Below are 227,339 nucleotides of genomic sequence, written 5' to 3' on the forward strand. Positions count from 1 at the left end.
TTGTGGGGCGACTCCAGGATGTCGAGCAGGATCATCCGCTCGCGCTGGACGTTCGAGATGGTCGGTTCCGTCTTGGGAGCGCGCACCGCAGACAGCCGTTGCATTTGGATGGCTCCCTGCGGCGGCGCGTCGTGCGGCTTGGACAGCACCAAGGTCTGCACCGTTGTGCTCGCAGGCGATCCTTGCGTGTTCGATCCGTCACCAGCCATCGGCAGTCCTTCCAAGTGGAGGGCCAGAGGATTGCTGGCCGCTTCCAACTGGCCCTGCTCCAACAGGTCCAGCCGATCGGCCCAGTCCTGCATCATGCACCGACGCTGCTCGACGTACTCGGCATGGTTGTAGGTGCGGCGGACCGGGTTCGGGTCGACGTGCGAGAGCTGCGCGTCGATCCACTTGTCGGGATAGCCCAACTCGTTGAGCGTGGTCGAAAGGGTGGCGCGGATACCGTGGCCCGTCAGCCGGCCGTCGTAACCCAGCCGCTTCACTGCCGTATTGAGCGTGTTTTCGCTGATGCGCTGCTTCAGGCTCTTGGCCCCCGGGAACACGTGCTTCTGTCCCTGCTTGAACCGCTCCAGCATGTGCCGGACGATTTCAACCGCCTGCAGGGACAGCGGCACGATGTACGGCGGGATGTCCTCCGTCCGCAGGTTTTCCTTCTGCATCTTCAGTTCGAGCTGCTTCACCACATCTGGCGGAATGATCCACAGGCCGTCATCGAGGTGGAACTGATCCGGCGTCGCAAGCCGCAGCTCGCCCGTGCGCACGCCCGTCAGAAACAACATGCGGACGCCGAGCTGGGTCTGCAGCCGGCCGGGGTACTTGCGCAGCAGTTGCAGGAACTCGGGTAGCTCCGACATGCGCAGGAACGGGTTGTGGCGCACGGGCGGCTGCGGCATGGCGACCACATCCAGGTCGGAAGCCGGGTTGCGTTCCAGGCCGGGCACGACCACCAGCGCGTAGCGGAATAGCTGGTTGAGCCAGGTACGCACCTTCTCGGCCACCGAGGGCGCACCGCGTTTCTCGATCCGACCGACGATTTCCAGCAGGTCGGCGCGAGTGATGACGTGGATCGAGCGCTTGCCCAGCGTGGGGAGCACGTCGTTGCCGAAGATGCGCGGAAGCGTGGCGAGCGTGGTTTGCCGTCCCCTCTTGAGGCGACCCTGTTCCCGGAACTTCAGCCACTTTTCGTAGACCGCCTGGAAGGTGTTCTGCTCGGCCTGGGTCGCCAGTTGTCGGTCCCTCGTCCGCTGGCGCTGCGGGTTGATGTCCTTGGCGACGAGCGCCCGCGCCTCGTCGCGGCGGGTGCGTGCCTCGCGCAGGCTGATCTCGGGATACACCCCCAAGGACATCCGCTTCTGCCGGCCGAGCCAGGTATAGCGGAAGTGCCAGGTCTTCGTGCCCGCGGCCGAGACGGCCAGCGACAGGCCGTCGAAGTCGGGGAGGGTGTAGTCCGTCCCGGTGGCCTTGGCCTGCCGAACGGCGACATCAGAAAGTGCCATGTCTGCTCCTGAACTGAGTCAGGAGTCAGATCGTCATCCCATGGCCCGCTCGTCCCTACCAACAATCCGGACTCGAACCCAACCGCCTTGATGGACTACTGGATGGACTAAATCAGTCCATCTGTCGGTGGATTCCGGTGGCCTTCACTGGACGCTCATCCGGCGAAAAAGCCTTTGCTGATAGTGGTTTATGGAACTCCTTGGAACTCCATGGAACCTGAACTGGAGCGGGTGACGGGAATCGAACCCGCGTCAGTAGCTTGGGAAGCTACAGCTCTACCATTGAGCTACACCCGCAATGCGCCATTTGAAGAATGGATTGCGGTCCGCAGTTTACCGCGTTGCCGGCATTCGATGAGACGCCCAGAACGAAAAAGCCCGCCGCGAACGGGTCGCGGCGGGCTTCATTCCAGCGTCGATGCCTAGAGGTTTTCGCTCAGGCGGCGCGGGCCGAGGCGGCGTTCGATGCCGTTCGGGCCGCCGACGTTGACGCGGCGGCGGTCACGGCCTTCGGCGGCGCGGCGATCGAGGCGGGCATATTTCTGCCGGCCCTGATCAGGTTGCTTGTAGGTCAGCAGGCCGTAACAGAACACCAGCGCGCAGATCGACCCGATCGTCCAAGTCGCCACATCGAAGAGCCAGCTGACCATCCCAACCTCCAAGCCCGCCGTCTCTGACGGCACCTCGACGGCGCTTATCTCAGTTGGAGATTGTTGCCGTCCACCCGAACGGGAGTGCCGACGGCGAGTCCGGCGGCGCTATCGACCTTGACGGTCTGATAGCCGCCATTGTCCATGCGCACGCCCACTTCATAGTAAGTCGTGGCACGAGCGGAGCGTTCGATCTGATGACCGGCAACGCCGCCGCCGATCGCACCCGCGGCGGTCGCGAGATCCTTGCCGCGGCCGCCCCCGAACTGGTGGCCGATCACGCCGCCCGCCACCGCGCCGGCGATCGCGCCGAGTCCCGAACCCTGGCCCTTGGCGCGCACTTCGTTGATCGACGCGACGGTGCCGCAATCCTGGCAGACCGGTGCGGGCGCCGGGGCCGAGTAGGAAGGCTGCGATTGCGAGCGCGAAGCGCTCGCGGCGCGCTCGGCCTCACGCTGGCGACGGGCGGCGGCCGCGGCGCGTTCTTCCTTGGCCCGAGCTTCGGCGGCGGCTTCTTCCTGCTTGGCCTTGGCCTCGTCGAGTTCCGCCTGCTTGGCGGCCGCGTCGGCCTGGGCCTTGGCGAGCTCTTCCTGGGCCTTCTGCAGTTCGAGCGCTTGCTGTTCGGCTGCGGCGGCCGCGTCCTCGGCCTCCTTGTCCGCCGGCGGAGCGCAAGCCGAAATCGTCAAGGTGAGCGCCGCGATGGCGGCGTAAGCGGTGCGGAATTTCATGGAAGGCCTCAGATGACTTGGCATGAGCCGGAGCTGGCTCGCGGTGCCATCTTTGCGACGAAAGCTGAACGAAAACTGAGTTTCCAGTCAGCATCCACGAGTTCTCCACAATCGGCCATGACACCCGCAAGCGCGGTCAATTCGCCGGGAAAAAGTCGAGCGGCTTGGTGATGGTGGTCGCCGCCGTGTCCTTGGCCTCGAAGCGGAACAGCTTCACGCGGCCGACCAGTTTGGCTTCCAGATCAGGGTCTTTGAGCTCGCTCGACACCACTTCGCAGCTCGACACGCTGCCATCAGGCTCGATCGTGAGCTTGAGCACGAGCTTGCCCTGCAGGGCCGGATTGTCACGCAGCGCGCGGTTGTAGAGCGCGTAGATGGCGCCCTTGTTCTGGTCGAAAACCTCCTCGACTTCTTCACGATCGCGGCCGCCGCTGCGCTTGCCTTCGGCCTTGGCCGCGGCGGTGTTGGCGGCTGCCTTGACCTTCTCGGTGCTGCGCTCGGAAAGGCCGGTGGCGCCAGTGCTCTTGCCGAGCGAGGCGGTGTCGACGCCGCCGCTGGACCTGGCGTCGCCGCCGAGGCTGCTCGAGGCGGCCTGCTTGGGCGGCGCGCCGGTGCCGCTGATCACGGCCGCGCCGCTGGCGACGCGCTCGGCGGCCGAGGAATCGCGCATCGCCGCAAGGTCTTCGCTCATCGAGGCCAAGCCGGCTTTGGCGGCGCGCTGGCGGGCGGCTTCGGCGCGCTGCTCGGGCGTCGGTTCGGGCGGAGGCTCTTCGATCTTCGGCTTGGGTTCCGGCTTGGGCTCTTCGACCTTGGGCTTGGGCTCCGGAACCGGTCCGGGCTTGGGCGCTTCGACGACCGGCTCGGGCTCGGCGACGGCCTCCACGGGGGGCGGCGGTGCCGGCGGAGGCGGCAGCAGCTGGGCGTACTGGCGTACCGGCGGCGGGGCCGGTGCCGCGGTCTTGCGCTCGAAATGCAACACCGACATGGCGATGCCGAAGATCAGCGCCGGAATGCCGACTTCGATGCAGATGAGCCGGAAGCGGCGGTCGGCGGCGTCGTTGAGCTCCCAGCTTTCCCAGCGGATCGGCGGGCGGGCGTTGAGCGTGCTCATGAGGCCTTGCCCGAGCTGCGATTGACCGCGAGCGAGATGCGCGCGAAGCCGGTATCGCCGCCGCAGGTCGCCATGACCTTGTTGAGCAGGGCGAACGGCAGGTCCTTGTCGGCCATGATGTTGACCTCGCCGCGCGTAGGCTTGGCGGCCGGATCGTTCGGATCGCCCTGCAGCGGCACCTGCAGCAGGCGCTCCTTGAGCCGGGCGAGCACGGCGTTGGGGTCGGCCTCGGCCTCGGCGATCGTCATGACCGGCTCGCCCTGGAACAGGATGCTCTCCTGCGTGACCATGACCACGGCCATGTCCTCGGGCTGTTGCTGCGAGACCGACGGTGGCAAGGTCAGCGAGCGCGGCGTGCGCAGGGTCTGCACACTCGTCGATGTCAGCATCAAAAAGAACACCAGCGTGGTGAACACGTCGATCATCGAGACGAGGTTCAGCGGCACGGCATCCGGGCGCTCGGCCTTGCGCAGCATGCGGCGCCGGCGCGTGGCGTTTCCGAGCAGGCTCATGGGGCGGGCTCCGTGGCGGGCGCGGATGCGGCATCCGCTGCCGGCGCGGCGGCGGCCTCGGCCGCCGGGGCGACGCCGACCGAGACTTCGGGGAACAGCTCGTAGGCCGCGGTCGGATCGGTGCGCACGGCGTCCATCAGCGCGACCAGGGTTTCATACGAGACGGTCGGTTCGAGCAGCAGCGAAATGCGCTTGTCGTCGGGCGTCGCCGACTTGAGCTCGGTGAGCTTGGCGACCAGCCCGGCGTAGTCATAGGCGCTGCCCTGCTTGGCCCAGGTCTGCAGTGGCTTGCCGTTGTCGGCTAGCGTGAGTCCGTCGGCGCGCACGACCACGCTCAAGTCCTGCTGCGCGGGCGGCGGCTCGGCGCTCGCCACCGGCGGGCCCGGCAGCTCGATGCCGAGCACCGAGACGCCGATCTGGTTCACGAGCAGGAAGAACACCAGCACCGTGAGCACGTCGATCATCGACACCAGGTTGAGCTCGCCGCCGCGCCGTCTCTTGGCACGGCGCATCGCGCGTCGGGTGTTCTTGGCCAGTCCTTGCATCATCGCGGCGCGTCCTGGCGGTTGATCAGTCTTCGAGCCCGAGGCTGTTGAGGAACTTCACCGCGGCCATTTCGATCTGGTCGACCAGCGAGTCGGTGACCGACTGCAGCCAGGAATGGATCAGCAAAAACGGAATCGCCACCATCAGGCCGAAGGCCGTGCAGTTCATCGCCTCGGAGACGGCGCCCGAGAGCAGGTCCTGCTTCTGCGCCGGGTTGACGTCGGCCAGCGCGCCGAAGCCGTGGATCAGGCCGATGATGGTGCCGAGCAGGCCCAGCAGCGTGGCGACGTTGGCGAAGGTGGCGAGGTAGTGCGTGCGGCGTTCGAGCTGCGGCGTCACCTCCATGAGGCTTTCCTCCATCGCACGCTCGACCGGGCCGCGCTTGGTCGCGCCCTTGGAGCGAGCCAGGCCGTAGCCGAGCACGCGGCCGATCGCGGTGGTGGAGTTGGAGGCCACTTTCTCGGCTTCGGCGTAATTGCCGGCGTTGATCAGCGGCAGCAGGCGGCTCCAGAGCGTACGGCTCTCGTTGTGCGCCTTCTTCAGATAGATCATGCGTTCGATCGTGATCGCGAGCCCCAGTGCGAGCAGCGCCAGGATCGGATACATGAACAATCCGCCCGCCTGGAAGAAACCGGGGATATTGCTGAGGCTCATGAGGCTAGTCCTTGCTCTGGGTGTTTCGGTTCGGGTGTGGGGGCAGCTGCGGAGACGGTCACGGCGTCCACGCGGGATTCGCATAGCGCAGCTCGCGGCGGTATTCGACGCGGTTGATCGGCTCGAGCACCTGGTTCAGCAGGGTGTCGTCGGGCGCGCCGCGCAGCTCGGCCGCCGAGGCGCGCTTCCACGGCAGGATGTTCATGACCGTCGGCAGCTCGCGGCTGCCGGTGATCGAGGTGGAATCGAGTTCGAGCACGGAGTTCGACTGGACACTCGGTTGCGGATCGTCGGCCGCGGGCTTTCGGGCCTGCGGTTCCTGCGCCATCGCGGTGGCTGCCAAGCTGCAGCAAACGGCAAGCCATGAGCTGCCCAGGATGCAGTGCAAACGCGTCATGGCGTGTTCTCCTTGGCGGCGGCCGGCGCGCCGGTGCGGCGCTTGAGATCGGCGATCCAGCGGCCCACCTGCGCGTCGGGTTGCGGCAGCAGCGCCTGGTAGCGCTCGTATTCCTCGAGCGCGACCTGCGGCTTCTGCAGGAACAGGTCGTTGACGACCCCGCGGTTGTGGTGGGCCGCAGCGTAGTTCGGATCGAGCGCGATCGCCTTCACGTAGGCCTCGTCGGCCGCCGCGAACTGCGCGTGGCGGCGCAGCCAGATGCCGAGCTGGTGCTGCGCCGGCGCGAACTTCGGGAAATCCTTCGCCGCCTGCTTGAGCACGCGCTCCTCGTCGGCGTTGCGGTTCATCTGGCGATAGACCAGGCCGAGCATGACCGCCGGGCCCGGCAGGTTCTTGTAGTCGGCGGCGAGCGTCCTGAACGCAGCTTCGGCCGCGACCGTGTTGCCGGATTCGAGCGTGGCGACGGCCGCGTTGAATTCGGTGCTCGCGCGTGCCGACATCGCGGTGCCGGCCGGGGCGATCGGCACCGTGACCTCGGGCTGCTCGCCCTTGGCGTAGCGGCCCGGCGACAGCACCGCGAGCTCGATGAAGCTCTTCTGCACCCAGAGGTCGTAGATCCCGTCCTTGGCGCGCCGGGCGTTGGCCTCGTGGATCGCGATCGCCTTGTCCTCGAACGGAAAGATCTGCTCGTCGAGCAGCAGGTCGTACTGTTCGAGCGCTTCGGCGTCGAGGTCCTTGGGCCGCTCGGAGGTCTTCAGCGACTTGGCGAGGTCGTGATAGAGCTCGGCGGTCTCGTAGGTGGCCTCGGTCGCCACTTCGGCGACGCCATAGTCGGCCGCGCGCGCATAGGCGTTGAGCGCGTTGTCGAGGCGCTGGCGCTTGGTCGCGAGGCTGGCCTTGAGCGGCAGCGTCAACGCCACCTGGCGATAGGCGTCGCGCGCGATCTGCGCGGGCAGCAGCGAGGCGCGGGCGGCGAGCGCGCGCGAGCGTTCGGTGCGCTGATCGCCGCCGGCGGCTTCGAAGTCGACGAGTCGGCGGCCCCAGTCGGCGCGCACGTCCTCGTGGCCGCTCTTGGCCGCGAGGTCGATGAGCTTCTGGTAGCCCTCGATCGCGACATCGAAGGGTTGTGGATAGCGCTCGACGTACTGGCGCAGCGCGCGCTCGGCGGCGGCCGGGTCGGTCGGCTGCAGCAGCTCGGCCGAATGCCAGAGCGCCTCGCGCTGCAGGGTCGGGTCGACGCCCGGGGTTTCGGCGATGCGCTGCAGTTCGCCGGCCGCCGCAGCCGGGTTGCCGGTCTTCTCGTAGGTGGCGGCGAGCGTGCGCGTCACTTCGGGCACCAGCGGATCGCCGGCGTGCTGATCGCGGAAGGCCAGCAGCATCGGAATCGCCTGCGCGGGCTTGCCGGCCTTGAGCGTGGCCATCGCCGCGTCGTAGTCGGCGGTTACGCGGATCTTGGTTTCGGGCGCCTCTTCGGCGACGCGCGAGAAGTGCTCGGCGGCCTGCAGCGCCTGGCCCGAGGCCTGCGCCTGCTCACCCTGGCGATAGATCGCGGCGGCGAGCCGTTCGGCGGTTTCCTGGTCGGGCGGCGAGCCGGCCGGCGCGAGTCTCTGCACCTGGATGTAGGCCGCTTCGGCGCGCGCGTAGTCGGCCTTGTCGAAGCTCGCGTGACCGATCACGCGCCAGGCGACGCGCTTGGAGGCGTCGTCCGCGTCGGCGTTCCGGGTGACGGCCTCGGCGGCTGCGAGCGCGGGCGCGAGATCGCCGGCCTCGAACAAGCCGGCGGCGGCGTTGGACTGGATCTCCGCCGCTTCCTTGCGCTGCGGGAAGCTGGTCGCGAAGCGCAGGTCGGCATTGAGCCGCTGGCGCTTCCAGGCGCTCTGCTCGGCGCCGGACAGCGCGGCTTCGCGCTTCTGATACGCCTGCAGCGCCGCAAAGCCCGCGTCGGAGCGGCGCCCGAAATCCGGATAGTCGTAGGCCGCTGCTTCGTAGGCCTTGATCGCGCTGGGCAGGTCGCCGCGCTCGTAGAGCAGGTCGCCGAGCAGGAACTGCGCCTCGGGCGCCTTGGCGTCCTGCGGGAAATAGCTCGCGTAGCGGCGGTACTGATCGGCGGCCTCGAGGCCGTCGGCGCTGCGTTCTTCGGGCTTGCGCTGGGCGTTCTGCGACAGCGCGTGATGCTGCTGGGCGAGCATCCAGACGGTGTCGCGCAGGTAGTCCACGGCCTCGGGCTGCGAGCCGCTCTGGCGGCCGGACCAGTACGGCTGGTCGAGCCCGAAGCGCTTGACGTAGTCCTCGCGCAGGGCCAGCGCCTGGCTCGAGAAACCGCCGGCCTCGAAGGCCTTGATCGCCTGGATCTGGAAGGACGGTGCCTGCGGATGCCGCGGATGCGCCTCGACGAAACCGGTCAGCGTGGCGGCGACGTCGGTGTAGCGCTCCTGCTTCAGATAGATGCCGGCGAGGCTCTCGTAGAGCAGGTAGCCGTAGGCCGGATCGCCGTGGGCGGCGAGCTTTTCGCCGACTGTCTTCGGCGAGCCGATGTTCAGGCAGGCCAGCGCCATCGCGCGCAGGCTGTCGTCGATGAGTTCGCGCTCGGGACGCGACATCGCTTTCAGGTGCGCATCGAGCCGGGCCTCCGGCACCGAGCCGAGCCGGCGGTCGAGCAGCGCGAAGAAGGACTTCAGGCTGGCGTCGTAATCGTCCTGCTTGAAGCGCGCCCAGCCCTGCTTGTAGATGGAGGGCTCGTAATACTGGTTCGCGCCCTGCGGGCCGCGCTCGGCGATCGCCGTAAAGGCCGTTTCGGCCTCGCGGTACTGGCGCTGCGCGAACAGGATTTCGCCGCGGCGGAATTGCGATTCGACGATCACCGACGACTGCGGAAAGCGCTGGGCCAGTTGGTCGAGCGAGGCCAGCGCGGCCTTGGTATCGCCGGCGCCTTCCTCGGCGCGCGCGAGCTGGTAGAGCACTTCGTCGTTGCGCGCGTCGTCGGGGTAGCGGCGCAGCAGGTCGCGATAGCGCTCGGCCGCCTTGCGGTACGCGTCCTTGCGCGCCTCCGGATTGCCTTCGGCGCTGTCGGCGGCTTCGAGTTCGAGGTCGGCGATGCGGCGCAGGGCCTCGGCGGCGAGCTTGGGGTCGGCCTGCGGCTGCTGCAGATATTGCTGATAGCCCTCGCGCGCGCGCTGGTTGGCGTCGCCGACCGGCGGCTCGGGCGGCAGTTCGGGACGCCGATCCTGCAGGCTGCCGAGCGTGCCCTGGCGCGGCGGCGGGTCTTTCTTCTTGTCGTCGTTGCCGAACCACATCATCGACGTGGCCAGCAGGGCGGCGGCTGCGGCGCTCATTTCGGGGCCTTCGGCGGCGCGATGGCCGAGCGGTCGAGCAGCTTGGCCTGGGCGAAACGCGCTTCGGCCTGGTAGGCGCGCAGGCGCTGCTGGCGCTGTTCGAGCTCGCGCAGCAGGACGTTCTGCAAGGCCTGGCGCTGGCGATCGAGCAGGCGTTCGCCGGTCTCGCTCAGGTGGCTCACGCGCGCCGAGGCGCCGGCCCAGTCCGGCGACGGCGCCTGCGCCGACAGTTCGCGCAGGCGGCTCGTCCAGTCGGCGAGCCGGGTGTTGACGAACCGGAGCTGGCGCGCGTTGCGCAGCCCGGCCTGGAAGCCATCGCTGGCGATCAGCTCGGAAAAACTGCGGTACTCGGGCGCATCCGGAATCTGCTGCAGCGGCGCGATCGGGCGGCCGTCGTCGCGCTTCGGGGTGCCTTCTTCGGAGGCCAGCTGCGCGACGAGCCCGTCGACCAGGCGATCGATGTAAGCCGGCTGGCGGATCGCGCCGGCGAGGCTGCCCAGGCGCTGCGATTCCTGCTCGTAGCGATCGACCGCCTTCTGGTACTCGACCGCCGCGGCGCTCGGAGAGCCGGCGCGGGCCATCGCATACGGCACCGCGAGCAGCGATTCCTGCACGGCGACGTCGCCGCTGTCGCGGCTCGCGAGTTCCATCCACGGAACCAGCGCCTCGCGGTCCTGCCCGAGCCCCGATTCGGCCCAGCCCAGGCCCAGCAAGGCCTTGTTGGTGCTCGTGCCCTGCAGGCGCACGCGCCGCAGGGCCTCGCGGGCGTCTTCCCATTTCTGCGCCTGCAGCCAGGTGTAGCCGAGCGCGGTGTTGGCGCGGTCGCGCAGGTCGAGCTGCTCGTCGGCGCGCAGGCCGGAGCGGTCGATCCGCTCGAGCTGTTCGGCGCCCTCGTCGATGCGGTTCGCGCGGATCAGTGCGACGCCGAGGTTGTAGCGCGCGTAGCTCATCCAGTCGCGGCTGCCGTTCCAGTCCTGCAGCAGCTTGGCGGCCTCGTCGAAGCGGCCGGCGTCGATGAGCATCTCGGCCTTGAGCATCTGCCGGTCGGCTTCGAGATCGCCGCGCAGCGGGGCGTCGATGCGCCCGAGCGCGGCGAGCGCTTCGGCATCGGCTCCGCGCTGGTGCAGCGTGCGTGCGAGCGTGAGCCAGATCGAGTTGCGCACATCCGGTCGCGTCTCGGTCTGCAGCACGCGTTCGAAGCTCGCGAGCGCATCGCGGGCCTGATCGAACGACAGCAGCAGCCCGGCCATCAGCAGCTCGCCTTCGGCGTCGCTGGCCTGCGGACGTCCTTCGGCGCGCGCGACGAGCAGGCGGGCGAGGGCATCGAACTCGTCGCCCTGGAAATAGTGGAACAGCACGTCGCCGTAATAGAGGTCCTGCAGCGGATGCGTGTCCGGCGGCGGCTTGGCCGCGGCACCCGCGGCGATCGCGAGCGAGGCGAAGGTGCCGGCCAGCAGGCGCCTCAAGGCAGCACCTTGGCGCTGAACGCCGGTTGCTGCGGACCTTCGCCGTCGATCACGCGCAGGTCGATCCGGCTCGGCTGGCCGGCATGGGTGAAATCGACGCTGGCTCCGCGGCGGTATCGGCGGCCTTCGGGCCCGCGGCCCGTGAACACCGCGAGCAGCTGATGCGCGCCGGGCGAGGTGTTGCCGACATGCAGCTGTTGCGCGGCCCCGCGCGTGAGCGCGGCGCTTTCGGCATCGGAATAGCGATGCTCGGCGATGGTCTTGCCGTCGAGTTCGACGCGCAGCGTCTCGAGCTTGAAGAACGCGCCGATGTCGGTGGCGACGAAGACTTCGAGCCGGCTCGCGGCCGGATACAGACGGCTGGTTTCGAGCTGGCGCAGCTCGCGTTCGAGATCGAGCGCCTCGCGTTTGAACGCCTGCGAGTCGGCGTCGAGAGTCGCGTCGGCGTTCGCCGCTACCTGCGCCGATGCGGACGCGACGACGCCGCTCGCGAGCAGCCCGACGGCCGCCGCGACGCTACGCCAGGCTGCGCGGCTGGCGGCGATCAAAACAGGGCCGCCAGTCCGAAGGTGAACTGGGCGTTGTGGTACAGGTGCTTGTCCGACCACATCTGATCCTTGAGTTCCAGCCGCACCGACAGCCAGTCGCGCGGCATAAACTTGAGGCCGCCGCCGAGGTGATAGGTACCGAAGTTGTCGCCCTCGTAGCTCGCATAGCCGCCGCCCGCGATCGCGTAGATCTGGAACGGCAGCGTGTAGTTGCGGCTCAGATAGATGTCGCCCGGCGCGAGCTTGTAGCCGAGGCTCAGGCCGAAGTTGTCGTAGTCGTACTTCTTCGCTTCGTTGAGCCCGACCAGATCGCGCAGTTCGTCGTAGCCGACGGTCGACGAGAATTCGTAGTGAGCCTCGACGAAGAAGTTCTCGGTCTTCTGGTAGGCCGCGCGCGCGCCATAGACGGCGAAGCCGTCCTCGCGATCCACGGCGACCAGCCCGACGTAGCCGCCGACCTCGTAGTCCTGCGCCTGGACCTTGCGCACTTCGGGCTCGGGCCGCGCCAGGTTCGGGTCGACCACCTGCGAGGACGCCTGCTCGCCGGGCAGCGGACGGGTGCTGGGCTGGCTGCGCTCGGGGCGATCGCCGAACAGGCTGCAGCCGCTGAGCAGCAGGGCCGCGGCGATGAGAGCGGGAAACTGACGTGCATATCGGTGCGAGGCCACGGAGAACACGCTCATTCGGCTTTCTGGTCCTTGTTCCGGGCGGCAGCCCGGCGCTTCTTTTCGAGGGCGAACCGGGTGGGCCCGATGCCGGCCGATCTGAGCGAATCGCCCATCTGCTCCTCGGCCACCCAGCCCTGCTGGCCTTGCCCCGTGCGCAGCAGATACCAGTCGGTGCGGCGCTTGATCAGCTGCACCTGTTCGCCGCGCTCGGCGATATCGGCGACCGGATAGCGGAGATCGGGAAACGCGCGCAGATCGAGGAAGGCCTCCCGAACCTCGATCGCGACAGGGCGCGCCTCGTCGGCCAGCGCCGAGGGCGGCAGCATCGCAGCGGCGAGCCAGATTCCGTAACGCCAGCTTCTCATCGACTTCCTGGTGTCCGAGCGTGGCGCCAGAACAAAGCCGTGGCGCGCTTCGCTCAAGGCTCTCGGAGCCCGGGCGGGTAAGGTCTATTTCTACAAAAATTCTACAGACTCCGGACTCGCATGCAGGCTTCGTTCCGGGGGCGTGCGTTCACTGCGCGAACGAGCCCGTTAATCTGCCAGACGAGTGTGAATCGTCTATTTCGAACTTGAACGCTGCATGAAGACGGCGATGGCGGCGAGCGCGGCGTCGGCCTCGGGCAGCAGTTTCGGCAAGGCCTGCCAGACGTGCCAGACCCCGTCCCAGACCTGCAATTCCACCGCTACGCCGGCGCCCTGGGCCGCCGCGGCGAGCCGCGTGGAATCGTCGAGCAGGATTTCGTGGCCGGAGACCTGGATCAGCATCGGCGCCAGGCCGCGTAGATCGGCGAACAGCGGCGAGGCGAGCGGGTTGCGGGCATCGCGCTGGCCCAGGTAGGCGCTGACGAAGCGCCCGGTGCTGGCCGGGGCGAGCACCAATTCGGTGCCCTGGTTGGTGCGTATGCTGCCGCCGCTGATGGTCAGGTCGGTCCAGGGCGACAGGCAGACCAGCCCGGCCGGTTGTGGCAGGCCGGCCTCGCGGGCCGCGAGCGCGCAGGCCAGGCTCAGCCCGCCGCCGGCCGAATCACCGCCGATGAAGATCCGGCCGGCGTCGATGCCCGAATCGAGCAGCGCGCGATACGCGGCGAGCGCATCGTCGAGTCCGGCCGGAAACGGATGCTCGGGCGCCAGACGGTAGTCCGGCATCGTCACCGTGGCGCCGGTCAGCTGCGCGATCCAGCTCGCCATCGAGCGGTACAGCGACGCCGCGCCGACCGCGTAGCCGCCGCCGTGCAGGTAGAGCAGATGCAGGCCGCTGGGCTGCGGCGGCGTGACCGTGAGCGTCGGCAGTCCGGCGAAGGCGAGGGCCTCGATGCGCGTGCCGCGCACGTCGAACAGCCTGGCCGGGCCGCCGGCGCGCAGCAGCTGGCGGCGCTGGTCTTCGAAGCGGCCGGTGCTGCGCATCGCGCGGCCGATGCTCAGGCGGATCAGCGGGCGCAGCAGGCGGGCCCGGATCGAGACGGGGCGCGGGTTGGCGTAGCGAGGCGGAGTCATGGGAAGTCGAATTGGACGCAGATGCGCGAACTTCGCGTGTCGCGACCGGCTCGACCATGGTCGAGCGGCCCGGCCACCGCGGCCGGCCAGCGAGTCCGCGCACATCAGGGCGGCGCGTGACCGATCGGTCTACAATAAGAACTGTTCTCATTCCACCCAGGCCTTCCCAGATGCGGCTGTCCGAGCTGTCGCGTGGCGTCGCCGCCACCATCCGATCCGTCGACGATGCGACGCAGCCCGATCCGATCGCCGGACGCCTGCGCGAGCTTGGGTTCGTCGCCGGCGAGGCGGTGCGCATCGTCGCGCGTGGGCCTTTCGGTGGCGATCCGCTGCTCGTGCAGATCGGCTTCACGCAGTTCGCGCTGCGCCGCGTCGAAGCCGCCCGCGTGAACATCGAACCGCAGGCGGTGGCCGCATGAGCGCCTCGCTGCGCATCGCCCTGGTCGGCAATCCCAACTGCGGCAAGACCGCGCTGTTCAATGCCCTGACCGGCAGCCGCCAGAAGGTCGCGAACTACGCGGGCGTGACGGTCGAGCGCAAGGAAGGCCGCTTCAGCACCGCCTCCGGACGCAACGTGCAGGTGCTCGACCTGCCGGGCGCCTACAGTCTCGCCGCGACGAGCCCCGACGAGGCGGTTACGCGCGACGTCTGCATGGGCCGTTTCGAAGGCGAAGCGCGGCCCGACCTGATCGTCGCGGTCGCCGATGCGACCAACCTGCGCCTGCACCTGCGCTTCATGCTCGAACTCAAGCGCCTCGGCCTGCCGATGGTGCTCACGCTCAACATGATGGATGCGGCCAAGCGTCGCGGCATCGTCATCGACAAGGCCAGGCTCGAACAGCGGCTCGGCGTTCCGGTGGTCGAGACCATCGCGGTCAGGCGCGGCGGCGCGCAGGCGCTGCTCGCGACGCTCGATGGCGCGCTGCCGCCGGTTCCGCAGCCGCTGCCCGACTCGACCGACGTGCATGCCGAAGTGGTGCGCCTGCTCGCCGAGTGCGTGTCCATGCCCAAGCGCAGTCCGGGGCTCGACGAGGCGCTCGATCGCGTCCTGCTGCATCCGCTGCTCGGCCTGGCCTGCCTGGCGGTGCTGATGTTCTTCATGTTCCAGGCCGTGTTCTCGTGGGCCGGGCCGCTCATGGACGGCATCAGCTGGGCCTTCGACACGCTCGGCGGGCTGATCGGCGAAGCACTGCCGGAGGGCCCGCTCAACAGTCTGCTCGTCGACGGCATCATCGCCGGGGTCGGCGGCGTGCTGGTGTTTTTGCCACAGATCCTGATCCTGTTCTTCTTCATCCTCGTGCTCGAGGAATCGGGCTACCTGCCGCGCGCGGCCTTTCTGCTCGACCGCCTCATGCTCGGCGCGGGCCTGTCGGGACGTTCGTTCATTCCGCTGCTGTCGAGCTTCGCCTGTGCGGTGCCCGGCATCATGGCCACGCGCAGCATCCAGGACCCGCGCGATCGCCTGGCCACCATCCTCGTCGCGCCGCTGATGACCTGCTCGGCGCGCCTGCCCGTCTATGCGCTGCTGATCGGTGCCTTCATTCCCGATCGCGCCGTGGGCTGGTTCAACCTGCAGGGGCTGGTGATGTTCGCGCTGTACTTCGCGGGCATCTTCTCGGCGCTGATCGTGTCGTTCGCGATGAAACTGTTCGGCCGCAAGGTCAACGAGCAGAACGCGCTGCTGCTGGAGCTGCCGTCGTATCGCCTGCCGCATGCGCGCGACCTCATGCTGGGCCTGTGGGAGCGCACGCAGATCTTCGTCAAGCGCGTCGGCACCATCATTCTCGCGCTGACCGTGCTGCTGTGGTTTCTGTCGAGTTATCCGGCGCCGCCCGAAGGCGCGACCGGCGATCCCATCGACTACAGCTTCGCCGGCATCATCGGCAGCTGGATGCAGGTGATCTTCGCGCCGGTGGGCTTCAACTGGCAGATCTGCGTCGCGCTGATTCCGGGTATGGCCGCACGCGAAGTGGCGGTCAGCGCGCTGGCGACGGTGTACTCGCTGTCGGGCACCGACGAAGAAGCGGCCACGCAGCTGGTGCCGCTGATCACCGCGCAGTGGTCGCTGGCTACCGCGCTGTCGCTGCTGGCCTGGTTCATCTACGCGCCGCAGTGCATCTCCACGCTCGCGGTGATCCGTCGCGAAACCAATTCGTGGAAGATGCTGGGCGTGTCGGCGGGTTATCTGTTCCTGCTCGCCTACGGCGCTGCGTTTGCCACCTACCAGATCGCGCGTATGCTGGGGGCATGAGCACTGCCGTGAACACCGTTTCGTGAACACCGTTCTGGTCCAGACCGTGATCGTCGGCGCCTGCGTGGCGAGCGCCGTGGTCTACGTGCTGGCGCGGTATCTGCCGCGCCGGCAGATCGCGAACTGGCTGGACATGCGCGGTCACGTACAGATCGCGGCGCTGCTGCGTCCGGCCAAGGGCGGCGGCGGATGTCACAGCGGTGGTGACGACGGCGCCTGCGGCAGTTGCGGAAGCTGTGGCACGTCCAGGGCCGATGCGCCGCAGACGTCGATGGAACAGCCGGTGCGCTTTTATCCGGCCAAGCGCTGAGCGATGGCCCGGCCGCCCGGTGGCGGATTCCGGACGCTGTCGCCGCAACGAAAAAGCCCCGCGATGCGGGGCTTTTTCGTTGCGGCGGCTCGCGGCCTCAGTCGAGCAGGTCGGAGTAGTCGCGCTGCGCGTAGCCCGCCACGAGCGTCCACGGCAGTCGGGCCGGCGTTCTCAGCACCGAGGCACGGATGGTGCGGCCCGACAGGCCGCGGGAATCTTCGGACGTGATCTCGCGCGCGTAATGCCCCGCGATGTCCCAGCTCACGCGGATCGTGGTCGTGCCGCGCTGGATCTCGTAGCGCTGCACGCCGTCGCGGGCATCGCCGATGGGCGTCAGCTTGCCGAGGTCGGCCGGATTGAGCAGGTGGTAGCTTTCGTCCCAGCGCCCGACGAAGCCGACGTTGCCGTAGTTGGGTTCTTCGGTACGGATCAGGCGCTGTTCCTCGCGATCGACCAGTTCGACATTGAGCACGCCCTGGGCATCGCGGCGCACCCACAGCGGCGCGCCGACGACGTCGTCGTGCTTGTGGCCGAGGCCGCCGTGCGCGTGGCCGTCGTGGTGCACGCGCGCGGCTTCGGGAATCTCGCGCTCGATCCACAGCTGGTCGCGATCGCGGATCAGGTGTTCGGTATAGGTCAGCTCCTGTCGTGCACCGTCGGCGCCGATGCTCCAGCGACGATATTCCACGCGCAGGTCGGGCAGGTCGCCGCTCTGTGCGGCCAGCGGCAGTGCGGAGTTCGAGGCCTCGCCGCGATTCACCGTGGCATAGGCGATGGCGCTCAGCGAGGCGAGCGCGATGGTGGTGACGAGCAGGGGCTTGATGAAATGCATGGGGAATCCTGGAATCGAATGCGGGCCGGATACCGTCTCCGGCATCCGGCCCGCGTGACGGCTTGAAGGCGAGGCTTACAGACCCAGCGCGGCCTTGAGCTTGGCGAACACGTCGATGTTGTTGAGCGTGCCCTTGATGCGCGAGCTGCCGGCGCCGCCCGCGAACATCATCACGTCGCCGCTGCCGTGCGTTTCCGAACCCGGGCTGCCCAGTTTCACGCCGACTTCCTGCAGATAGTCGTCGGCGGTGGTGTCGACCGTGCTGAGGTCGGCGCGCACGGCGTCGCGCGGACCGCCGCCGTTGCCGAACACCAGCGTGGTGAACGGCTTGCTGTCGGCGTCGAGCGCCGGCGTGTCGCCGCCCTGGTAGCTGTGCAGCAGGCCCAGCATCGGATTGCCGATCTTCGAGTAGCCGTTGAAGGCCATGACGTGATCGTGGTCGGCGGTGACGACGATCAGCGTGTCGTCGAGGTCGACCATCTCGGTCGCCTTTTTGATCGCGGCGTCGAAGGCCAGCGTGTCCTCGAGCGCGCGCTTGGCGTTGGTGCCGTGCAGCGCGTGGTCGATACGGCCGCCTTCCACCAGCAGGAAGTAGCCGGTCTCGTTGCGCGACAGCACTTCGATGGCCTTCTGCGTCATGTCGGCGAGGCTGGGCTCGTTGGCCGAGTTCTTCACGCGATCGAGCTCGTAGCTCATGTCGCTGCTCGTGAACAGGCCCAGCAGCTTGTCGGTGCTGGCGGTGTTCACCGCGGCGAGTTCGGTGCCGCTGCTCACGTACTGATAGCCTGCGGTCTGCATCTCGGTGACCAGGTTGCGCGCGTCGTTGCGGTTGCCGCCCGAGGTGTTCGGCAGGAAGTGGCGACGGCCACCGCCGAGCACCACGTCGAGGCCGTCGGCGCCGAGCTTGGCGTTGTAGCCGATGCCGCCGGGCACCATCTGCGCGGCGATGGTGTTCTCGGCGTTGCGGTTGCAGACGTGCGAGTAGGTCGTCGCCGGCGTGGCGTGGGTGATGCGCGTGGTGCTGACCACGCCGGTGCCGTAGCCGCGCGCCTTCATGATCTCGAGCAGCGTGTCGACCGGCGCGCCATTGTTGGTCGGGCAGGTGCTGTTGCCACCGGTCTGGTAGGCCGTGCCATCGGGCGCGTTGGGGTTGGTCTCCGGCGTCATCGAGATGACTTCGTTCTTCGACTTCGATCCGGTGATGTAGCCCGCCATGCCCGGCGCGCTGTCGGTGGTCATCGCGTCTTCGGAATAGGTGCGGATGCGCGCCGACCGGCCCAGCTGTTCCATGGCCAGCTTGTTGGTTTCGGGAATCGTCAGGCCGGCCTTTTCGCCGCCGTAGATGCGGGCGGAAGTGACCGTGACCGGACCCATGCCGTCGCCGAGGAAGAAGATGACGTTCTTGGCGTCGGCCGCGAGGGCCTGTCCGCCGCACAGCGAGGCGGTGGTGGCGAGCGCGCAGGCGATGAGAGTGCGTTTCATGTGATTAGTCCTTCGTTGCGTCGCGCTTAGAGGCCCAGGGCCGTCTTGATCTGGCCGAACACTTCGGTGTTGTCCATCACGCCATGGAAATTCTCGGCGCCCAGGCCCTTGGCACCGAGGAAAACGTCGGCGCCGCCATGGGTTTCGGAGGACAGGCGGATGGTCGATTCCTGCAGGTACTCGTCGGCGGTGGTGATGCTTTCGTCGAGCGTGATGCGCGTGGCATCGCGATGCGGGCCGTTGCCGAAGCCGATGATGCTGTAGGGATTGCCGTCGACGTCGGTCACCGGCTGGCCCTGCGAAGGACCATTGGCGTACTGCTTGACCAGGCCCAGCACGCCGGCCTGTTCGGCCGTGGTGGCACCCGTGCGCATGGCGTAGCCGTTGAGCACCATGGTGTGATCGTGGTCGGCGGTGACGACGACCAGCGTGTTGGACAGGCCCGGATCGATCACTTCCATCTTCGCCAGCGCGGTGGCGATGGCGTCGTCGAAGGCGATGCCGTCGGTCAGCGCGCGCTTGCCGTTGGAGGCGTGCAGGGCGTGGTCGATGCGACCGCCTTCCACCATCAGGAAGAAGCCCTTGTCCTTGGCGGCGAGCAGATCGATGGCCTTGGCGGTCATCTCCGACAGGCTCGGCTGCGCGGCCGGATCGCGATCGAGCTCGTAGCTCATGTCGCTGCTCGAGAACAGGCCCAGCACCTTGGCGGTGCTGTTCGGCAGCGCGGTCAGTTCGGCCGTGTTGGCGGCGTAGCTATAGCCGGCCGTCTGCATCTCGGTGATCAGATTGCGCGTGTCGCTGCGCGAGCTGCCGTCGCCCTGCGGCAGGAAGTGACGGCGACCGCCGCCGAGCACCACGTCGATGCCGACGTCGTCGCCGAGCGTGAGCGCGCTGTTGTAGTCGCTGGCGCTGGGCACCATCTGCGAGGCGATGGTGTTTTCGCCGTTGCGGTTGCAGATGTGCGAGTAGGTGGTGGCGGGCGTGGCATGGGTGATGCGCGTGGTGCTGACCACGCCGGTGCCGTAGCCCTGCGACTTCATGAGTTCGAGCAGCGTCTGCACGGGCGTGCCGTTGCCGGCTTCGCAGGTGGAGTCGGCGCCGTTGATGTACTGCGTGCCATCCGGACGATAGGCGTTGGTGCCCGTGCTCATCGAGATGACTTCGTTCTTCATCTTGACGCCGGTCATGTAGGCGGCCATCGACGGCGCGCTGTCGGTGACCTGCGCGTCTTCCGAATACGTGCGGATGAACGCGCTCTCGGGCAGCGTATCCATGGTGATCTGGCCTTCTTCACCGACCTTGTAGATGCGCATGGCGGTCATCGTGGTGATGCCCATGCCGTCGCCCAGGAAGAACAGCACGTTCTTCTGCGGTGCGGGTTCGACCGGATCGGTCGGGGTCGGCGTCGTCGGCTCTTCCGGCGTCGTCGGTTCGTTGTCGTTATCGTCGTTGCCGCAGGCAACGAGACTGCAGGCAGCGAGTGCGATCGCCGCCAGACGAAGGTGCTTCATGTTCTGACTCCCATTTGCGAGTCAGCGATTGTACATTTGGCAGATGACGGCAAGGCGACAGTTCGGTTGCAGTTGTATGCGTCGGCCGGGATCGAACGCGCAAAAAAGAACGCCCCGCAGGGCGGGGCGTTCTTCACTGCGACAGCGCAGGCCGATCAGGTACCGACCTTGCCGCCGTCTTCCTTCCAGACCACCACGGTCGCCGGACGCGGACGGCCGCCGGTGGCTTCGGGCCACTGCGAGAACGCCAGCGGATCGACGGTCGGATCGGCGACACCCGCCGAACGCGGATGGCTGCCGTATTCGCCCGGGTGCTGCACGTTGACGAACACGTACTTCTGGTCCGGCGTGAAGGTGATGCCGGTGATTTCGCAGCCCGAAGGCCCGACCAGGAAGCGGCGGATCTCTTTGGTGACCGGATCGGCGACGAGCATCTGGTTGTTGCCCATGCCGGCGTAGTTGCCGGTGTTGGAGAAGTTGCCGTCGGTCTGGATCCACAGGCGGCCGTCGGCGTCGAAATCGAGGCCGTCGGGGCTGTTGAACAGGTTGTTGGCGTTGATGTTGCTGCTGCCGGCCTGCAGCGGCTGTTCGGCGACGCCCGAGTGCGCGGGGTTGCCGGCCAGCACGAACAGATCCCATTCGAAGGCCAGCGCGGCGGCGTCACCGCCGGTTTCGCGCCAGCGCACGATCTGGCCGTAGATGTTCTGCGTGCGCGGGTTGGCTTCGTCGGTGCTGCTGCGGCCGCTGTTGTTGGTCAGCGTCAGGTAGACCTCGCCGGTGCCCGGGTGCACGTTGACCCATTCCGGACGATCCATCTTGGTGGCGCCCACGGCATCGCCGGCCAGGCGCGTCTGCACGAGGATGCCGGCCAGGCTGCCGAACTTCGCGCGCAGCGTGCTGCCGTCGGTGGTGACGGTGTCGGGAACCAGCGGAATCCACACACCCGTGCCCATCATGTCGCCCGCGGTGGCGCCGGCTTCGAACTTGGCCACGTACAGCGTGCCGGACTCGAGCAGGTTGCGGTTGGTGTCGGGCGTGGTGGTGCTGTAGACGCCGTTGGAAACGAACTTGTAGACGTAGTCGTTGGCCTGATCGTCGCCCATGTAGACGACGACGCGGTTGTCGAGCGCCAGCGTCTGCGCGGCGTTCTCGTGCTTGATGCGGCCCAGCGCGGTGCGCTTCTTGGGCGTGGAGCTCGGATCGAAGGGATCGATCTCGACGATCCAGCCCATGCGGTTGGATTCGTTGGGCTCCTTCACGTAGTCGAAGCGGTCGTCGTGCTCTTCCCAGCGATTGCCCGAGACGCCGCCGGCCAGGCCGTAGCGGCGCATGCTGGTGCTGCGCGTGTCGCTGCCGCTGGTGGTGCCGAAGTAGCTGTTGAAGTTTTCTTCGCAGGTCAGGTACGTGCCCCACAGCGTGTAGCCGTTGCCGCAGTTGTTGACCGTGCCCAGCGAGATGGTGCCGGTGGGATCGGCGCTGGTCTGCAGCAGCGCGTGGCCGGCGGCCGGACCCGTCAGCAGCATCGGCGTGTTGACGTGGATGCGGCGGTTGTACGGCGAGTCGAGCACCACCTGCCAGCTGCCCGAGACGAGGCGCACGTGCGCCACCGAAACACCGTGCGCGTGCTGCGACTTGCGCACCTGCTCGAGCGACCACGGCGTGGCGCCCGACTGCACGTCGGCGGTGTAGAAGAATTCGGGGTTGATGTACTCGTGGTTCATCACGAGCAGGCCTTCGGTGCTGTTCTGGCTGTCGCCCAGCGGGAAGAAGTGCATGCCGTCGTGGTTGTCGCCGAACTGGCGAGCCTGCGCCTCGGCGGTGTCGGTGGCGTCGCCGCGCCAGGCCGGCGAATCGGCGAACAGCGGATCGCCCCAGCGACAGAACACCGCGGACTTGTAGCCGGCCGGCACCGTGACGGTGTCGAGCGTGTTGGCCGCCACCGCCGCGAAGCCGAGCAGCGGCGCGTCGTCGCCTTCGTCACCGTCGTTGTCGCTGCAGGCCACCAGGGCCGGGCTCAGGAAACCCACGGCGCCGAGCGCCAGACCGGCTTTCAAGATGTCGCGGCGCGAACGCACGGCCTTGACGATGTCGTTGAAGTGCAGATTGGGGGAGAGATTGGTCGGGACGTCTTCTTGATCGATGGCGCTCACGGCGGTCTGGCTGTGAGGAGGGAGGCGCTTACGGTCGACCCGTAAGAAGGTCGCGATGATGTGCAGCCTGAATGACGGCGGTATGACGAAACGGTGTCGAAACGCCGCATCCATCTTTCGATGGGTGCCGAAGCGCCGACGCCGGGTGGCTCCGTCGATGGCGACGGGGGGAGCGCAGGGGTAGAATCGCCCGCTTTCGAGCTTCCCGGTCCCGGACTGCAACGCGCATTGAACGCTCTCGCTGAAACCCCGCCCCCGGTCGTTCGCTACCGCGTGCGAGCCTCCGATCCGGCCAGCCATCGGTTCGACGTCCGCTGCGAAGTCACTGCCGCCGGTGTCTGCGAATTCCGCCTGCCGGGCTGGATTCGCGGCAGTTATCTGGTGCGCGATTTCTCCAAGCACGTGATCGGCCTGCGTGCCTGGCGCGAGGGTCGCGAGCAGGCCATCGAGCGGCTCGACAAGCGCAGCTTTCGTGTCGCAGGCAGCGGCGACCTCGTGCTCGAATACCAGGTCAACGCCTTCGACGAATCGGTGCGCAAGGCGTTTCTCGATACGCGTCGCGGCTTCTTCAACGGCAGCTCGCTGTTCTACTGCCCGCGCGGGCACGAGCAGTCGCGCTTCGAAATCCGCATCGACAAACCCGGCGACGCGCGCTGCGCGAACTGGAAGCTCGCGACGACCTTGATCGCGGTCGATGTCGACGCCGACGGCTTTGGTGTCTATGCGGCCGACGACTACGAGGCGCTGATCGATCATCCGGTCGAAATGGCCGCGTTTCAGCGCCACGACTTCGACGTCGACGGCATTCCGCACGCGCTGATCCTGTCGGGCCGCGTCGAGCTCGATGCGCCGCGCGTGACGGCCGATCTGGCCCGCATCTGCCACGTCGAGCGCGAGCTGTTCGGGCAAGAGCCCAAGCTCGATCAGTTCCTGTTCCTGACCAACGTCGTCGGCGCCGGCTACGGCGGGCTCGAGCATCGCAGCTCGACGGCGCTGATCTGCTCGCGCGGCGATTTTCCGCGCGTTGGCAAAAGCGAGCTGAGCCGCGAATACCGCACGTTCCTGGGCCTGTGTTCGCACGAGTATTTCCACTTGTGGAACGTCAAGCGCATCACCGCGCAGGCCTTCCTCGAAAGCGATCTCGGCCGCGAGGCCTACACGCGCGATCTGTGGCACTACGAAGGCGTCACGAGCTACTACGACGATCTGTTCCTGCTGCGCGCGGCGATCATCGAGCCCGCGCTGTATCTCGACCTGCTCGCCGAGGGCGCCACGCGCCTGCAGCGCGCACCCGCGCGGCTCGTGCAGACGCTCGAAGACGCGAGCTTCGAAACCTGGATCAAGTACTACCAGCCCGACGAAAACTCGGTCAATGCGAGCACCAACTACTACGTGAAGGGCGCGCTCGTCGCGCTCTGCCTCGATCTGCTGCTGCGCCTGCGATCGACCATCACGCTCGACGATGTCATGCGCACGCTGTGGACGCGTTACGGCGCGCCCGGCATCGGCGTTCCCGAAGGCGGGCTCGCGGCGATCGCGCAGGAATTGTCGGGCCTCGACCTCGGCGGCTTCTTCGATCGCGCGCTGCGTTCGACCGACGAGCTGCCGCTGGCCGAATTGCTGCAGGAATTCGGCGTCACCGCCACGCTGCGCGCGAGCACCTCGGCGCTCGACGAGGGCGGACGCACGCAGTCGAAGGCGCAGGTGCGCTGGGTCGGCCTGCGCCTGCGCCCCGGCGAAACCAGCATCGCGCACGTGATCGCCGCCAGCCCGGCCCAGCGCGCGGGCCTTTCGGCCGGAGACCAGCTCGTCGCGCTCGATGGCCTGCGCATCACCGCGCAGAACTGGACGCGCAGGCTCGATGCCTACGAAGCCGGTACGTGCCTCGAACTCGCCTACTTCCGCGGCGAAGAGCTGCTGACGACGCAGATCGAAATCTCCGAAGCGCCGCTCGACACCTGGACGTTCACGCTCGCCGAAGCCGATGCCGACCGTCTGGCCCGCCGCCAGGCCTGGCTCGGCGCCTGAGTCGCCCCTAGCTTTTCACCGGTCGATCGATATGTCTCTCGCACAGCTTTCACTGATCGACCGCTCGTCCGCCGGACTCGGCGACGCCGGGCTGCTGAGCGAAAGCGAAATCCGCACGCTGGCCGATCTTTACGCCGCGCGCGCGCGCCGCACGCCCGATGCGATCGCCTGTCGCTACCACGATGCGTCCAGCGATAGCTGGAAGGATTTCAGCTGGCGCGATCTGCGACTTCTGGCGCTGCGCTACGTCGCCGGATTCCGTGCCGCAGGACTGGTAGCCGGCGAGCGCGTCGCCGTGCAGTCGCAGAACGGCCCGCGCTGGCTCGCGATCGACTGGGCCGCGCAGACCTTGGGCCTCGTGCTCGTCGGCCTATACAACGAGGACACGCCGGGCAACACCGCGCACCTGCTCGACAACAGCGGTGCCGCTCTGGCTTTGCTGCGCGATGCCGACGGCTGGCGCGAAACCAGCGCGCTGCGTGCGTTTCCGCTGTTGCGCCAGGTGGTGCTGCAGCAAGGCGGCGCGGATGGTCTGGGCGACCGCTTCACGGCCGTTTCGACGATCGACGAGTGGCTGCCGCAGCCGGCCGAAGACACGGGCGAGGCGCCCGCGATCGATCCCGAATCGCTCGCCACCATCGTCTACACCTCGGGCTCGACCGGGCCGAGCCGCGGCGTGATGCTGTCGCATCGCGCCTTGCTCGCCAACGTGTTCGCCTGCACGCGCGCGCTGACGATTTCGGCCGATGATCGCTACTTCTCGGTGCTGCCGATGGCGACGCTGTTCGAGCGCGTCGCCGGCGCCTACGGAGCGGTCGTCGCCGGTGCGACCACGGTCTACGCGCGCAGCGCCGCGCAGCTCGGCGAAGACCTGTTCGCAGGCCAGCCGACCTTGCTGATCGCGGTGCCGCGCGTCTACGAGCGCCTGCACGCCGCGGTGATGGCGAGCCTCGAACAGGCGCCTGCGCACAAGCGCGCGCTGTTCAATCTGGCGATCGAAGCGGGCTGGGCCGCGCATCAGCGGCAGGGCCGTCGCCGTCTTTCGCTGAGCAGCGCGATCGCGCGACGCGCACGCGAGCAGTTCGTCGCACGGCTCGGCGGCCGGCTACGCCTGGCCGTATCGGGCGGTGCGCCGCTGGCGCCCGAGATCGCGCGGCTGTTCATCGGCCTCGGCGTGCCGCTGCTGCAGGGCTACGGGCTCACCGAGGCCGGGCCCGTGGTCAGCGTCAACCGGCTCGACGACAACGATCCCTGCAGTGCCGGCCTGCCGCTCGACAACGTCGAAACCCGGCTCTCGCCCGACAACGAGCTGCTCGTGCGCTCGCCGTCGCTGATGCTCGGCTACTGGCAGGATGCGCAGGCGACCGCCGATGCGCTCGACGACGCCGGCTGGCTGCACACCGGCGACAAGGTCAGCCGTCTCGATACGCACCGCATCTACCTGATCGGCCGGCTCAAGGAAGTCATCGTCACCTCGACCGGACGCAAGGTGTCGCCGAGCGAAATCGAGCAGCGGCTGCTCGTCGAGACGATCGTCGAGCAGGTGATGGTCGTCGGCGAGGCCCGGCCGTTTTTGACCGCGCTGATCGTGCCGAACGCCGACGCGCTCGCCGCGCTGCGGGCGCGTCTGGGCCTGGCGCCCGGCGACGATTCGCCGATCGCTCGCGCCCGCCTCGAAGCCGAATTGCTGCAGCGCTGCCTGCAGCGTCTCGCGAGCGGAGACGGCAACAGCCTGTTGCGCGCGGTCGCGCTCGTCGAGGGACCGTGGAGCGTCGCCAACGGCCTGCAGACGCCGACGCTCAAGCTCAAGCGCAGCTGCATCGCGCGCCAATACGAACGCGACATCGAGCGCCTGTACGCGGGCCATTTCCTGCCCGCCAAAACGGACTGCTCCTGCAACGCGGGCGTTTGAGCGCTTCGCCGCAATCGCGCCGCAGGCTTGCGCTCTTGAACCCGCGCCGCGGCGCTACACTGCGCCGCACTCCATTCCCGTCCTCGCAGGCCGTGCTCCAGCGGACATGATCGAAGACCTCGCCAAGACCTTGCTGGCCTATCTGATCGGCAACCTCATGGGCGGCCAGATCGTCGGCCGGCTGCGCGGCGGCGTCGATCTGCGCCAGTTCGGCAGTGGCAACGTCGGCGCGACCAATGCGCTGCGCACGCAGGGCAAGGGCTTCGCGGTCGCGGTGCTGCTGATCGACGTGCTCAAGGGCGTCATCGCGGCGCTGCTGGTTCCGGCGCTGCCGTGGCCCGCCGCGCTCGGTGGCGGCGATGCGCTGCCGCGCGAAACGCTCGGCTATCTGTGCGGTGTCGGCGTCGCGCTCGGCCATTGCTATCCGGTCACGCTCGGCCTGCGCGGCGGCAAGGGCGTGGCGACGCTGGCCGGCGTGTTCGGGGCGCTGATGCCGCTCGCGCTGCCGGGCATGCTGCTGGTGTTCGTGCTCGTGATCCTGTTCAGCGGCTACGTCAGCGCGGCCACGCTCGGCGCCTCGGTGTTCGCGCTGCTGTGGGCGCTCGTCATCGACCGTCACGGCCCGCTGTCGGCGCCCGCGCTGTTCACGGTGGCGATGGCCGCGCTCGTCACTTTCAAGCATCGCGAGAACATTCGCCGGCTGCTGCGCGGTGACGAACATCGCTTCGAGAAGGCTCGCCTGATCGGCCGCTGGCTCGACAGCAGAAAACAGCAGGCATGAACGATCTGATCGATACGCTCGCCGACGGCGCCTGGCATTCGGGCGAAGACCTCGCGAACGCCGAAGGCGTGACGCGCGCGGCGGTGGCCAAGCGCATCGAAAAACTGCGCGATCTCGGGCTCGACGTCGAGGCGCGCCAGGGGCTCGGCTATCGGCTCGCGCAGCCGCTCGAACGCCTGCGCGAAGCCGAGCTCGCGGCCGCAGCGCCGTCGGCCCGCGTGCGCGTGGTCGGCAGCACCGATTCGACCAACCAGCAGCTGCTCGTCGCCGACGCGGCCGACGATCCGCAGTTGCTGTTCGCCGAATTCCAGACCGCCGGCCGGGGCCGGCGTGGGCGGGCCTGGCGCTCGCCGTTCGGAGCCAATCTGTACCTGTCGCTGGCCTGGTCGTTTTCGAGCTGGCCGCCGCAGCTCACCGCGCTGCCGCTCGCGGTCGGCGTCGCCTGCGCGCGCGCGGTGCAGGCGCAGGGCCTGCGCGAGGTGCAGCTCAAGTGGCCGAACGATCTGTACGCCGCCGGCCGCAAGCTCGGCGGCATCCTGATCGAGCATCGCGGCGAAGCCGGCGGAGCCTGTCGCGTGGTCATCGGCATCGGCCTCAACGTGGCGATGTCGGGCGCGCAGGCCGAAGGCATCGACCAGCCCTGGATCAGCCTCAACGAAGCGCTCGCCACGGCGCAGCGCCCGCCGGCCTCGCGCAACGCGCTCGCGGCCAGCTTGATCCGCGAGTTGCTCGCGATGTTGCAGCCGTTCGAGACGCAGGGCTTCGGTGCCGACCGCGCCGTCTGGTCCGAACTCGATCTGACGCGCGATCGCGCGGTCACGCTGAGTGGCGAGCCGCCGGTTTTCGGCATCGCGCGCGGCGTCGACGAAAGCGGCGCGCTGATCGTCGAAGTCGACGGCCTGCGCCGGCTCGTGCATTCGGGCGACGTGAGCCTGAGGCTGGCCTGATGCTGCTGCTCGATATCGGCAACAGCCGCATCAAGGCGGCGATCGCGCGCGGCGATGCGCTGGAGCCGATCGCCACCGTGAGCCATGCGGGCGACGCCGTCGCGGCCATCGCCATGCTGCCCGATCTCGATGCGGGCGCGTCGGTGTGGATCTCGCAGGTGCTCGGCCCGGCCGCCGAAGCGCGCCTGACCGAGGCCGTGCAGGCGCGATGGGCGCGTGCGCCGCGCTACGCGCGCTCGGTGGCCGAACTCGGTGGCCTGCGCAACGCCTATCGCGAGCCCGAACGGCTCGGCGTCGATCGCTGGCTTGTCATGCTCGCGGCCTGGTCCGAAGCGCCGAACCGCGCCGCCGTGATCGTCGATGCCGGAACCGCGCTGACCGCCGATGTGCTCGATGCAAGCGGCCGTCATCAAGGCGGCTTCATCGCCGCCGGCCTGCTGACCTCGCAGCGCGCCGTGCTCGGCGCCACGCGCTTTGCCACGCGGGACGAGCACGCGCGCTACGACACCGGCCTGGGGCTCGACACCGAGGCCTGCGTGCGCCAGGGCGCGATGCTCGGCTGCCTCGGCGCGGTCGATCGCGCCGCCACCATCGCCGGGGCCGAGGCGAAACGCTGGATCACCGGCGGCGATGCGCCGGCCTTGCTGGCGGGCCTCGACGCGGGATGGCGCCATCGTCCGCTGCTCGTGCTCGAAGGCCTGCGCGCGCTGGCCCGCATCAGCGGCTGATCGGGCGCGGGCGCTTGCGGATCGCAGACGACGCGGCCCAGCGTCTCGGTTAATATCCGCCCCCGACGCACGCCGGCATAGCTCAGTTGGTAGAGCTGCGCATTTGTAATGCGAAGGTCGCGGGTTCGATTCCTGCTGCCGGCACCAATAGATATGAGATGAAGCGGTAAGAGGGAGTAAGTTGCGCAAAAATCCTACTGGATACCGGCGTTTGGTCGGGTAATTCGGAGTAAGGGCGCGCAATGACAGCCTCCATCTTGAGTGAGTAACATCGGGAGTAACGGCCGCTGAGCGGCTACTCCCATGAGAAGTTACTCACCATGCCGCTTACTCACACGAAGCTGCAAAGCCTGAAACCGAAGGCCGCGATTTATCGCGTGGCCGATTCCGCCGGCCTGTGCATTGAGGTTGCGCCCACTGGTTCAAGGTACTGGCGGTTCCGCTACCGCTTCGCCGGCAAGGCCAAGATGATCTCCCTAGGCGTCTACCCGGAGCAGAGCTTGGCCGACGCCAGGAAAGCGCGCGACGAGGCCCGGGCGATGCTGCGAAAGGGTGTCGATCCGAGCAGCCACCGGAAGCAAGCGCGCCTGGCGCTCAGTACCGCAGCCGAGAACACTTTCGAGGTGGTTGCTCGCGAGTACCTGGGAAAGCTGGCGTTGAAGCTGGAGACGACCACTCTCGACAAGGCGAAGGCTCAACTAGAGTCGCATGTCTTCCCGTGGCTCGGCGCCAGAGCCGTGAGCAGCATCACGCCGCCGGAACTTCTCGCGGTGCTGCGGCGAGTGGAGGAGCGGGGCAAGCTCGAGACGGCTCATCGGGTACTGCAACGCTGCAGCCAGGTCTTCCGGTACGCGATCGCCACCGGCCGGGCTGAGCGAGATCCCGCCGCAGACCTCCGCGGCGCGCTCGCCACGGCGCCGGCGAAGCATCATGCCGCCATCACCGAGCCGAAGGCCTTGGGCGAGTTGCTGCGCGTCATCCGCGGCTACCAGGGGCAGTTCGTCACCGCCTGTGCGTTAAAGCTCGCTCCGCTCGTCTTCGTGCGCCCTGGCGAGCTGCGACACGCCGAATGGGCGGAAATCGATCTCGACGCGGCTGAATGGCGCATCCCTGCCGAGAAGATGAAGATGCGCGCCCCGCATATAGTTCCGCTGTCCGAGCAAGCCGTGACTCTGCTGCGCGATCTCCAAGAGGTCACTGGGACAGGCCGCTACCTATTCCCGTCCGTTCGGAGCAACAAGCGGCCGATGAGCGAGAACACCGTGCTCGCCGCCCTGCGCCGCCTGGGATATGCCAGCGACCAGATGACCGGCCACGGCTTCAGATCGACGGCGTCGACGCGCTTGCACGAAATGGGCTGGGCCAGCCACCTGGTCGAGTTGCAACTCGCGCATGTTGAGCGGAATCAGGTCAAGGCCGCCTATAACCACGCTCTCTATCTCGACGAGCGCCGGAAGATGATGCAGGCCTGGGCAGACTACCTTGATAGGCTCGCGGATGGTGGCAATGTTGTTGCTGCGAGCTTCGGCAAAGCGGCGGCTTGATCGCGGCTGCGTACGCGTCAGGCGCCTTGAAAGTGGCGGAAGGGCGGGCGGTAAATTACGCTCGCGGTGGAAACGGTGAATGCAGTCATGACGGACTACGAGTTCAAGATCGGAGCTTATTCTCCGAAAACTATTCCGCTGGCTCGCCTGGCGGAGTACATGGTGCTGCTCGCTGAACTGCTAGGTGAAAAGGATCGCGTTCATTTTGCTGGGTTAGGAAAGGGCAGCTGCATCCTGAAAGTAGCAGTGCAATCCGAAGCTCGAATCAGGGCGCGTCGGAGAGTGAATGCTGCCCGGTCGGCCGAGCCTGACAGCCCGCTCCGCAAGACCGTCGCCAAGTTGAACGGCATGCTGCGCGAGGACAACGCAGAGGGGTCACTGAAGGCCGGCGACACGAAGGTGCTCGAGTTTCCGGGTGTGCGCGAACACACGCCTCAGCAGATTGGCCCCTTCAACAAGGCAACTGAAATTGAAGGCGTTCTGCTACGCGTCGGCGGGCAAGACGCATCGGCGCATGCGCTCGTCCAAGATGGTGAGGGCAAGGTTTGGTCGTGTGAGGTTGATCGCGGGATGGCGCGGCAGCTCGCGCCCCATATTTATGGGAATCCACTCCGCTTGCGTGGCGAGGGTCGATGGACTCGTACGATTGAGGGCCGCTGGGAGCTTGTTCGCTTCCGTGCCGCCGAATTCAAGGTGCTTGACGACGTGCCGCTTCAAGACGCGGTGAAGAATATCCGGAAGGCTCGTTGATATGGTGATCTTCGACGCGACTTTTGCCTTGTTGCTTGTCGATGAAAATGCAGACGCTCCGTCCGATCCGGAAACTCAACAACCGATCGAGCGGGCCAGAGACCGTATCGAGCATCTTATTGCTGAGCTGGCCTCTGCCAATGTCCGCATTGGAATCCCGACTCCGGCTCTGGCCGAAGTACTCGTGACGCAGTCCAGTCGGGCGGCTGAGTTGATGGCGGCTCTAACCAGCACATACCGCATTCGGACTCTGCCTTTTGATGAGCTAGCTGCCGTCGAGGTGGCGATGATCACGGCCGGAGAGCGAGTGACGCGCACGCTCGGTGATGCCACAAAGGCTAAGGTTAAGTACGACAGGCAAATACTCGGTACAGCACTTTCTATCGGCGCGACAGCGCTTTATACCGACGACAACGGATTGGCACGTAAGGCTCGTCAAGCAGGTATGGAGGTGAGAGGAATAAAAGACCTGCCATTACCCCCCGTCGATAGCCAGATCGCGCTCGACTTGCCAGAACCTGAGCCCGAGTAATAGCCGAGGTTTTTCTTTGGGAAGTAGTCAGATAAGTTACGAGTCCTGATCAAGCTCTTCATCGAGAATGGTCGTGGCTCCTGTTCGTCCGGTTAAAGACTTAAGCCTTCCGTCCATTTTAAGCATCCACGTGGTCCTCTTTTTGAAGCCAGTTCCGTCGCGGTACTCGACTGCAACTGCGCCAATTTTAGGGTTCTGAATGTCATCAACTAGCGCGATACTCGCATGTAGTCCTGACCGAACTGCGTCGATTGCTTTAGTTTCGTTCCATGCTGCCAAGTTAGAATCGGCGTAGCGAACGCGCAGTTCAAGGGCGTCGTATCCGACGTTTCTCAGCCGCCATTGGGATTTGATGCGGCCAGGTGACTCAGTTGCATAACCATATTCGATCAGCCGGAAAGTTGCGCTTTTAGAAATCTCGTCCTGCTTTCTGGCGAGGCGATAGGCCTCTTGTGCATGTTCCAATTGGTCGCGAGATATCTCGACCAGGGCTTTTTGCTCGTCAACGGAGGCTTTCAACTCGGCTGCTTGAAGCTCTAATGCAGCGGTGTTTTGCCGAAGCTCCTCACCCTGCTGCAGATAGCCAACAACAAGCCAAAGAAATGCGAGCGGGCTGAACGCTCCTGCGGTGAAGTCCCCCAGTTCGTTGAGGGTGAGTGCGGGCAACGTGTCCCGCTTCCCCCAGACGACCGCTGTAATTCCGATCAGATAGATCACAGTCGCGATCATGCCTGCGATCGTGTGCCAACACCGTGGCTTCGGCAAAGAAACGGTTTCGCTCATCGTGCTCCCCAAGCACATCCCCGCTTCAAGAGTACATCGGGCATGCCTGGATGCGGTGCTCAGACCGTGGAAGATGCCGCCGCACCCACGGAACCGCGCATGCAACGGGCACCCCTACCTTGCCAAAACTTACCCATCGACTCGGATTTCAAATCCGAGTGGCCTTGGCTCGCCAGAAGATTCCCGAGCAATCCTATGGTGGGGCAGCCGAGTTTTGCTGGCGGCATCAAATCTCGGCAGGCCGCCAGATCTGCATTTGAAAACAAGTGGATGGCTACGGCTTTCGCGAGCTTCCAGGCCACGGTTTCAATGCCGCTACCTTGACATTACTTGTCATGACTTACGGTTCATCGGTGCGGGTTGGTGGACCAAGCTAATTCACCATTCGAAATGGCAAATGGTTGATTTCATAGCTAAACGCAAAATTGCGCTGTGCGAAATCAGGACTGCATTCCAGTCTGGAGATTGCTCGGAGAACATCTCCATGCCTCTTCCCGAAGTGCATGGCAACCATTCGCGAGTCAGTCACTATCTGATTATCGACTACCAAAACGAAGTCAGTACGACTTGCCTCCCTGCTGGACTGCTTTGATCTTCTTTGATTGTTTCTTCAAAGAATCAGACATAGCCGACCCAACCGCAATCGGATGCCGGCTTTTGTGGAGATCTCGTAGGCGGGCGTTCACCGCCTCCATTTTCGTAATTCCAGGGGCTACCCGGGACTTCTCCAGTTGGGCCAAGGAACAGATCGGGGCGCCCGGCTTGTGGAGGGGCGCGATTACCTGCTCACCGAAAAGGGGAGCGACCTCCGAGCGCACGAAATACCTTAAGGACTACCACCTCACCATCGACGCGGCTATATGAAGCTCACGAAAGCTAGGGAGTGGTAAATGCTGGTTCTTTCTGATGAAGAACTGCGCGATCTCACGCGCAAGGTCCGTGCGGATGGTCAGGCACGGGTGCTAAAAGCACTAGGGTTGACCTACGGCATACGGCCGGATGGGTCGCTAGTGGTGCTTCGTGTGCACCTTGAAGAAAAGCTCAATCCGAGCTCACAGCCGCGGAAACATCTTAAAGTTGAGCCGAATTGGGGCGCGGTGAAATAAAGTTGAAATCCAATTAGCTAGAACCCGCCGAGGCCGCGGTGTATCAGTTTCATCGCGGCCCAGGCCGCTCCTCGTAAAGTGAGTCGTGGTAGACCCAATTGGCGTAGATCGCAAGATTTTCGAAGTGGGCAGCAGATTTGAGAATGTTCTCTATGTGGATCGGCCCCTCTCGCCCTTGCAGCAGCTGCTTGCCGTCAGGCGACGTATGCGGACGCGCATGTACAAGCTCGTTTCGAAAATCAATCAGATCATCAAATTTCTCCTGTATTTCCTCTAGGCAGGCGCGCATGCCGTCAGTCAGCGCAGGAGTAGCCTTCTTGATCGCTCTTCGGAAAGCCATCGCAATGCCGTCTGCAGTGGGATTTCTAGGAATGGCGGCATGCCCTGCCGGTGAGATGCGAGCCACAATGTCACAGATGCAGCCCTCCAAATATCCGAAGTTGTAAACAGCCCGGCCGATAGCCGAGAGGTATTCCGGGTCTGCCGGCGTCCTAAATGAGCGCATGTCGATTCTCAGCGTATGAAGGGTCGCCATCCTATTGGCGTGTTGGTTTAGCTTCGTACTACTTCCTCATCGGAGACGTGCCTCTGTCACTCCGACAGACCATCGGAGTTCGATGATCACTTTGCACAAATCGCTTCGTTTAAGGGTAGCGTGGAATCTCCACCAAAAAACGGAGGCTTCCGTGAGTGACAAGGTGATGTGGTTTCTGCAAAAGGTTGGGACGCGCTATCGCTGTGTGAGACAAGAGGGCACAAGTATCATATGTACTCCTCTGTTCGACACCGAAGAAGAAGCGCTTGGCTTTGTTCGCGGCGAGCGGATTGAAGGCGTCGGAGAGGCTTGTCCAATTTGATCTGCTTCCGGGTCGGGCTATTGCGCCTGCCGGCATCCTCCACGATGCTCAGCGCTTTCGAACGCTTGGGGGCGTGATGGAAAGAGCTGAGGCTACGAAGTGGGAGATGCGTGCTGCAGCTGCTTGGGGGGCGGTCACCATCGCATTGCTGGTTGCGCTGCTCATCCCTGCTATTCCAGATGATTTATGGACCACGTACATCTGGTCCGCAGAAGCGGCAGGCTGGACGCAAGCGATTGGCGCGATTGTGGCGATCCTCGTTGCGATCGTGGTGCCCGTTCGACATGCGAAAAGTGCGCACCGTGAGCTTGACCGCAGGCGCCTTAATAACCTCGCGGTGTTGAGTGACCATGCATTGACCGCTGCAAATGACTTCCTTTCCGCCATGGAAACTGAAGGCAACAGATTTGCATACGGACTGCACTATGCACCGGTTGACTGGGAAGGCGTAATTGCTGCCTTCGATACTGTCGCTGTCAACGAGCTTCAGACCTACGAGATTATTGAGGCTGTTTTGGAAATCCGAGAGAAGCTTCGCCGTTTGAGGTACTTTGACGAGCATCAACCTGCGTCTGGAGACAACGAACACAACTGGGAGGAAACGCTCGAAGAGCTTCACGACTTGCGACGAAAAGTTGGGGACTCCGTTCAAACCATTCGCGACGCTAGGCTTGCTCTCGGATAGGCCTACGAAAGGCGTTCGACGCCTACATGGGGCATTGCATCGGGAGGCAAGGGTCAGCTTTGAAAGCCAACCCTACTCACGTAGTTACTCGCCGTCCTTGTGCAGATTGTTGGTCATCTCAGTCCAGTCGCTTTCATAGTCGTCGAACCGATGGAGTGGCCAGCAGTTGAATCCGCTGGCCGTCAGGTGGATGACGTGGATTTCGCCACCGATGTGAATTCTTTTGTCCACTGGCTCCAAGGCCTGCAAAGCCCGCTGCTCGTGCATCAACTTTACGAAGTCTGCAGGTAGAGAAATCGGCTGGTTGAGGTTGCAGTCGGGCTTAGCGCCGATGCCGCCGACGGGCTGACTCTCTGACTCGAAATCTTTCGTTGACCGGTAGACATAAACCCGCATCTCGCCGGCCTCTGAGAAGCCGAAGTGATAGACCGTCGTGGTGAGCGTTTCCCTGGGCTGAAATTTCTCCAGATACGCCTTCCAGCGCGATCTCAATGCTTCAGGCGTATGCGCATCGAGATTATCGATGCTTCGGGTAACCATCCAGTCGTTTACCTCGCGAGCCCAATCTCCCGCGAAACCACCAACTCCAGTTCCGGCAATGATCATTCGTAGATGGGGCACCATGAAGGCCTTACTGACGAATGCGTGCCTGGCTCCGCCATGTACGGCCGCCAGTGTGTCGGTCGCCACCATAACTTGAGTGGTGTCGGTGCAGTAGATCAAGGAGGACATTGGAGGGTTCTCGTAGCGGCCTGATTGCTGTAAACGGGGATGGCCTACCAAGATTGTAGTTTCGTGCCGTAGAAATTGAAGGTGGGCTGATCACGGCAGCCGTGCCCATTACTAGCCTCTCGGCGCCGGCTTCGTTGATGCGCCACAGCTTGCCGGGTCTGACATCGCCGCCGTACTGGCGACCGCTGCCGTACTGCACCGCCGAGATGTTGCTCACCAAGCCAGCGGTAGCAGCTGCGACGGTACCCATAGCGGCAAGATTCGCGGGGAAAGGGAGCGCGGCGGCCTGCGCAATTCCCTGTTGAATGCTGATGATCGATTGCGCAATGGCGAACGCTTTCGAAGCCATGAACATGGCCTTGTAGATGCTGGACTGTTCACCTTTTGCCGTTCGCATGATATCGGCCAACGCACTGAACCCCTGTTCGCCGGAAGAGAGGATCGTCTGCATCTTCGCCTGCTCAATCTGAGCCATGCGATCGGCATGCTGCTGGCCCATCTGCTCTTCGATCGCATCGTAGCTACTGGTGGTTTCAATCTGCAGCTTTCTCGCATCCTCCAGGCGCTTTAGTTGATTCGCGTACCGAACATTCTCTGCTTCGGCTTCCGCTTGATACCGCGCCAGCTGATTGTCGAAGGCGCCTCCGGACAAAGGATCGACGTCGCCAAGGATGTATTTGTCCGGATCGTCTCCGAACTTCTGGCGTCCCTTTTCGATCTGGTCGGCTTGATACAGAGCGCGTGCATAGGCCTTAACATTGGCCACGTCTCCCGGCTTCGCGAACGAATTGAGTCTCGCCATTGCCTGCGCAACCGCCAAGTCCTCCCCGGACAGGGCCGCGAAAGAGAGGGCTTGTGCGAGATCATTCACGACTTTCGCATTCGCTTCAGTCGCTTGGGTCAACTCATCCTCTGCCTTCTTCGCATCTTGAGCGGCTTTCGCGCGTTGCTCTTGGGCTTCCTGAACTCGAAATATCTGGACGGCAACTGCGGCGGCTTCGGCTTTCTGTTCTGGCGAGGCTTGAGGCCCCAAGGCTTGAATGGCTTGCAGCTTCGCTCGCTCGACGCCCAAGAGCTTCGTGAGGGCGAGTTCATCACGCATCGCTTGGAGGCGTTTTTCTGCGTCCTGATCGCGCGCGCCAGACTGTGAGAGCGGCGCGGTGCTGAGTTGAGCGATGCGGTCTTCGGCGAGCTTGATGAGGGCATTGAGCCTGTCGATGTCGCCATTGATGCGATCAGCTCCTTCGCGATCTCCACCTGCAAACAGCATCGCGCGAGATTTAACCAGCTCCTCGATCGCGGATTTATACCGCTTCACATCCTCGGTCGCAGCCTTGATCGTCTCGGTCTCTTCAGAAGAAAGCATCGGCTTTCCGGCGGCCAACTCATTCCGCTTGTCGATCAATTCCTGCAGTCGATCGGAAGCAGGCTTTGCCGCATTGGCAAACTTCTGCGCCGCTTGCTCTCCTGCGCTTGCTCCATCGCGGAACAAATAGAGCGCGGCGCCGGCGGTGATGGCCAGAGATGCAAGACCGAGCGGGCCACCCAAAAGGCTGAGAAGTGTGCCCCCAGTAGCTGCCAGGGCGGTCTGCGCTGCAGCCACATTCGCCACCGCGGTTCGATAAACGACAGCAGCACGTGTCGCGTGGGCATAACTGCCACTTGCGCGTGCCATCGAGGCAGCGGCGGCCAGTCCAGCTTTCGCCGCCTCAAGGTCGGCTTGAGCTGCAGCTAGCGTGGCCGAGGCTTTCCCGCGTGCAGCAAGCGTTGCCCTGGTACTCGCAATTGCAGCTGCGCCAGTTTGCACGACGTATTTGGCGAGAGCCCCGGCGCCGATCGATAACAGCGCCGATGCCAACGAATCGATATTGTCTGCAATCTCGCCGATGACCAACGCCAGCGTTTCAGATGCGCCGGTTGATGCTGAGGCCTCGCCAGCAAACCGCTTCATCGCATTCTGCAAATTGACAAGCGACTGGCTCACGGTCTGCACGCGCGTGGAGAACTTCTCATCCACGCTACCCGCAGCGTTCCGCATGGCGCGAATAATCTCAGCCGACGTGATCTTTCCTTCCTGCGAGAGTGCGCGGAGCTGGCCGAGCGGAACACCGAGTCCATCTGCCAGCGCCTGCGCGAGGCCGGGCGTCTGCTCCATGATCGCGTTGAACTCTTCGCCGCGAAGCGTGCCGGATGCGAGGGCTTGGCCAAGCTGGGTCAAAGCAGCATCAGCGCCCTGCGCGCTGGCGCCAGAAATCGCGACCGCTTTCGCGACGGTACCGGAGATGGATGCCACGTCATCGAGGCTGAGCCCCAGCGAGTCGGCGTTCTGGGCAAAGCGCTGATACACCGTGCCGACCGACTCGATGCTTTGGCTCGTCTCCTGTGCGATCGCGAACAAGGCGTTCGTGGAATTGTTCAGTTCGTCCTGTCCGTTGGTCACGAGCCGCAAGCGATTCTGCAGCTCGGTCCAGGCATCAGCCATGCCGGAGACGGCTTTTGCACCCTGCAGCGTCAAGAAACCAGCAATCACACGCGTGAATCCGTCGAGCGACGAAGACGCAGCGGTGGTTTCCTTTCCGAAATTCTTGGCAGCGGCCGCCACGCTGTCCATTTTGAATTGCAGCTTGCCCGCAGATGCGTCGGTCTTCCCCATAGCCTGCTGCAAGTGGTCGAGGCTATCGTCGACCTTGCTCGTGCTGTTCACGAGTTTCGACGTGTCGGAATCTACCTCGTAATAGATGGAGCCGACGTTCATTCCGTCACTCATCACAACCTCCAAATTTGCGGGCGCTGATGGCGCCTTCGCATTTTGTGCTCTGAAAAAACAGGGGCCGTCGGGCAGATGACCCCTGGCTGGCTCACGCCGTCTTCTACTCGGCGGGCAGATTGGAGAGGTCGGCCGTCAGCGGGCCGCACCGCCTATGCATTTCGCTCAAGGCTTCACCTGACAAAGCGTTGGCGATCACCTCGCCGTAACGAGCGGCCACGGCTTTCCGCTTTTCGGCGAGAGCAACGCGCTCTTCCAGCGGAAGGAGCGCCTCTGCGACGGACTTGGCGACTACTTTGCCAATCTCGTTCCCGAACTCCTGTATTTCGGGGTTGGGCTGTGTGGGGGAACCGCTGCCTTGTGCCGTAGCAAGCTGGCCGCTGGGCTTGTAGTGCGGGTTGAAAGGGGAGTTCATTACGCAGCCTCCTTTGAATCGATATTGACTGAGAACCTCTGATACTCAGAGCCTGTGATGTACTTCATCAAAGCCATCGGAGCGTCGATTTGCAGGTGGGGATGAAACGCTTTTTCAAGCTCGCCCCGCAGGGTGTTGAGACGTGCGCTTCGCATCTGACCGAAACCCTTCAGTGCGCTCTCTGATAGACCGCGCGAGCTTTTGATCGAACAGACTTCCTTGTGCAGCGAGATTCGTTCAACGTCCAGCTCATTGGCTCGAGCTAGAAGTGGTGCCAGTCTCTTCACCAGCGGCTCCATTTCATCGATCAAAGACCTCAGTTCGGATTCCTGAGCGTCCGCCCGCGGTGTCAGCGCGGCGATAGCAGTTTCGGCTTCGCGACGTTCAGCATCCGGGAGCGACGCTTTCAGCGCTTGAGCCTCAACGCGCAGGCGGCGCGTAATGCGTTCGGCTTGCACTTGCTGCTCCTCAAGTGCGTCGACGTCGCCGCCATTAGTGAGTACTTCGCGCAACTCGGCGTCGAGGTCGCGACTGCCGTGCTCCTCCTCGGCTTGCTTGATCTCCGCGAGCCGCGCGCGGATTTGTGCTGGGGTCATCTGTTTCATTTCATTCCTATGGAGTGTTGTGCGGATGGGATTGATGGCAGCTATCCGCGTGGCTGCTGTTGAGGGTGTCACTGAAGGCGGCCGCGCATGCGCGCTAGCCATGCCTCGGCGAGGTCGACGTGGATCTGCCTGGGCAGCTGATGTGCGGTTGTTCCGATCAGCAGAGCAGAGGCGGAAGCGGCATCGCCGCGGCGCACCGAACATTCGCTCAGCGGCGCGGAAGCCATGCTCAGGATGCGGCGCTTCTCTTCGGCCGGACTGAGCGGCACGTAGGGCCACGGGTGCAGCTTCAGCGACACCGTGGCTTGGCCGTCGTCACTGTCCACGAAGGCAATGAGCGCAATCGTCCCGTGAAGAAAGAGTTCCAGCCTTCCATCGGCGGTGATGGAAGATTGAACAGCTCCTTCCAGCAGTTCGTTCAATGCAGACAGGTCGATGGGTTTGTTCACGAATATTTTTCCGGTTGTGAGTCTGAAGGCCCCAGGCGAGGGGAATTCGAGATCGAGTGCAGGCATCGCAGGCGTAAGACATCTATTTGATTTCTTGAGCGTCGATTGAGTGGCGCTCCTAGGTGTACTCACTTGGTTACTCATCTTTCGTTCTCGCTAACCTTTTGCTGAAGTCGGACGAGAGTGCGTTCTAGCTCGAGTTCGAATGCCTTTACTGCTTCGTTCACCTCCGCCATGAGCTGTGCTCGAGCATTGATCGAGCTTTTGGTGAAGAGCCCGTGCTTTAGGGCGTTCTGAGCTGACGCCGACCTTCCGGCCGCGGTGCGCGGACCCGTCGACTTCTCCCAGGGCTTCCATCGCCTGATGGCTTCGCTTTGCCGCTGACGTTGTTCCGGAGTGCGGGGTTTCATGAGTCACCGCCAATAGTTCGTTTTTCGTGCCGAAAGCCCTGTTTTTCGTTGCGCGAGAGCGAGGGCCGGATGAGCTGTTGTTGACTTGCTGAGGGCCGTTGGCGTTGTTCTGCTGCCGAATGAAGGCCACCGAACGCGGCGCCTTGATCTCAGAAAGAGCCTCGATGTTCAGTCGGGCTTGGCCTTGCGCCTTGAGCGCCATGCGCAGATAGGTTTCGGCGACGGCTTGGCTACGCTCGATGTTGACGAGAGCGTGGCGGGAAAACGTGTGAAACAGGCTGTCGAGTACCTGTGCTTGCGAAACCAGCATCGACTCGAGGCCTGCGATGCTGCCGGCTGTGACCGATCCGATCTGGCGGCATAGCACGGCATGAAGTTCACTCGGATCTATCTGGTTATTTCCGAGCGTGCTCATGTGAAGCAGCGTGCCAACTGCCTGGATACTCGGAGATATCGCACCTTGTGCTTTCAGCTGGGCAGCGGCTTTTTCCTTGCTCATTCGAATTGGCAGCTGCCCGGCTTCCCCGGGGCCGGCGACGACTCGCAGCTTCCTCGGGCCGTCGGTCATTGGTGCGCTCTACCGATATAACCGCGAGCCGGGCGCACGCCGGAATCGACAGCTTCCGAATTCGTGGGCTGCCAGCCATGCGCAAGGTTGGAGAAGCGAAGGAGCTCGCCACGAAAATGAGCGCGGACCATTCCGAGCGCGCCATTGCGCTGCTTCTCGATCAGGATCTCGGCAGTGCCCTTGTCCGGCGAGCGCTCGTGGTAGACCTCGTCCCGGTAGACCATCATGACCATGTCAGCGTCCTGCTCGATTCCGCCGGACTCGCGCAGGTCAGCCATTCGCGGCCGCTTGTTGTCGCGCAGCTCGACGCCGCGGTTGAGCTGTGAGAGCGCGACCACCGGGATGCGCAGCTCTTTCGCCATCGCCTTGAGGCTCCGGCTGATCTCGGACATGACGTTGGTGCGATTCTCTTTGCTGCCGGGGATGTGCATCAGCTGGATGTAGTCGACGACGATCAAGCCGAGATTGGCCTGCTGCGAGTACTTGCGAGCTTTGCCGCGCAACTCCATTGGAGACAGAGACTCGGACTCGTCGATGATCATCGGCGCGCGCCGGAGGCGCTTCTCCGCCTCGGTGACGGCGTCCCACTGTTCGCCGTTGAGGGCGCCGGAGCGAAGGATGTTCATCGGAATGCCGGTCTGATTCGCCAGTGCGCGAAAGCCGATCTGTTCGCCAGACATCTCCATCGAGAAATAGGCGGTGCGCTTGCCGATTTCGATCGCGACGTGATCGGCGATGTTCTGCGCCAGCGTCGACTTGCCCATGCTGGGGCGGCCCGCAACGATGACCAGATCGGTGTCCTGCAGGCCGCCGGTCTTGCTGTCGAGATCGACCAGGCCAGTGCTCAGCCCGATGACGCCGCCTTTCGCTTGGCTGTTACGCTCCATCTGCGCTTTCACGCGGTCCATCACCGCGCTGTACGACGAACCATCAGATTTGGACTTGATCGATGCACGCAGCGAGAAAATCCGCTGCTCGGCGAGTTCGACGCATTCGCCCGATGCCATGCCGTCGGGGCGGAAGCCGATGCTGGCAATGTCTTGGCCGGCGGCGATGAGGCGCCTGAGCACGGCGCGGTCGCGCACGACGTCTGCGTAGGCCGTGGTATTGGCGGCGCTCGGGCAATCTGCGGTGATGGTGCCGAGGTATGCCAGGCCGCCGACCTCGTCCAGGTTCCCGTGCTCTCGCATGCGGGTAGCCAACGTGACGAAATCGATCGGGATGCGATCGGCGTGCATGCCGAGGATCGCCGCCCAGATCAGCTGGTGATCGACGCGGTAGAAGTCATCCGGTAGAAGCGAAATCTCGTCGAGAGCAGCGTTTCGGATGCACACGCCGCCGATGACGGATTGCTCCGATTCCAGATCGTAAGGAGGTTGCTTCGGGTCAGGCATTGGCGACTCGTTCCTCGTACTTGCCTTCGATGATCTTCAGGAAGTTGCTGGGCCGAACGATCCATTCGAGGTCCGCTTGCCAGCCCTGGTGCGCTCCCTTGGTTTCAACTGCGCCCACCAGCACGGGGCACTTCCGGATGTAGGTGAAGAAGCCTTTCCACCAAGCGACGTCCTGGCGCTCCGGGTCTTCGCGCCATCGACTGCGGAGGTATTTCTGGCGCTGCTCGTTCCACACCGCGACACGGCGCAGCATCGGAAGCTCGGCGTGGTAGGCCGCGATGATCTCGCTGTGCGGACAGTCCGGTGCTTCGCCTTCGGGCTCGCTGTTCTGCTCGTCGTCGTCATGCGACGCGTCGTCGCCGGCGGTGCCGGAGACAGAAACCGCGACAGCGGTTTCCAAGCTGTTAAGAGACGGAGACGGAGACGGAGACGGAGACGGAGACGGAGCATTGCTACGATTCAGTCCCAGCATGCTGCTGCCTTGCTGAGTGTCTGCTGCTTTCTTGCTACTAGCATTGCTGGCAGCATTCCTAGTGGCAGCGTACTCGGGCACCAGGCGATCGGCTTCGGACTCACCATGGTGGCGCTTTGCAGCGTTCCAGCGGGCCTTTGCGGAGCGTTGCTCAGCACCAGCAGCCCAAGGGTTGTGCTCAGCCCAATCGTGAATCTGGTAGCCGTCGCCTCGCGTGTCGAGGAACCCGACTGAGACCAGCGTGCTGACGAATACGCCATCGGCGCCATCCCAGTCGACGGCGAGCTCGATGTCCTCTTCGGTCATGCCGGTGAGATTGCCGTCGCTGCGATTGGCGGCGGCCCAGAGGAAAAGGCGAACCAGATTCCAGCCGGCGACCGGGCCGAGCTTCTTGATGAGCTTTTTGGTTTTCGGGTGCGATGGGAGTTCGCAGCTGATCCTGGCGTCCATCAGGTACTCCCGGACGGCTTGGCCCTTCCCGAATCCGTGCGGCTGGTCTCCGCGACAGCGCGAGCCTTCGCGACGGCCTCAGCGGCGGCGATCAGGCCAAGGTGACAGTCGGGATGGACTTCAGCGGCTTGCAGAGCGTCGCGGAAGCGCTCGCGAGCGGCTTGCAGCGCCTCGTCGGGCGTCTGCGGCAGTTTCACCGGAGACTCCTCGCACACAGATAGCGGGCGCCGCGGGTGCCGAGCGCTTCGAGGAGGCTTGCTCGAACCCCTTCGCGAACCAAGTCATGCGCAGCATGTGCGATACGTTCGCGCTGCCAGCGATTCAGGCCGGTGTTCTTGAGCGTGCAGTAGAGGCGCTTGCGCGCCAGCTGCAGCCGCGTCATGGCGGCGCTCACGCGGCGGCCCTGCGGGTCTTGGCGGCCTGACGTTCAAGCCAGACATCGACCTCGTGCTCGAAGAAGCCAGAGGTGCGGCCGAGCTTCACCTTGGTGGGGAAGTCGGGCTTGTAGATGGGACTCTTAGGGTACGTCCACTTCTGAAGCGTCGATTCGCAGACGCCAAGTTTTGCAGCGCACGCTCTCCGACGGATGATCCGCTTGTGCGGAGTTGCAGCGATATTCATTGCCTATCCCTCGTTTTACTGGGTCAGGCATGAATTCTGTGCTCACAATTTCCAGAAAACATCAACAGCGTGCGGGCAGGATGGGAACCCTGCCGGCACAATGGTCAGTCTGCCGGCAGACTACCTATTTCATCGTTTGCTGCCTGTCGCCTCCACCCGCGCACCCATTCTTCAATCACACGCTGGCTTTCCAGGTGCTCGAGCTTGTCCAGCATGTCCTGCGCGAACTTCGCAATCGACTTGTACCGCTTCGGGTCTGCTTCCCACTCGAGAAATCTCTCACGAACGAATTGCTTCTCTCGTTGTTTGGGATCGTTTGCGTGGCGCTTTTTAGCGCCTTCGAGTGCAAGTTTTGCGAAGAGTTTATGTGCCGACTCGCCGCCACTTTCCCCGGCTAGACCACGTTTCAAGCATTCGGCAGCGCGAAGTGCCGCGACGATGACACCGCTTTCCATCGTGGACCGGAGGGTGAAAGCTTCCGCAAGCTCCACGAGGCTGCAGTGAAGGTAGAGATCGCGGAAAAAATCGTCAGTGTACGAACCGAGTTCTGCTTTTATGCTTTGGGAGGAAAGCGAATGTTCCATAATCGTGACGACGGCTAGTTCGCTGGTCGTCAAAAGAAAATCAGCCGGTTGCGCCTTCCCATCGGGTGAAATCAGGCTGAAGAAATGTTGGTTCTGCAGCTTATGTAGCTGCTTTCGAAATGACGATATCCAATCGTGGAAGGACTGATCCAAACTTTCAAACTGCTCAAGTGAGTCGACGTCCATCTCGTCAAACGCTCTTTTCCCGATGTTCCACATCGCTTCAGCGTCGGCATCCATCAGTTCGTCAGAGTAAGCGCTGTAATGAACAGCCTTGCCGTCCGACCCCCGGACAGCTTTTTCATTATTCGAGTATGTCCACCATGGGTGGAAGAAGCGCCAAGTCAGCGCCGAAACTGAACTCATCGCGCACCTCTGCGCCCCTCCGAAATAGGCGCTGCACCAGGCCGGGAAGGTATGCCGGCTCTTCGCCCCGTCGGGCTAGGTGCAGCTTGCGAGCAGTGTACTAACGAACGTTGCCGATGCGGCCTTCCCGGCCTTGCCAGCGATGAAGCAGGCCTGCTCCGCTCGTGAGCCCTTTAAGTACAGCAGTCAGCTCTTCGGTCGGGGCCGCGCTGGCGTGCCGCCGCAAACGGTCGATAGCCATCGTCGTTGAGAACAGCGACTCGTCGACTTCTGTCCAGCCCGTGATCAGCGTCTTGCGCAGAAGCTCCAGCCGCATCTGAAGTCTCTCCTTTACGGCGCCTTGCACGTCGGCATCGACGAGGCGTTCCAACTCGCGCACGAGTCGCTTGGCATCCTCAATAGTGGAGCAGCGATCGTCATCGTCGGACACCGGCGAAACTTGCTTGATGGTGTATGCGTAGCCACCCATTCGTTCGCACATGGCAGCGGCGGCTAGCCACGCTTGTTCGGACTCGGTGAACAGGCCAACTGAATGCTGGCGAGCGCAGACAATTCCCGACGCCTCATCGATGCCTTCGTGAACGGTGACGATTGCTCGCCACTGCATCACATCGACTCGGTCCTTGGTGTGGTCGGGGAGGTTGATTTTCTCTGCGATGCCCATGTTGATCTCCGTATCAGTGGTTGAGGTCGGGCGCGATGCGCCGCCGCCATTAGACAATTCGGAGTTCGCGCTCATGCTGCGCCCCTTGCGGCAGCACGCTCCGCTTCGTAGTCGAGAGCTTCGCGCACCATCATCACGACCCAGCGGAATCCGTCCGATGTCTGGGACTGGCGCTGAAGATCGACTTCGGTGGCTGCGTCTTCGATGAAGAACAGGACGTTTCGACATGCGGTGAGCGTGTCTGAGGGGCTGCTGGCGATGAGGATGTTGGTGGGGACTTTGGCGCTCATGCTTCCACCTCCGTTGCAAATAGATTTGAATTCCAGAGGGCGGTTGCAAGCCCATCCACCATTTCTGCGAGATAGAGCGTGGCGAACGCGATGCCTTCGTTTTTCCGATCGGTTGCTGCAGCCTCGGCAGTGTGTTGCAACGCGCATGTCAGGCCATTGAGAGTGTCGATCACTTTCTCGACGGGGACGCCGCCACGTACGGCGAAAACCTGCGTGCCGCTGCCGAAAGGCGTCAGGTTGGTAACGCGATCGGTTTTGGACTTAGTTGCCATTGCGCACCTCCGCGGCCAAGCGCTCGAACTCATCGGCCTCGTTCGCGGCCATCTGAAGGTACGCCGCGAGCTGCCTGGCCTGGTTGGGGGTGAGGTTCGGAACGCGGAAGCTCAGGCCGAAGCCTGGAACTGCGGCGTCGAGTGCGACGAAGGCGTGCGGCTTCGCGTTGTGGACTGAGCCCTGGTCTGTCCAGTAGGCGCGCGTGTCGATCTGGCAGGACTTATCCTCGAGGCGCAGATCCAGGCTGAAGGTCGCGCCGCTAGCCCATTTGGTGGGCTGAAAGTTGGTGAAGTAGCTGGGCGCAGAAAGATACAACCTGGGCTCGCGGTAGGCGGAGAGTGGTTGACGGGCGCGGTTTTGTGCTGGTTGATGCTGGGTGACGGATGCAGACATGGTGATGCCTCCTTTGCGTTGAGGTATCCACCACCGCGACGCCAATCGAGGTGGAGGACGGCGCAGGATTGGCGTACCGGGCAAAGGACCGGTGAGTCTTTCGACTCTCCTGCGCCGCCCCCCGTAGAACTGGAGGCACGCGACCATATCGAGCAGGCATGAAAAAAGCGCCTACATCGTTGATGGGCGCTTGGAGCGCCTTTGCTGACCGGGACGCCAATCCCGACTGCTGTTTTTTGCAGCAGCGAGTTGATCGTCTACCGGTCGCGAGCCAACGTCAAGAGGGTTTGTGAGTAGAAATGTGCGTAACGATTGGAAGGATGTGCATTTCAGCGTTTCAGAATCAATACGTTAGATAACGTATGCGGAGCCTGCTGCCGGCACCACTTCCCGCTGCGTCCTCCCGCCATCCCCGTTCAGCCGCATGACACCCGGCGCGACGCAGACTTTTGCGACCGCGTCTTGCGGGCTTTTTCATCAGCCTTTCTACAACGGGAACTCGGAATGGAAGCCAAGTCGATCGTTGATTCGGTCAACCAGAATGTGTCGAACGCCAAGCTGCAGGCGCAGCGCATCATCAGCCACGGCGAAGGCGTGCTGAACGCCGGCACGCAATCGCTGCAGTCGGCCAAGTCGGTCGTCGTCAAGGGCGGCAGGGACGTGGTCCAGGTCGTCAAGGACACGGCCGAGGAACTCAAGCGCACCTTGAGAGAAGGCGTCAACGACGTCGGCGAAAAGCTCTCGCGCATCGCGACGCCCACGCACAAGGAGCAGTGGATCGATCGCAAGAACGCGGTCAAGGCCAAGAAGCGCCGCAAACGCGAAGAGGCCCAGGCCCAGGTTTCGGTCGCGCAGTAACCCACGCAGCAGGTGGCCGGTCGCCTTACCTCGCGGGCAGGGCTCGCGAACCCCTCGAGCGGATGAGGCCGTAGCCGCGCCCAGCGGCTACGGTGCTTCCGATGCCAGTCGATTCGGCGAGGAGGCGGCCCGTGCAGTCCAAGATCTATCCCGACGCAGCGAGCGCGCTCGACGGCGTCGTCGGCAACGGCATGACGATCATGTCGGGGGGCTTCGGCCTCTGCGGCATTCCCGAGAACCTGATCCTCGCGCTCAAGCAGACCGGGGTTAAGAATCTGACGGTCATCGGCAACAACGTCGGTTGCGACGGCCACGGCATGTGGCATGTGCTCGCCAACGATCAGATCAGGAAGGTGCTCGCGAGCTATGTCGGCGAGAACAAGATTCTCGAACAGCGCTACATGAGCGGCGAAGTGGAGATCGAGTTCAACCCGCAGGGCACGCTGGCCGAACGCATTCGCGCCGGCGGTGCTGGAATCCCCGCGTTCTACACGCGCACGGGTTATGGCACCAAGGTCGCCGAAGGCAAGGAAACGCGGCAGTTCGATGGCGAGTGGTACGTGATGGAAACCGGGCTCACGGCCGATGTTTCGCTCGTCAAGGCCTGGAAGGCTGACACCGAAGGTAACCTCGTCTATCGCAAGACCGCGCGCAACTTCAATCCGATGATCGCCACCGCCGGCAAGCTCACGATCGCCGAGGTCGAAGTGCTCGTCGAGCCCGGCGAACTCGATCCCGATCAGATTCACACACCCGGAATATTCGTCGACCGCATCGTCGTCGGCGCGCACTATGACAAGCACATCGAGCGTCTGACCACGCGCAAGCGCAGCACCGGCGCCGCCGCCGGCTCCGAGGTTTGAGCATGGCCTGGACCCGCGAACAAATGGCCGAGCGCGCCGCCAGGGAGCTGCGCGATGGTTACTACGTCAATCTCGGCATCGGCATTCCGACGCTCGTCGCCAACCTGATTCCGGCCGGCATGAAAGTCACGCTGCAAAGCGAGAACGGCATGCTCGGCATGGGCCCGTTTCCATACGAGGACGAAGTCGATCCCGACCTTATCAACGCGGGCAAGCAGACGATTACGGAGCTGCCGCAGACGAGTTATTTCTCGAGCGCGGACAGCTTCGGCATGATCCGCGGCGGGCACATCAACCTGTCGATCCTCGGCGCGATGCAGGTCGCGCAGAACGGTGATCTCGCCAACTGGATGGTGCCCGGCAAGATGATCAAGGGCATGGGCGGGGCGATGGACCTTGTCGCCGGCGTCAAGCGCGTGGTCGTGGTGATGGAGCACAACGAGAAATCCGGCGCGCCCAAGCTCAAGCGCGAATGCTCGCTGCCATTGACCGGCAAGGGCGTGGTCGATCTCGTGATCACCGAACTCGGCGTGTTCGAGGTCGACCGCAAGGGGCGGCAACTGCCGCGCCTGATCGAACTCGCCGACGGCGTCGAACTCGCCGAAGTGCGGAGCAGGACCGAAGCCGCTTTCGACGTCGCCTTGCGCTGAGCCCTTACGCCGAGTTCTCGCGCTCGGCTCAGTCGACCGGCGGCGTGAGCTCGAGCGCGTCGGCCGAGAGCGGCCGTGTCGCGAGGACATCGGCATAGGCGCGCAGCGATTCGGGCCGATATGCCGGGTCGGCCTGCCACTTGCGCCAGACCGAAGGATCGAGCGTCTCGTTGATCGAGCCGCCGATCTTGCGGTGATGGCGCTTGCCGCCCTTGATGAGCTTGTAGAGGCCGAAGGCGAACTCCGAGTACGAATCGTGCGGCGGGGCCATGACGTCGGAATCCTGCACCGGCACGGGCGAGGCGAACTCGAGCCCCGCCGCGCTGGCCTTGTCCTGTATCCAGCGCAGCGGAAGGTTCTGCAGGCGGCCGCCCGGATAGCCGCCGCCGACGTCCGCATGCGCGCCGACGAACCAGCGCTGCTCCACCTCCTTGTTCGACGGCTTGATCTGCGTCCACAGCGTCGGCGCGAAATCCTTGCGGTGTTCATCGATCGCCAGGGCCTGATAGGCGTGGTTCACGATCTTGCTGAGCGCGGTGTCGTGGAACTTGTATTCGTCGCGGGCGAAAGGCACGCCCGACAGCGGAATGCCGAGTTCGCCGACGGTATCCCAGACGCCGATGAAATGAACGCGCACCTCGTGCGAATACTCGCGCCTGAAGCGTGCCGCCACCGCGCTGTCCGGGTCGCTGTTGCGATCGCGGTAGAGCGTGTAGGCGGTGCGGACGGTGGCCTCGTCGGCCCGCCTGAGCACGCCGCATTTGCGCACGAGCCCGGCCAGGCTGCGCGCCGTGTAGGCCCCGCGGCTGAAGCCGAAGATGTAGATGCGATCGCCCGCGGTCGGGTCGGAATCCCGCAGCGAGCGCGACAGCCAGCGGTAGCCGTCGCAGATGTTCTGCGAGAGCCCGGCCCCGAACGCCCCGCCGAGCAGGCGGTTGTGCCATTCGGTTCCGACGCCCCGGTCGTAGTAATGCTGCTGCGGCTGGCCGTCGGCGGTGGTGTCGAGCACCAGCCGGGACAGCCGCGACACGTTGGTGCGGTCCTTCCGCGTGTTCCAGGTGCCATCGAAGAAAAGCGCCAGACGCTGAGGCATGCCGATCTCCCTTCGTTTGACCGCGCAGTCCGCATGGTAGCCGGTGGCCGCCGCGGGCTCTGTCAGCCGAAGTCGCCAGACGCATGCGATCGAGACATCCGCAGTTTTGTTTACGACCGGCCGTCGGTACTCCAATTGACTTGCCCAGGGGGCAACCCTAGCCTTTGCGCGACCACGGGTCACTGCCGATGCAGCGCTCGCTGGCAGTAGCCGAACGGCGAATTTCCCTCGTGCGATCGGTCCTCAACGCAGTCGGCTTGCGATGACCTTCGCAGGGAGCGGTAGCGGTGAATTCGCTGGTGATATTCGCAGTCTTGTCGACGGCCCTGCTCGCGGCCGCGGTGTTCCGTCGCTACGTCCACGTGCCTTCGCTGCCGGCCAGCGGGCGCTACACGCTGCTCATCGACAAGCTCGTCCAGTATCAGCTGCCGCTCACGGTGATGGCGCGCGGGCGCCGCTATGCCGATCGCGGTCTCGTCAAGACCGCCCGTCTGATTCCCGAAGGCGAACCAAACGCCGCGCCGGTGCGCGTCGAGATCGAAGGCCATGTCGTGGGCTATCTGCACACGGCCGACGCGCAGCGCTACCGCGAATCGCTCGCGGCATCCCGGCGCGCCCTGCGCGTGTACAAGTGCCGTTCGGAAATTCGTGGCGGCGAAAGCGAGAATTACAGCGTGTGGCTGGATTTACCGCAGCCGATGACGGTCTGAGTTGCGCTGGTCCGCCGCGATCGCCGATCGCAGCTCCTCACTGACGTCGATGCAGGCCTCGCCGAGCGGCCGCGCCCAGGCGATGCGACCGTCCAGCCACTGGTAGACGAGCAGACGCCCCTGCCATTCGATCACGCCGAGGCCGGGTGGCATGCGGTAATCGGTGGGGTCGTGGAGTTCGCTCATGGCGGGATCGAGACCGGTGGAACGGCTGGACCAGATTATCCAAGCACCCTCATGAACGCTAAGCTGCCCGAATGACTTCGTTGAAAACGCAAATTTCCAGCCCCGAGCACGATCGCGACTCCCTGCGCGACCTGCCACCCGAGGCGCGCATGCGCGCCATGCACAAGAAGCTGCCGCGCAGCTGGCGCGGCCCGCTGATCGGCGTGGGCATCACCATCGCCGTGCACCTGGTCATCGTCGGCGTGGTCTGGATGCGCAGCAGCGAGATCCAGGCGCCCGTCAACGTGTTCTTTCCGCTGATGTTCCCGCTGCCCGAGCAGAAGCCCGCGGAAACCGGCCCGGTGCCTGATGCGGCGCCCCGGCCCGAATCGATCGCGCCGATCGCACCGGCCGAACCCGCGACCGACGCAGTGCAGTAAGCGCCGGCTGTGGCCGCCGGCTAGCGGCTGTCCTTGTCGAACATCTTGCCGACGGCGGCCAGGAAGCTGGAGCCCAGGAACACCACGCCACAGGTAGCCAGGCTCTTCCACATGAATTCGCTGCTGTGGCTCATCCAGATCATCGACAGCGCCAGGCCGATGGCCACGACGATCGAGACCAGGCAGATGGAAAAGCAGATTTTGCTGACGACGCTCATGGACGCGGCCGGTCGGGATCAGTGGCCAGTGTAAGTCAGCCGCCCGGCCCCATGCCGTAGACTGCCGGCCCCTTCGGATCGTTGCCGGTCCGAAGCCTCGCCGATTTTTCCCACCGATCCTGCGTTCGACCATGCTGCTCACGCTCCGCGACGTCTCGCTCAACCTTGGCAGCACCGTGCTGCTCGACAAGGCCTCCTTCACGCTCGAAAGGGGCGAACGCGTGGCGATCCTCGGCCGCAACGGGGCGGGCAAGTCGACGCTGCTCAAGGTCATCGCGGGCGAGGTCGCGGCCGACGGCGGCGAGATTCTGCGCGCGCAGAGCCTGCGCATCGCCCGCCTCGTGCAGGACGTGCCGACGAGCGCGCGCGGCCGCGTCGCCGACGTCGTCGCCCAGGGGCTCGGCGCGGCCGGCGAGCTGCTCGCGCGCTACCACGAACTCGTCGCGGCCGAGCGCTACGACGATCTCGGCAAGGTGCAGGCGCAGATCGAGGCGATCGACGGCTGGTCGCTCGACCAGCGCGTCTCCGAAACCATTTCGCGGCTCGACCTGCCGGCCGACGCCGCCTTCGAAAGCCTGTCGGGCGGACTCAAGCGCCGCGTGCTGCTCGGGCAGGCGCTCGTGCAGCAGCCCGACCTGCTGTTGCTCGACGAGCCGACCAACCATCTCGACGTCGAATCGATCAGCTGGCTCGAGGAGTTCCTCAAGAGTTTTTCGGGCGCGATCCTGTTCGTGACCCACGATCGCGCGTTCCTGCGCAATCTGGCGACGCGCATTCTCGAGCTCGATCGCGGCTGGCTCACGAGCTGGCCGGGCGACTACGAAAACTACCTGCGCCGCAAGGAAGAACGCGCGCATGCCGAAGCGCAGGAGCGCGCCCTGTTCGACAAGCGGCTCGCGCAGGAAGAAGCCTGGATACGCCGTGGCATCGAAGCGCGCCGCACGCGCAACATGGGCCGCGTCGAGCGCCTGATGCAGATGCGCCAGCAGTTCGCCGTGCGGCGCAACCAGCAGGGCAGTGCGCGCATGCTGATCCAGGAGGCCGATCGCAGCGGCAAGCTCGTCGCCGAAGCCGACAACGTCGCCTATTCGTATGCCGACAAGCCGATCGTGCGCGGGCTGTCGACGACGGTGCTGCGCGGCGACAAGCTCGGCATCATCGGCCCGAATGGCGCCGGCAAGACCACGCTGATCAATCTGCTGCTCGGTCGCCTGCAGCCTACTGGTGGCACGCTCAAGCTCGGCTCGAACCTGCAGATCGCCTACTTCGACCAGCTGCGCGGTGGGCTCGACGAGAACGCTTCGGTGGTCGACAACCTCGGCGACGGCAAGGATTTCGTCGAGGTCGGTGGCGCCCGCAAGCACGTCATGGGCTATTTGCAGGACTTCCTGTTTACGCCCGATCGCGCGCGTTCGCCGGTGCGCGCGCTGTCGGGCGGTGAGCGCAATCGCCTGCTGCTCGCCAAGTTGTTCGCGCGGCCGAGCAACCTGCTCGTGCTCGACGAGCCGACCAACGATCTCGATCTCGAAACCCTCGAGCTGCTCGAAGAACTGCTGCTCGACTACGAAGGCAGCGTGCTGCTGGTCAGCCACGATCGCGCCTTCGTCGACAACGTGGTCACGCGCTGCCTGGTGTTCGAGGGCGAAGGCCGCATCAACGAATACGTCGGCGGCTACAGCGACTGGCTGCGCCAGCGTCCGGCCCCGACGATCAAGCCCACGGCGAACAAACCCGCGGCGGTCGCGGCGCCGCCGATCGTCAAGCAGACTGCCGCCGCGCCCAGGCTCACGTCGAAGGAGAAGCGCGAGCTCGACGAGCTGCCCGCCAAGATCGAGCGCTGGGAAGCCGAGCAGAGCAAGCTCGCCGACCAGCTGTCGGCCGACGGTTTCTACGACGGTCCGAAGGAGCAGGTGCTCAAGCTGCAGCAGCAGCTCGACGCGCTCGCGCAGAATCTGGCGACGGCGTATGCGCGCTGGGAGCAGCTCGAAGCGCTGCGCTGAAGGCGCTCAGCCTTCACACCCTTCACCGGGCGTGCGCAATGTCGGCAGCGAGCGCGACCTGCTTCTGCGCTTCGAGTGCTTCCAGCCGATTGCGCAGGGCCAAGCTGATCGACTCGTAGGCTGAGCTGCCGAGCGCGAGGCGCAGCGGCGGATTCGTCGCTTCCGCCGCTGCGATCATGGCATCGACGGTTTTTGCCGCATCGCCCTTGAGCGGAAAACTTCCCGAGTTCACTGCGCGCCGTACATCAGCGGCCGGCGTGTTTTCATAGCTCGGCAAAGGCCGTGCATGATCGAGACCTTCAGCGAACCGGGTCCCGGTCGGCCCCGGTTCGACGATCACGAAGTCGATGCCGAACGGTGCGACTTCTTGCGCGACGGCTTCGACGAAGCCCTCGATGCCCCATTTGGTCGCGTGGTAGAGGCTGAAGTTCGGATACGCGATCTGCCCGCCTTCGGATGACACTTGAACGATGCGCCCGCCACCTTGTTTGCGCAGATGAGGCAGCACGGCGCGAATCAGCTGGATCGAGCCCACCAGGTTCGTCGCGATCTGTCGCTCGATCTGAGCATCGCCGACTTCCTCGGCAGCACCGAACAAACCATAGCCCGCGTTGCTGACCACCACGTCGATGGGGCCGAAGCGGGTGAACGCTGCGTCCACCGCGTTTCTCAGCGCCAGGGTGTCGGTGACATCCAGCGCGAGTACCTGTAGGCGATCGCCGTATTGAGCACGCAGCGCGTCGAGCACGACCGGGCGGCGAAGCGTTGCGACGACCTGATCGCCGCGCGAGAGCAAGCGTTCGGTGAGGATGCGGCCGAGGCCGCTCGATGTTCCGGTGATGAACCAGGTTTTCGCCATGGCGTGATCTCCTTGCTGGATGGTGGATTCAACGATGAGAACCATGGTATGGGTCGATCTGAATCTGATAATGGTCAACAAATGGGATGTATCGGTGAAATGAAGCCACCAATCAGCACCCCGACGCTTGCCGACCTTCGAGCGTTCATGGCCGTAGCCGAGCACCGCAGTTTTCGGCGGGCCGCCGAATTGCTGGGGCTGACACGATCCTCGCTGAGCCATGTCATGCGAGGGCTCGAAGAAAAAATGGGTGTGCGGCTGCTGCACCGGACCACCCGCAGCGTGTCGTTGACCGATGCCGGGGAGCGGTTGATAAGGCGCCTCGACACGGTACTGAGCGACCTCGATCACTTGCTCGACGAGGTATCGGGCGAGCAGGGCCGGCCGATGGGCAAGCTCCGAATCAACGGCAGCGAAGGCGCCATTCGCCAGCTACTGCAGACGGTGGTGCCCGAGTTCTTGCGACGGTATCCAGGCGTCGAACTCGACCTGGTTTCCGATGGGCGCCTGGTCGATATCGTCGAACAGGCCTGCGACGCCGGTGTCAGGCTCAGCGAAGCGGTGCCCAAGGACATGGTCGCCGTGCCGTTGACTCCCGAGCTGAGATTCCTGACCGTCGCGGCGCCGAGCTACCTCGCCGCACATCCAGCGCCGAAGGTGCCCGATGCGCTCGCTCGGCATCAATGCATCCGCCAGCGCCTGCCCAGCGGCAAGCGCTATCGCTGGGAGTTCAGCAAGCGACGGCAAGAGCTGGCGATCGACGTGCCTGGCGCACTGACACTCGACAACAACCAGCTCATGGTGGAAGCGGCCATCGCCGGCCTCGGCATCGCCTATGTTCCCGAGCCCTACGTGCGCGCTGCTCTGGCTGACGGCCGCTTGATGGCCGTGCTGGCGGACTGGTGTCCGCCGATTCCGGGGCTATGCCTGTATTTCCCGAACAATCGCCGGGTTCCGACGAGCTTGCGGCTTTTCATCGACCTGATCCGGGAGCGGTCGGCCCCAGGCCCGGTGGCGTGATTCGATCGAGCCGATCGCTGCTCAGCCCTCCACGCAACACCGGTTCCGCCCATTGCGCTTGGCTTCGTACAACGCCTGGTCGGCGCGCTCGAACAGCGTCTGCGGCGTGTCGTCGGCGCGAAAGCCCGTGAGGCCGCAGGACACCGTGATCGCAACGGGTTGCTGGCGAAAGTGGAAGCCGAGTTTTTCCACGCTCTGTCGCAGCTTGTTGGTGATCAGCAGCGCCTGCTGTTCGTTGCTGTTGTCGAGCAGCATGACGAACTCCTCGCCGCCGTAGCGACCGAAGAAATCGGTTTCGCGCAGATAGCGCGACCAGTGCTGCGCGAGCACTTGCAGCACCTTGTCACCGGCCTGGTGACCGTACTGGTCGTTGATGCGCTTGAAGTGATCGATGTCGATCGCGACGAGGCTGCGCGGCTTGCCGTCGCGCTTGTGCTGGGCGAGTTCGGCGGCGATGCGCTTGTCGTAGGCGGCGCGGTTGGCGACGCGCGTGAGCGTGTCGGTGCCGACCTGCCGTTCGAGCTTGCTGACCGAGCGCGTCAGCGCGCGCGTCTGGTTTTCGAGCGATTCGATGCGCTCGTACAGCGCCTCGGTGCGTTCCTTGTACGCGAGCGCGCGGGTTTCTTCGCGGCTGCGGTGATCGCGCACGCGCTGGTCGATCGTGGTGAGCCGGCGATAGACCTGGTCCTGCAGGCTCGTCAGATCGGTGGCCTCGCGCGTCTGGCTGATCAGCGCCTGGGTTTCGTCGAGCAGCTGCTGGCCGAAGGCGCGCTGTTCGTTCTGCGCGCCGCGCTGCTCCTCGCTTTCGCACTTGAGCTGGTGCGCGATCTCTTCGAGCCGCTCGCTGAACTGCATCAGCAGGCGCTCGGATTCGAGCTTGGCGCGCTGCAGGGCGCTGGCCTGGGCCTGCGACAGGTCGGCGATGCCGACGGCCACTTCGGCGAGCGCCTCGTCGCGCTCGGCGGTTTCGAGCTGGGCCCGCAGCGCTTCGGCACGCGGCAGCGCGGAGAGCTGGTCGAGCAACCGGTGCAGCGTCTTGCGCAGGCGGTCGCCGTCGATGACTTTGGCCACCGCCGCCGTCGACGCGCGGTCGAGCGCGGCGACCGAGCGCGTCAGCGCGTCGAGCAGGCTTTCGAGCGGCGCGGGTTCGGCCGGCTTGCGCAGCGTGGAAATGACGGCGTTGAGCGAATCGTCGAGCGCGGCGTCGAGCCCGCGCGCGGCGATGCAGAGCCGGCCGGCGATGCGGCGCAGCAACTCGTCGGTCTGCCGCCACTCGCGCTCGCGGCGGTCGAGCTCCTCCACAGCCTCACGATAAGGCTGCTGCCAGCGATCCGGCGGCTCGATGAGCTGACCCATGCGGCGATTCGAAGGACTCGGACGGTAGAGCCCGGCTATCGGCCGCAGGCGGCGAAACTGTAGGGCTTCAGAGGTCCGAGGCTTGAATCCAGAGCGCGGCGAGCGCTTCGAGCCCGGCTTGATCCTCGGTGTCGAAGCGGCCGATCTTCGGGCTGTCGAGGTCGAGCACGCCGATCAGCCGCTCGCCCGCGAGCAGTGGCACCACGATCTCGCTGTTGGAGGCGGCGTCGCAGGCGATGTGTCCCTCAAACGCGTGCACGTCGTCGACGAGCTGGGTGACGCGCCGGCTCGCGGCCGCGCCGCAGACGCCGCGAGCGAGCGCGATGCGCACGCAGGCCGGCTTGCCCTGGAACGGGCCGAGCACGAGCTCGACGCCGTCGAACAGGTAGAAACCGGCCCAGTTGAGGTCGGGCAGGGCGTGATAGATCAGTGCGGACAGGTTTGCCGCGTTGGCGATGCGATCGCGCTCGCCGGCGAACAGGCCGCTCGCCTGGGCGGCGAGTTCGGCGTAGAGCGCGGGCTTGTCGAGCGCGGACAGCGAAGGCATTTCGAACATGCGGGAAGCTTGAACCGAGGCGCGCGAGCCGGCAACCGCGTCAGGCTCCGATTCCGGATGGCGGTCGTGCCAACGATCAGCGCGAGAACGCGATGCCGAGGCCGATGCGGGTGACCGAGTCGTTGTAGTCGAGCAGGCTTTCGCCGTAGCCCTGCCAGACGTAGAGCTGGTAGAAGATCGAGCCGTCCTTGGACGGGATCGTGTAGTTCAGGTTGAACGCGCCGTGGCCGGTCTCGGGGTTCATGCGGATCATCGTGTGGATCACCTGGCCCTTGCCGATCTGGCGCTGGAGGTGCAGCTCGCCGTAGCCGTAGTGATCGATCAGGTCCGGGTTGTCGTCGCCCTTCGGATCATCGGGCGTCTTCTTGTCGTCTTCGGGAATGCGGTACCAGGCCTTCACGTAGATCAGCGACTTGCCCTTGGCGCGGAACGGAGCGAAGTAGACGCGGTTCCACGAGCGCGACAGCGGCACGTCCTGGCCGTTGGATTCGTGCTCGATGCCGATGTCCGCGCCCCAGTAGTTCCATTGTTTCGGATCGGGCGTGAAGCGGTAGAACAGCTCGGGGTTGTAGTCGGTCTCGCGGAACGGCCGCGAGCGATCGGCGTCGTAGACCTGCCAGAACGATTTCTGGCTGTAGCCGAAGTAGACCGGGACGCCGAACAGCCGCGCCTTGGCGCTGATCGCGAACAGCACCTCGGTTTCCTTGCCGTCGTAGTCGCCACTCCAGGTCGCCGGCAGAAAGTACATCGGCTTGTGCGTCGACAGGCCCTTGCCGACCGAGACGATCGAATAGCCATCGCCGTCGTCCCCGCGCAGCCGCGAGAAGAAATCGCGCTTGGCGAGCGCCTGCGCCTGCTTCTGTTCCGCGGCCGGACGGCTTTGGTCCTGCGCGCAGCCCGCGCAGTCGCCGCCGAGGATCGGGCTGATGGCCTGCGGCCTGACTTCGGCCGCCGGCGGATCGGCGGTGATGATCGGATCGACAGCGGCGGGATGTTCGGTCAGCGGCGGCGTCGGAGCGCCCTGGGCGAAAACGAATGCGGGAGACAGGCCGAGTGCGGCGATCGAAAGAGCGTGGCGGAATTCAGGAGGCCAAGGCATCGACATACGGCTTCATCACCCTTTCAACACGGCAGAGCTTGGCGAAGTACCAGAGCTTGTCCTTCTGCACCTTGTGCGCGAGGAAAGCCGCGCGCAGCGCGTCGACCGCAATGTGCGGGCCGATCTTATTGCGGAACTTGAACAGATCGGCCAGCGTTTTTTCCAGGCTGTAGATGTTCACCTCGACGCCTTCGATCAGATGCGTCTCGACGCCTTCGGTGAACGCCGGGCCGCCGAGGCGCGCGACCTTGACCTCGGGATAATCGAGCCGTGGCCGTGCGGCGCGGCGCTCGATGGCGATGTAGACCTCGTCGGTGAGCTGCTCGGCCAGGCCGTGAAACGCGAGCGCTGAGCGCAGGCAGATGACGCCGTTGGGAACCGCGCGGCCGGCGACCGCGAGCGTCAGATGCGGCGTCACGACCTTGTCGGCGAGCACGTAGCTGCCGCGTCCCACCTTCTTGATTAATCCCTTGTCGCACACACGTCGCAGGTACTCGGCCTGGATGCCTTCCGCAGCAAGATCCTTCGGCCGCAGTACGCCGAGCTTGCCCGCAAGCTCGACGATGCGATCGGATTTACTGGGTTCATCCATTGAGAACGCTAGGCGAGTGTGTGCAAGCGTAAAATTGTTTTAGAAACTGTTTATATTTGATAACAAGTTCAAAAGTATTGCAAGAGATCGCGGTAACCCATTAATCGTAAAAAGCTTTGTGCCTCGCCCGGGCTGAATGGGCGGGGCTTTCCGGGGAAGTCTGGATGCTGGTGAACGTGGCGCTTTTCCTGACGGCAGCGGTGCTGTTCGTCCCATTTTTCAAGCGCTTGGGTCTCGGCGCGGTGCTCGGCTATCTGTGCGCGGGCGTCGTCATCGGGCCTTGGGGGCTGGGCCTCATCGCCGACGTCGAATCGATTCTTCATTTCGCAGAGTTCGGTGTCGTGCTACTGCTGTTCGTGATCGGTCTGGAGCTGCAGCCTTCGCGACTGTGGCGTTTGCGATCGACCGTGTTCGGCACCGGCGGATTGCAGGTGCTGCTCAGCACGCTCGCGCTGTTCGTGATCGGCTGGGCCTGGGGCATCGCGCCGGTGACGGCGCTGATCGCCGCGTTCGGTCTGGCGATGTCGTCGACCGCCTTCGTGCTGCAGATGCTCGCCGAGCGCGGCGAACTCACCACGCGGCACGGACGCTCGGCCTTCTCGATCCTGCTGTTCCAGGATCTATCGGTGATTCCGTTTCTGGCGCTCGTGCCGATGCTGGCGATGGGCAGCAAACCCAACGTGCATTCGCCGGAACTCTGGATCGGCGCCGCCAGGGCGGTCGGCGCGATCGCCGTCACCGTGATCGGCGGTCGCTATCTGTTGCGTCCGGTGCTGCGCTGGTTCGCCAAGACCGGCGTCACCGAGGTGTTCACGGCGGCCGCGCTGCTGGTCGTCATCGGCACCGCGCTGGCGATGGAGTTCGTCGGCCTGTCGATGTCGCTCGGGGCCTTCCTGGCCGGCGTGCTGCTCGCCGATTCCGAATATCGCCATGAACTGCAGGCCGACATCGAGCCGTTCAAGGGCCTGTTGCTGGGCTTGTTCTTCATCGCCGTCGGCATGTCGGCGAACGTCGGGCTCGTCATCGAAAAGCCGCTCGACGTGCTCGGCGTGGTAGTGGTGCTGATCGCGGTCAAGGCCGCGGTGCTCTATCTCGTCGGCCGGCTGTCCGGGCTCGAGGCGAATGCTTCGCGATCACTGGCGCTGGCCCTGTCGCAGGGCGGTGAGTTCGCCTTCGTGCTGTTCGGCGTCGCGGCGAGCTCGGGCGTGCTCGACACGCCGCTGAGCGAGCTGCTGATCGTCTCGGTGACCCTGTCGATGATCGTCTCGCCGCTGCTGTATTCGTTGCACGCGCGCATCCAGCCCGCGGCGGAGTCGGCGCCCTACGACGTCATCGACGTCGCCCCCACGCAGGTCGTGATCGCGGGCTTCGGTCCGTTCGGCCAGATCATCGGCCGTATCCTGCGTGTGAAGCGCATCAGCTACACGATTCTCGACAAGAGCGCGGACAACGTCGCGTTCCTGCGCCAGCTCGACATTCCGGTGTTCTACAGCGACGCCTCGCGCGCCGAGGTGCTGCGCGCCGCGCATGCCGGGCAGGCCAGGCTGTTCGTCGTCGCGATCGCCGACCGCGACGAATCGCTGCGCGTGGTCGAGGCGGTGAAGAAGCTCTACCCGAGCCTGCCGATCATCGCCTGCGCGCGCACGCGCCAGCACGCGCTCGAGCTGCTCGATCGTGGGGTGCAGCAGGTGATCCGGCGCAGCTATCTGTCGTCCCTCGAAGCCACGCGCCAGGTGCTCATGATGCTCGGCGAAAGCGAGAGCCAGGCGCAGCGCTACATCGATGCCTTCCGCCAGCACGACAGCAAGGTGCTGCTGCGGCAGATGGCCGAGCCGCGCGACGAACTCAACGTGCTCAAGAAGGCGCGCGAGGGCGCTCGCGAGCTGCAGGAGCTGTTCGACGCGGACGCCGGACAGAAGTAGTTGGCTGTGCGGCGCTGTCCGCGCCTCGGGCGCAATCGCATAATGCGGCGAACCGAGCCTGGGCCGAGGAGCCGCGGGACGTCATGGACTATCTGATTCCGTCGCTGCTCGTTTCGATCGTCGCCGTCGGCATGGCGCTCGCGTTTCTGTCGGCCGACCGCAAGTCGGGCACGTCGCGCGCGCTCGCGCTGGCGCTCGCCGCGACCGGCCTGTCGATCTTCCTGAACGGCTACCTGGTGCCGCGGGCACACGAAAACCCGACCTGGTCCGGCTGGCTGGCCCTGCCCGAGACCATCGCCCTGATCGCGATGCTCGAATGGCTGTTGCGCGTGCGCCGCACGATGCCGGTTCCCGAAGGCTTCGATACGCGTGTCGGCGACCGGCTGCAGCGGCTCGGCCAGCTCAGCGCGGTCGTCTACCAGCTGTTCGCCCTGATCTGGCCCGAGATTCGGGCGCATCAGTTCCTGCATCTGCAGAGCTTCGACACGGTGTCGCAAGGCGGCTTCTGGCTGTTCGCGACGCCGGTGCTGACGACCGTGCTGTGCGGGCTCGGTTCGCTGTTGCTGCTGCTCAATCGCCGGCCCGAACTCGCCGAGCGCATTCGCCTGCTCGCGTTCTCCGGCGCGGTGCCGTTCTGCGTCGCCGGCCTGGTGCTGCCGACGTCCTGGGGGCCGATCTCGATCGTCGTCGGCGAGATGATCCTGCTCGTCGGGGCCGTGCATTACCACGTGCTGCAGGGCCAGCGCGGCCTGTTCATGTCGCGCTTCTTGTCGCCTGAGGTGGCGCGGCTGGTGTCGCACGCGGGACTGCAGGCCGCGATGCAGGAGCGCCAGCTCACGCTGACCGTGGTCGCCTGCGACCTGCGCGGCTTCTCGCGCTTCGCGAGCGAGGTGCCGTCGGGCCGCGTGATCCAGGTGCTGCGCGAGTACTACGACGCGGTCGGCCAGGTGGTCGCCCAGTACGGCGGCACCATCAAGGACTACGCGGGCGACGGCGTGCTGGTGCTGGTCGGCGCGCCGATCGCGCTGCCCGACCACGCCGCGCGCGCGGTGGCGTTGTCGCATCAGCTGCGTTCCGCCTGCGAGGCCCTGGTTCCACGCTGGGCCGCGCTCGGCCCGCGGCTCGGCATCGGCGTCGGCGTGGCCACCGGCAGCGTCACCGTCGGCGTGATCGGCGGTAGCGCGCGGCTCGAATACACCGCGGTCGGCGCGGCCGTGAACCTCGCGAGCCGGCTCTGCGAACTCGCAGGCGACGGTGAAATCCTGGTCGACCGGCAGACCGTGCAGCTCGCCGGAGCCGAGGCGCAGGAGCGCGCGCCGATCAGCTTCAAGGGCTTCGACGAGCCGGTCGCGCACTTCGGCGTCTGAGGCCGGATCGACGATTGTTGCGAAGCGGTCGTGACGGCGGCTTGCGCTGCTAGACTCCAAGCATGGAACTGCCCGTTATCCATCGTCTGACCACCGCGCTGCACAAGCGCCAGGTGGCGCGCGAGTTCGGTATCGATTCGCTGGTCAAGGTGCTCGAGGACTACATGCCCGAGGACCAGATCGCCGACGTGCGCCGCGCCTACGAATTCGGCGCCAAGCACCACGCCGGCCAGAGCCGCAAATCCGGCGAGGACTACATCTTCCACCCGCTCGCGGTCGCCCGCATTCTGGCCGACCTGCGCATGGACGCGACCACGCTGATCGGCGCGATCCTGCACGACGTCATCGAGGACACCGAGGTTTCCAAGGAGCGCGTCGCCACCGTATTCGGCCAGGACGTGGCCGATCTCGTCGAGGGCGTGACCAAGATCGGCAAGGTCGAGGGGTTGTCGCGCGCCGAGCTGCAGGCCGAGAGCTTCCGCAAGCTGCTGCTGGCGATGACGCAGGACTTGCGCGTGATCCTCGTCAAGCTCGCCGACCGCCTGCACAACATGCGCACGCTCGAGGCCAAGGAGCCCGCCAAGCGCCGCCGCATCGCCGAGGAGACGCTGTCGATCTACGCGCCGATCGCGCAGCGCCTGGGCATCCATACGATCCGCACCGAACTCGAGGACCTGTCGTTCGCCAACATGCATCCCGAGCGTGCGCGCGTGCTCGAAAAGGCGATCGACGAGCAGATCGGCGATTCGAAGAACCTGATCCGCGACGTCGAGAGCAAGATCGCCAAGGCGTTGCGCGAGGAAGGCATCGGCGCGACCGTGGTCGGTCGCGAGAAGAACGTCTACAGCATCTACCAGAAGATGCGGCGCAAGAAGATGCGCCTGCTGCAGGTCATGGACCTGCTTGGCTTTCGCGTGATCGTCGCCAAGCTCGACGACTGCTACCGCGCGCTCGGTGTCGTGCATCACGTCTACCGGCCGGTGCCGGGCGGCTTCGACGACTACATCGCCAATTCCAAGTCCAACGGCTACCAGAGCCTGCACACGACCTGCATCGGCCCGGGCGGACACAAGATCGAGGTGCAGATCCGCACGCGCGAGATGCACCACATCGCCGAGAGCGGCATCGCCGCGCACTGGCAGTACAAGCTCGGCGGCAAGGACGGCGGCTCGGCGCCGCAGGCGCGCGCCACCGAATGGCTGCGCAGCCTGTTCGACACCGTCGGCACCGCCGGCTCGCTCGATTTCATCGAAGGCGTGAAGGTGGACCTGTTCCCGGACGAGGTCTACGTGTTCACGCCCAAGGGCCTGATCCGCCGGCTGCCCAAGGGCGCCACTTCGGTCGATTTCGCGTACTCGGTGCATTCCGAGCTCGGCGATCGCTGCGTCGCCGCGCGCATCGACGGCAGCCTCGAGCCGCTGAACACCCCACTGCGCAGCGGCCAGACCGTCGAGATCATCACCGCGCGGCATGCGCGGCCCAACGCGGCCTGGCTCAACTTCGTCAAGACCGCCAAGGCGCGCAGCCACATCCGCAACTTCCTGCGCAACCAGCGCGAGGACGAGGCCGTGCGTCTCGGCCGGCGGCTGCTCGAAATCGCCATGCGCGATCTCGGCGTGCCGCTCGCCAAGCTGCGCGAGGAGGCCGCCGAGCCGGTGCTCAAGGCCTACAACCTCAAGGACATGGAAGAGCTCTACGCCACCATCGGCACCGGCGAGCGGCTGGCCCCGCTGGTGGCGCGGCACTTCCTGCCCGAGCACAAGGGCGGCGTGGTGACGGGCGACGGCGAGGCTTCGAGCGCCGCGCCGCTCGCGATCGAAGGCACCGAAGGCCTGGTCATCGACTACGCGCGTTGCTGCCGGCCGATTCCGGGCGACGACATCCGCGGCAACGTCTCGGTGGGCCGCGGCATCGTGATCCATCGCATCGACTGCAAGCACGCCAAGGCGCGTCCGCAGGACTGGGTGCCGCTGATCTGGTCCGAGAAGGTGCAGGGCGATTTCCTCTCCGAAGTGCACCTGTTCGCGCAGAACCAGCGCGGCCTGCTCGCCAAGGTCACCGCCGAGATCACGCGCGCCGAGGCGAGCATCGAGAACGTGCAGATGCCCGATCGTGCCGGTAGCGACACCATCGAGATGCGCTTCATCATCGCGGTGAAGTCGCGCGTGCATCTGGCCCAGGTCGTGCGCCGCCTGCACCGGCTCAACGGCGTGACCAAGGTGGCGCGCGCCTGATCGGTGCTTCTTGAAGCGGGCACCGGCAGCCGTACAGCGCGCGCTGTCACAATGTCCGGATGCCACGACCGAACCGATTGCCCGAATCGCCCGCCGGCGACGACCCCCATGCCGACTGGCGGCTGATCTACCAGCTGCTGCCGCATCTGAAGGATTTTCCGGGGCGCATCCTGCTCGCGCTCGGCTGCCTGATCGTCGCCAAGCTGTCGGGCGTGGCCCTGCCGATGCTGCTCAAGCACATCGTCGACGGGCTCGATTCGAGCAAGCAGGCGATCGTCGTCGTGCCGTTGTCGCTGCTGCTCGCGTATGGCTTCGCGCGCTTCGTCAACGTGCTCATGAGCGAGCTGCGCGACGTGGTGTTCGGCCGCGTCGCCGAGCGCGCGATGCGCCGCGGCGCCCTGCAGGTGTTCCGTCACCTGCATGCGCTCGACCTCGACTTCCACCTGTCGCGGCGCACCGGCGGGCTGTCGCGCGACATCGAGCGCGGCGTCGCCGGCATCAGCTTCCTGCTGCGGTTTTCGCTATTCAACATCATTCCGACCGTGCTCGAACTCGCGCTCGTGGCCGCGATCCTGCTCGTCGAATACGGCTGGGTGTTCGCCGTCATCACCGCGGTGGCGGTGCTGCTTTACGTGGCGTTCTCGATCACCGTGACCGAGTGGCGCACGCAGTTCGTGCGCAAGGCCAACCAGCTCGATTCCAAGGCCAATACGCGCGCGATCGATTCGCTGCTGAACTACGAGACCGTGAAGTATTTCGGCAACGAGGCGCACGAGGCGGCCGAGTACGATCGCTTCATGGCCGATTGGGAGCGCGCCCAGCAGCAGAACCGCATGTCGCTCGGGGCGCTCAACGTCGGCCAGTCGCTGATCGTCGCGGGCAGCCTGACCGCGATGATGGTGATCGCGGCGCAGGGCGTGGCGCGCGGCGGCATGACGCTCGGCGATTTCGTCGCGATCAACGCCTATGTCGTGCAGCTGTTCATTCCGTTGAATTTCCTCGGCTTCGTCTATCGCGAGATTCGTCGTGCGCTGACCGACATGGGGCGCATGTTCGGCCTGCTCGAGGTGCAGCCGAAGGTGCGCGACGCCGCGCAGGCGAAAACCTTGCGCCCGGGTTCCGCGCACGTGCGCTTCGAGCACGTGGGCTTCGGCTATTCGCCGCAGCGGCCGATCCTGAAGGACGTCAGCTTCGAGATTCCGGCCGGCCAGACCGTGGCCGTGGTCGGAGCCAGCGGAGCCGGCAAGAGCACGCTCGCCCGATTGCTGTTCCGTTTCTACGATCCCAGCCAGGGCCGCGTGACGATCGACGGCCAGGACTTGCGCGAGGTCACGCAGCAGAGCCTGCGCTCGGCGATCGCGGTGGTGCCGCAGGACACCGTGCTGTTCAACGACACGCTGCTCTACAACCTGCAATACGGCCGGCCCGAGGCCACGCGTGAAGAGGTGGAGCAGGCGGTGCGGCTCGCGCATCTCGACGGCTTCATTGGCCAGCTGCCCGACGGCTACGCGACGCTGGTCGGCGAGCGCGGACTCAAGCTCTCGGGCGGCGAGAAACAGCGCGTCGCCATCGCGCGCGCCCTGCTCAAGAACCCGGCGATCCTGATCTTCGACGAGGCCACGTCATCGCTCGATTCGGCGTCGGAGCGCGCGATTCTCGCGGCGATCGAAGAGGTGGCTGCCCAGCGCACCACGCTGGTGATCGCGCACCGGCTGTCGACCATCGTGCACGCCGACCAGATCGTCGTGCTCGAGCAGGGCCGCGTGATCGAGCGTGGCCGGCACGCCGACCTGCTCGCCGCCAACGGCGCTTACGCGGCGCTCTGGCGTTTGCAGCAGCGCCAGCAGGCCTCGTAGGCGCGGCCTTCACGCGAACCTTCTTTTGGCATAACGTCGGCCCGAAGCGTCTGGGGAGACGCGCACCAACAGCTCATGAACCTGCTCGACTCGATCAAGAATCTCGCTGCAGAAGGCCCCAAGTCCGCGCTGCTCAGCGCGCTCGTGACGCCCGAAATCGAACACTGGATGGAACGCATGCCCAAGCCGGTCGGCAGCTTCGGCTACGACCCCTGGGGCTATCACGAGAACCAGGCCAAGGTCGGTCTGGCGATCGCCAAGCTGCTCTACGACCACTATTTCCGCGTCACCGCGACGGGGCTCGAGAACGTGCCGGCGCGCGGCCGCGCGCTGCTGATCGCCAACCATTCGGGCCAGCTGCCGATGGACGGCATGATGATCTCGGTGGCGGTGGCGACCAATCCGCACGGGCCGCGCGCGCCGCGCTCGATGATCGAGCGCTTCTTCCCGACCGTTCCGTTCATCGGCAATACGCTGCAGGCCTGGGGCTCGGTGATCGGCGATCCGGTCAACGCGGCCAAGATGCTCGAATCCGACGAGCTGCTGATCGTGTTTCCCGAGGGCGTGCGCGGCTCGGGCAAGCCGTATTCGAAGCGCTACCAGCTGCAGCGCTTCGGCAACGGCTTCCTGCACCTGGCGATCGCGCACAAGGTGCCGATCATTCCGGTCGGCGTGGTCGGCTGCGAAGAGACCATGCCGTCGCTGTTCAACCTGTCGCCGGTCGCGAAGATGCTCGGCATTCCGTACTTCCCGGTGGGCCCGCTGATGCCGCTGCCGGCGCGCGTCTACCTGAATTTCGGCGAACCGCTGCGCTTCAGCGGCCTGGTCACGCGCGAGGACGAGGTGCAGGCCAAGGTCGATCAGGTGAAGGATGCGATCCGCGCGCTGATCGACAAGGGGCTGAAACAACGCCAGAGCGTGTTCTGATCATGGCCACCAAGACCAAAACCACCCGCAGCGCCGCTTCCGCCGATGGCAAGCAGACCGAAGCCGTGAAGCCCGCACGCAAGAAGCCGCAGGCGCGCAAGACCGTGCTGGTGACCGGCACGGCCGGCTCGCTCGCCAAGCGCGTCATTCATCGGCTCAGTTCGAGCTGCAAGGTCATCGCGGTGGATTTCCGCCACAAGGTCGAGGTCGACGCCGGCGTGCGTTCGTACAAGGTGGCGATCCACAAGCGCGACTTCGAGGACGTGTTCCGCCAGCACAAGATCGACGCGATCATCCACATCGGCCGCATCTTTCCGCACGAATCCGACCGCCACCGGCGCTACAACGCCAACGTGCTCGGCATGAAGAAGCTGCTCGAGCTCGCCAAGCGCTACGGCGTGAGCCAGGTGATCGTGCACTCGACGTATTTCGTCTACGGCGCCTCGGCCTACAACCCGGCGTTGCTCGACGAGGATCATCCGCTCAAGGCCGCCGAAGTCACGCAGGAGCTGGTCGATTCGGTGGAGCTCGAATCGCTCGCCCACATCTACCTGTGGAAGCACCCGGAGCTCAACATCACGATCCTGCGGCCCTGCAACGTGCTCGGCCCGGGCGTGCGCAACACCATGAGCCTGCTGTTCTCGCGCAAGATCGTGCCGGTGCTCGTGGGTTTTTCGCCGCTCATGCAGTTTCTGCACGTTGACGACATGGCCGAGGCCATCGTGCTCGCGTTCCAGAAGAACAAGCCGGGCATCTACAACGTGGCCCCGGACGACTGGGTGGCGTACCAGGAGGCGGCCGAGCAATGCGGCTGCCAGCGCCTGCCGCTGCCGTCGGTTCCGCCCGCGGTGCCGAAGCTGCTGAGTAACCTGCTCAACTGGAACGCGTTCTTCCCGGCCTACCTGATCAACTACTTCAAGTATCCGGTGGTGCTCGACGGCCGCCTGTTCCGCGAGACCTTCGGCTGGAAGCCCAAGCGCACGCCGAACGACATCTTCAGCTACTACCGCAAGCAGAAGGCGATCCTGTCGCTTTGACGCCGGTCAAAGTTTCTTCAGCGTCTACCCGATAGGGTGATGCAATCGAGAGGTCAAGCAAGTTCAATTTCATTCATCAAGCCCAGCGGCGTAAGCTGGACCGACTTCAAGACAAGGAGATGTGAGATGAGCAAGAAGGGCAAGGTGGCCAAGGCGGAATTGAAGATTGATACCAAGGCCCCGAAGATCGAGATCGGCATCAGCAAGGATCATCGCGCCGAGATCGCCGCCGGCCTGTCGCGCCTGCTCGCCGACGAGTACACGCTGTACCTGAAGACCCACAACTTCCACTGGAACGTCACGGGCCCGATGTTCAACACGCTGCACCTGATGTTCGAAACCCATTACACCGAGGCCGCGCTGGCCGTCGACCTCGTCGCCGAGCGCATCCGCGCGCTGGGCTTCCACGCGCCGGGTTCGTACAGCCAGTACGCAGCGCTCGCCTCGGTCAAGGAAGCGACCGAGGTTCCGGAGGCGATGGAGATGGTGCGCCAGCTCGTCGCCGATCACGAGACGGTTTCGCGCACCGCGCGCAGCCTGTTCCCGGCCGCGGACGAGGCGCACGACGAGCCGACCGCCGACCTGCTGACCCAGCGCATGCAGCTGCACGAAAAGACCGCGTGGATGCTGCGCAGCCTGCTCGAGTGATCGATTGCGGTAGCCGAGTGGAATCGACTTCGGCCGGCGATCGCCGGCCGAAGCGTTTTGGCAGGCGCAGTGTCTTCGACGGCGACGCAATAAATCTTCTGCGATGTATTGACGACCGCGAGAGCGGCTCCGCTCGACGCTAAAATACGCGCCGAATGAACGCTCCCGCTCCGCTGCTGGCCATCCGCCGCCTCAAGGTCCATTACCCGTTGCGGAGCTGGATTCCCTGGCGCAGCGCGGGCGCGGTCCGCGCGGTCGACGGGGTCGATCTGAACCTCTATCCGGGCGAGACGCTGGCCATCGTCGGCGAATCGGGCAGCGGCAAGTCGAGCCTCGCCAAGGTGCTCGCGGGCTTGCAGCCGGTCACCTCGGGCGCGATCGAATACCGCAGCGCCGACGGCAGGCTGCACGACCTCGCCAAGCTCGACAAGAAGGCCTGGCGCCCGCATCGGCGCGAGATCCAGCTGATCTTCCAGGACCCGCAGGCCAGCCTGAATCCGCGCATGAAGGTCGGCAAGGCGGTGGCCGAGCCGCTCAAGGCGCTTCATCCGGAGCTGTCGAAGGCCGAGCGTGAAAGCCGCGCGCTGGCGATGCTCGAGCGCGTCGGCATTTCGGCCGACCTCGCCCAGCGCCTGCCGCATGAGCTGTCGGGCGGGCAATGCCAGCGCGTCGGCATCGCGCGGGCGCTCGTGGTTCAGCCGCGCGTGCTGATCTGCGACGAGCCGGTGTCGGCGCTCGACGTGTCGGTGCAGGCGCAGATCATCAACCTGCTCATGGAGCTGCAGGCCGAATACGGCTTGGCGATGATCTTCATCGCCCACGATCTGGCGGTCGTCCGCCACTTGTCGCAGCGTCTGCTCGTGATGTACCTCGGCCGCATCATGGAGCAGGCCGAGACGCCGATGCTGTTCCGCCACGCCGTGCATCCGTACACGCGCGCCCTGCTCGCGGCGATGCCGGCCGACGATCTGACGCAGGAGATCGATCGCAGCGCCACGCTGCTCGATGGCGAGGTGCCGAGTCCGCAAAGCCCGCCGCCGGGCTGCGTGTTCGTGACGCGCTGTCCGATGGCCGACCAAGCCTGCAACCGCTCGGTGCCGACCCTGCGCCGGGTCTCGCACGGCGGCCACGCGGCCTGCCACTTCGTCGGGCTCGCGACTCCGGCCTGAGGGCGGTTCCGACCAGGCCGTCTACATGCAGTTCGGGCGCAGGCCGGAGGCGCGCGCCTGCTGGTACAGCGGCTCATCCTGCGGCAGTCGCTTGCTGAGATCGTGGATGCGGGTTTCGTTCGACGGGTGGGTCGACATGATCTGCGGCGGCTTCTGCCCGCCGAGCTTGGACATGTTCTGCCAGAGCGCGATCGAGGCGGCCGGATCGAAGCCGGCCTTGGCCATCAGGTCCATGCCGAGCAGGTCAGCCTCGGATTCGTGCGAGCGCGAGTAGGGCAGCAGGAACAAGGTCTGGGTGACGCCGCTGAGCGTCTTGGCGTCGATGCCCGAATAGGCCGAGGCCACCGCGGTGCCGAGCGAGCCGACCGCATTCGACGACACGCGCTCGGCCGAATGGCCGGCGAGCACGTGGCTGACTTCGTGGCCGATGACCGCAGCGAGCTGATCCTGCGTCGTCGCCACCTTGAGCAGGCCGGTGTAGACGCCGATCTTGCCGCCCGGCAGCGCGAAGGCGTTGACGTCGTCGCTCTGGAAGGTCACCACTTCCCAGCTCGCCGGCACCGGCACGTGCCAGTTCATCGACGGAATCACGCGCGTGATCGCGTTCGAAACGCACTGCACATAGGCGGCCTGCGTGGTGTTCTTGGTCGCCGGCGTCTTCTGCTTGAGCTCGGCGAACGACTGGATGCCCATCTGCGAGACCTCGGAATCGGACACCAGCTTGAGCTGGCGCCGGCCGAGCGGCGAGGTCGCGCAGGCGACGAGGGAGGCGGCGACGGCGAGCGAGATGGCGAGTTGGGTTCGGGTCATGGGCGCTTTTGCTTGCGTGCAGCGTGGACGGGTTTGAGTGTGACAGCGGCCCGGGTCAGGGTTCCAGTCGTTCGATCTTCCAGCGGTCGACGGCGCCATCGAGCGCGACATAGCGCAGGCGATCGTGCAGGCGGCCGCCGCGGCCTTGCCAGAATTCGACCGATTCGGGCTGCAGCCGGTAGCCGCCCCAGAAATCGGGCATCGGCACGTCCTTGCCTTCGAGCGCCTGTGCGTTGGCTTCGAAGCGGGCGTCGAGCTCGGCGCGCGAGGCCACCACCGCGGACTGGCGCGAGGTGACGGCCCCGATCTGCGAATCGCGGAAGCGGCTGTGGAAGTAGCGCTGCGCGTCCTCGCGCGGCAGCTTTTCGACGCGGCCTTCGATGCGCACCTGGCGTTCGAGCTTGTCCCACCAGAACACCAGCGCGGCCTGCGGATTAGCGGCCAGATCGCGGCCCTTGTGACTTTCGTAGTTGGTGTAGAAGCAGACGCCACCGTCCTTGTAGCCCTTGAACAGCACGATGCGCGCCGACGGCCGGCCCTGCGCATCGGCGGTCGCCAGCGTCATCGCGCCGGGTTCGATCATGCCGACGGCGCGCGCGGCCTCGATCCAGGCCTCGAGCTGGGCGAGCGGATCGGACAGCAAGTCGGCCTCGTGGAGTGGCGGATTGCGCGTGTACTGCGGGGCGGGAGTCGAAGGCTGGGACATGAGTCGGAACGACCGGAAGGCGAGCTCGGGGCGCCAAGCCTAGCGAAAAACCTCGGCGAGCAAGATGAATGTGCACGGGCGACGGTGATCGAACGGCCTCGTCTCCCGATCGGCACGTTCGCCGCCGCGCTGGGCGCTTTTCTCTAGCCCCCGGGGCCGGCCGGAGACCGACATCGGCTTGCCCGACGGCGCCGAATGATTTGATAATCATTATCAACAAGGCGACGGGCATGACCCGACCCAGTCGATCGCCACTCCTTCCCACCCTAGAGACTCTCGTCCATGCGCAAGACCTTACTGGCCGCCGCGGCCGCCCGCGTCGGTTTCCCGCTGCTGCTGAGCACCCTGGCGAGCACGACGGTTTCGGCTCAGGAAGCGGCGCAAAAAGCAGCCGAGCCGACCGCATCGGCGACCGAGGCCGCGGCGGCTCCTGCGGCCGCAGCCGCGGAACCGGCCGAAGTCCTCGTCATCGCGAGCGGCTCGCAGGTCGACCTGAGCAGGCCGTATGCGGGCGGTCAGGTCGCGCAGGGCGGCCGCGTCGGGCTGTTTGGCAATCTCGATGTCATGGACACGCCGTTCAACAGCACCAATTACACGGCCGATCTGATCCGCAACCAGCAGTCGCGCAGCGTCGCCGACGTGGTGCAGAACGATCCGGCGGTGCGCGTGGCGCGTGGTTTCGGCAACTTCCAGGAACTGTACGTCATCCGCGGGTTCCCGATGTACTCGGACGACTTGTCGTTCAACGGTCTTTACGGCCTGCTGCCGCGCCAGTACGTCGCGGCCGAACTGATGGAACGCATCGAAGTGCTGCGTGGCGCCAACTCATTCCTCAACGGTGCGGCGCCGGGCGGCAGCAGCGTCGGCGGCACCATCAACCTGGTGCCCAAGCGTGCGCCGGACGAAGACCTCAACCGCATCACCGTCGGCTACGAGAGCGATGCGCAGGCTTATGCGACGGCCGACGTCGCGCGCCGTTTCGGCGACAACAATGAATGGGGCATGCGCGCCAACGGCATCTTCCGTGACGGCGAGACGGCCGTCGATGACGAAGAGCGTCGCCTGGGCGTCGGCTCGCTAGGCCTCGATTACCGTGGTGATCGCTTTCGCTTGTCGGCCGACGCCGGTTACCAGGATCAGCGCGCCGATTCGCCGCGCCCGAGCCTGACGCCGATCGGCACCAGCGTTCCCGATGCGCCAGACGCCAAGAACAACTTCGCGCAGGACTGGACCTACGCCGAGGAAAAAGACCTGTTCGGCGTGGCGCGTGGTGAATACGACATCACCAGGAACACTGTGGTCTGGGGTGCGTTCGGTATGCGCGACACCGAGGAGCACAACCTGCTTGCCAATCCCAACGTCGATGCGGACGGCAAGCTGACGGCGTACGCCTTCGAGAACTATCGCGAAGACCTCGTCACCACCGGCGAAATCGGCTTGCGTACCGAGTTCAAGACCGGCTCGATCGGCCATCGCCTGAGCCTGTCGGCCAACGCATACCGGCTCGACCTCAAAAACGCCTACGCTTTCGGCAACTTCAGCGGCTACGACGCCGGCACGATGGACAATCCGCAGGCGATCACGAGCGACCGCAGCTTCTTTACCGGCGGCGTGATGGACGATCCGCTCACCACCGAGAAGACCGAGACGTCCAGCGTCGCCGTAGCCGACCTGCTCGCGTTCTTCGACAAGCGCCTGCTGGCGCTCGTCGGTGCGCGCTATCAGGCCATCGACCAGAAGCTCTACAACATAGACTCGGGCGACCAGACCGAGCGTTACGACGAAAGCACGGTGACGCCGGTGTTCGCGCTGGTGGTCAAGCCGAGCAGCAAGGTTTCGCTCTATGCCAACTACGCACAGGCGCTGCAGCGCGGTCAGGCTGCGCCGAGCACGGCTGACAACTTCGGCGATGTGCTCAAGCCGTTCAAGTCCGAGCAGTACGAAGTCGGCAGCAAGTACGATGGCGGCAATCTCGGTGCGACGGTCGCACTGTTCCGCATCGACCAGCAGAGCGGCATCGTCGACAGCAGCAACGTTTTCGGTGCCAACGGCATACAGCGTCACCAGGGCGTCGAACTGAGCTGGTTCGGTCAGCCGTTGGACGGCTACCGCGTGCTCGGCGGCTTCACCTACATCGATGCCGAGATGCGCAAGACGACCGGCGGTCTCAACGAGGGCGAGCGTCCGACCGGCGTGCCGAAGACCCAGGCCAACCTCGGCGTCGAATACGACCTGCGGTCGCTCGCTGGCCTGACGCTCGACGCGCGCGTGGTCTATACCGGCTCGCAGACCGCTTCGGCCGATGGCTCGCTCGACATTCCGTCGTGGACGCGCTTCGACCTCGGTTCCCGCTACGCTTTCAACGTCGGCGAGCGCAACGTGAGCTTGCGTGCTCGCATCGACAACGTCGCTGGACGCGACTACTGGGCTTCGGCCGGTGGTTTCCCGGGCAGCAACTATCTGGTGCTGGCCGCTCCGCGCACCGTCACGCTGTCGGCCTCGGTGGACTTCTGAAGCCTCACGGCATCTTCAAGCGATAGCCCACACCGGGCTCGGTGACGACGTAGCGCGGAGCCGCTGCGTCGTCACCGAGTTTTTGTCTCAACTGGCCGATGTAGACGCGCAGGTATTGCGTGTCGTCCTCGTGCACCTTGCCCCAGACTTCGCGCAGCAGCTGCGGCTGCGTGATCACGCGGCCCGCGTGCCTGGCGAGCACGGCGAGGATCGCGTACTCCTTGCGTGACAGGCGCAGCTCGATGCCATCGAGCGTGACGCGTCGCAGCGTCAGGTCGATGCGCAGCGCGCCGGTTTCGATCACCGGTTGCGATCCGCTCGCCTGCAGGCGATGGCGCAGCGCCGCGCGGATGCGCGCGAGCAGTTCGGCGATGCCGAAGGGCTTGGTCAGGTAGTCGTCCGCACCGGCGTCGAGCGCGCGCACCTTGCCGCCTTCGTCGTCGCGCACCGACAGTACGATGATCGGCACGCTCGATCTTTCGCGAATGCGTGGAATCAGATCGAGCCCGTCGGCGTCGGGCAAGCCCAGATCGAGAATCATCACGTCGGGCCTGTCGTGTGCGAGCGCGGCGAGACCGGCTTCTGCATTCGCGGCTTCGATCACCTGCAGCGATTCGGCGCCGAGGCTCACGCGCAGCAGCTTGCGAATCTGTGGTTCGTCGTCGACGACCAGGACGCGGATCGCTTCAGTCATCGCGCACCTCGGGCGGCGTCTTGCGCGGCAGGCGCATCTCGATCAGCGCGCCGTTGCCGTCGGGCGGCGCGAGCGCGCGCACCTGTCCGTCCTGCGCTGCGAGCAGGCCACGGCAGATCGCCAGCCCGAGGCCGGTGCCGGGCGCGGTGTGATCCTGCGATTGCACGCGATGGAACATGTCGAAGATCTTCTCGCGATCGGCCGCCGGCACGCCAGGGCCGTGATCGCGCACGCGCAATAGCAACCACTGCGACTGCGTGCTCAGCGCGATCTCGATCGGCGAGCCGGCCGGCGAATACTTGGCCGCGTTGTCGATCACGTTGACGAGCGCCTGCTCGAGCAGCAGCGGGTCGCACCAGGCCAGCGGCAGATCGCCGCTGCTCTCGATTGGCACCTCGCGCCCGGCGAGTTCACGGCGCAGGCGATTGCGCGCGCGTCCCGCGATCTCGCGCAGATCGCACCATTCGCAGCGCGCTTCGATGCGTCCGTAGCCGAGCCTGGTCATGTCGAGCAGGTTCTGCACGAAGCGATTGAGACGCTCGGATTCCTCGACGACGGTATCGAGCAGGGCCGCGCGATCGTCGTTCGTGAGGCGCTCGTTCTGCGTCTGCAGGCTCGTCGCGGCGCCAAGGATCGAGGCGAGCGGCGTGCGCAGATCGTGCGACACCGAAGACAGCAAGGCGGCGCGCAGCTCCTCGCCCTGGCTGCTGACGCGCTGGTCCTCGATCTCGGCGGACAGCATCACGCGCTCGAGCGCGACCGCGGCCTGGTCGGCGAGCGCATCGAGCAGTCGGCGCTGCCCGGCCGAAGGCGGACGCCTGCGCTCGTGCAGATGCAGGCCGAGCAAGCCGACCACGCGCTGCGCGGTCGCCATCGGCACGAACAGCCATTGCGAAGTCGGCAAGGTCTGCGTCGAGTAGCCGGCCGGCTGCCGATGATCCCAGCACCAGTGCGCGGCCGCGCGATCGGTTTCGCGAAACTGGTAATCGGGGCCGATGCCGCGCCGCGCCGCCGGCCGCAGCGCTTCGGCGGGACGCTCGATGATCGCGACGCAAGGCAGGTCGAGTGTCGCCTGCACGTGCTCGGCGATGATGCGCGCGACTTCGTCGCGACCGAGCGCACCGGCGACGCGGCGTGCGAAATCGCTCAGGTTGGCATTGCGTCGCGCGGTCTTGCGCAGGGCCTGCATCTGGCTGCGCAACTGCCCGCCGAGCCGGCCCATCAGCACGGCGACGAGCAGGAACACCGCGAGCGTGATCACGTCTTCGTGGCGTTGCAGATTGAGCGTATAGCGCGGTTCGGTGAAGAAGAAATCGAGGCTGCAGGCCGCGACGATGCTCGTGACGATGGCCGGCAGCGGGCCGGCGCGAACCGCGCTCACGAGCACCGCGACGAGATAGAGCAGGGCCAGATTCTCGAGCCCGATCCAGCGGTCGACGAACAGACCGACGACGGTCGACGCGGCGACGAGCGTCAGGCCGATCAGATGATCCTGCCAGCGCCAGCGCTCGGCCGCGATCGGATCGCGCGCCGTCGACGTATCGCGCGCTTCGGTCTGCGTCGGTACCACAGTGATGTCGAACGGCGCGCCCGAACGCAGCAGCGCATGCGCGAGCGAGCGTCGCCGGCGCCAGCTGGCGCGCATCGGCTTCGATTGCCCGACCACGATCTGGGTGACGTTGCGCGAGCGCGCATAGCCGAGCACTTCGGCGGCCACGTTCTCGCCCGGAATCGTCACCGCTTCACCGCCGAGCGCCTCGGCCAGGCGCAGGGTTTCGGCGACGCGGTCCTTGGCCTCGTTCGGCAGGCGATGGGCGCGCGAGTCGATCACGTGCACCGCGATCCAGGCGATGCCGCGCGTGTCCGCGAGCCGCGCCGCATTGCGGATCAGGCTGCGATCGATCGCCTTGCCGCCGACGCAGACGAGCAGGCGCGCGCGCGCGGGCCAGGGCTCGCTGACCGCATGGCGTTGCCGATACGCGAGCATCTGCTGATCGATGCGCTCGGCCGCCGCGCGCATCGCGAGTTCGCGCAGCGCAGTGAGGTTGCCGCGCGAGAAGAAACCTTCGCGCGCGCGCTGCGCCTGTTCGCCGAGATAAACCTTGCCTTCGTCGAGCCGGCGCAGCAGTTCCTCGGGCGGCAGGTCGATCAGCTCGATCTCGTCGGCGCGTTCGAGCACGGTGTCGGGCAGCGTCTCGCGCACGCGCACGCCGGTGATGCGCAGCACCACGTCGTTGAGGCTTTCGAGATGCTGCACGTTGAGCGTGGCGAGCACGTCGATGCCGGCCGCGAGCACGTCCTCGACGTCCTGCCAGCGTTTCACGTGCCGGCTGCCTGGCACGTTGGAATGCGCGAGCTCGTCGATCAGCGCGAGCTGCGGTTTGCGTGCGATCAGCGCATCGGTATCGAGCTCGCCGAGCGTGCGCCCGCGATAGTCGAGCGTGCGCCGCGGCAGCACTTCGAGCCCTTCGAGCAGGGCTTCGGTTTCGCGCCGCCCATGCGTCTCGACGATGCCGACGACGACGTCGACGCCCTTGGCCTTCGCCGCCTGCGCGGCCCGCAGCATGTCGTAGGTCTTGCCGACGCCCGGCGAGGCGCCCAGAAAAACCTTGAGCCGGCCGCGGCCTTCGCGCTGCGCTTCGAGCAGCAGCGTGTCGGGCGAGGGGCGGGCGGGGTCGGTCATGCGCGGATTCTAGGCGCCGGTTGCTGTCATGAGACGAGCTTGTCCCCTCTCCCACTCGTGGGAGAGGGTGGTCCGAAGGACCGGGAGAGGGCCAGCTTGGAAAGTGGGCGCACTTTTCGGGCGCACCCTCTCTCCCCTGCTGCGCAGGGACTCTCTCCCGCAAGCGGGAGAGAGGACAGCATCGTTCAGCGACGCGTGGGCTGCGCCTGCACACAGTTCAGTCACTGAGTTTGTCGACAATGTGGCTGGGGGAATGCGGTGAGTCAGATCAACGGCGTGATGATGCAGTACTTCCACTGGTATCTCGACGCCACGGACGAGCTCTGGCAGCGCGCCGCGGCCGATGCGCCCAAGCTCAAGGAGCTCGGCGTGACTTCGGTCTGGCTGCCGCCGGCCTACAAGGCCACGCGTGGTGCCGAGGATGTCGGCTACGGCGTTTACGACCTGTTCGACCTCGGCGAATTCGATCAGAAGGGCAGCGTGCGCACCAAGTACGGCACGCGCGACGAGTATCAGAAAGCCATTGGGGCGCTCAAGGAAAACGGCATCCGCGTCTACGCCGACGTGGTGTTCAACCATCGCATGGGCGCCGACGAAACCGAAACCGTGCGCGCGCACCGGGTCGACATGAGTGATCGCACGCGGGTTTCGCCCGAGGCCGAGGAAGTCGAAGCCTGGACGCGCTTCACGTTCCCGGGACGCGGCGGCCTGCATTCGGACATGCGCTGGTCGGCCGAACACTTCACCGCCTTCGATCTGAACACCGGCCAGGGCCCGGCGATCTTCCTTGTCGAAAACAAATCGTTCTCGCAAGACGTCGACCAGGAGAACGGCAACTACGATTTTCTGATGGGCGCCGACGTCGACACCGACCATCCGCAGGTGCGCGAGGAGCTCAAGCGCTGGGGCCTGTGGTATCTCGACGCTACGGGTGTCGACGGCTTTCGCTTCGATGCGGTCAAGCATGTCGATGCCGAATTCTTTCTCTCCTGGCTGCACGAGCTGCGCGTGGAGACTTCGCGCGATCTGTTCGCGGTTGGTGAATACTGGTCCTACGACGTCGAGGCCCTGCATCACTTCATCGAACGCACCTACGGCCAGATTTCGCTGTTCGATGCGCCGCTGCACAACAACTTCCACGTCGCTTCCAAGGCCGGCCAGGATTACGACCTGCGCACGATCTTCGACAACTCGCTCGTGGCCCAGCAGCCCGCGCTCGCGGTGACGCTCGTCGACAACCATGATTCGCAGCCGCTGCAGTCGCTCGAATCGGTCGTCGAGCCCTGGTTCAAGCCGCTCGCCTACGCGCTGATCCTGCTGCGCCGCGATGGCTATCCCTGCCTGTTCTTTCCGGATTACTACGGTGCGCACTACAAGGACAGCGGTCCCGACGGCAACGAGCACGAAGTCTGGATGGACAGCCACCAGTTCCTGATCGATCGCTATCTCCAGGCGCGTCATGCCCATGCCTATGGCGATCAGTTCGACTACTTCGAAGACGCACACTGCATCGGCTGGACGCGCCTCGGCGACGCCGAGCATCCGGGCGGCATGGCCGTGGTGCTCAGCAATGGCGAAGGCGGCGTGCGGCGCATGGAGATCGGCCAGCCCAAGCGCCGCTACGTCGACATCACCGGGCACATCGACACGCCCGTCGAAACCGGCGAGGACGGCTGGGGCGAGTTTGCGTGCCCGCCGGGTTCGGTGTCGGTCTGGGTGCCTGCGGAACAATAGCGGCTCATCGCGGCAGCGCGTCGAGCGCGAGATTCAAGCCGAGCACGTTGACGCGCGGCTCGCCGAGGAAGCCGAACTGACGGCCTTCGGTGTACTGCGTGACGAGCGCTTCGACGCGCTCGCGCGGCAGCTTGCGTGCTGCGGCGACGCGATCGACCTGATACGCCGCCGCAGCCGGTGACAAGTGCGGATCGAGACCGCTTGCCGAGGCCATCGCGAGATCGGCCGGTACGGCTTGATCGTCATGGCGTAGCGCCTCGACGCGCTGCGCGATCGTCTCATTGAGCGCTTTCGTCGACACGCCGAGATTCGAGCCGCTCGACGCCGCGGCGTCGTAGCCGTCCTTGCCGGCCGACGACGGACGCGGATGGAAATAGCCTTCGCCGCTGAAGTTCTGGCCGATCAGTGCGGAGCCGACGAGCTTGCCGTCGCGTTCGATCAGGCTGCCGTTGGCCGTATCGCGAAACAGTAACTGCGCGGCGCCGGTGACGATCGCGGGATACAGCACGCCGGTGACGAGCGTCATGAGCAGAAGAAAACCGCCGACTTGGCGTAAGGAATTAAGCATGGGATGAGTCTCCAGGTGCAAAGCTTCAAACCAAACCGAGCGCATTGATCGCCAGGTCCACGAGCTTGATGCCGATGAACGGCGCGACGAGGCCGCCGAGGCCGTAGAGGCCGAGGTTGCGTGCGAGCAACTGCGAGGCGCTCGCGGGCTTGTACGGCGTGCCGCGCAGCGCGAGCGGAATCAGCGCGACGATGATCAGCGCGTTGAAGATCACCGCCGACAGCACCGCGCTCGCGGGCGATTGCAGCTGCATCACGTTGAGCGCCTGCAGAGCCGGATAAACGCCCGTGAACAGCGCCGGCACGATGGCGAAATACTTGGCGACGTCGTTTGCGATCGAGAACGTGGTCAGCGAGCCGCGCGAAATGAGCATCTGCTTGCCGACGAGCACGACGTCGAGGAGCTTGGTCGGATCGCTGTCGAGATCGATCAGGTTCGCGGCTTCACGCGCGGCCGGCGTGCCGCTGTTCATCGCCACGCCGACGTCGGCCTGCGCAAGCGCGGGCGCGTCGTTGCTGCCGTCGCCGCACATCGCCACGAGCCGGCCTTCGGCCTGCGCCTTGCGGATCAGCTCGAGTTTCTTCTCGGGCGTGGCTTCGGCGAGGTAATCGTCGACGCCGGCCTCGGCCGCGATCGCGGCGGCGGTCAGCGGATTGTCGCCCGTGATCATCACCGTGCGGATGCCCATGCGGCGCAGCTCGTCGAAGCGCGCCTTGATGCCGGGCTTGACGACGTCGCTCAGCGCGATGATGCCGAGCAGCCTGCCGTTGCGCGACACCGCGAGCGGCGTGCCGCCACTGCGCGCGATCTTCTCGACGATCTTCGTCGTCTGCGCATCGGCGCTGACATTGGACTGCTTGAGCACGGCCTGCACCGCGCCCTTGCGCAGCTGCGTGCCATCGCGCAGATCGGCGCCGGACAGGCGGGTCGAGGCCGAGAACTCGATGCTGTTCGCGATGGCACTCGCATCGGCGTCGGCGAGCTGCTGTTCGCGAATCAGTTCGACGATGGACTTGCCTTCGGGCGTGGCGTCGGCGAGCGAGGCGTAAAGCGCCGCGGTGGCGAGCTGCTCGCGCGAAGCATCGCCGACCGGAACCAGATGCGTCGCTCGCCGATTGCCGAAGGTGATCGTGCCGGTCTTGTCGATCAGCAGCGTGTCGACGTCGCCGGCCGCTTCGACCGCGCGGCCCGACTTGGCGACAAGGTTGCGCGCCGACAGGCGATCCATGCCGGCGATGCCGATGGCCGATAGCAGGCCGCCGATGGTGGTCGGAATCAGCGTGACGAGCAGCGCCGCGAGCAGTGGCACCGATAGCGAGATGCCCGCGTACGAGGCCCAGGCCGGCAGCGTCATGACCACGAGCAAAAAGATCAGCGACAGCCCGATCAGCAGCACGGTCAGCGCGATCTCGTTTGGCGTCTTCTGCCGCGAAGCGCCTTCGACGAGCGCGATCATGCGATCGAGAAAGCTCTCGCCCGGATCGGCACCGATGCGCACGACGATCGCATCCGACACCACGCGCGTTCCGCCGGTGACCGCGCAGCGGTCCGAGCCCGATTCGCGAATCACCGGCGCCGATTCGCCCGTGATCGCCGATTCGTCGACCGAGGCGATGCCGTCGATCACTTCGCCGTCGCCCGGTATCAGCTCGCCGGCTTCGACGAGCACCAGATCGTTGCGGCGCAGCGAGCGATTGCTGACGAGTTCGATGCGCCGGTCGTCGAGCCCAGTGAGCTTCTTGGCTTGCGTTTCGGTCTGCGCGGAGCGCAGCGCATCGGCGCGCGCCTTGCCGCGGCCTTCGGCGAGCGCTTCGGCGAAGTTCGCGAAGATCACCGTGAACCAGAGCCACAGCGCGATCTGCAGATCGAGGCCCAGCGACTGGCCGCCGCCCGTGAAGCTCGCGAGCGTCGACACTGCGGCGACGACCGCGGTCATGAACATGACCGGATTGCGGAACAGCCTGCGCGGATCGAGCTTGATGAGCGATTCGATCAGTGCGGGTTTCAACAAGGAAGGCGACAGCAGGGAGGCGGAGGTTTCCATGATGAGAAGTCCTTAGAACTGCTGGTCGGCCAGCGTTGAGAAATGTTCGGCGACCGGCCCGAGCGCGAGCGTCGGGAAGTAGGTCAGCGCGCCGACGATCACGATCACGCCGATCAGCAGCGCGACGAAGATCGCGCCATGCGTCGGGAAGGTGCCGGCCGAAGGCGGAATGCGCTTCTTGGCCGCGAGCGAGCCGGCGATCGCGAGAATCGGCACGATCGGCCCGAAGCGGCCGATCAGCATCGCGATGCCGAGCAGGGTGTTGTGGAAGGCGGTGTTCGCGGTGAGTCCCGCGAACGCCGAGCCGTTGTTGCCGGTCGCCGAGGTATACGCGTAAAGCATTTCGGACAGGCCGTGCGGGCCTGGATTGGCGAGACCGGCGACGCCGACCGGCAGCGCGATCGCGAAGGCGCCGAGCACGAGGATGCCGAGCGGCATCGGCGTGAGCGCTGCGAACACGGCGAGCTTCATCTCGCGCGCCTCGATCTTCTTGCCGAGATATTCGGGCGTGCGCCCGACCATGAGCCCGGCGATGAACACCGTCAGCAGTGCGAACACGAGCATGCCGTAGAGGCCCGAGCCGACGCCGCCGAAGATCACTTCGCCGAGCTGGATCATGACCATCGGCACGAGGCCGCCGAGCGCCGTGAAGCTGTCGTGCATCGCGTTGACCGCGCCACACGAGGCGGCCGTGGTCACCACCGCGTAGATCACCGACGACAGCGTGCCGAAGCGCACTTCCTTGCCTTCCATGTTCGCGAGCGCCGGATCGACGCCGGCCGCGGTCGCGAACGGATTGCCCTGGCTTTCGGCCCACCAGCAGGCGCCGACCGCGAGCATCAGCGGGATCAGCATCGCCGCGAACAAGGCCCAGGCCTGGCGCCTGTCGCCGACCATGCGGCCGAACAGGAACACGAGGCCGCCCGCGAGCACCAGAATGCCGAGGATCTGCAGCGCATTGCTGAGCGGCGTCGGGTTCTCGTACGGGTGCGCCGAGTTGACGTTGTAGTAGCCGCCGCCGTTGGTGCCGAGGATCTTGATCGCCTCCTGCGAAGCGACTGGACCTTGCACGAGCGTCTGCTGCGCGCCTTCGAGCGTGCTCGCCGAGACGCTGGCCTCGAGGTTCTGCGGCACGCCCTGCCAGACCAGCAGCAGCGCGAAGACGATCGCCAGCGGCAGCAGCACGTAGAGCACGCTGCGCGTCATGTCGACGTAGAAATTGCCGACGCTCGAAGTCTCGCGGCGCACGAGGCCACGCACGAGCGCGAGCACGACGGCGATGCCGGTCGCGGGCGACAAGAAGTTCTGCACCGTGAGCCCGAAGGCCTGCGAGAACATCGACATCGTCGATTCGCCGCCGTAGGACTGCCAGTTGGTGTTGGTGACGAAGCTGATCGCGGTGTTGAGCGCGAGATGCCAGGACAGCCCCGGCAGGCCGGTCGGGTTGAGCGGTAGCCGGTGCTGGAACGTCAGGATCGCGAACAGCAGCGCGATGCCCGCGCCGTTGACCAGCAGCAGGGCGCGTGCGTATTCGGCCCAGTTCTGCTCGCGGTTCGCATCGACGCCGCAGGCGCCGTAGACGAAGCGCTCGGGCAAGGCCAGCGCGCCGCCGCGCTCGGGCGCGAGCATGGCCTGCAGGTAGCGGCCCGCGAGCGGACACAGCGCGAGCAGCGCGGCGGTGTAGAACAGCAGTTGCAGCAGATCGGGCGCGTTCATTTCTAGAACCGCTCCGCATGCAGCAGCGCGTAGAGCAGATAGGCCAGCAGGCCGACCGCGATCGTGCCGCCCCACCAGAATGCCAATGTCATGTGCCGTCCCTTTTCGTCGAGGCGAGTGAGGGCGGCAGTATCGAAACGAGCGGCGCTAAGCCTCCATTCCGATCGGCTTCGCGGAATGTAAAGAATGCATAAAGACGCGAGGCGGGCGAGGGCACCGAAATGCGGACGCAGGGTCTTACACTGCGCACCCGACCCGGATGCGATTTTCCGAATTCACCGAATGCCCAGACCCCTGTTTTCTTCCGCCCGACCGCTGGCCGCGCTCGGCGGTGCCTGCCTGCTGCTGGCCGCCTGCGGCGGCCCTGCCGTTCGCGACGAAGGGCCGATCACGTTCCAGCAGTTCGAGGCGGCCGACCTCGATCACGATGGCAAGCTCAGCAAGAGCGAGCTCGAGGCCATTCCGGAGCTCGCACCCTACTTCGATAGGATGGACACCGATCACAGCGGCTTCCTGTCCTGGACCGAAGTCAGGGCGGGGCGCTTCCCGGTTTTCCGCATGCCTCGCCCGGGCCAGAGCTCCGGATATCGATGAATTGCCAGCCTGCCGACGGGTGTGCTGTTTGCGTTGCAAGGAAAACTATTTTAAATAAATGAAAACAGCCTAAGCCGGGACACGAATGAAATCGCTGGTGCTGATCCTCTGTGTGCTGATCGCGGTGACGCTGCTGGCCGTGGGCCTGGCCGGCAAGCGGCCGCGTCCTTCCGACGGCAGCTGGGTGCCGTTGAATGCCTCGGGTCGCGCCGGGCTCATCGTGCTCGCGATGACCGTCGCACTGGCCGCGATCGCCTACCAGGCCGGCTGGATCTTCCCCCCGCGCGGTGCGACCAAGGTGTGGACCTCGGACGCCGCCCCGCCGATCGGCGGCGGCAACGCTGCGCCGACGGTTCCGAAATCGCTCTGGAACGAAGCCGCCGTCGCCCAGCAGGCCGCCGACGCGCGCCGCGCCGCCGGCATCGTCGACGAGCCGGCGCCGGTTTCCACGACGAAGCCCGCGGCTCCCGAGCCGGGCTCGCTCACGCAGGCCGCCGTCGGTGAGGAAGGCGCTCAGCCGGTCACTGCGGGCTCGGTGGACTCGAACCGGAGCCTCGCGCAGGTCAAGGCCCAACTGCAGGCCCAGGTGCAGCCTTCGAGTGCGCCCCTGCCCGCCACCTCGGCCGCCGAAGCCGGGCCGCCGCCCTGCGATTGCGCGAACCCGCCCGCAAAACCCGCCGTCGCCGCGAAGGCCGCACCGGCCACGAGCAGCGCCCCGCCCAGGCGCTCGACGCGATCGACGAGCAGCCGTTCGGTCGCCAGCTCGCGCGACGGGCGCGTCAACGTCTGCGAGGTGCAGCGCCGCTACGGCACCGACAGGCTGTCGTACTACGGGCTCACGGAAGCCGAGCTGCGCGCGGCGGATGCCTATGCGGCTGCGGGATCGGCATCGGCGTCGCGCTCGTATGGAGCGTCGAGCGCCGGCTCGGTGCTCGTGCGCAACCGGCTCGGTCCCGGGCAGCGCGCCGAGCTCGTGCGCATCAGCATCGACGGCGGCGCTTCGAGCGAACTGCGGCTCGGCCCCGGCAAGGCCTCCGGCTCGGTGCGCCTGCGCCTTCCGGCCGGCAGCGCGCGCTATCGGCTGAGCGGCTACACCGAATTCGCCGATGGCCGCCGCGTCCCGGTCGACGGCGAAGGCTGGATCGACGAGGGCGACGGCTCGCTGCAGGTCCGCACGGCCGATGCGGGCGACGGCGGCTCGCTGTATCTCGAACCGGGCTGAGAAACTCTGCCAGAGCGAAGTTTCCCAGTGAACTTTTATCCGAACGGAGTTCCCATGTCCGACCTGCTCAAGCTCGCGCTCGCCGCGGTCATCGCGTTCTCGATCGCGGGCTGCTCCCACAAGAAAACGCAGGTGGCCGCCTCGCCCGAGGTGGTCATCAAGGCCGTCGATGTCGGCGACGACGTTTCGATCACGAGCAAGAATGGCAAGCTGCATCGCTTCGTCGTCACGCGCATGACCAACAAGGCGCTCTATGGCGACGGCTACAAGGTCACCTACGGCGAGATGAGCAGCTTCGAGATCAAGAAGAAGGCCAAGAAGAAAAAGGACGGGCCCGAGCCCGCCGATCTCGACGCGGAGCCCGAGACGGCTCCGTAAGCGGCTGAAGCGCCGGGCGCTCGCTCAGCCGACGCTCGCGAGCGGCCGGGTCTGCTCGCGCAGCGAGCGCTGCAGCACCGCCGACAGCGCGGCCACGTGGCGGCGCAGCTCGGGCACCGCGGTCGCCTCCCAATGCTGGGCGCGCAGGAACGGGCCGACGTAGTGCAGCACCGGCGACGAGCGCCCGTCGCGGTCGACGAGCCGGTAGTCGCCGTCGACGATCAGGCCGAGCCCGAGTTCGTCGGGCGTCAGCAGGCCCTCGTCGCGCAGCTGGGCGATCAGCGCTTCGCTGGTCGTGCGCGTATCGCTTTCCGGGCCTGTGCAGTTGATCACGCAGCCGACGCCGAGGCGCTCGATACGTTCGCTGCCGCGCGGTTTCCAGAGCACGTCGACGCCATCGGCATGGTCCTCATAGCCGATCACGCGGCCGGCGAACACCTGCAGGTTGCCGTCGGCGCGTTCCGCGTCGAGCAGCCGGCCGAGCGCCGGGGCGCAGCGATGGCGATGCGTGTCCCAGAAGGTGCGCAGGTGGCGGATGAATCGGCGGCGTTCCTTGAGCGACAGCGCCTGCCAGAGCGTCGGCGTCGCCGCACGCAGGCTGCCGATGATGTCGCGCCAGTCGACGTCGGTTCCCTGCGCGAGTTCGAGCTCCTGGCGCAGGGCGCGCAGGTAGTCGGCCGCATTCGGCGTGTTCGGCAGGCGCCTGGGCAGTCCGCTCGTGTAGAGCGGGTGGATTTCGAGTTCGCGATGCGGCTGCGGCAGCAGGCCGCGGCGCGACAACGCGTAAACGGGCGCGTGGTGGCCGCGCGCACGCAGGCTCAGCAGGGTGTCGAGCATGGTCAGGCCGGTGCCGATCAGGAACACCGGCTCGTCGGGCTTGACCACGTAGAGCGCATCGGCGCGCCAGGGGTCGCGCACGTAGCGCGGGTGGCTGTAGAAGCCTTCGTACTCGGGCGCCACGCGCGGATCGGCCGGGGCGAAGTTGCCGAGGGCGAGCACCACGCGGTCGGCCTCGATCACCCGGCGAGTCCTGAGGTGCACGCGGGCGCCGTCGCCGACCACTTCGATGCGTTCCACATCGCCGACCATCGGCTTGTACTCGCTGCCCGCGGGCGCCGAGCGGGCGGCTTCGCGCGTGATCCACTCGAGGTAATCGCCGAACAGCCGGCGCGAGACGAAGCTGTTGGCCGACAGCTCAGGGTCCTCGCGTCGCGCGTAGCGCAGGAAGCTGTCGTCGTCGTCCGGGAACGCGCTCATGCGTCCGGCCGGCACGTTGAGCACGTGCTCGTCGGTGCGCGTGCCGTAGGCCAGGCCGCGCGCCATCAGGCCCGAGCGGTTGATCAGCACCACGCGCAGGGGCTCGCTGGCCTGGCGCAGCAATTGGGCGGAGGCGGTCGCGCCGCAAAAGCCGGCTCCGATGATGACGACGGTCTTCATGTGGTTTCCATTTGCGATCGCTTCGATGCTGTGGGCAACGAGGCCGGCCAGACCAGGCACGGACCCTTGCAGCCTATCGGCCGCAAGGATCGGTCCACCAATATCGAAACCGTCTAAAAATCCGCTTTACGCGAGTTCTCGCGGTGTTTCCGGCATAAGGCTCAGAGCGAGGCGAAGCGCTCGGTCGCTGCGACGAGCCTCGACAGCACGCCCGGTTCGCTCGCCGCGTGGCCGGCGTCGCCGACGATCTGCAGGTCGGCCTCGGGCCAGGCGCGGTGCAGGTCCCAGGCCGACTTGATCGGGCAGACCACGTCGTAACGCCCCTGCACGATCACGCCCGGAATGTGGCGGATGCGGTAGGCGTCCTCGAGCAGCTGGTTCGGCGCGCGGAAGAAGCCGTTGTTGACGAAGTAATGGCACTCGATGCGCGCGAAGGCCTCGGCGAAGTGGTCCTCGCCGAAGCGGGCGACCATGTCGCGGCTCGGCAGCAGCTTGCTCGTCGCGCCCTCCCAGATGCTCCAGGCGCGCGCGGCCTCGCGACGCACCTGGACGTCGTCGCTGGTCAGCCGACGGTGATAGGCATGCAGCAGGTCGTCGCGCTCCTCGCGCGGAATCGGCTTGAGGTAGTGCTCCCAGGCATCCGGAAACAGCCAGTTCGCGCCTTCCTGGTAGAACCAGCGGATCTCCTCGGGGCGCAGCAGGAAGATGCCGCGCAGCACCAGTGCGCGCACCACGTCCGGATGCGTCTGCGCGTAGGCCAGCGCGAGCGTCGAGCCCCAGGATCCGCCGAACACCACCCAGCGCTCGATGCCGAGCAGCTCGCGGATGCGCTCGATGTCGGCGACGAGGTCCCAAGTGGTGTTCTCGCGCAGTTCCGCGTGCGGCTTCGAGCGGCCGCAGCCGCGCTGGTCGAACAGCACGATGCGGTAGAGCTGCGGGTTGAAGAACTGCCGGTGCCAGGGCTCGGTGCCGCCGCCCGGGCCGCCGTGGACGAACACCACCGGCTTGCCGCGCGGGTTGCCGCATTCCTCGATGTAGAGCTCGTGCAGGTCGGAGACCTTGAGACGGTGAGTGCGGTACGGCTCGACGGCAGGATAAGGCTGGCCCATGGCAGGTCTTTGGAGGCTTGCGGAGGTTCTGGTGGCCGGCCCGGGTTTGGTGACGGGCCCATGCGGATTTTCGACATCGATATCGGGCTAGCTTACCGCAGCCGCTGCTCGTTCCGGTCGCGAAACGCGCCCGGGTTTCGGTAACGGCTTGTAGGCTTGTGGCGCATGCACGTGCTTGTTGCGGAACAGCATTTGTTCATCGGATAGGCCTGGGCTAGCATCGTTCGGTGAGCTTCTCGCCGGCCTTCGGTCGGCCTCGCACCCGGGGTTTTCAGTGCACAGGATTCATTGGTTTTCCACGCTGCTGCTGGGTTTCGCGGCAGCATCGAGCGCCCAGCAGGCGGCGCAACCAGCACCGGCCGAAGCCGCGCAACTGAGCGCGCCGGTTGGCTCCGATCCGGTCGTGACGCAGCCTGCGGCTGCTGTCGAAGCCGTGACGAACGTCGTCGACCAGGCCGCCGACGCGGCCGGGCCCGCGGTGCCTGCCGAAGCGGTCGAAGCGCCCGGCCAGGCGCCCGTGCAGGCCGTGGTTCCGAACACGCCGGCCGCCGCCAGTCCGGCCGTCGCCGGCAGCGCCGCACCGCGCGAAGGCAGCAGGACGCCGGCGCTCGATGCCAGGCAGTTTCCGCGCTACGACTCGCTCAAGCCCAAGGTCGCGTTCTGGACCAAGGTGTTCGGCCAGTATTCGGAGCACCAGAGCGCCATCCATTCGAGCACCTACCCGAACAAGGTGTTCGAGGTGCTCGATTTCCGCGCCGAGGCGCTGCGCCTCGACAAGTTCGCGCTCGCCAAGCTCAAGAACGACGAGGAGACCCGCGCCAAGGCGCGCTACAACCGCCTGCTCGAAGAAGTCGACAAGCTCCGCGACAGCCCGCAACAGCTCAACGAAGAACAGCGCCGCGTCTGGCAGCTCTATGCCGACGTCTCGGGCGAGCGCCGTTTTCGCGATGCGGTCGGCACCTTGCGCGCCCAGCGCGGGCTCAAGGAGCGCACCGCGCTCGCGCTCGAAACCTCGGGCAAGTACCTGCCCGAGATGGAGAGCATCTTCCGCAGCTACGGCCTGCCGGTGCAGCTCACGCGGCTGCCGCTGGTCGAGTCGAGCTTCAACGTCGAGGCCTATTCCAAGGTCGGCGCGGCCGGCCTGTGGCAGTTCATGCCCTCGTCCGCGAAGATCTACATGCGCCTCAACGAAGTCGTCGACGATAGACGCGATCCGTGGACGAGCACCGACGCCGCGGCGCGCCACCTGCGCGACGACTACAACGCGCTCGGCGCCTGGCCGCTCGCGCTGACCGCGTACAACCACGGCCGCGGCGGCATCGCGCGCGGGCTGCAGAAGGTCAACGGCAGCACGCTGCCCGACCTGATCGCACGCTACGACGCCAAGAGCTTCGGCTTCGCCTCGCAGAACTTCTATGCGGAATTCCTCGCCGCCTCCGACGTCGAGCGCGAATGGAAGACGCATTTCGGCGAGCAGCTGCAGCGCAATGCGCCGCTGCGCTACGACACCGTCGAGACCAAGCACTACGTGCCGTACGAAACCCTGCGCCGGCTCTGCGACGCCGACGACGAGGTGTTCCGCAAGCTCAATCCGGCGTACCGGCCCGAGGTCATCGAGGGCAAGCTCTACGTGCCGCCGGGGCACGTGATCCGCATTCCGGCCGGCCGCGCGAGCGCGTTCAACGTCGGCTACGCCAAGCTCGGCAGCAGCGAGCGCTTCGACAGTCAGCGCACGTTCTATCTGCTGCACAAGGTCGCCAAGGGCGAATCGCTCGGAAAGATCGCAAAGCAGTACGGTGTCTCGGTGGCGGCGATCAAGAGCGCCAGCGAACTCAAGAGCGACCGGATCCGCCTCGGCCAGCTGCTCAAGGTTCCGCCGCGCGAGGAACGTCGCCCGGGCCCGGTGATCGTGGCGGTCGGCGAATCCAAGCCGAGCCTCACGCGGGCCGAAACCGCAGTCGTCGAGGCCGAGCGTCGCGAGCAGGCCAAGCCGGCCGCCAGGAGCAAGGCCAAGGCCGCGCGCACGCACAAGGTGCGTTCGGGCCAGACGCTCAGCAGCATCGCCAAGCAGTACAAGGTCAGCGTGAGTTCGCTGCGCGATGCCAACGGCATCGACGGCAGCCATCTGCGCGTGGGGCAGAAGCTGCGGATTCCGTCGAGCTGAGGGATCGCCGGAGCACCGCGCGATCGCGCAGTGGTGCAACGCCAGGCGTTTTATTTCGCCCAAGAAATGAATTAGGAAGTTTTTAGGATTCGCTGACGAAACATTTAGGAATGCGGCCGAGGCCACGTTCCTAGACTGCGCTCCTCGAATTTTTCCTCCAGGAGCTTCCGATGAACCACCCGACCGCGCCGCGCTACGACCTCTACGCCGGCATCCACAAAGCCCTGCGCGCCTTCATGGCCGACACGCTCGTCGCCATCGGCCGCATGGATGCGGGCGATGCCGCCGACACCGGGCCCGCGCTGGCCCAGCTGCGCGCCCTGCTCGGCTGCATGAGGGCGCATCTGGGCCACGAGAACGACTTCATCCATCCGGTGCTCGAAAGCACCTCGATCGGCGCGGCGGCGCGCATTTCGGTCGAACACGTCGAGCACGAGCGCGAGATCGCCACGCTCGAAGCACAGGTCGACGCCTTCGAAGCGGCCGACGCCTCGGCGCGCCCGGCGCTCGCGCTGAAGCTGTATCGCGAGCTCGCGCTGTTCGTGAGCGAGAACTTCGCGCACATGCAGTACGAGGAAGTGGTGCATGGTGCGCAGCTGTGGGCGCATTGCAGCGACGCGCAGCTGCTCGATCTCGAACATCGCATCGTCGCCTCGCAGACGCCCGGGGAAGCCATGCTCGTGCTGCGCTGGATGCTGCCGTACATGGCCCACGCCGAACGCTGCGCCTTGCTGTTCGGCATGCGCGCGATGGCACCGGCGCCGGTGTTCGCGGCGGTGCTCGACCTCGCGCGTGCGCATCTGCGCGAAGGCGACTGGATCAAGCTCGATGCGGCGCTGTCGGCGCCGAGCCTGCGCGCGGCCTGAGGCTGTTCAAGCCGGAACGGGAACGTCGATGAGCTGCAGCGGCCGCTGTACGCAGAGCCGAAAGCGCCCGCGACCGGTTTTCTCGATGCGCACGCTGGCGTCGTGCTCGACGAGCCGGCGCTGCAGCAGGATCAGCCGCGCTTCGAGGTTGTCGGACAGATCGGGCAGGCCGATGCGCGGGTCGACGCGCAGCTCGCGGTTCGAGAACACCGTGCGCCCGCTGTGCGCGTGATCGCGCATCAGCGTCCAGAAGATCGAGCCGGCGACACCCTTGATCAGATAGCTGTCGCCGAGAAACACGCTGTGGTTCTCGGCGTAATGGCGCACGACCAGCGGCGGGGCATCGTTCGCGAGCGGAGCCGGACGATCGTCGGGCTCGTCGTCGATCGGCACCGGCTCGGCGGCCTGCAGCAGGCGCATCGAGAGCGCGAGCTGGGCGGCGAGGCTGACGAGCGCGTCTTCGTCGTCGTACGAGAAGCGCATCATGCTCGTGCTTTCGACGTAGAGCACGCCGAGCAGCGCAGGCGCCGCGCCGGTCGACAGGATCGGCACCGCGAGCTGGCTGTTCGGTTCGGCCAGGCCCGGAAACGGAATCCGCGTTTCGAGCCGGTCGCCGAGGCCGCCCTGCAGCGCGGCCTCGCGAATCGCGCGGCCGTAGGAATATTCCAGCGCGCGGAAGCTGATGCGGATCGGTGTGCGGCTCGCGGCCGCGATGCCGATCACGCCCGCTCCGAGCGGAATTTCGGCGCCGATGCCGGAATCGTCGTAGCCGCGCGAGCCGACCGCGTAGAGCCGCGTGCCGCTGCCGTCGGGCATCAGCAGCAGCGCCTGTTCGATGCCGAAGTCGAACACCAGGCCGTCGAGCACGGCGTCGAAGGCAGCGGCCAGATCGGTCGCCGCATTGAGCCTCGCGCTGCTGCGGCGCAAGGCCGCGAGCCGGCTCGCGGGCCGCGGCGGCGCGGGCATCGGCCGGCCCGCAACGGCCTCGATGTCGGTGATGCGGTAGACATCGGAGCCGCGCAGCCGGAACACGCCGCTCATGCCCTCGTGCGAGGCGATGCCGGCGAGCTTGGCGCGCATGCGTTCGAACAGCGGCCCGCTGGTTTCGGTGCGCTCGTAGCGCAGGCCGACGCGGAACATCGCGCCCGTGAGCGGATGGATCAGCAGCAGCCGCGCGACCGGGTTCGCGAGGATGTTGCGCCGCGTGGTGTTGAAGAACTGGAACGACAGCGCGAGATGCCCGGCGTCGAGGTATTCGATCTGCGACAGATAGCTCACGTTGGGCGTGCCATCCGGCGCGCAGGTGGCGAGCACGCCGGGGATCGCGCCTTCGCAGCAGTCGCGGATGTCGTCCGCTGCCGGTGGCGCGGGCGCGGTCGTCACGCGCCGGCCTTGAGCGGCTGCCCGGCGTTCGGCCCGGGCGTCTGCAGGAACGCCTCGGCGACGCGGAAGTCCAGCGCGACGATCGGCGCCTCGCCGGGCCACAGCAGCGTTTCGGCGAGCGCCGCCGGCAGACCGATGCTTTGCAGCTCGGCGACGAAGCCTTGCCGGTAGGCCTCGATGATCGCCTCGTCGCCGGCTTGCAGGCGTCCGAGCCGCAGATCGCGGCTCTTGAGCTGCACGGTGCGATGCGTGCTCGGCTGCGAGAACACCACCGCGACCGAGCTGCCCGAGCGCAGGTCGTCGAGCAGGCGGGCCGATTGCTCGGCCGCCAGGAACACGCGGACGTCGTCCTGCTCGACGCGGCAACCGAGCGCGCGCACGAGGCTGCTGTTGAGCCGCGCATCGGCGGCCGAGACGATCACCGACACCTGGCCGCGCATGAAGCGGCGCGTGTCCTCGTCGAGGATCACGATGGCCTGCCGCGGCTCGGGATCAGATCGGTCCGCCCGGAATCAGGCCGAGCACTCCAACCGCGATCAGATAGATCGCCACCACGTAGTTGAGCAGCTTGGGCTGCACGAGGATCAGGATGCCCGCGATCAGCGAAATCACCGGTACGGCGTGGATGTGCAAGGTCATGGCCTTCCTCCTTGAATGAGGCTCGAGTGTCTCAGAGTTTGGTTCAGACGAACCAGGCGAACGCGAAGGTGCCGACCATCGCCAGGCCCAGCGCGAGCTTGGCGATGGTACCGAGCAGCAGTCCGACCCAGGTCGCGAAGCCCGAAGCCGCCGCCTGTTCCATGCCGCGGCGCGCGCCGATCTCGCCGATCACCGCGCCGATGAAGGGCCCGAGGATCAGCCCCGGCAAGCCGAAGAAGATGCCGACGACGCTGCCGATGGTCGCGCCGAGCACGGCCTTGGGGCTCGCGCCGACGCGCTTGGCGCCGAGGCTGCCGGCGACGAAATCGAGCGCCAGCCCGATCACGAGCATCACCGCGAGCACACCGATCGTGAGGCCCGAGACGCGCTGGAACTGATCGCCCCAGGCTGCCAGCAGCAGCCCGCCGAAAACCATCGGCAGACCGGGCAGGATCGGCAGCACCGAACCGGCGAGGCCGCCGATCACGAGCAAGGTCGCGAACAGGCCGATCAGCAGTTCCATCAGTGTTTGACCCCGCTGTTTCTATCGGCTGCCGCCGCCGGCGGGCTCAGGCCATCGATCAGCGTCTTGGCGAGCTTCTCGTAGTCGCCGTCGAAGTGATGGCTGCCCGGCAGCACCTCGATGCGATAGTGCCTGGCGTCGAGCTTGGGGCAGATGGCGGCCTCGTCGTCGGCTCCGCAGACGACCATGAAACGGTCCTGCCGGTTAGCGAGCTTCTGTACCTCGGGCCAGGTGGAATCGTCGCCGGTCGCGCCGGCCCAGGCGCCGACGTGGAATTCGAAGGCCGCGTGCTCGGACAGCGCCACCGCGCTCGACAGCGCGATGCGCTCGCGCGTCGCGGGCGGCAGCCGGTTCAGCGCGAACGGCAGCACGTCGGCGCCCTGCGAGTAACCCAGCAGCATCACGCGTGGGCGGTTCCATTGATCGGCGTAATGGGTGATCACACGGTTGATGTCGGTGGCGACGTCCTCGGGTTTGCGCGCGGTCCAGAAGTAGCGCAGCGAATCGAGCCCGACCACCGGAATGCCGTGCGCCGCGAGCGTGTCGGCGAGCTCTTCATCGAGCCCGGCCCAGCCGCCGTCGCCCGACATCAGGATCGCGAACAGATCGCGATGTTCGGCTCGGTGGGCGGTCGGCTCGATCTCGACGAGCGGCAGGTCGGGCAGCGCCTCGGAGCGCCGGTGCGGCGGCGCCACGCTGGCCGCGAGCTTGCCGTAGGCGACGATCGCGGCGGCCGAGGTGCTCGGCGCTCCGGACTGGCGGCGCACCGGATACTGCAGCTCGGTCATCGGCACGCGCGACAGGAAATCGCGCGCGTTGCAGGCGCCGCTCTCGGGCGTGATGACGGCCGTGAACGGGGCCCGCAGGCGCGAGCTGCTCAGGAACTGCGAACCCTTCGCCGATCCCGCCGCGAGCGGCTTCTGCTGCAGCGAAGTGCCCTTGCAGAGCGGCGGATGCAGCGCGCTGCGCGGGCAGAAGCTCACGCCGACGCCGCCACCGAACTGCTTCGCCGGCGCCTGCGCAAGCACGCCGAAGACCAGCGCCGCGCCTTCTTCGCTGCCGAACAGCAGCGGCGGGCGATAGTCGTCCTGGTGCGTGTAGGCCTGGACGAAGCGGCCGAGGTTGTCGAGATCGCCGTCGAGGAATTCGCAGTCGTCGCCGTCCTCGGCGAGCTTCTTGAGCAAGGCGGGCGTGTCGATGCCGGCGACCAGCGTCTGGCGCTGGCGCAGGGTTTCGGCGTAGATCGCGTTCTCCTTGTCCCAGCCGTCTCGGCCCGAGAACAGCAGCACGGTGCTGCGCGCCGCTCCATTCGGGCGCAGCAGGCGCAGGTGCTCGAAACGGCCATGGTCGAGGATCTCGACCTTCGGCGGTTCGTGATGTTCCTGGGCTCGTGCGAACAGAGAAAAGGACAGCGCCAGCGCTGCGGCGACACGGACGCCCGACTTCATTTCCAGACCATTTCCTTGACCCCACCGGCGATCAGCGCGCCGGTGTCGAGCATGATGCGCGGCAGCGCCAGCCCGCCCGGCGATGCGAGGTAACGCGGACGCCAGACCGGCAGATATTTTTCCTTGTACCGGCGCAGCCCCTCGAAGTTGTAGAACGATTCGCCGTAGCGATGCACGAGCAGGCCCATGCGATGCCATAGCGGGGCGAGCGGGTGGTGGTCGAGCCCGGACAGCGGGGCCATGCCGAGGTTGAACCACGAATAGCCCTTCTGCTGGCCCCAGAGCAGCAGCTCGACGAACAGATAATCCATCACGCCTTTCGGCGCCTCGGCTCCATAGCGCATGAGGTCCACCGACAGCTCGCTGCCGTCGCCGGATTCCCACAGGTTCGCGAATGCCACGATGTGGCCTTCGCGCTGCGCGACCGCGCACGGAAAGTTCGCGAGATAGCGGCGATCGAAGCGTCCGACCGAGAAGCTCTTTTCGGCGGTCGACTTGTGGCTGAGCCAGGCGCTCGAGATCGCTTCGAGCTCATCGAAGCGGGCGGCCACCTCGTCGGCGCCGATGACCGAGAACGTCAGGCCCTCGCGCTGGCCCTTGCGCTGCGCGGTGCGCAGTTCGGCGCGCGGCTTGCCTTCGAGCGAGAAGGTCTTCAGTGGAACCCGCGCCTCCTCGCCGAGCTTGGACAGCGACAGGCCGAGGTCGAGATACAGCGGCAGCTTTTCGGCCGTGGCCTGGTAGAACACGCACCAGCCGCCGTGCTCGTCGCAGAGTTCGCGGAAGCGCCAGGCGAGTTCGGCATGCCGGGCCGGATTGCCGACCGGATCGCCGAGCGCGATCCACGAGCGGCCCGAGCGCTGGTACATGATGAAAGCGTCGCGCTGCTCCGAGAACAGGATCTGCTTGTCGCCGAGCAGCACGAGGTTCGGCAGCGAATCGCTGGTCGAGCCCAGGCAGGCGCGTGCGGCCTTCAGTTCATCATCGCCGGGCGGTTCGGGCTCCGGGTGGGCGCTGCCGAGCAGCGACCACAGGCCGTAGGCCGAGGCGATGACCACCGCAACGAGGCTCGCGCGCAGCATGCGCGGGGCGTTCGCATCGAACGCGAACTGCCACCAGAGCTGATGCGCGTACTCGACCTTGCGAAACGCGACGAAGCCGAGCCAGATCGCGGCTGCGAGCACGAGCGCGACGTTGAGCAGCCATAGCGGCGACAGCTTGGCCTCGGTCAGCGGGGCCTTGCGGTAGAAGCGCTCGTGCGAGAGCGCGAGCACCGCCATGATGATCGCGAGCAGGATCGCTTCCTCGAAATCCACGCCCTTGAGCAGCGAGGCCGCGATGCCGGCGCCGAGCAGCAGCAGCGTGAGATACCAGGCCGCCTCGAGGCGCCGGTAGAGCCCGCGTGCGAGGATCAGCAGGCCCACGCCGAGCGCGCTGCCGGCCAGGTGCGAGGCCTCGATGACACCGAGCGGCAGCGCTTCGGCGAGCCAGTCGATGCGCGTTCCGATCGCCGGCAGCGAACCCGAGAACAGCAGCACCGCGCCGGCCGCGAACACCGCGATCGCCAGAGCCTGCGGGACCACCGATTCGACCGAGCGGCGCAGCATCGAGGTCGCGCGCATGAGCGGCTCGCGCACCGCGTGCATCTCGCGCCAGCCGAGCAGCAGCAGGGCGATGATGAACGGGCCGATGTAGTAGACGAGCCGGAACAGCAGGATAGCGCCGAGCATCGGTGCCGGACTCGCGGTCGGCAGCAACAGCATCAGCGTCGATTCGAACACCCCGAGGCCGCCTGGCACGTTGCTGACCGCACCGAGCGTGATCGCGATGACGTAGATGCCCAGAAAAGCCGGATAGCCGATCTCGACGCTGGACGGCAGCAACACGTAGAGCGCCGCGGCCGAACAGGCGATGTCGACCGTGCTGACCGCGAACTGGGCGAGCACCTGGGTCGGCCGGGGCGTCTGAATCTGCCAGTTGCGCAGGCGCAGCGGCTGATCGCGCAGGCTCGCGGCGAGCGCGTAGCCGAGCAGCGTGAGTGCGAGCAGCGCGCCGAGTCCCTGGGCCAGCGCGGCCGGAATGTGCAGCAGGCGCGCGGCGTCGTCGGGTTCGATCAGCAGCGAGCCGGCCAGCAGGCTGCCGGCGCCGATCAGGAAGGTCAGCGAGAACAGGCCCTGGACGACCGCGATGTCGGCGGCCGACAGGCCTTCGGCGCTGTAGGCGCGCAGCCGCACCGAGCCGCCCGAGACCGACGACAGTCCGAGCGAATGCGCGAGCGCGCAGGCGATGAACGAGATCGTCGCCACGCGCGGGTAGGGCAGCGGCTTGCCGGCGATCTCCAGCGACAGCCGGTCGTAGAGCGTCAGCGCGAAGTAGCTCGCCGCGGTCCAGCCGATCGCGGCGGCGATCTCGGCCGCCGTCAGCGTGCGCAGCGGCGTCCAGATGTCGCGCAGATGCAGGTGCCGCAGGCTGTCATCGAGCACCCACAGTGCCGCGACGAAAATGCAGAGCGTGATCAGGGCCGCGAGCAGGGCTCGCCGTTGGGCAGGTTCGATGCGGGACATGGGGCGAGATTCTATTGAAGCGGCGGTCGAAAAGGTCGGAAAGCCCGTAAGGGAACGCGCAGGTCGCCGTCCGTTCGGCGGGGCTTGATGCCGATGTTCGGCCGCCTGCTGCCGTCGGTCCGAAAACCGGCTGACGCCCGAATCGGCCTGCGCACTATCTGGGGCGATCGTTGCCGAACCTTTTCTGCACGCCGCCACGCCGCCCTCGACGCGGCTCCGGCGGGCTCATCGCCTCATCAACGGAGCCGTCTGCACATGAATTCTCCACTGCCCTATCCCGTTCCGAGCTTCCGCACGCTGGTCCCGGCGACCGCCCGTGGCGAGGCGACCCGCCGCAAGCTCATGGATGCGGCCATCGTCGAATTCGGCGCCCGCGGCTTCCATGCCGCCTCGGTGAGCTCGATCACGAGCCGCGCCGACGTCGGACAAGGCACGTTCTACCTGTACTTCCACACCAAGGAAGAAATCTTCATCACGCTCGTGCGCGACATCGGCCGCAACCTGCGCCTGCATGTGGCGCGCGCGATGACCGGCGCCGAGAACCGCGCCCAGACCGAGCGCCGCGCGCTCGTCGCGCTGCTGAACTTCATGCTCGACAACCCGGGCTACTACCGCATCGTGCAGGAATCGCAGTTCGTCGACGAAACCGTGTTCCGCGAGTACTACGAGCGTTTCGCTAAGAGCTACGCCCAGGATCTCGGCGAAGCGATCAAGCGCGGCGAACTGCGCCCGGGCGATTCCGAAACGCGCGCCTGGTCCATCCTCGGCATCAGCCAGTTCCTCGGCATGCGCCACTGTCTCTGGGGCGGCGCCATGCCGCCGGACGCGGTCATCGACTCGGCGCTCGAAATGATCGAATCGGGCATCGCCCCCACCGCCGTCTGAGCGCTGCGCATTAGCCGGCCTTCGTTAGAAGGCCGGCTAATGCCGTGGGACTTGGTCTACGCCGGCGGTGAATTGTCGTTGCGAGGCTCGTTCGAGGCCTCGCTCTGGCGCACGTCGAAATGGCGCTCGGTGCGGAAATTGCGCCCGATCACGACCCGGCCGATGGTGCCCGGAATGCTGCGGACCAGTGCCCGGTTCCCCGATTCGTGCTTGGCCTGATACAGCGCCCGGTCGGCCAGCCTCAGCAGCTCATCGAGATTGGTCGCCCCATGCGGGACCCCGCTGCAGGCCCCCAGGCTGATCCTGGGCTGGATGCTGCCCCCGGTCAGTAGTTGGAGTGGGCGCGTGCCGATGCTCGCCACGAGTTCGCGGCCGAGCCGGCCGGCCTGCTCGATGTCGAGATCGAACCAGAAGATCACGAACTCGTCGCCACCGAGCCGGGCGATGCAGTCGAGCGGACGCTGGGCGAACTGGCGCAGCCCCTCGGCGACCAGCTGCAGCACGCTGTCGCCGACTTCGTGGCCATGCTGGTCGTTGATGCTCTTGAACTTGTCGAGATCGAGAACGGCGACGGTGACCGACCGGCGCTCGCGCCGCGCATAGCGCAGGCCGATCTCGACGATGCGCTCGAGCGCGCGCCGATTGGCGAGGCCGGTGAGCGGGTCGGCAAGGGCTTCGAGCGTGCTCAGGCGCTGCAGCTGGTCGAGCCGCCAGAGGCGCAGACTCGCCGGGACGCCGATCAGCGCGCAGAGTCCGTCGGCGAGCAGGACCTGCTGTATCGCGTGGCCCGCGCCATGGCGGATGTAGGCCAGGAAGACGTCGGTGCCGAGCAGCAGCGCGGTGACCGCGAACAGCCGGCTCGGGCGCAGATTGGTCAACGTCAGCACGCCGAACACGAAGGCGGTCAGCAGATAAGACAGCGGGCTGTAGCTGCGCTGCGCCCATTGGTCCGACATCGCGAGCAGGCCGCAGCCGACGACGATCAGGGCGATCAGAGTGGCGCCGTCGTTCTGCCGGTCCCCGGCCCGGTTTGCCGCGATGCCCGCGGCGCAGCCCGGAATGACCATCACGAGGCCGATCGCCGAACTCAGCGACAGCGACAAGGCCAGCTTGGCATTCGAGACCCACAACTCGGTGATGACGCCCAGTAGTAGCAGCAGGGCGACGCAGCCGAACAGGAACGCCGTCGAGGTAATGGAATTTTTGCCGTCGAACGGACGGATCACGTCTTCCGGCAAGGCGGGCACACCCTTCGCCGAGGGCGGGAGTCCATTCCCGACATTCAACAACTCATCCATCCCGACTCCCGTCAAAGAGGGCCAGCCAGGATCGAGCATCGATTTCTTGAAGGCAGCCCCCACCATACTCTCAGCCATCCTTGGCCCCGACGACAATAGCCGAATCAGTTGTCAGGTCATCATGGGTAATCCTTGTGAATCATGCCTGAGTTGTGTCGAACCCGTGGATACGGGCCAGACGCCGGCCGGTATGTCTTGAGGGTGAATTCGGGGCCACCTCGTCCTTGAGACTGCAAAAAGCATTGCTAGAATGATTCGGCTGGCCATCCGCCAGCTGCCCACCGAGGCCTTTTCAGGACTTTCAGTTCCAATGTCTTCTTCCCCTGCTGCAAACGCTGGCGGCGAAAAACCCTCCTACAACTGGCCCGCCATCATCATGTTCGGGCTGACTACCGGCCTCATGCTGACCGTGCTGCCGCTGTACGCCTGGCACCACGATTTCAGCGCTGCGGCCTGGGTCTGGTTCGCGGTGTTCCTGTATTTCAGCGGCCTGTCGATCACCGGTGGCTACCACCGCCTGTGGTCGCACAAGGCGTATCAGGCCCACTGGAGCCTGCGCCTGTTCTATGCCGCGTTCGGCGCCCAGGCGCTGCAGAACAGCGTGCTGGTCTGGGCTTCGATGCACCGCGTGCATCACCGCGAAGTCGATCATGAAACGCGCGATCCGTACTCCTCGCGTCGCGGCCTGTGGTATTCACACATGGGCTGGATGCTGCGCGACGAGGAAGCGCACAAGCTCGACTTCGGCAACGTGCGTGATCTCGAGAAGGATCCGATCGTGGCCTTCCAGCACAAGCACTATCTCGGCATTGCCCTGTTCATGAACATCGGCGTGCCGCTGCTGGCCGGCTGGGCCACGGGCGATCCCTGGGGCACGCTGGTGCTCGCGGGCCTCGTGCGCCTGGTCGTGAATCATCACTTCACGTTCCTGATCAATTCGCTCGCCCACTTCTGGGGCCGCCAGCCCTACACCACCGAGAACTCGGCGCGCGACAACGACTTCCTCGCCGTGCTGACCTATGGCGAGGGCTACCACAACTTCCATCACCTGTTTCAGTGGGACTACCGCAACGGCATCCGCTGGTGGCAATGGGATCCGACCAAGTGGCTGATCGCCTCGATGTCCTGGCTGGGCCTGGCGAGCAACCTGCGCCGTACGCCGGAATTCCAGATCCAGCGCGCCAAGCTGCAGCGCCACTTCGAGAAGGCGCGCGAGCGCCTGGCCAAGGCCGAGTCGGGCGATCGCGTGGCTCACCTGCAATTGCTGCTCGAGCACGAGCTGCAGAGCTTCTCGGCGACCCTGTCCGAGTGGGCGCGTCTGCAGCAGGAGAAGTTCGAGCATGCCAAACAACAGCTCACCGAGCACTGGGAAACCAGCGAAGTGCGCCGCCGCATCCAGCATCTCGAAGATTCACTGCGCCAGCAGCAGAAGCGCGTGCGCCTGCTGAGTCTGCAGGTCGCCTGATCGGCCTTACCGCGGTCGAAGAAAAAGCCGGGAATCGCGAGATTCCCGGCTTTTTCGTTTTTGCTGCCCGCTAGAAAAAAGCCGCCGGGGTGGGCCGGCGGCTTTGGCTATACGCGAGGCCGATCAGTGGCGGTGGTGGTGATCGTCCCAGTGCTTGTCGCGCCGATAGTCACGGCGATCGTAGCCGCGGTAGTAATAGTTGTCGCGAACGATCACGCGCGGCGGCGGGGCGTAGTACACGACCGTAGGCGGCGGCGGTGGCGGCGCGTAATAGCGAACCGGTGGCGGAGCGTAGTAATTGTCGTAATAGACACGCTCGCGATAAACCGGCGGACGATAGCTGTCGTAGTAGACGACGCCAGGTGCCGGCAGGCCGATGCCGATCGACACGTTCGCGCCCGCGCTTGCGGTGCCGATACTGCCGATGCCGCAAGCGACGAGCGCCGATGCGGCCAGCCATTTGACGAGTTTCATGTGACGCTCCGGGGGATGGTACGGAGCCATCATGGGTTCATGCAATGAACCCGATCTGAACTGATCGAGAGTGCAAAATGCAGTCTCGATGTTGTCGAGCTTCAACGAAAAACGCCCGGACGAACCGGGCGTTTTCGCAGATACCAATCGCCGAGGAGCATCAGGCGCGCTTGCGCTCGTGCTCCTTGAGGAACTTCTTGCGGATACGGATGCTGGTCGGCGTCAGTTCGACGAGTTCGTCCTCGTTGATGAACTCGAGCGCCTGTTCGAGCGAGTGCTTGACCGGCGGCGTCAGGATCACGTTTTCGTCCGAGCCCGAAGCGCGCATGTTCGTGAGCTTCTTGCCCTTGAGCACGTTGACGACGAGGTCGTTGTCGCGCGAGTGGATGCCGACGATCTGGCCTTCGTACACGTCGACCGCCGGGTCGACCATCATGCGGCCGCGCTCCTGCAGGTTGAACAGCGCGTACGGCGCGGTCTTGCCCTGTTCGTTGGAGATCAGCACGCCGTTGTGGCGCTGGCCGATGTCGGCGTTGTCGGCCTTCGGACCGAAGTGGTCGAAGTTGTGGAACAGCAGGCCGGTGCCGGAGGTCATCGACATGAATTCAGTCTGGAAGCCGATCAGGCCGCGCGACGGAATCATGTAGGACAGGCGCACGCGGCCTTTGCCGTCGACCACCATGTCGAGCATCTTGCCGCCACGTTCGGCGAGGCCCTGGATGGTGCCGCCCTGGTTGGCTTCCTCGACGTCGGCGACCAGCGATTCGTACGGCTCGCAGATCTCGCCGTCGATTTCCTTGAGGATGACCTGCGGACGCGAAACGGCGATCTCGAAGCCTTCGCGGCGCATGTTCTCGAGCAGGATGCCCAGGTGCAGCAGGCCGCGGCCGGAGACGCGGAACTGGTCGGGGGAATCGCCCGGCTCGACGCGCAGGGCGACGTTGGTCTGCAGCTCTTTCTGCAGGCGGTCACCGATCTGGCGCGAGGTGACGAACTTGCCTTCCTTGCCCGCGAACGGCGACTTGTTGACCTCGAAGATCATGCTCATCGTGGGCTCGTCGACGGTCAGCGTCGGCAGCGCCTCGGGCACCTTCGGGTCGCAGATGGTCTCGGAGATGCCGAGCTCGGCGATGCCGGTGACGGCGATGATGTCGCCGGCCTCGGCTTCGGGAACCTCGACCTTGTCCAGGCCCATGAAGCCGAGGATCTGCAGCACGCGGCCCATGCGGACTTCACCATTGCGGTTGACCACCGAGACCGGCGAGTTCGCCTTGATCTTGCCGCGGCTGATGCGGCCGGTGCCGATCACACCGACGTAGGTCGAGTAGGCCAGCGAGATGACCTGCATCTGGAACGGACCGTCGGCATCGACCTTCGGCGGGGCGACCTTGTCGACGATGGTCTGGAACAGCGGGTCCATGTTGCCTTCGCGCACCGAGCCGTCGAAGCCGGCGTAGCCGTTGAGCGCCGAGGCGTAGACGATCGGGAAGTCGAGCTGGGTGTCGGTGGCGCCGAGCTTGTCGAACAGGTCGAACACCTGGTCGACGACCCAGTCCGGACGCGCGCCCGGACGGTCGACCTTGTTGATGACGACGATCGGGTTCAGGCCCATCGCGAACGCCTTCTGCGTCACGAAGCGGGTCTGCGGCATCGGGCCGTCCTGCGCGTCGACGAGCAGGCAGACGCAGTCGACCATCGACAGCACGCGCTCCACTTCGCCGCCGAAGTCGGCGTGGCCGGGGGTGTCGACGATGTTGATGCGGTAATCGATGCCCGAGCGCTTGTCGTGCCAGCGGATCGCGGTGTTCTTCGACAGGATGGTGATGCCGCGCTCACGCTCCAGGTCATTGCTGTCCATCACGCGCTCGCCGAGGTTCTCGCGGGCGTCGAGGGTCTGGGACTGGCGCAGCAGTTTGTCGACAAGGGTGGTCTTGCCATGATCGACGTGGGCGATGATGGCGATGTTGCGAAGATTCTGAATCACGAGAGATACCGACGAAGTAAGGACGGGATCGCCTGCGATCCCGCATTGAAAGTCCGCGCCAGAGATGGCGCGGGCTTGGCCAGGACGGCCAAAACAACAAGACACCCCAAAAAAGATCGCGGATTCTACGCTGGCGCCGATGACGCGGATAGGGGCGAGGCGGTTCCGCCAAGGCTCCGTCACGCAATTTTCTATTGACCAGGCCCGTCGCGGCCGCCCAGAATCGCCGCATGTCGACTCTTTTCCTTGCTCTCGTTCGCCGACGTCGCCCGGTTCCCGTTACGGGAAGCCGCCTCTGCGCGCGTCGACGACGAGAACGCTGCTAAAAGCATCAGCGTGACGTCACGAAGGCCACAGGCGAACCCTGTGGCCTTTTTGTTTCTGCTCACTTTTTTCGCAAGGATCGATACGTGGAATTCAACTGTGGGACCCCGCTGGACAATGCCGCCGATTTCTCTCCAGATGCCCTCATGCACGTCGCCGACCGGCCTCCGCCGGTGTTCGTGCGCGGCCAGGGCTCCTGGCTCTGGGACCGCGAGGGCCGTCGCTACCTGGATTTCGTGCAAGGCTGGGCGGTCAATGCGCTCGGGCACAGCCCGGCGCTGATCGCGCAGACGCTCGCCGCCCAGGCCGCGACGCTGATCTCGCCCGGCCCGGGCTACTGGAACGCTCCGAGCGCCCGGCTCGCGTCCCGGCTGGTTGCGCACTCCTGCTTCGACCGCGTGTTCTTCGCGAGCAGCGGGGCCGAGGCCAACGAGGGCGCGATCAAGCTCGCGCGCAAGTTCGGGGCGCTGCATCGCGACGGGGCCTACGAGATCATCGGCTTCGACCAGGGCTTTCACGGCCGCACGCTGGCGACGATGTCGGCATCGGGCAAACCCGGCTGGGAGGCGCTGTTCGCGCCGAAGGTGCCGGGCTTCCCGAAAGCGAAGCTCAACGACCTGGCATCGGTCGAAGCGCTCATCACCGGGAAGACCGTCGCGGTGATGCTCGAACCGATCCAGGGCGAAGCGGGCGTACGGCCGGCGAGCGACGAATTCCTGCGCGATCTCAGGAAGCTCACGCGGGAGCGCGGCCTGCTGCTGATGTGCGACGAGGTGCAGACCGGCATGGGCCGCACGGGCAAGCTGTTCGCGCATGAATATGCCGGCATCGAGCCGGACGTGATGACGCTCGGCAAGGGCATCGGCGGCGGCGTGCCGCTCGCCGCGCTGCTCGCGCGCGAGGAGGTCTGCTGCTTCGAGCCGGGCGATCAGGGCGGCACCTACAACGGCAATCCGCTGATGGCGGCGGTCGGCGAGGCGGTGTTCGGGGCGATCACGGCACCGGGCTTTCTCGATGAAGTCGTCGCCGGGGGCGAGCGGCTCGCGGCCGGTCTGGCGCAGCTGTCGGCCCGGCATGCGCTCGGTGACGTGCGCGGCCGTGGCCTGCTGCGGGCGCTCGACCTGGGTGGCGACTTCGCGTTCGATCTCGTGCGCCGGGCGCGCGAATCGGGCCTGCTGATCAACGCGCCGAGGCCGAACCTGCTGCGCCTGATGCCGGCGCTGACGGTCACGCCGGACGAGATCGACGAGCTGCTGAGCCGGCTCGACGTTCTGCTCGCGGAGCGCCGCGTCGCCTGATGAAGTCGTGCCCGACTCCGGTCGCCGTTGCGGCTCTGGAGTCGGGACGCAAAGTTTCCCTAAACTGCTCGTCTTGTGCGACCGGGGTGGACGAGCGAATCACGATGAGTGTTCTGCACAAAGCGACGCGGCTGGTCCTCGGGCGCAAGCTCGATCCGTTCGATCCCAACACCCGCCACAGCATCGCCCTCGTCGCGATCCTGGCCTGGATCGGCCTCGGCGCCGACGGCCTGTCGTCCTCGTGCTACGGCCCTGAGGAAGCCTTCCTCGCGCTCGGCGTGCATACCGACATGGCGCTGTTCCTGGCGATCGCGACGGCGGTGACGGTGTTCGTGATCGCGGCCTCGTACAACCAGGTCATCGACCTGTTTCCGTCCGGCGGCGGGGGCTACAAGGCGGCGACCAAGCTGATCGGCCCGCGCGCCGGGCTCATCAGCGGCTCGGCGCTGATCGTCGACTACGTGCTGACGATCGCGATCTCGGTGGCCAGCGGCACCGATGCGCTGTTCAGCCTGCTTCCGCCTTCGCTGCACGCGGTCAAGCTGCCGTCCGAAGCGCTGCTGGTCTGCCTGCTCACGGTGCTGAACCTGCGCGGCATGAAGGAATCGATCCGCGTGCTCGCCCCGATCTTCCTGGGCTTCGTGCTCACGCACGTCGCGCTGATCGTCTATGGCGTGTCGGCGCATGCCGACGGCATCGGCACGCTGTGGCCGCAGTCGGTCGCCGAGGCCGAGCAGCTTTCGGCCGAGAGCGGATGGTTCTTCGTCGTCGCCCTATTCCTGCGCGCCTACTCGATCGGCGGCGGTACCTACACCGGCATCGAGGCGGTTTCGAACAACGTCAACATGCTCGCCGAGCCGCGCGTGAAGACCGGCCACTGGACCATGTTCTACATGGCGTTCTCGCTGGCCTTCATGGCCGGCGGGATCATCCTGCTGTACCTGCTCTGGGACGCGCAGCACGTGCCCGGGCAGACGCTCAACGCGGTGACCTTCCGCGACATTCTCGGCAACGCCTTCGGCGACACGCCGAGCACGCACGTGGCGCTCGGTGTGGTGCTGCTGTTCGAAGTGGGCCTGCTGCTCGTGGCCGCGAACACCGGTTTTCTCGGTGGCCCGGCGGTGCTCGCGAGCATGGCCTCGGATCGCTGGGTGCCGCGCCAGTTCCGCCAGCTGTCGAACCGCATGGTCACGCAGAACGGCGTGCTGCTGATGGGCATCGGCGCGCTGCTGATCGTGCTCGCGACGCAAGGCAAGGTCGCTCTGCTCGTGGTGCTCTACAGCATCAACGTGTTCATCACCTTCACGCTGACCTTGTTCGGGCTTACGCGCCACTGGTGGCAGCAGCGGCGCTACATCCTGGTGTGGAAGCGCCCGCTGCTGCTGTCGATGCTCGGCCTGCTCGTCACCGCGTTCATGCTCACGGTGATCCTGGTCGAGAAGTTCCTGCTCGGCGGCTGGGTGACGCTGCTGATCACCGGCGCGGTCGCCGCCGTCTGCGTGGCGATTCGCCGGCACTACGACGAGGTCAAGCGCCTGCTCGCGCGCGTCGACCAGCTCGCCCCGCGTGCGACCTGGCTCGACGAGCAGCCTCCGCCTTGCGACAAGAGCGCACCGACCGCGATCGTGCTCGTCGGCGCCAATCGCGGGGCGGGGTACCGCACGGTGGAATGGGTGCGCTCGATGTTCCCCGGGCTCTACACGAACTTCGTGTTCGTCGCCGTCGGCGAAGTCGATCGCGATGCCTTCGACAGCGAACGCTCTCTCGAAGCGATGCGCGCACGGCTGCAGAATTCGCTCGCCTACTTCGTCGGCTACTGCGCGAGCCAGGGCCTGGCCGCAACCTCGTACGAAGGCTACGGCGCCGATCCGCAGAGCGAGCTCGTCGCCCTGATCGACAAGGTGTTCGACGATTATCCGAACAGCGTCTGCTTCGCGAGCCGCATCGTCTTCCGCAAGGAAAACCTGTTCACCTCACTGCTGCACAACCAGATGCCGATCGCGGTGCAGCGGCGCCTGCACGAGCAGAATCGCAAGATGATCATCGTGCCCGTGAAGATCGAGGAAGACGACACGCCGTCGAGCACGACGCGCGTGCCGGTGCACTGAGCGCCTACTGCTTCCAGGCTTCGGTCGCCTCCCACAGCCGCAGATAAACCTCGGCCGACGAGAACAGCTCGCGCAGCGCCTGATCGACCTGCGCGGGTGTGCGATCGTCGGTGTGCAACTGCATGTCCGCGATCTGGTCGGGATACATCCCGTAATGCGCGACGCCGCGGCCATCGTAGAGATCGAACACATGATCGCCGGTCACCTGGCGATCGAAGCGCACGCGGCCGTCGACCGAGGTGAACGGATATAGCGGCGTGTCGGCCGCACCGCTGTTGCCCGGCAGCGAGGCGATGCCGTTGACGTCGGTCGCCAGGCCCGTGCCGACCACGCCCGCGACGCGATGCCTGGCCGGCCGGTCCTCGACCTTCACGAGCCGGTCGACCCAGTCGCTGCGCGAACTCGCGAAGCGGCCGATCATGCCGCCGCTCGCCGACAGTCGATCGAGCAGCTGCTCCGAATACAGCCAGTCGTGGCTGCTGATCAGGCCCGGATAGCCGTTGTTCTCCGCGAGTTCGAGAATGCGGTCGATCACGCCGAGGCTGCTGTGATCGACCTCGATGAACATGCGACGGCGCATGAGCTCCTGCACGAAGAACTGGCCGAGCTCGGTGATGCCGCGCTTGTTGCAGAGCCCGTGTTCGGAGCTCGGCGCGAGCGGCGGAATCGGCAGCGCCTGGCTGAGCTGTCCATTGATGTATTCGAGCTGGCGCAACAGCTGATCGATGATGCCGAGCGGATTCGCCCCGTCCGGATGCGAAGCGGAATCGTCGCCGAAGCTTTCGGGGCAGGCTTCGAATTCGAGTGGATGTCCGGTCTCGGCGAGATTGCCCACGTAGAGGATCGTGCCGATGCCGAGCGCCTCGTCGGGCACCACGCCGCCGAAGGCGTTGTCGAACTTGTGGATCGGAAAGATGTGCCGGATGCCGGCCGCGTAAGCCGCATCGAGCCGCTCGACGATCTGCTCGCGCGTGCATTCGGGTACGTCGAGGAACTCGCCGCAATCGAAGATCTTCGAGATCTCGATGCCCTGCACGACCGCGAGCTTGCCGCTCTCGATCACGCGGCGCGCATCGCTCGGCGAAGTCACGATGCGGAACCAGCCCTTGCCCGGTCCGCCGTTCTGCGCGTCGATGTAGTCCTGCATCTCGCGCAGCCGCTGCGCCTGCAGGCGCCAGTTCACTTCGAAGTGGCAGTCGTTCTGCTTCTGCGGATTGAGCTGGCACAGGATCTCGTTGCCCGTGTAGTGATTCACGAGCAGGCGCAGACCGCCCAGATAGCTGCGCTCGATCCACTTGTAATAGCTCTGGTGATGCTGCAGCGAGTCGTGGCGCGGCCAGAAATTGAAGCTCGGCCAACCCTTGGTTTCGTGCACGGGATTGAAGCCCGAAGTCACCGTTTCGACGACGCCGAGTATGCCTTGCGGGCCATGGTTGACCTCGCAATCGTCGAGCGCGTGATCGACGCCGAACTTGTGGAACGGGTCGCCATAGTTCACGCGACCGCCGATGAACTCGTAGGCGGTGATGTGCGAATGCCCGTCGACGTAGCCGTACAGGTCATGCGCGCCGATCGTCGAGGCTCCGGCACTCTTCGCGAACAGCGGCACGTCGCGCAGATAGATCGCAGGTCCGCGCTCGTCGATGATCCGTGCGTTGGTGTCGACCTCGGGATACGCCGCGCAGCCCTGCGCGGGCGCGAGCTTGAACTCGGTGTCGATGCCGGCCGTGGTCGCGCTCGTGAGCGCGAGGATGCCGTGCGAGGCCGCGAGTCTTTGTCCGGTGATCGCCGAGCTCAGGCTGAAGCGTCCGTTCGATGCGGGCAGCAGGTTCCACACCGCGAGATCGTTGGCCTCGTTCACGAGCGCCAGGCTCGGATTGACATTGATACCGCCGAGTCCGCCGCCGATGCCGCCGATGGTTTCACCGCCTTCGCGAATGATGCCGCCGCCCGGCGCGAGCGGATCGAGGACGATGGCGGTGATGTCGCCGACGCCCGCGATCAGGTTGCCGACTTCGCCGATGAAATTGCCGGTGGCGTCGAGGAACTCACCGGCTGGATCGCGAATGCCGAGCAGCGATTTGCTGCCGCGCTCGCCCGCGGCGCGCCGATAGCCCGACATCAGCAGATACGAGCCGAGCGCGGTCGGACGCATCGTGAACGCAACGGCTTTCGACGCATCGTCGCTCAGCGTGTAGTCGGCGCCCGAAGAATCGATCGCGACGTAGCCCGAATCCGACTGCAGCGTGTAGCAGCCGTTGGCGAACGAGTAGATCGTCTGCGCGGTGCCCGAGGGCTCGTCGGGACCGTCGCCCGGCACCACGCCCGAGGGTCCATGGGCTTCGCAGGCCGCGAGCAGGCCCGTCAGAAAAACCGAGACGCACAGCACCGCTGCGGTCCGTGCAAACCGTCGTTTCATGCTGCTTCTCCCTCATGGTCCGCATCTGAGGCGCGGACTCTCGAGGGAAGCGTAGTTTCATGGAGCGACGCTGACGATCGGTAAAACCAGCCCATACCGAGTTGGACTGGATCGGGACTCAGCTGTTTATCTAAGGCCCGGTCAAGATCGATTTGACTTCGACATGCGACACGGTTTTCGATCGATCAATATCGACCTGGATCGAGATGTCTTCGTGTATGAACCCTTTTTTGACGTCGCGGATGATGGACATGTATTGACCATCTAGAACGGCGAGATCCCGTCGCTCGAAGTGCAAAGTGACTGGCAGAAGTTCTTCTGCCAGCACGTAACTGAACTCGACGCCCTCGCTCTCGAGTACCGATTCGACTTCGGCTGAGGGCATCCCGACGACGATTCGATTTCTCAGCCGCTCGGCCAGCTCGATCTTTTGCTGATCGGGAATGGCTTGAGTCGCAGCGCAGCCCGACAGCAAGGCGAGAAAAGCCGCAGCAACGCCTTGCGCGATGTTCACTGTGCTAATCGATCACGCGCACGCAGGCCGCCGAGCGACGCGCCTTGGCGCGTGCTTCGTCGATGCTTGCAGCGAGCGCCAGCGCGACGCCCATGCGGCGGCGACCGACGATCTCGGGCTTGCCGAACAGGCGCAGCTGCGTGTCGGGTTCGGCGAGCGCTTCGGCCGCACCGGCGTAGCGCGGGGCCTTGCGGTCGCCTTCGAGCAGGATCGCGCAGGAGGCCGAAGCGCCGCGCTGCGCGATGTTCGGAATCGGCAGGCCGAGGATCGCGCGCGCATGCAGCGCGAACTCCGACAGATCCTGCGAGATCAGCGTGATCAGGCCGGTGTCGTGCGGGCGCGGCGAGACTTCGCTGAAGATCACCGCGTCGCCTTTGACGAACAGCTCGACACCGAACAAGCCGCGCCCGCCGAGATTGGCGGTGATGCTTTCGGAAATCTGCTGCGCCTTCTGCAGCGCTGTGTTCGACATCGGATGCGGCTGCCAGCTTTCGCGGTAGTCGCCGTCGATCTGCAGATGGCCGATCGGCGCGCAGAACGAGGTCTTGATGCCGCCCGCGCCGTCGTTGTGGCGCACGGTCAGCAAGGTGATTTCGTAATCGAAGTCGATGAAGCCTTCGACGATCACGCGACCCGCGCCGGCACGTCCACCGGCCTGCGCGTAGTCCCAGGCCTTCTGCGCATCGGCCGGCGTCTTGACGACGGACTGGCCCTTGCCCGACGAGGACATCAGCGGCTTGACCACGCAAGGCGTGCCGAGCGCCTTGATCGCCTCGTGATACTCGGCCTTGTTGTCGGCGAAGCGATACGGCGAGGTCGGCAGGCCGAGCGTTTCGGCGGCGAGACGGCGGATGCCTTCGCGATCCATCGTCAGCCGCGCGGCGCGCGCAGTCGGAATCACCGTATAGCCCTCGGCTTCGAGCGCCTGCAGCGTCGGCGTATGAATGGCTTCGATCTCGGGCACGATCAGATGCGGTTTCTCGAGTTCGACGATGCGACGCAGCTCGTCGCCGTCGAGCATGCGCAGCACGTGATGACGGTGTGCGACCTGCATCGCGGGCGCATCGGCATAGCGATCGCAGGCGATCGTCTCGACACCGAGGCGCTGCAGCTCGATGACGACTTCCTTGCCGAGTTCGCCCGAGCCGAGCAGGAGGACGCGCGTTGCGCCAGAGGACAGCGGAGTGCCGAAGGTCGTCATTTGCATTCTGTGAGAGCCGAAATCGGCTCAATTATGCCGCCAAGCTCATTTTGAATTCAGTAACGAGCCGGGCCCGCGCCTCTACGGTGACAGGCCATCCTCGATCGAAGGAGATGTCGCATGCTGGTTCAGCAAAACCAGCAGCGACTGTGGCCTGGGGGAGCTGCGTCGCTGCTCGTGTCGATCACTGCGCTCGCCTTGCTGGTGCTTCTGGCCGTTGGCGGCTTGAGCGGGCTTCGCAGCCGCACGGCCGATTCCGCCGTCGCCATCGCGGCGCTGTCGGACTGGCGACCCGTGAGTCTGCTGGAAGCCGATTCCCCACGCGCGCGTTCGCTCAGGGCGAAGGTGGTGCCGGTGGTGCTACCGGATGAAAGCCGCGCCAAGCTGCTCGTCGATGGCGACGGCCTGCCGCAGGCGTTGGTGTTCGCATCGTCGAACGTGCTGGCCGGCCCGCGCGAGCGCGCGCTGCAGGCCGGCGCGGTGATCGCCGATGACGACAGCCTGGTGATGCAGGCGAAAACGAGCGAGGGGCAGGTGCTCGACTTCGTCGTCAAGCCCGACGGCGATGCGCTCGTTTCCGCGCCCCAGCCTTGACGAGCTCGCTACTTCTGGCAGCTCGGGCAGAAGAAGCTCGACCGCTGGCCGATCACGAGCTTGCGTATCGGCTTGCTGCAGACGCGACAGGCTTCACCGTCGCGTCCGTAGACATCGAGCACCTGCTGGAAATAGCCCGGCGCTCCGTCGGCTCCGGCGTAGTCGCGCAGCGTCGTGCCGCCTTGCTCGATGGCGGCCGCGAGCACTTCGCGAATGGCGACGGCGAGCTTGTCGTAGCGGGGCCGGCTGACGTCGCCGGCTGGGCGCGTGGGACGAATGCCGGCGCGAAACAGCGATTCGGCCGCATAGATGTTGCCCGCGCCGACCACCACCCCACCGTCCATGATGAAACTCTTGACGGCGGTCCTGCGGCCGCGCGACAGCGTGTGCAGATATTCGCCATTGAACGCGTCCGAAAACGGTTCGGGGCCCATCGTCGCGAGGAGTGGATGCAGCGGCTCGCCGGTCCGCCAGAGCAGCATCGCGCCGAAGCGGCGCGGATCGTTGAAGCGCAGCAGCGTGCCGTCGTCGAGCTCGACATCGACGTGATCGTGCTTAAGCAAGGCGTGGCCGCTGCGCAGCACGAACAATCGGCCCGACATGCCCAGATGCACGAGCAGCCGATCGCCATTGTCGAGCACGAGCTGCAGATACTTGCCGCGACGCTCGGTCGCAACGACGCTCCGGCCGACCAGGTTCGCCGCGAAGTCTTCCGCGATCGGCCAGCGCAGCCGCTTCTCGCGAACGACCACGCGCTCGATGCGGCGGCCGAGCACATGCGGCTCGACTCCGCGTCGAACGGTTTCGACTTCGGGCAGTTCGGGCATCAGGGCTGCGTCGGCACCGGCGCGCTGGCTTCTGGCAGTGGCGTTTCGACCGCGGGCTTGGCTTCGCCGGCCTTGGGCAGCTCCAGCATCTTGCCGACTTCGTTCTTGTCGATCGTGTAGCGCACGTTCAAGTCCGGACGCGACAGGATGAACTGCGGCGCACGCGCAGTGACGATGAAGTTGAGCGTGCGGCCGTCGGCGAGCGTCACCGCGACGGCTTCGCCCTGCGAGCCTTGTGCGAGCTCGGCGCCGTTCCACATGGCCTTGCTGCCGTTCCAGGCGTCGACGACGGTTTGCAGGTCGATGGGCTTGGCTTGCGGATGCTCGGGCGAAGCCCATTCGCCGGCCGCGTTCTTCTCGATCGTCAGGCCCGGCAGCGCGAGCTTGGTGATCTGCGCCCCGAGCGGCACGATGCTCTTCGACAGCAGGTCGCTGTAATCCTTGTCGAGCGCGGCGCTCGAGGGATTGTCGATCAGCGCCACCTTGTCGCCGTTCACGCGCACGTAGCGCCGATAGCGGATCGGCTCGTCGCCACCGAAGTCGAGCGTCTGGTCGTTGAGCGTGATGCGAAACGCGGGCGGCTCGAGGCCGAGCGCCTTGTAGTCGAGATCGTGGTCCGTGAGTTCGGACTGGCGCTTGGTGTCGGCCAGGCCGACGAGCGCGCTGACTTCGAAGCTGTCGGTATCGGCCTGCACGGGCGCGACGAGCTTCCACTCGCCGTCGCGCTTCTCGAGCTTGATCGCGGGCGAGTCCGGGTGCTCGATGCTGATCCTGTCGACCGCGGCGGGCGCGAGCGAGGTCAGCGGACCGCTGGACTTGTCGTCGTCCTTCTTGCCGCTGATCCAGACCGCGACGCCAAGGCCGATCGCGATCACGAGCAGGCCGCCGTTGAGTATCGTGCGATTCATGCGCGCCGTCCCCTTAGCGGCGACGACGCGAGAGCCAGCGACCGATGCCGATGCCGAGCAGCAGCAAGGGCAGGGCGATGACGAAGCCGATCGCGATCAGCGCGAGCGCCCAGTCGGGCAGGAACAGATTCACGTCGGGCGCTTTCGGCACGTCGATGTTGAGCTGGTTATCGCGCGCCGCGAGCCACTGGATCACGTTGAGCCCGAGCTGCTGGTTGCCGAGCTGCGCGACGTAGGCGTTCGACAGGAAGTCCGCATCGCCGATGGCGATCACGCGCTGCTGCGGCTTCGGCGGCGCGGGCTGATCGGGGCTCGCGGGCGCGGGCGGCGCTTCGGCGCCCGGACGATCGCGCGTGAGCGTCATGCCGATGTTGAGCGGGCCGGGCACGTCGCCCTTCTCGGGTTCGAGCTGCACCGGGCCGCCGTCGATCGCGCCGGTTTCGAGCCAGGCGGTTTCCGAAGACGTCAGCATCGGCTGCGGCGTCCAGCCGGCCGTGGTCTTCGCGGTCAGCGAACGCACGAGCGGGAACAGCGTGACCTGCTGCATGCCTGCGGTGACCGGCGATGGCGGATAGTCGAGCGCCGCGTAGATGCCCGGATGTCCCGTGCCGATCGCCTCGTACTCGGGGAATACGGCGAAACCGTTCTGCCAGCTGATGCCGAGCGTATCGGCCACCGGCTGCAGGCCCGGCGCATTGTCCGGATCGGCGAGCCAGAGCAGGTTGCCGCCCTTTTCGACGTACTCCTGCACGAGCTTGATTTCGCCTTCGAGCAGCGCGCTCTTGGGGCTCGCGATCACGAGCACCGAGGTGTTGTCCGGAATCTTCGGCGTCTTGACGAGGTTGAGCGGCTGGACCTTGAGTCCCTTCGATTGCAGCGTCTGCGCGAACTGCGAAATCGCCTCACCGCCGCCGTCCTGCGTCGAGCGCTCGCCGTGGCCTTCGAGGAACACGATCCAGCTTTCGCCCGTGTACGAAAGGCGCTGCAGCGCCGTGGTGATGGCCTGCTCCGAGAGCCCGCGCAGGTTCTCGCGGCGGCCCTGGTATTCGAGCACCACTTCGCCGGCCGACTGGATGTTGTACTCGCGCACCTTCTGCGGCTGGCTCGACGGATCGATGTACTCGATCGCGATGTCCGGCTTCACGCGCTTGTAGCGCTCGACGAAGGCTTCGATCGCCTCGCGCTCCTCGGCGCCCGGATACGTGAAGGCGACGAACTTGAGCGGCTCCTTCATCGATTCGAGCTGCGTGCGGCTCGCCTGCGTGAGCGTGTTGCGCTTGCCGGCCGTCCAGTCCCAATGCACGTCGTAGCGCACCGACAGCACGCCGATCAGCACGAGCACCGCGATGAACAGCAGGCCGCTGGCGATCTGCTGCAGATAGAGTTTTTTCTTGTTCATGGTCTGGTCTATTCGCCTTCGCTCAGTTGCGTTCCATGTCGAGCCGCTGCACGGTCAGCCATAGGAACAGCGCGGTGAACAGCAGGTAGTAGACGACGTCGGACGAGGTGAACAGGCCGCTGATGAGATCCTGGTAATGGCTGATCAGCGACAGGTATTCGAAGACGTCCTTGAGCCCGTTGTCGTACTGCGCGGGCATCTTGAGCAGCCAGATCAGCAGCAGCAGGCCGAAGCTGCCGATCGCCGCGATCGTCGGCTCGCGCGTGAGCGAGGAGATGAAAATGCCCGCCGCACCGAAGGACATCGTGATCAGGAACAGGCCGAGCAGGCCGGCGGCCAGGCGGCCGATGTCGAGATGCACGGCCGGCAGCAGCGCGGCCGGCATCAGTGCGAGCAAGGCCACCATCGCGGCGACGAAGCCGAGCAGGCCCAGGAACTTGCCGAGCACGATGTCGACGAGCGAAACCGGCGCCGAGAACAGCAAGGTCAGCGTGTTGCCTTTGCGCTCTTCGGAGAACAGCCGCATGGTCATGAGCGGCATCACGAGCAGCAGCACGATGGTCGCGGTGCCATAGAGGCCGCCGCCGATGTAGTCCGAAACACCGGTGAACTGATCGGCCATCTCGTAGTTGCGCAGGTACTGCATGAGCATGCCGATGAACACGTAGCCGAAGATCACCTGGCTCACGGCGAGCACGGCCCAGGCGAGCGGCGAAACGAAGATGCGGCGCACTTCGTGGCGTGCGATGACGAGGATGTTGCTCATTTATGCGGCCTCCCGAAGCGTGGCTTCGCCCGACGTGAGTTCGACGAAGATTTCTTCGAGCGTGCGCGTCTCGAGCCTCAATTCGCGCAAACCCCAGCCGCCGTGCACGGAGGCTTCGACGAGCGCGTCGCGCACATCGGCGCCGTCGTCGAGCTCGATCAAGAAGCGCCCCGCGGGGCCCGTATCGACCTTGTTCACGCCGGGCAGCCTGGCGAGCGCCTCGGCCTGCGGCGGATGGGCGAACACCACGACCAGCCCGCTCTTGCCGAGATGCGCATCGATGGTCGCGTCGTACACCGAGCGGCCCTTGTTGATGATCATCACGCGATCGCAGACGGCCTGGATCTCGGGAAGGATGTGGCTCGACAGGATCACGCTGTGCTTGTTGCCGAGCTCGCCGATCAGGTTGCGGATCTCGCGGATCTGGATCGGATCGAGGCCCACGGTCGGCTCGTCGAGAATGATCACGTCGGGCCGGTGGATGATCGCCTGCGCGAGGCCCACGCGCTGCTGGTAGCCCTTCGACAGGTTGCCGATCAGGCGCGAACTGACTTGAGTCAGGCCGCAATCGCGCTTGGCCGTCGTCACCGCGGCGGCGCGCTCCTTGCGCGACACGCCATGCAGGCCGGCGCAGTAGCCGAGGTATTCGTCGACCGTGAGTTCGGGATAGACCGGCGGCTGCTCGGGCAGATAGCCCAGATGGCGCTTGGCCGCCTGCGCGTCCGCGCGCAGGTTCCTGCCCTTGATCAGAACGTCGCCGCTGGTGGGCGACAGATTGCCCGTGAGCATCTTCATGCTCGTCGACTTGCCGGCGCCGTTGGGGCCGAGCAGGCCGAGCACCTCGCCTTTCCTGAGCGTGAGATCGAGTCCCGAAACCGCGACATTGGGGCCGTAACGACGCGTCAGTGCGCGCGCTTCGATGAGCGTTTCGCTATCCATGTGGTCGATGTGTTCTTGTATGAATGGGGGGCGCAGCAAGCGGGCCTTACGACCGCGGCTTTCGTGGACGGGTTCCGCAGCGAACGCGGATTGTAAGGGCCAGGTTCGGGCCGGCAAGCTGAAGCGCCGGCCCGGCGGCAAGCGGCCCGCGCAATGCGGCGCGCTAAACTGGCGGCCGCAAGCCGGTCCACTGTGCCGGTGCCGACCGGATTCGCGGAGCTCGCCATGCTGGAGTCGCACAAACTCGAAGAACTCGCCGCCCGCCTCGCCGCGGTGCTGCCGCCCGGCGTCATGGGACTGCGCAAGGAGCTCGAGGAGAATTTCCGCGCGGTGCTGCGCGCCAACCTCGAACGCTTCGATCTGGTCTCGCGCGAGCGCTTCGACATCCAGGCCCAGCTGCTGTCGCGCTCGATCGCGCGCGTCGAGGCGCTGGAGCAGCGGCTCAAGGCGCTGGAGTCCGAGCAGGCTTAAAGGCCGCCTGTTGGCATTAATTGCGCTCGACTGAGCGCTGCGCCCGGTCAGGGCGCGCACCGCTCGGCATGCTGGCGACATGAATCTCGCCACCGTGTTCAGCCGCGCCCAGAACGGCCTCAACGCCGATCTGGTCGTCGTCGAAGTCCATATCGCCAATGGCTTGCCCGGGCTGACCGTCGTCGGCTTGCCCGAGGCGGCCGTGCGCGAGGCCAAGGATCGCGTCAAGGCCGCCATGCTGACCTGCGGCTACGAGTTCCCGAACACGCGGCGCATCGTCTGCAACCTCGCGCCGGCGGACTTGCCGAAGGAGGGCGGGCGCTTCGACCTCGCCATCGCGCTCGGCATTCTGGCGGCCTCGAACCAGATTCCGGCCGCGGCGCTGGCTTCGATGGAAGTGCTCGGCGAGCTGTCGCTGTCGGGCGAGCTGCGGCCCGTGCGCGGCGCCTTGCCGGCTGCGCTGCAGGCAGTCCGGTCCGGTCGCGCGCTGCTGCTGCCCGAATCCAACGCGGCCGAAGCGGCGCTCGCCTCGAGCGCGCAGGTATTCGCGGCCCGGCATCTCGGCGAGCTCTGCGGGCAACTGCATGCCGGAGAGCTGAAACCCTACGTTCGCCCGGCCGAAACCTCACCGTTGCCCGACGAGCCCTTGCCCGACCTGGCCGACGTGCGCGGCCAGGCCCAGGCCCGGCGCGCGCTCGAGATCGCAGCGAGCGGCGGTCATTCCCTGCTCATGGCCGGCCCGCCGGGTTCGGGCAAGAGCATGCTCGCGGCCCGGCTGCCGGGCCTGCTGCCGCCGATGACCGAGCAGGAAGCCGTGGAAGTGGCGGCGATTGCCTCAGTAGGTACTCAGGGTTTTTACGCACATAAATGGGGCAGAAGACCCTACCGAACGCCCCATCACACAGCATCAGGTGTTGCACTCGTGGGCGGGGGCAGTTCGCCGAAGCCCGGCGAGATCAGCCTGGCTCATCGCGGGGTCCTGTTTCTCGACGAGATTCCGGAGTTCGACCGGCATGTACTCGAGGTGCTGCGCGAGCCGCTCGAGAATGGCCGGATCACCATATCGCGCGCCGCCCGCCAGGCTGATTTCCCGGCTCGCTTTCAGCTCGTCGCCGCAATGAATCCCTGTCCTTGCGGCTACTTGGGCGATCTCGAAGGCCGTTGCCGCTGCACGCCCGATCAGGTCGCACGCTATCGAAGCAGGCTCTCCGGGCCGCTCATGGATCGCATCGACCTGCAGATCTTCGTTCCGCGTGTCGAGCGTTCGCTGCTGCTTTCCGGGCCCGATCCTCAGGTCGAATCGAGCGCCGTCGTGCGCGAACGGGTAATCGCCTGCCGGGCTCGGCAGCAGGCGCGGGCCGGCAAGTGCAACGCGGAGCTGCAGGCCGGCGAGATCGATACCTACTGCACGCCCGACGAGGCGGGCCGGCGGCTGATCGAGCTGGCGATGACCAAGCTCGGTCTGTCGGCGCGCGCCTATCACCGCGTGCTGCGGCTGGGCCGCACGCTGGCCGACATGGCCGGCGTCGAGCAGATGGGCGCCTCGCAGATCGCCGAAGCGATCCGCTATCGGCAGCTCGATCGGCTCGTGGGCGGATGAGGCTCGTTTCGGCACCCGAAAACGAAGAAGCCCGCGCGAGGCGCGGGCTTCTTCGCTACAGCGACAGCTGAAATGAAAACTTACAGGCCGAACGAGTAGATCGCCTTCACGCCGACCGTCGGCTGGGTGCCCGTGGGGCCCTTGCCGCCAGAACGCGCGTAGACGTCTTCGTCGGCATCGTCGACGCGGGCTTCGAACAACAGGCGGAAATCGCTGGCCGGCGTATAGCCGAGCGCGATGGTCGCAGCGTTGATGGTTTCCGCGACGCCGGGCGGGGTGCCGCCATCGAAGTCATAGTTCAGGCTTTCGAGGCGCAACGTGGCCGACCACTGCGGGGCGAGCGCCATGGTGGCGTATCCGGCGACACCCACGACGTCGACGGTGTCTTCGACCGAGAACCAGTCCACGTTCAGACCGAGCGAGAACGACTCCGAGATGGTGAACGAGCCAACAACGTCGAGGAAGTTGGTCTGGAGTTCTCCATCGATGCCGTAGTAGTCATATACAGCGAGCGAAACCGCATCGCTGGCTTTCAGGGACACGCCGGCTTCGACGGTCTTCTGGTCATCCGGGTCTTCCGCGAAGCCGCCGACCGCGCTGTTGTTCACGCCCAGGTAGAGCGTGGCCGCATCGGAGGCCGCGTAAGCCACGCGGACGCCGGTGTGGAAGTAGGGTTCGGCAGCAGGGAACTGCAGCGAGCGCGAGAGCAGCGGATTGGCGGCGTCGCTGAGCACTTCGTAGCCCGCCAGCGTGCCGTAACGGCCGGCCTTCACGCTCAGGGCACCCGAGGTGTAGGTCACGTAGGCTTCCGGAAGGCTGAAGCTGTCGCCGGCGTTTTCACCGTAGGACGGGTTGACGATGGTCTTGGCATCGTTGCCCGCGAGCAGCTGCACGCCGGCACCGAAGCCGTCGCCGGCCGGCGTGACGAGGTTCAGCACGGCCTGGTTCAGCGTGAACGAGTTGGACTCGATGTCCGTCGCACGGCCGACGTTGTCCACGCCGTTGAAGTTGTAGATGTAAGAGCCGCTGACCCAGCCGCTGGCTTCGACGTTGGAAGCGAGCTCAGCCAGCGTCGCAGCGGAAGCGGACGTGCAACCGAACGCCGCGGCAGCGGCGACAAAAAGTTTCAACTTCATTCGAATCACTCTCCTTTGAGATGAAGCGGTTGCAACCTTGCAAGCCGCCCCGAAAGCGCAGACCGCACAGCGAAGCACGAGGTAAATCGTCGACCCTGTTTTCTCCCTGAGAACTCGTGCCGACTGGAGGTGCGGAACTCCAGACAGATGGCATTGCTCACTGAGCAAAAATTTTGGAAATGACCGTAAGCAAGGCCGGTGCCAATGTCGCCGCGAATCGATGCCAGTGTCCGCCAGGGGTGCGCTAAGTCTCTATTCGGATTGCGCTAAATAGCCGTCAAGGACGCATGAACAAATGCCTCGAGCCGGTCCCGAATGCGATGGAGGCCCGTGGCCGTGGTGGCCTGCCGGGTGCGATCGGCGGAAGAGCGTCCGAGGTGGAGAGCGAAACGAAAAAGGCGGACCGGATTCGCGTTCGTCGAACGCCATCCGATCCGCCTCGAAGGCCCCGGCGGCTGCGCGCCGGGGCGATACCGCTCGTGGTCTTACTTGCCGAGTGCGCTGCGCACGTCGCCGAAGGTGCTCCGGATCACCGACTCTTCGCTGCGCGAGACGTTGTGGCGGCCTTCGCCGGCGGTCGCCACGACCTGGTTGGTATCGAGGTCGGCCACGGTGACCTTGAAGTCGCCGAAGCGAGGGTGCTTGTCGGCGAAGCTCGTGTAGTCGACCGTCGCCACCAGGCGCGGCTTGTCCTGGCTACCGTCGGCGACCACGCCGCTCTTGACCTTGGCGACCGCGCGGGCGGCCTGTTCCATCGAGCCCGAGCGATCGAAGCTCAGTTCACCGAAGGTATCGGCGCTGACCGTGCGCACGTAGTCGGTGAGCTGTTCGCCGCGCAGGGCCAGATGATGCGCGTCGGCGTCGCGGCCGCGGGCAGAGGCCTTCTGCACCATGCCGACCACCGCGCCGTCGGCGTTGAGCAGCGGGGCGCCGCTGCTGCCGAGACGACGATCGGACGAGAACTGCACGTGGCGGTCGCTGCCGTCATGGCTGGCCAGGGCGCTGACCATACCCTTGCTCAGGCGGGCGCTTTCGGCACGCGTGTCGGCATGCCCGACGGTGTAGATGTCCGAGCCGAGCGACAGCGCCGCTTCGCGGCTGAAGCTCAGCGGGGCGACCGCGAGCGGAGTGTCGGTACGCAGCTTGAGCATGGCCAGATCGTTCTTCGCGTCCTGGTCGATCAGGTCGGCCTCGTAGCGGGTGCCGTCGAGCCAGACGGTGGCCGTCTTGTGGCCTTCGAGCACGTGCGCGGCGGTCAGCAGGTGACCGGTCCTCGAAACCAGGAAGCCGGTGCCCTCGGCCTTGCCGAGGAAACGCTGTTCGTTCACGACATGGACCTGGTAGCCCATGTCCTTGAACTCGCGAACCACGCGCGGAAATACGTTGCGCGGGTCTTTGCTCGGCTGCACCAGATAGATCTCTTCGTAAGCCCGGGTGTTGTTCTGCTGACGCTCGGCGGCGGTGGCCGGGAGAGTGGCGCTGAGGCCGCCGGCGGCCAATGCGAGCAGCCAGGCTGAGACGGCGAACGGCTTGAGCTTCGTTTTCATCGCAGTTTCCTCTTTAACTGGTTTTGTCCTGCCAGCAAACATTTTGGTGCGCTGGCACGATTCATTGTGCCTTACTTATGGGCTCAGTAAGAGTGCAATCGCGACAATAGTGGTGCATAAAGAAGAAATTTAAGTCAATTAATTGATTTTATTGTTTTTATTTATTACAAAATTGATCTAATTTGGGGCCCAAAATTGCAGTGTGAATCCTCCTATTTTGGTGCGATTTGGATGTTCCCAAGACCTCGGCCGCATATTTCGTCGATTTTGGGTGGCGCAAACGAAAGAGCCCGACGAGGGTTCGCACCCTGTCAGGCTCTTTACAGCGAGCGGCCCAGGCCGGGCGCCAGGCCCAGGTAGGTTCCGCCAAGCAGCTTTTTTGGAGGGTTACTTGCCCATCAAAATGGAGACCGCGGCCTTGATCTCGTCGTCGGACAGATCGGGGTCGCCACCACGCGGCGGCATCGCGTTCTTGCCCTTGATCGCGGCGGCGACCAGACCGTCCATGCCGCCTTCGGTGCTCGAGCGCTTGTTCCACTCGGCGGCATCGCCGATCTTCGGCGCGTTGAGCACGCCACTGGCATGGCAGGCGCCACAGACCTTGGCCACCACCTGATCGCCGCTCATCGGGGCGCGGGCCGGCTTGTCGGCGGCGAGCTTCTTGAGTTCTTCGTCGCTGGTGATCGCCTGCGTGACCGGCTTGACGCGTTCGGCCAGTGCAGCAGCCTGCTCGCCTGCGTGCTCGTCATGATGGGGAGCGATGAGCCGCGCCACGAAGCCGATGAACAGGGCGATGGCAGTCAGAATGCCCAGCACAACGCTGAAATTGACGAAGAAGACTTTGTCGTGGTTCTTGTGTTCCAACTTAAAAGCTCCCAGAGCAGGTGCATCAAAAAAATGCGGCGCGCAGTATAAACGCCCGGCACGACCACGCCAGATTTACCGCTCCGGAGATACCCTGTTGAAGCAAGGGCCTGCGTGCTGGCTCCATGGGTCGGAGTGCGACGACCGGGCTTGCAAAAGTGGCGCTGTCGAGAGGAAGTCGAGGCTTCGGGTTCACCGCTCGCAGGCGGTCTCTTCGGGCGCGGCAGCGACTTTACCGCATCACCTGTCGTGACGACTACGGTTTTCCCTTCCAGAGAAACGAAACGCGAGCGTTCTTTCCGGCGTCGACGCGGGCTTCGGCGCTCTTTTCCTCATCCTGGAAGCGGGCGCTGACGCGGTATCGGCCCGGCGGAAGATCGGCCAGCAGATAAGGTCCATTGGAGACCACGTCGAGCACGACGCCTCCATTGGCGTCCATCACGGTGACCGGCACCGACGACAGATAGACATTGCGGCCGTCCTGCGTGCTGGCGAGCGTGACCGACAGCGAGTAGCGCGAAGCCGCGGCCTTGATCGCGGCCGATTCGTCCGAGCCGATGCCGCCGCTCAAATAGGGAATGCCGCCCTGGGTGTCGATCGGCGGCAGCGCGCTGCTGGCCACCGAAGCGGCGGCCGGCAGCACGGCGGTGGCCACCGTCGTTGCGGCCGTTCCCGCGGAAAGGCCCGCTCCGGCCGACACGCCGACGGCGGAACTCCCCGCGCCTGCGGCCGCGCCGGCCTGGGGCTGCGCATTCGCCTGCGGCCACAGCAGCGAGAGACGCTGCGGCTTGCCCGCGCTGATGCTGGCCGAGGTCTTCTTCTCCTGGCCGGCGTAGCGGGCGCTGATTTCGTAGCGACCGGCCGGCAGGTCTGCGAGCAGGTACGGCCCCGAGCTCGTCACTTCGAGCACGGTCTTGCCCGAGGCGTCGCGGATCGTCACCGGGACCGACGACAGGTAGACGTCGCGGCCTTCGGCCTTGCCGGCCAGCGTCAATGTGAGCGAGTAGGAATCGCGCGCCGCCTTGATCGCCTCCGATTCGTCGGAGCCGATGCCGCCGCTCAGATAGCGAACCTCGCCCTGGGTTTGCACGGCGGGCAGCTGCGCGCCGGCCGGGCCGGCGAGGGCGCCCAGCGTGAGCGCCAGGGCCAGCCTGCGGCCGGACCGGCGGGGGCGATGAGTCGAGGCCAGCGTCTTCATCAGGGCAACTCCTTTGCGACAGCGCCGTTCGATCGAATCACGAGCGCGAGCCCGCGCGCAAGCGCGTTGCGCCTAGGTCGCCGGCAGATCGATCACCACGCGCACCGTGTCGGGCTCCTCGTTCGAACGGTCGACGCGGAAGCCCATGCGGCGCGCGAGCTGCAGCATCGGCTGGTTCTCGCGCAGCACGTCGCCGTGCACGCGCTGCAGGCCCTGGCGCCGCGCATGCGCGAGCAGCTCGTCCATGAGCCGGTGACCGAGCCCGGTGCCGGTGTGATCGTGATGCACGAGCACGGCGAACTCGCCGTCCTCTCCATACGGATCGGAGACCAGATGCGCGACCGCGCAAAGCGTCGTGTCGTTGCCCGCAGGCAGGGCGACGAGGATGAGTTCGCGGTCGTAATCGATCTGCGTCATGCGCGCCGCCATCTCGTGCGAGAAGTAGCGGATCGACGCGAAGAAGCGCATGCGGATGTCCTCGGGCCGCAGGCTTTCGAGCAGGGCGACCAGCGCGGGCTCGTCTTCGGGGCGAATCGGGCGCAGCAGATAGGCGTTGCCGTTGCGCACCACCGCATGACGTTGCAACTGCTCCGGATAGGGTGCGAGCACGAGGCGGCTGCGCGCGTCGGACGGCAGATTGCTGTCGAGTTCGATGCGCCCGTCGCCGAAGCGCACGAGACCGCCGGCCTCGTTGAGCGCCAGCATCAGATGTAGCGAGATCAGCTGCGGCAAATCGATGATCATCTGCGCGAGCGCATAGAGCACGCGGCGCAGCGCGTTCACGAGCTCGGCCGACAGCGGCAGCTTCATCGACTCGATCATGCGGGTCGCGAGCAGCGCATCGAGCGGGGCGAAGCCGTAGCCGATCGGTGAATGCAGCAGATCGCTGGTCGCCGACACGAGCAGGTGGGCGCCGAGCTCGGCGTGCTGCTCGATCGAAAAATCGAAGCGCAGGCTGCCCGGATCGGCATCGGCCGGCGGCAGGCTGTAATGATCGAACACGCGATCGACGGCGTCGGCTTTCATCGAAACCCGGGTTTTCGTTCCGGCCGTCGCGAGCGCCGTGTCGATCTCGAATTGCGCATCGGCGCGGCGAAAGCGCCGCCGCTCGCGCGCCGGCGGTGTCTGCATGAGCAGCTCGCGCGTGCGTCCGTAGAGCCAGCGATACTGCAGCGCGCGCGCCGCCTGCCCGGCGGTGACGAAGGTCGCGAGCCCCGCCGCGATCGAGCGCTTGCGCACCGCGACCACCGACGCGAGCCCGAGCCAGGCGGTGACCACGCGCGGACCGAGGTTGGCTTCGATCAGCGCATCGACGTAGGGATCATGCGCCTCGGCCAGCGAAGGGCTTTGCACGAGCAGCAGATAGTCGATCGCCGCATCGCCCAGCAGCAGCCGCAGCATCGCGATGAGCTGCTCGGGCGTGGTGGTTCCGAGATCGACCGCGCCATCCGGAAAGCGCACGCGTGGTACCAGCTTGCGCATGCGTTCGCGCAAGCTGTCGTCGCAGCGCGCTCGCGTGAGTCCGTGGCGCAGCACCGCGTCGACGCCGAGCGCGCACATGCCGGCTCCGTTGCCGAGCACGAGCACGCGCGCTTCGCTGCTGGTCGGCAGGCGCGCCATGGCGGTCAGCGCATCGAACAGGCCATCGAGCGTCTGGCATTCGACCAGGCCCGCGCGTGCGAACGCGGCGCTGCGCACCGGATCGGGGCCGGACAGGTCTTCGTAGCCACCGACCCGGCTCTGCAGCACGACCACGGGTTTCAGGCGCGCGCAGGCGCGCGCGGCCGACATGAACTTGCGTGCGCTGCGCAGCCTGCCGACCTGCAGGATCACCGCGCGCGTGCGCGGATCGAGCGCGGCCAGGTCGAGGAAGTCGGCGATGTCCGCATCGGCCTCGGCGCCGGTGGTGACGGCCCACGAAAAGCCGATGCCGCGCCCGGCGGCCCAGTCGATCGCAGCGGTCGCGATCGAGCCGGATTGCGTGATCAGTGCCAGGCCGCCCGTATGCACCTCGGTCGGGAACGCGCCGGCGCGCAGGCCGCTCGCATGAAAGTGCCCGGCCGTGCGCGGGCCGATGAAGCGCAGGCGATGCGGACGCGAGGCTTGCAGCAGTTCGGGTGCGATGGTCTCGTTGCTGATCCACAGCACGCCGCGACAGCCGTTGCGTCCGAGCGTATCGATGAGCCGGGCATCGAGCAGGCGTGGCTCGAAGACGACCGCGATCGCGCCATTGATCGGCGCATCGGCGATCTCGCGCCGGCTGCGCACGATGGTGCATTCGCGCGCGGTTTCCTGCAGCTGGTCTAGGCAGCTCGCCTGCAGCGGCTCCTGCGGATCGCCGATCACCAGCGCGCGCCGGCAGGCGAGTAGCGGTTCGAGGTTCTGGATGCTCATGCCGGGCCTCGAAGAAGCGCCGCTCAGGCGCCGATGAAAGGCCTCACGAAGGCCTCGACGCAGCGTGCGAGCGCATGCGTGTCGTAGCCGCCTTCGAGCATCGCGATCACGCGGCCCGGGCAATGGCGCGAGGCCACGTCGAGTATCTGCTGCGCGGTCCAGTAGTAATCGTCGTCGGTGAGCTCGAGGCTCGCTAGCGGATCGCGCACGTGCGCGTCGAAGCCGGCCGACACCAGGATCATCTGCGGCCTGAAGGCTTCGAGCGACGGAATCCAGCGGTGCGTGACCGCATGCCGGTAGGCCTCGCTGCCGTCACCAGCCTTCAGCGGCGCGTCGACGATCTCGGTGTCGTCGGGGTTGCCGGCCCAGTACGGATACAGCGGATGCTCGTAAGTCGAGCACAGCAGCACGCGCTCGTCGTTGCGGAAGATGTCGGCGGTGCCGTTGCCGTAGTGCACGTCGAAATCGAGGATGGCGACACGCGACAGCCCGCGCGCGAGCGCTTCGCCCGCAGCGACCGCGATGTTGTTGAAGAAGCAGAAGCCCATCGCACGCGCACGCTCGGCGTGATGTCCGGGTGGCCGCACCGCGCAGAACACGAAGCTCGCGCGCTTGCTCATCACCAGATCGACCGCGTGCAGCCCGGCACCGGCCGCATGCAGTGCGGCGACGGCGGTGTGCGCGTTCATCGTCGTATCGGGATCGATCCGTACATAGCCCTGCGTCGGCCGTGTACGCAGCACCGATTCGACGTGCTCGGCCGTGTGCACGCGCAACAGGGCCTCGGTGCTCGCCTCGGGCGCATCGTCGCGATCGAGGAACAGATCGAGCCCGATCGCACGCAGCCGGTCTTCGATCGCCCAGAGACGGGCCGGGGCCTCCGGATGGCCCTCGCCCATTTCGTGCTGGGCGCAGCTCGGATGGCTGATCCAGTAGGTCGGCGACATCGTGCACGCTCCGGTCGAAAAAGACGGCTAAGCGCCGTCATTTCGACCCACTATAACCGCGAGCGCCCGAAGCTTCAGGCGACGGCGCGCAGCGCTTCGGTATTGAGGATCTCGCAGCGCGTGCCCTGGCTGCGCAAAATCTCCCGGCCCTGCAGGCGCGTGAACACGCGCGAGACCGTTTCGGTGGCGAGGTCGAGGTGGCGCGCAAGGTCGGTACGCGACATCGGCAGCTCGATCGCCGGCGAGGGGCTGGCCGTATCGGTTTCGATGCGCGAGAGCAGGAACGAGGCGACGCGCCGGTCCGCGCTGTAGCGCTCGCGGTCGAGCAGGCGATGCAGGCGCGAGAACTCGCGATCGAGCGCGGCGAGCAGGCGATCGCGGAAGCGCACCGACTCGGCCATGCGCGAGCGCACCGCATTGAGCGGCAGGCGGCAGACCCAGGTGCGGCCGATGGCCTTGGCGCCGGTGCGATGCACGCCGCCGCAGACCGCGTCGAGCCCGGCGACGTCGTTGGCGAGCGCGAAGCTCCGGATCTGCTCCTCGCCCTCGGCCGAATCGACGTAGGTCTTGATGGCACCGCTGCGGATCACGTAGAGCGAGTCGCCGGCGTCGCCCGAGCGGAACAGATGCTCGCCCTTGTCGATCACCGTGCGTGTCACCGTCGGCGGGTTCGCGCAGGCTTCGACGAGGGCGGCGCCGAGGCAATGAGCACCGCGTGCGCAGTCGTGGCAGGGCGAGGTGGCGGCGGTGGTGCCAGAAGAGATCATGCTCATGTCGATCGGCAGGCGTCGGTGGGCTTGCACACAGTCTGCGTACGCGCCGGCGGCCGCACTATCCGGAGCTTAGGCAGTGCGACTTCGGGAAGTACGTATCGACCCGGGTCCAAGCGACCTGCGCCGCGACGAGCGCGACCGCGTTTGACCCTAGCTGCGGCGCATTTCGAGCACGGATTCGACGAGCTGCGCGAGCGAGGCCGCCTCCATCTTTTCCATCACGCGGGCCCGGTGCAGCTCGACCGTGCGCTCGCTGATGCCGAGCTCGGCTGCGATGACCTTGTTGAGCTGCCCCTGGACCAGATGATCGAGCACTTCGCGCTCGCGCGCGGACAGGCGCTCGTAGCGCTCGCGCAGCAGCGCGAGCTGCCGGCGCTGGCCCCGGTTGCCGGCGTCGAGCACCAGGGCCTCGTTGATGCGGTCGAGCAGCATCTGGTCGTTGAAGGGCTTCTGCACGAAGTCGAAGGCTCCGCGCTTCATCGCGCGCACCGCCATCGGCACGTCGCCGTGGCCGGTCAGCAGGATCACCGGCAGCTGGATTCCGCGCGCGATGAGCTGCTCGTGCAGATCGAGCCCGCTCATGCCAGGCATGCGCACGTCGAGCAGCAGGCAGCCGATCCAGCTCGGCTGCACCGCCTCGAGCAGTTCCCGGGGGCTCGCGAACACCTGCGCGCGCAGCCCGCACGAGGCCATCAGCATGCGCAGGGCCGAGCGCACGGCCTCGTCGTCGTCGACGATGTAGACGGTGCCCGTGGTCGGCATCAGCGGAGGATAGCGAGACGAAGCTTCGGCATCGGCCAAGGATGCCACAGGCCTTGGCGTCCCGGACTGCGGGGCCATGACGATCAGTCCGCCGGGCGTGGGGTATGACGATCGAAGGCCATGGCGACGAGCCGCAGCAGATGCCGGCCGTCGGCTGCGATGGCGATGCCGCGTTCGTCCGCGTGCAACCAGTGCTGCTCCGGGTCGAGTTCGCGCAGGCGCAGGCGTTCTTCGGCGAACAGCGCAGCCGCGTCGATCGCATGGCGTTGGCCGATCTCGGCATAGTCGACCGCGCCCTTGCACATCACCGACTCGATCACGTCGGCGCGCAGCGCATCTTCGGCGGTCTGGCGGTAGCCGCGCGCGATCGGCAGCCGTTGATGGGCGACCGCGGCCAGATACGCGGCCAGATCGCGCTCGTTCTGCGAGAACGTGCGGCCGAGCTGCGAGATCGCGCTGACGCCGAGGCCGAGCACGTCGCGCCCGTTCATCGTCGTATAGCCCTGGAAGTTGCGATGCAGCGCCTGCCGGCCCTGCGCCTGGGCGAGCGCATCGTCGGGCAGGGCGTAGTGATCGAGCCCGATCGCCTGATAGCCCGCCGCCGTCAGGCGGGCGTGCGCCAGGTTGCGCAGCGCGAGCCGGGTTTCGAGCGAGGGCAGCGTGTCCGCATCGATCGCCCGCTGGGCCGCGAACAGCTGCGGCAGGTGCGCGTAATGGAACACCGCGACGCGATCGGGGCGCTGGTCGACGACGAAGTCGAGCGTGCGATCGAAGCCCTTGAGCGTCTGCTTCGGCAGGCCGTAGACGAGGTCGTAGTTGAGACTCGCGAAGCCGGCCTCGCGCGCGGCTTCGGTCAGCAGCGAAACCTGCGCCGCGCTCTGCACGCGATTGATCGCGAGCTGCACCTGATCGTCGATGTCCTGCACGCCGAACGACAGCCGGTTGAAGCCCAGGCGCCGCCATTGCGCGACGTCGACCGGCGTCGCTAGGCGCGGATCGGCTTCCATCGACAGTTCGAGCTGCCCGATATCCGCGAGGTTCAGGCGCCTGCCGAGCTGCGACAGCAGCTCACCGAATTGGGACGGCGCGAGGCTGTTGGGCGTGCCGCCGCCGAAATGGATCTGCTCGACGCGCCGCGCCGGCCCGATCAGCACGCCCTTGAGCCGGATCTCCTCGATCAGCGCCTCGACGTACTGCGCGATGCGTTCCGGGTTTCGGCTGACGATGCGGTTGCAGCCGCAGTAGAAGCAGTTCGAGGCGCAAAACGGAACGTGCAGGTACAGCGACAGGGGCTCGACGCGCCGGGCCGACAGGCGCGCGGCGTTGACGTAGTCGGAGATCGGAAAGTCGGGTTTGAATGCGAGCGCGGTCGGATACGAGGTGTAGCGCGGAGCGCGCAGCTCACGCGCGAGCAGGGCATCCGGAATGCGCACGCTCGCTTCGGTGCAGGGGCTCATGCGAGTGCTCAGTGGCTCGCGCAGAGCAGGCAGGTGGTCGCGTAGGGGAGCGCCTTGAGCCGATCGGCGTCGATGCGCTCGCCGCAGTGCTCGCAGTAGTCGCCCGAGCCCTCGGCGATGCGCTGGCGCGCCCGCTTGACCTGTTGCAGTTGTTCGGCCAGCGAGGTTTCGAGCTGGTCGAGCACGGGTTGATTGGCGCGCTCGGACAGCGACTCGGAGTAGGCGTCCTCGAGTGGGGCGTTGAGCAGCCGGTGCAGATGCACGCGCTCGATGCGATCGCGCAGCTGCGCGGCTTGCACGTCGAGTTCGATGCGGCGGGAATCCCGGTCGGGGGTGGGGTCTTGCATTGCGGCCTCACGGGCGTTGAAAAGTTCGGGCCAGTGTCCGGCCTCACTTGGGACCGCACCTTGATGCAGATCAATGCGAGGGCGCGTTCACCGCCTTGCCCGCCGCACGAGACCGAGGTCGACGCGGTTCGGGCTCGCCGCCGCATGGCCGGCCGCGAAGTCGTCGAGATTCGCGATCGTCGTGGTGGCGATCGCGGCCAGCGCCTCGCGCGTGAAGAAGGCCTGATGCCCGGTGACGACGACGTTCGGAAAGGTCAGCAGGCGCTGGAAGACGTCGTCGGCGACGATGGTGGAGGACAAGTCCTCGAAGAACAGATCGCCTTCCTGCTCGTAGACGTCGAGCCCCAGGAAGCCGACGCGCCCGTCCTTGAGCGCCGCAATGACGGCCGTGGTGTCGAGCAGGCCGCCGCGGCTCGTGTTGATGAGCATGACGCCGGGCTTCATCGTCGACAAAGCCGACGCATCGATCAGGTGATGGGTCTGCGGCGTCAGCGGGCAATGCAGCGAGACGATGTCGCTTTGAGCCAGCAGCTCGGCCAGCGGGCTTTGATGTGCGCCGAGCTGCAACAGTTCGGCGGGAACGGTGAGCGCATCGTGCACGAGCACGCGGCAGCCGAAGCCGAGCATGATGCGCGCGAACACCGCGCCGATGCGGCCGGCGCCGATCACGCCGACGGTCTTGCCGAACAGATCGAAGCCTTCGAGGCCATCGAGCCGGAAGTCGTTTTCGCGCGTGCGGTTGTAGGCTCGGTGCAGATGCCGGTTCAGCGTGAGCACGAGGCCGACCGCATGTTCGGCGACCGCATGCGGCGAATAGGCCGGCACGCGCAGCACGCTGATACCGAGCCGATCGGCCGCGACCAGATCGACCTGGTTGTAGCCCGCGCAGCGCAGGGCGACGAGGCGGATGCCGGCCTTCGCGAGCTTGTCGAGGACGGCGGCTTCGAGGCTGTCGTTGACGAAGGCGCAGACCGCGTCGAAGCCCTCGGCGAGCTTGACCGTCTCCAGGCCGAGACGCGCTTCGACGAATTCGAGCGCGTGAGCCTGCGCCGCGTTGGCTGCGCTCAGATCGCGAATGTCGTGCCGGTGGGCGCTGTAGACGATGACGCGCATGGCTTCCTCATGTCGGGCAGGGATCGTTGGATTTCATGTTGTAGCGAAGTGCCGGCGCTCTGTCATCGGCAACCCTCTTGTTTCGCAACAGGCGCGCGACGCGTCCGCATCGATGGCTAACGCATGCGAACGCATCGCGCATTGATCCGGCGCAAACCCGGCTGCGACGACTACCGACGCAGGTCAAGGACCGAATGCAACGCGACCTTCATGCTATGGCCACATTTCGCATTCAAGGAGAACTCAAGTGGCTGCACGAGCAAACACCGTTACGACACTGGCGCTGTGCCTGAGCACCGGCCTGGTCTCCAATGCCGCCTTCGCGCACGAGAGCGGCGAAATCACGGCCCGCGTCGGCTCGCATTACGTGGTGCCGGACAGCGACAACGGCGACGTGGTCGACGTGAAGTCGGCGTTCGGCCTGACCGGCGGCCTGCAGTACTTCATCTGCCCGAGCCTGGCCGTCGACCTGCTGCTGGCCGTGCCGTTCAAGCACGACATCGCGCTCAAGAGCGGTGGCGGTGACGTGGCCAGCACGCGACACCTGCCGCCGACGCTCTCGCTGGTCTGGTATCCGCAGCTCAGCGAAACCGTCAAGCCCTTCGTCGGCGCCGGGCTCAACTACACGCTGTTCTTCGATGAGAAGACGCGCGGTGCGCTCGACGGAACCCGTCTCTCGCTCGATGACTCGTTCGGCCTGGCGGCCGTCGTCGGGCTCGAAGTGGCCATCGACCCGAAGTGGTCGGTCGTCGCCGACGTGCGCTATCTCGACATCGACAGCAAGGCGCGCGTCGACGGCGCCTCGATCGGAACCGTGACGATCGATCCGGTCGGCTACGGGCTCGCGCTCGCGTATCGGTTCTGAGCTTTCGGCATCGGGCATTGACCGCGGTCATGTCGGCCTGGCGCATCGGGTGCTCTGATGCGCAGGCCTCAACTCTCGAAGCCCCAGCATGACCGCGAGCCGCACCGACATTTCCGCTCAAGCAAGCGACATTCCGCACCGCAAGCAGATTCGCGGCTGGCTGATTCCGCACAGCGCCCGCAGCACGCCGCGGGCGCTCTGGCTCAGCGCCTTCGATCTGCTGCTGTTCTCGCTGCTGCTGTGGGCGACGATCATCGCGCCGCCGGCCTGGCTGAAGCTCGTGCTGGGGGCGGTGACCGGTTTCGTCATCGGCCGGCTGTTCGTGCTCGGCCACGATGCCTGCCATCAGAGCTTCACCGTGCATCGCAGGCTCAACCGCTGGCTCGGCCGCGTGCTCATGCTGCCGTCGCTGACGACGTACAGCCTCTGGGACGTCGGTCATAACGTCGTCCATCACGGCTACACCAATCTCAAGGACTTCGACTTCGTCTGGCAGCCGAAGACGCTCGCCGAATATCGGGCGCTGCCGCGCTGGCGCCGTGCGCTCGAACGCATCTATCGCAGCGGCTGGGCGCCCGGGCTCTACTACTTCATCGAGATGTGGTGGCTGCGCCTGTATTTCCCGAGCCGCAAACAGATGCCGACCCGGCGCCGCATCTTCGTGCTCGATTCGCTGCTCGTCACCGCGGCGATGCTGGCCTGGATCGTTGGTCTGGTCATCGCGGCGCGGGCGACGCAGCAGTCGGTCGCCTGGCTGCTCGTCACCGGCTTTCTGGTTCCGCAGCTGGTCTGGAACAGCATGATCGGCTTCATCGTCTACGTGCATCACACGCATCCGGACATCACCTGGCACGAGGACAAGGCCAGCTGGGGCCGCGCCCAGCCGTTCGTTTCGACGACGGTGCACCTGCGCTTCGACGGCTGGCCGGACTGGAGCGCGCTGATCCACCACATCAACGAGCACACGGCGCACCACGTCGACATGACGATTCCGCTGTACCGGCTGCGCAAGGCCCAGCGCGTGCTCGAGGAGAAGCTGCCTGGCCACATCGTGGTGCAGACCTTCTCGTGGCGCTGGTATTTCGACACCGCCCGCCGCTGCCGGCTCTACGACTACGCGCTCGGCCGCTGGACCGATTACGACGGCCGGCCCACCGGGCCGGGCCCTTTACAACAAATGCGGCCCATCGCGCATTGACGCAGATCAATGCGGGCCAGGGAGGGGCGGGTTTCAATCGCCGATATTTTTCCACGCGGTTTCGACGATGCCAGATCATCCGCAGCCGCCCGCTCCTCCACCCTCGCCGGATGAAGCGAACTCCGGCCTCGATCTCGCCCAAACCCGTTCGCTGCTGCGCGTGATCGTCGAAGCGATGCCCAACGCGGTGGTGCTCGTCGACGCGGCGGGCAGCATCCAGATCGCCAACTCGCGGGCCCTGCGCCTGTTCGGCTACGACGGCGGCGAACTCGACGGCTTCGATCTCGACCGGCTGTTGCCCGAGCGCTTCCGCGATGGACATGCGCGCGCTCGCTCGGTGTTCATGCGGCACCCGGGTACGCGCGAAATGGGCGCCGGCCGCGAACTGTTCGGCCTGCGCAAGGACGGCGTGGAGATTCCGATCGAAGTCGGTCTCGACGTGCTGCGCGCGCCGCCGCTGATCTTCGTGCTCGCCTCGGTCTACGACGCCACCGAGCGCCGCGAGGCCCTGCGCACGGCCGACGAGGCCACCGCGCTTGCGCAGTCGATCATCGACGGCGCCCCGTTCGCGATCGTCGCCACCGATCTCGACGGCGTGATTCTCGAAGTGAGCCCGGCCGCCGCTTCGATGCTCGGCCAGGCGCGTGGCGATCTGGTCGGTCGCAAGCCGTATGCGCTGCGCAGGAACTCGCGGCTTCGCGGAACGCGCACGATCGCCTTCGACGGCAAGGCCGCTTCGCATTCGGCCGACTGCTGCCGCGAGGTGCGCAAGCGCGTCGACGAAGGCGACATCGATCAGCGCGAATGGACGCTACGCAAGTCCAACGGCCAGCAACTGCCGATCGACCTGGCGATCAGCGGCCTGAGACGTCGCGGCGGCCGGCTCGCGGGCTTCATCGGCATCGCCACCGACATCAGCGAGCGCAAGCGTGTCCAGGCCGAGATGCGCCACATGGCCGAGCACGATGCGCTGACCGGCCTGCCGAACCGCATGCTCATGCGCGACCGGCTGTCGATGGCGATCGCGCGCGCACGCCGCGCCGGCATGCGCGTCGGCGTGCTGCTGATCGATCTCGATCACTTCAAGCACGTCAACGACTCGCTCGGCCATCACATCGGCGACCGCCTGCTCGTGGTGGCCGCGCGCAGGCTCAGCCAGTCGGTGCGCGCCTACGACACCGTGGCGCGCATGGGCGGCGACGAATTCGTCATCGTGCTGCCGGACCTGTCGGCGCGCCGGGATGCGGTCGAGATCGCCGACAAGCTCGTCGAGCATCTGTCGGTGCCGATGGAGATCGACGGCCATGCCTTGCCGGTATCGCCGAGCATCGGCGTCTGCCTGTTTCCGGATGACGGTGAAGACGCCGACCTGCTGCTCATGAATGCGGACACCGCGATGTACGTGGCCAAGGAAACCGGGCGGCGGCGCGCGGTGGAGTTCAAGCCACAGATGGCGACCGCCGCTTCGGAACGCTGGGCGCTCGAGCGTGCGCTGCGGCTGGCGCTGGAGGCCAAGAGCTTCCGGATCCATTACCAGCCGCAGGTCTGCCTGCAGACGCGTCGCGTGGTCGGCGCCGAAGCCTTGCTGCGCTGGCCGCAGGACGAGTGCAGCTATCTGTCGCCCGCGCACTTCATTCCGGTTGCCGAGCAGACCGGTTTGATCGCTGCGATCGGCGAATGGGTGATGCGCACGGCTTGCGCCGAGATTGGGGCGATACGCCATCGGCTGCTGCCCGGTTTCCGGCTGTCGGTGAACCTGTCACCGCGCCAGCTCACGCTCAGCAAGCTGCCGGCGCTGGTCGCCGAATCGCTCGCCCTGTCGGGGCTGGCCGCCGAGCAGCTCGAACTCGAGATCACCGAGACCTCGCTGCTGCAGGACGACATCGTCCATCTGATCGAGGAGCTGCGCGCCACCGGCGTCGGCATCGCGATCGACGATTTCGGAACCGGCTTCTCGTCGCTTTCGCAGGTCACGCGATTGCCGATCGACTGCCTCAAGATCGATCGCAGCTTCGTGCGCGACATCGACTGCGATCCAAGCCAGGCGGCGGTGACGGCCGCGATCGTCGCGATCGGTCACCGGCTCGGCATCCGCACGATCGCCGAGGGCATCGAAACCCAGGCGCAATTGCAGGCGACCGCGATGCAGGGCTGCGGTTGCGGCCAGGGGTTCTGGTTTTCGAAGGCGGTGCCGGCATCGGAACTCGTGCAGACGATCGCGCGCATCGAAGAGACCTGATTCAGGTCTTGCTCTGCGCGCCTGCGGGAGCGCTCAGCGCGGCTGACGCAGTGGCAGGACGAAGCCGAACTGGGCGCCGCCTCCGGCGCTGGCCTCGGCTTCGATGTGGCCGTCGTGCGATTCGACGATCGAGCGACAGATCGCCAGCCCCTGGCCGATGCCGTCGGGCTTGGTGGTGAAGTAAGGCTCGAACAGCTGATCGGCCTGCAGCTCGCCGAAGCCCGGGCCGTTGTCGCGCACGCTGAAGCGCACCGCGTCACGTTCGCGCCAGCGTGAAACCGCGGTGCGAAGCCGCAGGCGATTCGGTGTGCCGGGGCGCTGCTGCATCGCCTCGATCGCGTTGCGCACGAGGTTGAACACCACCTGCTCGATCTGCACGCGATCCATCTGCACCTCGGGCAGGTCAGGGGCGAGCTCGAGCTCGATGTCGACCTGGGCGCTGCGGATCTCGTGCGCGAGCAGCCAGAGCACGTCACGCACGACCGCGTTGAGGCTGCCGTGCACGAAGGCCATTTCGCCTTTCTGCACGAAGCTGCGCAGCCGCTTGATCACCTCGGCCGCGCGCTCGCCCTGGCGCGCGATCTGCTGCAGCGAATCCTGCAGCAGCTCCGCGTCCGCACGTCCGCTCGCGATCAGGCGCAGGCAGGCGGATGCCTGCGTGATGATGGCGGTCAGCGGCTGGTTCACTTCATGAGCGAGGCCCGTCGCCATTTCGCCGAGTGCGGCCAGGCGCGCGGTGTGCGCGAGATCCTTGAGCCGGCGCCGGGCTTCGGCTTCGATGGCCTTGCGCTGCGAGATGTCGCGCGTGATGCCGGTGAACAGGCGCCGTCCGGGCAGGCGCACTTCGCCGACCGCCAGATCCATCGGAAACGTCGAGCCGTCCTTGCGCTTGCCTTCGACTTCACGGCCGATGCCGATGATCTTGGCCTCGTGCGTAGACAGGTAGCGGCCGATGTAGCGGTCGTGCTGGCTGCGGTAGGGCTCGGGCATCAGCGAGCTGATGTTGTTGCCGATGATCTCGTGTGCCGCATAACCGAACATGCGCTCGGCCGCGCGGTTGAAGCTTTCGATGATGCCGGCGTCGCTGATCGTGATGATGCCGTCGACCGCGGTGTCGAGTATCGCCCGATAGCGTTCGAGCGACTCGGCGAGCGCGAGGGCGGTGGCTTTGGATAGCGAGGGAGGGTTCATGTACGCAGCATGCCACAGCCGGCTTGGTGCAGGGCCGATTCCGCGGCTCATGCGATTGACCGCGATCAATGCCGCGGCGGCTTGCGGGCACGACACTGCCGCCGTCCTGAAACCAGCCGGAAATCCGCATGTCGTCTCCTTCAACAAGTACCGTCATCGACTATGACGACGAGGTGGTGCGGCGCTTCGCGCTGACCACCGTTCTGTGGGGCATCGTCGGCATGAGCGTTGGCGTGTTCCTCGCCGCGCAATTGCTGTGGCCCGCGCTCAATTTCGACATTCCGTGGCTCACGTACTCGCGCCTGCGGCCCCTGCACACCAACGCGGTGATCTTCGCGTTCGGCGGCTCGGCCCTGTTCGCGACGAGCTACTACGTGGTGCAACGCACCTGCCACGCGAAGCTGTTCCTGCCGAGGCTCGCGATGTTCACGTTCTGGGGCTGGCAGGCGGTCATCGTCGCGGCCGCGATCACCTTGCCGCTCGGCATCACACAGTCCAAGGAGTACGCCGAGCTCGAATGGCCGATCGACCTGCTGATCGCGATCGTCTGGGTCAGCTACGCGATCGTGTTCTTCGGCACGATCGTCAAGCGCAAGGTCGACCACATCTACGTCGCCAACTGGTTCTTCGGCGCCTTCATCCTGACGGTGGCGGTGCTGCACATCGTCAACAACATCTCGATTCCGTTCTCGGCCACGCAGAGCTACTCGGTCTACGCCGGAACCGTCGATGCGATGGTGCAATGGTGGTACGGGCACAATGCGGTCGGCTTCTTTCTGACCGCGGGCTTCCTCGGCATGATGTACTACTTCGTGCCGAAGCAGATCGGCAAGCCGATCTACAGCTATCGCCTGTCGATCGTGCACTTCTGGGCGCTGATCTCCACCTACATGTGGGCCGGCCCGCATCACCTGCAATACACCGCGCTGCCGGACTGGGTGCAGAGCCTCGGCATGGTGTTCTCGCTGATCCTGCTCGCGCCGAGCTGGGGCGGCATGATCAACGGCGTGATGACGCTCTCGGGCGCCTGGGACAAGCTGCGCACCGATCCGATCATCAAGTTCCTGATCGTCTCGCTGTCGTTCTACGGCATGAGCACCTTCGAAGGCCCGATGATGGCGATCAAGACCGTCAACGCGCTCTCGCACTACACCGACTGGACCATCGGCCACGTGCATTCGGGCGCGCTCGGCTGGGTCGGGCTGATCACCATGGGCTCGCTCTACGTGCTGATCCCGCGCCTCTACGGCAAGCGCGAGATGCATTCGATCCCGGCGATCAACCTGCACTTCTGGCTCGCGACGGTCGGCATCGTGCTCTACATCGTCTCGATGTGGATCGCGGGCGTCATGCAGGGCCTCATGTGGCGCTCGGTCAACGCCGACGGAACGCTGACCTACAGCTTCGTCGAATCGCTGGTCGCCACTTATCCGTACTACGCGGGACGCCTGCTCGGCGGCCTGATCTACCTGAGCGGCATGCTGGTGATGGCCTGGAACGTCTACAGGACGGTGCAGCCCGAGCGAGCGGCCGCCACGTCTTCTGACACCGCACTGACGGGAGCCGCCTCATGAGCCAGGCCCACGAGAAAATCGAACGCAACATCGGTCTCATGGCGGTGCTGATCGCCGCGGTCATCAGCGTCGGCGGCTTCGTCGAGATCGTGCCGATGATGGTCAACGTGCAGATGGAAAAGCCGGCCGCAGGCGTTGCGCCGCTCACCGCGCTGCAGACCGCGGGGCGCGAAGTCTATCTGCGCGAAGGCTGCTACGGCTGCCACTCGCAGCAGGTGCGCTCGCTGTACGAGGAGACGCTGCGCTACGGCCCGTACTCGACCGCCGGCGAATCGGTCTATGAGCATCCGTTCCAGTGGGGATCGAAGCGCACCGGGCCGGATCTGTCGCGCGTCGGTGGCCGCTACAGCGACCAGTGGCATCGCCTGCATCTGCGCAATCCGCGCGACGTGGTGCCCGAATCGAACATGCCCGGGTATCCGTGGCTGGCCGAGCAGTCGTTCACGGGTGAACAGGTGCAGGCGATGATGACCGCGCTCAAGCGCGTCGGGGTTCCGTACCGGGACGAAGACATCGCCGCCGCGCCCGAGGCGATCAAGGGCAAGAGCAAGCTCGATGCGCTGATCGCATATCTGCAAAGCCTCAAGGCATCGCCGCGCGACACGCCGGTGGCGGCGATCCAGCCCACTGAAAACAAGCAAGCGGAGGCCGCGCCATGACGCCGCTCCACGACGGCCTGCTGCAAGGCCTGGTCACCGTACTCGCGTTCATGAGCTTTCTGGGCATCTGCTACTACGCGTATTCGCCGTCACGGCGCAAGGCTTTCGAAGCGGCCGCCAACAGCCCGCTCGTCGACGAAGGCAAGGGAGAAGTTTCATGAGCCAGACCTGGCATCTGATCGTCGTCGCGCTCGTACTGCTCAACATCGCAGCCTGCATCGGGCTGCTGATCTGGACCTCGAAGCGTCGCGCGGATGAGCCCGCCGAAGGCGCCGAGACCGGTCACGTCTGGGACGGTGATCTGCGCGAGTACAACAATCCGCTGCCGCGCTGGTGGCTCAACCTGTTCGTGCTCAGCGTGATCTTCAGTCTCGGCTATCTGGCGCTGTATCCGGGCCTCGGCAACCTGCCGGGCCGGCTCGGATGGACTTCGGCTTCGAAGGCCGATGAAGCGCTGGCCGAAGTCGAAGCCCGGCGCGCCGCGATCTTCTCCACGTTCAAGGACCGCAGCGTCGAGTCGCTGCAGGCCGATGCGGGCGCGGTTCAACAGGGCGCCAAGCTGTTCGAATCGAACTGCGCGGGTTGCCACGGTGCCGATGCGCGCGGAGCCAAGGGCTTTCCGAACCTGCGCGATCACGACTGGCTCTACGGCGGCTCGGCCGAGCAGGTGCTCGCCTCGATCACCAACGGACGCAACGGCCAGATGCCTTCGTTCTATTCGAGCCTCGACGAAAACGAAGTGCGCTCGCTGGTCGCCTTCGTGCGCGGCTGGCATCGCGGCGGGATCGATTCGGTCGAAGAGGCGGCCGGGCGGCGCAAGTTCGGCATCACCTGCGCGGCCTGCCACGGTGCCGACGGTAAGGGCAATGCGCTGATCGGCGCACCGAACCTGAGCGATGGGACCTGGCTGCACGGCTCGAGCGAAGACGACGTCCGGCAGACGATCCTGTTCGGTCGCAGCAGCCAGATGCCCGCGTTCGGCGGAACGCTCGACGAGACGCAGCGCAAGCTGCTCGCCGCCTATGTGCTGAGCCTGTCGCAGTCCCAGCCGGAGCAGGCCGGGCAATGAGCGCCACCGACCGTCGCAGCGAGTGGACGCCGCGCCAGCGCTTCGTCGCGGCGGCGGTGTGGATGGGCTTCCTGTCCGCGATCCTGTCGACCCTGCTGCTGCTCTCGCAGGCCCCGAGCCTGCACGTCGACGGCCGTTTGAGCCTCGACCTGCTCGGCCGCTGGTTCCTGCTGAGCTGGCTGCTCGCGCTGATTCCGATCGCGATGGCGATGAAGCTCGTCCACCGGAGTGCATCATGAGTGGTCCGCTGCCGAAGCTGACGCCCGAGCACTCTCCTCGCTCGCTCTACGAATCGGCGGCCAAGCTCTATCCGCGCATGGCGCACGGTCGCTATGCGCGGCTGCGCCTGATCGCGATGTTCGCGCTGCTCGGCCTGTACTACCTGCTGCCCTGGCTGCAATGGAAGGGCCAGCCGCTGGTGCTGTTCGACCTGCCGGCGCGTCGCTTCCATCTGTTCGGCACCACCTTGTTCCCGCAGGACCTCGTGCTGCTGTCGGCGCTGCTCGCGGTGGCCGCGCTCACGCTGTTCCTGTTCACGACGCTCGCGGGCCGTGTCTGGTGCGGCTACGCCTGCCCGCAGACGGTGTGGACGCAGGCCTTCCTGTGGATCGAGCGGGCGATCGAAGGCGAGCGGCATCAGCGCCAGAAGCTCGATCGCGCGCCCTGGGGGCCGCGCAAGATCGCGATTCGCGGTGCGCGCCACGCCGCCTGGATCGCCTTCGCCGCTTGGACCGGCCTGAGCTTCGTCGGCTACTTTGTGCCGATGCGCGAACTTGCGGGCGACGCGCTGCACTTCTCGCTGAGCGGCTGGCCGCTGTTCTGGACCCTGTTCTACGGGTTCACGACCTGGGGCAACGCGGGCTTCATGCGCGAGCAGGTCTGCAAGTACATGTGCCCCTATGCGCGCTTCCAGTCCGCGATGTTCGATCGCGATACGCTGATCGTCGCCTACGACGAGCGCCGCGGCGAACCGCGCAAGCTGATCGCGAAGTCCAGCGGCAAGCCCGCAGGCGATTGCATCGATTGCACGCTCTGCGTGCAGGTTTGCCCGGTCGGCATCGATATCCGCAAGGGCCTGCAATACGAATGCATCGCCTGCGCGGCCTGCGTCGATGCCTGCGACGAGGTCATGCAGCGGCAGCAGAAGCCGCTCGGGCTGATCCGCTACACGAGTGAGCGCCACGATGAAGGCGGCCGCTTCCGCTTGCTGCGTCCGCGCTCGATCGCCTATGGCGCGGTCTGGCTCGCCTTGCTCGCAGGCTTCGCGACGCTGCTGTTGCTGCGCTCTCCACTCGAACTCGACGTGTTGCGGGATCGTCGCCAGCTGTATCGCGAGCTCGACGACGGACGCATCGTCAATCTCTACACGATCAAGCTCACCAACAAGGACGCGAACGCGCACGAGTTCGCGATCGAGGCGGTGGCGGCCGACGGCACGAAGGTCGAACTCAGTCCGCGCCGCATGAGCGTCGCAGCCACCGCGACCGGCTCGGCGCTGGTCGCCGCGCTGCTGCCACACGACAAGTCGAGTGGTGTACAGACCTTGCAGTTCACCGTGCGCGCCGTCGACGACACCTCGCTCTCGCGCGAGCACGACGCACGCTTCATCGGAGCTTCGCCATGACGTCTCGCCGCTTTTCACTGGAGCTCGCGCTCGTCTGCCTGTTGCCGGTCGCCGCCGTGGTGGGTTGCGTGGTCACGCTGTGGCTCGCGCTGAGCCTGCCGACGCACGAGGTCGCCGCGTTGGATCGCTTCGGTCATGCGATCCAGGCGGGCGAGCGCTGAACGTGACCGCGACGACGCTCGCGTTCGAAGCCGCACCTCCGCTGCCGGATCATCACGAGCGCGAGTTGCTGCTGCAGATCGAGGGCATGCACTGCGCGAGCTGCGTACGCGCGATCGAGCAAGCGCTCGCGCCGCTCGTGCATACGGTGCGCGTCGACCTGTCCGCCGGCATCGCCGAGGTCGGATGCGATGATCGGCTCGCCAAAGCCGAGGAGCTGATCGCCGCGATCGAGCGCGCGGGCTTCAAGGCCAGGCCCGCGATCGCGGCGAGCGACGACGCGTCCACCGCGGCCGATGCGCTCGCGGAGGGCCGCCGTGGCCTGCTGCGCCTGGGCGTCGCGGGCTTGCTCGGCATGCAGGTGATGATGCTGGCTGGCACGCGCTACTGGATCACCACGCCGATCGAGCCCGCGCTGTTGCTGCTCATGCGCTACGCCGAATGGGCGCTGACGACGCCGGTGCTGCTGTACTCGTGCATGCCGTTCCATCGCGGAGCCTGGCTCGCGCTGCGCCAGCGCATGCTGAGCATGGACTTGCCGGTGAGTCTGGCGCTGTGGCTGGCCTATGCGGCGAGCTGCATCAACGTGTGGCTGCAGCGCGGCGACGTCTACTTCGATTCGGTGACCATGTTCGCGTTCCTGCTGCTCGCCGCGCGCTGGCTCGAAGGGCGCGGACGCGCGGTCGCGCAGCGGCGCCTGCGCGAACTCGTGGCGGTGCAGCCGAAGATGGCGATGCGCGAGGCGGCCGACGGCAGGCTCGAAACCGTCGCGGTCGCTGCCCTTGTCGTCGGCGATCGGGTGCTCGTCGCACCGGGCGACGCGGCGCCGGCCGACGGCCGCCTGCTCGACGCGAACGCCGCGTTCGACGAATCGCTGCTGACCGGCGAAGCCTTGCCGATCGACAAGCGCTGTGGCGATACGCTGCACGCGGGCACGCCGAACTGCGGCCTGAGCCCGGTGCGCATGATCGTGGCCCGCACCGGCGAACACACTACGCTGTCGGCGATTCAACGCCTGATGCTGCGCTCGCAGGCACAGAAGCCGAAGGCGCAGCAGTGGGCCGACCGCATGGCCGGAGTCGTCGTCGCGCTCGTGCTGCTGTGCGCGGCGGCCGCTGCGCTCTGGTGGTTGCCGCGCGATGCGGCGAAAGCCTTCGATGTCGCGCTCGCGGTGCTCGTCGTCACTTGTCCGTGCGCGCTCTCGCTCGCGACGCCGATTGCGCTGGCGGCCGCGAGTTCGCGCCTCGCGATGCAGGGCGTGCTCGTCGCCAATGCCGATGCGCTGCTGCGCCTGCCGCAGGTCGGCACCATCTGCTTCGACAAGACCGGAACGCTGACGACCGGGTTCATGCGGTGCGAGCGTGTCGAGCTCAGCGGCATCGATGCGAGCGACGGCGACGCGCGGCGGGATCGCCTGCTGCAAATCGTCGCCGCGCTCGAGCGCGGCGTGCGGCACCCGGTGGCGAGCGCGTTCGCGCAGATCGAAACGAGCATGCGTGCGGACAAGCTCGAAGTGCTGCCTGGCCGTGGTCTGCGTGGAGAGGTCGACGGCGTCGAGTACGAGCTCGTCGCGTTGCCCGCCGAAGGCGACCTGACCTGGATCAGCCTGCGCGATGCGGAGCGCGAGCGTGCCCGCTTCGCGCTTTCGCATTGCCTGCGTCCGGACGCGCCTGGCGCGATCACCGCACTCGCCGGCGCCGGCATGGAGCTAGAGATCCTCAGTGGCGATGCGCCCGGTGCGGTGCGCGCGGTCGCGCGCGAACTCGGCGTCGACCATCATCGGGCCGGGCAGACGCCGGCGGACAAGCTCGCGCGCATCCAGCAGCTGCAGGCACAGGGCAGGGTGGTCTGCATGGTCGGTGACGGGCTCAACGATGCGCCCGTGCTCGCCGCCGCCGATGTTTCGGCATCGCTGGCCGGTGCGTCGACGCTTGCGCAGGCACGTGCCGATCTGATCCTGACCAACGGCGAACTCGGCGGACTGTCGCTCGCGCTCGATGTGGGCCGGCGCACGCGTCGCATCGTCGCCGAGAATCTGACCTGGGCCGTGGCCTACAACCTCGTCGCAATGCCGCTCGCACTCGCAGGAGCGCTCACGCCTGGCCTTGCAGCGGCGGGCATGGGCCTGAGTTCGCTGACCGTCACGCTCAATGCGCTGCGCCTGCTGCGCAGTCCATCCGACATCGCTGCCGGGAGTTCGCGATGAGTTCGCTGTTCGTGCTGATTCCGCTTGGCGTGGTGTTCGTGGCGATCGCCGTGGGCTTCTTCATCGTGGGCGTTCGCGGCGGTCAGTTCGAGCGCCTGGACGAACTGGCGCATCGCCTGCCCGACGATCTCGGCTGAGCCCGACATGACGATGCCCTGGCTCGCAGGCGGCCTGGTGCTGACGGTGCCGTCGGTGTTCCTGCTCGGCCTTGCGAGCAGCCCGCATTGCGCGCTCATGTGCGGCCCGTGGCTGTTGCTCGGCAAGCCGGGCCTGCGTTCGCAGTTGATGCTGCAACTCGGTCGCCTGAGCGGCTACGCGCTGCTCGGTCTGCTCGCCGGAGGCGGTGCGTCGCTGCTGCTGCGGCGATTCGGAGACACGCACCTGGCCATGGCGCTGCGCCTGCTCGCCGCGCTGCTGCTGCTCGTGATGGCGATCTACAGCTGGCGGCAGATGCGGCGGCCGGCCTGCTGCCGGGGCGGGCTGCATGAGCGCCTGCAGAACACGCCGGACTGGGCTCGCGGACTGCTCATGGGACTGATGCCCTGCGCCCTGCTCTACGGCGTCATCGGCCTTGCCGCGCTGACGGCGAGCCCATGGTCGGGCGCTGCCCTGCTGCTCGCTTTCGGCCTCGGCAGTTCGCCGCTCCTGCTGCTCGCGGGCGGGCTCATGGGCCGCGCCAGACTTGGTGCCACTTCGTTCGCCGTTCGCCAAAGCGGCGCCTGGACGCTTGCGCTGAGCGCGCTGTGGTTCGCCTCGTCCGTCCTGATGGCGGCGCCCAGCCTGGCCTGGCTCTGCTCACCGGGGAGCTGAGGCGATTCATCAGCTGCTAAAACCCGGTAAGATGCGGCACTCGCGCCTGTAGCTCAGCTGGATAGAGTACTGCCCTCCGAAGGCAGTGGTCGGACGTTCGAATCGTCTCAGGCGCACCAAAATCAAAGACTTAGCTTTCAGATGCCCCGCCCTTGAGCGGGGCATCTTGCTTTTGGCGTGTGTTCGGCGTCATTGCAACTGACTGCATCCTTGTTTCGGGCGTAAAACTGCATTTGGGCATTAATGCCCAAGTTGTGCGCATTCTGTGCCCATCGGATTTCACGTCAGCGGATGATGACCACATTCCTCAGGTCCATCATCTGACGAGATCACTCAACGTCGCTAGGGGTTTGCGTTCGCGGCGCAATCGATGCTCAGCGCCAAATTGCTACCTCCGAAGGCTATACGAGCTGCTCAAGCGCGAGGTGGTTCGCACACTGTTACTTGGACGCGCCCGAGTTCTTTGAAGTGTCACTTCACTTGCAGGAGCGCTTCATAGCGAGCTGCAGAGATGCCCGCCGTCGACGACGATTTCCGAGCCGGTCATATAGGCGCCCGCATCCGAGGCGAGCAATAGCAACGGGCCGTCGAGATGCCGGTACTGGCCGAAGCGACGCACCGGAATGCGATCGCGGAGCTTGAGACCCGAATCGCTGGCCAGGAAGTCGCTGTTGAGTTCGGTGGCGACGTAGCCCGGCGCCAGGCTGTTGACGCGAATGTCGTAGCGCGCGAATTCGAGTGCGAGCGCTTGCGTGAGATGCTTGAGGCCGGCCTTCGAAGCGCAGTACGGCGAAACGCCGCCCGCAGTGCGATTGGCGAGGATCGAGGTGATGTTGATGATGCTGCCGGGCTTTTGAGCGGCCGCGAGTCGCCGCGCGACTTCCTGGGCCACGATCCAGGAGCCGGTCAGATTGGTGCCGACGATCGAGTTCCAGTCGTCGTCGTTGTAATCGAGCGGACGCTTGGTATCCGAGACGCCCGCATTGTTCACGAGCACGTCGACGATTCCGAGCTCCGATGCAATGTGGTCGAGCGCCCCGATCACGCTATCGCGTCGGGCCACGTCGATCGCTACCGCAATGGCGCGCCCGCCATCGGCTTTGATCTGCGCCACAAGCTCGGCGAGTTTGTCTGTCCGCCGGGCGCCGGCGACGACGGTTGCTCCGGCGCGTGCGAGCGTTTGCGCGAAGTGGCGCCCGAGCCCGCTCGACGCGCCGGTCACTAGCGCGATGCGGCCTTCGAGGCTGAAGCTCGGAAGCGGTGTGGTCATCGCAAGCCCCTCAGTGCTGAGCGGCGAGCAGCTTGCGCGCGATGCTGTGCCGATGCACTTCGTTCGGGCCGTCGTAGATGCGGAAGGAGCGGATGTCGCGGAAGATGCGCATGACCACGGTTTCACCGGTGACGCCGCGGCCACCGAGGATCTGTACGCTGCGATCGACGATGCGCCAGACCGCTTCGGAGACGGCGACCTTGCTCATGCTCGATTCGAGGTTGCCCTTGTGGCCCTGGTCGAGCACCCAGGCCGTGTGCCAGATCGACAGTCGCGAAGCCTGGATGTCGAGCTCGTTGTCGGCGAGCTGGAAGCCGACGCCCTGATGTTCTCCGAGCGTCTTGCCGAAAGCCTCGCGCTTGCGCGCATACGCGAGGGCGGTGTCGTGTGCCCGACGTGCCTGGCCCAGCCAGCGCATGCAATGCGTGAGTCGCGCGGGCGCGAGACGAACCTGCGCATAACGAAACCCCCTGCCGATCTCGCCGAGCACATCGCTCGCCGGTATGCGCAGATTCTCGAAGTGCAGCACACCGTGGCCACCCGCGAATGCGGTGTCGAGCGAGTCCATCAGGCGTTCGAGCCGAATGCCGGGCCTGTCCATGTCGGACAGGAACATGGTCGCCGAGCCGTCTTCCATCTTCGCCATGATGATCGCGAAGCTCGCGCCCTCGGCACCGGTGATGAACCACTTGGTGCCGTTGATGAGGTAATCGTCTCCGTCGCGCACGGCCGTCGTCTTGAGCATCGACGGATCGGCACCGGCGCCCGGCGCCGGTTCGGTCATCGCAAAGCAGGAGCGAATGCGGCCTTCGACGAGAGGCTTGAGCCAGCGCTCCTTCTGCGCATGCGTGGCGACCACTTCCATCAAATGGATGTTGCCTTCGTCGGGCGCGTGAATGTTCAGCGCGGCCGGCCCCAGATGCGAATAGCCGGCCTCCTCGAAAACGATGGCCTTCTCGACGTGCGTCAGTCCGAGGCCACCGAGTTCGGTCGAGGCATGCGGCGTGAGCAGGCCGGCTGCGCGTGCGCGGCTCACGAGTTCTTCGCGCAGTGATTCGGTGATGCCGTGCGGGGTCTGGCGGGCATCGCCTTCGAGCGGAATTACTTCGTCGAGAATGAACCGGCGGGTGCGCTGCTGCAGATCGAGCAGCCGAGGAGAGAGCGAGAAGTCCATGAGGGAACCGGGGTCGATGGGGAGTCAGAAGCGGCGCTGCGCCGCGATGTCCTGCGCGAATTCGAGCAAGCCCTCGGCCAGCGTGCCGAGCGTGGCGTAGCGCGCTTCCTGTGTCGCGCCGGATACCCAGCGTGCATGCAGCTGCTGGAAGATCACGGCGGTTTTGAACACGGCGAGTACGCGGTAAAAGCGAAAGCCCGACAGATCGCGCCCGGTTGCGGCCGCGTAAGCCTGTGCGGCCTGCTCACGTGTCGGAAAGCCCGGCAAGGCCGTGGGCATCTGCTGCATCTCCTGCATGGCCGGCGGGTCGTTGGGCTCAGTCCAGTAGCTTAGCAATGTCGCGAGATCGAACAGGCCATCGCCGCGCGTGCCCTGGTCCCAGTCGAGTACGGCGACCGCTTGCAGTGTTTGCGGGTCGAGCAGCAGATTGTCGAGCTTGAAGTCGTTGTGCAGCAGTACGGCCGGACCATCGGGCTGACGGTTCGCGCGCAGCCAGGATGCAAGCTCGGCAATCAGCGCTTGCGTCCGCGGGGTGGCCCAGCCATCGACCGCGAGATTCGCGCGCTTGATCCAGCCTTCGACGGCGCGCTCGAGAAAGCCCTGAGGCTTGCCGAGATCGCCGAGCCCGACGGCTGCGGGATCGACGCGATGCAACTGGGCGAGGACGTCGATCAACAGCTTGCCCAGCTGGGCGCAGACGGCGGCATCGCTGGCAAGCGCCGGCGGCAAGCTGGCCCGGTACGAGACACCGCGGCGATATTCGGTGATCTGGAACGGAGCGCCGAGCACGGACTCGTCACGACACAAGTGCAGGGCTCGCGGAGCCAGTGAGAACCGCTCGTGCAGGCGGGACAGAATCTTCGATTCGCGTCCCATGTCGTAAGCGCCAGGAGGCAACGGTCCCATCGGCGGACGACGCAGCACGGCTTCGCGCCCATCGATGACGATCAGGTAGTTGAGGTTGGCGAAGCCTCCGGCGAATTGGCGTGGCGCCGGCTCGGATTCGAAGCGCAAGCCCTGCGTCGCGAGGTACTGCCGCAGCGCGGCCCAGTCCTGCGGAACGCTGTCTTGGGTACTGCGGAGCTGCGGGATTTCGCTATCGGTTGATGCGCTCATCTCAACGTCCGGTGAATTGGGCCGCCCGCTTTTCGCCGAACGCTTTCACGCCTTCGGCGAAATCGGCCGTGCTGACCAGCAGCGACTGTGTATCGGCCTCCCAGGCGAGCATGGTGTCGAGCGACATCGGCAGGCGTGAAAGAATGGACTTGGTGGTGGCGACGGTGCCAGGCGGCAGCTTGGCGAGCCGCTCTGCGAGCGCAATGGCCTGAGCCAGCACCTGCCCGCGTTCGGCGAGCCGATCGATGAGACGGATCTGCTGGGCCTGAGCACCCTTGATCGGCTCGCAGAACAGCACGATTTCGCGCGCGAGTCCGATGCCGACGCGCTGCGGAAGGCTCCAGAGCAAGCCGTAGTCGGGCTGCAGGCCGACGCGGCCGAAGGCGGCGCAGAACGCCGAGTCCTCGTCGGCGACGACGAAATCGCAGGCCAGGGCGAGCGAGAAGCCGGCACCGAATGCGTTGCCTTCCACCGCGGCCACCACCGGCAGCCGGCCTCCCGTCAGCATGCGCACGTTGCGATGCCCTTCGAGCATCGCCTGGCGCATCGCAAGAGGTGGATCGGCGAGACCGGAAAGATCGCCACCCGAACAGAACTGGGCGCCTCCATGCAGCACGAGGGCTCGCAACTCCGAATCGTCCTGCAGTTCGGCCAGGGTTCGCGAGAGCTCGGCGCACAGCGCCTTGCTGAGCGCGTTCCGCCGCCTGGGCTGATTGAGGGTGACGACGGCGACGCTGCCATGGCGCTCGACGAGCACGGCGGACTGGGTCATCTCGTATTCCTTTGTGCCGCTGGTCACCGGGGGCGCAGCGTTCTGGAGTGCCCGCAGAAAGCTCGGGTCGGCTGAATTATAGGTACCTTGTCGTCGGCAAGTAAATTGCAAAATGGGGTCCGGTCGGCGCATCATCTCTACCATTACGTGTCGGCGACAAGTATGCGGCGGGGCCTGGACAGGGCACCGGGGCATGCGGTCGCGCGGCTCGACTTCCAGCGATGAGAAACCGGAGTTGCGGGGAATTCCCATGATGCCGCGTACCATTTTCGAGCCCGAGCACGAACAGTTTCGCGACAGCGTGCGACGTTTCTTCCGCGAGCAGATCGAGCCGCGCGTACCGGCCTGGCGCGAGCAGGGCTACGTCGATCGCGAGGCCTACCAGCTCGCGGGCGCGCAGGGTTACCTGCTGCTGTGGGCACCCGAGGAGTACGGCGGCGCCGGCATCGACGATCTGCGCTACGAGCAGATCGTGCAGGAGGAGAACCTGCGGCATGGCGATATCGGCTTCTACAGCAATCTGCATTCGATGGTCGTCGCGCCGTACATCGGCAAGCTCGGCAGCGAGGAGCAGAAGCAGCGCTGGCTGCCCGGCGCGATTTCGGGCGAGAAGATTCTCGCGGTGGCGATGACCGAGCCGGCCGCAGGCTCGGACCTCGCCGGCATGAAGGCCAGGGCTGAAGACCGCGGCGATCATTGGCTGCTCAACGGTTCGAAGACCTACATCTCCAACGGCATCAATGCCGACATCGTCGTCGTCGCCGCACGCACCCATCCCGAGTCGCGTTACGCGATGGGCTTGTTCGTCGTCGAGGCCGGCATGGAAGGCTTCACGCGCGGGCGCAAACTGCACAAGCTCGGCCTCGATGCGCAGGACACGGCCGAACTGTTCTTCGACAATGTCAAGGTTCCGAAGGAAAACGTGCTGGGCGACGCGACCCAGGGTTTCAAGTATCTGGCCCGCTTTCTCGCGACCGAAAGGCTCATGGTCGGCATTGGGGCGCTCGCGCACGCACAGGTCGCATTCGATCTGACGCTCGAGTTCGTCAAGGAGCGCCGCGCATTCGGCAAGCCGATCGGTGCCTTGCAGAACACGCGCTTCAAGATGGCCGAAATGCGTGCCCAGCTCGATGCGGTGCAGAGCTACGTCGACCAGGGGGTGATGCTCGCCAATGCGAAGCAGCTAAGTGCCGAAGCGGCTTCGGGCATCAAACTCCTGTCCAGCGAGCTCGAGAATCGCGTGATCGACGAGTGCCTGCAGCTGCATGGCGGCGCGGGCTACATGGAGGAGTACCGCATCAGCCGCATGTTCCGCGATGCGCGTGTGAGCCGCATTTTCGCGGGCAGCAACGAAATCATGAAGGAGATCATCGGCCGAGGACTCGGGCTCGATGATCGCAAGATGAGCTGAGGAGAGACGTGAGCACCGTAACCACAAACCGAAACGCCGAACTGCCGGCGATCAAAACCCGCGTTTCCGAACTGCTCGGCACGCGTTATCCGATCATCCAGGGCGGCATGCAATGGGTGGGCTTCGCCGAGATGGCCGCCGCCGTTTCGAACGCCGGGGCCTTCGGCGTGCTCACCGCGCTGAGCCAGCCGACGCCCGAAGCGCTCGCGAGGGAAATCGAACGCACCAGAGGCCTGACCGACAAGCCGTTCGGCGTGAACCTGACGATACTGCCGTCGATCAATCCGCCGCCCTACGAGGCCTACCTCGACGTCATCATCGGCAGCGGTATCAAGGTGATGGAAACCGCGGGCAACAACCCGAAGGAATTCATCATCAAGGCCAAGAATGCCGGCGTGAAGATCGTGCACAAGTGCGTGGCCGTGCGGCATGCGCTGAGTGCCGAGCGCAACGGCGTCGACGCGGTTTCGATCGATGGATTCGAATGTGCGGGACATCCGGGCGAAGACGATATCGGTGGCCTCGTGCTGATTCCGGCGGCGGCGCGCAAGCTCAAGATTCCGGTGATCGCCTCGGGCGGAATCGGCGATGGTCGTGGCCTCGCGGCCGCGCTCGCGCTCGGAGCCGAGGGCGTCAACATGGGAACGCGCTTCTGCGCGACCATCGAGGCGCCGATTCACGACAACATCAAGCAGGCCCTCGTCAACGCGGGCGAACGCGACACGCGGCTGATCTTCCGCACGCTGCACAACACGGCGCGCGTGCTCAAGAACGCGATCTCGGTCGAGGTCGTCGAAACCGAAAAGCGCGGCTGCCAGTTCGAAGACATTCGCCATCTGGTTTCCGGCGCGCGTGGCAAGGCCGCGCTGATCGCGGGCGAACCCGATGGCGGCATCGTCACGGCGGGCCAGATCGTCGGCCTGATCGACGACATTCCGAGCTGCGATGAACTGATTCGTCGCATGGTGGCCGAATGCCACGAGCGGCTCGCGGCAGCGCAAGCCTTTTTCGCTTGAGCTAATTTCGATTGGGGATACACATATGAGCAACAAAGTCATCGTCGCCGGCGTCGGCATGATTCCGTTCGTCAAGCCGAGTGCGGCAGAGCCGTACACCGTCATGGGCCCGCGCGCGATTCGCCTCGCACTCGAAGATGCGGGCGTGTCGTACCAGCAGATCCAGCAGGTTTACGCCGGTTACGTCTACGGCGATTCCACCTGCGGCCAGCGCGTCGCCTATGAAGTGGGCATGACCGGCGTTCCGCTGGTCAACGTCAACAACAACTGTTCGACGGGCTCGACTGCCTTGTTCCTTGCACGCCAAGCGATCGCATCGGGTGCCATCGATTGCGCGCTCGCCTTCGGTTTCGAGCAGATGCTGCCCGGTGCGCTCGGCTCGATGTTCAAGGATCGCCCCGATCCGATGGACAAATGGAACGCCCAGTCGCAGGCGCTGCAGCCTTCGCCGAATACGCCGCCGGCCCCGCATCTGTTCGGCGGCGCGGGGGTCGAGTATCAGCAGAAGTACGGAACCCGGAGCGAAACCTTCGCCAAGATTTCGGAGAAGGCACGCAAGCATGCGCTGCACAACGACAAGGCGATCTTCCGCGAGCCGCTGACGGTGGAGCAGATCATGGCGACACCGACGATCTACGGCGTGCTCACGCGCGTGCAGTGCTGCCCGCCGACGTGCGGAGCCGCTGCGGCGGTGCTCGTCTCCGAGCGCTTCGCGAAGAAGCACGGCATCAATGCCGACGTGGCGATTCTCGGACAGGCGATGACGACCGATTTTGCCTCGACCTTCGAAGCAGGCTCGATGATCAAGGCGGTCGGCTTCGACATGTCGAAAGTGGCCGCGCAGCAAGTCTACGAGCAGGCGGGCATCGGAGCGTCCGACATCGACGTTTGCGAACTGCACGATTGTTTCACGGCCAACGAACTCCTGACCTATGAGGCGCTCGGCTTCACGCCCGAGGGCACCGCCGAGAAGTTCATCTGGGACGGTGACAACACCTACGGCGGCAAGGTGGTGACCAATCCGTCGGGCGGCCTGCTGTCGAAGGGCCATCCGCTCGGTGCAACCGGGCTTGCGCAATGCACCGAACTCGTCGAGCAGCTGCGCGGGCGCAGCGGTGCGCGGCAGGTCGAAGGTGCGCGCCTGGCCTTGCAGCACAACATCGGCATCGGCGGCGCTTGCGTCGTCACGCTCTACGGCAAGCCCTGAGCCGAAGTGGCGGCAGCGCGCTGCGATCACCACACATAGAACGACGAGAGGAGTTGTTGCATGTCGGCCCCACAAGATTCGATCCTGTTCCAGGGAAAATCCATTCGAGTGCAGCGCCTCGGCGCAGGAATCACCGAGCTCTGCTTCGACCGCGAAGGTGATGTCATCAACAAGCTCGACAGCCGCACGGTCGGCGAGCTGCGTGAGGCGATCGCCCTCGTCGAAGGCGATGCAGAGTCGACCGGGCTGCTCATCAGCAGCGCCAAGGACGTGTTCATCGTCGGCGCCGACATCACCGAGTTCGGTGCGATGTTTCAGCAGACGGCGGAGCAGATCGCCGAACACAACATCGGTCAGAACCGCATCTTTACCGCGCTCGAAACCTTGCGCGTGCCGAGCGTCGTCGCGATCAACGGGTTCGCACTCGGTGGCGGGCTCGAATGCGCACTGGCCGCGGATTTCCGGGTGATGTCGACGACCGCCCAGGTCGGTTTGCCCGAGGTCAAGCTCGGTCTGTTTCCGGGCTTCGGCGGCACCGTACGCACGCCGCGCGTCGCCAACATCCAGGTCGCGATCGACTGGATCGCAGGCGGCGCACCGTCCAGGGCCGAGGCCGCGAAGACGGCTGGCGTGGTCGATGAAATCACGGCGCCCGAAGCGCTGCGCGATGCGGCGCTGAAACTGCTCGCCAAGGCGATCGCAGGCGAGGCCGACTGGCGCGGTCGTCGCGCCGCCAAGGATGCGCCGCTACCGCTCGGGGTGGCCGAAGCGCAAGCCTTGTTCGCGGCAGCCAAAGAGAAGGTCACCAGGCAATCACCGAAGCATCAGCCGGCTGCGCTGGCCGCGGTCGAGGCGATGGAAGCCGCCGCGACGCAGGCACGCGAGGCGGCGCTCGTCATCGAAGCGCAGGCTTTCGCGCGCATCTGCAAGACGCAGGCCGCAGCTTCGCTGGTGCAGATCTTCCTCAACGATCAGTTGCTCAAGAAGAAGTTCAAGGCGCATGCGAAGAACGCGCGTCCGCTCAAGCAGGCGGCGGTGCTCGGTGCGGGCATCATGGGAGGCGGCATCGCCTACACGAGCGCATTGCGTGGCACGCCGGTGCTCATGAAGGACATTCAGCAGAAGCAGCTCGACCTCGGCATTGGTGAAGCGCAGAAGCTGGTCGCCAAGCAGGTCAAGAACGGCCGGCTCAGGCAGGAGAAGGCGGATGCGGTACTCGCGGCCATCAGGCCACAGCTCGATTACAGCGGCTTCGACAAGGTCGATGCCGTCGTCGAGGCCGTGGTCGAGAACATCAACGTCAAGCACGCGGTGATCGGCGAGCTCGAGGGTATCCTGCGTGAAGACGCGGTGATCGCCTCGAATACCTCGAGCCTGCGCATCGACGATCTGGCCGCACTGCTGAAGCGGCCCGAGAACTTCGTCGGCATGCACTTCTTCAATCCCGTGCCGATGATGCCGCTCGTCGAGGTCATCAAGGGCAGCAGGACCAGCGACGTCGCGGCTTCGACCATCGTCGGCTACGGCGTCGCCATGGGCAAGACGCCGATCGTCGTCAAGGACTGCCCGGGCTTCCTGGTCAATCGCATCCTGACGCCCTACATGCTGGCGTTCTCGCATCTGGTCGCGGATGGCGCCGATTTCGCCGAAGTCGACCGTGTGATGGAAGCTTTCGGCTGGCCGATGGGGCCGGCGTATCTCAATGACGTCGTCGGCCTCGACACGGCCGTGCACGTCAACAAGATCATCACCGACGGCTACCCGGACCGCATGCGCTGGAGCTGGGGCTATGCCAACGAGGCGCTCGTCGCAAACGGGCGGCTCGGGCAAAAGAATGGGCTCGGCTATTACCGCTACGAGGCGGACCCGAGCGGCAAGCCGCGCAGGAGCACGGCAACCGATACCTACGATCTGCTCAAGGCCGTGCAGCCGCAGGGACAGCGTCGTTTCGGCGAGCAGGAAATCGTCGAGCGCATGATGTTGCCGATGATCGTCGAAGCGGCACGCGCGCTCGAAGACGGTATCGTCGCGAGCGCGGCCGAACTCGACATGGCGCTACTGCTCGGCCTCGGCCTGCCGCAGTACCTCGGCGGTGCGCTCAAATATGCGGATTGGCTCGGGCTGTCCACGGTCGTCTCACTCGGTGAACGTTACGCCGCGCTCGGTCCGATGTACTCCGTGCCAGCTAAGCTGCGCGAGATGGCGGCTCGTCAGGAGCGCTACTACGCAGCTTGATGGTCTCGGCCGAGTCGGTGCGTGCGTATCGATAAGCTGAGCGCACGCACTAACCGAGGCAGATGTCGACACGCGCAAGGCGCAAAGCGTGGCCGCCTGAACACACGGCGGCCACGCCGCGTCGACTCAAACCCAGTCTTCGTTCGGGAAGTCGATCTTCAGTCGGCCGAAATCGAAAACCGACGGAATCAGCAGAGAACTCAGCATGCGGCGCATGCGCTCTTCGGAGATCGCCAGGAAGTCGCCTTTGCCGATGCTCGACTGCATGTAGAAGGTGATCCACAACAGCAGATCGTCGAGCCGCACCGAGGGCTTCAGGTAGCCCGTCTCGCGCCAGCGCGTGAGCGAGGGTAGCCACTGCTCGCCCATCGCATCGAGCAAGGCCTGATCGGTGCCTGGAACGCGGGCGAGCAGTTCGGCGCCCGCGTCGCTGAGCACGATGCGCGTGTATGGATGATCGCGCGCGGTGGACACGGCCAGTACGATGCCCTCGAGCATGGCCTTGGGCGGAAACTTGATGTCACGCAGTATCGGCGTCACGAGCCGCGTATGGTCGCGAATTTCACGGACCACCACCTCGATCGCAAGATGATGGCGTGAGGGAAAGTAGCGGTAGATCGTCGGGCGAGACACTTTCGCCACTTTGGCAATGTCGTCCATCGACGTCTTGTTGATGCCGAAGCGCTGGAAGCACTTCACCGTCGCATCGATGATCTTGTCTTCCACGCGCATGTCGCGTTGAAAAGACACAGCAGGCAGCTTTGCCATCCTCGTCCCCCTGGAGCCAAGCAGCTAGGCTACAAGTCCATGACGGCGTTTCGCAACGGAATGCCCGAATTGTGCTGCGCCGCCGCAATCTTCTTGCGTTCGGAAGCTCGCCCGAACCACTCGATAAACGGCTTCAAAATATCAAGTTACAGATGGTGACTTCTGTAAAACTTATGATGTAAGATTCATGCGTCACGGGGGTGATGGTCGTCCGTGAACCAATAAAGCCGAAGTAATCTCGGCTGACATAAAACTCAGATTAGTAGATAGAGGAGAAGCGCCGATGTCGAACGCATCCAGGCTGCCGCTGGTACTGACGCTGTTTGCCCTCCCGATTTATGGCTTTGCTCAGGACGCGGAGCCGGTGGGAGAAGGGGAGCCCAGTTCGCTTCAAGCTCCATCCGCTGCGGACGATACCAATGCTCAGGCTGCGGCCGAAACGTCGCCCCCGGCAACTGCTCAGGAAGGCCTGGAAACCATTGCCGTCCAGGGCCCTGAACCAGCGCCCGAGGCACTCGAGCAAAGTTCGGGCGGTGCTCGTAATCGTCTGGTCGAAGAGGTCGTCGTCACGGCGCAGAAGCGTGAAGAACGCCTGCAGGACGTGCCGATCTCGATCTCGGCTTTCAGTGCCGCAGCCCTCGACGCCAAGGGCATCGACGATCCGAAGTCGCTCGCGCAGTCGACGCCCGGTGTTTACTACGGGCAGACTGTCAACTTTGCGATCATCTACATTCGCGGTGTCGGCTCCGATGCGTTCCTGCCGGACTCCGATCCGAGTGTCGCGTCGTACATCGACGGCATTTATTTCCCGTTCGCCAATGGTCTTTCGCAGTCCTTCGGCGCGGTGGAGCGCGTCGAAGTTCTGAAAGGTCCGCAGGGCACCTTGTTCGGACGCAACTCCACGGGCGGCGCATTCAACACCATCACGAAGTCGCCCGGCAGCACGCCGGAAACCTCGATCCTCGCGAGCTATGGCGAGTTCAACCAGTTGCGTACGCGCCTCTACCAGAACATTCCGTTCTCGGATGATTTCGCCGCGAGCATCTCGGTCACCTACAACAACGAAGACAACTATTACACCGGCACGCGTGGCAGCGGTGAAGGCACCAATACGCTGCCGTTGCCGAAGGAAGTCGGCAAGGGTGCGCGCATCAAGACGCGCTGGGACATCACGGACGAAATCCAGCTCAACCTCGCGGCGTTCAAGTATCTCCAGGATGGCGTCAGTTCGAGCGCAATGCCGAACGTGAACCCGAGCGTCGTGACGCGCACGCTTCGATCGATACTGAATCCGGGCCAAGGGTTCGAGACGCGGCCGTATCACGTCGCGGTCGACGTGCCGGGCTATTTCGCACTCGACAACGAGGTCTACTACGGTCAGTTGAACCTACACCCCGAATGGTTCGACGTGAAGGTTCTCGGCAGCAAGCAGAAGATCAAGACCGACAACGTGTTCGATTTCGACGGAACCGACACGCCGATCGTGTTGTTCGACGCGCGTGGCCAGTTCGCGGACGTCAAGACGGCCGAACTGCAGTTCCTCTCGAATGGCGACTGGGGTCCGGACTGGCTGACCTGGATCGTCGGCGGCTTCTATCTCGATCAGAAGTCGGGCTTTCCGCTCAATCGTTTCGGCGTTGCGGGACTCGAGCTCTCGGATCTGCAGCTGGCCAATCTGCTGACGATCAATCCGCTGCTCGTGCAAGCACTGTCGGGGATTCCGATCGTTCCCGATGGCGCTTCGCTCGCATTGACGTCTTTGCTCGGCACTGAATCGACCGCCTACTTCACACAGTTCACGATCGATTTCACGGACGATCTGCACTTGACCTTGGGCGGCCGCTATCAGGAAGAGAAGCGTCGCATCATTGCCTCGGATACAGGGCTCGCTAATCTCGACGGCAGCATCACGCCACTGATCGTGCGCCGCAAGCAGCATTCGAATACCAACAACTTCTCTCCGAAGGTCTCGCTCGCCTATGACATCAGCGACGACGTGATGGTCTATGGCTCGTACACCGAAGGCTACAAGAGCGGCACGTTCAATACGGTCAACATTTACGACGATGCCGAGTACGTGAAGCCCGAGAAGGTCAAGACCTCGGAACTCGGTTTCAAGTCCGAGCTGTTCGATCGTCTGCTGCGCTTCAATGCTGCGGTGTTCGAAAACAAGATCGAAGACCTGCAGGTTCAGTTCATCTCCTTGCTCGCGGGTGGTGCGGTCAACCTCGAGAATGCCGGTGGCGCACGGATTCGTGGCTTCGACTTCGACATCCAGCTCACCCCGCTGCCGGAGCTCGATCCCGGACTCGTCCTGATGGGCGGTGGCACCTACCTCGATTCGGAATACACCGACTACCGGAACGGCAGCGGCTATTCCGTGAATCCGCAGACCGGCGATTACAGCGGCTTGACCGGTGGCCTCTACAACCAGCTGATTCCGGGGATCATCGAATCCGACTTCACCGGAAACAAGGTCACGCGCACGCCGAAGTTCAGTGGCACCGTCGGCTTCAACCAGTTGTTCGAGTTCGACAACTCGAACCTCGAGTTCGGTGCGCAGATGTACTTCAACTCGGGCTTTTACTACCAGGCCTCGAACACGCCGATCTCGAAAGAGGATAAGTATCACGTGATCGATGCGCAGATCAGCTACTTCTACAAGCCCTGGGGCACTCGCGTGACGGTGTTCGGCAAGAACATCAACGACGCGCAGTACACCTATTCGCAGTTCCACCTCGACACGGGCCGGCTCGACTACCTGGCTCCCCCATCGACCTATGGCGTCCGCTTCAACGTGGACTTCTGATCCAACGGTCTTTCTCGACTAGAAGCGCGGAATCAAACATAGGCAGTATTGGGAGGAGTTATGAAGAAGATTGCAAAGAATGGCTTGTACGCGATGGGTGCACTGCTGGCTTGCGGCACGCCGAACCTCGCGCACGCGCAGGATGAAGCTTCGAGCGTCACTTCGCCGCTCAAGGAAGGCGCGTACATCGCGCCGATGGGTTCGTACATCTTCACCGATGGCCCGAAGACTGACGATGGCTACGGCGGCGTGCTCGCCGCGGGCTATCGTCTCGACTGGTACGCGCTCGAGTTCAAAGGCGTCTATCACGTCGTCGATGCAGATACCGGCGACATCAAACAAAGCGGCGGCAGCGTCGGCGGCCTGGTGTTTCCGTTCGAATCGCTGCCCGGATTGTTCGGCATCGTGGAAGTGGGCGGCTTGAGCATCGAAAAGTATCCGGCTACTCGTACCAATGCGCCGCGGATGACGACGAAGAACATTCACACCGTCACCGCGGGACTCGGCGCGGGTTATCTGTTCGATCTATCGATCGGCCGCTACGACTTCGGGATTCGCGCCGAAGCGCTGTATCGCTATGGACGCCGCGATCAGGACGTGACACCGGGTGGTGACATCAACGCTCCGCATAACTTCGGCGACGTGCTCGTCAACGTCGGTCTGCAACTACCCTTGGGCCTGAGGCCCGTTGAAGTGGCGGCCGCCGAACCCGTTGCTGCCGTTGTTCCGGTCGAAACGCCGCCCGATAGTGATGGCGACGGTGTTCCGGACGGCCAGGACCAGTGCCCCGACACGCCGCCCGGCACGCAGGTCGACGCTGTCGGTTGCCCGCTGCCGCCACCGCCGCCACCGTGCAAGACGCCGGAAGCTGGCCAGCGTGTCGATCTGTCGGGCTGCGCGGTCGGCGACACCATCGTGCTGCACGGCGTGAACTTCGAATTCGACAAGGCGACGCTGACGGTCAACGCCAAGACGATTCTCGATGGCGTGTCCGACTCGCTCAGCGCGGCGCCGGGCATCAATGTCGAAATCGGCGGACACACCGATTCGCGCGGCAGCGATTCGTACAACGAGCGGCTGTCGGAGCGCCGCGCGGAATCGGTCATGCAGTACCTGATCGGTCGCGGCATCGCGGCCGAGCGCATGAGCTCGCATGGCTACGGCGAAACCACGCCGGTGGCGGACAACGAAACCGACGAAGGTCGCGAGCTCAATCGTCGTGTCGAGCTCAAGATCACCGGATCGAATGCGTCGGCGGCTCCTGTCGCTGCCGAAGCGCCTGTCGCCCCGTCGCCCACGGAAGCCCCGGTAGCCGAAGTGAATCCGTTCGCCGATGCGCAACCGATCGAAGCCGGTCAGTAACGAGAGATCCGCAACACCAAGCGCGGGTTACACGCGCAGTCTGCAAGCGGTCTGCGACATTCGGCACGAGGCCTGCGCTTCGCCTCAGCGTCTCGTGCCCTTGAACTGGAGGACAGAGCATCATGGAGTTTGGCAAACGCCAGGATCCGAAGAAACGGCTGATCGGATTGGGTGGCGTCGTGATCTTTCACGTGCTGCTGGTGTGGGGGCTCGTGAGCGGACTGGCCCGTAAGGCGGTCGAGCTGTTGCCGGCGCCGATCGAGACCAAGATTCTCGAAGACGCCCCGGTCGAGGAAGAGCCGCCACCGCCGCCACCTCCGCCGAAGCTCGACGTGCCGCCGCCGCCGTTCATTCCGCCGCCCGAGATCACGATTCAGACGGCGACCCCGCCGCCGAGTGCGATCACGACGACGAGCAAACCGCCGCCCGCTGCACCTGCTCCAGCTCCGCGTCCGTCCGGCGTCACCAAATCGCCGGTGGTGAAAGCCAAGGCCTGTCGCGAGCCCGAGTATCCGGCGGTTTCCGAACGTCTCGGCGAAACCGGCACGGTGCTGCTGCAGTTGCTCGTCGGTGTCGACGGCAAGGTCACCGACAGCAAGATCGAAAAGAGCAGCGGCTTCGAGCGCCTGGATAAAGCCGCACAACAAGCGTTGTCACGCTGCAAGTTCGAACCCGGCACGACCGACGGAAAGCCAACGGCGGCCTGGGCTCAACTCAAGTACACCTTCCGCAAGCAGAACTGATCACGAATTTCTGAGGAGCCACCCGATGTCGTTCACGAAGCACCTCCTGCAAGCCCTGGCCGTCGCCGGGACTCTCATCCTGTCGCCGATGGTTCTCGCGCAGGATCCCGCACCGGTCGAAGCCGCAGCCGAAGCACCCGCGGCTCCCGCAAGCGAGACCGAAACCGTCGCAGTCGAAAACCCCTACGGCATCGGCGCGCTGTGGGCGCAGGGCGACTTCGTCGCCAAGGGTGTACTGGTGCTGATGCTGATCATGTCGGGCGCGACCTGGTACATCATGATCGTCAAGTTCATCGACCAGCAGAAGCTGATCTCGCAGGCCAAGGCCGCCAACAGCACGTTCTGGGCTAGCCGCTCGGTCGAAGAAGGCGCCAAGAGCCTGAAGGCCGGCACGCCGTTCTGGTACATCGCCGACCGCGGCATCGCGGCGAGCAACCATCACGAAGGCACGCTGGTCGAGCAGATCGACCTGAGCAGCTGGATCACGATGAGCATCAACCGCGCCGTCGAAGAGATCCAGAGCCGGTTGCAGGGCGGCCTCGCGGTGCTCGCAACGGTCGGCTCGACCGCCCCGTTCGTGGGTCTGTTCGGCACCGTCTGGGGCATCTACCACGCACTGACGGCCATCGGCATCAGTGGTCAGGCCTCGATCGACAAGGTTGCCGGTCCGGTCGGTGAAGCGCTGATCATGACGGCCATCGGTCTGGCGGTCGCCGTTCCGGCGGTCATGGGCTACAACTGGCTGGTTCGCCGCAACAAGGCGGGCATGGAGACGGTGCGCAGCTTCAGCGCGGACCTGCACTCGGTGCTGCTGTCGGGCACGCGCGTGGGCGAAAAGAAGTAAGGCCTAGAAAACTCCCAGCCAGAAGCAGGAGAACGCCATGGCCATGCAAGTAGGCGGAGACGACGAAGGCGAAGATGCCGTCGTCTCCGCGATCAACACCACGCCGCTGGTCGACGTGATGCTGGTGCTGCTGATCATCTTCCTGATCACGATTCCGGTGGTGACGCAGACGGTGCCGGTGAAGCTGCCGAACGAGCGCAACCAGGCGCTGCAGACCAAGCCCGAGAACATCGTGATCGCGATCGACAAGGACGGGAACATGTACTGGAACATCACGCGAATTCCAGACACGAATGCCTTGTTCGAGAAGCTGAAGGTGGAAGCGGTGAAGGTCCCACAGCCGGAAGTGCACATCCGCGGCGACCAGGCCAGCCGGTATCAGGCCGTGGGCCAGGTGATGGTGACCTGCCAGCGTGCTGGTATCGCCAAGGTCGGGTTCATTCTCGAGCCGCCGCCGCGCGGCTGATGACGTCAAGCTTGTCCCCTCTCCCGCGTGCGGGAGAGGGTGGTGCGAAGCACCGGGAGAGGGGCTGATCGGAAAGTGCGTCCCACTTTTCAGACGAACCCTCTCTCCCCTCGCTCACGCGAGGGACTCTCTACCGCAAGCGGGAGAGAGGAGCCACCCAATAGAACGGAGCAATCCCAATGGGCATGAACGTAGGAAGCGGCGGTGGCTCCGGAGATCCGGAAGTCGTCGTCGACGTCAACACCACGCCGCTGATCGACGTGATGCTGGTGCTGCTGGTGATGCTGATCATCACGATCCCGATCCAGACGCACGCGGTGAAGCTGGACATGCCGCAGGCGAACAGCCCGCCGTCGGATGCGCCGCCGCCGCCGGCGGTGGATCTCGAGATCGACTTCGACGGCACGATCCTGTGGAACGGCTCGCCGATGGACCGCGGCACGCTCGAAGCGAACTTCCGCCGTGAAGGTCACGCCGACGTCGCCAATCAGAGCGAGTTCCATATTCGTCCGAACAAACTCGTGGAATACAAATACGTTGCGGGTGTCTTGGCCAGCGCGCAGCGCAATGGTGTCACCAAGATCGGCATCGTCGGCAACGAACAGTTCATGTGAGCCGCGCCATGAAAGCCACAACCTATTCACAGTCCCTGATTCGTCTGGCGGCCGCCGCGTTATCGTTCCTGCTCCTCCTCACGGCCGTCCAGACGCCTTCTCTTGCGGCAAATCCGAGCATCAGCGCGGAAGTGGGTCAGCCTCTGCAGGCAGCGCAGAAGGCCTTGCAGGCCAAGCAGTACAAGGAAGCGCAAGCGCAAATTCAACGCGCCGAAGGTGTCGCCAAGCGCACGCCCTACGAGAGCTATCTGATCGCACGCTTGAAGTCGTCCGCTGCGATCGGCGTTGGCGACTACAAGGGTGCGCTCGCGGCTTACGAGCAGGTGCTTGCATCGCCGGAGCTTCTGGCCGGAGAAAAGCTGCAAACGCTCGATGCCTACGTGAAGATCGCCTACGGCGCGAAGGACTACGCCAAGACCGCCGAAGGCATCCAAAAGTACAAGGCCGCTGGCGGCTCGAGTGCTGAAACACTTGGGCTGTACGCACAAAGCCTGTATCTCGCCGGCAAGTACAAGGAAGCCGGCGCCGAGCTCACGAGCCAGATCAACGCGCTCGAAGCCGCCGGCAAGCGACCGAGCGATACGCAGCTGCAGCTGCTCGCGAGCTGCGCGCTCAAGCAGAACGACATGACCGCCTACGCCGCCGCGCTCGAAAAGCTCGTCGCTTACACCCCGAAGAAGGAATACTGGTTCGACCTGATCGTGCGCGCGGGCAACAAGCCGGGCTTTTCGCCGGCGCTGACGCTCGACACCTATCGCCTGCGCAAGGCGACCGGCACGATGGAAAAGACCGGCGACTACATGGAGGCCGCGCAGCTCGCGCTGCAAGCGGGCTATCCGGCGGAAGCCAAGGGCTTCATCGACGAGGGCTATTCCAAGAAGCTGCTCGGTGAAGGTGCGGACGCTTCGCGTCACCAGCGCCTCAAGGATCTCGTTGCGAAGAAGCTCACCGAAGATCAGGCCACGCTGGCCGAAGGCGAGAAAGCCGCGGCCGCGCAGGCTACCGGCGACGCGCTCGTCGCCACCGGCTTCAACCTCGTGACCTACGGCCAGTACGACAAGGGCCTGCAGCTGATTCAGCAGGGCATCAGCAAGGGCGGCCTCAAGGCTCCGGAGCAGGCCAAGCTGCATCTCGGCGTGGCGCAGAACCTTGCGGGCAAGAAGGCCGAGGCGGGCAAGACCTTCTCCAGCGTCGGCGGTGCCGACGGTTCAAGGGAACTCGCTCGGCTTTGGAACTTGCAGATCCGTAGCGGCAAAGCCCCTTAAGGCCGCTGATGCCGGAAAACACCCCGACTCGTTCGGGGCTTTTTCTGCCCTTGAATCGACGATTGACAAAAATAGTAATTTGTAACAGTTTGGGCTTGAGAGCTGCTCCCGCGACTGCGCGAGGAAGGCGGACATCGCCGGTCTTTCCGATGAGAAGGCCAGCTGCGAGAACGAGAAAGGAGGAAGCGATGACGATGGAAGATGCCAAGACCCTGGCGGCCAAGTTCGATCACAACTCGACCGAACAGATGAATTGCCCGTACCCAATGTACGAGGCGCTGCGTGCGAAATGCCCGGTCGGACATGCGGAAACATATGGCGGCTTCTACGTGGTGAGCCGCTACGACCTCGTCAAGAAAGTGTTCGAGGACTACGGCACTTTCAGTTCACAGCAGGGCGTGGCGATTCCGGACCATCCGTATCGCATGCTGCCGATCGACCTCGATCCGCCGTTGCAGACCAAATTCCGTCGCAACCTCAATCGTCGTTTCACGCCCGAAGCCGTCGCCACCAAGCGCGACGACATCGATGAAACCATCAACGCACTCATCGACGCCTTCATCGAGAAAGGCGAGGCTGACCTCGCCTCTCAGCTCGTGCGCCCGCTGCTGCCCGCGATCGTGTTGCCGTATCTGGGCGTTCCGCGCGAATCGCAGCAGCAGATGACCGAATGGATCGACCTGATGACGCGTGGGCGCTCGACCGATATCGAGGGCGTCGCTCGCGCGGGCGAGGCGATCGGCGCTTACTTGATGGGCTTGATCGCGCAGCGTCGCCAACAGGCTCCGGTCGACGACGTGATCGGCATGCTGCTCGAAGCCGGCGTCGATGGAAGCAGATTTACCGACGAAGAAATCTTCCGGCAGGTGCTGATCATTCTGTTCGGCGGGCTCGATACCACCAGTGCGGTGATGCTCGAGACGCTGTTGTACCTCGCGCGCCATCCCGAGCAGCGCAGCAGGCTCGCGGCGGGTGAAGTGGCCTGGGCGCCCGCGATCGAAGAGTTCGTTCGCTACTCGTCCCCGATCCAGGGTCTGCGCCGGACCGTGACGGCCGACGTCGAGCTCGACGGTGTGTCGCTCAAGAAGGGCGATCGCGTGCTGGGCCTGCACGGCTCCGCGAATCGGGACGAGCGGGCGTTCGCGAATCCGAACGAAGTCGTGCTCGATCGCGCCCCGAATCAGCACGTCGGCTTCGGCACGGGTGCGCACATCTGCCTCGGTCGCAATCTCGCTCGCCTCGAAATCGAAATTCTGCTCAAGACGGTGTTCAAGCGGCTCGGCGACTATCGAGTCGAAGAGGCATTCGAACCCGAGTACCTCGTCGGAGAGGCGCGCGGCATGAAGAGCTTGCCGGTGCGCTTCACCGCCGGGGCCGTACGCGCGCCCAAGCCGCAACCCGAGGCCGCCTGATGGTTCGCATCACCTACGTCGAACACGGTGGAGCCGAACACGTGGTCGAGGCCCCGGCCGGACTGTCGCTGATGGAAGCGGCGAAGAACAAGCTGGTGCCCGGCATCGAAGCCGACTGTGGTGGAGCCTGTGCCTGCGCGACCTGCCATGTGTTTTTCGATGAACCCTGGAGCGCCAAGATCGGCGAGCCGAATGCGCAGGAGGCCGACATGCTCGATGTCGTCGACGAACGCAGATCGAGCTCGCGTCTGAGCTGCCAGATCACGATCAGCGAAGCGCTCGACGGCCTGATCGTCCGCCTGCCTGCCAGCCAGCGCTGAAGCGCGAACACCGGAGAACTCGCATGGCCGAAGACAGTCGCGCCCACGCTGATGAATACGACACCGAAGCGCGCGTCGCTGGCCTGGGCGAGATTCTCAAGCGCCAGCGTGAGGCGTTCATCGCCGAAATGCCGGTGTCCCTGAAGGCGCGCCAGGATCGTCTCGATCGCGCGCTGGCGATGCTCCTGAAGTTTCGCGAGCCCCTGCACGATGCGGTGATGGCCGACTTTCCGCAGCGCGGCAAGGAATGGTCTTTGATCACCGAGATCTTCCTGCCCGCACAAATCTTTGGAACCGCTCGCAAGAGCGTGCGCGAATGGATGAAGCCCGATCGGCGCTCGGCCCCGATGCCGTTCAAACTGTTCGGTGCGCATGCGGAGATTCAATACCAGCCGCTCGGTGTCGTCGGCATCATGGGGGCCTGGAACGCGCCGCTGAACCTGGTGCTCGTGCCGCTGGCGACGACGCTCGCGGCCGGCAATCGCGCCATGCTGTGTCCTTCGGACCTGATGCCGCAGAGCGGTCGCGTGCTCGAGGAGGCGATAAAGGCCTACTTCGACCTCAGCGAAATCGCGGTTGCGCACGGCGGGCTCGACGTCAGCAAGGCCTTCGCGAAGCTGCCGTTCGATCACCTGATGTTCACCGGAAGTCCGCGCGTCGGCGCGATGGTGATGGAAGCCGCGGCTCCGAATCTCACGCCGGTGACGCTGGAACTCGGCGGCAAGTGCCCGGTCATCGTGGGCCCCGATGCGGATATCGCCGAAACCGCGCAGCGACTCGTCACCGCCAAGACCATGAATGGCGGACAGGCCTGCCTCGCGCCGGATCTGCTGTTCGTGCCCAGGCGTAAGGCAGAGGCATTCGTCGACGAACTCGACAAGGCCGTCCGCAAGCTCTATCCGGGTTCCACGCAAAATCCGGACTACATCGGTCTCGTCAACGATCACTACTACCGGCGTCTCGAAGGCATCGTCGACGAAGCGCGCACGGCGGGCGCCAAGGTGCTCGCGATCGGTGCCGACGAAGCCAATGCCAGAGATGCGAACCAGCACCGCCTGGCCCTGCATCTGATCTTCGATCCACCCGCGAGTACGCGTGCCGCGACGGAAGAGCTGTTCGGCCCGGTGGCGGTCCTGTCGACTTACGACGACGTCGACGAGGTGTGCACGCGGCTGCGCCAGATGCCCAAGCCACTCGGGCTTTACGTGTTCTCGAAGAGCCGCAAGTTCATGCAGCACGTGCTCGACCGCACGTTTTCTGGCGGCGTCACGCTCAACGATGCGATGGTGCATTTCAGCGTGCCGGATCTGCCGTTCGGTGGTGTCGGTCGCAGCGGCATCGGAGCGTACAGCTTCGGCATCGAAGGTTTTCGTCGCTTCAGTCACGCGCGTTCGGTGTATAGCCAGGCCGGCCCGCAAGCCCTCATGCGCGTGATGCTGCCGCCATATGGAAAGCTGTTCGACATGGCGATACGCGGAACGCTCGACAAGCTCGCCCGCAAGCACGCCGTCAAGACACCGGGCTGAACGGCCTCGCGCAGACATCAAAAAGACAAACGCCATGCCGCATCCGCTTGATTCGTTTTTCAGACCCCGCACGATCGCTTTCATCGGCGCCACCGAAAAATCGATCTGGACGCGTGCCGCGCGCGTCAATGTCAAGGTGCTCGGTTACGAAGGCCAGATGTTCTACGTGAACCGCCGCGGCGGTGAGGTGCTCGGCAAGACCGCGTACACCTCGGCTTCGGCGATCGGGGAGCCGATCGATCTCGGCTTGCTGATGGTGCCGTCGGAATTTCTGATCGATACCTTGCCCGATCTGAAGGCGGCGGGAATCCGCAACGCCGTCGTGCTGAGCTCGGGTTTCGCCGAGGCGGGTGATGATGGTCGTGAGCAGCAGGCGCGATTGTTGTCCGCCGCGCGCGAGGCTGGCATCCGCCTGCTCGGGCCGAACTGCCTGGGTTTCGTCAACTTCGTCGACAAGGTGCCGGTGTGGACCGTGCCGATTCGCGGACCGGTGTTGCCCGGGCGGTTCGCCATCGTTTCGCAGAGCGGGGCGCTCGCGAGCCAGATGTCCTATTTCGTGCAGTGGCAGGGCTACGGCCTGAGCTACATGGTTTCGACGGGCAACGAGGCCGATATCGATGTGGCGCAGGTGATCGACTATCTCGTCGACGATCCATCGACGAAGTCGATCGCCTTGTTCATGGAATCGGTACGCAACGCCGAAGCATTCAGTCGTGCGGCCGAGCGCGCACTGCAGGCCGGCAAGCCGATCGTCGTACTCAAGATCGGCACGAGTGAAGTCACCGCCAAGGCGGCGCAGGCTCACACCGGCTCGCTGGTCGGAGACGATCGCGTGTTCGATGCGGCGTGTCGGCGCTACGGCCTGGTTCGCGTGAAGACGCTCGAAGAGCTCATCGTGACGGCCGAGCTGATGGCGCGCGTGGGGCCGCTGCGCGACGGCGGTCTCGGCGTGATCTCGATGTCCGGCGGCATGTGCGAGATCGCGGCCGACGATGCCGAAGCCTTCGGCTACCCGTTGCCGCATCTGGCCGATGAAACCGTCGACAAGCTGCGCTCCGCCTTGCCCGAGTTCGGAACGCCGCACAATCCGCTCGACGTGACGGGCGCCTCCATGCTCAAGCCCGAGCTGTTTCAGCAGGCGATCGCGGCGATGTCGCAGGATCCTGGCTTCGCTGCGGTGCTCGCGGTTTCCGACGTGCCGTCCGATCAATACGACGATGGCCCGTTCAGCCGCATCCTCGTCAAGCAGGTCGCCGAAGGGCAGAAGAACAGTCCGATTCCGAGTTTGTCGGTGAGTCACTTGATGCGCCCGGCGACCGCGCTCACGCAGGAGTCGATCGCCGAGGCCCAGGTCGATTACATGCCCTGCGGCCTGCATCACGCGGTGGCCGGCTTCGCAGCGGCCGCGCGCTGGTCGAAGCGTTATCGCAAGGGCGTTGCGCTTGGTGCAAAGGCTGTCGAATCGGCCGGAGTGCGCCCGCAGTCCGAGCAGCAGACGCTCGCATTCCTGAGCGAGCGCGGCGTGCCGGTGATTCCGACCCGCATCGTGCAGAGCCGCGACGAGGCCCTTGCTTTCGCCCGCTCGCTCGGCGAGCCCGTGGTGCTCAAGATCGCTTCGGCGGATATCGCGCACAAAACCGACATCGGCGGCGTCGTGCTGCGCTTGTCGGGCGATGCTGCGGTCGGTGAGGCGTACGACGGCATCATGGCGCGCGTCAAGGCTGCCAGGCCCGATGCACGCATCGACGGGATCGTGGTTTCGCCGATGCGGACCGAGGGCGTGGAACTGTTCGTCGGCACCATGCGCGATCCGAGCTGGGGCGCGGCGATCGCGGTCGGGCTCGGCGGCATCTGGGTCGAGGCGCTCAAGGACACCTCGTTGCGCCTGCTGCCGGTGACGCCGGCCGACGTGGAAGAAATGCTCGGCGAGCTGCGCGGCGCCAAGCTGCTCAATGGCTTTCGCGGTGCACTGGCGATCGATCGCAAGGCCGTCGCACAAGCCGTCGCCGCGATCGGCGATGCGGCGCTCGCGCTCGGCCCGCAACTGGTTTCACTCGAGATCAATCCGATACTCGTCAACGCAAGCCGCGTCGAAGCGCTCGATGCGCTCGCGGTCTGGGACGATGTGGATGGACGCTGAGCTCGCATGAGCACGTATGCGCCGCCACTGGGACGGATCGGCTTCGTGCTGCACGAGGTGCTCGGTGCGTCCGCGGCATTTTCGCAGCTGCCCGAGTATGCGGGCGTCGATCGCGAGCTGATCGATCAGCTCGTTGCCGAGGCTGGCAGCTTCGCGGCGAAGATCGTCGCGCCGACGCGCATCGCCGGCGATCTCGGCTACCAGCTCGTCGACGGCCGCGTGATTTCGCCGCCGGGCTATGTCGAAAGCTACCGCGCCTTCGTCGATGCCGGATGGGCCGCGCTGGCCTGCAAGACCGAGCACGGCGGTCAGGGACTGCCGATGCTGTTGCACAACGTCATGCTCGAAATGCTCAACTCGGCGAATCCAGCCTGGGCGATGTTTCCGGGGATTCAGCACGGCGCGTACGACTGCCTGCGAACGCATGCATCGGCCGATTTGCAGCAGGCCTATCTGCCGAAGATCGCCTCGGGTGAATGGACCACGAGCATGTGCCTGACCGAGGCGCAGGCGGGCAGCGATCTGGGCCTCGTGCGCTCGCGTGCCGAGCCTGACACCGACGGCGCGTACCGCATCAGTGGATCGAAGATCTTCATCTCGGGCGGAGATCACGACCTTGCCGAGAACATCGTGCATCTGGTGCTCGCGCGCCTGCCCGATGCACCGCCTGGAACGCGTGGGCTCTCGCTGTTTCTCGTTCCGCATCGCCTGCCCATCGATGGGCGATTGAGTCCCGGCCTCAATGGCGTCGCCGTCGTCGGACTCGAACATAAGATGGGTATGCGCGGCAGTGCGACTTGCGCGCTCTCCTTCGAAGATGCCCGCGGCTGGCTGGTCGGAAAGGCGAACAGTGGCTTGCAGTGCATGTTCGTCATGATGAATGCGGCCCGCCTCGGCGTGGGCATGCAGTCGCTCGGGACGAGCGAGCTCGCCTATCAGGTTTCTGTCGCCTACGCGCGTGAGCGCCTGCAGGGACGCGCCGGCGGATCGCAGTCCACGCAGCCGCTCATCGCGCACGCGGACGTGCGCCGCATGCTGCTCACGCAGAAAGCCTGGACCGACGGTGCCCGATTGCTGACGTACTGGCTGTCGCTGCAACTCGATATCGCCCACGCTCATCCCGACGAGGCGCAGCGCCTCGCCGCGGATTCCTGCCTGTCGCTGCTGACGCCGGTTGCGAAAGCGTTCCTGTCCGACAACGCGCTCGAAGTCGCCAATATCGCGGTGCAGATTCATGGCGGACACGGCTACATGAGCGAACAGGGCGTCGAACAGATGGTCCGTGACGCTCGTGTGTTCGCGATCTACGAAGGCACCAACGGTATCCAGGCCCAGGATCTGCTCGGCCGCAAGGTGCTCACGGACGGAGCAAGGACGCTGGAGCGGTTGCTCGCGACGATGCGCGATTCGATATCACGCTTGCACTCCGCCGAAATCGCTCCGATGGTTGCTCAATGGAACGAGTGCGTCCTTTCGCTACGCGCGACGCTCAAGCTCATAGAACCGCAGCACGCGAACGCGGTTGCGGCGCACTTCCTGCGCGCCTTTGGTCATGTCGTGATGGGCTGGCGCTTCATCGAGGCCGCGGAGCGCGCGCTTGCGCTCGGCGAGCGCGGCCTGATCGTATCGGCCCGGTTCTATTTCGATCAGCTGTTTGGGGAGGCCGTTTATCGGCTTCAGGCTTCGAGCGGGGGTGCGCTGGTCACCGAACTCGACGAAGCGGTGTTCGGGTGACCACCCCGACCGAACGGCCGGATGCGAGGGGCTCGCGCTACCGGCATCGGCCCTGCGGTTCAGCGCTGGGCTGGTGGCAAAACCGCGATCAGGCCATCGAGTTGTTCGCCGAGCGGGATCTGGCAGGACAGCCGGGCATCCGGATGCGGGGAAGGAACATATTCGAGAATTTGTATCTCCATGTCGCTCTTCGGTGGCAGCTTGGCCTGCCATTCCGCGGCGATGTAGACATGGCAGGTTCCGCAGACCATCGAGCCGCCGCAGTCGGCATCGATTCCGGGGACACCATGGCCCGTGGCGGCTTGCATGAGCGAGCCGGATGCCTCCACCACGATGGGGAACTGCTGACCGCCGGCGGTCTCGAAAACGATGCGGACCATATTTCTGCCTGTCTGAAGAATGGGTGAAAGACGCGTCCGTGATCCGTGCGCTGAAACCAATCCAGTTCCAACGGACGCGCGTTACGGTTTTAACTAATTGTATTATATTTAGCGTGGAGGAGAACGACATGAGGCTTTCGTCCCTGTCGAACCCAGCACGCATCTACAAGCACTGAGAGGACAGCGACATGTCAGCCCAAGCCAGTCAGCATTCCATACCGGATCACGTCAGCCCCGAGCGGGTGTTCTTCTTCGATATCTACGAGGACGACAAGATCAAGAAAGATCTGCACGCCTCGTATTCGCGCCTGCACAAGGAGGCGCCGGATCTGTTCTACACGCCGGCCAATGGCGGCCACTGGATAGTGACGCGCCACGATCTGATCACCGAGGTGGTCAAGGATTTCGAGCACTTCTCCTCGCGTGAGTCGCAGATTCCGCGCATCGAAAATCCGCCGCTGATGTTGCCGCTGAATCTCGATCCGCCGCAGCACACCTTCTATCGTGGTGCGCTCGCTCCATACTTCGGTCCGAAGTCGATCGCGGCGATGGAAGGCGAGATTCGCGAACTGGCCAGGGGCATCGTCAAGGACGTGGCCTCACGCGGTCGCTGCGATTTCATTCGCGACGTGTCGGCACCGTTTCCGGTCACCGTGTTCATGAAGATGATGGGCATGCCGTTCGAGCGCTTCGACGAGTTCCGCGGTCTGGCCGAAGCGTTCTTCCGCGCCGTCGGCATGGAACAGATCGGTGCGGCCTCGGTCGGCATCATTCAGGCCATTTCGTCGCTGATCGCAACGCGCGAAGGTGGCCAGAAGCTCACCGGCAAGAACGACCTGATCTCGGTGCTCATGGACGCGCAGATCGACGGCAAGACCATCGAGCCGGACAAGCTCGTCGCCCTGCTGTTCCTGATCTTCCTCGGCGGCCTCGATACGGTCACCAACGCGCTCACGTTCACGACGCGTTATCTGGCGACCGACAAGGCACTGCAGAAGCGCCTGATCTCCGACCCCGATGCGTTGCAGCCTTTCGTCGAGGAATCGATCCGCCTCTACGGCGTGGTCAACACGCCGCGCCTCGTGACCAAGGATTGCGAACGCTTCGGCGTGAAGTTCAAGGCCGGCGAGATGATCCTATGCACCTTGCCGATGGCCGGTTGGGACGACAGCAAGAACGACAATCCGGCCAAATTCGACATCGACCGCAAGACGCGTTCGCACCTGACGTTCTCGACCGGCCCGCATCTCTGCGTCGGCCAGTTCCTCGCGCGCATGGAACTGCGCATTCTGTACAAGGAGTGGATCGAGCAGATCGGTGAATTCTCGCTCGCCGAAGGCTACGAGGCACAGTACAACGCCGGCATGGTGATGTCGCTGAGATCGCTCGATCTGACCTGGGCGCCGAAATCCTGACCCAGTGCGGCTCCCGTTCGTGATCGGCTTCAACCGCGGCGGAGAGTGGTGAAGCCGACGCACGCAGGGTCGTGCAGGCTGCTTCGAGCTGCGCGGTAGTTCCACCGCCCCGCCTGATGCTGGCCTTCTATAATCGGAACATCGCCTGTCGCATCGCAGAGCAGGCTCGGTCGGCAGGAGAATCGGATGGACTTCGCGCTCAATCACGAACAGAAGATCTTGCGCGACAACCTGCAGAACCTGCTCAGGCAGCAGTTCGGCTTCTCGTCTCGACAGGCCGCGCTGCATGCGCCGAGCGGTTGGCGCGCGGACCTGTGGACGCAATTCGCAGAGCTCGGCTTGCTCGGAGCGGCGATACCCGAGCGTGCAGGTGGTCTCGGTGGTGGCCCGGCCGAGACCATGATCATCATGCAAGAGCTCGGTGCCGCGCTCGTGCTCGAACCTTATCTCGAAACCTGTGTGATCGCAGCTGGCCTGCTCGCGCGGGCCGACAGCCCTTACGCGGACGAGGCGCTGCGCTCCATCGTGCAAGGGCTGTCCGTGATTGCGCCGGCCTGGGCCGAAGTGACGACGCATTATGGCTTCGAGCATGTCGCGACGCGGGCGGAGCTCAAGGCCGATGCCTGGATTTTGAACGGACGCAAATGCATGGTCATTGCTGCACCGTGGGCCGATCGTCTGCTCGTGAGTGCGCGGACCGATGGGGCGGACGCCGATCGCATGGGAATTTCGCTATTTCTCGTTGACAGCAATGCAGCGGGTGTCACGCTGATCGAATATCCGACGATGGACGGCCGCCGTGCGGCGGATGTGATCCTCGATGCGGTACGTGTCGGGCCTGAGGCCCTGATCGGCGAGGCGGGAGCCGCATTGCTTTCACTGGAGCGTGCGGGCGATGAGGCGATCGCTGCGATCGCCGCCGAGGCTGTCGGCATCCTCAAGCGCATGCTGGCGGATACGATCGACTACACGAAGCAGCGCAAGCAGTTCGGCCAGGCGATCGCGAGCTTCCAGGTTCTGCAGCACCGCATGGTCGACATGCATCTGCAGGTCGAAATGGCCGAATCGGCAAGCTATCGGGCGACGCTCACGCTCGATGCGGAACCCAAGGAACGCATGCTCGCTGCATCGGCTGCCAAGGTCACGATCGCCGAGGCCTGCCGTTTCGTGAGCCAGAACGCGGTGCAGCTGCATGGCGGTGTCGGCATGACCGAAGAACTCGCACTCGGCAGCTACTTCAAGCGCGCGATGATGATCGTCAACGAGTTCGGCAGCATCGATCATCATCTGGCGCGCCATGCGCGGCTCGAGGCCGCCGTGTAGAGGCGCCCGGCCGTTTCGATCAAAGCCCGAGCGCAGCCTTCGCGAGGATGTTGCGCTGGATTTCGTTTGAACCGGCGTAGATCGTTCCGGCCCGGTCGTTGAAGAAGCGCAGTGGGGCGATCGCCGCATGCAGCGGTCCGACGCGTTCATGTTCTGCATGCGGCAGTGCGATGTCGCCGCCCGGGCGCAGGCCTTGAGGCTGGTAGGCGCGTCCATAATGCCCGGCGGCTTCTAGACCTAGCTCGGTCAGATGCTGGCTCAATTCGGTGCCGAGCACTTTCATGACCGAAGCGGCGAGTCCGGGCGATCCGCCCGAGGCGATTTCGGAGAGTGCGCGTAGCTCGTAGACTTCGAGCGTCGAAGCGCGCACGCGCGCAGCCGCGAGCTTGTTCGCGAATACAGGATCGTCGATGAGCCTCGCCGCGCGCTCGCCCGGAACGCTCGCGGCGAACTCGCGCAACTCGTCGAGGCGCAGCTGCAGTTCCGGCGCGGCCGCGAGATTGCTGCGCTCGAACTCGAGCTGGAACTTGGCGATGCTCCAGCCACCGCCGATGTCGCCGAGCGCGTTGCGCTTGGGCACGCGCACGCCATCGAAGAACACCTGGTTCTGGATGTGCTCACCAGACGACATCACGATCGGCCGCACGCTGATGCCGGGGCTGTGCATGTCGAGCAGCACGAAGGTGATGCCGAGCTGTGGCCTGCTCTCGCGCGAGGTACGCACGAGCGCGAACATCCAGTTCGACACATGCGCGTGCGTGGTCCAGATCTTCGAGCCCGTGCAGACCAGATCGTCTCCATCTTCGACCGCACTCATCTGCAGGGAGGCGAGATCCGAACCCGACTGCGGCTCGGAATATCCCTGGCTCCAGAGAATGTCGCCATTGAGCGTGCCGGGCAGAAAGCGCGCGTGCTGGTCGGGCGTGCCGAATTTGATGATCGACGGGCCGACCATGTGGATGCCCAGCGGCGGCGGGGGCGCGCCGGCCGCCAGGCGTTCGCGCGTGAACAGATAGCGCTGCACCGCGCTCCAGTCGCAGCCTCCGTACTCCTTCTGCCAGCTCGGTGCGCCCCAGCCGCGTTCGTAGAGCTTGCGCTGCAACGCCGCCGATGCATGATGATCGGGATAAACGCTCGTCATGAGCCGGCCGGCCGAACGCATGTCATCGGTCAGTTCGGCGGCGAAAAAGGCGCGCACCTCGTCGCGAAATGCGAGATCGGCATCCGTCCAGTGCATGTCCATGCGAAGCTCCGGCTAGAACGGCGAGGCTACTGAATCTTCCACTTCGGTGGGCGCTTCTGCGCGAACGCGGTCGGGCCCTCGCGAAAGTCCGATGATTTGAACAAGGCGCGCATCGCGGGATAACGCGTCTGCTTGGCGTAAGCCTCGGCGAGCGAAGGCTCTGCCGAGCCGCGCTGAATGATCTGCTTCGAAGCCTGGATCGACATCGGGCTGCAAGCGATGATCTCCGCGGCCCAGCGCCGGGCTTCGCTCATGAGCGTCTCGGGGGACGTGACCTGATTGACGAAGCCGAGTTGCAAGCCTTCTTCGGCGCTCACGCGACGACCCGTGAGGATCATGCCCATCGCGCGCTTGAGCCCGATCTGCTCGGGCAAACGCAGCAGGCCACCCGCAATCGCAGCGACGCCGACTTTGGGCTCGGGTAGTGCGAAGCTCGCATTCGACGATGCGATGACCAGATCGCAGGCCAGTGCGATCTCGAAACCACCACCCATCGCGATACCGTTGACCGCTGCGATGACGGGCTTGTTGAGGTCGAAGCGCGCGGTGAGCCCTGCGAAGCCCTTGAGCGGAGGCTCGATGCTATGGCCGAGCGAGAGTGCCTGCGCCATGAATTTCAGGTCGTTGCCCGACGAGAAAGCCTTGTCACCTGCGCCGGTCAGGATCGCGACCCATTGGTCGGGGTCGGCCTCGAACTCATCGAAGATTTCAGCGAGTTCGGCATTGGATGCCGGATGCAGCGAGTTCATCGACTCCGGCCGATTGATCGTGACGATGGTCAGCGGACCTTCGCGCTCGACCTTGGAGAAGCGCAGGGGACGATGCTTTCGATCGATCGGCTGCGCGCCGGGTGCCCATACGGGCTTGCCGAACGCATCGACGCGCACTTGCCCTTCGAGGCCGACGGCGCTGCGTTCGTTTGATTGCAGCAGTGCGAGCGTATCGCGATCTTCCGATGGCACTCGGGCCATCAGGCGCTCGCCGGACGGCGTACGCGCGATGACGACGCCGTCGATCGGCTCGCCGACGCGATCGTAGAGCACGGTGTAGGTTTCGATGCGCGCGGGACCGGCGTAATCGGCTGCGGCAAGCGCGGGCACCGATCCGCGACGACGATCGGCTTCGTCCTGCACCGAATAGCTCAATGCCATCGGTGTCTGCGGCGGCTTTCGGCTGACGATCAGCGCGTGATGTTTGTTCACGTAGCCGCCCTGACCATAGAGCAGGCCGATTTCATTCGGCGCATCGCGCAGCGTGCGGACCATCGCGCAGACCGCGTGGCTCATGTAGTTGTTGAGCGGCCCCCCGAAGAAGGTCAGGCCACCCGCGACGGTCGGTGAGCGATCTTGCGCGCTCAGGCCGAGATTGCGCAGCGCCATCTTCGGCACTACCGGAAAGCAGCTGTAGAGTTCGAGCTTGTCGAAGCGCTTCGCATCGCCACCGACAAGATCGACCGCCTTGTCGAGCACCGCGCTTTGCGCCGTACTGTGCGCGTAGCTGTCGCGCTTCAGATAGTCCTCGGGCTCCTTGGCCTCGGCGCCGCCCCAGATATGGATGAGCTTTTCTTCCGGTACGCCGGCTTTGCGTGCGGCGCCCAGGCTCATGACGATGAAGCCCGCGGCCTGATTGACCTGAGGATTGGCCGTCATGAGCTTGCGATACGGCCAGTTGATGAGGCGGTTCTGCGGCGAGATGCCGGCGATGTCCTCGGTGTTCGGGGCGCTGCGAATCCACGCGTGGGGATTGCCTGCGGCAACGGCTGCGAACTGCGACCACAGTTCGGCGGACTCCTTCAACGCCTGTTGCGGAGTCTGTTCCCAGGCGGCTTGTGTGGCGACTTCGTAGAGCGGATAGATCTGGGCCGGATCGGTGACGCCGATCTGCTTGGCGATCGCGCTCATCTCGAAGCTGCTCGAAGGAAAGCGCACGGCTTCTTCGCGCGATGCGATCGGCGTCCAGCCCATCCTTGCTCCCTCTTTGCGCGCCTTCGACATCGAGTGCATGGCTTCGCCGCCGATGATCGCAGCCGTGGTGATCTCACCCTGGGCGATGCGCACCGCGGCTTCGTGCAACAGGCGGATCGGCGTCTCTCCGCCCATGCTCGCATTGACCTTGCGCGCCGGGGCAATGCCGAGCCTCTCGCAAAGCAGGGACACCGGCTCCCGGTAGCGCCAGGAGATCAGGCCGATCAACTCGATCGATTCGATCTTCGCCAGCAGGCCGCCGCCGCCGTCCGAATCGGCCGCCCGCAGAGCTTGGGCCATGAGCGCAAGCGGTTCGAGAGCCTCGCTCAGCTGATCGGGACGATCGATCGCTTCGCCGATGCCGACGATGACCGGCGTGTTGTCGGCACTGCTCATGATGCGTCTCCTCTTGTTCGAGCACCTTCGCGAGTTGGACGAGGCTCGTTTGGCTATTGATATTAGGTAATGTTATCGCTCAGCTTCGATTCGCGACAAGCGAATCGGCGTGGACAGAGCGCGGATTCACTCGGCTGAAGCGCGTTGAGGTCTGGCGTCGCATCGACCGCAGGGTTCTCCGTGTGGTGACGCCGGTGTTACCATCGCCTGATAACTAATCGAATTTGCTAATGGGACAGCTTCGTGGGTAGACCGGCCAAGCCTTTGATCTCGCGCGAGCGCGCCGCACGCGCCGCTCTCGGTGTCATCGACGTCAATGGGCTGGACGCCCTGAGCCTTGAACTCGTGGCGACGCGGCTTGGGGTCAAGGCCCCGTCGTTGTACTACCACTTCAAGCACAAGGCCGAACTGCTCGCCGAAGTCGCCCGCCTGATCCTGACCGACGTTCAGGCGCCCGATCCGTCGACCATGGACTGGAAGGGCGCGATGATCGCGCTATCGGTCGCCACTCGCCGCTCGATTCTTCAGCATCCGAATGCGGCTCCGTTGCTGTTGCAGTTCTTCCCGCGGCACATCTTCCTGGCAGCCTACGATTTCTGGATCGCCCCGTGTCCGCTGCCGCCCGAGAAGCATCTGGTCATGATCGAGGGCACGGAGAAGATCACCCTGGGCGTCTCCTTGTTCGAGGCCGCTAGTCGTTCACGCGGCGTCGAGCCGATGCCGCAGTTCGATCGCAGCAAGCTGCCGCATCTGGCCAATGCGATGCGCGAGAACATGCTCGGTGAAGAAGAGCTGTTCGTCGCCACTTTGAAGGCCTTCCTCGACGGACTCGAAGTGGCGACCGTGCCGTCCCTGTCTTCGCAAAATGCGTCGCCGGTCGCCGTTGCCGAGGTGCCCAAGAAGCGATCGGCGACGAAGAAGGCTGCGGCGACCAAGAAGGCGCCTGCAAAGTCGGCCGCCCGAAAGACTGCGGGTTCCAGGCAGAACTGATTCCGCACCGGCGCCTCTGCGCCGCCGGCTACCTCGTCCATCGGATCGGCACCGCGGATCGCGGGTGCTCCTGATTGCGGCTGCGTGTCCGCTGGCTCGGGCGCCAGAGGCCTTTCGCCTGTCCGTTGACCTGAGTCGTCGGCAATAGCGATAATCTAATAACCAAAGTTAAAAGCATCCTCGGAGGATGATGGTTATGGCGGACGACATTGGAGCGAGTGCCCCTGGCCCGCGCCGCGTTTCCGAAGGACAGCTCAAGGCGGCACTGCAATTGACCGAGGCGGAATCGGGCGTGATCGAGGCCTGCACGAGCTTCGTCGACGCGCGAGCCTATCTCGACGATGAGTTGTTCGCGCAGGAGCAGGGACGCATCTTCAACGGATTGCCGGTGCCGGTGGCGGCGACGCAGGAGCTGGCCAAGCCGGGTTCCTATCTGGGCGTCGAGGTGTCCGGCAAGGCGGTGATCCTCACACGCACCAAAACAGGTGAGGTCAAAGCCTTTTTGAATGCCTGCAGCCATCGCGGCGCCCGCTTGATCGGCTGCGGCGAAACAGGCAACGGGCTGAAGCTCAGCTGCCAGTATCACGCCTGGACCTACAATCTCGACGGCAAGCTCATCGGTGTCCCGCGCGAGGATTGTTTCAGCGCGTTCGACAAGAAGGACTATGGACTCAAGAGCCTGCCGTGTCGCGAAGCCGGCGGCTTGATCTGGGTTTCGCCGAACGCGGATGTCGAGGTCACCGAAGAAAGCATCGGCACCGAGCTCATACGCGACTTCGAAGCCATCGGCCTCGGTCAGATGCGTGCGTATCGAACGCAGGCTTTCGAGGTCAAAGCCAATTGGAAGCTCGTCGAAGATGCTTTCCTCGAGGGATATCACGTCATCCGCTTGCATGCGAAGACGCTGGCCCGATTCTTCGTCGATGCGCCGCAGCTGATCGAGCGCATCGGGCGTCACCTTCGCCAGAGTTCCGGCAGCCGCCGTGGGTTCAGTCGCGCCGATGTGAGCTCCAGCTGGGACGAGCTGCGCAAGAGCGTGGTGTATGCCTACATCGCGTTCCCGAACGTCGTCGTGGTGACGAGCCCGGCATACGTCAGTGTGATGATCTGTACGCCGACGGCGTCGAATCGCACGCAGATCCGTTATCTGATGATGGTCGACGGCAAGGGTGACAATGCGGACGAGGAAAAGCTCTACGAGCGCTCGTTCGCCTTGATGTCAGAAGCTTTCGGCAACGAGGATTTCAAGGCCGCGGAGCTGAGCCAGTCCGGTCTCGAGACCGGTGCGCTCAAGCGGCTGACGCTCGGTGGAATGGAGCAGGGCGTGCGCTTGTTTCATGACATCGTCGAAGAATTCGTGCACGCCTGACGATCTTTCCGTTGGAAAGAAACGGGTAAATAGAAGAATCGGCGGCACACGGCCAGTGTGCTCGCCCGTGCGAGGAGAGTGTCATCGAAAGCTACGACTACGTCATCGTCGGCGCCGGTGCGGCCGGTTGCGTGCTGGCTTATCGCCTGTCGGAAGATCCGAGGGTTTCGGTCGCCCTGATCGAAGCCGGGCCCGAGCATCGCCATCCGTTGATCGATATGCCCAAGGGCATCGGCAAGCTCATTTCCAATCCCAAATACATCTGGCCCAACGCGAGCGAACCGTCGCCGACGACCAACAACGAGCCCGAGTTCTGGCTGCGCGGGAAGGTGCTCGGAGGTTCGAGTTCGGTCAACGGCATGATGTACGTGCGCGGACAACCCGCGGACTTCGACGAGATTGCGGCGCAGAGCAGCGACGACTGGTCGTGGAAGCATATCGGTGCGGCTTACCAGGCGATGGAAGCGCACGAGCTCGGCGAGGGCGAAACCCGTGGTGCCCGCGGCCCCTTGAAGATTTCCTTGCCGGTGCTGCGTGATCGTCTGATGGAGGCGATGATCAAGGCCGGGGAAGCAATGGGCCTGCCGCGCAAGCAGGACGTCAACGTGCCGGACAATGGCATCGGTATCGGCTACGCCCCGCTGACGATCCACAAGGGCAAGCGGCAGAGTGCGGCGACGGCATTCATCGATCCGATTCGCAAGCAACGCAGCAATCTGACGATCCTGACCGGCACGCTGGTCGATCGCGTGCTGTTCGACGGGCGGCGGACCAGCGGCGTCGCGGTGAAGACTGCGCGAGGCGGCAAGACGATTTCGGCCAGGCGTGAAGTGCTGCTGTGTGGTGGGGCGCTCGCTTCGCCGACGATACTGCAGCGCTCGGGCATCGGCCCCGCAGCCTTGCTGCGGCAGCACGGCATCGAGGTCGTTCGTGATAGCCCGCAGGTCGGGCAAAATCTCATCGAGCATCGGGGCTTGATTCTGCAGTGGAAGCTGCGCGAACCCCTGTCTCAGAATCCGAGTTTCGCAGGGCTCAAGCTGCTTGCCGTGACGGCCGAGTACTTCCTCAAGAAAACCGGCGTCATGGCGGCGGGCACTTACGAGATCGGGGCCTGGTTCAAGTCCAAGCCCGAGCTGCCGAGGCCAGACATTCAGTTCCTGCTCGCGCCTTTCAGCTTCGATCTCGCGACCAAGCGGCAGAAGCTCGAAACCTTTCACGGCTTCCATACCGTGGCTTACGGCCTGCGGCCGACGTCGAAGGGCGAGATCAATATTCGCTCGAAGAATGCGGAAGACGCGCCCGTGCTGCGGCCGAACTATCGAAGCACGCCAGAAGATGTCGAAACGATGATCGCAGTCGTGCGCACTGCCCGCCAGTACACGAATCAGTCGCCGCTGCGCGAGCTCATCGAAGTCGAGACGTATCCGGGACCGCAGTGCGCGAGCGATGAGCAGATCATCGCGGCCTACGATCATCTCGGCACCTGCGGATTCCATGCTGTCGGCAGCTGCCGAATGGGCTCCGATGTGGACTCGGTGGTCGATCCGGAATTGCGCGTGCGCGGTGTCGATGGCTTGCGCGTGATGGACACCTCGATCTTCCCGCAGATTCCGTCCGGCAACACCAACGGCCCGACGATGGCGATGGCCTGGCGTGCGGCCGACCTCATCAAGCGCTGTCCCGCTTGAGGATCTCGAACGACTGCGCCGCGAAGTCGCGGCGCAGTCGTTTCCTGGGTTCAGCTCGCGGCAGACTGTTGCGCCTGCTTGGCCGCATTGAACGCGGGCCTTGCGCGCAGACGGTCCCAGTAGGCCTGCAGCGCCGGCGGCCATGACTTGTGGAAGCCGAGCAGGCGGGAAAGCATCAGTGAATAGCCGACGCTGATGTCGGCGATCGTGAAGCGTTGCGCGCTCAGGTAGTCCTGAGCTTCGAGCGCGCTTGCGAGCAGCTGCAGGCGTTCGGTGACGACACCGCGATAGAACTCCACCACCTGCGGCAGGCGCTGCGGTTCGGGCTCGAAGATCGCGTAGCGCAGCATGACCGAGAGATTCGTCGTCAGGCTGGCTTCGCCGAAGTGCAGCCAGTTCAGGTGGCTCGCATAGCCGGGCTCGTCCGCTGCGACGGCAAGCGAAGTGGGCCCGTTGCGCGTACTCAGGTATTGCAGGATCGCCGCTGATTCGAAGAGCGTTTCGTCGCCATCGACGAGCAAAGGCACGGTGCCGATCGCGTGGCGCTGCAGATAGTCCGGGGCTTTGAAGCGCGGCGGAAAGGCGAGCTGGTGCAGGCGATAGGGCACACCCAGTTCTTCGAGCAACCACAGGCAGCGGAACGAACGGGCGTCGGGGCAGTGGTAAAGCTCGATCATGCAAATGTTCTCCTGTGTTCTGTTCACTTCAGCGCTGTCGTTTTTCGTGCGAATCGCTGGGCTATGCGCTTTCGCGGCTGGCTTTGCCACTATAATCTACTATCATTAGTCATTCGCGGGCGGTAGCCCACAATGCCCAGTCAGCCGCGACCACGCGGCACCGGCGACGCTGCAAATACAAGCGGCGCGCCAGTCGAGGAGGCCGTCATGGAAGTCGCAAGCCGCATCACTACCGGAGCAGACGCGCCTTACTGGAGCGCCCTGGCCGCGGGCCAGCTGCAATTGCCGCAGTGCATGCAGTGCGGTCGCTGGCATTGGCCGGCCGTATTTCGTTGCGGCGAATGCGGCAGCTGGGAGCATCAATGGCATCCGTTGCCGATGCGCGGCCGCGTCTTCAGCTACGCACGTAACTGGCACCCGTTCGCGGGTACCGAGGGCATCGGGGTTCCGTATGTCTCTGTGGTCGTCGAGCTTCCGCACGCCGGTGGACGCCGTGTGCTCGGTTTGCTCCAGGGCGATGAGCGTGGGCTCCGGATCGGCGCGAGCGTGCGCGGAGAGCCTGCGGTCACGAGGATGGGCGAGGATCGCATTCCGGCGATCCATTGGTTCGTCGATGCGGAGGCTGGCGCATGATCGGCCGCTTCGCGTGCTCCACGGCCATCGCCGGTATCGGCCTGCGCCAGTACAAGCGTGGCAAGGCGCCGATGCCCGAACGCGGCGTGCTCGTGCGCGCGATCGTCGATGCCTGTGAAGACGCCGGCTTCGATCCGTCCGACATCGATGGCTTCGTCTCGTACGGTGACGACCGCCACAACGAGCCCGTGCGCCTGATGCCGGATCTCGGCATCAAGGAACTCGGCTGGTCGAGCATGATCTGGGGCGGCGGTGGTGGCGGCATCGCCGCTGCTTTCGGCTCCGCGGCCGCGGCGATCGCAACCGGGCAGGCGAATGCGGTGATCGTGTTCCGCACGCTCGTTCAAGGCGACAGCGGTCGCTTGTCCGGTGCGGTGATGGCGCATCACATGAACGATCACCTCGTCGCGGCGGGCATCATCTCGCCCGCGCAGCCTTGCGCACTGCGGGCCCAGCGCATGTTCGAGCATCATCGGGTTCCACTGACGGTGGCCGAAGAGCTCGTACGCGCGTCCTACTATCACGGCTCGCGTAACCCCGAGGCGGTCAGCTATGGCAAGGATCTGGATCTGCAGGCCTATCGCAGCGCGCGGTGGATCACCGAGCCATTTCGCTTGTTCGATTGCTCGCGTGAAAACGACGGCGCCGGCGCCTTGCTGATGGTTTCCGCCGAGCGTGCGCGCGATCTGCGCAGGAAGCCGGTCTATCTGGTCGGTGTCGCACAGGGTGCCGGCAAGGGCTGGGGCGATCTGCTCGAAAACGATGCGCACTATGCATCGGCCGGTTTCGAATCGGTCGCGCGTCGGCTGTGGCAGCAGACCGGCTTGCAGCCTTCCGACATCGATTGCGCACAGCTTTACGAGAATTTCAGCGCCCAGGGCGTGGCCTCGTTGATCGATCACGGATTCTGCAGCTACGAAAACGTGGCCGATTTCGTGCGCTTCGAAAACCTGATCGCACCTGCGGGGAAGCTGCCGATCAATACCGCAGGCGGTAATCTGGCCGAAGGTTTCATCCACGGCATCAACATGGCGATCGAAACCGTGCGCCAGTTGCGCGGCGAGTCGAGCAACCCGGTGCCGAACGCGAAAACCTGCCTGCTCGCGGGCGGCCCTGGAGCCCCGACCGTGAGTTCGGCTGTCTTCAGCAACCAAACCATCGATTGAGGCGCGAGACGCGAATCACATGACACAGAACTACGATTGCATTCGCTACGAAGTCGCGGACGGCATCGCGACGCTGACCTACAACCGGCCCGACAAGCTCAACGCCTTCACGGCCGAGATGACGCACGAAGTCATCGACGCCTTCGACCGCATCGACGCCGACGACGAGGTGCGTGCGGTGATCGTCACCGGCGCCGGGCGTGCGTTCTCGGCAGGTGCGGATCTGTCCGGCGGAGCCGATACCTTCGCTTCGTTCTCCCTGCGTGGAGGCGATTCGCCGGTGCGCGCGGACGGCAGCTACGACTATTCCAAGGCCAGCGCGCGCGACATCGGCGGTTTGCTGACTTTGCGCATCTTCCGCTGCCTCAAGCCCGTGATCGCGGCGATCAATGGGGTAGCGGCCGGCATGGGCGTGACCGCGACCTTGCCGATGGATTTCCGCTTCGCGGTGCCCGGCGTGAAGTTCGTGCTGCCGTTCACACGGCGTGGCATCGTGCCCGAATCGGCCTCCGCGTACTTCCTGCCGCGTCTCGTCGGCCTGCCGAAGTCGCTCGAATGGTGCTGCAGCGGCGCGCCGTTTCTGTCCGAGGAGGCGCATGCGGCCGGTCTCGTGCAGGCCTTGCACGCGCCCGAAGACCTGCTGCCGGCGGCGCGCGCCTTCGCGCAGCGCATCACCGAGGGCTCCTCGCCGGTGTCGATCGCACTGACCCGGCAGATGATCTGGCGCGGGCTGGATATGCAGCATCCGATGGAGGCGCATCGCATCGACAGTCGTGGCGTGGTCTCGCGTTCTCGCAGTCCGGATGCGAAGGAAGGCGTGCAGTCGTTCCTCGAAAAGCGGACCGCGCACTACCCGGATCGGGTTTCGAAAGACATGCCGGACTTCTTCCCGTGGTGGGATGAGCCCGAGTATCGCTGAGCTCCCGCTCGGCAACGCCCGGGCAAACTTCGATCAAGCGTTGTGAGCGAATGCAGGTCGCGCGAGGTGCAGAGCGCAGCAGCTTGATCAGAGTTTCCGCAAGCAACACAGAGCAGTTTTGGAGAATAAGAAGCCATGGCCGCAACGATCAGCAGTGCTCTGAAATGGTGGTCTCTCGAAACGCCCGACAATGCCGCGATCCTGATCGGCGACGAATCCGTGAGCTATGCCGAGCTCGACGCCTGGGCCAGCCGCATCGCCGCGCACTTGCGCGAAATCGGCGTGCAGCCCGGTGATCGCGTCGGCCTGCTCGGTGCGAGCTCGATTCCGCTATGCGCCTTGATGTTCGGTGCAATCCGGGCGGGAGCCATCGTCTCGCCGCTCAACACGCGCATGTCGGAGCGCGAGATTTGCGAGTTCTACGAGCAGACCACGCCGTCCATCGTGTACATGGACGAGGATCAGCTCGCCAGGCACGAAGGGCTCAAGCGCATCGTGCCGAGGCGCGAATCCGTCGGCTCCGTGCGCCAGATTAGGAACGTGGCATACACCGAGCGCCACTGGGACGGCGATCCAGACGACGTAGTCGGCATCATCGCGACGAGCGGGTCGACCGCACGTCCCAAGGGCGTGATGTTCACGAACAAATCGATGCTCAGCTACGCCGCCGAGTTCGCGATCGAGGAGCCGTTTTCCGGCCCTGGATCGCGGGTGCTTGCGCTGTCTCCGCTGAGCACTTCGGGTGGTTTCGTCCAGCTCGTCGAATTCGTTTCGCTCGGTGCTTCGATCCGCTTCGAAGCGGGCTTCGATCCGGAGCGCGCACTCAAATTCATCGTCGACGAGAAGGTCAACGTGTTCCAGGGTGTGCCGCTGTTCTTCGAGCGCATCGCCGCTTGCGCGGGATTCGAGAAGGCTGATCTGTCGAACCTGCGATTCACGAGCGTCGGCGGTGCGCGCGTTCCGCGTGCCTTGCTCGACGCCTGGCTCGCGAAGGGTTGTCTGTTGCGCCAGATCTACGGCCAGACCGAAGCGGGCGGGTCGCTGACGATCATGACCAAGCGCGACGCGGCCAAGCACCCCGACAAGGCCGGGCGCGGCGGCCTGTTCACCGAGATTCGCGTGATCGACGATCAAGGCAAGTTCCTGCCGGCGAACCAGGTCGGGCAGATCGTCATTCGCGGGCCAGCGACGATGAAAGGCTACTGGAATGATCCGGACGCGACGGCGCGCACTATCGTCGATGGGTGGCTGCGCACGGGCGACCTCGGCAGCGTCGACGAGCATGGCTTTCTGAGCTTCATCGACCGCATGAAGGACATCATCATTTCGGGTGGCCTGAATATTTCGGCAGCCGAAGTCGAGCGCGTGGTGTCCGAATATCCGGGCGTGGTCGAGGTCTCGGTGATCGGGGCGGCCGATGCGAAGTTCGGCGAAACCCCGCTGGCCATCGTCCATGCGCCCGAGCCGATCGACGTCGCCAAGCTCATCGAACATTGCAATCGCAATCTGTCCGACTACAAGGTCCCGCGCTATGTCGCGATCGAGTCCGATCCGCTGCCGCGCCTGGCGACCGGCAAGATCGCCAAGCCGGCGCTACGCAGCAAGTATCTCGCGCAAGTCGCGAGCATGCCGCGCGTGCGCTGAGTGGAGATCGACATGAGCGAGGCCCTGCTGCTCGAAACGCCGGCCGATGGTGTCGCCCTCGTGACGCTCAATCGTCCGCAATCGCGTAATGCGCTCGATCTGGCCACCCAGCTCGAGCTGGACGATCTGCTCGACCAGCTGGCGAACGATGAGACGGTTCGCGCGGTCGTCATCACCGGCGCGGGTGACAAGGCCTTTTCGGCCGGCTACGACCTGCGCGAGATGAAGAACTTCGATGCGAACAAGCTCGCGCTCGTGCAGCTCGAACGCGAGCCCTGCATCTGGAACATCGCCTCGTACGCGAAGCCGCTGATCGGAGCGATCAACGGCTTCGCCCATGGAGCCGGGGCGATCATCGCCGCCGCACTCGATATTCGTGTGGGCTGCAGCCGTACGGATTTCAAGTTCACGGCGATCAACTACGGTGGAGCGAACAACACCTGGCATTTGCCCCGCGTGGTCGGCCTCGCCAAGGCGAAGGAGTTCATCATGACCGGCCGCAGCATCGGTGCCGACGAGGCGCATGCGGCGGGCTTGCTCAATCACGTCGTCGCCGACGACGAAGTCGTCGGCAAGGCGATCGAGATCGCCGCGCTGATCGCCACTCACGATGCGGGCGCGCTCTACCATGTCAAGGCGCTCATGCACGCGAATCTCGATCGCGGCTATGAAGAGGGCTACAGGGCCGAGAATGCGGTGATGATGAACGAATTGCGTCCCCGTCCGCCGTCCGAGATGTTTCAGGATTTCGGCAACAAGCCGAAGTCGTAGTGCCGGACAGAAGGCCCGCTCCAAGCGGGCCTTCGCGCTTCAGGGCTTTGGATCGCCCATGTACTCGCGATACGCGAGATGGAACAGCTGGTTGGTGACTTCGTTGCGTCCCAGGCAAACCGTTCCGGCATTCGGCGTGGCCGACGAAGCCTGGATCGAGTTACCGATCGGCACGTCCTCGTTGATGATCGCATCGGTCGCGATCTTCCAGTTCTTGTCGAGTATGCCGACGACTTTCTCGCTGTAGTCGTTGTTCGGTGTCAGATAGCGCAGGTGGAGCTTGCAGGCACCGACGTCGTTCGGGTTTTGGTACACGGTCCAGAATTCGATGTGATGCGGATGCATGACCATCACCGCATTCGGATTCAGCAGGTTGCCGATGATCGCGTACTTGTGCAGCGAACTTTCGCCGGGCTGCTCGTGCAGGATTTTCTCCATCGCCCGGCGTGGATTGCCCCAGAGCGCGTTCTTGCCGAGGATTTCGATGCCCATCATGTTCGGATAAAAGTATGGGCTGATGGTTTTGCCGTGCAGAAACTGCACGTGATAGCCATCGATGAGCCCGTCCATCATGACCTTCCAGTTCTGCGGAAAGTCGAAAACGTGCGTCTTGTAGTGGAACCACTTGTCGAGCCCGTACTCGGCGAGCGCCTGGTCCATGCCGTCGCCCAGATGCGAGCGCACGTCGATGCTGCCCTTGGGGTCCTCGACGATCCAGATGAAGCCATGGCGCTCTTCGACGGGCAGGGCGACGAGGTTCTTCTCGTCATTCGGCTTGATGCCGAACGAATCGGCGAAGCCGATGCCGCGCAGCTTGCCGTCGTTGCTGTAGGTCCATCCGTGATACGGGCAGGTGAAGCGGTTGCGCTTTCCGCATTCCTCGCTGGCGAGTCGCGTGCCACGATGTCTGCAGATGTTGAGGAACGCACCGACGCTGCCGTCCTGCTTGCGCGTGAGCAGCACGTTGCTCGAATTGAGCTGCAAGCTGATGAAGCTGCCGGGCTCCGGAATCTGGTTCGAATGCGCGGCCATCATCGGAATACGCTGGAAGATACGCTCGCGTTCCTGCTGCGCGACCACGGGATCGGTGTAGATCGACAGGTCGTATTCGAGCAGGCCATCGAGCCGGTCGGTCGTGGTTTCCTCGATGTGCTTGAACAGCTTGGCGGCGAGGCGGGCGTTGCGCTCTGCGCTGAAGTACATGGTGAGCTCCTGCGGGTTCTTCAAGCAGCCTGCGCCGAGGCTTTCGAGACGCGCTCGAACAGCTCGACCAGACCGGTGCGGGCGATCTTGTTCGATGCCGTTTTCGGCAGTGGCTCCGCGCTCAGCCGGATGTGCTTCGGCGCCTTGTAGCTGCCGAGCAGGGCGCGAGCCTGCGACATAATCGAATCGACATCGCTGAGCGTCGGTGCGTAGATCACCGCCGCCACTTCCTGCCCCCACTTCTCGCTTTCGATGCCGAGCACGACGATCTCGGCGATGCCCTTGATCGAGGACATCGCGCGCTCGACTTCGGCGGGATAAATGTTCACGCCGCCCGAGATCAGCATGTTCTTCTTGCGATCGACGATGACGATCGCTCCGTGCTCGTCGTAAGTCGCCAGATCGCCGGTCTTGTACCACTCGCCGATGAAGGAATCGGCCGTCGCCTCGGGGCGCTTCCAATAGCCTTGCATGAGCTGCGGACCGCGTGCCTGCACCTCGCCGACTTCACCGACGGCGACACGCTGCTGCTGCTCATTGCGAATCACCAGTTCGATGCCCGGAAGCGGGAACCCGAAGGCGGTCGGTCGCGTGACCGCCGCGGCTTTGTCGGGCGCCGAGACGCCACCGCCGCCTTCGGTGAAACCGTATTGCTGGCGAATGCACACGCCTTTGGCGAGAAAGGTGTCGAGCAGCGGCTTCGGCACCGGAGCGCCGCCCGTGAACGCTGCGTTGATCGCGGAGAGATCGGCCTCGGCGAAACCCGGCGCGAGCGCCACGCGCTCCCACAATGCGGGCACGCCGCCGAAGATGGTGATGCGATGCTCGACGAGCAATCGGAGCGCCCGATTCGGATCGACGCTCTTTTCGATCCAGGCCGAGCCGCCGACCATCAGTATCGGCGTCAAGGCGGAGATCACGCCGCCCGTGAAGCCGAGCGGTGCGAGGATCAGCGAGCGCTCTTCGCCGCCGCGCAGGCCGAAGCACAGGATCAGCCCCTGCATCGCCGCATCGATGTTGCGATGCGTGAGCGCCGCGCCCTTGGGCACGCCGGTCGTGCCGGACGTATAGCAGATCGCCATCACATCCTCGTCGGACAGATCGGCGCTCCGGAATTCGCGCGGCGTGGCGATGATGTCGGCGTAGCTCGTCGGCGCGCTGCGATTGCGACGATCGTAGAGGCGTGGTTCATCTGCATTGCGATGATCGTCGCTGGCGCCGAGCTTGGTGATTTGCGCGGGCGTCGAGAGGATCATCGCGCAGTCGGCGTCGCCTTCGATCTGCCGCAATTCGAAGCTGCCGAACATCGCGTTCAACGGAACGAAGATCGTGCCGAGTCGCAGCGAGGCCACGTAGCCGACGCACCAGGGCAGGTTGTTGGTCATCAGGCAGCCGAAGCGATCGCCGGGCTTGAGCCCGGCCTGCTGCAGCCAGGCGGCGAGCGAGGCCGAAGCGCGATCGAGTTCGGCCCAGGTCAGCCTGTCGTTCTCGCAGCTCAGCGCGAGCTTGTCGCCGTTGCGACGGAACCAGAAATCGAGAATGCGGGAAAAATGCATGTCGTAAATCCTCAGGACGCCTTGCGAATGTCGGCTCGAATCATCTCGGCGCCGCGCTCGCCGATCATGATCGTCGGCGCATTGGTATTGCCGCTCGTGAGGCTCGGAATCACCGAAGCATCGATCACGCGCAGGCCCTCGAGGCCATGCACCTTGAGCGTAGCCGGATCGGTGACCGCCATCGCATCGATGCCCATGCGGCAGGTGCCGACCGGGTGATACGCCGGCGCCGCCTTGTTGCGCACGTAATCGATCCACTCGGCCTCGTCCACGATGGGCTGGGCCGGTGCGCGATGGCCGCTGACGATGCGGCTCAGCGAGGGCATCGCGAACAGCTTCTCGATCAAGCGTTGTCCGCCGACCAGCGTTTGGATGTCGCGCTCGTCGTCGAAGAATCGATGCAGGATCTTGGGTTTGCGCCGGTCGTCGAGTTCGACGCGACCGCGGCTTTGCGGATGGCAGATCGTCGCGTTGATGGTGATGGTCGGCTCCTTGGGCATCAGTGCGCTCGCGGTCGATACGGTGTCGGCCTGGATGTCGTAGGCCAGCGGCAGGAAATGCAGCTGCACGTCGGGCTCGGCGAGTTCGGGACGCGTGCGTGCGAGGCCCATGGCCTGCACCGCAGGCGCTCCGAGCGGCCCTTTCTTGCCGTTGGCGAACGCGATCAGGTGCTTGAGCATGTCGAGGGCGCCGACTTGCGAATTCAGAGTGGGCTGATTGACGAAGCGGTTCTGGCCGACCCCCGGATGCTCCTGCAGGTTGCGGCCGACGCCAGGCAGATCGGCGACCACGTTCACGCCGACCGATTGCAGGTGCGCGCCAGGACCGATGCCCGAACGCAGCAGCAGCGCACTGCTGCCGACGGTGCCGGCGCTGACGATGATTTCGCGCCGCGCATTGAGCTGCTGCTTGCCTTCGCGAGTGTTGACGGTGACGCCGATCGCGCGCCGCCCATCGAATCGGATCGATTCGACTTCCGCATGCGTGATCACGCGCAGGTTCGGGCGCTTGCGTGCCGGCCGCAGGAAGGCTTTTTCGGTGCTGCAGCGCCAGCCGTTTCGTTGCGAAGCCGAAGTCAGGTAGGCGCCTTCCATGTCGCCGCCGTGATAGTCGTCGAGGATCGGCAGGCCGTACTCGCTGCAGGCGTCGAGAAAGCTGCGGCAAAGCGGATGGAAATCCTGCATCGGTGCCGTCGACAAAGGGCCGCCGCGGCCATGCACCGCATGCGTGGGGCCGGACCAGTCTTCGGACTTCATGAAATAGGGCAGTACCTCGTCGAAGCTCCAGCCCTTGGCGCCCTGTGCGACCCAGTGATCGTAATCGCCGCGAGTGCCGCGAATGTAGACCTGCCCGTTGATCGAACTGCCGCCACCGAGCAACTTGCCGGCCGACCAGACGAAGCGGCGGCCGTTGATCGAGGAATCCGGTTCCTGCAGATAGCGCCAGTCGAAACTCGCGTGATTGACCAGCCGCGCGAATCCCACCGGCAGCTGCACGAGTAGCGAATTCGCTTCACCGCCGGCTTCGACCAGCGTGACCGAAACGGCCGGATCTTCACTGAGCCGTCCCGCGAGCACGGCGCCTGCACTGCCGGCGCCGACGACGATGTAGTCGCTGGCTTGGTTCACGCGCGGCTCGCAATGACCGCGGAAGATCGGCGGCGTGGAAGCGACGTCTGTGCGGAAGTCGCCCGGAGGGCTGGGAGGTGCTTCAAGTTCTCGCTCCAGTCCGGTCTGATGCCGGGTTCGTGTCGGTGATCGGTCCCGCAGCGGCATCGATGCGATCGGTGCGCTTTTCGTCAATGAAACAAATACCGAAATATGTATCAGTTCGATCGACTGTATCGCAGGCCGTCGGCCGGGATCAACCTCGATCGAAAGAGCGCTGATTCCGCCCGTCTTGTCCGGGCTTCGATCGCAGTTCCGAAGGCAGGCCCGACTGCGATAGCACCCGATTCACAGCCTATGAGCAGGCTGATACATAATGGGGTCGATGTAGCGTATAAGCCCGAAAGCGAACGCTCTGCCCGGCCGGTGACCTGAGCGGGTGGAGTCGGAGGCCATCACGGATGGCGAGGAGATTCCATGTGGCAGCTGAGTGGTCGGGGCGTACAACGGTCGCGCGTTCGGATCCATTTCGAGCGCGGCGTGATCGCCGAGGCCCCCGGGTGTGGCACTGCGCGGCGCGCTCGGCGCGCAGCGGCGCAAAGTGGCGCGCGTCTGGCGGCCTGAGCTCATGCGACTGACGCTCTCGCTGCACAAGGCGCTGCGCGAATGTCCGGATGCGATCGCGACGGTCTACGGCGATCGTCGACGCAGCTACGCTGAGTTCGTCGATCGGACCGCAGGCTTCGCCGGTGGCCTGCAGAGTCTCGGTGTCGCGACGGGCGACCGCATCGGCATGTTGAGCCTCAACTCCGATCGCTACCTGGAGTATCTGTTCGGGACGCTCTGGGCTGGAGCGGTGGTCAATCCGATCAATATTCGCTGGAGCGCTGCCGAGATCGCGTACTCGCTTGACGATTGCGATACGCAAGTGTTGCTCGTGGATGATGCCTTCGCTCCGATGGTGCCTGAGTTGCGCAAGCGCTCGACCAGCCTGCAGACGCTGATCCATGTCGGTGAAGGTCCGGCGCCGGATGGAATGCTGAGTTACGAGACGCTCGTCGCGGAAGCGGTCCGTGTCGAGGATGCAGGCCGAAATGGCGATGATCTGGCCGCCGTGCTCTACACCGGCGGCACGACGGGAAAGTCCAAGGGCGTGATGCTGAGTCACGCGAACCTTGCGTGCGATGCCCTGGCCGCGCTGGCCGCGGCTCCGCGCGCGAGCCGTACGACGGCTTTGCATGTCGCGCCGCTGTTTCACGTCGGCGGATTCTGCTTCGTACTGCAGCTCGCCCTGCGCCTGTCGCGTCACGTGCTGCTGCCGAGCTTCGATGCGCAACGCGCCTTGGAGCTCATCGAGCGCGAGAAGGTCGGCGAAAGCTTTCTGGTGCCGACGATGATCGCCAGGCTGCTCGACGATCCGCATTTTGCGGAGCATGACTTGTCGAGTCTCGATACGCTGATCTACGGCGCGGCTCCGATCGACGCGACGCTGCTCGAAAAGGCCTTGCGCCAGTTGCCGGAGACGCGCTTCGTGCAAGCCTACGGGCAAACCGAGGCCTCGCCCGTGGTGACGATGCTGCCGGGCGCCTATCACGTGCTCGAAGGCGAGGCCGCGGGCAAGCGCGCTTCGGCCGGACGTCCGCTCGCGACGGCCGAGATTCGCATCGTCGACGAGTCCGGCGCCGAGATGGAGCCTGGACAAGTCGGTGAAATTTGCGTGCGCGGTCCGACGGTCATGCGCGGTTACTGGGGCAAGCCCGAGCAGACCGCGGCCGCCCTGCGCGACGGCTGGCTGCACAGCGGAGATGCCGGCTATCTCGATGCGGACGGCTTTCTGTTCGTGGTCGATCGCATCAAGGACATGATCATCACCGGCGGCGAGAACGTGTATTCGAACGAAGTCGAGAATGCGCTGCTGCAGAATCCGGATGTCGCAATGGCGGCGGTGGTCGGGTTGCCTGACGCGGTCTGGGGCGAGCGCGTGCACGCTGTCGTCGTGCGCCGGCCGGGCGCCACCGTCGGCGAGGCCGAATTGATCGTCCACTGCAAGACGCTCATCGCGGCTTACAAGACTCCGCGCAGCATCGAATTTCGCGAGGAACTGCCGCTCTCGGGTGCTGGAAAGATTCTGAAGTATCAGCTGCGCGAAGCTCGGCGGCCGAGTGATGCCCCGTGAACAGAAAGTAAACAGAAGGCCCGCATGCGCGGGCCATCTGCAAAGCGTGCCGCGGCCTACTTCGCCTGCATGCGAATGCCGCCGTCGACGCGAATGGTCTCGCCGTTGACGTAGGCGTTCTCGACGATCGCGACGGTCATGTGCGCGATCTCGTCCGGGCGACCGAGACGCTGCGGGTTGAGCACCTGGGCGGACAGCGCATCGATGACGTTCTGCGGCGAGCCGTTGAACAGCGGCGTGTGGATGAGGCCCGGTGCGATCGTGTTGCAGCGAATGCCGAGCGAGGCGAGGTCGCGCGCGATCGGCAAGGTCATGCCGACGATGCCGGCCTTCGAAGCCGTGTACGCGGCCTGGCCCATCTGGCCCTCGAAGGCCGCGACCGACGCGATGTTGACGATCACACCACGCTCGGCCTCCACCGGCACGTTCTTCGCCATCTGCTCGGCCGCCAGGCGCGTCACGTTGAAGGTGCCGACCAGGTTCACCTGAATGATCTTGTTGAACTCGGCGAGCGGAAACGGACCATTCTTTCCGACGGTCTTGAACGCATTGCCGATGCCCGCGCAGTTCACGCAGACGTGAATCGCGCCGAACTTCTGCATCGTCTGCGCGATCGCGTTCTGCACCGAGGCTTCGTCGGAAACGTTGACCTTCACGAACAGCGCCGTGTCGGCACCGAGCTGCTCGACGAGCGCCTGGCCGGCTTCCTCGTTCATGTCGAGGATGGCCACCTTCGCGCCAAGGGCCGCGAACTTCTCGACCGTGGCTTTGCCGAGGCCGGAAGCACCGCCGGTGATGATCGCTACGCTGTTTTCGATTTTCATGTCGTTGCCGGATTCCGTTGGCTGGTGGGGAAATATCGCGAGTCTGGGTAGCGCCATCGCTGCGGGCAATGATCGAAGCGAGCGCATCGGTTGACCGCAAATGACAATCCGGCGGGTCGGAAAGTCTGCTGGGGTCTACCCGGCTGTCGGTTGCGGTCAGTGTTCACGCGCGGCCCGCATGGAATACTCGAACCCTTCCCGGAACACCCTGAAGAGGCTGGCTTATGCGTGAGGCATGGATCATCGATGCGGCCCGGACGCCGCGCGGCGTCGGCAAGATCGGCAAGGGCGCGCTCGCAGACGTGCATCCGCAGCGCCTGCTCTCGACCGTGCTGAAGGCGCTGGCACAGCGCAACCACCTCGACACCGCCGAAGTCGACGACGTCATCGCCGGTTGCGGCACCCAGGCCGGCAAGCAGGCCTCGTGCATCGCGCGCATGTCGGCGCTCGACGCCGGCTACGACTTCCTCGCCCCGGGCGTCTCGCTCGACCGCTTCTGCGGCTCGGGCCTGACCTCGGTCAACATGGCCGCGATGGGCGTGATGTCGGGCATGCAGAACCTCGTCGTCGCCGGCGGCGTCGAATCGATGTCGCACGCCTTCACGCTGCCGCCGCTGCTGTTCATGGACTCGGGCAACGAACACCTGCGCAAGGCGGTTCCACAGCCGCACCAGGGCGTCTGCGGCGACCTGATCGCCACGCTCGAAGGCATCACGCGCGAAGAGACCGAACGACTCGCGCTCGAAAGCCAGCGCCGTGCGGACGTCGCGATCAAGGAAGGCCGCTTCGACAAGAGCCTGATCCCGGTCTACAAGGACGACGGCACGCTCGCGCTCGATCACGAAGAATTCCCGCGCCCGCAGACCACGCTCGAAGGCCTGGCCCAGCTCAAGCCGGCGTTCGCGGCGCTCTACGAGCGCGAGCTCGATGAGCAGGGCACCACGTATTCGAAGCTCGTGCGGCAGAAGTTCCCGGACGTGAAGATCAAGCACATCCACCATGCGGGCAACAGCTCGGGCGTGGTCGATGGAGCCGGCGCGGTCGTCGTCGCTTCGCCCGAATACGCCAAGGCGCACGGGCTCAAGCCGCGCGCACGCATCAAGGCGCTGACCTCCATCGGCGACGACCCGACGCTGATGCTCAACGCGCCGGTGCCGGCGACCAAGAAAGTGTTGCAGATGGCCGGCATGTCGATCCGAGACATCGACCTGTTCGAAGTCAACGAAGCCTTCGCCGTGGTGCCGATCAAGTACATGCGCGATCTCGACGTCGATCCGGCGAAGCTCAACGTCAACGGCGGCGCGATGGCGCTCGGCCATCCGATCGGCGCCACCGGCGCGATCATCCTCGGCATGCTGCTCGACGAGCTCGAGCGCCGCGATCTGGCGACCGGCCTGGTCACCATGTGCGCCGCCGGCGGCATGGCGCCGGCCGCGATCATCGAGCGATTCTGAGTGACAATGCGTCTGTCTGTAACGATTGCCGAACGGAGAACCACATGAGCATCGACTTCAGCGCCGATTTCACGATGACCATCGGCGGTCGCCCGGTCACGAGTCCGTCGACGATCAAGGTCGTGAACCCGGCGACCGAAGAGCTCATCGCCACGCCGCCCGATGCGACGCAGCAGCAGCTCGACGAAGCGGTTGCCGCTGCGCGCGCCGCGTTCCCGGCATGGTCGGCGACACCGATCGAGAAGCGCCAGAAAGCCGTTGCTGCGATTGCAGCCGCGTTCATGGCGAACGCCGAAGGCCTCGCGAAGCTGCTCACGCGCGAGCAGGGCAAGCCGCTGGTTGCGGCGCAGAGCGAGATCAAGGCTTCTGCCTGGTGGCTTTCCGAATTCGCGAAGATGGCGCCGCCCGTCACCACGCTCGAAGACACCGAAAAGACGCTCGTGCAGGTGCGCCACGTGCCGGTCGGTGTCGTCGGCGGCATCGTGCCGTGGAATTTCCCGCTCACGCTGGCGACCTGGAAAATCGCACCAGCCTTGCTCGCGGGCAATACGCTCGTGCTCAAGCCCTCGCCGTTCACTCCGCTGACCACGCTCAAGGTCGGCGAGATTCTGCGTGACGTGCTGCCGCCCGGCGTGTTCAACGTGATCAGCGGCGGCGATTCACTGGGGCCGTGGATGTCGTCGCATCCGGGTATCGACAAGATCAGCTTCACGGGCTCGACGCCGACCGGCCGCAGGGTCATGGAAAGCGCCTCTCGCAATCTCAAGCGACTCACGCTCGAACTCGGTGGCAACGATGCCGCCATCGTCATGCCGGACGTCAATGTCGAGAAGATCGCGCCGCTGCTGTTCTGGGGCTCGTTCTCGAACAGCTCGCAGTTCTGCCTCGCGATCAAGCGCCTGTATGTGCATGAGGACATCTACGACAGGCTCGCGGCCGAGTTCGTCAAGATCGGCAAGGCCGTGAAGCTCGGCGACGGTTTGGCCGAAGGCACGCAGCTCGGACCGATCCAGAACCGCGTGCAATACGATCGCCTGCGTAACCTGCTCGACGACTGCAAGCGCAATGACTATCGCATCCTGCTCGGCGGCGAGCTGCCGGAAGGCAAGGGCTTTTTCTTCCCGGTCACGCTGATCGACAATCCGCCGGACGATTCGCGCATCGTGCGCGAAGAGCCCTTCGGTCCGATTCTGCCGCTGCTCAAATTCAAGACCGTCGATGAAGCGGTGGCACGCGCGAACGACAGCGAGTACGGCCTCGGCGCTTCGGTCTGGACCAAGGACTACGTGCAAGGCCAGGCGATCGCGGAGCGTTTGCAGGCGGGCACGGTCTGGGTCAATCAGATTCACGCGCTTTCGCCGCACGTGCCTCTGGCCGGCCACAAGCAATCCGGGCTCGGTGTCGAGAACAGCCTCGACGGCCTGCTCGAATACACGGTCACGCAGACGATCTCGATACGCAAGACTTGATTGCGGCGGACTCACCGGGAACGCGAAAAGGCCCGGTTTTCCGGGCCTTTTCGTTTGCAGTGAGTTTCTTCAGCCGGTAGCGTCGTGAAACTGTGGTTTGCGCTTTTCTTGAAACGCGACGATGCCTTCGATGAAAGCCAGCGTTCCGGCGCAGCGTCCTTGAAGTTCGGCCTCTAGCGCGAGTTGTTGTTCCAGCGTGTTGAATTGCGCTTGCTGCAGCGCGCGTTTGGTCAGCTGGTTCGCGAGCGCCGCGTTTGCCGCGATGCGCCGTGCGATGTCGAGCGCGCCGCTTGCAAGCTCGTCGTCTTCGAAGACTTTCCAGATCAAGCCATGACGAGCAGCGTCCTCGGCGGACCAGGGCTCGCCAAGCAAGGCCAGGGCGGCTGCACGTCCCGTGCCGAGCAGGCGTGTGAGATGCCAGCTGCAGCCGAAATCGGGAACGAAGGCGAGCTGCGGGGTGAACACTTGCAGCAGCTTCGCCGAGCGCGCCGCGACGACGATATCGCAGCTCAAGGCGAGCCCGACGCCGCCGCCGGCGGCAACGCCGTTGACCGCGCACACCAGCGGCTTCGGAAAGCCGTGCAGGCGCAGGGCGACACGGTTGTGGTGGGCGATCAGCGAGTCGCGAATCCGGTTGCCGATGCGTGCCAGCACGGCATCGCGCTGGGCTTGCGGCAGCGACGGAATGGCTGCCGGCCCCTCGACCTCGGGATCGAGCGGCCCGGCCAGATCGCCGCCACTCGAAAACGCGCGTCCGCTGCCGGTCAACAGAACGGCGCGAACCGTCTCGTCGTGCTCGATCGAGGCTAGCGCCTGCAGCAGCTCCTGCAGCATCGGCACGCTGATCGCGTTGTAGACCTTCGGGCGATTCAGCGTGATCGTCGCCACGCCGTTTTCCCGGGTTACCAATAGAGTTTCGTAAGTCACGTTTCTCCTCGTGGCGGCGCGATGGATTCTGCCGAATCGGCGTGGGTCACGAGCCGTCCCGCAAGTATGCGTTACAGAAAGCAATATCTGTATTGCGGTAGCAGCAGGCCTTCGACTTGCCGTGCACCGATTCAAGATGGACCGTCGAGCGGAAAGGACGCGCGCGCTGCATCTAGGATATTTACGGATTATTCCCAGATAAGTAAATTAAGCAATCAACTAAATATTGGTCTCGCCCCGTCGTTGCGCTTTCGGATTCCCGACAACCCGCGGCTCGGCGCTCCATCACCTTCAGAGGAGAACATCATGCCCACCCCTGCCATGGCGCCCGAGTCCCCCGCCGCGAACGAACTCACCGACAGTCAGTGGGCTGCGATTCGCGGGCTGCGGCCTTCGAGCGAGACGCCGGTTCCGACGATGGTCACGCAGCGCCCGGCCTCGATCTATACGAGCGAGGACCGTTTCAAGCTCGAGCAGGAAAAGTTGTTCGGCAAGATCGCCGTGCCGATCACGGTCTCGGCTCAGCTGCCCGAGCCCAACATGGTGACGGCGACCGATGGCTACGGCTTGCCCTTGCTGGTGACGCGCGACCGCGACGGCAAGGCACATGTGTTTCTGAATGCCTGCCGCCATCGGGGTTCCAAGTTGCGAGAGAACTGCGATGTGGTCAAAGGCGGGCGCATCTCGTGTCCGTATCATGCTTGGTCGTATGCGCTCGACGGCAAGCTGGTCGGCATCGCCCGCCACGACACGTTCCCCTCGCTAGACAAAAAGAATCTCGGCCTGGTCGAGTTGCCGAGTCACGAAGGCGGCGGATTCATCTGGGCAGGATTGAAGCCGAACGCGGAAGCGCCGCTCGTCGCCGGCACGAGTGAGCTCGCGGCGGATCTCGAAGCGCTCGGCCTGCACAAGATGCATCTCTACGCGCATCGCAGCTACGACTTGCCGGCCAACTGGAAGCTCGTCTATGAGCCTTTCCTCGAGGGCTATCACGTGCAGCGCCTGCATGCGAATTCGATCGCCAAGCTGTTTCGTGACGACCCGACCATCATCGGCATGCTCGGTCGCCACATTCGGCAGACTTCGGGCAAGGTCAACTTCGATCCGGCGGTGCTCGAGTCGGGCGTCGACCAGCTGCATCGGCACATCACGCACGCGTATCAGATTTTCCCGAACGCGATTTTCATCACGAGCCCGTACTACATGAGCGTGATGATCCTGATGCCGCGCGCTCACAACCGTACCATCGTCGAGTACTACATGCTGGTGAAATCGGCGCCGGACAGTCCGAAGGCGGAGGAGATCTATTCACGTTCGTGGAAGCTCGCGAACGAGGTCTTCGGTGGCGAGGATTTTCGTGCCGCGATCCTGCAGCAGGAGGCGCTCGCTCCGGGGCTCATCGACGAGGTTTACTACGGCGGGCTCGAAGAGGCGATCGACCCGTTCCATCGCAACATCGACGATTACGTCGGCGCCTGAGCAGATATTCGGCACACCGGAGCGGCGGCCGATCGACGCGGCTGCCGCTCTTTTTCTGCGCTCAAACGGATGAACTGGCCAGCTGGCGCAGGCCGCGATAGTGCGAAAGGCCGAACCAGGCGCAGAGCAGGGTGACGATCCAGGCCGGAGCGGTCGCGATCAGCATCGATAGATGCAGCATGTCCTTGTCGCCGAACCAGTCGTCGGTGATGAAGGCGGTGATCAGCGGGCCGATCGCGAGTCCGATCAGGTTCGCCGACAGCGCGTACAGCGCGAGCGTCTGACCGCGCAGGCGCATCGGCGTGATCTCCTGCACCGCCGCGTAGACGGTGGTGGAGACGATGCCGCCGACTACGCAGATCAATACGAGGCCGAGGCCGGCCAATGCGACCGAATGCCCGCTCGTCAGCGCGAGCACGCCTGGGAAGAACCACGGCGCGACGAGGCCCATGAGCACGAAGCGTCCGTCGGGCCGCTTGATCGCGAGCCGATCCGCGAGCACGCCCCCCAGCAGGATCGAAAGCGGAACCGTGGTCAGCGTGATGCTGCCGTACAAGATGCCCGCGTCGGCCGCGGCAAGTCCGTAACGGCGTGCGAGCAAGGTCGGAATCCAGGCGATCAGCGCGTTCTGCATGTAGGCCAGCAACACGTAAGGCGTGAGCACGAGCAACAGGGCCCAGCGATGGCGCCGCAGGTGCGAGAGAAATCCGGTCGATGTCAGCGCCGATCCTGATCGGGGCGCGTTGCTCGTTGCGATCGTGCGAGCCGGTTCGCGCACGCTCAGCGTGAGCGCCGCGATCAGCAGCCCGAGCACGCCGAATACGATCAGCACGATCTGCCAGGCGGCGCGTCCGCCGGCACCTTCGCCGAGCGAGCGCAGAATGAATCCGCCACCGAACAGGGCCAGGCTCGATCCAAGTGGGAAGCCCAGCGACACGATCGAGTTCGCGCGTCCGCGCATCTCGGGCCTGAAGTAATCCGCGACGAGCGAGAACACGGTTGGAATCACGCAGGCCTCGCCGAGCCCGACCATGGCGCGTGTGAAGATCAGGAGCTCGTACGAGTCGGCGTAACCACCGGCGATCGTCGCCAGGCTCCAGATGGTGATGCCTGCTGCGAGCAGATTGCGGCGGCTGTAGCGATCGGCCAGATAGCCCATCGGAATGCCGGCGGCCGCATAGAGCACCATGAAGGCCGGACCCAGCAGCAGGCTCGTGCTCACATCGGAGATCGCCAGGCTTTGCTGCATCGGCACGACGAGCACGCTCATGACCTGTCGGTCGAGATAAGCGAGCAAAGTAGCCAGGAACATCACGCCGAGCACGTGCCAGCGATAGCCGCCGCCGCTCGGCGCACCGCTCGTGGCGATGTCGGCCTGCAACATGGATTTCTCCATGGATTCTTCTCCTCGAGTGTTTGATGAATCGCGAGCGTTCATTGCGCTCGCTTCATGGGCTCAAAGCGTCAGTCCGCCGTCGACGGTCAGTTGCGCTCCGGTGACGAACGCGCTCTCGTCCGAGAGCAGGAAGATCGCGGCCCCGACGATTTCTTGTGGCTGGGCGATGCGGCCCAGCGGCGTGCGTTCGATACCGAGCCTTTTCCCGTGTCCGCGAGAGGATTCCTCGAGCAGTCGCGTATCGAAGAACCCCGGATGCAGCACGTTGACGCGAATGCGCGACGGCGCAAGTTCCGCGGCAGCCGAAAGACTCATGCCCACGACCGCGGCCTTGGTTCCGGCATAGGCCACGGTGCCGGCGTGCGCACGCAGCGCGGTCGCGGAGCCGACGTTGATGACTGATCCGCCGCCGCGATCGCGCATCGGCTTCATGACGTGCTTGAGCCCGAGCATCACGCTGATCTGATTGACCCCGATCATGCGATGAACATCGTCCATGTCGAGCTTGGCGAGGCTCGCGGTGAGTGCGAGCCCGGCGTTGTTGACGAGCCCGTCGATGCCGCCGAAGCGCTCGCCCGCGATGTCGACGATGCGCTTCCAGTCGCTTTCGTCGGCGACGTCCTGGCGCACGAACAAAGCGTTTTCGCCGAGTTCTGCCGCGATGGCCGTGCCAGCGGTTTCATCGCGACCGCCGAAGACCACGCGCCCGCCTTCGGCGACGATGCCGCGCACCTGCGCTTCGCCCATGCCGCGCGTTCCGCCGGCGACGATGATGTTTTTTCCTGCCAGTCGCATAGGAGGCTCCCTGCCGGTGTTCAGGCGTCGAGGCCGACGATGAGCTTGCCGTCGTGACGGCCGGTGAAGAGACGGTCGAGCGCATCAGCCGCGTTCTCGATGCCCGGGATCACGTGGTCCTTCCAGCGCACGCGACCGTCGGCGATCCAGCCGGCCAGCGCTTCGAACGCTTCGCTCGCACGCGGCAGGTAGTCGATCGAAATGAAGCCTTCGATGCGCAGCCGCTTCATGAGCACGCGACCGAAATCGGTCGGGCCCGAGAAGGGCGCGTCGGCGTTATAGCCCGAGATCAAGCCGCAAACGGCCATGCGACCGTGCAGGCGAAGCCGCGAATAAACCGAATCCATGATGCGGCCGCCCACGTTCTCGAACGTGACATCGATTCCGTCGGGACACAGTCGATCGAGTGCGGCGTCGACGTCTTCGGACTTGTAGTCGATGGCGCCGTCGAAGCCGAGCTCGCGTATCCAATCGCATTTGGCCTGGCCACCGGCGATGCCGATCACACGACAGCCCTTGATCTTGGCGATCTGCCCGACGATGGAGCCGACCGCTCCGGCCGCCGCCGTGACGACGACGGTTTCGCCGGCCTTGGGCTCGCCGATATCGAGCAGGCCGAAGTAGGCCGTGAGCCCGGTCACGCCGAGCACCGACAGAAACGCGGTCAGCGGCACGCCCTCGATGGGCCGAATGCGCTTGGCCGCGCGCTCGGGCACGGCGGCGAATTGCTCCCAGGCGCCGGAGTAGGGCATCACGATGTCGCCGACCGCATGGCGGCTCGACCGCGTTGCTTCGACCCGAGCCAGCGTGGTTCCGCGCATGACGTCGCCGATGCCGACCGGCGGCAGGTACTGATCGCGATCGCTCATCCACAGCCGGTTGGTCGGGTCGAGCGACAGGTACAGATTGCGCACCAGGATTTCACCCTCCGCGATCTCGGGCAGCGCGGTATCGATCAATTGCAGATCGCCGGGCGCAACGGTCGCTTCGGGTCTGCGCGCCAGAATCCACCGCCGGTTGTGAACCTGCGTGCTCGCCATCTCTCGCTCCTTGGGTATTATAGAGATTAATTAATTGTACACTTAACATAACGAAACCCGGCGAGGTGCTCAATGGCGATCAAGGTGGTTTTCTGTCTTCGGCGACGGCAGGGCATGAGCCGTGAAGAGTTCCAGACCTATTGGCTGGAACAGCACGCGCCGCTCGTGCGCCGCTTGGCCTCGGCAACCGGAATGAGCCGCTACGTGCAATCGCACACCATCGGCAATCGGCTCGGGACATCGTTTGCAAAAGCTCGCGGAATCACGGCCGAACCCTATGACGGCGTGATGGAGGGGTGGTGGGAGTCGGAAGCCCAGGCGCTTGCCGCCTTGGCTGCTGGCGGTGCCGAAGCCGGGCCTCTGCTGTTGGCGGACGAGAGCCGCTTCATCGACCTCGCGCAATCCTCGATTTTCTTTACTGAAGAGCACGAGATCTTCGGCCCGCAGAGTCCGGTGATCGGCGCCGAATAAGGACTGCCGACGAGGGCCTGAATCCGGCCGACAATCGGCGCCCCGGTTTCAATTGACAACGCAAAAGTCCGTGCTAATCTCCGCCGGAAATTTCATCAACCAATTAAATAAGAGAGGAGAGAGATGAAGAAAGAGATCATTGCCCGAGCCCTGTTGGGCTCGACGATCATGGCCGTGGGCACCGCGAGCGTGAATGCTCAGGATGCCCTTCCCGCTGCGGAATCCGTTTCGAACCAGGAGCCGCCCGCCGAAGCCCCCGCTGCCGAAACCGCTACGCCTGGGGCTGCCGAAGTCTCGAACGCCCTGCCGCCGGCGCCCGCCACGGGCGGCGAGGAACCCGAGGGCCTGGCCGAAATTATCGTCACCGCCCAGCGGCATGCGGAGCGTTCGCAGGACGTGCCGATCTCGATGACGACGATCGCGCCTGCGCAGCTGGAAGCGCAGGGCATCACGAGCGGCTTCGATTTGACCAAGGTTGTCGCGGGTCTGGTGTTCAGCCAGAGCTCGAGCTATGCGGTGCCTTTCCTGCGCGGCGTCGGCTCCACCAACACCTCGCCCGGCGACGAACCTTCCGTGGCGACCTATATCGACGGCGTGTACTACGGAAACCCGGCGGCGCTCGCGTTGCCTTACGGCACGGTCGCCAACATGGAAGTGCTCAAAGGACCGCAGGGCACCTTGTTCGGGCGCAACGCAACCGGCGGCGTCATCAACGTGACGCTGCGTGGGCCGGAGTTCACGTACGGCGGCGTCGCGACCCTGGGCTATGACAGCTATCGCGCCAACGAGGCCAACCTGTTCGTGACCGGGCCGCTCAGCGAGAAGGTCGCGGCGAGCATCGACATCGTCTCGCGCAATCAGGACAAGGGTTACCTGATCGACGATGCCACCGGCAACCACGTCGGTGTCAACAACTACGTGGGCATTCGCCAGAAATTCAAGATCCTGGCTTCGGACACGGTCACCATCGATACCTCGCTCGACTATCAGCACTCGGGCAACACCACCGGTACGTACTTCGGCACGCTCAAGGGCGACGTTCCGCTCGGAGCACTCAACGATTCGCCGTATCCGACGAAGGATCTGCACACGCGTTCGAATGCGGACAACAGCTTCGATCTCGATTCCTGGGGTGGCAGCGTGACGCTGACCGCGGAACTCGGCGAGAACACGTTCAAGTCGATCTCGAGCTATCGCAACATCGACTACACCTTCCTGCAGCAGGTCGGCTTCGTGAAGGACAACACGATGACGCTGCAGCAGGACAATACGGGCCTGACCACTCCGAGCGGCGCTCCGGTCGGTACGCGCAACGTGACGCCGGCGACGACCTACTACAACAACCACACCAAGACGCCGTACTTCGCGACACAGGAATTCCAGTTCATTTCGGCCAAGGGCGAGCTGTTCGACTGGATGGCCGGCGCCTATTTCCAGTTCAGCAAGGACGAGTGGGCTCCGCTCGACATCGCGTACTCGCTCGATCAGGCCTACGGTAGAACGCCGGCCTTCGTCAGCTACGACGGCTATGTATCGACCGAGGCGTACGCCGCGTTTGCGCAGGGCACTTTCCATCTGACCGATCAGATCGATCTGGTCGGCGGCTTGCGCGAGAGCTACGAAGTCAAGAAGACCAAGGCCGACCAAGCCGTATTCGGTAACGTGGTTGCGAGCAATGATCAGAAGGAAGAGTTCGACGGCCTGAGCTATCGAGCGGGGCTCAACTACAAGCCGGCGAGCAACGCGCTGCTCTATGCGACCGCGAGCCGTGGCTTCAAGTCCGGCCTGTTCTCGATCGCGAGCTTCGGCGGCCAGCCGATCAAGCCCGAAGAACTCAATGCCTATGAAGTCGGCTTCAAGCTGCAGCCGGCGAACGTGCTGCGCATCAATGGCGGCGCGTTCTACTACGACTACAAGGACATTCAGGTCAACACGGTCATCGACACCGGCGTCACCGCGCTCAGCAATGCGGCCGAAGCGCGCATGAAGGGCGTCGAACTCGAAGTGCAGTACATGCCGATCCAGCGCCTGACGCTGTCGCTCTCGGGGGCTTATGAAAAAGCCGAGTACCGCAAGTACGAAAGCGCGGTGGTCTATCTGCCTTCGAGCAGCGCGGGCAACTACCAGACCGCGCTCGATGTGTCCGGCAACCGCATGCCGCGCGTGCCGAAGTTCACCGGAACGGCCGCTGCGCACTACATCGTGCCGATCGGCGACAACACCATCGACTTCGGCGTGAATTACTACCACTCGGGCCAGTTCTTCTGGACTGCGGACAATGGACCGGAGCAGAAGTCCTACGGTCTGCTCGACCTTTCCGCCGAATGGTTGTCGGCCAGTGGTCAGTACTCCGTGCTCGCCTACGCCAACAACGCGACCGATACCGAGTACGGCACCGGCATGCTCGCGGCGGTGCAGGGCAACCTCGTGCAGTTCGGCCGGCCGATGGTTTACGGCGCTCGCTTCAAGATCAACTTCTAAGCAGGACTCCCGTCGCCGCGAGGCGGCGGGTTTTTTCTGCGCAATGCAAGGGCCGAAATGCGCACATCACACAAGTTCTTCATCGATGGAAAGTGGGTCGATCCGGTTGCGGAGAAGCGGCCGTTCGACGTCATCAATCCGGCTACCGAAGAGCGCTCGGGCCAGATCAGCCTGGGTTCGGCGGCCGATGTCGATCTCGCGGTGGCTGCTGCGAAAAAAGCCTTCGTAAGGTTCTCGCGCACCACGCGTGAAGAGCGCATCGCGATGTTCGAACGCATCATCACCGAGTATCGGGCGCGTCGCTCCGAACTCGCGCGCGTGATGACCGAGGAGATGGGCGCTCCGCTGAGCTTCGCCGACAAGATGCACGCGGCGATCGGCCAGATTCACCTGAAGACCGCGCTCAATGTGCTCAGGACCTATCCGTTCGACGAGTTCCGCGGCAGCACGCGCATCGTGCACGAGCCGATCGGCGTTTGCGCTCTGATCACGCCGTGGAACTGGCCGATCAACCAGATCGCCGCGAAAGCGGCACCGGCGCTGGCCTGCGGCTGCACCATCGTGCTCAAGCCTTCGGAAATGTCGCCGTTCTCGGCGACGATCTGGACCGAAATTCTCGAAGCGGCCGGCGTTCCGCCCGGCGTCTTCAACATGGTTCACGGCAGCGGACCCGAGGTCGGAGCCGCGCTGAGTTCGCATGCGGATGTCGACATGGTGTCGTTCACGGGCTCCACGCGTGCGGGCATCGACGTGGCACGCAACGCGGCGGTCACGATCAAGCGTGTGCATCAGGAGCTCGGCGGCAAGTCGGCCAACATTCTGTTGCCCGACGCGGACTTCGAAAAAGCCGTGGCGGCTGGCCTGCGCGGCGTGATCACCAACTCCGGTCAGTCCTGCAACGCACCGACGCGCATGCTGGTGCCGGCCGACAGGCTAGACGAGGTGTCCGCGATCGCGAGCCGCGCCGCGTCCGCACTGAAGGTCGGTGATCCGACCAGCGACGTCGACCTCGGCCCGGTGGTTTCGCAGGCGCAGTTCGACAAGATCCAGGCGCTGATCCAGCAAGGCATCGATGAAGGCGCGACGCTCGTCGCGGGCGGGCTCGGGCGTCCGGAATCGCTGGGCAAGGGTTATTACGTGAAGCCGACGGTGTTCACGAACGTGACCAACCAGATGACGATCGCACGCGAGGAGATCTTCGGGCCGGTCCTTTCGATCATCGCGTATCGCGATCTCGATGAAGCCGTCACCATCGCCAACGATTCGCCGTACGGACTCGCGGGCTACGTGCAGGGAACCGATGCGGCGCTCGCCGACAACATCGCCTCGCGCCTGCGTGTGGGCCAGGTCGTCATCAACGGCGCCTTGCCCGATCCGATGGCGCCGTTCGGTGGCTACAAGCATTCGGGCAACGGCCGCGAATACGGCGAATTCGGTTTCGAGGCCTTCCTCGAAGTCAAAGCCGTGCTCGGCAGCGCCGCGGCGCCCGCCAAGCCTGCGGCTTAGTGCAGCCCATCGTGCCGACCGCTCCGAGAGGTGGGAAGCGACGCTCAGCGCGCTTTCTTGCGCCTGGGCTTGGCGGTGGCTGGCGCTGTCGCCGTCGCGGCGAACTTGGGCGGAGCGAGCAAGCCCTGGCTGACGAAGTCGATCACGCGCGCGGTGACGGTGTCGTCGTCTTCGGTCTTCGAAAGTCCGCCGCTGAGCACCGCGAGGCGATCGGCTTCCATGAGCACCGCGTGTTCGATGCCGAGCACGAAATGCAGGCGCCAGCCGATTTCCTGCGTCGAAAGTCCGGGCAGCAGCCGCGACAGGGCGAGCACGAAAGGCTGCAGATGCGCGGAGTCCTGCCGCAGCAATTCACGGACTCGCGGAGGGCCGTCGAGACGCGCGCGCTGCTGGAACGGAACGAAATACTTCTGCGTGTCCGGCTTGCGATACCAGCGAATGACCGGTGCGAGCAGGGCGTGGAGGATCGCGCGCAGCCTCGTTTCGGTGTCCCCGGCGATCGCCTCGGCTTGGCGCAGCAACTCGGCGCGCTCGCGGATGAGCTGTGGCCCGGTTCTTCGGGCGAGCGCGTAGATGAGCTCATCCTTGGAACCGAAGTGGTAGTTGATCGCCGATAGCGAGACGCCAGCCGTGTCGGTGATCTCGCGGACGTTGACCTGCGTGAAGCTGCGCTTCGAAAACAGCTTCTGTGCCGCGTTGAGCAGGCTTTCGCGGGTTTCGTTGTCCTCGGGCAGCGGCGGTCGTCCGCGCGGCCGCTTGGCGGCGGCTTTGGGCGGCGCTTCGGGTTTGGTCGAGCGGGCGGGCATGAACGGCGCGGGCTTCCATCGGGTGCGAGAGCGAACTATACCGCCGCGGCTTGCCCGGTTCGGCCCTTCGGCAGAGGGCTTACCGCGCAGAGCCCGAAGCTTCCGCGCGGCAAGCGCTCGCCGGTGTCTACAGGTGCGAGGGCCTGCTCGGCAGGAACACCGTCTTGGTTTCGAGGTAAGGCTCGAGGCCTTCCGGGCCACCTTCGCGGCCGAAGCCGGATTTCTTGAAGCCTCCGAACGGATTGCTCAGGTCGAACTCACGCCCGTTCTGCGTAAAGTGGCCGGTGCGAATGCGCCGCGCGACCGCATACGCGCGATCGGTGTCTGCGGTGTAGACGCCACCACTCAGGCCGAACTCGCTCTGGTTCGCGATGCGTACGGCCTCGTCTTCGCTGTCGTACGGAATCACGGCGGTGACCGGTCCGAAGATCTCCTCCTGCGCGATCTTCATGTCGTTGGTCGCGTCGCTGAACACCGTCGGCTGCAGGTAATAGCCGGTTTCGAGATGCGCGGGACGCTTGCCGCCGGTGGCCAGCCTGGCGCCTTCGGCGAGTCCTTGGTCGATGTAGCCGCGCACGCTATCGAGCTGACGCTTCATCGCGAGCGGTCCCATGTAGGTGCCCTTGTCGAGCGGATCGCCAACCGTGACTTGCGCCATCGCCGACGCCAGGCTGTCGACGTAAGCCGCATAGCGGCGACGCGGAACCAGCACGCGGCTGTAGTTGATGCAGACCTGCCCACACAGTTGCGTGACGAGCGGAGCGAGTGCGGGGCCGAGCTGCGCTGGATCGAAATCGTCGAGCACGATCGCGGCCGATTTGCCTCCGAGTTCCATCGTATAGCGCGCCATGCGCGAGGCGCAGATCGAGGCGATGTGCAGGCCGGCCTGCGTCGAGCCCGTGAAGGCCACCTTGTCGACGCCTTCGTGGCGGATCAGTTGATCGGAGACCTCGCGCCCGGCTGGCAGCAGGTTGATGACGCCAGCGGGCAACCCGGCTTCTTGCGACGCCTCGGCGAGCAGGAAGACTTCGAGCGGCGTTTCGGGCGACGGCTTGCAGATCACCGTGCAGCCGGCCGCAAGCGCCGGTGCGAGTTTCATGATCATCGACATCAGCGGGCCATTCCACGGCGTGATCGCAGCGACGACGCCGACCGGCTCGCGCACGACGACCGCGACTTGGCTCATGTAACCGCCGGACTTGCGCACGTCTTCGAACGCATGGCGCTCGGCCAGATCGGCGTAGTAATTCAGCAGGATGCCGGCACCTGCGCTTGCGCCCGTCGAGATCTGTACCGGAACGCCGATCTGCAGCGTCCACGCCGAGTCGAGCGCGGCGATGCGCTTGTCGAGCGCCTTGCCGAGTTCGCGCATGTATCGCGCGCGCTCCACCGGCTTCAGACGCGGCCACGGGCCTTCATCGAATGCGGCTCTGGCTGCGGCCACCGCCGAGTTCATGTCCTCAACACCGGCTTCGGCGACTTCGAAGAAGGTCTGCTCAGTGGCTGGATTGATGAGCTGCAGGCGTTGAGCGGTCGATGGCTTCCTCCATTGTCCGCCGATGAAAAGTTCCTTCGGATGTTCGAGCTTGAGCGCATCGAGTATTGGCGTGCCCATCATCATGGTCATGGTCTCCGGTGTTTGAGCAGATTCGTCCGCGGAGAGAATGAACATCGACCCGAGCTCCGCACATGTCGGGGCGACAATAATTTATTGAAACACCTGTATCAACTAATTTCAGATGTCGGATGGAAGGCGTCGTCACCGATGTCGGAATCAACCAAATGCGAGGAGCGGCTCGAGTCGTGAACAGCAAAAATCAATACGACTACATCATCGTCGGTGCAGGATCGGCGGGCTGCGTGATGGCGTATCGCCTGAGCGCGAACCCGAAGATCTCGGTGTTGCTGCTCGAAGCCGGCGGTAGCGGAAGGTCGGTATTCGTCGACATGCCGAAAGGCGTCGGATTCACGATGGTCTCGCCCAAAACCACCTGGCCGTATCAGACGAGTCCGGAATCGAAGCCCTATCGTGCCGAGCAGTGGACACGTGGAAAATCGATCGGAGGATCGAGTCTCATCAACGGCATGATGTATGTACGCGGACAGCCGGCCGACTACGACGAGATCGCACGGCAGGCCGGGCCCGACTGGGCCTGGGACAAGATCGGGGCGGCTTACAAGGCGCTCGAAAATCATGAACTCGGCGCAGCGGCGACGCGCGGCGACAGCGGACCGCTGCATATCTCGATGCCGACGATGCGCGACTCGATGACCGAAGCGCTCATCGATGCCGGCACCAGCATGGGCCTGCCGCGAAAGCAGGATGTCAACGAGCCCGACAACGGCGAAGCGGTGGGCTATGCGCCGTCAACGATCTACAAGGGCCGGCGCGAAAGCGCGGCGAGGGCCTTCATCGATCCGATCCGCCAGCGCCCGAACCTGCATATCGAAACCGGTGTCGTCGTCGACAAGCTCGTGTTCTCGGGAAAGCGGGCGATCGGCGTCGACGCGAGCCGCGAAGGCTCGGCGCAGCAGTATCGCTGCAGGCGCGAGGTGATCGTCGCTGCAGGCGCGCTGGCTTCGCCGGCGATTCTGCAGCGCTCCGGTGTCGGCTCGGCTCCCTTGCTGCAATCGCTTGGCGTGAAGCTGATCGCGGAGAGCCCCGAAGTCGGCTCCAATCTGCGCGAGCATCACGCGATCGTCATGCAATGGCGAACACCTGAAATCTATTCGACAAACCGGGGGCATGGCGGGGCCCGATTGCTCGGCAATGTCGCGCGCTACTACGCGAAGAAAGACGGGCTGATGGCTGCGGCGACCTACGAGCTCGGAGCCTGGTTCAAAACGCGTCCCGAGCTCGATCGACCCGATGGCCAGTTCCTGCTCGCTCCCTACAGTTTCGACTGGAGTGCTTCCAAGCTCACGGTCGAAGCGCTCGGTGGCGTACAGATTTGCGCCTACATCCTGCGACCGGAGTCGTCGGGCTCGCTACGCATCATCTCGAGCGATCCGACCCGGCTGCCGCTGATCTCGCCCGACTACCACGGCCTCGAAAGCGATCGGCGCAAGATGGTCGACGTACTGCGCTACGCACGCCGCTACATGCAGCAGTCTCCGCTGGCCGGCAAGGTGACCGAGGAAACCCGTCCGGGCGTCGAGTTCGAAACCGACGAGCAGATTCTCTCGGCCTACGATCGCTTCGGCGCCGGTGGCTATCATGCCTCGGGCACCTGCCGCATGGGCAGTGATGAGCGCTCGGTCGTGGATGGTCGTTTGCGAGTACGGGGCGTCGACGGCCTGCGTGTCGTCGACACTTCGATCTTTCCGGTCATGCCAGCCGGCAACACCAATGGTCCTGCGATGGCGATGGCCTGGCGCGCGGGCGATCTCGTCATCGCGGATCAGTGATCGGCATGGTGAGCGCCACAGGCAAACTCGCAGGCCTTGGCTCAGCGCGGCGTCTGCACGTCGTCCGCGATGATGCAGGTGCCCGTGACGAAGTGCGAGTCGGGATCGAGCAGGTAGAGCAGGGTGCTGTCGAGGTACTCGGGCTGGCCCATGCGCTTGCGCGGGAACCCGTTGGTGGCTTTGTCTCCGGCGCGCTCGAGATAGTCGCGGGTCATCTCGGTCGTGAACATGCCCGGCACGATGGCGTTGACGTTGATGTTGTACGGCGCCCATTCGATCGCGAGCGTTTCGGTCATGCGGCTGATGCCGGCCTTGATCGACGAGTAGAGCGCCGCTGCGGCCCGCGAGTTGTAATAGACCACGGCGACGGACGAGATGTTGACGATCCAGCCGCGCGACTGCGCATCGATGAGTCGGCGTGCGAGCTCGGCGCTCAGCATGAAGGGCGCGCGGAAGTCGACGTCGATGACCTCGTTGATCTTGTCGAGCGAAAGCTTGGTCGCGTAGCCCGCATCGGGAATCGCGGCGGCGTTGACGAGGCTGTCGACGCGGCCGAACTCGGCTTCGGCACGGTCGAAGACTGTGGAAAAGGACTCCGCATCGCGCAGATCGAGTGGAATGGCGAGTGCACGCCCACCTTCGGCTCGGATTCTCCCGGCGAGCGCTTCGATGGTGTCGACGCGGCGAGCGGCCAGCACGACGGCGGCCCCGGCGCTTGCGAGCACTTCGGCGAAGCGCTTGCCGAGTCCGGCGCTTGCTCCGGTAACGAGGACGACGCGTCCGCTCAAATCAACTTTCTGCTTGGACATGCGCTGGTTTCCGATGGTGATGAGCTTCGTCGAGTACGAAGCAACTTTGTTTAATGTAACAAATGTTCTATAAAACTATAGTGCTTCGATATGAAAGATGAAGAGCGCGGAAGATCGACAGCTGTTTGTGGTTCTTCGTTGGAACTGAAGGCTGCAGTCGCCGCGCGTAATTGAACAATTGGAGACAGTCGAATGAGTCAAGCCGCCGCTGTGCCGGCTTCGGCCGATGCCCCTTATTGGCAGGCCTTGAATGAAGGAAAGCTAAAAATTCAGCACTGCGCCTGTGGCGTCTGGCATTGGCCTGCGGTCTGGCGTTGTGGCGACTGCGGTCGCTGGGATCCCGAGTGGAGGGACGTCGAGTTGCGGGCGCAGGTCTACAGCTGGCAGAAGACCTGGCACGCCTTCGCCGGAACCGAGGATATCGGCCTGCCTTACGTCACCGTGCTTGCAGCGTTGCCGCAGGCCGGAGGCCGCCGTCTGCTCGGTCTGTTCGATGGCGACGTCGAACGACTGAGCACCGGCGCCGAACTGCAAGGCCGAATCAGCGAAACGGTGATCGCGGGCAATCGCATTCCGTCGCTGCGCTGGCGTTTGCGCTGAACACTCGTCCGCGCTGTCGGACGCAAGGAGACAATATGGGCAGCATCGTGGGTGCGACGGCCGCGGTCGGCGTCGGCTTGTTGCAGTACAAGCGCGGCACTGCGCCTTGGGGAGAAAAGGGCGTGCTCGTGCGCGCCATCGTCGAAGCCTGTGAAGACGCGGGGCTCGATCCATCCGATGTCGATGGCTTCGTTTCGTATGGCGACGATGCGAATCAACCCGATCGGCTCATGCAGGATCTCGGCACGCGCGAACTGCGTTTGTCGACCGCGATCTGGGGCGGCGGCGGTGGCGGCATGCTCGGCGCGTTCGAGGTGGCCGCGATGGCGATCGCGAGCGGTCAGGCCGAAGCGGTGATCGTGTTTCGCGCGCTCGTGCAGGGAACCAGCGGGCGTCTTTCCGCCGCAGTGTCGGCGCATCACATGAACGATCATCTGGTCGGTGCGGGCATGTTCGCACCGGCTCAGGTGTGCGGCTTGCGCGCCCGGCCCATGATCGAGCAGCGCAAGTTGCCGGAGTCCGCGCTCGAGGCGCTCGTGCTCGCCGATTACTACCACGGCTCGCGCAACCCGCAGGCAGTCGCCTACGGACAGATGCTCGATGTCGACAAGTATCGAAGCTCGCGAGCGATCGTCGAGCCGATCAAGCTGTTCGATTCATCGCGCGAGAACGACGGCGCGGGCGCGGTACTGCTGGTTTCGGCCGAGCGTGCTCGCGATCTGCGCAAGAAGCCGGTGTTTCTGCTCGCGGCCGCGCATGGGGCGCACAAGGGGTGGGGCGATTTGCTCGAGAACGACGACGATTACACCTCGACGGGTTTCGAGTCGATCGTGCGCCGTTTGTGGGAAAAGACCGGGCTGGGGCCGAAGGACATCGATGTCACCCAGCTCTACGAGAACTTCAGCTATCAGGGCATCTCGGCGCTCGTCGGCCACGGGCTCACGCGCTGGGAGTCGCTCGCCGAAGACTTGCGCTTCGAAAACCTCATCGCGCCGAGCGGCAGGCTGCCGCTCAACACGGCCGGCGGCAATCTTGCCCAGGGCTTCGTGCACGGCATCAACCTCGTCGTCGAGGCCGTGCGGCAGTTGCGTGGCGAATCGAGCAACCCGGTGCCGAATGCGAAAACCTGCCTCGTCGTCGGCGGTCCGGGCTCACCGATCAACAGCTCGGCGATTTTTTCCAACGAACGCCCTTAACGAATTTATCGAGCCTTGCATCGGCGGCGTCTCACCCGCGCTGCCGTTTCTCCCTTGAGCGGCCATTAGGCCGCTTCTTTTTCGCTATCGGCTACGCGTTCAGGCGCTGCCGCACGCGTTATGATCTCGATATTAGTTGATCGATTAACAACTCGAAGCACGGGAGCTTTCACATGATGCGCTTGTACCACTGTCCCGATGCCCGTTCGTTCCGCTGCCTGTGGGCGCTCGAAGAACTGCGTCTGCCGTACGAACTCGTGAGCATGGCGTTTCCACCGAAGCAGACCACGCCGTCGTATCTGCGGGTCAATCCGCTGGGCACCATTCCGGCGCTCGTCGATGGCGGGACCGTGCTGACCGAATCGGCCGCGATCCTGCAATACCTCGCGGTGCGGCATGGTCCGACGCCGCTCGCAGTCGAACCCGGCGAACCCGATTACGGTGCCTGGCTCAACTGGCTGCACTACGGCGAAGCGACGCTGACGACGGTGCAGACGGTCGTGCTGCGCTACAAGCTCACCGAGCCCGAGCCGCGGCGTCTGCCGCAGGCGGTGGCCGACTACACTCAGCTGTTCGACGATCGCCTGCAGGTGGTCGCCGATGCGCTGGGCGACCGCGAATATCTGTGTGCGAATCGTTTCACGGTCGCCGACATCAACCTGCATTACAGCTTGCAGCTCGCTCGCTTTCTCGGACTCGATTCGCGCTTGACGCCAGAGCTCGCGGCCTACATGGAACGGCTGCAGGCGCGCGATGCGTTTCGCGCCGCACGCAAGGCGCAGAAGGCCAAAGCCGCCTTACAGGCCTAGAGCCGCTTTCGCGAGAATGTTGCGCTGGATCTCGTTGGAACCCGCGTAGATCGAGCCGGCGCGCTCGCCGAAATAGCGCAGCGGCGCGAGTGCGGCATCGACGGCGCCGACGTAGCCGTCGTGCGCTCCGAACGACCCGTGCTCGCGCATCACCGCTCCGCCCGGGCAACCGGCTTGCGGCTGATAGGCGCGCCCCTGAGGGCCTGCGGCTTCGAGTGCGAGCTCGGTCAGCAGCTGGCTCAGCTCGGTGCCGAGCAGCTTCATCACCGAGCCCGAGGCGCCTGGCGATCCGCCGGCCTCGGCTTCGCTCATCGCGCAGAACTCGTAGCTTTCGAGCGCGGCGATCCGGATGCGCGCGGCCGCCAGCTTGTGCGCGAACGCATCGTCCTCGGCCAGCGTGTCCGTGCGATCACCCGGAACTTGCGCGGCGAAGCGGGCGATGCGCTCGTAGCGCGCGAGCAGATCGGGCGAGTACGCGCTGCCGCCGCGCTCGAACTCGAGCAGGTACTTGGCCACCGTCCAGCCGGCGCCGATCTCGCCGACGACGTTGGCCTTGGGCACGCGTACCTGATCGAAATGCACGCGGTTCTGGATGTTCTCGCCCGACGGCGACACGATGGGCTCGACGCTGACGCCAGGCGAAGTCATGTCGATGAGCAGAAACGTAATGCCCCGCTGGGGCTTGTCGTGCGTCGACGTGCGCACCAGGCAGAAGATCCAGTTCGCGTGCTGCGCGTGCGTGGTCCAGACCTTGGTGCCGGTGCAGATGAAAGCATCGCCGTCGTCGATCGCCGGCATCTTCAGCGCTGCGAGATCGGAGCCCGCGTCGGGTTCGGAATAGCCCTGGCACCAGAAGTGCTCGCCGCTGAGCATGCGCGGCAGAAAGAAGGCTTTCTGCTCGGCGGTGCCGTAACCGATCAGCGCGGGGCCGCACATTTGCAGGCCCATCGGAGACAGCGGCGGTGCGCCTGCGGCAGCACGTTCGCGAGCGAAGATGTAGCGCTGCATCACGCTCCAGCCGGCGCCGCCGTATTCGACCGGCCAGGCCGGTGCGGCCCAGCCACGCGCATGCAGGATGCGCTGCCAGGCAAGGTTGGCGGGCTGCGACGGATAGGCGCTCGTCATCAGGCTGCCGGCCTTGCGGACCTCGTCGGTCAGCTGCTCATCGAGAAAGCGACGCACCTCGTCGCGAAACGCGAGATCGGCCGTACTCCAGCGCAGGTTCATGACAGAGCTCCGAGGTTCTTGTTCATGGCGATCTTCACTGGCCCTTCCAGTGCGGCGCGCGCTTCTGCGCGAATGCGGCCGGGCCTTCCTTCACGTCTTCGGAGCGGAACAACGCGCGGACCGCCGGCATGCGCGATTGCTCGCGATCGGCCTCGGCCAGCGTGGTGTCGAGTCCCTTGCGAATGACCTGCTTGGTGGCTCGAATCGACATCGGGCTGCAGGCCAGAATCAGTGAAGCCCAGCGACGCGCGGCGCTCAGCAGTTCGCTGTCCGGCACCACTTCGTTGACGAGCCCGAGCTCGCGCGCCTCGCGGGCCGCGATGCGACGTCCGGTCAGCGCGAGGCCCATGGTCTGCTTGAGCCCGAGCTGTCGTGGCAAACGCAGCAAGCCTCCGGCGAGCGCAGCGAGTCCGACCTTCGGCTCCGGCAGTGCGAAGCTCGCGGATTCGGCAGCGACGATCAGATCGCAGGCCAGCGCGATCTCGAAGCCGCCGCCGAGCGCCACGCCGTTGACCGCTGCGATCACCGGTTTGTCGAGATCGTGGCGCGAGGTCAGCCCTGCGTAGCCTTTCACCGGCGTGTCGGGCAGTTGTCCGCGCGCCATTTGCGTGGCCATGTATTTGAGATCGTTGCCCGAGCAGAACGCCTTGTCGCCGGCGCCGGTCAGGATCGCGACCCACTGATCGGGGTCGGCCGCGAAGTCGTCGAAGATCTCCGCGAGCTCGCCGTTGGCTTGCGGATTCAGCGCATTCATCGCCTCGGGCCGATTGATCGTGACGATGGTCAAATGGCCATCGCGCTCGACGGTGCAGTAACGCGGCTTGGTGCGTGAGCTCGCGTAGTCCGTGAGGCTCCATTGCGGCTTGCCGAAGACGTCGTTGCGCAAATGACCGACGCTGCCGATCGGCGATGCTGCCTGCGATTGCAGCAGCGCGAGCGTGGCCTCGTCTTCGGCGGATACCCGCGCCATCGCACGCTGGCCTTGCGGCGTGCGCACGATGGCGATGCCGTCGATCGGCAGCGCGTGACGGTCGTAGCGGACGGTGAAGGCTTCGAGACTTGCGGGGCCGACGTAATCTTCGACGAGTTCGGGAACCGGCTCGCGCGCGGCATCGGCTGCAGGCTGCACCGAGAAATCTTCGGCGAGCGCGGCAGGCGCCGGCTTGGTGCTCAGCACGAGCGCGTGATGCTTGTTGACGAAGCCGCCTTGCCCATAGAGCAGACCGATTTCATGCGGCGCGGCACGCAAGGCGCGAACCATCGCGCAGGTCGCGTGGCCCATGTAGTTGTTGAGCGGGCCGCCGAAGAACGTGAGCCCGCCGGCCACCGTCGGCGAGCGTCCGCGGCCTTCGAGTCCGAGCGCACGCAGCGCCATCTTCGGCACCACGGGGAAGCAGCTGTAGAGCTCCATCGGGCCGATGTCTTCGGCCTTGCCGCCCGAGATTTCGACGGCCTTCTGCAGCACCGCGTTCTGCGCGGTGCTGCGGTCGTAGCGATCGCGCAGCAGGTAATCCTCGGGCTCGATCGCATGCGCCCCGCCCCAGACATGCACGAGCCGGTCGTCCGCGATGCCCTGCGCACGCGCAAGCGCAAGGCTCGTGACGATGATTGCCGCGGCCTGATTCACGTTCGGATTGGCCGTCATGAGCTTCGGATAGGGCCAATTGATGAGCCGGTTGTCGGGCCCGGTTTCGGCGATCGCGTTCGCGTCCGGAGCGCTGCGCAGCCAGGCGTTCGGATTTTGTGCGGCGACCTCCGCGTACTGTGCCCACAACGCGGCCGATTCGGCCTGGGCTTCGGCCGGCGACTGCTTCCAGGCGGCCTGCGCCGCGGTTTCGTAGAACGGATAGATCTGCGCCGGGTCGACCACGCCGAGCTTCTTGGCGACGCGGCTCATCGCGAAGTGCGTCGACGGCCACTTGACCGCGTCTTCTTCGGATGCGAGCGGCGTCCAGTCGAGATTCTGCTTGGCCGCGCGGGCGCGTTTGCGCGAATGCAGGGCTTCGCCGCCGACGATGGCGGCCGCTTCGAGTTCGCCGCGAGCGATACGCACGGCGGCTTCGTGAATCAGCCGCGTCGGCGTTTCGCCGCCGATGCTCGCGTTGACCTGGCGTTGCGGACGAATGCCGAGCGTCTCGCAGAGCTGTTTCACCGGATCGACATAGCGCCAGCTGATGAAGCCGACCACCTCGATCGACTGCAGCCGCGCCAGCAGACCGCCGCCAGCGTCTTCGTCGGCGTTGCGCAAAGCCTGGGCGATCAAGGCCAGCGGCTCGAGCGCAGTGGAAGCATCGGCCGGGCGATCGACGAACTCGCCGATACCGACGATGACGGGAATGGCCTCGGGATTCGGTTTTGGCGCGCTGGACATGCGGATGGGACTTGCCTGTAATTTAGTTGTTCAATTAATTTAGCTTCCGAAAGGGGCGCCGTAAACCAGCGGCGCTCGCCATCCGCCCGAAAACCAGACCAGCGGCGACGCCGAGCGCGTATTGCCGACGGGCTTCAAGAAGAGCGCCTACGAAATGACGAATCCCGCCTCGCAGCCGGCTGCGACCCTCGACCTGCCGCTTTCCGGCGTTCGCGTCCTCGACCTGGCCGCCGGCGCGCTCGGCGCGATCGGGCGCCAGCTCGCCGAACTCGGGGCGGAAGTGATTCGGATCGAGCCGCCCGGCGGCGCCGAGGATCGTCGCCAGGGCCGCTGCGTGGCGGGCGTGTCGATCGGTTTCGCCGCGGCCAATCTCGGCAAGCGGGCGATCGAACTCGATCTCGCGGATGCGACGGGCAAGGCGCGTTTCGACCGCCTGCTCGCGACTGCCGATCTGCTGGTCGAAAGCACCGGGCCCGGCTCCACCGCTGCTGCTGAGCTCGACGTCGCCGGCATCCGCAGGCGGCATCCGAAACTCGTGCTGATGTCGGTGACGCCGTTCGGACTCGAAGGCCGCTTCCGCCACTGGCAGGCCACCGATCCGGTACTGCACGCGCTGAGCGGCGAACTCTCGCGCTCGGGCTTGAAGGGACGTCCGCCGCTGCTGCCACCCGGCACGCTGGCGGTCGACTGCGCGATTCCGCAGGCCGTGTTCTCACTGCTGCTGGCGTTCTATAACCGCTTGCGCACGGGCGAGGGCGATCATCTCGATCTGTCGCTGCTCGACGCCGCGAGCCAGGCGCTCGATCCGGGTTACGGCATCAGCGGCAGCGCGGCGATGGGCGTGCCCGCGAGCAAGCTGCCGCGCGGCCGCGAGAACGCCACCGCGCGCTATCCGATCATTCCGTGCGCCGACGGCTATACGCGCATCTGCCTGCTCGCTCCGCGTCAGTGGCAGGGCATGTTCGAATGGATGGGCCGGCCCGAGGAATTCGCCGATCCCTCTTTCAACAAGCTCATGAATCGCTTTCGCTCGAAGACGCTGGTTCCGGCGATCGGCAAGCTGTTCGCCGATAAGACGCGTGCCGAACTCGAAGTCGAAGGACAGAAATTCGGGGTGCCGACCGCGGCCGTGCTGAGTCCGCAGGAGGCGATGGAATCGCCGCAGATGAAGGCGCGTGGAGCGACGCGCTCGGTGTCGCTCAGCGCTGCCGTCGAAGCGCCGTTTCCTGACGGCGTGATGGAAATCGACGGCCTGCGCGCGGGCATTCGAGGACCGCTGCCAGTGCTCGAAAACGCTGAGCAGATCGAGCTGCGGACGCGGCTCGTCGACAGCGTCGCCGCGCCATCCGCGGGCGAGCGTCCGCTGTCCGGGCTGCGCGTGCTCGATCTCGGCGTGATCGTGGTCGGTGCCGAGCAATCGCGGCTGCTCGGCGACCAGGGCGCCGAGGTCTACAAGGTCGAAACTTCGGCGTTTCCGGATGGCAGCCGGCAGACCATCGATGGCGCCAGCATGTCGCCGTCGCTCGCATCGGGGCATCGCAACAAGCTCGGGCTCGGCCTCAATCTGCGCGACCCGCAGGGCAAGGCGCTGTTCCTCGAACTCGCGAGGACGGCCGATGTGGTGTTCTCGAACTTCAAGCCCGGCACCATGGAATCGCTCGGGCTTGGCTACGACGCGCTCAGCGCGATCAATCCGCGCATCGTCGTGATCGACAGCTCGGCCTTCGGTCCGACCGGGCCTTGGGCCAAGCGACTCGGCTACGGCCCGCTCGTGCGCGCCTCCACCGGGCTCACCGCGCAGTGGTGCTATCCGGGTGACGAGCTCGGCTTCTCCGACGCGATCACGGTGTATCCCGATCACGTCGCCGGCCGCACGAGCGCGATCGGGGCGCTGGCCTTGCTGATCCGGCGGCTGCGCACGGGACGCGGCGGGCAGGTCAGCATCAGCCAGGCCGAAGTCATGCTCGGCCACATGGCGCCGCAGGCGGCCGAAGCCGCGCTGACGGCGGCCGGCCACGCGCTCGATGGCCCGGCGCAGCAGGATGCGCCCTGGGGCGTCTACGCCTGCGACGGCGACGACGAATGGTGCGTCGTCACCGTGCGCGGCGATGCGGATTTCAAGGCGCTCTGCGAGGTGATCGGCGCCGGCGAATGGCTTGCGGATTCGCGTTTCTCGAGCGCCGCGGGGCGCATCGTCGAGCGCGAACGCATCGAGGCGCAGCTGGGCGAGTGGCTACGCACGCGCTCGCCGCGTGAAGCCGCCGAAGCGCTGCAAGCCGCCGGTGTGCCCGCGGCTCCGATGCTGCGCGTGGTCGAGCTGCCCGACTTCGATTACTTCCGCGAACGCGGCATCTTCAAGCTCGTGCAGCATCCCTTGCTCGCCGAGCCCTTCCACGTCGAAAGCTGGCCGGTGAAATCGACCCGCCTGCCCGAACCCGCGAACGAACCCGCGCCGCTGATCGGCGAGCACAGTCGTCTGATCCTGCGTGAGCGTCTCGGCATGAGCGACGCGGCGATCGAGGCGCTCGTCGAAGCCAAGGTGGTGGAGGTGGCGGCGAGCTGAGCGCTCGCTGGCGTTCAACGCGCCAGCAGCGGCGCCGCGAGTTGCGGCACTTCGGCGAGCGCGCGCATCGCATCGTTGAGATGCGTGCAGCCCGCGGTGCGGCGCAGGGTTTCGAGCACCTTGCGGCGGAGTTCGTCGAGCGGAGTGCCGAACAGCTGCGGCAGGTTCGCGGTGGCGCCCGGGCATTCGGCGTAGGGCAGGATGCGCGGATCGGCCACCGTGTCGATGAGCACGCGCTGGTCGGCGTCGAGCCTCGCTTTCAACGCATATTCGTGGGCTGCGTCGCGGCCGCCGTCGGCGGCCGTCGCGCTGTCCTGGAACATCGAATCCACTTGCAGCACATTGCCATCGCGCCAGGCGTCGATGCGACGGATGCGCCACATTTCGATGCCGCCCTGGGGCGGCAATTCATGCCAGCCCAAGGGGTCGTCCGGATGGATCGGCGAGGGCACGCGTCTCGATCGATGAAGGTCGAGTGGCTCTCCACTCAGCGAACTCGAACCTTGCGCGAAGCCGATGCAGATGTCCTGCATGGCTTGCCGCGACATCGCATTCGAGGCCATTTCGCTCGCTTGCGTGCCGGGCCAGCGCGTCCAGGCCCAACCGGAGACCAGCGAAACGCCCGCAATGTCTTCGAGCAAGATGTAGAGCGGGCTGCCGGCGAGCGCTTCGTCGGCAGCGGCTTCCGCGACCGCACCGCGCAAGCCGGCGATCGAGTGGCGACCGATCAGTGAATCGAGCCTGGCTCGCGCCGGCCGCTCCGAGGCGATCGCCTGGATGATGCCGTCGCGGCCGATGCGCAGCGAAAGCCGATCCTCCGCGAGCGTCCGTGCCTGGCCTTGGCCATCGGTGAGCAGATCGCGTGCGTGACCGGCCAGCAGCATCGGACCTTCGCGCCCCTCGGGCCAAGTTGCCTGCAGGGAACTGGTTCTGCGCACCGAGAGCAGACGACGCAGTGGCGCGTGTCCGAGCGGATTGGATGGCGGGGCTCGCACGCGGTGGCTTTCCGGCGGCTCGCGAACGGCGGCCGACTCTGATGGCGGGTCGATGGATGCCGCGAGTTTACGAGTGGCCGACAAGTTAGTAAATTAATCGAGTAACTAATAAATGTTCCGGATCTGGTTCGCGGTCTTTTGCCGCCCGCCGGGGCTTCGATGGAGGAGCGAGGGCAATGGCGGGAACGATCGACTCGGTGCTGCGCTGGTGGGCCCAGGAACAGGCGCAGCGCGTCGCGCTGTCGCTGGCCGGAGATGCGGTGACGTATCGCGAACTCGATGCCTGGGTCGGGCGTGTCGCCTCGCGTTTTGCCGCGGATGGACTCGAATCGGGCGACCGGCTCTGCATCTACGCGGCCAACAGCCTCGAATGGTGCGTCGCTGCGCTCGCCGGCCTGCGTGCGGGCGCGATCGTGGCCGGCATCAATTCGCGCATGGTCGCGGCCGAAGTCGCCTACCTGCTCGGCGATTACGCGCCGACCCTGCTGATCGCGGACGAAGACGGCGCGCCGCGTCTCGATGCGATCGGTGCGCTGGTGTCGAAGAGCGGCGAGCCCGTCGCCGCTCCGAAGCGCCTGGCGATCGGCGACATCGCAGCGCTGCGCAGCGGCGCCGACGCCGATCTGCGCCGCGACATCGATCCCGAGCGCGTCAGCGTGATCGTGACCACGAGCGGCTCGACCGCGCGACCCAAGGGCGTGATGTGGTCGCATCGTTCGATGCTCGAATACCTGTCGGCCTACGTGATCGAAGACCCGATCGACGTGCCGCATCCCAAGCTCATCATCGTGGCGCCGTTCACGACCTCGGCCGGCTTCATCCAGTTCATCCAGGCCATCGTCCAGGGCGGCACCGGCTATCTCGAAAGCCGCTTCGACGCAGAAGTGGCGCTTGACCTGATCGTCAATGAGCGCATCAACATTTTCTGCGGGGCTCCGATCTTCTTTCAGCGCGTCGCCGATTCGCCGCGTTTCGAGACTGCGGACGTCAGCAGCATCCGCATCGCGCATACCGGCGGCGCCGCCGTGCCGGTTCCCTTGCTCAAGCGCTGGGCCGAAAAGGGCGTGCTCGTGCGCCAGATCTACGGGCAGACCGAGCTCTCCGGCTGCGCGGTGGTGAATCCGCGCCGCTATGCGCTGAGCCATCCGGACAAGTGCGGGCACGGAAGCGCGCTCAAGCAGATTGCGATCATCGATGCGGACGGCAAATTTCTACCGCGCGGTGAAGCCGGTCAGATCGTGTTTCGCGGTCATGGACTCATGCTCGGCTACTGGAATAACCCGGAAGCGACGGCCGAAACCATCGTCGATGGCTGGCTGCGCACGGGCGACATCGGCGTGATCGACGAGCTTGGCCTGCTGAAGATGCTCGATCGCGCCAAGGACATCATCATCTCGGGCGGGCTCAACATTTCCGCAGCCGAACTCGAACGCGTGCTGCTCGAAATTCCGGGGATCGACGAAGCCGCCGTCATCGCGGCGCCGGACGCCAAGTTCGGCGAGACGCCCTTTGCGATCGTGCATTCCACGCAGCCGGTCGAAGTGGAGGCCATCGTCAAGCACTGCGCGAGCAACTTGTCGAACTTCAAGGTGCCGCGCTACGTGGTGGTTCGCGAGGAGCCGCTGCCGAGACTGGCCACAGGCAAGATTTCCAAGCCGGAACTGCGCCGCCTCTACCCGTCGGCGGAATCGCTGCCGGTGGCGGTAAGATGAGCCGCGCGTGCCGGAGCCGGCCTTGAAGCTTCCACTCACGGCCGCGCAGGTCGAATTGCGTGAGCGTCTGCATTCCCATCTGCAGCAAAGCGGGCCTTTCGATGTCCGGCGCAGCGCGCTCGATTGGGCGTCGCGCCGCGAACTCTGGCGCTCGCTGGCCGAGCGTTTCGATCTGCTCGGCGCGCCGACACCCGAAGATGCCGGCTGGCGCTCGCTGGTCGTCATGCAGGAACTCGGGGCCGCGCTGCTCTCGCTGCCGTATCTCGAAACCGCGGTCATCGCGGCCGAATTGCTGCGTCTCACCGGCGGTGCGACTGCCGGCGAAGCCCTGCGCCGCATCGCGGCCGGCGAAGCCGTGTACACGCTGGCCTGGGCCGAGCCACGGACTCGTCATCGCTACTCGAACGTCGAGCTGAGGGCCAGGCGTCTCGACGCGGGCTGGAAGCTCGACGGAGACAAAATCGCGGTGTCCTGCGCGCCTTGGGCCCAGGGTTTCATCGTGCTGGCCCGCAGCGCCGGCGATCGCGGGCAATCGCCGGGGCTTTCGCTGTTTCTCGTCGATCGTGAGCAGGCGGGCTTGAGCCGCATCGACTATCCGACCGTCGATGACCGCTGCGCTTCCGATCTGCATTTCGACGACGTGAGGCTGCCCGACTCGGCCTTGCTCGGCGCCGAAGGCGAGGCGTTCGGGATCGTCGACCACGCAGCCGACATTGCGGTCACGGCGCAATGCGCGGAGGCCATCGGACTCATGCAGCGCCTGCTCGACGATACCGTTGCGTTCACGAAGCAGCGCCGGCAGTTCGGCCAGCCGATCGCGGGATTCCAGGCGCTGCAACATCGCATGGTCGACATGTTCGTGCAGCTCGAAATGGCGCAGGCGGCCACCTACCTCGCGACCCTGAATCTCGATGCGGACCCGGTCGAGCGTGCGCGCGCGGCTTCGGCCGCCAAGGTCACCGTCGGCCAAGCCTGTCGCTACGTCGGGCAGAACGCGATTCAGCTGCACGGCGGCATGGGCATGACCGAAGAAACGCCGGTGACGCTCGGCTTTCGACGGCTCACCGTCATCGAGAACGAACTCGGCAGCGTCGATCATCATCTCGCGCGTTTCGGCGCACTCCCCGCCGCATGAATCCAGCCACGGAGCCGTCGATGAGCAAGGCCGATGTTCGCGCTTACCGCACGCTGTCGATCGAGCGCTCTGGCGCCGTCGATTGGCTCATGCTCGATCGTCCCGAGCGTCTCAATTGCCTCGACTGGACGATGGTGGACGAGCTCGCGGATTACTTCTGGAAAGTCGGGCGCGATCCGGAGGTGCGAGCCATCGTGCTGCGCGGTGCCGGGCGGGCGTTCTGCGCGGGGCTCGATCTCGGCGATGCGAGTCCGGAGCATCTCGACGTCTCGGATTTCCTGCGTCGCCAGCGCAGCATTTCGCAGATCGTCATGCACATGCGCGCGGCCCCGCAGGCGATCGTCGCGCTCGTCCACGGGCCGGCCTGCGGCGGCGGCTTCGCACTCGCGCTGGCCTCGGACATTCGCCTCGCCGGGCGCACCGCGCGCATGAATGCGGCCTTCATCCGCATTGGCCTGTCGGCCTGCGACATCGGCGTTTCGTACCTGCTGCCTCGACTGGTCGGCGCTTCGGTGGCGGCCGAGCTCATGATGACGGGCAACTTCATCCACGCCGATCGGGCGCTCGCCACGGGCCTGGTGTCCGAGGTGGTCGACGATGCCGATCTGAGCCACGCGGCCCAGCGCTATCTGGACGCGATGCTCGGCACTTCGCCGTTGGGCCTGCGCCTGACCAAGGAATGCCTGCGCATGAGCATCGATGCGCCGAGTCTCGAATCGGCGATCGCGATGGAAGACCGCAACCAGGCCCTCTGCGTGAGCCATCCGGATTTCGCCGAAGGGCTCGCCGCGTTTCGTGAAAAGCGGCGTCCGCGTTATGCCGGGACGCCTTGATCGCCCCGAGCCGATGTTCGGCTAGGCCGTCTTGGGCAGCCGCGCAGGACGTACCGGACTCGGCAAGCTGCCGGGGCCGGCTTTCGGGCCGTTGACGAGCAGCGCGGTCAGGAAGATGTCGGTGACGTGATCGATGTAGCGGCGGCGCAACTCGTCGGTCACGCTCGTGAGCCCTTGCACGTTCCGCAGCAGGCCCGAGGCGAAGAAGATGTGATCGCAGGCGCCGGTCAGGCTGAAGTAGAACAGATCCGGATCGCAGGGACGGAACGTGCCTTCCTTCTGGCCCTGTTCGAGGATCGCGCGCTGCGACTGGATCAGCGGCCTGACGAAGAACTCGGTGATCTTGCGGCCCGAGGTTTCGCTTTCTTCGAGCAGGTGATGCAGCAGGCGGAACAGGTAGGGCGTGCGGTAGTAGGTGTTGA

The 227,339-nt window shown here is 65.3% G+C and carries 204 protein-coding genes and 3 tRNA genes (2 of these 207 running past the window's edge); 98 read left to right on the forward strand and 109 right to left on the reverse strand.

From position 1 onward, the window contains the following. From AC3WUM_RS01645 to AC3WUM_RS01715, 15 genes are all read right to left on the reverse strand, one after another. On the reverse strand, nt 1-1,499 hold the 5' portion of the coding sequence (locus AC3WUM_RS01645; RefSeq protein WP_014159561.1) for a tyrosine-type recombinase/integrase. 382 nt of this gene lie to the left of the window's left edge; 1,499 of the gene's 1,881 nt are visible here — the first part of the coding sequence; its start codon is at nt 1,497-1,499; its stop codon lies off the left edge, out of view. A gap of 223 nt (nt 1,500-1,722) precedes the next feature. Then, nucleotides 1,723-1,796 (reverse strand) — tRNA-Gly (locus tag AC3WUM_RS01650). 125 nt (nt 1,797-1,921) lie between these two features. After that, the gene (locus AC3WUM_RS01655; protein WP_492408299.1) at nt 1,922-2,149 is read right to left on the reverse strand and encodes a hypothetical protein; all 228 of its coding nucleotides are present in this window, start codon (nt 2,147-2,149) and stop codon (nt 1,922-1,924) included. 44 nt (nt 2,150-2,193) lie between these two features. Further along, nucleotides 2,194-2,877, reverse strand: a complete 684-nt coding sequence (locus tag AC3WUM_RS01660) for a glycine zipper 2TM domain-containing protein (RefSeq protein WP_492408300.1) — start codon at nt 2,875-2,877, stop codon at nt 2,194-2,196. 136 nt (nt 2,878-3,013) lie between these two features. Next, nucleotides 3,014-3,988 carry an AgmX/PglI C-terminal domain-containing protein gene (locus AC3WUM_RS01665; RefSeq protein WP_492408302.1) on the reverse strand — a complete coding sequence of 325 codons (975 nt, stop codon included), beginning with the start codon at nt 3,986-3,988 and terminating at the stop codon, nt 3,014-3,016. Next, the gene (locus AC3WUM_RS01670; protein WP_492408303.1) at nt 3,985-4,500 is read right to left on the reverse strand and encodes an ExbD/TolR family protein; all 516 of its coding nucleotides are present in this window, start codon (nt 4,498-4,500) and stop codon (nt 3,985-3,987) included. Before AC3WUM_RS01670 ends, AC3WUM_RS01665 begins: the two co-directional genes overlap by 4 nt. Then, complete coding sequence (locus AC3WUM_RS01675; protein ID WP_492408305.1) at nt 4,497-5,048, reverse strand: ExbD/TolR family protein; 552 nt, start codon at nt 5,046-5,048, stop codon at nt 4,497-4,499. The genes AC3WUM_RS01670 and AC3WUM_RS01675 overlap by 4 nt, the downstream gene beginning before the upstream one ends. Nucleotides 5,049-5,070: 22 nt before the next feature. Beyond that, nucleotides 5,071-5,700, reverse strand: coding sequence for a MotA/TolQ/ExbB proton channel family protein (locus AC3WUM_RS01680; RefSeq protein ID WP_341918155.1), 630 nt, complete (start codon nt 5,698-5,700; stop codon nt 5,071-5,073). Between the two features lie 58 nt (nt 5,701-5,758). After that, nucleotides 5,759-6,097 (reverse strand): hypothetical protein, encoded by a 339-nt coding sequence (locus tag AC3WUM_RS01685; RefSeq protein WP_492408306.1) that lies wholly within the window; start codon nt 6,095-6,097, stop codon nt 5,759-5,761. After that, on the reverse strand, nt 6,094-9,429 hold the full coding sequence (locus AC3WUM_RS01690; RefSeq protein WP_492408307.1) for a tetratricopeptide repeat protein: 3,336 nt from the start codon (nt 9,427-9,429) through the stop codon (nt 6,094-6,096). The genes AC3WUM_RS01685 and AC3WUM_RS01690 overlap by 4 nt, the downstream gene beginning before the upstream one ends. Further along, nucleotides 9,426-10,895 (reverse strand): tetratricopeptide repeat protein, encoded by a 1,470-nt coding sequence (locus AC3WUM_RS01695; RefSeq protein WP_492408308.1) that lies wholly within the window; start codon nt 10,893-10,895, stop codon nt 9,426-9,428. The genes AC3WUM_RS01690 and AC3WUM_RS01695 overlap by 4 nt, the downstream gene beginning before the upstream one ends. Then, a complete protein-coding gene (locus AC3WUM_RS01700; protein ID WP_492408309.1) occupies nt 10,892-11,443 on the reverse strand; it encodes an AraC family transcriptional regulator in 552 nt (183 codons plus the stop codon). The genes AC3WUM_RS01695 and AC3WUM_RS01700 overlap by 4 nt, the downstream gene beginning before the upstream one ends. Beyond that, complete coding sequence (locus tag AC3WUM_RS01705) at nt 11,440-12,126, reverse strand: outer membrane beta-barrel domain-containing protein (protein ID WP_492408311.1); 687 nt, start codon at nt 12,124-12,126, stop codon at nt 11,440-11,442. Before AC3WUM_RS01705 ends, AC3WUM_RS01700 begins: the two co-directional genes overlap by 4 nt. After that, nucleotides 12,123-12,533: an SH3 domain-containing protein gene (locus AC3WUM_RS01710; RefSeq protein WP_492408312.1), complete on the reverse strand. Its 411-nt coding sequence runs from the start codon at nt 12,531-12,533 to the stop codon at nt 12,123-12,125. Before AC3WUM_RS01710 ends, AC3WUM_RS01705 begins: the two co-directional genes overlap by 4 nt. Before the next feature lie 138 nt (nt 12,534-12,671). Continuing rightward, nucleotides 12,672-13,607, reverse strand: coding sequence for an alpha/beta hydrolase (locus tag AC3WUM_RS01715; protein WP_492408313.1), 936 nt, complete (start codon nt 13,605-13,607; stop codon nt 12,672-12,674). Between the two features lie 170 nt (nt 13,608-13,777). Here AC3WUM_RS01715 and AC3WUM_RS01720 point away from each other — a divergent pair, with 170 nt between their 5' ends. The 3 genes from AC3WUM_RS01720 to AC3WUM_RS01730 are packed head-to-tail and all read left to right on the forward strand — an operon-like array spanning nt 13,778 to nt 16,168. After that, the gene (locus tag AC3WUM_RS01720) at nt 13,778-14,026 is read left to right on the forward strand and encodes a FeoA family protein (protein WP_492408314.1); all 249 of its coding nucleotides are present in this window, start codon (nt 13,778-13,780) and stop codon (nt 14,024-14,026) included. After that, nucleotides 14,023-15,858, forward strand: a complete 1,836-nt coding sequence (gene feoB, locus AC3WUM_RS01725) for a ferrous iron transporter B (protein ID WP_492408315.1) — start codon at nt 14,023-14,025, stop codon at nt 15,856-15,858. Before AC3WUM_RS01720 ends, feoB begins: the two co-directional genes overlap by 4 nt. Nucleotides 15,859-15,880: 22 nt before the next feature. Beyond that, nucleotides 15,881-16,168 (forward strand): DUF6587 family protein, encoded by a 288-nt coding sequence (locus AC3WUM_RS01730; RefSeq protein ID WP_492408316.1) that lies wholly within the window; start codon nt 15,881-15,883, stop codon nt 16,166-16,168. A gap of 97 nt (nt 16,169-16,265) precedes the next feature. On the opposite strand, the gene AC3WUM_RS01735 is transcribed toward AC3WUM_RS01730, so the two are convergent. The 4 genes from AC3WUM_RS01735 to AC3WUM_RS01750 all read right to left on the reverse strand — a co-directional run bounded on the left by AC3WUM_RS01735 (nt 16,266) and on the right by AC3WUM_RS01750 (nt 22,143). Then, nucleotides 16,266-17,000: a hypothetical protein gene (locus AC3WUM_RS01735; RefSeq protein ID WP_492408317.1), complete on the reverse strand. Its 735-nt coding sequence runs from the start codon at nt 16,998-17,000 to the stop codon at nt 16,266-16,268. A 75-nt stretch (nt 17,001-17,075) separates the two neighbouring features. Next, entirely contained in the window at nt 17,076-18,482 is a 1,407-nt protein-coding gene (locus AC3WUM_RS01740; RefSeq protein WP_492408318.1) for an alkaline phosphatase, read from the reverse strand. A 26-nt stretch (nt 18,483-18,508) separates the two neighbouring features. Further along, nucleotides 18,509-19,993 carry an alkaline phosphatase gene (locus tag AC3WUM_RS01745; RefSeq protein ID WP_492408319.1) on the reverse strand — a complete coding sequence of 495 codons (1,485 nt, stop codon included), beginning with the start codon at nt 19,991-19,993 and terminating at the stop codon, nt 18,509-18,511. 155 nt (nt 19,994-20,148) lie between these two features. After that, a complete protein-coding gene (locus AC3WUM_RS01750) occupies nt 20,149-22,143 on the reverse strand; it encodes a PhoX family protein (RefSeq protein WP_492408320.1) in 1,995 nt (664 codons plus the stop codon). Nucleotides 22,144-22,371: 228 nt separating this feature from the next. Here AC3WUM_RS01750 and AC3WUM_RS01755 point away from each other — a divergent pair, with 228 nt between their 5' ends. The 9 genes from AC3WUM_RS01755 (at nt 22,372) to AC3WUM_RS01795 (ending at nt 31,365) form a co-directional block, all read left to right on the forward strand. After that, on the forward strand, nt 22,372-24,171 hold the full coding sequence (locus tag AC3WUM_RS01755; protein ID WP_492408321.1) for a M61 family metallopeptidase: 1,800 nt from the start codon (nt 22,372-22,374) through the stop codon (nt 24,169-24,171). A gap of 31 nt (nt 24,172-24,202) precedes the next feature. Further along, nucleotides 24,203-26,083: an AMP-dependent synthetase/ligase gene (locus tag AC3WUM_RS01760; protein WP_492408322.1), complete on the forward strand. Its 1,881-nt coding sequence runs from the start codon at nt 24,203-24,205 to the stop codon at nt 26,081-26,083. A 106-nt stretch (nt 26,084-26,189) separates the two neighbouring features. Then, a complete protein-coding gene (gene plsY / locus AC3WUM_RS01765; protein WP_492408323.1) occupies nt 26,190-26,864 on the forward strand; it encodes a glycerol-3-phosphate 1-O-acyltransferase PlsY in 675 nt (224 codons plus the stop codon). Next, complete coding sequence (locus tag AC3WUM_RS01770) at nt 26,861-27,811, forward strand: biotin--[acetyl-CoA-carboxylase] ligase (protein WP_492408324.1); 951 nt, start codon at nt 26,861-26,863, stop codon at nt 27,809-27,811. The genes plsY and AC3WUM_RS01770 overlap by 4 nt, the downstream gene beginning before the upstream one ends. After that, nucleotides 27,811-28,539 carry a type III pantothenate kinase gene (locus AC3WUM_RS01775; RefSeq protein ID WP_492408325.1) on the forward strand — a complete coding sequence of 243 codons (729 nt, stop codon included), beginning with the start codon at nt 27,811-27,813 and terminating at the stop codon, nt 28,537-28,539. Before AC3WUM_RS01770 ends, AC3WUM_RS01775 begins: the two co-directional genes overlap by 1 nt. A 71-nt stretch (nt 28,540-28,610) precedes the next feature. Beyond that, nucleotides 28,611-28,686 (forward strand) — tRNA-Thr (locus AC3WUM_RS01780). Between the two features lie 173 nt (nt 28,687-28,859). Next, complete coding sequence (locus tag AC3WUM_RS01785; RefSeq protein WP_492408326.1) at nt 28,860-30,083, forward strand: tyrosine-type recombinase/integrase; 1,224 nt, start codon at nt 28,860-28,862, stop codon at nt 30,081-30,083. 87 nt (nt 30,084-30,170) lie between these two features. Then, on the forward strand, nt 30,171-30,833 hold the full coding sequence (locus AC3WUM_RS01790) for a hypothetical protein (RefSeq protein WP_492408327.1): 663 nt from the start codon (nt 30,171-30,173) through the stop codon (nt 30,831-30,833). A gap of 1 nt (nt 30,834) precedes the next feature. Then, a complete protein-coding gene (locus AC3WUM_RS01795; protein ID WP_492408328.1) occupies nt 30,835-31,365 on the forward strand; it encodes a hypothetical protein in 531 nt (176 codons plus the stop codon). Nucleotides 31,366-31,401: 36 nt separating this feature from the next. On the opposite strand, the gene AC3WUM_RS01800 is transcribed toward AC3WUM_RS01795, so the two are convergent. Beyond that, the gene (locus tag AC3WUM_RS01800) at nt 31,402-32,148 is read right to left on the reverse strand and encodes a hypothetical protein (protein ID WP_492408329.1); all 747 of its coding nucleotides are present in this window, start codon (nt 32,146-32,148) and stop codon (nt 31,402-31,404) included. Nucleotides 32,149-32,521: 373 nt separating this feature from the next. Further along, nucleotides 32,522-32,662, reverse strand: a complete 141-nt coding sequence (locus AC3WUM_RS01805; protein WP_492408330.1) for a hypothetical protein — start codon at nt 32,660-32,662, stop codon at nt 32,522-32,524. Between the two features lie 376 nt (nt 32,663-33,038). Here AC3WUM_RS01805 and AC3WUM_RS01810 point away from each other — a divergent pair, with 376 nt between their 5' ends. Further along, nucleotides 33,039-33,254, forward strand: a complete 216-nt coding sequence (locus AC3WUM_RS01810; protein WP_492408331.1) for a DUF4224 domain-containing protein — start codon at nt 33,039-33,041, stop codon at nt 33,252-33,254. A gap of 49 nt (nt 33,255-33,303) precedes the next feature. On the opposite strand, the gene AC3WUM_RS01815 is transcribed toward AC3WUM_RS01810, so the two are convergent. Next, on the reverse strand, nt 33,304-33,789 hold the full coding sequence (locus AC3WUM_RS01815; RefSeq protein WP_492408333.1) for a hypothetical protein: 486 nt from the start codon (nt 33,787-33,789) through the stop codon (nt 33,304-33,306). Between the two features lie 266 nt (nt 33,790-34,055). Here AC3WUM_RS01815 and AC3WUM_RS01820 point away from each other — a divergent pair, with 266 nt between their 5' ends. Beyond that, on the forward strand, nt 34,056-34,796 hold the full coding sequence (locus AC3WUM_RS01820; RefSeq protein ID WP_492408335.1) for a hypothetical protein: 741 nt from the start codon (nt 34,056-34,058) through the stop codon (nt 34,794-34,796). Nucleotides 34,797-34,880: 84 nt separating this feature from the next. Here AC3WUM_RS01820 and AC3WUM_RS01825 read toward each other — a convergent pair whose 3' ends face one another. The 16 genes from AC3WUM_RS01825 to AC3WUM_RS01900 form a co-directional block, all read right to left on the reverse strand. After that, nucleotides 34,881-35,402, reverse strand: a complete 522-nt coding sequence (locus tag AC3WUM_RS01825) for a hypothetical protein (protein WP_492408337.1) — start codon at nt 35,400-35,402, stop codon at nt 34,881-34,883. Between the two features lie 25 nt (nt 35,403-35,427). Beyond that, nucleotides 35,428-38,295: a tape measure protein gene (locus AC3WUM_RS01830; RefSeq protein WP_492408339.1), complete on the reverse strand. Its 2,868-nt coding sequence runs from the start codon at nt 38,293-38,295 to the stop codon at nt 35,428-35,430. 103 nt (nt 38,296-38,398) lie between these two features. Next, nucleotides 38,399-38,710: a hypothetical protein gene (locus AC3WUM_RS01835; RefSeq protein ID WP_492408341.1), complete on the reverse strand. Its 312-nt coding sequence runs from the start codon at nt 38,708-38,710 to the stop codon at nt 38,399-38,401. Then, complete coding sequence (locus AC3WUM_RS01840) at nt 38,710-39,315, reverse strand: hypothetical protein (RefSeq protein WP_492408343.1); 606 nt, start codon at nt 39,313-39,315, stop codon at nt 38,710-38,712. The genes AC3WUM_RS01835 and AC3WUM_RS01840 overlap by 1 nt, the downstream gene beginning before the upstream one ends. A gap of 68 nt (nt 39,316-39,383) precedes the next feature. Further along, on the reverse strand, nt 39,384-39,764 hold the full coding sequence (locus tag AC3WUM_RS01845; protein WP_492408345.1) for a hypothetical protein: 381 nt from the start codon (nt 39,762-39,764) through the stop codon (nt 39,384-39,386). Nucleotides 39,765-39,920: 156 nt separating this feature from the next. Continuing rightward, nucleotides 39,921-40,673, reverse strand: coding sequence for a hypothetical protein (locus tag AC3WUM_RS01850; protein WP_492408347.1), 753 nt, complete (start codon nt 40,671-40,673; stop codon nt 39,921-39,923). Between the two features lie 65 nt (nt 40,674-40,738). Continuing rightward, nucleotides 40,739-42,136, reverse strand: coding sequence for a replicative DNA helicase (dnaB, locus tag AC3WUM_RS01855; RefSeq protein WP_492408348.1), 1,398 nt, complete (start codon nt 42,134-42,136; stop codon nt 40,739-40,741). Further along, nucleotides 42,129-43,058, reverse strand: a complete 930-nt coding sequence (locus AC3WUM_RS01860) for a hypothetical protein (RefSeq protein ID WP_492408350.1) — start codon at nt 43,056-43,058, stop codon at nt 42,129-42,131. The genes dnaB and AC3WUM_RS01860 overlap by 8 nt, the downstream gene beginning before the upstream one ends. Next, on the reverse strand, nt 43,058-43,255 hold the full coding sequence (locus AC3WUM_RS01865) for a hypothetical protein (RefSeq protein ID WP_492408352.1): 198 nt from the start codon (nt 43,253-43,255) through the stop codon (nt 43,058-43,060). The genes AC3WUM_RS01860 and AC3WUM_RS01865 overlap by 1 nt, the downstream gene beginning before the upstream one ends. Next, nucleotides 43,252-43,452, reverse strand: coding sequence for a hypothetical protein (locus AC3WUM_RS01870; RefSeq protein ID WP_492408354.1), 201 nt, complete (start codon nt 43,450-43,452; stop codon nt 43,252-43,254). The genes AC3WUM_RS01865 and AC3WUM_RS01870 overlap by 4 nt, the downstream gene beginning before the upstream one ends. Continuing rightward, complete coding sequence (locus AC3WUM_RS01875; protein WP_492408356.1) at nt 43,449-43,679, reverse strand: helix-turn-helix transcriptional regulator; 231 nt, start codon at nt 43,677-43,679, stop codon at nt 43,449-43,451. The genes AC3WUM_RS01870 and AC3WUM_RS01875 overlap by 4 nt, the downstream gene beginning before the upstream one ends. Before the next feature lie 104 nt (nt 43,680-43,783). Continuing rightward, nucleotides 43,784-44,629, reverse strand: a complete 846-nt coding sequence (locus AC3WUM_RS01880) for a hypothetical protein (RefSeq protein ID WP_492408358.1) — start codon at nt 44,627-44,629, stop codon at nt 43,784-43,786. Between the two features lie 100 nt (nt 44,630-44,729). Next, entirely contained in the window at nt 44,730-45,368 is a 639-nt protein-coding gene (locus AC3WUM_RS01885) for a hypothetical protein (protein ID WP_492408360.1), read from the reverse strand. Further along, nucleotides 45,365-45,583, reverse strand: coding sequence for a hypothetical protein (locus tag AC3WUM_RS01890; protein WP_492408362.1), 219 nt, complete (start codon nt 45,581-45,583; stop codon nt 45,365-45,367). Before AC3WUM_RS01890 ends, AC3WUM_RS01885 begins: the two co-directional genes overlap by 4 nt. After that, the gene (locus tag AC3WUM_RS01895) at nt 45,580-45,855 is read right to left on the reverse strand and encodes a DUF3077 domain-containing protein (RefSeq protein WP_492408364.1); all 276 of its coding nucleotides are present in this window, start codon (nt 45,853-45,855) and stop codon (nt 45,580-45,582) included. The genes AC3WUM_RS01890 and AC3WUM_RS01895 overlap by 4 nt, the downstream gene beginning before the upstream one ends. Further along, entirely contained in the window at nt 45,845-46,249 is a 405-nt protein-coding gene (locus AC3WUM_RS01900; protein ID WP_492408366.1) for a hypothetical protein, read from the reverse strand. Before AC3WUM_RS01900 ends, AC3WUM_RS01895 begins: the two co-directional genes overlap by 11 nt. A 504-nt stretch (nt 46,250-46,753) precedes the next feature. Between AC3WUM_RS01900 and AC3WUM_RS01905 the strand changes: the two genes are divergently transcribed. From AC3WUM_RS01905 to AC3WUM_RS01915, 3 genes are all read left to right on the forward strand, one after another. Next, nucleotides 46,754-47,107 (forward strand): hypothetical protein, encoded by a 354-nt coding sequence (locus AC3WUM_RS01905; RefSeq protein ID WP_492408368.1) that lies wholly within the window; start codon nt 46,754-46,756, stop codon nt 47,105-47,107. 131 nt (nt 47,108-47,238) lie between these two features. Next, a complete protein-coding gene (locus AC3WUM_RS01910) occupies nt 47,239-47,970 on the forward strand; it encodes a CoA transferase subunit A (RefSeq protein WP_492408370.1) in 732 nt (243 codons plus the stop codon). 2 nt (nt 47,971-47,972) lie between these two features. After that, complete coding sequence (locus tag AC3WUM_RS01915) at nt 47,973-48,620, forward strand: 3-oxoacid CoA-transferase subunit B (RefSeq protein ID WP_492408372.1); 648 nt, start codon at nt 47,973-47,975, stop codon at nt 48,618-48,620. A gap of 28 nt (nt 48,621-48,648) precedes the next feature. On the opposite strand, the gene AC3WUM_RS01920 is transcribed toward AC3WUM_RS01915, so the two are convergent. Next, nucleotides 48,649-49,713, reverse strand: a complete 1,065-nt coding sequence (locus tag AC3WUM_RS01920) for a T6SS phospholipase effector Tle1-like catalytic domain-containing protein (protein WP_492408374.1) — start codon at nt 49,711-49,713, stop codon at nt 48,649-48,651. A 287-nt stretch (nt 49,714-50,000) separates the two neighbouring features. Between AC3WUM_RS01920 and AC3WUM_RS01925 the strand changes: the two genes are divergently transcribed. Beyond that, the gene (locus AC3WUM_RS01925; RefSeq protein WP_492408376.1) at nt 50,001-50,423 is read left to right on the forward strand and encodes a hypothetical protein; all 423 of its coding nucleotides are present in this window, start codon (nt 50,001-50,003) and stop codon (nt 50,421-50,423) included. On the opposite strand, the gene AC3WUM_RS01930 is transcribed toward AC3WUM_RS01925, so the two are convergent. Beyond that, nucleotides 50,400-50,609 (reverse strand): hypothetical protein, encoded by a 210-nt coding sequence (locus AC3WUM_RS01930; RefSeq protein ID WP_492408378.1) that lies wholly within the window; start codon nt 50,607-50,609, stop codon nt 50,400-50,402. The genes AC3WUM_RS01925 and AC3WUM_RS01930 overlap by 24 nt on opposite strands. 80 nt (nt 50,610-50,689) lie before the next feature. On the opposite strand from AC3WUM_RS01930, the gene AC3WUM_RS01935 reads away from it, so the two are divergent. After that, nucleotides 50,690-51,028, forward strand: a complete 339-nt coding sequence (locus AC3WUM_RS01935; RefSeq protein WP_492408380.1) for a hypothetical protein — start codon at nt 50,690-50,692, stop codon at nt 51,026-51,028. 20 nt (nt 51,029-51,048) lie between these two features. Here AC3WUM_RS01935 and AC3WUM_RS01940 read toward each other — a convergent pair whose 3' ends face one another. Next, nucleotides 51,049-51,246, reverse strand: coding sequence for a hypothetical protein (locus AC3WUM_RS01940; RefSeq protein ID WP_040454071.1), 198 nt, complete (start codon nt 51,244-51,246; stop codon nt 51,049-51,051). Between the two features lie 131 nt (nt 51,247-51,377). Between AC3WUM_RS01940 and AC3WUM_RS01945 the strand changes: the two genes are divergently transcribed. Next, entirely contained in the window at nt 51,378-53,246 is a 1,869-nt protein-coding gene (locus tag AC3WUM_RS01945) for an ATP-binding cassette domain-containing protein (RefSeq protein ID WP_492408382.1), read from the forward strand. Between the two features lie 22 nt (nt 53,247-53,268). Here the strand turns inward: AC3WUM_RS01945 and AC3WUM_RS01950 are convergent, their stop codons facing one another. Next, nucleotides 53,269-54,105 (reverse strand): SDR family oxidoreductase, encoded by an 837-nt coding sequence (locus AC3WUM_RS01950; RefSeq protein WP_492408384.1) that lies wholly within the window; start codon nt 54,103-54,105, stop codon nt 53,269-53,271. A gap of 99 nt (nt 54,106-54,204) precedes the next feature. Here AC3WUM_RS01950 and AC3WUM_RS01955 point away from each other — a divergent pair, with 99 nt between their 5' ends. Then, entirely contained in the window at nt 54,205-55,125 is a 921-nt protein-coding gene (locus tag AC3WUM_RS01955) for a LysR family transcriptional regulator (protein ID WP_492408939.1), read from the forward strand. Between the two features lie 21 nt (nt 55,126-55,146). On the opposite strand, the gene AC3WUM_RS01960 is transcribed toward AC3WUM_RS01955, so the two are convergent. The 4 genes from AC3WUM_RS01960 to AC3WUM_RS01975 form a co-directional block, all read right to left on the reverse strand. Beyond that, nucleotides 55,147-56,481: a GGDEF domain-containing protein gene (locus AC3WUM_RS01960; protein ID WP_492408386.1), complete on the reverse strand. Its 1,335-nt coding sequence runs from the start codon at nt 56,479-56,481 to the stop codon at nt 55,147-55,149. 67 nt (nt 56,482-56,548) lie between these two features. After that, the gene (locus AC3WUM_RS01965) at nt 56,549-57,037 is read right to left on the reverse strand and encodes a GAF domain-containing protein (RefSeq protein WP_492408388.1); all 489 of its coding nucleotides are present in this window, start codon (nt 57,035-57,037) and stop codon (nt 56,549-56,551) included. Nucleotides 57,038-57,113: 76 nt separating this feature from the next. After that, nucleotides 57,114-58,136, reverse strand: coding sequence for a phospholipase A (locus AC3WUM_RS01970; protein ID WP_492408390.1), 1,023 nt, complete (start codon nt 58,134-58,136; stop codon nt 57,114-57,116). Beyond that, nucleotides 58,120-58,728 (reverse strand): type IV toxin-antitoxin system AbiEi family antitoxin domain-containing protein, encoded by a 609-nt coding sequence (locus AC3WUM_RS01975; protein ID WP_492408391.1) that lies wholly within the window; start codon nt 58,726-58,728, stop codon nt 58,120-58,122. The genes AC3WUM_RS01970 and AC3WUM_RS01975 overlap by 17 nt, the downstream gene beginning before the upstream one ends. A gap of 164 nt (nt 58,729-58,892) precedes the next feature. On the opposite strand from AC3WUM_RS01975, the gene AC3WUM_RS01980 reads away from it, so the two are divergent. The 8 genes from AC3WUM_RS01980 to AC3WUM_RS02015 all read left to right on the forward strand — a co-directional run bounded on the left by AC3WUM_RS01980 (nt 58,893) and on the right by AC3WUM_RS02015 (nt 69,888). Then, a complete protein-coding gene (locus AC3WUM_RS01980) occupies nt 58,893-60,650 on the forward strand; it encodes a monovalent cation:proton antiporter-2 (CPA2) family protein (RefSeq protein ID WP_492408392.1) in 1,758 nt (585 codons plus the stop codon). Between the two features lie 83 nt (nt 60,651-60,733). After that, a complete protein-coding gene (locus AC3WUM_RS01985; protein WP_492408393.1) occupies nt 60,734-62,017 on the forward strand; it encodes an adenylate/guanylate cyclase domain-containing protein in 1,284 nt (427 codons plus the stop codon). A gap of 62 nt (nt 62,018-62,079) precedes the next feature. Beyond that, nucleotides 62,080-64,251, forward strand: coding sequence for a RelA/SpoT family protein (locus AC3WUM_RS01990; RefSeq protein ID WP_341918100.1), 2,172 nt, complete (start codon nt 62,080-62,082; stop codon nt 64,249-64,251). 59 nt (nt 64,252-64,310) lie between these two features. Then, nucleotides 64,311-66,107, forward strand: coding sequence for an ABCB family ABC transporter ATP-binding protein/permease (locus tag AC3WUM_RS01995; protein ID WP_492408395.1), 1,797 nt, complete (start codon nt 64,311-64,313; stop codon nt 66,105-66,107). A gap of 75 nt (nt 66,108-66,182) precedes the next feature. Further along, a complete protein-coding gene (locus tag AC3WUM_RS02000; protein WP_492408396.1) occupies nt 66,183-67,034 on the forward strand; it encodes a lysophospholipid acyltransferase family protein in 852 nt (283 codons plus the stop codon). 2 nt (nt 67,035-67,036) lie between these two features. Next, nucleotides 67,037-68,071, forward strand: coding sequence for an SDR family oxidoreductase (locus tag AC3WUM_RS02005; protein WP_492408397.1), 1,035 nt, complete (start codon nt 67,037-67,039; stop codon nt 68,069-68,071). Between the two features lie 126 nt (nt 68,072-68,197). Further along, nucleotides 68,198-68,719 carry a Dps family protein gene (locus AC3WUM_RS02010; RefSeq protein ID WP_492408398.1) on the forward strand — a complete coding sequence of 174 codons (522 nt, stop codon included), beginning with the start codon at nt 68,198-68,200 and terminating at the stop codon, nt 68,717-68,719. Nucleotides 68,720-68,874: 155 nt separating this feature from the next. Then, nucleotides 68,875-69,888 (forward strand): ABC transporter ATP-binding protein, encoded by a 1,014-nt coding sequence (locus tag AC3WUM_RS02015; RefSeq protein WP_492408399.1) that lies wholly within the window; start codon nt 68,875-68,877, stop codon nt 69,886-69,888. Nucleotides 69,889-69,909: 21 nt separating this feature from the next. Here AC3WUM_RS02015 and AC3WUM_RS02020 read toward each other — a convergent pair whose 3' ends face one another. Further along, nucleotides 69,910-70,698: a M48 family metallopeptidase gene (locus tag AC3WUM_RS02020; RefSeq protein ID WP_341918089.1), complete on the reverse strand. Its 789-nt coding sequence runs from the start codon at nt 70,696-70,698 to the stop codon at nt 69,910-69,912. A 55-nt stretch (nt 70,699-70,753) separates the two neighbouring features. Beyond that, on the reverse strand, nt 70,754-71,404 hold the full coding sequence (gene pdxH, locus AC3WUM_RS02025) for a pyridoxamine 5'-phosphate oxidase (RefSeq protein ID WP_492408400.1): 651 nt from the start codon (nt 71,402-71,404) through the stop codon (nt 70,754-70,756). 282 nt (nt 71,405-71,686) lie between these two features. Between pdxH and AC3WUM_RS02030 the strand changes: the two genes are divergently transcribed. Next, nucleotides 71,687-73,918 (forward strand): TonB-dependent receptor, encoded by a 2,232-nt coding sequence (locus AC3WUM_RS02030; RefSeq protein ID WP_492408401.1) that lies wholly within the window; start codon nt 71,687-71,689, stop codon nt 73,916-73,918. A 4-nt stretch (nt 73,919-73,922) separates the two neighbouring features. Here the strand turns inward: AC3WUM_RS02030 and AC3WUM_RS02035 are convergent, their stop codons facing one another. Further along, entirely contained in the window at nt 73,923-74,612 is a 690-nt protein-coding gene (locus AC3WUM_RS02035) for a response regulator (protein ID WP_492408402.1), read from the reverse strand. Next, on the reverse strand, nt 74,605-77,295 hold the full coding sequence (locus AC3WUM_RS02040; RefSeq protein WP_492408403.1) for a DUF4118 domain-containing protein: 2,691 nt from the start codon (nt 77,293-77,295) through the stop codon (nt 74,605-74,607). The genes AC3WUM_RS02035 and AC3WUM_RS02040 overlap by 8 nt, the downstream gene beginning before the upstream one ends. A 258-nt stretch (nt 77,296-77,553) precedes the next feature. Here AC3WUM_RS02040 and AC3WUM_RS02045 point away from each other — a divergent pair, with 258 nt between their 5' ends. Continuing rightward, a complete protein-coding gene (locus tag AC3WUM_RS02045; RefSeq protein WP_492408404.1) occupies nt 77,554-79,029 on the forward strand; it encodes an alpha-amylase in 1,476 nt (491 codons plus the stop codon). Nucleotides 79,030-79,033: 4 nt separating this feature from the next. Here AC3WUM_RS02045 and kdpC read toward each other — a convergent pair whose 3' ends face one another. From kdpC to kdpF, 4 genes are read right to left on the reverse strand one after another with little or no spacing between them, the layout of a single operon-like run. Next, entirely contained in the window at nt 79,034-79,597 is a 564-nt protein-coding gene (kdpC, locus tag AC3WUM_RS02050; RefSeq protein ID WP_492408405.1) for a potassium-transporting ATPase subunit KdpC, read from the reverse strand. Nucleotides 79,598-79,622: 25 nt separating this feature from the next. Continuing rightward, on the reverse strand, nt 79,623-81,641 hold the full coding sequence (gene kdpB, locus AC3WUM_RS02055) for a potassium-transporting ATPase subunit KdpB (RefSeq protein ID WP_492408406.1): 2,019 nt from the start codon (nt 81,639-81,641) through the stop codon (nt 79,623-79,625). Nucleotides 81,642-81,653: 12 nt separating this feature from the next. After that, nucleotides 81,654-83,357, reverse strand: a complete 1,704-nt coding sequence (kdpA, locus tag AC3WUM_RS02060) for a potassium-transporting ATPase subunit KdpA (protein WP_492408407.1) — start codon at nt 83,355-83,357, stop codon at nt 81,654-81,656. A 2-nt stretch (nt 83,358-83,359) separates the two neighbouring features. Beyond that, the gene (kdpF, locus tag AC3WUM_RS02065) at nt 83,360-83,449 is read right to left on the reverse strand and encodes a K(+)-transporting ATPase subunit F (protein ID WP_492408408.1); all 90 of its coding nucleotides are present in this window, start codon (nt 83,447-83,449) and stop codon (nt 83,360-83,362) included. A gap of 190 nt (nt 83,450-83,639) precedes the next feature. Between kdpF and AC3WUM_RS02070 the strand changes: the two genes are divergently transcribed. The 3 genes from AC3WUM_RS02070 (at nt 83,640) to AC3WUM_RS02080 (ending at nt 85,551) form a co-directional block, all read left to right on the forward strand. Further along, nucleotides 83,640-83,951 (forward strand): EF-hand domain-containing protein, encoded by a 312-nt coding sequence (locus AC3WUM_RS02070; RefSeq protein WP_492408409.1) that lies wholly within the window; start codon nt 83,640-83,642, stop codon nt 83,949-83,951. Between the two features lie 85 nt (nt 83,952-84,036). Beyond that, the gene (locus AC3WUM_RS02075) at nt 84,037-85,173 is read left to right on the forward strand and encodes a hypothetical protein (protein ID WP_492408410.1); all 1,137 of its coding nucleotides are present in this window, start codon (nt 84,037-84,039) and stop codon (nt 85,171-85,173) included. 54 nt (nt 85,174-85,227) lie between these two features. Continuing rightward, nucleotides 85,228-85,551: a hypothetical protein gene (locus AC3WUM_RS02080; protein ID WP_492408411.1), complete on the forward strand. Its 324-nt coding sequence runs from the start codon at nt 85,228-85,230 to the stop codon at nt 85,549-85,551. 24 nt (nt 85,552-85,575) lie between these two features. On the opposite strand, the gene AC3WUM_RS02085 is transcribed toward AC3WUM_RS02080, so the two are convergent. Continuing rightward, a complete protein-coding gene (locus AC3WUM_RS02085) occupies nt 85,576-86,988 on the reverse strand; it encodes an FAD/NAD(P)-binding protein (protein WP_492408412.1) in 1,413 nt (470 codons plus the stop codon). 161 nt (nt 86,989-87,149) lie between these two features. Beyond that, entirely contained in the window at nt 87,150-88,097 is a 948-nt protein-coding gene (pip, locus tag AC3WUM_RS02090) for a prolyl aminopeptidase (protein ID WP_492408413.1), read from the reverse strand. A gap of 274 nt (nt 88,098-88,371) precedes the next feature. Between pip and AC3WUM_RS02095 the strand changes: the two genes are divergently transcribed. Both AC3WUM_RS02095 and AC3WUM_RS02100 read left to right on the forward strand, forming a co-directional pair. Next, complete coding sequence (locus AC3WUM_RS02095; protein ID WP_492408414.1) at nt 88,372-90,261, forward strand: LysM peptidoglycan-binding domain-containing protein; 1,890 nt, start codon at nt 88,372-88,374, stop codon at nt 90,259-90,261. A gap of 170 nt (nt 90,262-90,431) precedes the next feature. Further along, nucleotides 90,432-91,127: a hemerythrin domain-containing protein gene (locus AC3WUM_RS02100; RefSeq protein ID WP_492408415.1), complete on the forward strand. Its 696-nt coding sequence runs from the start codon at nt 90,432-90,434 to the stop codon at nt 91,125-91,127. A 6-nt stretch (nt 91,128-91,133) separates the two neighbouring features. Here the strand turns inward: AC3WUM_RS02100 and AC3WUM_RS02105 are convergent, their stop codons facing one another. From AC3WUM_RS02105 to mprF, 6 genes are read right to left on the reverse strand one after another with little or no spacing between them, the layout of a single operon-like run. Continuing rightward, nucleotides 91,134-92,510: a pyridoxamine 5'-phosphate oxidase family protein gene (locus tag AC3WUM_RS02105; RefSeq protein ID WP_492408416.1), complete on the reverse strand. Its 1,377-nt coding sequence runs from the start codon at nt 92,508-92,510 to the stop codon at nt 91,134-91,136. Further along, nucleotides 92,507-92,980, reverse strand: a complete 474-nt coding sequence (locus AC3WUM_RS02110; RefSeq protein ID WP_492408417.1) for a hypothetical protein — start codon at nt 92,978-92,980, stop codon at nt 92,507-92,509. Before AC3WUM_RS02110 ends, AC3WUM_RS02105 begins: the two co-directional genes overlap by 4 nt. Before the next feature lie 22 nt (nt 92,981-93,002). Further along, nucleotides 93,003-93,149 carry a DUF3096 domain-containing protein gene (locus tag AC3WUM_RS02115; RefSeq protein WP_492408418.1) on the reverse strand — a complete coding sequence of 49 codons (147 nt, stop codon included), beginning with the start codon at nt 93,147-93,149 and terminating at the stop codon, nt 93,003-93,005. A gap of 43 nt (nt 93,150-93,192) precedes the next feature. Beyond that, nucleotides 93,193-93,672 (reverse strand): DUF456 domain-containing protein, encoded by a 480-nt coding sequence (locus tag AC3WUM_RS02120; protein ID WP_492408419.1) that lies wholly within the window; start codon nt 93,670-93,672, stop codon nt 93,193-93,195. Then, a complete protein-coding gene (locus AC3WUM_RS02125) occupies nt 93,672-95,120 on the reverse strand; it encodes a virulence factor family protein (protein ID WP_492408420.1) in 1,449 nt (482 codons plus the stop codon). The genes AC3WUM_RS02120 and AC3WUM_RS02125 overlap by 1 nt, the downstream gene beginning before the upstream one ends. Then, the gene (gene mprF / locus AC3WUM_RS02130; RefSeq protein WP_492408421.1) at nt 95,117-97,681 is read right to left on the reverse strand and encodes a bifunctional lysylphosphatidylglycerol flippase/synthetase MprF; all 2,565 of its coding nucleotides are present in this window, start codon (nt 97,679-97,681) and stop codon (nt 95,117-95,119) included. The genes AC3WUM_RS02125 and mprF overlap by 4 nt, the downstream gene beginning before the upstream one ends. A gap of 255 nt (nt 97,682-97,936) precedes the next feature. On the opposite strand from mprF, the gene AC3WUM_RS02135 reads away from it, so the two are divergent. Further along, complete coding sequence (locus tag AC3WUM_RS02135) at nt 97,937-98,566, forward strand: TetR/AcrR family transcriptional regulator (protein ID WP_492408422.1); 630 nt, start codon at nt 97,937-97,939, stop codon at nt 98,564-98,566. A gap of 56 nt (nt 98,567-98,622) precedes the next feature. Here AC3WUM_RS02135 and AC3WUM_RS02140 read toward each other — a convergent pair whose 3' ends face one another. Beyond that, a complete protein-coding gene (locus tag AC3WUM_RS02140) occupies nt 98,623-99,813 on the reverse strand; it encodes a GGDEF domain-containing protein (protein WP_492408423.1) in 1,191 nt (396 codons plus the stop codon). Nucleotides 99,814-100,174: 361 nt separating this feature from the next. Here AC3WUM_RS02140 and AC3WUM_RS02145 point away from each other — a divergent pair, with 361 nt between their 5' ends. Then, nucleotides 100,175-101,329 (forward strand): acyl-CoA desaturase, encoded by a 1,155-nt coding sequence (locus AC3WUM_RS02145; protein ID WP_492408424.1) that lies wholly within the window; start codon nt 100,175-100,177, stop codon nt 101,327-101,329. 123 nt (nt 101,330-101,452) lie between these two features. On the opposite strand, the gene AC3WUM_RS02150 is transcribed toward AC3WUM_RS02145, so the two are convergent. Together AC3WUM_RS02150 and typA are read right to left on the reverse strand one after the other, a co-directional pair. Further along, a complete protein-coding gene (locus tag AC3WUM_RS02150; protein ID WP_492408425.1) occupies nt 101,453-101,803 on the reverse strand; it encodes a hypothetical protein in 351 nt (116 codons plus the stop codon). A 160-nt stretch (nt 101,804-101,963) separates the two neighbouring features. Then, complete coding sequence (gene typA, locus AC3WUM_RS02155; RefSeq protein WP_492408426.1) at nt 101,964-103,787, reverse strand: translational GTPase TypA; 1,824 nt, start codon at nt 103,785-103,787, stop codon at nt 101,964-101,966. A 410-nt stretch (nt 103,788-104,197) separates the two neighbouring features. On the opposite strand from typA, the gene AC3WUM_RS02160 reads away from it, so the two are divergent. Beyond that, complete coding sequence (locus AC3WUM_RS02160) at nt 104,198-105,409, forward strand: acetylornithine transaminase (RefSeq protein ID WP_492408427.1); 1,212 nt, start codon at nt 104,198-104,200, stop codon at nt 105,407-105,409. Nucleotides 105,410-105,513: 104 nt separating this feature from the next. Beyond that, on the forward strand, nt 105,514-107,517 hold the full coding sequence (locus tag AC3WUM_RS02165; RefSeq protein WP_492408428.1) for an APC family permease: 2,004 nt from the start codon (nt 105,514-105,516) through the stop codon (nt 107,515-107,517). A 4-nt stretch (nt 107,518-107,521) separates the two neighbouring features. Here the strand turns inward: AC3WUM_RS02165 and AC3WUM_RS02170 are convergent, their stop codons facing one another. The 3 genes from AC3WUM_RS02170 to purT all read right to left on the reverse strand — a co-directional run bounded on the left by AC3WUM_RS02170 (nt 107,522) and on the right by purT (nt 111,651). Then, the gene (locus AC3WUM_RS02170; protein WP_492408429.1) at nt 107,522-109,936 is read right to left on the reverse strand and encodes a hypothetical protein; all 2,415 of its coding nucleotides are present in this window, start codon (nt 109,934-109,936) and stop codon (nt 107,522-107,524) included. A 130-nt stretch (nt 109,937-110,066) separates the two neighbouring features. Continuing rightward, nucleotides 110,067-110,450: a hypothetical protein gene (locus AC3WUM_RS02175; RefSeq protein WP_492408430.1), complete on the reverse strand. Its 384-nt coding sequence runs from the start codon at nt 110,448-110,450 to the stop codon at nt 110,067-110,069. A gap of 4 nt (nt 110,451-110,454) precedes the next feature. Continuing rightward, nucleotides 110,455-111,651 (reverse strand): formate-dependent phosphoribosylglycinamide formyltransferase, encoded by a 1,197-nt coding sequence (gene purT, locus AC3WUM_RS02180; protein WP_492408431.1) that lies wholly within the window; start codon nt 111,649-111,651, stop codon nt 110,455-110,457. Nucleotides 111,652-111,771: 120 nt separating this feature from the next. Here purT and AC3WUM_RS02185 point away from each other — a divergent pair, with 120 nt between their 5' ends. Continuing rightward, complete coding sequence (locus AC3WUM_RS02185; protein WP_492408433.1) at nt 111,772-112,245, forward strand: hypothetical protein; 474 nt, start codon at nt 111,772-111,774, stop codon at nt 112,243-112,245. 8 nt (nt 112,246-112,253) lie between these two features. Here the strand turns inward: AC3WUM_RS02185 and mutM are convergent, their stop codons facing one another. Genes mutM through AC3WUM_RS02210 form a run of 5 tightly spaced genes read right to left on the reverse strand, consistent with a single transcriptional unit; the run spans nt 112,254 to nt 117,084 of the window. After that, the gene (mutM, locus tag AC3WUM_RS02190) at nt 112,254-113,072 is read right to left on the reverse strand and encodes a bifunctional DNA-formamidopyrimidine glycosylase/DNA-(apurinic or apyrimidinic site) lyase (RefSeq protein WP_492408434.1); all 819 of its coding nucleotides are present in this window, start codon (nt 113,070-113,072) and stop codon (nt 112,254-112,256) included. After that, nucleotides 113,072-113,980 carry a DUF4340 domain-containing protein gene (locus AC3WUM_RS02195; RefSeq protein WP_492408435.1) on the reverse strand — a complete coding sequence of 303 codons (909 nt, stop codon included), beginning with the start codon at nt 113,978-113,980 and terminating at the stop codon, nt 113,072-113,074. The genes mutM and AC3WUM_RS02195 overlap by 1 nt, the downstream gene beginning before the upstream one ends. A gap of 13 nt (nt 113,981-113,993) precedes the next feature. Then, nucleotides 113,994-115,379 carry a GldG family protein gene (locus AC3WUM_RS02200; protein ID WP_492408436.1) on the reverse strand — a complete coding sequence of 462 codons (1,386 nt, stop codon included), beginning with the start codon at nt 115,377-115,379 and terminating at the stop codon, nt 113,994-113,996. Nucleotides 115,380-115,401: 22 nt separating this feature from the next. Next, a complete protein-coding gene (locus tag AC3WUM_RS02205) occupies nt 115,402-116,145 on the reverse strand; it encodes an ABC transporter permease (protein ID WP_492408437.1) in 744 nt (247 codons plus the stop codon). Continuing rightward, nucleotides 116,146-117,084 (reverse strand): ABC transporter ATP-binding protein, encoded by a 939-nt coding sequence (locus AC3WUM_RS02210; protein WP_492408438.1) that lies wholly within the window; start codon nt 117,082-117,084, stop codon nt 116,146-116,148. It lies immediately after the preceding gene. A 225-nt stretch (nt 117,085-117,309) separates the two neighbouring features. Between AC3WUM_RS02210 and AC3WUM_RS02215 the strand changes: the two genes are divergently transcribed. Together AC3WUM_RS02215 and AC3WUM_RS02220 are read left to right on the forward strand one after the other, a co-directional pair. Next, on the forward strand, nt 117,310-117,555 hold the full coding sequence (locus AC3WUM_RS02215; RefSeq protein WP_492408439.1) for an accessory factor UbiK family protein: 246 nt from the start codon (nt 117,310-117,312) through the stop codon (nt 117,553-117,555). A gap of 79 nt (nt 117,556-117,634) precedes the next feature. Beyond that, nucleotides 117,635-119,155 (forward strand): YifB family Mg chelatase-like AAA ATPase, encoded by a 1,521-nt coding sequence (locus AC3WUM_RS02220; protein ID WP_492408440.1) that lies wholly within the window; start codon nt 117,635-117,637, stop codon nt 119,153-119,155. An 80-nt stretch (nt 119,156-119,235) separates the two neighbouring features. Here AC3WUM_RS02220 and AC3WUM_RS02225 read toward each other — a convergent pair whose 3' ends face one another. The 11 genes from AC3WUM_RS02225 to AC3WUM_RS02275 all read right to left on the reverse strand — a co-directional run bounded on the left by AC3WUM_RS02225 (nt 119,236) and on the right by AC3WUM_RS02275 (nt 131,693). Beyond that, a complete protein-coding gene (locus tag AC3WUM_RS02225) occupies nt 119,236-120,291 on the reverse strand; it encodes an outer membrane beta-barrel protein (protein ID WP_007184091.1) in 1,056 nt (351 codons plus the stop codon). Nucleotides 120,292-120,776: 485 nt separating this feature from the next. Continuing rightward, the gene (locus tag AC3WUM_RS02230; protein ID WP_492408441.1) at nt 120,777-121,838 is read right to left on the reverse strand and encodes a S1 family peptidase; all 1,062 of its coding nucleotides are present in this window, start codon (nt 121,836-121,838) and stop codon (nt 120,777-120,779) included. Between the two features lie 387 nt (nt 121,839-122,225). After that, nucleotides 122,226-122,702, reverse strand: a complete 477-nt coding sequence (locus AC3WUM_RS02235) for a c-type cytochrome (RefSeq protein ID WP_492408442.1) — start codon at nt 122,700-122,702, stop codon at nt 122,226-122,228. Nucleotides 122,703-122,958: 256 nt separating this feature from the next. Next, the gene (locus AC3WUM_RS02240) at nt 122,959-123,900 is read right to left on the reverse strand and encodes a carboxypeptidase-like regulatory domain-containing protein (RefSeq protein ID WP_492408443.1); all 942 of its coding nucleotides are present in this window, start codon (nt 123,898-123,900) and stop codon (nt 122,959-122,961) included. A gap of 72 nt (nt 123,901-123,972) precedes the next feature. Then, on the reverse strand, nt 123,973-126,294 hold the full coding sequence (locus tag AC3WUM_RS02245; protein WP_492408444.1) for a bifunctional acetate--CoA ligase family protein/GNAT family N-acetyltransferase: 2,322 nt from the start codon (nt 126,292-126,294) through the stop codon (nt 123,973-123,975). 23 nt (nt 126,295-126,317) lie between these two features. Continuing rightward, the gene (locus tag AC3WUM_RS02250) at nt 126,318-127,241 is read right to left on the reverse strand and encodes a histone deacetylase family protein (protein ID WP_492408446.1); all 924 of its coding nucleotides are present in this window, start codon (nt 127,239-127,241) and stop codon (nt 126,318-126,320) included. A gap of 74 nt (nt 127,242-127,315) precedes the next feature. Continuing rightward, nucleotides 127,316-128,014 carry a Crp/Fnr family transcriptional regulator gene (locus AC3WUM_RS02255; protein ID WP_492408447.1) on the reverse strand — a complete coding sequence of 233 codons (699 nt, stop codon included), beginning with the start codon at nt 128,012-128,014 and terminating at the stop codon, nt 127,316-127,318. Nucleotides 128,015-128,164: 150 nt separating this feature from the next. Beyond that, entirely contained in the window at nt 128,165-128,824 is a 660-nt protein-coding gene (locus AC3WUM_RS02260; protein WP_492408449.1) for a response regulator transcription factor, read from the reverse strand. A 35-nt stretch (nt 128,825-128,859) separates the two neighbouring features. Then, complete coding sequence (gene hemN, locus AC3WUM_RS02265) at nt 128,860-130,233, reverse strand: oxygen-independent coproporphyrinogen III oxidase (RefSeq protein ID WP_492408450.1); 1,374 nt, start codon at nt 130,231-130,233, stop codon at nt 128,860-128,862. 8 nt (nt 130,234-130,241) lie between these two features. Continuing rightward, on the reverse strand, nt 130,242-130,580 hold the full coding sequence (locus AC3WUM_RS02270) for a TraR/DksA C4-type zinc finger protein (protein ID WP_492408451.1): 339 nt from the start codon (nt 130,578-130,580) through the stop codon (nt 130,242-130,244). 87 nt (nt 130,581-130,667) lie between these two features. Next, nucleotides 130,668-131,693 carry a 2-hydroxyacid dehydrogenase gene (locus tag AC3WUM_RS02275; RefSeq protein ID WP_492408452.1) on the reverse strand — a complete coding sequence of 342 codons (1,026 nt, stop codon included), beginning with the start codon at nt 131,691-131,693 and terminating at the stop codon, nt 130,668-130,670. A gap of 247 nt (nt 131,694-131,940) precedes the next feature. Here AC3WUM_RS02275 and AC3WUM_RS02280 point away from each other — a divergent pair, with 247 nt between their 5' ends. The 3 genes from AC3WUM_RS02280 to AC3WUM_RS02290 all read left to right on the forward strand — a co-directional run bounded on the left by AC3WUM_RS02280 (nt 131,941) and on the right by AC3WUM_RS02290 (nt 135,995). After that, a complete protein-coding gene (locus tag AC3WUM_RS02280; protein WP_492408453.1) occupies nt 131,941-132,558 on the forward strand; it encodes an OmpW/AlkL family protein in 618 nt (205 codons plus the stop codon). 88 nt (nt 132,559-132,646) lie between these two features. Continuing rightward, nucleotides 132,647-133,756, forward strand: coding sequence for a fatty acid desaturase (locus AC3WUM_RS02285; protein ID WP_492408454.1), 1,110 nt, complete (start codon nt 132,647-132,649; stop codon nt 133,754-133,756). Between the two features lie 67 nt (nt 133,757-133,823). Then, nucleotides 133,824-135,995, forward strand: a complete 2,172-nt coding sequence (locus AC3WUM_RS02290) for a putative bifunctional diguanylate cyclase/phosphodiesterase (RefSeq protein ID WP_492408455.1) — start codon at nt 133,824-133,826, stop codon at nt 135,993-135,995. A gap of 33 nt (nt 135,996-136,028) precedes the next feature. Here the strand turns inward: AC3WUM_RS02290 and AC3WUM_RS02295 are convergent, their stop codons facing one another. Beyond that, nucleotides 136,029-137,186: a two-component system sensor histidine kinase NtrB gene (locus AC3WUM_RS02295; protein ID WP_492408456.1), complete on the reverse strand. Its 1,158-nt coding sequence runs from the start codon at nt 137,184-137,186 to the stop codon at nt 136,029-136,031. Nucleotides 137,187-137,314: 128 nt separating this feature from the next. On the opposite strand from AC3WUM_RS02295, the gene ccoN reads away from it, so the two are divergent. The 11 genes from ccoN (at nt 137,315) to AC3WUM_RS02350 (ending at nt 145,406) form a co-directional block, all read left to right on the forward strand. Next, complete coding sequence (gene ccoN / locus AC3WUM_RS02300; protein ID WP_492408457.1) at nt 137,315-138,760, forward strand: cytochrome-c oxidase, cbb3-type subunit I; 1,446 nt, start codon at nt 137,315-137,317, stop codon at nt 138,758-138,760. Then, a complete protein-coding gene (gene ccoO / locus AC3WUM_RS02305) occupies nt 138,757-139,419 on the forward strand; it encodes a cytochrome-c oxidase, cbb3-type subunit II (RefSeq protein WP_492408458.1) in 663 nt (220 codons plus the stop codon). The genes ccoN and ccoO overlap by 4 nt, the downstream gene beginning before the upstream one ends. Next, on the forward strand, nt 139,416-139,580 hold the full coding sequence (locus AC3WUM_RS02310; protein ID WP_492408459.1) for a cbb3-type cytochrome oxidase subunit 3: 165 nt from the start codon (nt 139,416-139,418) through the stop codon (nt 139,578-139,580). The genes ccoO and AC3WUM_RS02310 overlap by 4 nt, the downstream gene beginning before the upstream one ends. Then, nucleotides 139,577-140,488: a cytochrome-c oxidase, cbb3-type subunit III gene (gene ccoP / locus AC3WUM_RS02315; RefSeq protein ID WP_492408460.1), complete on the forward strand. Its 912-nt coding sequence runs from the start codon at nt 139,577-139,579 to the stop codon at nt 140,486-140,488. Before AC3WUM_RS02310 ends, ccoP begins: the two co-directional genes overlap by 4 nt. After that, nucleotides 140,485-140,727, forward strand: coding sequence for a hypothetical protein (locus AC3WUM_RS02320; RefSeq protein ID WP_492408461.1), 243 nt, complete (start codon nt 140,485-140,487; stop codon nt 140,725-140,727). The genes ccoP and AC3WUM_RS02320 overlap by 4 nt, the downstream gene beginning before the upstream one ends. Next, complete coding sequence (ccoG, locus tag AC3WUM_RS02325) at nt 140,724-142,112, forward strand: cytochrome c oxidase accessory protein CcoG (protein WP_492408463.1); 1,389 nt, start codon at nt 140,724-140,726, stop codon at nt 142,110-142,112. The genes AC3WUM_RS02320 and ccoG overlap by 4 nt, the downstream gene beginning before the upstream one ends. Further along, nucleotides 142,109-142,273, forward strand: a complete 165-nt coding sequence (locus AC3WUM_RS02330) for a hypothetical protein (protein WP_492408465.1) — start codon at nt 142,109-142,111, stop codon at nt 142,271-142,273. Before ccoG ends, AC3WUM_RS02330 begins: the two co-directional genes overlap by 4 nt. Before the next feature lie 2 nt (nt 142,274-142,275). Beyond that, on the forward strand, nt 142,276-144,477 hold the full coding sequence (locus tag AC3WUM_RS02335) for a heavy metal translocating P-type ATPase (RefSeq protein ID WP_492408466.1): 2,202 nt from the start codon (nt 142,276-142,278) through the stop codon (nt 144,475-144,477). Then, nucleotides 144,474-144,614, forward strand: a complete 141-nt coding sequence (locus AC3WUM_RS02340) for a cbb3-type cytochrome oxidase assembly protein (protein WP_492408467.1) — start codon at nt 144,474-144,476, stop codon at nt 144,612-144,614. Before AC3WUM_RS02335 ends, AC3WUM_RS02340 begins: the two co-directional genes overlap by 4 nt. A gap of 7 nt (nt 144,615-144,621) precedes the next feature. Beyond that, the gene (locus AC3WUM_RS02345; protein ID WP_492408468.1) at nt 144,622-145,287 is read left to right on the forward strand and encodes a sulfite exporter TauE/SafE family protein; all 666 of its coding nucleotides are present in this window, start codon (nt 144,622-144,624) and stop codon (nt 145,285-145,287) included. A 42-nt stretch (nt 145,288-145,329) separates the two neighbouring features. Then, nucleotides 145,330-145,406 (forward strand) — tRNA-Arg (locus AC3WUM_RS02350). Between the two features lie 374 nt (nt 145,407-145,780). Here AC3WUM_RS02350 and AC3WUM_RS02355 read toward each other — a convergent pair. Genes AC3WUM_RS02355 through AC3WUM_RS02370 form a run of 4 tightly spaced genes read right to left on the reverse strand, consistent with a single transcriptional unit; the run spans nt 145,781 to nt 149,619 of the window. After that, entirely contained in the window at nt 145,781-146,557 is a 777-nt protein-coding gene (locus AC3WUM_RS02355; RefSeq protein ID WP_492408469.1) for an SDR family NAD(P)-dependent oxidoreductase, read from the reverse strand. 10 nt (nt 146,558-146,567) lie between these two features. Further along, entirely contained in the window at nt 146,568-147,731 is a 1,164-nt protein-coding gene (locus AC3WUM_RS02360; protein WP_492408471.1) for an acyl-CoA dehydrogenase family protein, read from the reverse strand. A 24-nt stretch (nt 147,732-147,755) separates the two neighbouring features. Next, nucleotides 147,756-148,847, reverse strand: a complete 1,092-nt coding sequence (locus AC3WUM_RS02365) for a phosphotransferase family protein (protein WP_492408472.1) — start codon at nt 148,845-148,847, stop codon at nt 147,756-147,758. A 1-nt stretch (nt 148,848) separates the two neighbouring features. Then, complete coding sequence (locus AC3WUM_RS02370; RefSeq protein ID WP_492408473.1) at nt 148,849-149,619, reverse strand: enoyl-CoA hydratase/isomerase family protein; 771 nt, start codon at nt 149,617-149,619, stop codon at nt 148,849-148,851. Between the two features lie 253 nt (nt 149,620-149,872). Here AC3WUM_RS02370 and AC3WUM_RS02375 point away from each other — a divergent pair, with 253 nt between their 5' ends. The 4 genes from AC3WUM_RS02375 to fadB all read left to right on the forward strand — a co-directional run bounded on the left by AC3WUM_RS02375 (nt 149,873) and on the right by fadB (nt 155,488). Further along, nucleotides 149,873-151,030: an acyl-CoA dehydrogenase family protein gene (locus AC3WUM_RS02375; RefSeq protein ID WP_492408940.1), complete on the forward strand. Its 1,158-nt coding sequence runs from the start codon at nt 149,873-149,875 to the stop codon at nt 151,028-151,030. Between the two features lie 50 nt (nt 151,031-151,080). Further along, nucleotides 151,081-152,046, forward strand: coding sequence for an NAD(P)H-dependent flavin oxidoreductase (locus AC3WUM_RS02380; RefSeq protein WP_492408941.1), 966 nt, complete (start codon nt 151,081-151,083; stop codon nt 152,044-152,046). Nucleotides 152,047-152,071: 25 nt separating this feature from the next. Beyond that, nucleotides 152,072-153,253 carry a lipid-transfer protein gene (locus AC3WUM_RS02385; protein ID WP_492408474.1) on the forward strand — a complete coding sequence of 394 codons (1,182 nt, stop codon included), beginning with the start codon at nt 152,072-152,074 and terminating at the stop codon, nt 153,251-153,253. A gap of 81 nt (nt 153,254-153,334) precedes the next feature. Next, complete coding sequence (gene fadB, locus AC3WUM_RS02390) at nt 153,335-155,488, forward strand: fatty acid oxidation complex subunit alpha FadB (protein ID WP_492408942.1); 2,154 nt, start codon at nt 153,335-153,337, stop codon at nt 155,486-155,488. A gap of 126 nt (nt 155,489-155,614) precedes the next feature. On the opposite strand, the gene AC3WUM_RS02395 is transcribed toward fadB, so the two are convergent. Then, on the reverse strand, nt 155,615-156,214 hold the full coding sequence (locus AC3WUM_RS02395) for a TetR/AcrR family transcriptional regulator (protein WP_492408475.1): 600 nt from the start codon (nt 156,212-156,214) through the stop codon (nt 155,615-155,617). A gap of 325 nt (nt 156,215-156,539) precedes the next feature. On the opposite strand from AC3WUM_RS02395, the gene AC3WUM_RS02400 reads away from it, so the two are divergent. The 12 genes from AC3WUM_RS02400 to AC3WUM_RS02455 all read left to right on the forward strand — a co-directional run bounded on the left by AC3WUM_RS02400 (nt 156,540) and on the right by AC3WUM_RS02455 (nt 171,491). After that, nucleotides 156,540-159,065 carry a TonB-dependent receptor gene (locus AC3WUM_RS02400; protein ID WP_492408476.1) on the forward strand — a complete coding sequence of 842 codons (2,526 nt, stop codon included), beginning with the start codon at nt 156,540-156,542 and terminating at the stop codon, nt 159,063-159,065. Nucleotides 159,066-159,125: 60 nt separating this feature from the next. Then, nucleotides 159,126-160,427 (forward strand): OmpA family protein, encoded by a 1,302-nt coding sequence (locus tag AC3WUM_RS02405; RefSeq protein WP_492408478.1) that lies wholly within the window; start codon nt 159,126-159,128, stop codon nt 160,425-160,427. Between the two features lie 122 nt (nt 160,428-160,549). Further along, a complete protein-coding gene (locus tag AC3WUM_RS02410; protein ID WP_492408479.1) occupies nt 160,550-161,170 on the forward strand; it encodes an energy transducer TonB in 621 nt (206 codons plus the stop codon). 25 nt (nt 161,171-161,195) lie between these two features. Further along, the gene (locus tag AC3WUM_RS02415) at nt 161,196-162,014 is read left to right on the forward strand and encodes a MotA/TolQ/ExbB proton channel family protein (protein ID WP_492408480.1); all 819 of its coding nucleotides are present in this window, start codon (nt 161,196-161,198) and stop codon (nt 162,012-162,014) included. A gap of 37 nt (nt 162,015-162,051) precedes the next feature. After that, nucleotides 162,052-162,480 (forward strand): ExbD/TolR family protein, encoded by a 429-nt coding sequence (locus AC3WUM_RS02420; protein ID WP_492408481.1) that lies wholly within the window; start codon nt 162,052-162,054, stop codon nt 162,478-162,480. Nucleotides 162,481-162,659: 179 nt separating this feature from the next. After that, nucleotides 162,660-163,094, forward strand: a complete 435-nt coding sequence (locus tag AC3WUM_RS02425; protein ID WP_007186247.1) for an ExbD/TolR family protein — start codon at nt 162,660-162,662, stop codon at nt 163,092-163,094. Nucleotides 163,095-163,225: 131 nt separating this feature from the next. Continuing rightward, nucleotides 163,226-164,359 carry a hypothetical protein gene (locus tag AC3WUM_RS02430; protein WP_492408483.1) on the forward strand — a complete coding sequence of 378 codons (1,134 nt, stop codon included), beginning with the start codon at nt 163,226-163,228 and terminating at the stop codon, nt 164,357-164,359. 188 nt (nt 164,360-164,547) lie between these two features. Beyond that, nucleotides 164,548-165,771: a cytochrome P450 gene (locus AC3WUM_RS02435; RefSeq protein ID WP_492408484.1), complete on the forward strand. Its 1,224-nt coding sequence runs from the start codon at nt 164,548-164,550 to the stop codon at nt 165,769-165,771. After that, nucleotides 165,771-166,091, forward strand: a complete 321-nt coding sequence (locus AC3WUM_RS02440; protein WP_492408485.1) for a 2Fe-2S iron-sulfur cluster-binding protein — start codon at nt 165,771-165,773, stop codon at nt 166,089-166,091. Before AC3WUM_RS02435 ends, AC3WUM_RS02440 begins: the two co-directional genes overlap by 1 nt. 23 nt (nt 166,092-166,114) lie before the next feature. After that, nucleotides 166,115-167,617: an aldehyde dehydrogenase family protein gene (locus tag AC3WUM_RS02445; protein WP_492408486.1), complete on the forward strand. Its 1,503-nt coding sequence runs from the start codon at nt 166,115-166,117 to the stop codon at nt 167,615-167,617. A gap of 34 nt (nt 167,618-167,651) precedes the next feature. Further along, the gene (locus tag AC3WUM_RS02450; RefSeq protein ID WP_492408487.1) at nt 167,652-169,757 is read left to right on the forward strand and encodes an acetate--CoA ligase family protein; all 2,106 of its coding nucleotides are present in this window, start codon (nt 167,652-167,654) and stop codon (nt 169,755-169,757) included. 6 nt (nt 169,758-169,763) lie between these two features. Beyond that, nucleotides 169,764-171,491 carry an acyl-CoA dehydrogenase gene (locus AC3WUM_RS02455; protein WP_492408488.1) on the forward strand — a complete coding sequence of 576 codons (1,728 nt, stop codon included), beginning with the start codon at nt 169,764-169,766 and terminating at the stop codon, nt 171,489-171,491. Nucleotides 171,492-171,550: 59 nt separating this feature from the next. Here AC3WUM_RS02455 and AC3WUM_RS02460 read toward each other — a convergent pair whose 3' ends face one another. Beyond that, nucleotides 171,551-171,871: a 2Fe-2S iron-sulfur cluster-binding protein gene (locus AC3WUM_RS02460; protein WP_492408489.1), complete on the reverse strand. Its 321-nt coding sequence runs from the start codon at nt 171,869-171,871 to the stop codon at nt 171,551-171,553. Nucleotides 171,872-172,059: 188 nt separating this feature from the next. Here AC3WUM_RS02460 and AC3WUM_RS02465 point away from each other — a divergent pair, with 188 nt between their 5' ends. Both AC3WUM_RS02465 and AC3WUM_RS02470 read left to right on the forward strand, forming a co-directional pair. Then, on the forward strand, nt 172,060-173,286 hold the full coding sequence (locus AC3WUM_RS02465) for a cytochrome P450 (RefSeq protein WP_492408490.1): 1,227 nt from the start codon (nt 172,060-172,062) through the stop codon (nt 173,284-173,286). Between the two features lie 186 nt (nt 173,287-173,472). Beyond that, nucleotides 173,473-174,609, forward strand: coding sequence for an acyl-CoA dehydrogenase family protein (locus tag AC3WUM_RS02470; RefSeq protein WP_492408492.1), 1,137 nt, complete (start codon nt 173,473-173,475; stop codon nt 174,607-174,609). A gap of 19 nt (nt 174,610-174,628) precedes the next feature. Here the strand turns inward: AC3WUM_RS02470 and AC3WUM_RS02475 are convergent, their stop codons facing one another. Continuing rightward, complete coding sequence (locus AC3WUM_RS02475) at nt 174,629-175,852, reverse strand: acyl-CoA dehydrogenase family protein (protein WP_492408493.1); 1,224 nt, start codon at nt 175,850-175,852, stop codon at nt 174,629-174,631. Between the two features lie 26 nt (nt 175,853-175,878). Continuing rightward, nucleotides 175,879-178,212, reverse strand: coding sequence for an enoyl-CoA hydratase-related protein (locus AC3WUM_RS02480; protein WP_492408494.1), 2,334 nt, complete (start codon nt 178,210-178,212; stop codon nt 175,879-175,881). 243 nt (nt 178,213-178,455) lie between these two features. Between AC3WUM_RS02480 and AC3WUM_RS02485 the strand changes: the two genes are divergently transcribed. The 3 genes from AC3WUM_RS02485 (at nt 178,456) to AC3WUM_RS02495 (ending at nt 182,259) form a co-directional block, all read left to right on the forward strand. Further along, nucleotides 178,456-179,202: a TetR/AcrR family transcriptional regulator gene (locus AC3WUM_RS02485; RefSeq protein ID WP_492408496.1), complete on the forward strand. Its 747-nt coding sequence runs from the start codon at nt 178,456-178,458 to the stop codon at nt 179,200-179,202. A gap of 196 nt (nt 179,203-179,398) precedes the next feature. Then, complete coding sequence (locus AC3WUM_RS02490; RefSeq protein WP_492408497.1) at nt 179,399-180,571, forward strand: aromatic ring-hydroxylating oxygenase subunit alpha; 1,173 nt, start codon at nt 179,399-179,401, stop codon at nt 180,569-180,571. A 104-nt stretch (nt 180,572-180,675) separates the two neighbouring features. Then, nucleotides 180,676-182,259, forward strand: coding sequence for a GMC family oxidoreductase (locus tag AC3WUM_RS02495; RefSeq protein WP_492408943.1), 1,584 nt, complete (start codon nt 180,676-180,678; stop codon nt 182,257-182,259). A 50-nt stretch (nt 182,260-182,309) separates the two neighbouring features. On the opposite strand, the gene AC3WUM_RS02500 is transcribed toward AC3WUM_RS02495, so the two are convergent. Beyond that, nucleotides 182,310-182,936, reverse strand: a complete 627-nt coding sequence (locus AC3WUM_RS02500) for a glutathione S-transferase family protein (protein WP_492408498.1) — start codon at nt 182,934-182,936, stop codon at nt 182,310-182,312. A gap of 207 nt (nt 182,937-183,143) precedes the next feature. Between AC3WUM_RS02500 and AC3WUM_RS02505 the strand changes: the two genes are divergently transcribed. The 5 genes from AC3WUM_RS02505 (at nt 183,144) to AC3WUM_RS02525 (ending at nt 188,069) form a co-directional block, all read left to right on the forward strand. Continuing rightward, nucleotides 183,144-183,569, forward strand: a complete 426-nt coding sequence (locus tag AC3WUM_RS02505) for a Zn-ribbon domain-containing OB-fold protein (RefSeq protein ID WP_492408499.1) — start codon at nt 183,144-183,146, stop codon at nt 183,567-183,569. Continuing rightward, complete coding sequence (locus tag AC3WUM_RS02510) at nt 183,566-184,735, forward strand: thiolase C-terminal domain-containing protein (RefSeq protein WP_492408500.1); 1,170 nt, start codon at nt 183,566-183,568, stop codon at nt 184,733-184,735. Before AC3WUM_RS02505 ends, AC3WUM_RS02510 begins: the two co-directional genes overlap by 4 nt. A 19-nt stretch (nt 184,736-184,754) precedes the next feature. Further along, nucleotides 184,755-185,654 (forward strand): crotonase/enoyl-CoA hydratase family protein, encoded by a 900-nt coding sequence (locus tag AC3WUM_RS02515; protein ID WP_492408501.1) that lies wholly within the window; start codon nt 184,755-184,757, stop codon nt 185,652-185,654. A 135-nt stretch (nt 185,655-185,789) separates the two neighbouring features. Further along, entirely contained in the window at nt 185,790-187,298 is a 1,509-nt protein-coding gene (locus AC3WUM_RS02520; protein WP_492408502.1) for a class I adenylate-forming enzyme family protein, read from the forward strand. A gap of 12 nt (nt 187,299-187,310) precedes the next feature. After that, a complete protein-coding gene (locus AC3WUM_RS02525; RefSeq protein ID WP_492408503.1) occupies nt 187,311-188,069 on the forward strand; it encodes an enoyl-CoA hydratase/isomerase family protein in 759 nt (252 codons plus the stop codon). A 39-nt stretch (nt 188,070-188,108) separates the two neighbouring features. Here the strand turns inward: AC3WUM_RS02525 and AC3WUM_RS02530 are convergent, their stop codons facing one another. The 3 genes from AC3WUM_RS02530 to AC3WUM_RS02540 are packed head-to-tail and all read right to left on the reverse strand — an operon-like array spanning nt 188,109 to nt 192,456. Next, entirely contained in the window at nt 188,109-189,272 is a 1,164-nt protein-coding gene (locus AC3WUM_RS02530) for an aromatic ring-hydroxylating oxygenase subunit alpha (RefSeq protein ID WP_492408504.1), read from the reverse strand. 20 nt (nt 189,273-189,292) lie between these two features. Then, the gene (locus tag AC3WUM_RS02535) at nt 189,293-190,828 is read right to left on the reverse strand and encodes a class I adenylate-forming enzyme family protein (RefSeq protein WP_492408505.1); all 1,536 of its coding nucleotides are present in this window, start codon (nt 190,826-190,828) and stop codon (nt 189,293-189,295) included. Nucleotides 190,829-190,839: 11 nt separating this feature from the next. Further along, nucleotides 190,840-192,456: a GMC family oxidoreductase gene (locus AC3WUM_RS02540; protein WP_492408506.1), complete on the reverse strand. Its 1,617-nt coding sequence runs from the start codon at nt 192,454-192,456 to the stop codon at nt 190,840-190,842. Nucleotides 192,457-193,063: 607 nt separating this feature from the next. Between AC3WUM_RS02540 and AC3WUM_RS02545 the strand changes: the two genes are divergently transcribed. Then, nucleotides 193,064-194,611 carry an acyl-CoA synthetase gene (locus AC3WUM_RS02545; RefSeq protein WP_492408944.1) on the forward strand — a complete coding sequence of 516 codons (1,548 nt, stop codon included), beginning with the start codon at nt 193,064-193,066 and terminating at the stop codon, nt 194,609-194,611. A gap of 56 nt (nt 194,612-194,667) precedes the next feature. Here AC3WUM_RS02545 and AC3WUM_RS02550 read toward each other — a convergent pair whose 3' ends face one another. Continuing rightward, the gene (locus AC3WUM_RS02550; protein ID WP_492408507.1) at nt 194,668-195,435 is read right to left on the reverse strand and encodes an SDR family NAD(P)-dependent oxidoreductase; all 768 of its coding nucleotides are present in this window, start codon (nt 195,433-195,435) and stop codon (nt 194,668-194,670) included. 224 nt (nt 195,436-195,659) lie between these two features. On the opposite strand from AC3WUM_RS02550, the gene AC3WUM_RS02555 reads away from it, so the two are divergent. Further along, a complete protein-coding gene (locus AC3WUM_RS02555; protein ID WP_492408509.1) occupies nt 195,660-196,889 on the forward strand; it encodes an acetyl-CoA C-acetyltransferase in 1,230 nt (409 codons plus the stop codon). Between the two features lie 44 nt (nt 196,890-196,933). Further along, entirely contained in the window at nt 196,934-198,358 is a 1,425-nt protein-coding gene (locus AC3WUM_RS02560; RefSeq protein WP_492408510.1) for an aldehyde dehydrogenase family protein, read from the forward strand. 69 nt (nt 198,359-198,427) lie between these two features. On the opposite strand, the gene AC3WUM_RS02565 is transcribed toward AC3WUM_RS02560, so the two are convergent. Next, a complete protein-coding gene (locus tag AC3WUM_RS02565) occupies nt 198,428-199,285 on the reverse strand; it encodes an enoyl-CoA hydratase-related protein (protein ID WP_492408511.1) in 858 nt (285 codons plus the stop codon). A gap of 306 nt (nt 199,286-199,591) precedes the next feature. Between AC3WUM_RS02565 and AC3WUM_RS02570 the strand changes: the two genes are divergently transcribed. After that, entirely contained in the window at nt 199,592-200,764 is a 1,173-nt protein-coding gene (locus AC3WUM_RS02570) for an aromatic ring-hydroxylating oxygenase subunit alpha (RefSeq protein WP_492408512.1), read from the forward strand. A gap of 61 nt (nt 200,765-200,825) precedes the next feature. On the opposite strand, the gene AC3WUM_RS02575 is transcribed toward AC3WUM_RS02570, so the two are convergent. Genes AC3WUM_RS02575 through AC3WUM_RS02585 form a run of 3 tightly spaced genes read right to left on the reverse strand, consistent with a single transcriptional unit; the run spans nt 200,826 to nt 203,995 of the window. Beyond that, nucleotides 200,826-202,160 carry a spinster family MFS transporter gene (locus tag AC3WUM_RS02575; RefSeq protein ID WP_492408513.1) on the reverse strand — a complete coding sequence of 445 codons (1,335 nt, stop codon included), beginning with the start codon at nt 202,158-202,160 and terminating at the stop codon, nt 200,826-200,828. 60 nt (nt 202,161-202,220) lie between these two features. After that, nucleotides 202,221-202,955 (reverse strand): SDR family NAD(P)-dependent oxidoreductase, encoded by a 735-nt coding sequence (locus tag AC3WUM_RS02580; RefSeq protein WP_492408514.1) that lies wholly within the window; start codon nt 202,953-202,955, stop codon nt 202,221-202,223. A 20-nt stretch (nt 202,956-202,975) separates the two neighbouring features. Beyond that, complete coding sequence (locus AC3WUM_RS02585; RefSeq protein ID WP_492408516.1) at nt 202,976-203,995, reverse strand: NADP-dependent oxidoreductase; 1,020 nt, start codon at nt 203,993-203,995, stop codon at nt 202,976-202,978. A gap of 72 nt (nt 203,996-204,067) precedes the next feature. On the opposite strand from AC3WUM_RS02585, the gene AC3WUM_RS02590 reads away from it, so the two are divergent. The 3 genes from AC3WUM_RS02590 to AC3WUM_RS02600 all read left to right on the forward strand — a co-directional run bounded on the left by AC3WUM_RS02590 (nt 204,068) and on the right by AC3WUM_RS02600 (nt 208,453). Further along, nucleotides 204,068-204,466: an EthD domain-containing protein gene (locus tag AC3WUM_RS02590; RefSeq protein ID WP_492408517.1), complete on the forward strand. Its 399-nt coding sequence runs from the start codon at nt 204,068-204,070 to the stop codon at nt 204,464-204,466. Nucleotides 204,467-204,589: 123 nt separating this feature from the next. Then, on the forward strand, nt 204,590-206,947 hold the full coding sequence (locus AC3WUM_RS02595) for a TonB-dependent receptor (RefSeq protein WP_492408518.1): 2,358 nt from the start codon (nt 204,590-204,592) through the stop codon (nt 206,945-206,947). A 57-nt stretch (nt 206,948-207,004) separates the two neighbouring features. After that, nucleotides 207,005-208,453, forward strand: a complete 1,449-nt coding sequence (locus AC3WUM_RS02600) for an aldehyde dehydrogenase family protein (RefSeq protein WP_492408520.1) — start codon at nt 207,005-207,007, stop codon at nt 208,451-208,453. 44 nt (nt 208,454-208,497) lie between these two features. On the opposite strand, the gene AC3WUM_RS02605 is transcribed toward AC3WUM_RS02600, so the two are convergent. Further along, a complete protein-coding gene (locus AC3WUM_RS02605; RefSeq protein ID WP_492408521.1) occupies nt 208,498-209,259 on the reverse strand; it encodes a TetR/AcrR family transcriptional regulator in 762 nt (253 codons plus the stop codon). A 127-nt stretch (nt 209,260-209,386) separates the two neighbouring features. Then, a complete protein-coding gene (locus AC3WUM_RS02610; RefSeq protein ID WP_492408945.1) occupies nt 209,387-210,880 on the reverse strand; it encodes an aldehyde dehydrogenase in 1,494 nt (497 codons plus the stop codon). A gap of 182 nt (nt 210,881-211,062) precedes the next feature. On the opposite strand from AC3WUM_RS02610, the gene AC3WUM_RS02615 reads away from it, so the two are divergent. Next, on the forward strand, nt 211,063-212,667 hold the full coding sequence (locus tag AC3WUM_RS02615) for a GMC family oxidoreductase (protein ID WP_492408522.1): 1,605 nt from the start codon (nt 211,063-211,065) through the stop codon (nt 212,665-212,667). 41 nt (nt 212,668-212,708) lie between these two features. Here the strand turns inward: AC3WUM_RS02615 and AC3WUM_RS02620 are convergent, their stop codons facing one another. Continuing rightward, on the reverse strand, nt 212,709-213,476 hold the full coding sequence (locus tag AC3WUM_RS02620) for an SDR family NAD(P)-dependent oxidoreductase (protein ID WP_492408523.1): 768 nt from the start codon (nt 213,474-213,476) through the stop codon (nt 212,709-212,711). 192 nt (nt 213,477-213,668) lie between these two features. Here AC3WUM_RS02620 and AC3WUM_RS02625 point away from each other — a divergent pair, with 192 nt between their 5' ends. From AC3WUM_RS02625 to AC3WUM_RS02635, 3 genes are all read left to right on the forward strand, one after another. After that, complete coding sequence (locus AC3WUM_RS02625) at nt 213,669-214,076, forward strand: Zn-ribbon domain-containing OB-fold protein (protein ID WP_492408524.1); 408 nt, start codon at nt 213,669-213,671, stop codon at nt 214,074-214,076. A gap of 35 nt (nt 214,077-214,111) precedes the next feature. Further along, on the forward strand, nt 214,112-215,272 hold the full coding sequence (locus AC3WUM_RS02630; RefSeq protein ID WP_492408525.1) for a thiolase C-terminal domain-containing protein: 1,161 nt from the start codon (nt 214,112-214,114) through the stop codon (nt 215,270-215,272). 173 nt (nt 215,273-215,445) lie between these two features. Then, on the forward strand, nt 215,446-216,081 hold the full coding sequence (locus AC3WUM_RS02635; protein ID WP_492408527.1) for a glutathione S-transferase family protein: 636 nt from the start codon (nt 215,446-215,448) through the stop codon (nt 216,079-216,081). On the opposite strand, the gene AC3WUM_RS02640 is transcribed toward AC3WUM_RS02635, so the two are convergent. Next, the gene (locus AC3WUM_RS02640) at nt 216,070-217,308 is read right to left on the reverse strand and encodes an acyl-CoA dehydrogenase family protein (RefSeq protein WP_492408528.1); all 1,239 of its coding nucleotides are present in this window, start codon (nt 217,306-217,308) and stop codon (nt 216,070-216,072) included. The genes AC3WUM_RS02635 and AC3WUM_RS02640 overlap by 12 nt on opposite strands. Before the next feature lie 34 nt (nt 217,309-217,342). Beyond that, complete coding sequence (locus tag AC3WUM_RS02645) at nt 217,343-219,679, reverse strand: enoyl-CoA hydratase-related protein (RefSeq protein WP_492408530.1); 2,337 nt, start codon at nt 219,677-219,679, stop codon at nt 217,343-217,345. Between the two features lie 154 nt (nt 219,680-219,833). On the opposite strand from AC3WUM_RS02645, the gene AC3WUM_RS02650 reads away from it, so the two are divergent. Next, the gene (locus tag AC3WUM_RS02650; protein WP_492408531.1) at nt 219,834-222,242 is read left to right on the forward strand and encodes a CaiB/BaiF CoA transferase family protein; all 2,409 of its coding nucleotides are present in this window, start codon (nt 219,834-219,836) and stop codon (nt 222,240-222,242) included. A gap of 14 nt (nt 222,243-222,256) precedes the next feature. Here the strand turns inward: AC3WUM_RS02650 and AC3WUM_RS02655 are convergent, their stop codons facing one another. Continuing rightward, a complete protein-coding gene (locus AC3WUM_RS02655) occupies nt 222,257-223,126 on the reverse strand; it encodes a DUF2889 domain-containing protein (protein ID WP_492408532.1) in 870 nt (289 codons plus the stop codon). A gap of 287 nt (nt 223,127-223,413) precedes the next feature. Between AC3WUM_RS02655 and AC3WUM_RS02660 the strand changes: the two genes are divergently transcribed. The 3 genes from AC3WUM_RS02660 to AC3WUM_RS02670 are packed head-to-tail and all read left to right on the forward strand — an operon-like array spanning nt 223,414 to nt 226,917. Then, on the forward strand, nt 223,414-224,949 hold the full coding sequence (locus AC3WUM_RS02660) for a class I adenylate-forming enzyme family protein (RefSeq protein ID WP_492408534.1): 1,536 nt from the start codon (nt 223,414-223,416) through the stop codon (nt 224,947-224,949). A gap of 22 nt (nt 224,950-224,971) precedes the next feature. Continuing rightward, the gene (locus tag AC3WUM_RS02665) at nt 224,972-226,084 is read left to right on the forward strand and encodes an acyl-CoA dehydrogenase family protein (protein WP_492408536.1); all 1,113 of its coding nucleotides are present in this window, start codon (nt 224,972-224,974) and stop codon (nt 226,082-226,084) included. Between the two features lie 20 nt (nt 226,085-226,104). Then, a complete protein-coding gene (locus tag AC3WUM_RS02670) occupies nt 226,105-226,917 on the forward strand; it encodes an enoyl-CoA hydratase/isomerase family protein (protein WP_492408537.1) in 813 nt (270 codons plus the stop codon). A gap of 21 nt (nt 226,918-226,938) precedes the next feature. Here the strand turns inward: AC3WUM_RS02670 and AC3WUM_RS02675 are convergent, their stop codons facing one another. Next, nucleotides 226,939-227,339 carry the 3' portion of a TetR family transcriptional regulator gene (locus tag AC3WUM_RS02675; protein ID WP_492408538.1) on the reverse strand. It continues 325 nt past the right edge of the window, so the window shows 401 of its 726 coding nt (coding positions 326-726); its start codon lies beyond the right edge, outside the window; it ends in the stop codon at nt 226,939-226,941.

The organism is Hydrocarboniphaga sp. FW305-C-57 (genome assembly GCF_058783045.1).

Bases quoted from the DNA above. Each gene is read 5' to 3' on its own strand.
- AC3WUM_RS02500 (WP_492408498.1), bottom strand. From the start codon at position 182,936: ATGATCGAGCTTTACCACTGCCCCGACGCCCGTTCGTTCCGCTGCCTG.
- AC3WUM_RS01655 (WP_492408299.1), bottom strand. From the start codon at position 2,149: ATGGTCAGCTGGCTCTTCGATGTGGCGACTTGGACGATCGGGTCGATC.
- AC3WUM_RS02345 (WP_492408468.1), top strand. From the start codon at position 144,622: ATGACGATGCCCTGGCTCGCAGGCGGCCTGGTGCTGACGGTGCCGTCG.
- AC3WUM_RS02595 (WP_492408518.1), top strand. From the start codon at position 204,590: ATGAAGAAAGAGATCATTGCCCGAGCCCTGTTGGGCTCGACGATCATG.
- AC3WUM_RS02165 (WP_492408428.1), top strand. From the start codon at position 105,514: ATGAGTGTTCTGCACAAAGCGACGCGGCTGGTCCTCGGGCGCAAGCTC.
- kdpA (WP_492408407.1), bottom strand. From the start codon at position 83,357: ATGAACGCGCCCGATCTGCTGCAACTGCTGTTCTACACCGCCGCGCTG.
- AC3WUM_RS01805 (WP_492408330.1), bottom strand. From the start codon at position 32,662: ATGGTTGCCATGCACTTCGGGAAGAGGCATGGAGATGTTCTCCGAGCA.
- AC3WUM_RS01960 (WP_492408386.1), bottom strand. From the start codon at position 56,481: ATGGGTCAGCTCATCGAGCCGCCGGATCGCTGGCAGCAGCCTTATCGT.
- feoB (WP_492408315.1), top strand. From the start codon at position 14,023: ATGAGCGCCTCGCTGCGCATCGCCCTGGTCGGCAATCCCAACTGCGGC.
- AC3WUM_RS01740 (WP_492408318.1), bottom strand. From the start codon at position 18,482: ATGAAACGCACTCTCATCGCCTGCGCGCTCGCCACCACCGCCTCGCTG.
- AC3WUM_RS01760 (WP_492408322.1), top strand. From the start codon at position 24,203: ATGTCTCTCGCACAGCTTTCACTGATCGACCGCTCGTCCGCCGGACTC.
- AC3WUM_RS01900 (WP_492408366.1), bottom strand. From the start codon at position 46,249: ATGTCTGCATCCGTCACCCAGCATCAACCAGCACAAAACCGCGCCCGT.
- AC3WUM_RS02360 (WP_492408471.1), bottom strand. From the start codon at position 147,731: ATGGACTTCTCGCTCTCTCCTCGGCTGCTCGATCTGCAGCAGCGCACC.
- AC3WUM_RS02440 (WP_492408485.1), top strand. From the start codon at position 165,771: ATGGTTCGCATCACCTACGTCGAACACGGTGGAGCCGAACACGTGGTC.
- AC3WUM_RS01670 (WP_492408303.1), bottom strand. From the start codon at position 4,500: ATGAGCCTGCTCGGAAACGCCACGCGCCGGCGCCGCATGCTGCGCAAG.
- AC3WUM_RS02255 (WP_492408447.1), bottom strand. From the start codon at position 128,014: ATGAGCATGATCTCTTCTGGCACCACCGCCGCCACCTCGCCCTGCCAC.
- AC3WUM_RS01665 (WP_492408302.1), bottom strand. From the start codon at position 3,988: ATGAGCACGCTCAACGCCCGCCCGCCGATCCGCTGGGAAAGCTGGGAG.
- AC3WUM_RS02365 (WP_492408472.1), bottom strand. From the start codon at position 148,847: ATGAGCGCATCAACCGATAGCGAAATCCCGCAGCTCCGCAGTACCCAA.
- AC3WUM_RS02210 (WP_492408438.1), bottom strand. From the start codon at position 117,084: ATGGATAGCGAAACGCTCATCGAAGCGCGCGCACTGACGCGTCGTTAC.
- ccoP (WP_492408460.1), top strand. From the start codon at position 139,577: ATGAGCCAGACCTGGCATCTGATCGTCGTCGCGCTCGTACTGCTCAAC.
- AC3WUM_RS02575 (WP_492408513.1), bottom strand. From the start codon at position 202,160: ATGGAGAAATCCATGTTGCAGGCCGACATCGCCACGAGCGGTGCGCCG.
- AC3WUM_RS01860 (WP_492408350.1), bottom strand. From the start codon at position 43,058: ATGGACGCCAGGATCAGCTGCGAACTCCCATCGCACCCGAAAACCAAA.
- AC3WUM_RS02320 (WP_492408461.1), top strand. From the start codon at position 140,485: ATGAGCGCCACCGACCGTCGCAGCGAGTGGACGCCGCGCCAGCGCTTC.
- kdpF (WP_492408408.1), bottom strand. From the start codon at position 83,449: ATGACATTGGCATTCTGGTGGGGCGGCACGATCGCGGTCGGCCTGCTG.
- dnaB (WP_492408348.1), bottom strand. From the start codon at position 42,136: ATGCCTGACCCGAAGCAACCTCCTTACGATCTGGAATCGGAGCAATCC.
- AC3WUM_RS02230 (WP_492408441.1), bottom strand. From the start codon at position 121,838: ATGAAAACGAAGCTCAAGCCGTTCGCCGTCTCAGCCTGGCTGCTCGCA.
- AC3WUM_RS01660 (WP_492408300.1), bottom strand. From the start codon at position 2,877: ATGAAATTCCGCACCGCTTACGCCGCCATCGCGGCGCTCACCTTGACG.
- ccoG (WP_492408463.1), top strand. From the start codon at position 140,724: ATGAGTGGTCCGCTGCCGAAGCTGACGCCCGAGCACTCTCCTCGCTCG.
- AC3WUM_RS01810 (WP_492408331.1), top strand. From the start codon at position 33,039: ATGCTGGTTCTTTCTGATGAAGAACTGCGCGATCTCACGCGCAAGGTC.
- AC3WUM_RS02410 (WP_492408479.1), top strand. From the start codon at position 160,550: ATGGAGTTTGGCAAACGCCAGGATCCGAAGAAACGGCTGATCGGATTG.
- AC3WUM_RS02625 (WP_492408524.1), top strand. From the start codon at position 213,669: ATGAGTCAAGCCGCCGCTGTGCCGGCTTCGGCCGATGCCCCTTATTGG.
- AC3WUM_RS02400 (WP_492408476.1), top strand. From the start codon at position 156,540: ATGTCGAACGCATCCAGGCTGCCGCTGGTACTGACGCTGTTTGCCCTC.
- AC3WUM_RS02450 (WP_492408487.1), top strand. From the start codon at position 167,652: ATGCCGCATCCGCTTGATTCGTTTTTCAGACCCCGCACGATCGCTTTC.
- AC3WUM_RS01920 (WP_492408374.1), bottom strand. From the start codon at position 49,713: ATGCCTCAGCGTCTGGCGCTTTTCTTCGATGGCACCTGGAACACGCGG.
- AC3WUM_RS02570 (WP_492408512.1), top strand. From the start codon at position 199,592: ATGCCCACCCCTGCCATGGCGCCCGAGTCCCCCGCCGCGAACGAACTC.
- AC3WUM_RS01735 (WP_492408317.1), bottom strand. From the start codon at position 17,000: ATGCATTTCATCAAGCCCCTGCTCGTCACCACCATCGCGCTCGCCTCG.
- AC3WUM_RS01915 (WP_492408372.1), top strand. From the start codon at position 47,973: ATGGCCTGGACCCGCGAACAAATGGCCGAGCGCGCCGCCAGGGAGCTG.
- AC3WUM_RS02640 (WP_492408528.1), bottom strand. From the start codon at position 217,308: ATGAACCTGCGCTGGAGTACGGCCGATCTCGCGTTTCGCGACGAGGTG.
- pdxH (WP_492408400.1), bottom strand. From the start codon at position 71,404: ATGTCCCAGCCTTCGACTCCCGCCCCGCAGTACACGCGCAATCCGCCA.
- AC3WUM_RS02420 (WP_492408481.1), top strand. From the start codon at position 162,052: ATGGCCATGCAAGTAGGCGGAGACGACGAAGGCGAAGATGCCGTCGTC.
- AC3WUM_RS02590 (WP_492408517.1), top strand. From the start codon at position 204,068: ATGGCGATCAAGGTGGTTTTCTGTCTTCGGCGACGGCAGGGCATGAGC.
- pip (WP_492408413.1), bottom strand. From the start codon at position 88,097: ATGGGCCAGCCTTATCCTGCCGTCGAGCCGTACCGCACTCACCGTCTC.
- AC3WUM_RS02080 (WP_492408411.1), top strand. From the start codon at position 85,228: ATGTCCGACCTGCTCAAGCTCGCGCTCGCCGCGGTCATCGCGTTCTCG.
- AC3WUM_RS02550 (WP_492408507.1), bottom strand. From the start codon at position 195,435: ATGAAAATCGAAAACAGCGTAGCGATCATCACCGGCGGTGCTTCCGGC.
- AC3WUM_RS02535 (WP_492408505.1), bottom strand. From the start codon at position 190,828: ATGCATTTTTCCCGCATTCTCGATTTCTGGTTCCGTCGCAACGGCGAC.
- AC3WUM_RS02490 (WP_492408497.1), top strand. From the start codon at position 179,399: ATGGCGGACGACATTGGAGCGAGTGCCCCTGGCCCGCGCCGCGTTTCC.
- purT (WP_492408431.1), bottom strand. From the start codon at position 111,651: ATGACGACCTTCGGCACTCCGCTGTCCTCTGGCGCAACGCGCGTCCTC.
- AC3WUM_RS01955 (WP_492408939.1), top strand. From the start codon at position 54,205: ATGAAGCCACCAATCAGCACCCCGACGCTTGCCGACCTTCGAGCGTTC.
- AC3WUM_RS01690 (WP_492408307.1), bottom strand. From the start codon at position 9,429: ATGAGCGCCGCAGCCGCCGCCCTGCTGGCCACGTCGATGATGTGGTTC.
- AC3WUM_RS01970 (WP_492408390.1), bottom strand. From the start codon at position 58,136: ATGCCTTGGCCTCCTGAATTCCGCCACGCTCTTTCGATCGCCGCACTC.
- AC3WUM_RS01770 (WP_492408324.1), top strand. From the start codon at position 26,861: ATGAACGATCTGATCGATACGCTCGCCGACGGCGCCTGGCATTCGGGC.
- AC3WUM_RS01830 (WP_492408339.1), bottom strand. From the start codon at position 38,295: ATGAGTGACGGAATGAACGTCGGCTCCATCTATTACGAGGTAGATTCC.
- AC3WUM_RS02225 (WP_007184091.1), bottom strand. From the start codon at position 120,291: ATGAAGTTGAAACTTTTTGTCGCCGCTGCCGCGGCGTTCGGTTGCACG.
- AC3WUM_RS02185 (WP_492408433.1), top strand. From the start codon at position 111,772: ATGCTGGTTCAGCAAAACCAGCAGCGACTGTGGCCTGGGGGAGCTGCG.
- AC3WUM_RS02200 (WP_492408436.1), bottom strand. From the start codon at position 115,379: ATGAACAAGAAAAAACTCTATCTGCAGCAGATCGCCAGCGGCCTGCTG.
- AC3WUM_RS02150 (WP_492408425.1), bottom strand. From the start codon at position 101,803: ATGAAACTCGTCAAATGGCTGGCCGCATCGGCGCTCGTCGCTTGCGGC.
- AC3WUM_RS02610 (WP_492408945.1), bottom strand. From the start codon at position 210,880: ATGATGATGGGCACGCCAATACTCGATGCGCTCAAGCTCGAACATCCG.
- AC3WUM_RS02435 (WP_492408484.1), top strand. From the start codon at position 164,548: ATGACGATGGAAGATGCCAAGACCCTGGCGGCCAAGTTCGATCACAAC.
- AC3WUM_RS02585 (WP_492408516.1), bottom strand. From the start codon at position 203,995: ATGGCGAGCACGCAGGTTCACAACCGGCGGTGGATTCTGGCGCGCAGA.
- AC3WUM_RS02555 (WP_492408509.1), top strand. From the start codon at position 195,660: ATGCGTGAGGCATGGATCATCGATGCGGCCCGGACGCCGCGCGGCGTC.
- AC3WUM_RS02020 (WP_341918089.1), bottom strand. From the start codon at position 70,698: ATGACCCGAACCCAACTCGCCATCTCGCTCGCCGTCGCCGCCTCCCTC.
- AC3WUM_RS02650 (WP_492408531.1), top strand. From the start codon at position 219,834: ATGACGAATCCCGCCTCGCAGCCGGCTGCGACCCTCGACCTGCCGCTT.
- AC3WUM_RS02520 (WP_492408502.1), top strand. From the start codon at position 185,790: ATGGCCGCAACGATCAGCAGTGCTCTGAAATGGTGGTCTCTCGAAACG.
- AC3WUM_RS02290 (WP_492408455.1), top strand. From the start codon at position 133,824: ATGCCAGATCATCCGCAGCCGCCCGCTCCTCCACCCTCGCCGGATGAA.
- AC3WUM_RS02115 (WP_492408418.1), bottom strand. From the start codon at position 93,149: ATGACCTTGCACATCCACGCCGTACCGGTGATTTCGCTGATCGCGGGC.
- AC3WUM_RS02460 (WP_492408489.1), bottom strand. From the start codon at position 171,871: ATGGTCCGCATCGTTTTCGAGACCGCCGGCGGTCAGCAGTTCCCCATC.
- AC3WUM_RS01705 (WP_492408311.1), bottom strand. From the start codon at position 12,126: ATGAGCGTGTTCTCCGTGGCCTCGCACCGATATGCACGTCAGTTTCCC.
- AC3WUM_RS02310 (WP_492408459.1), top strand. From the start codon at position 139,416: ATGACGCCGCTCCACGACGGCCTGCTGCAAGGCCTGGTCACCGTACTC.
- AC3WUM_RS02425 (WP_007186247.1), top strand. From the start codon at position 162,660: ATGGGCATGAACGTAGGAAGCGGCGGTGGCTCCGGAGATCCGGAAGTC.
- AC3WUM_RS02530 (WP_492408504.1), bottom strand. From the start codon at position 189,272: ATGTACTTCAGCGCAGAGCGCAACGCCCGCCTCGCCGCCAAGCTGTTC.
- hemN (WP_492408450.1), bottom strand. From the start codon at position 130,233: ATGAGCCCCTGCACCGAAGCGAGCGTGCGCATTCCGGATGCCCTGCTC.
- AC3WUM_RS02545 (WP_492408944.1), top strand. From the start codon at position 193,064: ATGCGACTGACGCTCTCGCTGCACAAGGCGCTGCGCGAATGTCCGGAT.
- AC3WUM_RS01890 (WP_492408362.1), bottom strand. From the start codon at position 45,583: ATGAGCGCCAAAGTCCCCACCAACATCCTCATCGCCAGCAGCCCCTCA.
- AC3WUM_RS01720 (WP_492408314.1), top strand. From the start codon at position 13,778: ATGCGGCTGTCCGAGCTGTCGCGTGGCGTCGCCGCCACCATCCGATCC.
- AC3WUM_RS02135 (WP_492408422.1), top strand. From the start codon at position 97,937: ATGAATTCTCCACTGCCCTATCCCGTTCCGAGCTTCCGCACGCTGGTC.
- AC3WUM_RS02620 (WP_492408523.1), bottom strand. From the start codon at position 213,476: ATGTCCAAGCAGAAAGTTGATTTGAGCGGACGCGTCGTCCTCGTTACC.
- AC3WUM_RS01835 (WP_492408341.1), bottom strand. From the start codon at position 38,710: ATGAACTCCCCTTTCAACCCGCACTACAAGCCCAGCGGCCAGCTTGCT.
- AC3WUM_RS02465 (WP_492408490.1), top strand. From the start codon at position 172,060: ATGTCAGCCCAAGCCAGTCAGCATTCCATACCGGATCACGTCAGCCCC.
- AC3WUM_RS02645 (WP_492408530.1), bottom strand. From the start codon at position 219,679: ATGTCCAGCGCGCCAAAACCGAATCCCGAGGCCATTCCCGTCATCGTC.
- AC3WUM_RS02605 (WP_492408521.1), bottom strand. From the start codon at position 209,259: ATGCCCGCCCGCTCGACCAAACCCGAAGCGCCGCCCAAAGCCGCCGCC.
- AC3WUM_RS02455 (WP_492408488.1), top strand. From the start codon at position 169,764: ATGAGCACGTATGCGCCGCCACTGGGACGGATCGGCTTCGTGCTGCAC.
- AC3WUM_RS02205 (WP_492408437.1), bottom strand. From the start codon at position 116,145: ATGAGCAACATCCTCGTCATCGCACGCCACGAAGTGCGCCGCATCTTC.
- AC3WUM_RS02275 (WP_492408452.1), bottom strand. From the start codon at position 131,693: ATGCGCGTCATCGTCTACAGCGCCCACCGGCACGACATTCGCGATCTG.
- AC3WUM_RS02375 (WP_492408940.1), top strand. From the start codon at position 149,873: ATGCCGCGTACCATTTTCGAGCCCGAGCACGAACAGTTTCGCGACAGC.
- AC3WUM_RS02370 (WP_492408473.1), bottom strand. From the start codon at position 149,619: ATGACCCAGTCCGCCGTGCTCGTCGAGCGCCATGGCAGCGTCGCCGTC.
- AC3WUM_RS02005 (WP_492408397.1), top strand. From the start codon at position 67,037: ATGGCCACCAAGACCAAAACCACCCGCAGCGCCGCTTCCGCCGATGGC.
- AC3WUM_RS02630 (WP_492408525.1), top strand. From the start codon at position 214,112: ATGGGCAGCATCGTGGGTGCGACGGCCGCGGTCGGCGTCGGCTTGTTG.
- AC3WUM_RS02560 (WP_492408510.1), top strand. From the start codon at position 196,934: ATGAGCATCGACTTCAGCGCCGATTTCACGATGACCATCGGCGGTCGC.
- AC3WUM_RS02240 (WP_492408443.1), bottom strand. From the start codon at position 123,900: ATGAAGACGCTGGCCTCGACTCATCGCCCCCGCCGGTCCGGCCGCAGG.
- mutM (WP_492408434.1), bottom strand. From the start codon at position 113,072: ATGCCCGAACTGCCCGAAGTCGAAACCGTTCGACGCGGAGTCGAGCCG.
- kdpB (WP_492408406.1), bottom strand. From the start codon at position 81,641: ATGGAAACCTCCGCCTCCCTGCTGTCGCCTTCCTTGTTGAAACCCGCA.
- AC3WUM_RS02670 (WP_492408537.1), top strand. From the start codon at position 226,105: ATGAGCAAGGCCGATGTTCGCGCTTACCGCACGCTGTCGATCGAGCGC.
- AC3WUM_RS02405 (WP_492408478.1), top strand. From the start codon at position 159,126: ATGAAGAAGATTGCAAAGAATGGCTTGTACGCGATGGGTGCACTGCTG.
- AC3WUM_RS01950 (WP_492408384.1), bottom strand. From the start codon at position 54,105: ATGGCGAAAACCTGGTTCATCACCGGAACATCGAGCGGCCTCGGCCGC.
- AC3WUM_RS01980 (WP_492408392.1), top strand. From the start codon at position 58,893: ATGCTGGTGAACGTGGCGCTTTTCCTGACGGCAGCGGTGCTGTTCGTC.
- AC3WUM_RS01685 (WP_492408306.1), bottom strand. From the start codon at position 6,097: ATGACGCGTTTGCACTGCATCCTGGGCAGCTCATGGCTTGCCGTTTGC.
- kdpC (WP_492408405.1), bottom strand. From the start codon at position 79,597: ATGCTTAATTCCTTACGCCAAGTCGGCGGTTTTCTTCTGCTCATGACG.
- AC3WUM_RS02000 (WP_492408396.1), top strand. From the start codon at position 66,183: ATGAACCTGCTCGACTCGATCAAGAATCTCGCTGCAGAAGGCCCCAAG.
- AC3WUM_RS02100 (WP_492408415.1), top strand. From the start codon at position 90,432: ATGAACCACCCGACCGCGCCGCGCTACGACCTCTACGCCGGCATCCAC.
- AC3WUM_RS01775 (WP_492408325.1), top strand. From the start codon at position 27,811: ATGCTGCTGCTCGATATCGGCAACAGCCGCATCAAGGCGGCGATCGCG.
- mprF (WP_492408421.1), bottom strand. From the start codon at position 97,681: ATGTCCCGCATCGAACCTGCCCAACGGCGAGCCCTGCTCGCGGCCCTG.
- AC3WUM_RS02295 (WP_492408456.1), bottom strand. From the start codon at position 137,186: ATGAACCCTCCCTCGCTATCCAAAGCCACCGCCCTCGCGCTCGCCGAG.
- AC3WUM_RS01930 (WP_492408378.1), bottom strand. From the start codon at position 50,609: ATGAGCGAACTCCACGACCCCACCGATTACCGCATGCCACCCGGCCTC.
- AC3WUM_RS02085 (WP_492408412.1), bottom strand. From the start codon at position 86,988: ATGAAGACCGTCGTCATCATCGGAGCCGGCTTTTGCGGCGCGACCGCC.
- AC3WUM_RS02580 (WP_492408514.1), bottom strand. From the start codon at position 202,955: ATGCGACTGGCAGGAAAAAACATCATCGTCGCCGGCGGAACGCGCGGC.
- ccoN (WP_492408457.1), top strand. From the start codon at position 137,315: ATGTCGTCTCCTTCAACAAGTACCGTCATCGACTATGACGACGAGGTG.
- AC3WUM_RS02525 (WP_492408503.1), top strand. From the start codon at position 187,311: ATGAGCGAGGCCCTGCTGCTCGAAACGCCGGCCGATGGTGTCGCCCTC.
- AC3WUM_RS02220 (WP_492408440.1), top strand. From the start codon at position 117,635: ATGAATCTCGCCACCGTGTTCAGCCGCGCCCAGAACGGCCTCAACGCC.
- AC3WUM_RS02385 (WP_492408474.1), top strand. From the start codon at position 152,072: ATGAGCAACAAAGTCATCGTCGCCGGCGTCGGCATGATTCCGTTCGTC.
- AC3WUM_RS01850 (WP_492408347.1), bottom strand. From the start codon at position 40,673: ATGAGCAAGGAAAAAGCCGCTGCCCAGCTGAAAGCACAAGGTGCGATA.
- AC3WUM_RS02330 (WP_492408465.1), top strand. From the start codon at position 142,109: ATGACGTCTCGCCGCTTTTCACTGGAGCTCGCGCTCGTCTGCCTGTTG.
- AC3WUM_RS02170 (WP_492408429.1), bottom strand. From the start codon at position 109,936: ATGAAACGACGGTTTGCACGGACCGCAGCGGTGCTGTGCGTCTCGGTT.
- AC3WUM_RS02475 (WP_492408493.1), bottom strand. From the start codon at position 175,852: ATGGACATGCACTGGACGGATGCCGATCTCGCATTTCGCGACGAGGTG.
- AC3WUM_RS02635 (WP_492408527.1), top strand. From the start codon at position 215,446: ATGATGCGCTTGTACCACTGTCCCGATGCCCGTTCGTTCCGCTGCCTG.
- AC3WUM_RS01825 (WP_492408337.1), bottom strand. From the start codon at position 35,402: ATGATCATTGCCGGAACTGGAGTTGGTGGTTTCGCGGGAGATTGGGCT.
- AC3WUM_RS02250 (WP_492408446.1), bottom strand. From the start codon at position 127,241: ATGTCGCCGACCTACTGGATCAGCCATCCGAGCTGCGCCCAGCACGAA.
- AC3WUM_RS02355 (WP_492408469.1), bottom strand. From the start codon at position 146,557: ATGACCACACCGCTTCCGAGCTTCAGCCTCGAAGGCCGCATCGCGCTA.
- AC3WUM_RS01880 (WP_492408358.1), bottom strand. From the start codon at position 44,629: ATGAGTTCAGTTTCGGCGCTGACTTGGCGCTTCTTCCACCCATGGTGG.
- AC3WUM_RS02245 (WP_492408444.1), bottom strand. From the start codon at position 126,294: ATGAGCATCCAGAACCTCGAACCGCTACTCGCCTGCCGGCGCGCGCTG.
- AC3WUM_RS01895 (WP_492408364.1), bottom strand. From the start codon at position 45,855: ATGGCAACTAAGTCCAAAACCGATCGCGTTACCAACCTGACGCCTTTC.
- AC3WUM_RS01680 (WP_341918155.1), bottom strand. From the start codon at position 5,700: ATGAGCCTCAGCAATATCCCCGGTTTCTTCCAGGCGGGCGGATTGTTC.
- AC3WUM_RS02505 (WP_492408499.1), top strand. From the start codon at position 183,144: ATGGAAGTCGCAAGCCGCATCACTACCGGAGCAGACGCGCCTTACTGG.
- AC3WUM_RS02445 (WP_492408486.1), top strand. From the start codon at position 166,115: ATGGCCGAAGACAGTCGCGCCCACGCTGATGAATACGACACCGAAGCG.
- AC3WUM_RS01675 (WP_492408305.1), bottom strand. From the start codon at position 5,048: ATGATGCAAGGACTGGCCAAGAACACCCGACGCGCGATGCGCCGTGCC.
- AC3WUM_RS01715 (WP_492408313.1), bottom strand. From the start codon at position 13,607: ATGACTCCGCCTCGCTACGCCAACCCGCGCCCCGTCTCGATCCGGGCC.
- AC3WUM_RS01905 (WP_492408368.1), top strand. From the start codon at position 46,754: ATGGAAGCCAAGTCGATCGTTGATTCGGTCAACCAGAATGTGTCGAAC.
- AC3WUM_RS02660 (WP_492408534.1), top strand. From the start codon at position 223,414: ATGGCGGGAACGATCGACTCGGTGCTGCGCTGGTGGGCCCAGGAACAG.
- AC3WUM_RS02015 (WP_492408399.1), top strand. From the start codon at position 68,875: ATGAACGCTCCCGCTCCGCTGCTGGCCATCCGCCGCCTCAAGGTCCAT.
- AC3WUM_RS02215 (WP_492408439.1), top strand. From the start codon at position 117,310: ATGCTGGAGTCGCACAAACTCGAAGAACTCGCCGCCCGCCTCGCCGCG.
- AC3WUM_RS02270 (WP_492408451.1), bottom strand. From the start codon at position 130,580: ATGCAAGACCCCACCCCCGACCGGGATTCCCGCCGCATCGAACTCGAC.
- AC3WUM_RS01875 (WP_492408356.1), bottom strand. From the start codon at position 43,679: ATGAATATCGCTGCAACTCCGCACAAGCGGATCATCCGTCGGAGAGCG.
- AC3WUM_RS02145 (WP_492408424.1), top strand. From the start codon at position 100,175: ATGTCTTCTTCCCCTGCTGCAAACGCTGGCGGCGAAAAACCCTCCTAC.
- AC3WUM_RS01975 (WP_492408391.1), bottom strand. From the start codon at position 58,728: ATGGATGAACCCAGTAAATCCGATCGCATCGTCGAGCTTGCGGGCAAG.
- AC3WUM_RS02340 (WP_492408467.1), top strand. From the start codon at position 144,474: ATGAGTTCGCTGTTCGTGCTGATTCCGCTTGGCGTGGTGTTCGTGGCG.
- AC3WUM_RS01800 (WP_492408329.1), bottom strand. From the start codon at position 32,148: ATGAGCGAAACCGTTTCTTTGCCGAAGCCACGGTGTTGGCACACGATC.
- AC3WUM_RS02075 (WP_492408410.1), top strand. From the start codon at position 84,037: ATGAAATCGCTGGTGCTGATCCTCTGTGTGCTGATCGCGGTGACGCTG.
- AC3WUM_RS02035 (WP_492408402.1), bottom strand. From the start codon at position 74,612: ATGACTGAAGCGATCCGCGTCCTGGTCGTCGACGACGAACCACAGATT.
- AC3WUM_RS02285 (WP_492408454.1), top strand. From the start codon at position 132,647: ATGACCGCGAGCCGCACCGACATTTCCGCTCAAGCAAGCGACATTCCG.
- AC3WUM_RS01795 (WP_492408328.1), top strand. From the start codon at position 30,835: ATGGTGATCTTCGACGCGACTTTTGCCTTGTTGCTTGTCGATGAAAAT.
- AC3WUM_RS01995 (WP_492408395.1), top strand. From the start codon at position 64,311: ATGCCACGACCGAACCGATTGCCCGAATCGCCCGCCGGCGACGACCCC.
- AC3WUM_RS01785 (WP_492408326.1), top strand. From the start codon at position 28,860: ATGCCGCTTACTCACACGAAGCTGCAAAGCCTGAAACCGAAGGCCGCG.
- AC3WUM_RS02070 (WP_492408409.1), top strand. From the start codon at position 83,640: ATGCCCAGACCCCTGTTTTCTTCCGCCCGACCGCTGGCCGCGCTCGGC.
- AC3WUM_RS01985 (WP_492408393.1), top strand. From the start codon at position 60,734: ATGGACTATCTGATTCCGTCGCTGCTCGTTTCGATCGTCGCCGTCGGC.
- AC3WUM_RS02470 (WP_492408492.1), top strand. From the start codon at position 173,473: ATGGACTTCGCGCTCAATCACGAACAGAAGATCTTGCGCGACAACCTG.
- AC3WUM_RS01745 (WP_492408319.1), bottom strand. From the start codon at position 19,993: ATGAAGCACCTTCGTCTGGCGGCGATCGCACTCGCTGCCTGCAGTCTC.
- AC3WUM_RS02415 (WP_492408480.1), top strand. From the start codon at position 161,196: ATGTCGTTCACGAAGCACCTCCTGCAAGCCCTGGCCGTCGCCGGGACT.
- AC3WUM_RS02510 (WP_492408500.1), top strand. From the start codon at position 183,566: ATGATCGGCCGCTTCGCGTGCTCCACGGCCATCGCCGGTATCGGCCTG.
- ccoO (WP_492408458.1), top strand. From the start codon at position 138,757: ATGAGCCAGGCCCACGAGAAAATCGAACGCAACATCGGTCTCATGGCG.
- AC3WUM_RS02480 (WP_492408494.1), bottom strand. From the start codon at position 178,212: ATGAGCAGTGCCGACAACACGCCGGTCATCGTCGGCATCGGCGAAGCG.
- AC3WUM_RS01965 (WP_492408388.1), bottom strand. From the start codon at position 57,037: ATGTTCGAAATGCCTTCGCTGTCCGCGCTCGACAAGCCCGCGCTCTAC.
- AC3WUM_RS02515 (WP_492408501.1), top strand. From the start codon at position 184,755: ATGACACAGAACTACGATTGCATTCGCTACGAAGTCGCGGACGGCATC.
- AC3WUM_RS02040 (WP_492408403.1), bottom strand. From the start codon at position 77,295: ATGACCGACCCCGCCCGCCCCTCGCCCGACACGCTGCTGCTCGAAGCG.
- AC3WUM_RS02600 (WP_492408520.1), top strand. From the start codon at position 207,005: ATGCGCACATCACACAAGTTCTTCATCGATGGAAAGTGGGTCGATCCG.
- AC3WUM_RS02655 (WP_492408532.1), bottom strand. From the start codon at position 223,126: ATGCTGCTGGCCGGTCACGCACGCGATCTGCTCACCGATGGCCAAGGC.
- AC3WUM_RS01940 (WP_040454071.1), bottom strand. From the start codon at position 51,246: ATGAGCGTCGTCAGCAAAATCTGCTTTTCCATCTGCCTGGTCTCGATC.
- AC3WUM_RS01790 (WP_492408327.1), top strand. From the start codon at position 30,171: ATGACGGACTACGAGTTCAAGATCGGAGCTTATTCTCCGAAAACTATT.
- AC3WUM_RS01945 (WP_492408382.1), top strand. From the start codon at position 51,378: ATGCTGCTCACGCTCCGCGACGTCTCGCTCAACCTTGGCAGCACCGTG.
- AC3WUM_RS01885 (WP_492408360.1), bottom strand. From the start codon at position 45,368: ATGAGCGCGAACTCCGAATTGTCTAATGGCGGCGGCGCATCGCGCCCG.
- AC3WUM_RS02195 (WP_492408435.1), bottom strand. From the start codon at position 113,980: ATGAATCGCACGATACTCAACGGCGGCCTGCTCGTGATCGCGATCGGC.
- plsY (WP_492408323.1), top strand. From the start codon at position 26,190: ATGATCGAAGACCTCGCCAAGACCTTGCTGGCCTATCTGATCGGCAAC.
- AC3WUM_RS02120 (WP_492408419.1), bottom strand. From the start codon at position 93,672: ATGGAACTGCTGATCGGCCTGTTCGCGACCTTGCTCGTGATCGGCGGC.
- AC3WUM_RS02125 (WP_492408420.1), bottom strand. From the start codon at position 95,120: ATGAAGTCGGGCGTCCGTGTCGCCGCAGCGCTGGCGCTGTCCTTTTCT.
- AC3WUM_RS02010 (WP_492408398.1), top strand. From the start codon at position 68,198: ATGAGCAAGAAGGGCAAGGTGGCCAAGGCGGAATTGAAGATTGATACC.
- AC3WUM_RS01990 (WP_341918100.1), top strand. From the start codon at position 62,080: ATGGAACTGCCCGTTATCCATCGTCTGACCACCGCGCTGCACAAGCGC.
- AC3WUM_RS02030 (WP_492408401.1), top strand. From the start codon at position 71,687: ATGCGCAAGACCTTACTGGCCGCCGCGGCCGCCCGCGTCGGTTTCCCG.
- AC3WUM_RS01840 (WP_492408343.1), bottom strand. From the start codon at position 39,315: ATGAAACAGATGACCCCAGCACAAATCCGCGCGCGGCTCGCGGAGATC.
- AC3WUM_RS01815 (WP_492408333.1), bottom strand. From the start codon at position 33,789: ATGGCGACCCTTCATACGCTGAGAATCGACATGCGCTCATTTAGGACG.